Annotated in this window: 174 protein-coding genes, 3 tRNA genes and 2 pseudogenes (2 of these 179 cut by a window edge); 80 read left to right on the forward strand and 99 right to left on the reverse strand. The window is 67.7% G+C overall.

Annotated features, from left to right (window positions below; genetic code table 11):
• Positions 1-876 carry the 3' portion of an acetyl-CoA carboxylase biotin carboxylase subunit gene (gene accC, locus GQ674_RS17595; protein ID WP_128096635.1) on the forward strand. The gene continues 492 nt to the left of window position 1, outside the view, so the window shows 876 of its 1368 coding nt (coding positions 493-1368); the start codon falls outside the window, past its left edge; it ends in the stop codon at positions 874-876.
• Positions 877-1069: 193 nt separating this feature from the next.
• On the opposite strand, the gene GQ674_RS17600 is transcribed toward accC, so the two are convergent.
• The 4 genes from GQ674_RS17600 to GQ674_RS17615 all read right to left on the reverse strand — a co-directional run bounded on the left by GQ674_RS17600 (position 1070) and on the right by GQ674_RS17615 (position 4356).
• Positions 1070-2134 (reverse strand): hypothetical protein, encoded by a 1065-nt coding sequence (locus GQ674_RS17600; protein ID WP_159498107.1) that lies wholly within the window; start codon positions 2132-2134, stop codon positions 1070-1072.
• Positions 2135-2291: 157 nt separating this feature from the next.
• On the reverse strand, positions 2292-3029 hold the full coding sequence (locus tag GQ674_RS17605) for an alpha/beta hydrolase (RefSeq protein WP_159498108.1): 738 nt from the start codon (positions 3027-3029) through the stop codon (positions 2292-2294).
• Complete coding sequence (locus GQ674_RS17610; RefSeq protein WP_128096633.1) at positions 3029-3400, reverse strand: hypothetical protein; 372 nt, start codon at positions 3398-3400, stop codon at positions 3029-3031. Before GQ674_RS17610 ends, GQ674_RS17605 begins: the two co-directional genes overlap by 1 nt.
• The gene (locus tag GQ674_RS17615; RefSeq protein ID WP_159498109.1) at positions 3397-4356 is read right to left on the reverse strand and encodes a hypothetical protein; all 960 of its coding nucleotides are present in this window, start codon (positions 4354-4356) and stop codon (positions 3397-3399) included. The genes GQ674_RS17610 and GQ674_RS17615 overlap by 4 nt, the downstream gene beginning before the upstream one ends.
• Positions 4357-4539: 183 nt before the next feature.
• On the opposite strand from GQ674_RS17615, the gene prmA reads away from it, so the two are divergent.
• The 3 genes from prmA to fis all read left to right on the forward strand — a co-directional run bounded on the left by prmA (position 4540) and on the right by fis (position 6780).
• Positions 4540-5460 (forward strand): 50S ribosomal protein L11 methyltransferase, encoded by a 921-nt coding sequence (gene prmA / locus GQ674_RS17620; protein ID WP_159498110.1) that lies wholly within the window; start codon positions 4540-4542, stop codon positions 5458-5460.
• A 53-nt stretch (positions 5461-5513) separates the two neighbouring features.
• Positions 5514-6392 (forward strand): DUF3426 domain-containing protein, encoded by an 879-nt coding sequence (locus GQ674_RS17625; protein WP_159499544.1) that lies wholly within the window; start codon positions 5514-5516, stop codon positions 6390-6392.
• 112 nt (positions 6393-6504) lie between these two features.
• Positions 6505-6780, forward strand: coding sequence for a DNA-binding transcriptional regulator Fis (gene fis, locus GQ674_RS17630; RefSeq protein ID WP_038685853.1), 276 nt, complete (start codon positions 6505-6507; stop codon positions 6778-6780).
• A 56-nt stretch (positions 6781-6836) separates the two neighbouring features.
• Here fis and GQ674_RS17635 read toward each other — a convergent pair whose 3' ends face one another.
• From GQ674_RS17635 to GQ674_RS17665, 7 genes are all read right to left on the reverse strand, one after another.
• Complete coding sequence (locus GQ674_RS17635) at positions 6837-7823, reverse strand: phosphatidate cytidylyltransferase (RefSeq protein ID WP_159498111.1); 987 nt, start codon at positions 7821-7823, stop codon at positions 6837-6839.
• On the reverse strand, positions 7820-8452 hold the full coding sequence (locus tag GQ674_RS17640) for a lysophospholipid acyltransferase family protein (protein WP_159498112.1): 633 nt from the start codon (positions 8450-8452) through the stop codon (positions 7820-7822). Before GQ674_RS17640 ends, GQ674_RS17635 begins: the two co-directional genes overlap by 4 nt.
• 33 nt (positions 8453-8485) lie before the next feature.
• Positions 8486-8911 (reverse strand): hypothetical protein, encoded by a 426-nt coding sequence (locus tag GQ674_RS17645; RefSeq protein WP_159498113.1) that lies wholly within the window; start codon positions 8909-8911, stop codon positions 8486-8488.
• On the reverse strand, positions 8908-10242 hold the full coding sequence (locus GQ674_RS17650; RefSeq protein WP_159498114.1) for a phosphatase PAP2/dual specificity phosphatase family protein: 1335 nt from the start codon (positions 10240-10242) through the stop codon (positions 8908-8910). The genes GQ674_RS17645 and GQ674_RS17650 overlap by 4 nt, the downstream gene beginning before the upstream one ends.
• Positions 10239-11993, reverse strand: a complete 1755-nt coding sequence (locus GQ674_RS17655) for a bifunctional alpha/beta hydrolase/class I SAM-dependent methyltransferase (protein WP_159498115.1) — start codon at positions 11991-11993, stop codon at positions 10239-10241. Before GQ674_RS17655 ends, GQ674_RS17650 begins: the two co-directional genes overlap by 4 nt.
• A 38-nt stretch (positions 11994-12031) precedes the next feature.
• Positions 12032-12637, reverse strand: coding sequence for a CDP-alcohol phosphatidyltransferase family protein (locus tag GQ674_RS17660; protein WP_159498116.1), 606 nt, complete (start codon positions 12635-12637; stop codon positions 12032-12034).
• A 76-nt stretch (positions 12638-12713) separates the two neighbouring features.
• Positions 12714-15242 (reverse strand): tetratricopeptide repeat protein, encoded by a 2529-nt coding sequence (locus tag GQ674_RS17665; protein WP_159498117.1) that lies wholly within the window; start codon positions 15240-15242, stop codon positions 12714-12716.
• Positions 15243-15420: 178 nt separating this feature from the next.
• Here GQ674_RS17665 and purH point away from each other — a divergent pair, with 178 nt between their 5' ends.
• The 4 genes from purH (at position 15421) to purD (ending at position 20145) form a co-directional block, all read left to right on the forward strand.
• Positions 15421-17004 carry a bifunctional phosphoribosylaminoimidazolecarboxamide formyltransferase/IMP cyclohydrolase gene (purH, locus tag GQ674_RS17670; protein WP_159498118.1) on the forward strand — a complete coding sequence of 528 codons (1584 nt, stop codon included), beginning with the start codon at positions 15421-15423 and terminating at the stop codon, positions 17002-17004.
• A gap of 17 nt (positions 17005-17021) precedes the next feature.
• Entirely contained in the window at positions 17022-17879 is an 858-nt protein-coding gene (locus tag GQ674_RS17675) for a hypothetical protein (protein ID WP_159498119.1), read from the forward strand.
• Positions 17879-18781: a hypothetical protein gene (locus GQ674_RS17680; RefSeq protein ID WP_159498120.1), complete on the forward strand. Its 903-nt coding sequence runs from the start codon at positions 17879-17881 to the stop codon at positions 18779-18781. Before GQ674_RS17675 ends, GQ674_RS17680 begins: the two co-directional genes overlap by 1 nt.
• Positions 18782-18861: 80 nt before the next feature.
• Positions 18862-20145 (forward strand): phosphoribosylamine--glycine ligase, encoded by a 1284-nt coding sequence (gene purD / locus GQ674_RS17685; RefSeq protein ID WP_159498121.1) that lies wholly within the window; start codon positions 18862-18864, stop codon positions 20143-20145.
• 195 nt (positions 20146-20340) lie between these two features.
• Here purD and rpoH read toward each other — a convergent pair whose 3' ends face one another.
• The 4 genes from rpoH to GQ674_RS17705 all read right to left on the reverse strand — a co-directional run bounded on the left by rpoH (position 20341) and on the right by GQ674_RS17705 (position 39944).
• Positions 20341-21216: an RNA polymerase sigma factor RpoH gene (gene rpoH / locus GQ674_RS17690; RefSeq protein ID WP_038685839.1), complete on the reverse strand. Its 876-nt coding sequence runs from the start codon at positions 21214-21216 to the stop codon at positions 20341-20343.
• Between the two features lie 494 nt (positions 21217-21710).
• Complete coding sequence (locus tag GQ674_RS17695) at positions 21711-25409, reverse strand: TonB-dependent receptor (protein ID WP_159498122.1); 3699 nt, start codon at positions 25407-25409, stop codon at positions 21711-21713.
• A gap of 2 nt (positions 25410-25411) precedes the next feature.
• On the reverse strand, positions 25412-37726 hold the full coding sequence (locus tag GQ674_RS17700; RefSeq protein ID WP_159498123.1) for an Ig-like domain-containing protein: 12315 nt from the start codon (positions 37724-37726) through the stop codon (positions 25412-25414).
• Between the two features lie 79 nt (positions 37727-37805).
• The gene (locus GQ674_RS17705; RefSeq protein ID WP_201290175.1) at positions 37806-39944 is read right to left on the reverse strand and encodes a DUF11 domain-containing protein; all 2139 of its coding nucleotides are present in this window, start codon (positions 39942-39944) and stop codon (positions 37806-37808) included.
• A 344-nt stretch (positions 39945-40288) separates the two neighbouring features.
• Here GQ674_RS17705 and GQ674_RS21670 point away from each other — a divergent pair.
• Both GQ674_RS21670 and GQ674_RS21675 read left to right on the forward strand, forming a co-directional pair.
• A pseudogene (locus tag GQ674_RS21670) lies at positions 40289-40426 on the forward strand (helix-turn-helix transcriptional regulator); the annotation flags it as partial.
• A gap of 78 nt (positions 40427-40504) precedes the next feature.
• The gene (locus tag GQ674_RS21675; RefSeq protein WP_236546334.1) at positions 40505-40645 is read left to right on the forward strand and encodes a hypothetical protein; all 141 of its coding nucleotides are present in this window, start codon (positions 40505-40507) and stop codon (positions 40643-40645) included.
• 30 nt (positions 40646-40675) lie between these two features.
• Here GQ674_RS21675 and ung read toward each other — a convergent pair whose 3' ends face one another.
• The 5 genes from ung to rhlB all read right to left on the reverse strand — a co-directional run bounded on the left by ung (position 40676) and on the right by rhlB (position 45807).
• Positions 40676-41383: a uracil-DNA glycosylase gene (gene ung / locus GQ674_RS17715; protein ID WP_159498126.1), complete on the reverse strand. Its 708-nt coding sequence runs from the start codon at positions 41381-41383 to the stop codon at positions 40676-40678.
• Positions 41380-42222: a response regulator gene (locus tag GQ674_RS17720; protein ID WP_128097100.1), complete on the reverse strand. Its 843-nt coding sequence runs from the start codon at positions 42220-42222 to the stop codon at positions 41380-41382. The genes ung and GQ674_RS17720 overlap by 4 nt, the downstream gene beginning before the upstream one ends.
• Positions 42223-42229: 7 nt before the next feature.
• Positions 42230-43180, reverse strand: coding sequence for a permease-like cell division protein FtsX (gene ftsX / locus GQ674_RS17725; protein WP_159498127.1), 951 nt, complete (start codon positions 43178-43180; stop codon positions 42230-42232).
• The gene (ftsE, locus tag GQ674_RS17730; protein WP_038685832.1) at positions 43177-43863 is read right to left on the reverse strand and encodes a cell division ATP-binding protein FtsE; all 687 of its coding nucleotides are present in this window, start codon (positions 43861-43863) and stop codon (positions 43177-43179) included. The genes ftsX and ftsE overlap by 4 nt, the downstream gene beginning before the upstream one ends.
• 219 nt (positions 43864-44082) lie before the next feature.
• A complete protein-coding gene (gene rhlB / locus GQ674_RS17735; RefSeq protein ID WP_159498128.1) occupies positions 44083-45807 on the reverse strand; it encodes an ATP-dependent RNA helicase RhlB in 1725 nt (574 codons plus the stop codon).
• A 568-nt stretch (positions 45808-46375) separates the two neighbouring features.
• On the opposite strand from rhlB, the gene trxA reads away from it, so the two are divergent.
• Positions 46376-46705: a thioredoxin TrxA gene (gene trxA, locus GQ674_RS17740; RefSeq protein WP_038685830.1), complete on the forward strand. Its 330-nt coding sequence runs from the start codon at positions 46376-46378 to the stop codon at positions 46703-46705.
• A 221-nt stretch (positions 46706-46926) separates the two neighbouring features.
• Positions 46927-48705 carry a transcription termination factor Rho gene (rho, locus tag GQ674_RS17745; RefSeq protein ID WP_159498129.1) on the forward strand — a complete coding sequence of 593 codons (1779 nt, stop codon included), beginning with the start codon at positions 46927-46929 and terminating at the stop codon, positions 48703-48705.
• Positions 48706-48881: 176 nt separating this feature from the next.
• On the opposite strand, the gene GQ674_RS17750 is transcribed toward rho, so the two are convergent.
• Complete coding sequence (locus GQ674_RS17750; RefSeq protein WP_159498130.1) at positions 48882-51413, reverse strand: glycoside hydrolase family 3 protein; 2532 nt, start codon at positions 51411-51413, stop codon at positions 48882-48884.
• A gap of 385 nt (positions 51414-51798) precedes the next feature.
• Between GQ674_RS17750 and GQ674_RS17755 the strand changes: the two genes are divergently transcribed.
• Complete coding sequence (locus GQ674_RS17755) at positions 51799-52806, forward strand: LacI family DNA-binding transcriptional regulator (RefSeq protein WP_159498131.1); 1008 nt, start codon at positions 51799-51801, stop codon at positions 52804-52806.
• A 9-nt stretch (positions 52807-52815) separates the two neighbouring features.
• Here GQ674_RS17755 and GQ674_RS17760 read toward each other — a convergent pair whose 3' ends face one another.
• Positions 52816-54087, reverse strand: a complete 1272-nt coding sequence (locus tag GQ674_RS17760; protein WP_181393868.1) for a sugar MFS transporter — start codon at positions 54085-54087, stop codon at positions 52816-52818.
• A 411-nt stretch (positions 54088-54498) separates the two neighbouring features.
• On the opposite strand from GQ674_RS17760, the gene GQ674_RS17765 reads away from it, so the two are divergent.
• The 3 genes from GQ674_RS17765 to GQ674_RS17775 all read left to right on the forward strand — a co-directional run bounded on the left by GQ674_RS17765 (position 54499) and on the right by GQ674_RS17775 (position 60278).
• Positions 54499-57498 carry a TonB-dependent receptor gene (locus GQ674_RS17765; RefSeq protein ID WP_159498132.1) on the forward strand — a complete coding sequence of 1000 codons (3000 nt, stop codon included), beginning with the start codon at positions 54499-54501 and terminating at the stop codon, positions 57496-57498.
• Positions 57499-57517: 19 nt separating this feature from the next.
• Positions 57518-58525 (forward strand): cupin-like domain-containing protein, encoded by a 1008-nt coding sequence (locus GQ674_RS17770; protein ID WP_159498133.1) that lies wholly within the window; start codon positions 57518-57520, stop codon positions 58523-58525.
• Positions 58526-58691: 166 nt separating this feature from the next.
• Entirely contained in the window at positions 58692-60278 is a 1587-nt protein-coding gene (locus GQ674_RS17775) for a sensor domain-containing diguanylate cyclase (protein ID WP_159498134.1), read from the forward strand.
• Between the two features lie 37 nt (positions 60279-60315).
• Here the strand turns inward: GQ674_RS17775 and GQ674_RS17780 are convergent, their stop codons facing one another.
• The 6 genes from GQ674_RS17780 to GQ674_RS17805 all read right to left on the reverse strand — a co-directional run bounded on the left by GQ674_RS17780 (position 60316) and on the right by GQ674_RS17805 (position 65899).
• Positions 60316-61188, reverse strand: a complete 873-nt coding sequence (locus tag GQ674_RS17780; protein WP_236546119.1) for an energy transducer TonB — start codon at positions 61186-61188, stop codon at positions 60316-60318.
• A 57-nt stretch (positions 61189-61245) separates the two neighbouring features.
• A complete protein-coding gene (aceK, locus tag GQ674_RS17785) occupies positions 61246-62967 on the reverse strand; it encodes a bifunctional isocitrate dehydrogenase kinase/phosphatase (RefSeq protein WP_159498135.1) in 1722 nt (573 codons plus the stop codon).
• A 612-nt stretch (positions 62968-63579) separates the two neighbouring features.
• Positions 63580-63939 carry a hypothetical protein gene (locus tag GQ674_RS17790; protein ID WP_038685821.1) on the reverse strand — a complete coding sequence of 120 codons (360 nt, stop codon included), beginning with the start codon at positions 63937-63939 and terminating at the stop codon, positions 63580-63582.
• Positions 63915-64403 carry a roadblock/LC7 domain-containing protein gene (locus GQ674_RS17795; RefSeq protein ID WP_159498136.1) on the reverse strand — a complete coding sequence of 163 codons (489 nt, stop codon included), beginning with the start codon at positions 64401-64403 and terminating at the stop codon, positions 63915-63917. Before GQ674_RS17795 ends, GQ674_RS17790 begins: the two co-directional genes overlap by 25 nt.
• Positions 64396-64944 carry an ATP/GTP-binding protein gene (locus GQ674_RS17800; RefSeq protein WP_159498137.1) on the reverse strand — a complete coding sequence of 183 codons (549 nt, stop codon included), beginning with the start codon at positions 64942-64944 and terminating at the stop codon, positions 64396-64398. Before GQ674_RS17800 ends, GQ674_RS17795 begins: the two co-directional genes overlap by 8 nt.
• A gap of 1 nt (position 64945) precedes the next feature.
• Complete coding sequence (locus GQ674_RS17805; RefSeq protein ID WP_159498138.1) at positions 64946-65899, reverse strand: hypothetical protein; 954 nt, start codon at positions 65897-65899, stop codon at positions 64946-64948.
• A 351-nt stretch (positions 65900-66250) separates the two neighbouring features.
• On the opposite strand from GQ674_RS17805, the gene GQ674_RS17810 reads away from it, so the two are divergent.
• Positions 66251-67111 (forward strand): hypothetical protein, encoded by an 861-nt coding sequence (locus tag GQ674_RS17810; protein ID WP_159498139.1) that lies wholly within the window; start codon positions 66251-66253, stop codon positions 67109-67111.
• Between the two features lie 132 nt (positions 67112-67243).
• Here GQ674_RS17810 and GQ674_RS17815 read toward each other — a convergent pair whose 3' ends face one another.
• From GQ674_RS17815 to GQ674_RS17845, 7 genes are all read right to left on the reverse strand, one after another.
• The gene (locus tag GQ674_RS17815) at positions 67244-69469 is read right to left on the reverse strand and encodes an NADP-dependent isocitrate dehydrogenase (RefSeq protein ID WP_159498140.1); all 2226 of its coding nucleotides are present in this window, start codon (positions 69467-69469) and stop codon (positions 67244-67246) included.
• 318 nt (positions 69470-69787) lie between these two features.
• Complete coding sequence (locus tag GQ674_RS17820; protein WP_236546120.1) at positions 69788-70357, reverse strand: hypothetical protein; 570 nt, start codon at positions 70355-70357, stop codon at positions 69788-69790.
• Between the two features lie 2 nt (positions 70358-70359).
• Positions 70360-70839: a hypothetical protein gene (locus GQ674_RS17825; RefSeq protein WP_236546121.1), complete on the reverse strand. Its 480-nt coding sequence runs from the start codon at positions 70837-70839 to the stop codon at positions 70360-70362.
• Between the two features lie 540 nt (positions 70840-71379).
• Positions 71380-71886 (reverse strand): hypothetical protein, encoded by a 507-nt coding sequence (locus GQ674_RS17830; RefSeq protein WP_159498142.1) that lies wholly within the window; start codon positions 71884-71886, stop codon positions 71380-71382.
• A gap of 44 nt (positions 71887-71930) precedes the next feature.
• Entirely contained in the window at positions 71931-72224 is a 294-nt protein-coding gene (locus tag GQ674_RS17835; protein ID WP_159498143.1) for a LysM peptidoglycan-binding domain-containing protein, read from the reverse strand.
• Positions 72225-72501: 277 nt separating this feature from the next.
• A complete protein-coding gene (queF, locus tag GQ674_RS17840; protein ID WP_159498144.1) occupies positions 72502-73320 on the reverse strand; it encodes an NADPH-dependent 7-cyano-7-deazaguanine reductase QueF in 819 nt (272 codons plus the stop codon).
• Between the two features lie 448 nt (positions 73321-73768).
• Positions 73769-75103, reverse strand: coding sequence for a M20 family metallopeptidase (locus GQ674_RS17845; protein WP_159498145.1), 1335 nt, complete (start codon positions 75101-75103; stop codon positions 73769-73771).
• 226 nt (positions 75104-75329) lie between these two features.
• On the opposite strand from GQ674_RS17845, the gene GQ674_RS17850 reads away from it, so the two are divergent.
• The 10 genes from GQ674_RS17850 to GQ674_RS17895 all read left to right on the forward strand — a co-directional run bounded on the left by GQ674_RS17850 (position 75330) and on the right by GQ674_RS17895 (position 91705).
• The gene (locus GQ674_RS17850) at positions 75330-76577 is read left to right on the forward strand and encodes an efflux RND transporter periplasmic adaptor subunit (protein ID WP_159498146.1); all 1248 of its coding nucleotides are present in this window, start codon (positions 75330-75332) and stop codon (positions 76575-76577) included.
• Positions 76578-76665: 88 nt separating this feature from the next.
• Positions 76666-79896, forward strand: coding sequence for an efflux RND transporter permease subunit (locus GQ674_RS17855; RefSeq protein WP_159498147.1), 3231 nt, complete (start codon positions 76666-76668; stop codon positions 79894-79896).
• Positions 79897-79930: 34 nt separating this feature from the next.
• Positions 79931-83056 (forward strand): efflux RND transporter permease subunit, encoded by a 3126-nt coding sequence (locus tag GQ674_RS17860; RefSeq protein ID WP_159498148.1) that lies wholly within the window; start codon positions 79931-79933, stop codon positions 83054-83056.
• 214 nt (positions 83057-83270) lie between these two features.
• Positions 83271-85340: a TonB-dependent receptor gene (locus tag GQ674_RS17865; protein WP_159498149.1), complete on the forward strand. Its 2070-nt coding sequence runs from the start codon at positions 83271-83273 to the stop codon at positions 85338-85340.
• Positions 85341-85566: 226 nt separating this feature from the next.
• Entirely contained in the window at positions 85567-87744 is a 2178-nt protein-coding gene (yccS, locus tag GQ674_RS17870; protein WP_159498150.1) for a YccS family putative transporter, read from the forward strand.
• A gap of 257 nt (positions 87745-88001) precedes the next feature.
• Positions 88002-89891, forward strand: coding sequence for an MFS transporter (locus GQ674_RS17875; protein WP_159498151.1), 1890 nt, complete (start codon positions 88002-88004; stop codon positions 89889-89891).
• 214 nt (positions 89892-90105) lie between these two features.
• Entirely contained in the window at positions 90106-90384 is a 279-nt protein-coding gene (locus GQ674_RS17880) for a CD225/dispanin family protein (RefSeq protein WP_159498152.1), read from the forward strand.
• Between the two features lie 65 nt (positions 90385-90449).
• Entirely contained in the window at positions 90450-90872 is a 423-nt protein-coding gene (locus tag GQ674_RS17885; RefSeq protein WP_201290176.1) for a DUF2752 domain-containing protein, read from the forward strand.
• A gap of 54 nt (positions 90873-90926) precedes the next feature.
• Positions 90927-91286, forward strand: coding sequence for a CD225/dispanin family protein (locus tag GQ674_RS17890; protein ID WP_159498153.1), 360 nt, complete (start codon positions 90927-90929; stop codon positions 91284-91286).
• Positions 91286-91705: a DUF2752 domain-containing protein gene (locus tag GQ674_RS17895; protein ID WP_159498154.1), complete on the forward strand. Its 420-nt coding sequence runs from the start codon at positions 91286-91288 to the stop codon at positions 91703-91705. The genes GQ674_RS17890 and GQ674_RS17895 overlap by 1 nt, the downstream gene beginning before the upstream one ends.
• Before the next feature lie 39 nt (positions 91706-91744).
• Here GQ674_RS17895 and ampE read toward each other — a convergent pair whose 3' ends face one another.
• The 5 genes from ampE to GQ674_RS17920 all read right to left on the reverse strand — a co-directional run bounded on the left by ampE (position 91745) and on the right by GQ674_RS17920 (position 95388).
• Positions 91745-92638: a regulatory signaling modulator protein AmpE gene (gene ampE / locus GQ674_RS17900; RefSeq protein WP_159498155.1), complete on the reverse strand. Its 894-nt coding sequence runs from the start codon at positions 92636-92638 to the stop codon at positions 91745-91747.
• A gap of 115 nt (positions 92639-92753) precedes the next feature.
• Positions 92754-93659: an NAD(+) diphosphatase gene (gene nudC / locus GQ674_RS17905; RefSeq protein ID WP_159498156.1), complete on the reverse strand. Its 906-nt coding sequence runs from the start codon at positions 93657-93659 to the stop codon at positions 92754-92756.
• A 73-nt stretch (positions 93660-93732) separates the two neighbouring features.
• A complete protein-coding gene (gene erpA, locus GQ674_RS17910; protein ID WP_038685803.1) occupies positions 93733-94122 on the reverse strand; it encodes an iron-sulfur cluster insertion protein ErpA in 390 nt (129 codons plus the stop codon).
• Positions 94123-94169: 47 nt separating this feature from the next.
• Positions 94170-94631 (reverse strand): polymer-forming cytoskeletal protein, encoded by a 462-nt coding sequence (locus tag GQ674_RS17915; RefSeq protein WP_128096610.1) that lies wholly within the window; start codon positions 94629-94631, stop codon positions 94170-94172.
• A 4-nt stretch (positions 94632-94635) separates the two neighbouring features.
• On the reverse strand, positions 94636-95388 hold the full coding sequence (locus GQ674_RS17920) for a DUF6776 family protein (protein ID WP_159498157.1): 753 nt from the start codon (positions 95386-95388) through the stop codon (positions 94636-94638).
• A 183-nt stretch (positions 95389-95571) separates the two neighbouring features.
• Between GQ674_RS17920 and GQ674_RS17925 the strand changes: the two genes are divergently transcribed.
• The 3 genes from GQ674_RS17925 to GQ674_RS17935 are packed head-to-tail and all read left to right on the forward strand — an operon-like array spanning position 95572 to position 100427.
• Entirely contained in the window at positions 95572-96201 is a 630-nt protein-coding gene (locus tag GQ674_RS17925; protein ID WP_159498158.1) for a DUF4126 domain-containing protein, read from the forward strand.
• Positions 96202-96246: 45 nt separating this feature from the next.
• Complete coding sequence (locus GQ674_RS17930; protein WP_159498159.1) at positions 96247-98106, forward strand: EAL domain-containing response regulator; 1860 nt, start codon at positions 96247-96249, stop codon at positions 98104-98106.
• A gap of 47 nt (positions 98107-98153) precedes the next feature.
• Positions 98154-100427, forward strand: coding sequence for a hybrid sensor histidine kinase/response regulator (locus tag GQ674_RS17935; protein WP_236546122.1), 2274 nt, complete (start codon positions 98154-98156; stop codon positions 100425-100427).
• Position 100428: 1 nt separating this feature from the next.
• Here the strand turns inward: GQ674_RS17935 and bfr are convergent, their stop codons facing one another.
• From bfr to GQ674_RS17950, 3 genes are all read right to left on the reverse strand, one after another.
• Positions 100429-100899, reverse strand: a complete 471-nt coding sequence (gene bfr, locus GQ674_RS17940) for a bacterioferritin (RefSeq protein WP_128096615.1) — start codon at positions 100897-100899, stop codon at positions 100429-100431.
• Positions 100900-101104: 205 nt separating this feature from the next.
• Positions 101105-101314 (reverse strand): (2Fe-2S)-binding protein, encoded by a 210-nt coding sequence (locus GQ674_RS17945; protein ID WP_038685797.1) that lies wholly within the window; start codon positions 101312-101314, stop codon positions 101105-101107.
• Between the two features lie 128 nt (positions 101315-101442).
• Entirely contained in the window at positions 101443-102066 is a 624-nt protein-coding gene (locus GQ674_RS17950) for an RNA pyrophosphohydrolase (protein WP_038685796.1), read from the reverse strand.
• 119 nt (positions 102067-102185) lie between these two features.
• Between GQ674_RS17950 and GQ674_RS17955 the strand changes: the two genes are divergently transcribed.
• Positions 102186-102262: transfer RNA gene (locus GQ674_RS17955), tRNA-Met, on the forward strand.
• Positions 102263-102313: 51 nt separating this feature from the next.
• Positions 102314-102388 (forward strand) — tRNA-Gln (locus GQ674_RS17960).
• Positions 102389-102987: 599 nt separating this feature from the next.
• Here GQ674_RS17960 and rpsI read toward each other — a convergent pair.
• Both rpsI and rplM read right to left on the reverse strand, forming a co-directional pair.
• Positions 102988-103380 carry a 30S ribosomal protein S9 gene (gene rpsI / locus GQ674_RS17965; RefSeq protein ID WP_017354549.1) on the reverse strand — a complete coding sequence of 131 codons (393 nt, stop codon included), beginning with the start codon at positions 103378-103380 and terminating at the stop codon, positions 102988-102990.
• Between the two features lie 2 nt (positions 103381-103382).
• Positions 103383-103811: a 50S ribosomal protein L13 gene (gene rplM, locus GQ674_RS17970; protein ID WP_038685795.1), complete on the reverse strand. Its 429-nt coding sequence runs from the start codon at positions 103809-103811 to the stop codon at positions 103383-103385.
• Positions 103812-103995: 184 nt separating this feature from the next.
• Here rplM and coq7 point away from each other — a divergent pair, with 184 nt between their 5' ends.
• Positions 103996-104640, forward strand: coding sequence for a 2-polyprenyl-3-methyl-6-methoxy-1,4-benzoquinone monooxygenase (gene coq7 / locus GQ674_RS17975; protein ID WP_159498161.1), 645 nt, complete (start codon positions 103996-103998; stop codon positions 104638-104640).
• Positions 104641-104849: 209 nt separating this feature from the next.
• Here the strand turns inward: coq7 and speD are convergent, their stop codons facing one another.
• The gene (gene speD / locus GQ674_RS17980; protein WP_025874620.1) at positions 104850-105644 is read right to left on the reverse strand and encodes an adenosylmethionine decarboxylase; all 795 of its coding nucleotides are present in this window, start codon (positions 105642-105644) and stop codon (positions 104850-104852) included.
• Between the two features lie 147 nt (positions 105645-105791).
• Here speD and crp point away from each other — a divergent pair, with 147 nt between their 5' ends.
• Both crp and GQ674_RS17990 read left to right on the forward strand, forming a co-directional pair.
• Positions 105792-106481 (forward strand): cAMP-activated global transcriptional regulator CRP, encoded by a 690-nt coding sequence (gene crp, locus GQ674_RS17985; protein ID WP_159498162.1) that lies wholly within the window; start codon positions 105792-105794, stop codon positions 106479-106481.
• A 164-nt stretch (positions 106482-106645) separates the two neighbouring features.
• Complete coding sequence (locus GQ674_RS17990) at positions 106646-107407, forward strand: sulfite exporter TauE/SafE family protein (protein ID WP_159498163.1); 762 nt, start codon at positions 106646-106648, stop codon at positions 107405-107407.
• A gap of 54 nt (positions 107408-107461) precedes the next feature.
• Here the strand turns inward: GQ674_RS17990 and GQ674_RS17995 are convergent, their stop codons facing one another.
• From GQ674_RS17995 to GQ674_RS18040, 10 genes are all read right to left on the reverse strand, one after another.
• Positions 107462-108178, reverse strand: a complete 717-nt coding sequence (locus GQ674_RS17995; RefSeq protein ID WP_159498164.1) for a haloacid dehalogenase-like hydrolase — start codon at positions 108176-108178, stop codon at positions 107462-107464.
• Positions 108175-108978, reverse strand: a complete 804-nt coding sequence (gene trpC, locus GQ674_RS18000; protein WP_159498165.1) for an indole-3-glycerol phosphate synthase TrpC — start codon at positions 108976-108978, stop codon at positions 108175-108177. Before trpC ends, GQ674_RS17995 begins: the two co-directional genes overlap by 4 nt.
• 65 nt (positions 108979-109043) lie before the next feature.
• Entirely contained in the window at positions 109044-110081 is a 1038-nt protein-coding gene (gene trpD / locus GQ674_RS18005; protein WP_159498166.1) for an anthranilate phosphoribosyltransferase, read from the reverse strand.
• Between the two features lie 32 nt (positions 110082-110113).
• Positions 110114-110692, reverse strand: coding sequence for an aminodeoxychorismate/anthranilate synthase component II (locus tag GQ674_RS18010; protein WP_159498167.1), 579 nt, complete (start codon positions 110690-110692; stop codon positions 110114-110116).
• A 2-nt stretch (positions 110693-110694) separates the two neighbouring features.
• On the reverse strand, positions 110695-111483 hold the full coding sequence (locus GQ674_RS18015; RefSeq protein ID WP_159498168.1) for an SIMPL domain-containing protein: 789 nt from the start codon (positions 111481-111483) through the stop codon (positions 110695-110697).
• Positions 111484-111548: 65 nt separating this feature from the next.
• Positions 111549-113024 (reverse strand): anthranilate synthase component I, encoded by a 1476-nt coding sequence (trpE, locus tag GQ674_RS18020; protein WP_159498169.1) that lies wholly within the window; start codon positions 113022-113024, stop codon positions 111549-111551.
• A 171-nt stretch (positions 113025-113195) separates the two neighbouring features.
• Entirely contained in the window at positions 113196-114128 is a 933-nt protein-coding gene (gene yegS, locus GQ674_RS18025; RefSeq protein WP_159498170.1) for a lipid kinase YegS, read from the reverse strand.
• A gap of 226 nt (positions 114129-114354) precedes the next feature.
• Positions 114355-114837: a GNAT family N-acetyltransferase gene (locus tag GQ674_RS18030; protein WP_159499552.1), complete on the reverse strand. Its 483-nt coding sequence runs from the start codon at positions 114835-114837 to the stop codon at positions 114355-114357.
• A 9-nt stretch (positions 114838-114846) separates the two neighbouring features.
• The gene (gene rpe, locus GQ674_RS18035) at positions 114847-115524 is read right to left on the reverse strand and encodes a ribulose-phosphate 3-epimerase (protein WP_038685783.1); all 678 of its coding nucleotides are present in this window, start codon (positions 115522-115524) and stop codon (positions 114847-114849) included.
• Between the two features lie 43 nt (positions 115525-115567).
• Positions 115568-115897, reverse strand: coding sequence for a DnaJ domain-containing protein (locus tag GQ674_RS18040; protein WP_038685782.1), 330 nt, complete (start codon positions 115895-115897; stop codon positions 115568-115570).
• Positions 115898-116039: 142 nt separating this feature from the next.
• Between GQ674_RS18040 and GQ674_RS18045 the strand changes: the two genes are divergently transcribed.
• From GQ674_RS18045 to GQ674_RS18080, 8 genes are all read left to right on the forward strand, one after another.
• Positions 116040-116966 carry a phosphoribosylaminoimidazolesuccinocarboxamide synthase gene (locus GQ674_RS18045; RefSeq protein WP_201290177.1) on the forward strand — a complete coding sequence of 309 codons (927 nt, stop codon included), beginning with the start codon at positions 116040-116042 and terminating at the stop codon, positions 116964-116966.
• A gap of 311 nt (positions 116967-117277) precedes the next feature.
• On the forward strand, positions 117278-117760 hold the full coding sequence (locus GQ674_RS18050) for an Mpo1-like protein (protein WP_128095557.1): 483 nt from the start codon (positions 117278-117280) through the stop codon (positions 117758-117760).
• A 404-nt stretch (positions 117761-118164) separates the two neighbouring features.
• The gene (locus GQ674_RS18055; protein WP_159498172.1) at positions 118165-120993 is read left to right on the forward strand and encodes a monovalent cation/H+ antiporter subunit A; all 2829 of its coding nucleotides are present in this window, start codon (positions 118165-118167) and stop codon (positions 120991-120993) included.
• A complete protein-coding gene (locus GQ674_RS18060; RefSeq protein ID WP_159498173.1) occupies positions 120993-121382 on the forward strand; it encodes a Na+/H+ antiporter subunit C in 390 nt (129 codons plus the stop codon). The genes GQ674_RS18055 and GQ674_RS18060 overlap by 1 nt, the downstream gene beginning before the upstream one ends.
• On the forward strand, positions 121379-122914 hold the full coding sequence (locus GQ674_RS18065; RefSeq protein ID WP_159498174.1) for a monovalent cation/H+ antiporter subunit D: 1536 nt from the start codon (positions 121379-121381) through the stop codon (positions 122912-122914). The genes GQ674_RS18060 and GQ674_RS18065 overlap by 4 nt, the downstream gene beginning before the upstream one ends.
• Positions 122911-123417 carry a Na+/H+ antiporter subunit E gene (locus tag GQ674_RS18070; RefSeq protein ID WP_159498175.1) on the forward strand — a complete coding sequence of 169 codons (507 nt, stop codon included), beginning with the start codon at positions 122911-122913 and terminating at the stop codon, positions 123415-123417. The genes GQ674_RS18065 and GQ674_RS18070 overlap by 4 nt, the downstream gene beginning before the upstream one ends.
• Positions 123414-123698 carry a K+/H+ antiporter subunit F gene (locus tag GQ674_RS18075; RefSeq protein ID WP_038685776.1) on the forward strand — a complete coding sequence of 95 codons (285 nt, stop codon included), beginning with the start codon at positions 123414-123416 and terminating at the stop codon, positions 123696-123698. Before GQ674_RS18070 ends, GQ674_RS18075 begins: the two co-directional genes overlap by 4 nt.
• Positions 123695-124072, forward strand: coding sequence for a Na+/H+ antiporter subunit G (locus GQ674_RS18080; RefSeq protein WP_038685775.1), 378 nt, complete (start codon positions 123695-123697; stop codon positions 124070-124072). Before GQ674_RS18075 ends, GQ674_RS18080 begins: the two co-directional genes overlap by 4 nt.
• A gap of 134 nt (positions 124073-124206) precedes the next feature.
• On the opposite strand, the gene GQ674_RS18085 is transcribed toward GQ674_RS18080, so the two are convergent.
• Together GQ674_RS18085 and GQ674_RS18090 are read right to left on the reverse strand one after the other, a co-directional pair.
• Complete coding sequence (locus tag GQ674_RS18085; protein ID WP_159499554.1) at positions 124207-125163, reverse strand: sodium:calcium antiporter; 957 nt, start codon at positions 125161-125163, stop codon at positions 124207-124209.
• A 119-nt stretch (positions 125164-125282) separates the two neighbouring features.
• Positions 125283-125906, reverse strand: a complete 624-nt coding sequence (locus tag GQ674_RS18090; RefSeq protein WP_159498176.1) for a hypothetical protein — start codon at positions 125904-125906, stop codon at positions 125283-125285.
• Positions 125907-126039: 133 nt separating this feature from the next.
• On the opposite strand from GQ674_RS18090, the gene GQ674_RS18095 reads away from it, so the two are divergent.
• Positions 126040-126564 carry a hypothetical protein gene (locus GQ674_RS18095; RefSeq protein WP_159498177.1) on the forward strand — a complete coding sequence of 175 codons (525 nt, stop codon included), beginning with the start codon at positions 126040-126042 and terminating at the stop codon, positions 126562-126564.
• 42 nt (positions 126565-126606) lie between these two features.
• Here GQ674_RS18095 and GQ674_RS18100 read toward each other — a convergent pair whose 3' ends face one another.
• The 3 genes from GQ674_RS18100 to hppD all read right to left on the reverse strand — a co-directional run bounded on the left by GQ674_RS18100 (position 126607) and on the right by hppD (position 129948).
• Positions 126607-127374 carry a pentapeptide repeat-containing protein gene (locus GQ674_RS18100; protein WP_159498178.1) on the reverse strand — a complete coding sequence of 256 codons (768 nt, stop codon included), beginning with the start codon at positions 127372-127374 and terminating at the stop codon, positions 126607-126609.
• Positions 127371-128672: a homogentisate 1,2-dioxygenase gene (hmgA, locus tag GQ674_RS18105; RefSeq protein ID WP_159498179.1), complete on the reverse strand. Its 1302-nt coding sequence runs from the start codon at positions 128670-128672 to the stop codon at positions 127371-127373. The genes GQ674_RS18100 and hmgA overlap by 4 nt, the downstream gene beginning before the upstream one ends.
• 160 nt (positions 128673-128832) lie before the next feature.
• On the reverse strand, positions 128833-129948 hold the full coding sequence (hppD, locus tag GQ674_RS18110; protein WP_201290178.1) for a 4-hydroxyphenylpyruvate dioxygenase: 1116 nt from the start codon (positions 129946-129948) through the stop codon (positions 128833-128835).
• Between the two features lie 130 nt (positions 129949-130078).
• On the opposite strand from hppD, the gene GQ674_RS18115 reads away from it, so the two are divergent.
• Positions 130079-130570 (forward strand): MarR family winged helix-turn-helix transcriptional regulator, encoded by a 492-nt coding sequence (locus GQ674_RS18115; RefSeq protein ID WP_128095606.1) that lies wholly within the window; start codon positions 130079-130081, stop codon positions 130568-130570.
• A gap of 69 nt (positions 130571-130639) precedes the next feature.
• Here GQ674_RS18115 and GQ674_RS18120 read toward each other — a convergent pair whose 3' ends face one another.
• The 5 genes from GQ674_RS18120 to GQ674_RS18140 all read right to left on the reverse strand — a co-directional run bounded on the left by GQ674_RS18120 (position 130640) and on the right by GQ674_RS18140 (position 141981).
• A complete protein-coding gene (locus GQ674_RS18120; RefSeq protein WP_159498180.1) occupies positions 130640-131782 on the reverse strand; it encodes a hypothetical protein in 1143 nt (380 codons plus the stop codon).
• Between the two features lie 176 nt (positions 131783-131958).
• Positions 131959-138054, reverse strand: a complete 6096-nt coding sequence (locus GQ674_RS18125; protein ID WP_159498181.1) for an IPT/TIG domain-containing protein — start codon at positions 138052-138054, stop codon at positions 131959-131961.
• A gap of 687 nt (positions 138055-138741) precedes the next feature.
• Positions 138742-139350: a thioredoxin family protein gene (locus GQ674_RS18130; RefSeq protein WP_159498182.1), complete on the reverse strand. Its 609-nt coding sequence runs from the start codon at positions 139348-139350 to the stop codon at positions 138742-138744.
• Between the two features lie 8 nt (positions 139351-139358).
• Complete coding sequence (locus tag GQ674_RS18135) at positions 139359-140861, reverse strand: oligopeptide:H+ symporter (protein WP_159498183.1); 1503 nt, start codon at positions 140859-140861, stop codon at positions 139359-139361.
• 241 nt (positions 140862-141102) lie between these two features.
• The gene (locus GQ674_RS18140) at positions 141103-141981 is read right to left on the reverse strand and encodes a tryptophan 2,3-dioxygenase family protein (protein ID WP_159498184.1); all 879 of its coding nucleotides are present in this window, start codon (positions 141979-141981) and stop codon (positions 141103-141105) included.
• A 335-nt stretch (positions 141982-142316) separates the two neighbouring features.
• Between GQ674_RS18140 and pdhA the strand changes: the two genes are divergently transcribed.
• From pdhA to GQ674_RS18160, 4 genes are read left to right on the forward strand one after another with little or no spacing between them, the layout of a single operon-like run.
• On the forward strand, positions 142317-143399 hold the full coding sequence (gene pdhA / locus GQ674_RS18145; protein WP_159498185.1) for a pyruvate dehydrogenase (acetyl-transferring) E1 component subunit alpha: 1083 nt from the start codon (positions 142317-142319) through the stop codon (positions 143397-143399).
• Positions 143392-144459: an alpha-ketoacid dehydrogenase subunit beta gene (locus GQ674_RS18150; RefSeq protein WP_159498186.1), complete on the forward strand. Its 1068-nt coding sequence runs from the start codon at positions 143392-143394 to the stop codon at positions 144457-144459. The genes pdhA and GQ674_RS18150 overlap by 8 nt, the downstream gene beginning before the upstream one ends.
• Before the next feature lies 1 nt (position 144460).
• The gene (locus GQ674_RS18155) at positions 144461-144814 is read left to right on the forward strand and encodes an SH3 domain-containing protein (protein ID WP_038685760.1); all 354 of its coding nucleotides are present in this window, start codon (positions 144461-144463) and stop codon (positions 144812-144814) included.
• The gene (locus GQ674_RS18160) at positions 144811-146208 is read left to right on the forward strand and encodes a dihydrolipoamide acetyltransferase family protein (RefSeq protein WP_159498187.1); all 1398 of its coding nucleotides are present in this window, start codon (positions 144811-144813) and stop codon (positions 146206-146208) included. The genes GQ674_RS18155 and GQ674_RS18160 overlap by 4 nt, the downstream gene beginning before the upstream one ends.
• Before the next feature lie 234 nt (positions 146209-146442).
• On the opposite strand, the gene GQ674_RS18165 is transcribed toward GQ674_RS18160, so the two are convergent.
• A complete protein-coding gene (locus GQ674_RS18165) occupies positions 146443-147078 on the reverse strand; it encodes an NAD(P)H-binding protein (RefSeq protein ID WP_159498188.1) in 636 nt (211 codons plus the stop codon).
• A 147-nt stretch (positions 147079-147225) separates the two neighbouring features.
• On the opposite strand from GQ674_RS18165, the gene GQ674_RS18170 reads away from it, so the two are divergent.
• From GQ674_RS18170 to GQ674_RS18180, 3 genes are all read left to right on the forward strand, one after another.
• The gene (locus tag GQ674_RS18170; protein ID WP_159498189.1) at positions 147226-148788 is read left to right on the forward strand and encodes a GGDEF domain-containing protein; all 1563 of its coding nucleotides are present in this window, start codon (positions 147226-147228) and stop codon (positions 148786-148788) included.
• Positions 148789-148851: 63 nt separating this feature from the next.
• Positions 148852-149367, forward strand: a complete 516-nt coding sequence (locus GQ674_RS18175; RefSeq protein WP_159498190.1) for a sigma-70 family RNA polymerase sigma factor — start codon at positions 148852-148854, stop codon at positions 149365-149367.
• A gap of 10 nt (positions 149368-149377) precedes the next feature.
• Complete coding sequence (locus tag GQ674_RS18180; RefSeq protein WP_159498191.1) at positions 149378-150040, forward strand: hypothetical protein; 663 nt, start codon at positions 149378-149380, stop codon at positions 150038-150040.
• Between the two features lie 15 nt (positions 150041-150055).
• Here GQ674_RS18180 and GQ674_RS18185 read toward each other — a convergent pair whose 3' ends face one another.
• Positions 150056-150994, reverse strand: coding sequence for a DUF808 domain-containing protein (locus GQ674_RS18185; RefSeq protein WP_159499558.1), 939 nt, complete (start codon positions 150992-150994; stop codon positions 150056-150058).
• Positions 150995-151128: 134 nt separating this feature from the next.
• On the opposite strand from GQ674_RS18185, the gene GQ674_RS18190 reads away from it, so the two are divergent.
• Together GQ674_RS18190 and GQ674_RS18195 are read left to right on the forward strand one after the other, a co-directional pair.
• Entirely contained in the window at positions 151129-152817 is a 1689-nt protein-coding gene (locus GQ674_RS18190) for an AarF/UbiB family protein (protein WP_128095769.1), read from the forward strand.
• Positions 152818-153035: 218 nt separating this feature from the next.
• On the forward strand, positions 153036-155138 hold the full coding sequence (locus GQ674_RS18195) for a phosphoglycerol transferase I (protein ID WP_159498192.1): 2103 nt from the start codon (positions 153036-153038) through the stop codon (positions 155136-155138).
• Positions 155139-155231: 93 nt separating this feature from the next.
• On the opposite strand, the gene GQ674_RS18200 is transcribed toward GQ674_RS18195, so the two are convergent.
• Positions 155232-157631: a DUF3772 domain-containing protein gene (locus GQ674_RS18200; protein WP_159499560.1), complete on the reverse strand. Its 2400-nt coding sequence runs from the start codon at positions 157629-157631 to the stop codon at positions 155232-155234.
• Between the two features lie 142 nt (positions 157632-157773).
• Positions 157774-158022, reverse strand: coding sequence for a hypothetical protein (locus tag GQ674_RS18205; RefSeq protein ID WP_038691707.1), 249 nt, complete (start codon positions 158020-158022; stop codon positions 157774-157776).
• Between the two features lie 179 nt (positions 158023-158201).
• Here GQ674_RS18205 and GQ674_RS18210 point away from each other — a divergent pair, with 179 nt between their 5' ends.
• From GQ674_RS18210 to GQ674_RS18220, 3 genes are all read left to right on the forward strand, one after another.
• A complete protein-coding gene (locus tag GQ674_RS18210) occupies positions 158202-158696 on the forward strand; it encodes a lipocalin family protein (RefSeq protein ID WP_159498193.1) in 495 nt (164 codons plus the stop codon).
• Between the two features lie 7 nt (positions 158697-158703).
• A complete protein-coding gene (locus GQ674_RS18215; protein WP_159498194.1) occupies positions 158704-159915 on the forward strand; it encodes an FAD-dependent oxidoreductase in 1212 nt (403 codons plus the stop codon).
• 104 nt (positions 159916-160019) lie between these two features.
• Positions 160020-160523 (forward strand): hypothetical protein, encoded by a 504-nt coding sequence (locus GQ674_RS18220; RefSeq protein WP_038685750.1) that lies wholly within the window; start codon positions 160020-160022, stop codon positions 160521-160523.
• A 71-nt stretch (positions 160524-160594) separates the two neighbouring features.
• Here the strand turns inward: GQ674_RS18220 and GQ674_RS18225 are convergent, their stop codons facing one another.
• Entirely contained in the window at positions 160595-161029 is a 435-nt protein-coding gene (locus GQ674_RS18225) for a PepSY domain-containing protein (RefSeq protein ID WP_159498195.1), read from the reverse strand.
• A gap of 176 nt (positions 161030-161205) precedes the next feature.
• Here GQ674_RS18225 and GQ674_RS18230 point away from each other — a divergent pair, with 176 nt between their 5' ends.
• From GQ674_RS18230 to GQ674_RS18240, 3 genes are read left to right on the forward strand one after another with little or no spacing between them, the layout of a single operon-like run.
• Positions 161206-161448 (forward strand): PepSY domain-containing protein, encoded by a 243-nt coding sequence (locus GQ674_RS18230; protein WP_328803887.1) that lies wholly within the window; start codon positions 161206-161208, stop codon positions 161446-161448.
• Positions 161448-162110 (forward strand): response regulator transcription factor, encoded by a 663-nt coding sequence (locus tag GQ674_RS18235; protein WP_038685747.1) that lies wholly within the window; start codon positions 161448-161450, stop codon positions 162108-162110. Before GQ674_RS18230 ends, GQ674_RS18235 begins: the two co-directional genes overlap by 1 nt.
• Complete coding sequence (locus GQ674_RS18240; protein WP_159498197.1) at positions 162107-163432, forward strand: HAMP domain-containing sensor histidine kinase; 1326 nt, start codon at positions 162107-162109, stop codon at positions 163430-163432. Before GQ674_RS18235 ends, GQ674_RS18240 begins: the two co-directional genes overlap by 4 nt.
• A gap of 461 nt (positions 163433-163893) precedes the next feature.
• Here GQ674_RS18240 and GQ674_RS18245 read toward each other — a convergent pair whose 3' ends face one another.
• Together GQ674_RS18245 and speA are read right to left on the reverse strand one after the other, a co-directional pair.
• Positions 163894-164217, reverse strand: coding sequence for a DUF6122 family protein (locus tag GQ674_RS18245; protein WP_137190643.1), 324 nt, complete (start codon positions 164215-164217; stop codon positions 163894-163896).
• Between the two features lie 136 nt (positions 164218-164353).
• On the reverse strand, positions 164354-166243 hold the full coding sequence (speA, locus tag GQ674_RS18250; protein WP_159498198.1) for an arginine decarboxylase: 1890 nt from the start codon (positions 166241-166243) through the stop codon (positions 164354-164356).
• Positions 166244-166434: 191 nt separating this feature from the next.
• On the opposite strand from speA, the gene speE reads away from it, so the two are divergent.
• Positions 166435-167289 (forward strand): polyamine aminopropyltransferase, encoded by an 855-nt coding sequence (gene speE, locus GQ674_RS18255; protein WP_159498199.1) that lies wholly within the window; start codon positions 166435-166437, stop codon positions 167287-167289.
• Between the two features lie 298 nt (positions 167290-167587).
• On the opposite strand, the gene GQ674_RS18260 is transcribed toward speE, so the two are convergent.
• Positions 167588-168493, reverse strand: coding sequence for an aspartyl/asparaginyl beta-hydroxylase domain-containing protein (locus GQ674_RS18260; RefSeq protein WP_201290179.1), 906 nt, complete (start codon positions 168491-168493; stop codon positions 167588-167590).
• A 572-nt stretch (positions 168494-169065) separates the two neighbouring features.
• Here GQ674_RS18260 and GQ674_RS18265 point away from each other — a divergent pair.
• The gene (locus tag GQ674_RS18265) at positions 169066-169722 is read left to right on the forward strand and encodes an RIO1 family regulatory kinase/ATPase (protein ID WP_159498200.1); all 657 of its coding nucleotides are present in this window, start codon (positions 169066-169068) and stop codon (positions 169720-169722) included.
• 80 nt (positions 169723-169802) lie between these two features.
• Here GQ674_RS18265 and GQ674_RS18270 read toward each other — a convergent pair whose 3' ends face one another.
• Complete coding sequence (locus GQ674_RS18270) at positions 169803-170141, reverse strand: P-II family nitrogen regulator (RefSeq protein ID WP_038685739.1); 339 nt, start codon at positions 170139-170141, stop codon at positions 169803-169805.
• 126 nt (positions 170142-170267) lie between these two features.
• Here GQ674_RS18270 and GQ674_RS18275 point away from each other — a divergent pair, with 126 nt between their 5' ends.
• The gene (locus GQ674_RS18275; protein ID WP_159498201.1) at positions 170268-170528 is read left to right on the forward strand and encodes an accessory factor UbiK family protein; all 261 of its coding nucleotides are present in this window, start codon (positions 170268-170270) and stop codon (positions 170526-170528) included.
• 11 nt (positions 170529-170539) lie between these two features.
• Here the strand turns inward: GQ674_RS18275 and yidA are convergent, their stop codons facing one another.
• Positions 170540-171379, reverse strand: a complete 840-nt coding sequence (gene yidA, locus GQ674_RS18280) for a sugar-phosphatase (protein WP_159498202.1) — start codon at positions 171377-171379, stop codon at positions 170540-170542.
• 162 nt (positions 171380-171541) lie between these two features.
• Between yidA and GQ674_RS18285 the strand changes: the two genes are divergently transcribed.
• The 6 genes from GQ674_RS18285 (at position 171542) to GQ674_RS18310 (ending at position 177879) form a co-directional block, all read left to right on the forward strand.
• Complete coding sequence (locus tag GQ674_RS18285; protein ID WP_159498203.1) at positions 171542-173044, forward strand: YifB family Mg chelatase-like AAA ATPase; 1503 nt, start codon at positions 171542-171544, stop codon at positions 173042-173044.
• Positions 173045-173202: 158 nt separating this feature from the next.
• On the forward strand, positions 173203-174204 hold the full coding sequence (locus GQ674_RS18290; RefSeq protein ID WP_159498204.1) for a TIGR03571 family LLM class oxidoreductase: 1002 nt from the start codon (positions 173203-173205) through the stop codon (positions 174202-174204).
• A 52-nt stretch (positions 174205-174256) separates the two neighbouring features.
• Positions 174257-175258, forward strand: coding sequence for an aldo/keto reductase (locus GQ674_RS18295; protein WP_159498205.1), 1002 nt, complete (start codon positions 174257-174259; stop codon positions 175256-175258).
• Positions 175259-175518: 260 nt separating this feature from the next.
• On the forward strand, positions 175519-175788 hold the full coding sequence (locus tag GQ674_RS18300) for a helix-turn-helix domain-containing protein (RefSeq protein ID WP_159498206.1): 270 nt from the start codon (positions 175519-175521) through the stop codon (positions 175786-175788).
• Positions 175785-177167, forward strand: a complete 1383-nt coding sequence (locus GQ674_RS18305) for a HipA domain-containing protein (protein WP_236546123.1) — start codon at positions 175785-175787, stop codon at positions 177165-177167. Before GQ674_RS18300 ends, GQ674_RS18305 begins: the two co-directional genes overlap by 4 nt.
• Before the next feature lie 40 nt (positions 177168-177207).
• A complete protein-coding gene (locus tag GQ674_RS18310; RefSeq protein ID WP_159498207.1) occupies positions 177208-177879 on the forward strand; it encodes a VOC family protein in 672 nt (223 codons plus the stop codon).
• Positions 177880-178690: 811 nt separating this feature from the next.
• Here GQ674_RS18310 and GQ674_RS21745 read toward each other — a convergent pair.
• Positions 178691-179161 (reverse strand): annotated as a pseudogene (locus GQ674_RS21745) (TPM domain-containing protein); the annotation flags it as partial.
• Between the two features lie 571 nt (positions 179162-179732).
• Here GQ674_RS21745 and GQ674_RS18320 point away from each other — a divergent pair.
• Positions 179733-180224, forward strand: a complete 492-nt coding sequence (locus tag GQ674_RS18320; RefSeq protein ID WP_159498208.1) for a GNAT family N-acetyltransferase — start codon at positions 179733-179735, stop codon at positions 180222-180224.
• 15 nt (positions 180225-180239) lie between these two features.
• Here the strand turns inward: GQ674_RS18320 and GQ674_RS18325 are convergent, their stop codons facing one another.
• The gene (locus GQ674_RS18325; protein ID WP_159498209.1) at positions 180240-181136 is read right to left on the reverse strand and encodes a LysR family transcriptional regulator; all 897 of its coding nucleotides are present in this window, start codon (positions 181134-181136) and stop codon (positions 180240-180242) included.
• Positions 181137-181298: 162 nt separating this feature from the next.
• Between GQ674_RS18325 and GQ674_RS18330 the strand changes: the two genes are divergently transcribed.
• Positions 181299-181748 carry a multidrug/biocide efflux PACE transporter gene (locus GQ674_RS18330; protein ID WP_159498210.1) on the forward strand — a complete coding sequence of 150 codons (450 nt, stop codon included), beginning with the start codon at positions 181299-181301 and terminating at the stop codon, positions 181746-181748.
• A gap of 73 nt (positions 181749-181821) precedes the next feature.
• Here GQ674_RS18330 and GQ674_RS18335 read toward each other — a convergent pair whose 3' ends face one another.
• On the reverse strand, positions 181822-182313 hold the full coding sequence (locus tag GQ674_RS18335; protein WP_159498211.1) for a hypothetical protein: 492 nt from the start codon (positions 182311-182313) through the stop codon (positions 181822-181824).
• 129 nt (positions 182314-182442) lie between these two features.
• Here GQ674_RS18335 and GQ674_RS18340 point away from each other — a divergent pair, with 129 nt between their 5' ends.
• Positions 182443-182808, forward strand: a complete 366-nt coding sequence (locus GQ674_RS18340; protein WP_159498212.1) for a PACE efflux transporter — start codon at positions 182443-182445, stop codon at positions 182806-182808.
• Between the two features lie 190 nt (positions 182809-182998).
• Here the strand turns inward: GQ674_RS18340 and GQ674_RS18345 are convergent, their stop codons facing one another.
• Together GQ674_RS18345 and GQ674_RS18350 are read right to left on the reverse strand one after the other, a co-directional pair.
• Positions 182999-183685 (reverse strand): hypothetical protein, encoded by a 687-nt coding sequence (locus tag GQ674_RS18345; protein WP_159498213.1) that lies wholly within the window; start codon positions 183683-183685, stop codon positions 182999-183001.
• Positions 183682-184206 (reverse strand): hypothetical protein, encoded by a 525-nt coding sequence (locus GQ674_RS18350; protein WP_159498214.1) that lies wholly within the window; start codon positions 184204-184206, stop codon positions 183682-183684. The genes GQ674_RS18345 and GQ674_RS18350 overlap by 4 nt, the downstream gene beginning before the upstream one ends.
• A gap of 202 nt (positions 184207-184408) precedes the next feature.
• Between GQ674_RS18350 and GQ674_RS18355 the strand changes: the two genes are divergently transcribed.
• A complete protein-coding gene (locus tag GQ674_RS18355; RefSeq protein WP_159498215.1) occupies positions 184409-185185 on the forward strand; it encodes a hypothetical protein in 777 nt (258 codons plus the stop codon).
• Between the two features lie 339 nt (positions 185186-185524).
• Positions 185525-185758 carry a hypothetical protein gene (locus GQ674_RS18360; protein ID WP_159498216.1) on the forward strand — a complete coding sequence of 78 codons (234 nt, stop codon included), beginning with the start codon at positions 185525-185527 and terminating at the stop codon, positions 185756-185758.
• A 28-nt stretch (positions 185759-185786) separates the two neighbouring features.
• On the opposite strand, the gene GQ674_RS18365 is transcribed toward GQ674_RS18360, so the two are convergent.
• Complete coding sequence (locus GQ674_RS18365; RefSeq protein ID WP_159498217.1) at positions 185787-188015, reverse strand: hypothetical protein; 2229 nt, start codon at positions 188013-188015, stop codon at positions 185787-185789.
• 195 nt (positions 188016-188210) lie between these two features.
• Complete coding sequence (locus GQ674_RS18370; RefSeq protein ID WP_159498218.1) at positions 188211-189926, reverse strand: class I SAM-dependent methyltransferase; 1716 nt, start codon at positions 189924-189926, stop codon at positions 188211-188213.
• 1246 nt (positions 189927-191172) lie between these two features.
• Here GQ674_RS18370 and GQ674_RS18375 point away from each other — a divergent pair.
• The 3 genes from GQ674_RS18375 to GQ674_RS18385 all read left to right on the forward strand — a co-directional run bounded on the left by GQ674_RS18375 (position 191173) and on the right by GQ674_RS18385 (position 196391).
• Complete coding sequence (locus GQ674_RS18375) at positions 191173-191769, forward strand: restriction endonuclease subunit S (protein ID WP_159498219.1); 597 nt, start codon at positions 191173-191175, stop codon at positions 191767-191769.
• On the forward strand, positions 191766-193289 hold the full coding sequence (locus GQ674_RS18380; RefSeq protein ID WP_159498220.1) for an N-6 DNA methylase: 1524 nt from the start codon (positions 191766-191768) through the stop codon (positions 193287-193289). The genes GQ674_RS18375 and GQ674_RS18380 overlap by 4 nt, the downstream gene beginning before the upstream one ends.
• 213 nt (positions 193290-193502) lie before the next feature.
• Positions 193503-196391, forward strand: coding sequence for a type I restriction endonuclease (locus GQ674_RS18385; protein WP_159498221.1), 2889 nt, complete (start codon positions 193503-193505; stop codon positions 196389-196391).
• A gap of 742 nt (positions 196392-197133) precedes the next feature.
• Here GQ674_RS18385 and GQ674_RS18390 read toward each other — a convergent pair.
• Both GQ674_RS18390 and ubiA read right to left on the reverse strand, forming a co-directional pair.
• Positions 197134-198558 carry a TIGR00366 family protein gene (locus GQ674_RS18390; RefSeq protein WP_201290180.1) on the reverse strand — a complete coding sequence of 475 codons (1425 nt, stop codon included), beginning with the start codon at positions 198556-198558 and terminating at the stop codon, positions 197134-197136.
• Between the two features lie 207 nt (positions 198559-198765).
• Positions 198766-199659: a 4-hydroxybenzoate octaprenyltransferase gene (gene ubiA / locus GQ674_RS18395; RefSeq protein ID WP_159498223.1), complete on the reverse strand. Its 894-nt coding sequence runs from the start codon at positions 199657-199659 to the stop codon at positions 198766-198768.
• 155 nt (positions 199660-199814) lie between these two features.
• Here ubiA and GQ674_RS18400 point away from each other — a divergent pair.
• A tRNA-Arg gene (locus GQ674_RS18400) sits at positions 199815-199891 on the forward strand.
• A gap of 120 nt (positions 199892-200011) precedes the next feature.
• Positions 200012-200446: a hypothetical protein gene (locus GQ674_RS18405; protein ID WP_159498224.1), complete on the forward strand. Its 435-nt coding sequence runs from the start codon at positions 200012-200014 to the stop codon at positions 200444-200446.
• A gap of 229 nt (positions 200447-200675) precedes the next feature.
• Here GQ674_RS18405 and GQ674_RS18410 read toward each other — a convergent pair whose 3' ends face one another.
• The 10 genes from GQ674_RS18410 to GQ674_RS18455 form a co-directional block, all read right to left on the reverse strand.
• On the reverse strand, positions 200676-201461 hold the full coding sequence (locus GQ674_RS18410) for a SapC family protein (protein ID WP_159498225.1): 786 nt from the start codon (positions 201459-201461) through the stop codon (positions 200676-200678).
• A gap of 48 nt (positions 201462-201509) precedes the next feature.
• Complete coding sequence (locus GQ674_RS18415; RefSeq protein WP_159498226.1) at positions 201510-203240, reverse strand: putative porin; 1731 nt, start codon at positions 203238-203240, stop codon at positions 201510-201512.
• Between the two features lie 49 nt (positions 203241-203289).
• Positions 203290-203979, reverse strand: coding sequence for an energy transducer TonB (locus tag GQ674_RS18420; protein ID WP_236546125.1), 690 nt, complete (start codon positions 203977-203979; stop codon positions 203290-203292).
• A 4-nt stretch (positions 203980-203983) separates the two neighbouring features.
• The gene (locus GQ674_RS18425) at positions 203984-204397 is read right to left on the reverse strand and encodes a biopolymer transporter ExbD (protein WP_159498227.1); all 414 of its coding nucleotides are present in this window, start codon (positions 204395-204397) and stop codon (positions 203984-203986) included.
• An 11-nt stretch (positions 204398-204408) separates the two neighbouring features.
• On the reverse strand, positions 204409-206211 hold the full coding sequence (locus GQ674_RS18430) for a MotA/TolQ/ExbB proton channel family protein (protein WP_159498228.1): 1803 nt from the start codon (positions 206209-206211) through the stop codon (positions 204409-204411).
• Between the two features lie 33 nt (positions 206212-206244).
• Positions 206245-207870: a ShlB/FhaC/HecB family hemolysin secretion/activation protein gene (locus tag GQ674_RS18435; protein ID WP_236546126.1), complete on the reverse strand. Its 1626-nt coding sequence runs from the start codon at positions 207868-207870 to the stop codon at positions 206245-206247.
• 164 nt (positions 207871-208034) lie between these two features.
• Positions 208035-221654: a filamentous hemagglutinin family protein gene (locus GQ674_RS18440; RefSeq protein ID WP_159498229.1), complete on the reverse strand. Its 13620-nt coding sequence runs from the start codon at positions 221652-221654 to the stop codon at positions 208035-208037.
• 266 nt (positions 221655-221920) lie between these two features.
• A complete protein-coding gene (locus GQ674_RS18445; RefSeq protein WP_159498230.1) occupies positions 221921-222937 on the reverse strand; it encodes a DUF4880 domain-containing protein in 1017 nt (338 codons plus the stop codon).
• Positions 222934-223464 (reverse strand): RNA polymerase sigma factor, encoded by a 531-nt coding sequence (locus tag GQ674_RS18450; RefSeq protein ID WP_236546127.1) that lies wholly within the window; start codon positions 223462-223464, stop codon positions 222934-222936. Before GQ674_RS18450 ends, GQ674_RS18445 begins: the two co-directional genes overlap by 4 nt.
• Complete coding sequence (locus GQ674_RS18455; protein WP_159498231.1) at positions 223461-224174, reverse strand: TonB-dependent outer membrane receptor; 714 nt, start codon at positions 224172-224174, stop codon at positions 223461-223463. The genes GQ674_RS18450 and GQ674_RS18455 overlap by 4 nt, the downstream gene beginning before the upstream one ends.
• Positions 224175-224245: 71 nt before the next feature.
• On the opposite strand from GQ674_RS18455, the gene GQ674_RS18460 reads away from it, so the two are divergent.
• Positions 224246-224608 (forward strand): hypothetical protein, encoded by a 363-nt coding sequence (locus GQ674_RS18460; protein WP_159498232.1) that lies wholly within the window; start codon positions 224246-224248, stop codon positions 224606-224608.
• A 4-nt stretch (positions 224609-224612) separates the two neighbouring features.
• Here the strand turns inward: GQ674_RS18460 and GQ674_RS18465 are convergent, their stop codons facing one another.
• The 4 genes from GQ674_RS18465 to GQ674_RS18480 all read right to left on the reverse strand — a co-directional run.
• The gene (locus GQ674_RS18465; protein ID WP_159498233.1) at positions 224613-225047 is read right to left on the reverse strand and encodes a hypothetical protein; all 435 of its coding nucleotides are present in this window, start codon (positions 225045-225047) and stop codon (positions 224613-224615) included.
• A 195-nt stretch (positions 225048-225242) separates the two neighbouring features.
• A complete protein-coding gene (locus GQ674_RS18470) occupies positions 225243-226598 on the reverse strand; it encodes a Gfo/Idh/MocA family oxidoreductase (RefSeq protein WP_159498234.1) in 1356 nt (451 codons plus the stop codon).
• A gap of 53 nt (positions 226599-226651) precedes the next feature.
• A complete protein-coding gene (locus GQ674_RS18475) occupies positions 226652-229624 on the reverse strand; it encodes a TonB-dependent receptor (RefSeq protein ID WP_159498235.1) in 2973 nt (990 codons plus the stop codon).
• Between the two features lie 137 nt (positions 229625-229761).
• Positions 229762-230686, reverse strand: partial view of a TIM-barrel domain-containing protein gene (locus tag GQ674_RS18480; RefSeq protein WP_159498237.1) — the end only. The gene runs 2432 nt beyond the window's last position; only the last 925 of its 3357 coding nucleotides appear in the window; its start codon lies off the right edge, out of view; its stop codon occupies positions 229762-229764.

Here is a 230686-nt window from a genome sequence, read left to right on the forward strand (position 1 = left end):
GGCGGTCGCGGCATGCGCGTGGTGCATGCCGAGGCGTCGTTGAAGGCAGCCATCGAAACCACCAAGTCCGAAGCGAAGGCAGCCTTCAGCAACGACCAGGTGTACATGGAGAAGTTCCTGGAGAATCCGCGCCATGTGGAGATCCAGGTGCTGGCCGACGGCCAGGGCAACGCCATCCACCTGGGTGAGCGCGACTGCTCGATGCAACGCCGCCACCAGAAGGTGGTGGAAGAAGCACCTGCACCGGGCATCACCGACGAAATGCGCGAGCAGATCGGCAAGGTATGCGTGGAAGCCTGCATCCGCATCGGCTACCGCGGCGCGGGTACCTTCGAGTTCCTGTTTGAAGACGGCCGGTTCTACTTCATCGAAATGAACACCCGTGTGCAGGTGGAACATCCGGTGACGGAGATGGTGACCGGCATCGACCTGGTCTGCGAACAGCTGCGCATCGCCGCCGGCCAGAAGCTGACCATCAAGCAGAGCGACGTGGTGCTGACCGGCCACGCGATCGAATGCCGCATCAATGCCGAAGACGCGGAAACCTTCGTACCGAGTCCGGGCCAGATCACCGCCTTCCATCCGCCGGGTGGCCCCGGTGTGCGCGTGGATACCCACATCTACAGTGGATACCGCGTGCCGCCGAACTACGACTCGATGATCGGCAAGCTGATCGTGCACGGCCCGGACCGCGAAACCGCGATCGCGCGCATGCGCGTGGCGCTGAGCGAGATGGTGGTCGATGGCATCAAGACCAACGTGGCGCTGCAGCAGCGGATCATGCGTGACAAGGGCTTCCAGGCCGGTGGGCAGAACATCCACTACCTGGAAAAGCGCCTGGCCGAACGCAAGAACAAGTCGATTGCGTTGACCTGATCGCGCGGTAGTGCGTTACAGCAGAAAGGCGGGGCATATGCCCCGCCTTTTTGTTTGCCCGGCATGTGGTTTGCGTGGGGCGGTACGCCTTGCCTCAACGCAGCAGCGCGATGAGCAGCAGGATCGGGATCGGAATGCCCAGGAACCACAGCAGCAGGTATCTCATGGTGAATCCTCCTCGTTGAGCGGTGGGTTACAGGTCGCGGCGGCGGCCGCCCCAGGTGGCGAACAGGCTGGCGCTGAAGGCACCGATGAGCAGCGTGATGAACAGCCACAGCGCCGCGTAGGCGGTCGCCTTGCGGGCATCGTCAGCCGCCTGCTTGGCGTCGTTCTTGGCCTTCTCCAGCGAGGCGCGCAGGCGGGTCTGCATGTCGGTCACGCGGGCCTGTGCCTCGGCCTGGCTCATGCCGGTCTGGTTGGCCACCAGTTGCGCCAGGTACTGGGTATCGGCCGGATCCATGGCATCGCCCTTCAGGCTGTTGACCACGATGCGGTTGACCTCGCCACGGATGTCACCCCGACCCGGACCCGGACCCGGGCCGCGTTCGGCACCCGGCATCGGGCGCGGCGGCGGCACAGCGGTACCAGCCTGCGGCGACGGCATCGGCGGTGCAGCACCGGCAACCGGTGCCGGCGGTGGGCCCATCGGTGCAGCCGGTGCGGCCGGTGCATTCGGATTGGCGCGGAACAGGCCATCCACCCAGTACTGCAGGTCGCCGTTGTCACCGCCCATGGCAGCCGGACCGGCAGCGGCGGCCACGCCACCGGCGGTGGTAGCAGCCGCCCCTGCGGTGGCACCGGCCACCTTGGCACCGGCGCCCAGCACGCCACCGATCGCGGTGGTGAGCAGACCGGCGGTCAGCAGGGTGGCCACCGACCACGACAGGAAGCCGTGCGCGGTATCGCGGAAGTAGGTTTCATCACCGTGCAGGTTGCTCCACTTGTTGCGTAACCGGCCCGCGAGATAGCCGCCGAGACCGGAGGCGGCAATGGCAGTGAAGGTCAGCCAGGCAATGCTGGACCAACCGAACGCCTCGGCCGACACACCTTCATAGGCCCACGGCGATACCGATGACAGCCCCAGGCCGACGCCCAGGATCAACAGCACCAGCGACAGCGCGGCGGCCGCAGCGGCGCCGGCAAAGATCGCCCCCCAGGACGTGGCGCTGTCGTGCGGCACAACGGGGGGTGGGGTGACCACTGCAACCGTCGCGGTGGCGTGTGGTTCGGATGCGGCGTAATCGCCTCGGGTATTCATTCGACAGGGTCTCCGGCACGTGCGCTGCGGATGCAGCCAACACCCGCAGGCTGCGCGTCACACCGTGAACTGCCCGAGATCCGTAAGCGAAGGCGGCGTGGACAGCATCACAACGCGCCAGTCACATCGGTCGTATGCGTGCGACGCCCCGCGACCGTCATGCGCTGCCGCAGACATCCTGCATGAAGGCAGCAACCGCCTCCGCCGCCGCTTCCGGACGGGCCTGCAGCATCAGATGGGGACCGTCCATCCACCGGGTGGCCTGCGCGGGCAGCAGCGCCGACAGGTGACGCTGGCAGCGCCCGGGCAACAAGCGATCCTGTGCCGCATGCAGGCATAGCGCGGGCAGCTTCACCGCGTCTGCGCTTACGGCGACATCGACGCCGAGCGCGGCAATCGCGCGGCCGCGCAGCACATCGGCGTCGACACTGGCGAGGGCATCTTGCAGCGCATCGCGCAAGGCGAGCGTGCTCCAGCGGCCAAGCAGCAACCACGACAACGCGGGCATCGGCAGCGCACGCACCGGTGCCCAGTACAACAGCGACTGCAGGCGACGCCATGCCGGCCAGGGCGAACGCGCGAACGTGGTGGAGAGGATCACACCCCGCAGACCGGGCGGCGGTGAAGCGGCGATGGACAACGCCAGCGGCCCCGAGAACGATTCGCCCAACAGCAGGTAGTCGCCCTCGGTGGGCAACGCCTGCTGCACGAAGCGGGCGAGCGCGGCGTAGTCCAGCCTGCGATCGACCGGGTAGGCGATCACCGTGACCCCCACCCCAAGCCGCCGCATCGCGGCGGAGAACGCGGCATGCTGGCGGCCGGTCGCATCCAGGCCCGGCAGCAGCACCAGCCGCAGCGGGCGCGTGGCCAGCACGCCCCCTTCGGCATGCGGCATCAACGCGGCGCGTTGGCTGCGGTCACCTGGGTGTTCTTCAGCGGTGCCACGCCCAGCGACGAGGTCGGGTCGACGATCACCATGGTTTCGGTGGAACCATCGGGCCACACCACCTGGAAGGTGCTGCCGGCCGGCAACGACGAGAACGGCATGCCGCTCTGCGCGCGGTAGACCGCGGCCACCTGGCTGGCGCCGGCGCGGCGCGTGTCTTCCGGTGCCTTGACCGAGGTCAGCTGCACCTTGGACAGGCTGCGGTATCGATCTTCATACGTATCGATCATCACCAGGCCCACGGCGCCGGCCGAATAGGCCACGAACAACACCACCCAGAACCAGAACTTGGCACCGTGCAGGAATCGACGGTAATTCATCGCCCTTTCCTCTTCTTGATCAGTTCTTCAACCAACGTCTTCATTTTCCCCGCACCTTGCCGCGAAACCGCGGCGTCATAGACGAAGGTGGCAAAATCCTGCCCACCGTCCTGCGAACAGATCCCACCGTTCGCGCAGAAATTGTTCATCAACACACTGTCCGGGCCGCACGCCATGCCCAGCTCGCAGGCTCCCAGGCGCCAGGCCAGTTCGCTGTACTGGTCCCCGGCCACCAGGCCGTTGAGCGCGCTGTCGCCACTGGCGCGCTGGCCCATGGCCGGTGCCAGCGCCATGAAGGCTTCCGGATCGCGCGACTCTCTCACCCGCTCGACCAGCCCGCGGCGGTAGTCGGGGCTGTTCTGCAGCGGCTGGCCGTCGGCAAACAGCGCGGCCTCGGCGGCCAGGTTGCCGGCCGTGGCCGCCTGGACGCGCTGGGTCAGGATCAACTGCCGGCCCAGGCCGTCGCTGGCCACGAAGCCGCCGCAGCGCCGCGCAACCCGTTCGCGGGCCTGCACCATGGCCGGCGAGGCCGTCATGCCCAGCCCGGTCAGCAGCGCGTTGTCCAGCTGGTAACCGCCCGGGTCCATGGCGTAGATGGCGCAGTAGTCGTATACGCGACTGATCATCCACGACGCTTCGGCATTGCCGTTGGCCGCCTGCAGCTGCAGGCGCTGGGCATAGGCGAACAGGTCGGTGTCGCCTTCGATATCGGCGCGGATGTCCAGCGGCAACCCGGACGCGATGGCGTTGCCGCGCTCGTTGGCCAACAGCTGGCGAGCCAGCTGCTGCGCCTGCATGGGCGCGGCAGCCACCAGTGCCACCGGCGTTTCGCCCACGCTGTCAGGCATGTCGTCGGCGTGCCGCACGTGGCCGCCCGCGCGATAGCCCACCACCCCCAGCAACGCCAGGGCCGGTACGACCAGCAACCAGGTTTTGAGGGTGGGCACGAGCGCCATGCGCAGGACCGGAGGTGCCCATGCGGGCAGCGGAAGGCCCAGTTTAGCAAGCCCTCCGGGAGCTGTCTGAACCGCATTCCGGTCGCATTCTCATGACCCAGAGAGACGACGGGACGCGGCGTGGCAGGCAGCAACCACCCACAATGGTCTAGCATTCACGGTTTTCCGCAGGTAACTCTTCCCATGCCGTTCCTGGAACTCACCCTCCGCTGCAGCGAATCCACCCAGCCCCGCTACGAAAATGCGCTGGACGATGTCGGCGCGCTGGCGGTGACCCTGCTCGACGCCGATGCCGATACCAGCAACGAGCGCGCCATCCTGGAACCGGGCGTGGGCGAGACCCCGCTGTGGAACGATCTGGTCCTCACCGCGCTGTTCGCGGCCGACACCAATGCGCTGGCGTTGCTGGCCGCGCTGGAGGCGTTCGACCCCGGCCTGGACTGGTCCGATGCCAGCTTCCGTGCGGTGGCCGACGAAGACTGGGAACGCGCGTGGCTGGACCAGTTCCAGCCGATGGCCTTCGGCGAGCGCACCTGGATCGTGCCGTGGAACCATGATCTGCCCGAGGCGGCGCAGGCCGACGATGCCGCCGTGATCCGCCTCGACCCGGGCCTGGCGTTCGGCTCGGGCACCCACCCCACCACCGCGCTGTGCCTGCGCTGGCTGGACGGCCTGGCCGCCGAGGGCGCGCTGGCGGGCCAGACCGTGCTCGATTTCGGCTGCGGTTCGGGCATCCTGGCGCTGGCCGCCTTGAAGCTGGGCGCGGCCCGTGCCGTGGGCGTGGACAATGATCCGCAGGCGGTGATCGCCACCGGCGACAACGCCGAGCGCAACGGCCTGCAGGATCGCCTGGCGGTCTACCTGCCGCAGGACGAACCGCCGGCCGCCTACCCGGTGGTCGTGGCCAACATCCTGGCCTCGGCCCTGGATGCACTGGCCGACGTGCTGGCCGCACGCGTGGCCCCCGGCGGGCGCATCGCGCTGTCGGGCATCCTGCATGGCCAGGAAGACGACCTGCTGGTGCGCTATGCGCCGTGGTTCGAGCAGCTGGAAACCGCCCAGGACGAAGACTGGATGCGCATCACCGGCGTGCGCCGCGCCTGAGTCGTCGTGAACGTGCTTGAATGGGCGCGACCCTGCCGCCCGGCCCCGAATCGATGACCGAGCCTACGCCCCCGCCCCCCCGCCGCCCGCTGGCCACCTTCCTGCGCGCGAGCCCGGACGACGCGCCGCGCGGGCAGCCGCTGCCGGACGACGACGCCCCAGCGGCGCACGACGCAGCGGACGATGCGCTGGCGCAGGCCTTGCCGCCGGACGGTTCGGTGTTTGATCCGCCACCGGGCGAACGCGATGATCCGGCCTACAACGCGGGCGACGCATCGCAACGGCAGCCGGCGCAGGCAATGGCCAGCGCCGACGATGACATCGCGCACGCCGCCCCCCGCGACCCGGTGACGCAGCACGATGCGTCCATCGATGACAGCGCCGGAGTGGAGCCGCCAGTGCCGCTGATCGGCGCCAGCGCCACGCTCGCACCCAGCTTCATGCGGCTGCGCGCCGCGCGCCTGCACACCCCGCGCTGGCAGTGGGGCGTACTGGCCGGGCTGGTGCTGTTGCTGGCGCTGCAGATCGCCGTGGCCGACCGTGCGCGGTTGGCGGCCGATGCCGGCAGCCGGCCCTGGATTGCCGGGCTGTGCAGCGTGCTGCGCTGCACGTTGCCTGCGTGGCAGGAGCCGGCGGCGTTCAGCATGATCAGCCGCGATGTACGTCCGGTGCCGGGCCAGCCCGGTGCACTGCAGGTGCAGGCCAGCTTCCGCAACGATGCGCGCTGGGCCCAGGCCTGGCCCGCGCTGCGGTTGTCGCTGTCCGATGCCGATGGCCGCGTGATCGGCACCGGGGTGTTTGCGCCGCACGATTACCTGGACCGTTCGCTTGACGCCACCAGCGTATTGGAACCTGGCCAAAGCGCACAGATTGCATTCCGCGTACGCGAGCCGGCCGCATCCACCGTCGCATTCACCTTCGAGTTCCAGTAGCCGTGCCTGGCGCGTCCAGCGTGGCAGCCTGCCCACGCACGCGCTAGACTGGCCCCCTACAATTCTCCGACCGGGGCTGCTGTCCGCCCCGGCATCTGCACCGGGAACCTCCTTGAACGCTGTCCTTTCTCGTCCTGACAATAGTCGTGGCGCGCCGAAGCCACCGCTGCGCGAACACGTGGCCCAATCGGTCCGACGCTACCTGCGCGACCTGGATGGCTGCGATGCCGACGATGTGTACGAGATCGTGCTGCGTGAAATGGAAATCCCGTTGTTCGTGGAAGTGCTCAACCACTGCGAAGGCAACCAGAGCCGCGCCGCGGCCATGCTGGGCATCCACCGCGCCACGCTGCGCAAGAAGTTGAAGGAATACGGCATCGCCACCTGATGCCGTGCATCGACCCACGGTCGATGCCTACCGGTTCGGGCAAACGGCGCTGGCCGTCACGCGCTCCAGAAGTACCGCACTAGGTGGAAGAACACCGGCGCGGCGAAGCACACCGAATCCAACCGGTCGAGCATGCCGCCGTGGCCCTCGATCATGTGGCCCCAGTCCTTGATGCCGCGATCGCGCTTGATCGCCGACATCACCAGGCCACCCCAGAAGCCCATCAGGTTGACCGCCAGCGACATGCCGAACGCCTGCCACGGCGTGAACGGGGTCAGCCACCACAGGGCCGCACCCAGCGCACTGGCCGACAACACGCCGCCGATGAAGCCCTCCACGGTCTTGGACGGCGACAGCTTCGGCGCGATCAAACGCTTGCCGATCAACTTGCCCCAGATGTACTGCAGTACGTCCGAGGACTGCACCACGATCACCAGGAACGCGAACAGCAGCAGGTTGCGTGCCGGCTCCACCCCGGCCAGCCTGAGGTTCAGCAGCGCCGGTACGTGTGAAATGCAGAACACGCAGATCATCAACCCCCACTGCACCTTGGACGTCCGCTCCAGGTAATCGGTGGTGTCGCCGCCGATGGTGGCGAGGATCGGCAGGAACAGGAACGCGTAGACCGGAATCAGCAGCGTGTACATGCCGTACCAGTCGGTCCACACCAGCCAGTACTGCCACGGCAACACCACGTAGAACGCGGCCAGCAACGCGTAGTAATCGCCAGCGCGGGTGGGCGTGAGCGTGATGAACTCGCGCAGCGCGAACAGCGACACCAGCGCGAACAGCAGCACCACGCCGGTGCGCCCGAAGAAGAACGCCAGCGCAACCACCGCGGCCATCACCCACCACGCGCGGATCCGCGAGACCAGGTTGGCCAGCACGCTGCTGGGCGCATGCCGCGCGCGCCAGCGCAGGGTTTCGGCGATCACCGTGGCCACCACCAGCACCCCGGCGATGCCGGCAAACAGCAGGCGCGTCTGCGCGTGCGTGGACAACTGCGCCACGTCGGTGGCCAGCGTCGACAGCCAGGCGGTCATGCGCGTTCCCTGCGCGGCTGCGGGTCCAGCGCCATCAGCGACAGCCGCGCACGCTCCAGGAAGCGGTCCTTGTCTTCATCGGCCTTCAACCGCAGCGGCTCGCCGAAGGTGGTGGTGCACAGCAGCGGCAGCGGCAGCCAGCGACCCTTGGGCATCACCCGCTTGAGGTTGTCGATCCACACCGGCACGAACTCCAGTTCCGGACGTTGCCGGGCCAGGTGGTAGATGCCGCTCTTGAACGGCAGCACGCCCTCGTCGGGATTGCGCGTGCCTTCCGGGAACAGGATCAGCGAGTTGCCTTCATCCACCGCCTGGCACAGGCAGGCGATCGGGTCTTCATGGCGCTTGGCCGCGTCGCGCTCGATCAGCACGCCGTTGAACACCGCGTGGATCAGGTAGCGGCGCAGGCCGTCGCGCTGCCAGTAGTCGGCCGCGGCCACCGGCCGCACCTGACGGCGCAGGGTGATCGGCAGCGCCGACCAGATCAGCACGAAATCCCCGTGGCTGGCGTGGTTGCCGTAGTACACGCGGTGGTCGCTGGACGGGGCGCAGCCCTGCCACAGCGCGCGCGCCCCGGTGAGCGCGCGGATGGCAAAGCTGCAGCCGCGCGCGATGAGGTCAGCAAGCATGGGCGGGCATCCGGGCGGGGAGCGGTGGTGTCATCACGGCAACGCTTTCACTACCAGCGCGCCCAGCAGGCACAGCGCCTGCGCGCCAAGCGCCAGCAGCTGCCAGCTCAGCAGACGGCGCATGCCCTGCCAGCGCGGCTGCCAACCGCGCGGGGCGGTGGATGCCTCGCGCAGCCCGAGCTTCTGCAGCACGTCATCGATCACCCCGGGCGCGGCGTCGGGATGGCTGGCCTGCAACGCCTCCAGCAATGCCGCATCGAAACTGACCCGGGCGGCGTAGTAGGCCTGCACCGCGCCGGCCAGCAGCGATACCAATGCGGGCACTGCCACCACCACCGGCGGCATCGACAGGCACAGCAGCGCCAGCGCCGCGCCGGCCAGCAAGACCGAGATGCCGGTGGCCATGCGGGCCTGGCGCAGGACGGCGGTCATCACCCGCAACTGGAACAGCATGCTCATGCGCTCACCTGTGTGCTTCCGTTGGCCGCGGCGGCATCGCGCACGGCCTGTTCAATCGCATCGCGGTGCCGGTCATGCAGCACGATGTGCGGGCAATCCAGCTGCAGCAGGCGGATGGCCGCGTCGGCACTGTCGGCGTGTCCGCTGCGGCACAGCCAGGTGGCCACGGCCGCTGCGCTGCGCGAATACCCGAGCGCGCAGCACACCAGCACCTCGCCACGGCGATGGCCATGTGCAATGGCATCGGCAGCGCGCTGCAGGTCATGCGCGGTGGGGGTGGCCAGGTCCAGCATCGGCACGCTGCGGTAGTGCCGCACCTGGCCCGCGAAGGGCAGTTCGGCGCACACATCCACCACGGTCGACATCGGCAAGGACGCCCCCGCCGCCGGCATGCGTCCCAGCCACACGCCGTCGATCACCAGCTGCGGCTGCGGCGCACGGCGTGTCCACCAGCGCGAGTTCAACCAGGCGGCCAGCAGGTACGGCGCCAGCAACCAGCACGCGGCCATGCTCAGCCGGCCGTCTTCCTGCTTCTGGAATACCGCCGTGCCCACCGCGGCGTAACCCAGCGCCACCAGCGCCAGCGACACCGCCGGCCAGCCCAGCCACAGCACCCAGCCACTGAAGGTCAGCGCCAGCGACGCGCACAACGCGCTGCCCAATCCGTACAGCATCGCCAACCGCCAACGCGTGCCGTCCTGCGCCCACTGCCAGTGGGCCAACGGCGAGCGCCCGTGCGCCGGCCACAGCCACACGCACAGCCAGCCCACGGCCACACCGGTGGGCACGTCCACGAAGTGGTGCTGCCAGGTGGTCAGCACTGAAATGCCGATCAGCGCGAACCACACGTGCAGGGCCGCGCGCCACCACCCACGCAGGTGCTGCTGGAAGCGCACCCACAGCACCACCAGCAGCACGATGTGCAGCGAGGGAGCCTGGTTGAACGGTTTGTCGAAGCCCAGCAGCACGTCGAACAACCACCCAAACACGCCGGCCGTTTCCGGTCGCTCCAGGCTGAAGCGCAGCGGCCAGAGCAGGAAGCACGCCACCGACAGCAACTGCGCGGTGAGCAGCCGGCGCGCATGCATGTCCAGTTCGGCGCGTTGGGTGCAGATGAAGAACGAAGCCACGTAGAACAGGTCGATGGACCAGTACGGCACGATGGTCCACGGCTGGAACGGAATGGCCGCTTCCCAGTCGAACACGATCGACGGTACGTAGGACAGGCGCCCGGCCATCGCATTGGCCAGGCCATAGCTGAGGAAGAAGAACGGCCCCAGCAGGGCCAGCCACAGCAGAGCGCGGCGCCAGGGCCGCACGCCCTCGGTCACGGCAGCACCCGGCGCGCCAGCGACACGGTGAAGATGCCGAAGCGGTCGATGCGCTGAGTGACCTTCTCGAACCCGGCCAGGCGCACCAGTTCATCCATTTCCTGCTGGGTACGCCGGCGCATCACCCAGGCCGCGCCTTCGCGGTGGCTGGTGAGCGCGCGCGCGATGAACTCCAGCTGCGGGTGCCACGGCTGGCCGGTGTAGACCAGGTAGCCGCCTTCTCGCATGGCCGCGGCGATGCCCTGCAGCGAGCGCAGCACCGCATCGTTGTCGGCGAACAGTTCGTACAGCCCCGACACCGTGGACAGGGTGGGCGCCACCGGCAGTGCCGCCAGCGAGGCCGCATCGAACGCATCGCCCTGTTCGAAGGTGGCGATGTCATCGGCACCGAATTCGCTGATGAGCCTGCGCCCGTCGATGACGTTGCGTTCGCTGAAGTCGCGCAGGGTGATCGCATCGGCGCGCTGTTCGCCTTGCGCCAGCGCGTCCAGCACGTAACGGCCATGCCCGGCAGCCACGTCCAGCACACGCACCGGGCGCGCTTGGCCATGCAGGTGCAACGCGGCCAGCTGCAGCAGCTCGCGCACGTGGGTGCGGCGGATGCGAATGCCGCGCCAGCCGATCGCGTCCAGGTAGTTGCGGTCGATCATGCGGCCCAGCGGGCCACTTCCGCGCGCCTGGTCGCGGTAGATGTAGTCCAGCGTGCTGCCCGAATCGAAGCCGCTTTCCAGGCCCAGCGCGATGCCTTCGGACAAGGTGCCGCCGAAGCGCAGGCCGGCACGGGTGAAGCGCCAGTACAGGTCCTTGGCGCTGTTGCGCTGCGGCGGCCAGGACAGGACTTCCGCCTCGTCGAAGGTGGGGCCGTGCCGGTGCGCATCGCGCAGGCTGGGCCGCACCAGCGGCTGCGCGAACCGCTCGGTGACAAAGCGGCGGATGGCCGCGATGGCCGGCGCACGGTCGCGCTCGCCCAAGGTGTCGTGGAAGAAGCCAGGCAACAGGTGGCGTTCCTTGATCGGCGAGGACAACCGCTCGTAGAAGCGGTCCTGCGGCGCGCGGTGCACCACGAAGTCCGATCCGGACACCAGCACCTGGGTGGGGACGGTGATGGCCTGCGCATCGCCCACCACGCGATCGGCGGCTTCGTACAGGCCCAGCAGCACGCGCACCGAGATCGGCCGGGTGATCAGCGGGTCGGTGCGGTAGCTTTCCACCCGCTCCGGATCGTGGGTGAGCCATTGTGGCTTGACGTAGCTGTTGACGAAGAAGTTGCCGCGCAGCTTCTGCATCAGTTTCAGGCCGGGCACCGCCAACGGCACGTACAGCTTGACCTTGAAGGCAGGCGACGCGAGCACCAGCGCGCGCAGCGGCGGCGCGTAGTCGTGCACCCAGGTGGCGGCGACCACCGCGCCCACGCTCTGGGCGATGATCGCGATGTCCTGCACGGCGATGCCATGCTGCTGGCCGATGTGGGCGATGAAGCTGTCCAGGTCGCGCACCAGCGCCTCGAATCCCGGTGCATCGCCACGCTCGCCCGGCGACTGACCGTTGCCGCGCGCATCCCATGCGAATACATCGGTGTCGGGCAGGTCCAGCTCATCGGCCAGGTGGGCGACCCGGCCGGAATGCTCATGCCCGCGATGCAGCAGCACCACTGCACGGCGTGTGGGCGCCAACCCGCTGGCCGACCAGTGCCGGTAGAACAGCGGCTGGCCATCGAAACTGTGGAACTGCAGATGTTGCTGTGCGCGCATGCATCACTCCGTTGTGCATCCGGCGGGATCCGGCCACGTCAGCCGATCTCCGCCAATCCTTGTCGAACGCGCCGCCAGCCGGTCAGCACGCAGAGTGCGGCCGCTGCCCACGCGATCCATCCCACGATGGCGCCGTCGATCCAGCCGGGCGCCAGCAGCACGCCGATCAGGCCGATCACGAACGCCCGGTCGCTCTTGCCCATCGGCCCGTCATAGCGCCGGCTGGCCCCCACCATCACGCCCAGGACGCCAGCGTACTCGCAAACCGCGGCGATCCACGTCAGCGCCCACAATGCGGTGGGATTCACCCCCGGCAGGCTGAGCAGGCTGAGGTAGAGCGCGGCGTCGGCGATGATGTCGCACAACTCGTTGAGATATGCGCCCAAGCGCGACTGCTGGCCGAATTCCCGGGCGAGCATGCCGTCCACGGCGTTGAGCGCCATGCGAAGCAGCATCCACAGCGGCAGGGTCAGGTACAGCAGCGGCCGCGCGGGCGCCCACCGCCACACGGCGGCGGCCACCAGCAACGACACCACCGCAGCCAGCACCGTGACCGTATTGGCGGTGATGCCCACGCGGTAAAGACCGCGTACGCCCGGCCGCAGCAGATCCTGGAAGCGCCCCTTCAATGCATAGATCGACATGCCGTACCGTCCTCCTGACGTTCGCTAATCTACCTGTCCACGCCGATGCTGGGAAACGCCTGCCGACGCGCTCGACTCACTCGGCCACCAGCAGCTGCCGCCATAGCTGCAGAAAACGGTCGGAGTACCAGTAGCCTTCGCTGCGCATCAACTGCACCGGCAGCCCGGCGGTGAGCACGTAGCGTCTGTCGAAGCGCTGGTCGAACTGGCGCTTCAGCCGGCCCAGCTGCACCCGGTCGCTGTCGAGCATCGCGCAGGCCAGCAGGCCAAGCCAGCCGTCCACCTCGTCCGGCGCGCGGGTGAAGGCCTGGTCGAACAACCGCTTCGCGTCCTGTGGTCGGCCCAGGTCCAGCAGCATGTAGCCATAGTTGCGCTGCGCATCGATGTTGTCCGGCTGCGCCTGCAGCACCTGCTGCATGCGGATGGCCGCCTCGCCGGTGCGCCCCAGGTGGAACAGCACGTAGCCGGCGTGTTCCTGCAGCGCCGGGTCAGGCTGCGCCTGCGCGCGTTGCAGTGCATCCAGGCGCAGCCAAGCCGCCTCGAAGTCGGGCGTGGCCGCCGCCGGGTTGCCGGCCGACAGGGCCATCGCGGCGCGGTTGAACCACGGCCGGTAGTCGTCCGGCGCGTCATCGATGGCGTCCTGCAGCGCGCGGCCTGCGGCGTTCGCATCGCCGGTGTCGGCCAAGGCGCTGGCCAGGTTGAGGTGGATGTCCATGCGCTGTTCGCGCTGGCCGGACGCGTCCAACGCAGGATCGCCCTGCAGCGTCAACGCGGTGCGGTATTCCTGCACGGCCTTGCGCGGCTGCTTGAGCTGCTGCAGGTACAGGTTGCCCAGGTTGTAGTGCGCATCCAGGCGCGCGGGCTGCAGCCGCATCGCCACGCGGTAGGCCTCCACCGCCTGCGGGTGCTGGCCGCTGTCGCCCAGCGCATTGCCCAGGTTCACGCGCAGGCCGTAGTCGTCCGGAAAACGGGCCACGCCGTTGGCAGCCACCACCGCCGCCTCGCGGCTGTCGCCCAGCTGCAGCAGCATCGCCGCGTAGTTGATGAAGGCATCGGGCGACACGTTGCCGGGCAGCGTTACCAGCTGGGCGTAGTAGCGGCGCGCCTTGTCGGTCTGGCCGGTGCGGCTGTAGTGGGTCGCCAGGCGCTGCTGTATGTCGAGGTTGCCCGGTTCCAGCTGCGCGGCGCGCAGCAGGTCCTGCTCGGCCGCACCGTGGTCACCCAGTTCGTGCAGCACGTTGGCGCGGTTGAGCAGGCCCAGGGTCTTGAGCGGGGCGCGCTGGATGTAGTCGTTGAAGGTGTCCAGCGCGCGCTGGTGCTGCCCCAGCCGGGCCTGCGCCACGCCCAGGTTGAGCCAGGCGGTGTCCAGGCCCGGATCCAGCCGCACTGCCTGCGCGAACAGATCCGCAGCGGCCTGCCACTGCCCTGCCCGGGTCTGCGCCTGGCCCTGGTTGAACAGCAGCTGCGCCTGGTTCTCGGTGGGCAGGCTGGCCGCCTGCGCCGCCACCGCCGCGGCATCGCCCTTGCCGGCCTTGCCCAGCAGCGACAGGCGGTTGGTCAGCGCCTTCGCATTGCCCGGCGCCTTCGCCAACGCACGGTCATAGGCGGCCAGCGCCTCACGCGTGCGGCCCAGCCGTTCCTCGACCACGCCGATGTTGAGCCAGGTATCGGCGTCGTCCTTGCCCAGCGCCAGGGCCGCCTTGAAGTCCTGCAGCGCCCCGGCCGCGTCGCCCAGGTCCAACCGGGTCACGCCGCGGTTGTAGGGATACAGCGGCTCGGTGGGGTCCAGCTGCATCGCCCGCGCATCGTCGGCCAGCGACTGGCTGGAGCGGCCCAGCGCGTGCTGGGCCAGCGCGCGGTTGCCGTAGTAGCCGGCCACCTGGGGCGACTGCGCGATGGCCTGGTCCAGCAGGTCCAGCGCGCGGCGCGGCTGGCCCAGGTGCTGGTAGGCCTGGGCGGCATGGAAGGGAATGTCCGGGTGCAGCCCGGTGCCTTCAGGGTCGCGGCGGTAGGCGTCTTCGTAGGCGGCGTGCACCTCCAGCATCCGCGCGTTGGCCTGCTGCTGGTTGAGCACGTACAGGTAATTGCGGAAGAAGCCGCTGGTATGCCAGCCCGCCTGCAAGGCCGCGGCGTAGTCGGCCAACGCGCCCTGCGCATCGCCCGCCCTGGCCCGCGCACTGCCACGCAGCTGCAGGCTTTCGGCATCGCCCGGATCGCGCTGCAGCGCCTGCTCAGCCGCCACCAGCACCCCGGCGTCGTCGCCGGTCGCCGCGGCGATGTAGGCCTTCAAGCGGTACAGGCCGGCCTGGTCCGGCGCCAGCGCGATGGCCTGCGCGATCAGCCGGCTGGCCTGTGGCCAGTCCTGGTCTTCGTAGGCCCGGTAGGCACGCTGCTCCAGGTCGTCACTGCTGGACCCGTCGGCATCGGCCGGCGCGTTGGCCCCGTGGGCGGCATCCACCGCCACCGGCACCGCCGCGATCTCCACGACCTGCACCGCTGCGTCGGCCGCCCCGCGCGCGGTCTCCTGCGCCTGCACGGCGGTGCCGGTCCCGGCGAATACCACCAGGCTGGCCAGCAGCGGCCCCTTCCATGTTGCTGTCGACACGTTCTGGACCTGCAAATCCCTGGCAGAGCGCGCAGCCTACCCCAGCGCCGCCGGCCTGCGGGGGCCGGGCGGTGTGCCGGATGCGGCTGCCGGGGGCAATATCGGCCGGGCGGCGCCCGCCACCGGCCCCCACCGCCTACAATATTGGCCCCGCTCCGCTGCCGATTGCCCTGTCCCCATGACTGCTGATCTGTTGCCCGTTCGTCGGGCCCTCCTGTCCGTCTCCGACAAAACCGGTCTGATCGACCTGGCCCGCGCCCTGGCGGCACGCAACGTGGAGCTGCTGTCCACCGGCGGCACCGCCAAGGCGATCCGCGACGCCGGCTTGGCGGTCAAGGACGTGTCCGACGTCACCGGCTTCCCGGAAATGATGGACGGCCGGGTCAAGACCCTGCACCCGATGGTGCACGGCGGCCTGCTCGGCCGCGCCGGGCTGGATGACGCGGTGATGGCCGAACACGGCATCGGCGCGATCGACCTGCTGGTGCTGAACCTGTACCCGTTCGAGTCGGTCACCGCCAAGGCCGACTGCACGCTGGACGATGCGGTGGAGAACATCGACATCGGCGGCCCGGCGATGCTGCGCTCGGCCGCGAAGAACTTCGCGCGCGTGGCCGTGGCCACCGACCCGTCGCAGTACGCCGAGCTGCTGGCCGAGCTGGACGCCAACGACGGCCAGCTGTCGGCGGCCAAGCGCTTTGCCTTCTCGGTGGCCGCGTTCAACCGCGTGGCCCAGTACGACGCGGCGATCAGCAACTACCTGTCGGCCGTTGCCGCCAGTGATGCGGTGGTGCCGGTGCGCAGCGAATTCCCGGCGCAGATGAATTCCAGCTTCGTGAAGGTGATGGACCTGCGCTACGGTGAGAACCCGCACCAGAGCGGCGCGTTCTACCGCGACCTGTACCCGGTGCCGGGGACGCTGGCCACCTTCCAGCAGCTGCAGGGCAAGGAGCTGAGCTACAACAACCTGGCCGACGCCGACGCGGCGTGGGAATGCGTGCGACAGTTCGACGCGCCGGCCTGCGTGATCGTCAAGCACGCCAACCCGTGCGGCGTGGCCGTGGGTGCCGGCAACGGCGATGCCTACGAGTTGGCCTACGCGACCGACCCGACCAGCGCCTTCGGCGGCATCATCGCCTTCAACCAGCCGCTGGATGCCGCCACCGCCAAGGTGATCCTGGACCGCCAGTTCGTTGAAGTACTGATCGCCCCGGACTACGAACCGGCGGCGCTGGAATACGCGCAGAAGAAGGCCAACGTGCGCGTGCTGCGCATTCCGCATGGGCAGGGCCGCAACAACTACGACACCAAGCGCGTGGGCTCGGGCCTGCTGATCCAGAGCGCGGACAACCGCGGCATGGCGCGCGACGAACTGACCGTGGTGAGCACGCTGGCCCCCACCGACACGCAGTTCGCCGACCTCCTGTTTGCCTGGAAGGTGGCCAAGTTCGTGAAGTCCAACGCCATCGTCTATGCCAAGGACAACCGCACCATCGGCGTGGGTGCCGGGCAGATGAGCCGGGTGTACTCGGCGCGCATCGCCGGCATCAAGGCCGCCGACGCGAACCTGGTGGTGGAAGGCTCGGTGATGGCCTCCGATGCGTTCTTCCCGTTCCGCGATGGCATCGATGCCGCCGCTGCGGCCGGCATCAAGGCGGTGATCCAGCCGGGCGGCTCGATGCGCGACAACGAAGTGATCGCCGCCGCTGACGAACACGGCCTGGCCATGGTGTTCACCGGCGTCCGCCACTTCCGCCACTGACCCCTGGAGCGACACGGATGTCCCCGCAGCCCATGAAGACCCTCGCCGCGCTGGCCATCGCCAGTGCGGCCGCGCTGGCCGGGTGCACCCCGGCCAGTGAACCGGCGGCCCCGGCCGCCCCCGTTGCGGCGCAGACGCCTGCCGCACCGGTGGCCCACGTCAGCCGTACCGCGCGGCTGCAGGCCTTTCTGACCGAACGCTATGGCAAGGCCGCGAAACTGGACGGGCAGTGGCGTGGCAGCTGGAGCCAGGACGGCGACACCCGCCCCACCGACTGGCGCGTGTGCGCCGAACAACCGGTGGTGACCGGCGACAGCTGGCAGCAGCTGCTGGCGGTCTGCGGCTGGCCGCTGGACGGCGCGCACCCGGACCCGGGCGCGATCGACTTCTTCGTGCTGCGCCCCGAGGGCGACCGCTTCGCCGTGGCCGCCGAACTGACCGGCCAGAACTTCGGCAGCCAGGGCCAGCCCGGCACGGTGCAGATCATCCGCGCCGGCAGCGACTTCTACGGGTTCCGCATCGAACATGGCTGGTTCGGCCAGGGCTATTCGCTGATCACCCAGACGCTGGTGCTGCCCGGCCCGAACGGGCTGGTGGAGGCCGGCGGCGTGCGCAGCCACATCGACAACAGCGGTGCCTACGACTGCGATGCCGCCGACGCCGAACCGGACTGCAGGACACGCCTGTTCGATCTCGATTTCAGCCTCACCTTCGACAGCCGCGACCCGGCCGCACGGCAGTGGCCGCTGGTGATCGAGGAAACCGGCCTGGGCTGTGGCGCTGCCCAGGTGCGGCGCGAGCATCGCTTCACGCTGGATGCGAAAACCTGGACCTACGCCTTCCCGGATGCCTTGAACCGGGAAGGGTGCGAGTGATGGGGTGCGCGGCCCGTGCAGTGCACCGGCTGCGCCCGTTCGCACTGGCCGCCGCATTGCTCGGCCTGCTCGCCGGGTGCGGTGATGCCACGCCCTCTTCCAACGCCGGCAAGCCACGCCGCGTGCTCGACAGCACCGTGCAGGTGGAAGATACGTTGGAGGTCAGCGGCACCGCCGATCAGCGCCTGCTGGGCTTTCTGCAAGCGCGCTATGGCGACAACGCCCGGCTGGACGCGCCGTGGCAGGACCAGTGGGACGACACCGAGGTGGAGGCGCTGCGCCCGGTCACGCGCAGCGTATGTGCCCGTGATACGCGCGATACCGATGGGCAGGTGCAGACGCTGCTGGCGGTCTGCCAGACGCTGGACGACGCCGCCAGCGTGGAACCGGGCCGCCTGGACCTGTACGTGCTGCGCGATGGTCCGTCCGTTGGCACCACCGAAGCGCCGCTGCTGGTCATCGCCCAGCGCCTGCAGGGCCAGTACGGCCACAGGGGCGCGCCGGGTACGGTCCAGGTGGAGCCGCTGGGCCCGCACCGCCACGCGTTCCGCATCACCCATGGCCAGATCCAGCGGGGCGTCACCCTCGCCTCGCGCACCTACGTGGCTGTGCACGCCAACCGCCTGCGCGAAGTAGCGGTGCTGCGCGAACACATCGACAACAGCGCCGCCCGGCCCTGCGGCGACGCAGGCAAGGGCTGCGATGACACCCCGTTCAACGTCGACTTCAGCATTGCGGTGGGCACCGCCGACGCGGTGGACGGGTACTGGCCGCTGACCGTGCGCAGCCGTGGGCAGGACTGTGCCGGGCCGGCGCACAGCTACGACCTGGTGGCGTTCGAAGCAGGCGCGCGCCGCTACGCGGTACCGGCGGAACTGCAGCGCGCGGGCTGCGCCGAGTAACCGGGCGCGCGGCCACGCCCATGCAGGGCCGGCCGACACCGCGTAAAATCGCGGGTCTGCCCCCACACGCGAGAACTGCATTGAAGATCCTGGTCATCGGCGCCGGCGGCCGTGAACACGCCCTGGCCTGGAAGCTGGCCCAGTCCGCGACGGTGGAGGAAGTGATCGTGGCTCCCGGCAACGCCGGTACCGCGACCGAGCCCAAGTGCCGCAACGTGCCGGTCAAGGTCACCGACCTGGACGGGCTGCTGGCCCTGGTGGCCGCCGAAGGCATCGGCCTGACCGTGGTCGGCCCGGAAGTGCCGCTGGTGGCCGGCGTGGTGGACCGTTTCCGTGCCGCCGGGCACCGCATCTTCGGGCCGACCGCCGCCGCCGCGCAGCTGGAAGGCAGCAAGGCGTACGCCAAGGACTTCCTGGCCCGCCACAACATCCCGACCGCATTCTATGCGGTACACACCGAGATCGAGCCGGCGCTGGCCTACATCCGCGAGAAGGGCGCGCCGATCGTGGTCAAGGCCGACGGCCTGGCCGCGGGCAAGGGCGTAATCGTGGCGATGACTCTGGACGAGGCCGAAGACGCGGTGCGCGACATGCTGTCGGGCAATGCGTTCGGCGACGCCGGCGCGCGCGTGGTGATCGAGGAATTCCTCGACGGCGAAGAAGCCAGTTTCATTTCCATGGTGGACGGCACCACCGCATTGCCGATGGCGACCTCGCAGGACCACAAACGCGTGGGCGACGGCGACACCGGCCCGAACACCGGCGGTATGGGCGCGTACTCGCCGGCCCCGGTGGTCACCGATGACGTGCATGCCCGCGTGATGCGCGAGGTGGTCAACCCGACCGTGCAGGGCATGATCGCCGACGGCATTCCTTTCACCGGTTTCCTCTATGCCGGGCTGATGATCGATGCCAATGGCGCGCCGAAGGTGATCGAGTTCAACGTGCGGTTCGGCGACCCGGAAACGCAGCCGGTGATGCTGCGCCTGCAGTCGGACCTGGTCGAGCTGGTGCAGGCGGCCATCGACGCACGCCTGCACGAGGTGGATGCGCAGTGGGATCCGCGCCCATCGCTGGGCGTGGTGATGGCGGCGGCGCCCTACCCGGAAACGCCGATCAGCGGCGATGTGATCCACGGCCTGGACACGGTGCCGCCCACGGCCAAGGTTTTCCATGCAGGCACGTCGCTGGACGCGCAGGGCCAGGTGGTGAGCGCGGGCGGCCGGGTGCTGTGCGTGGCGGCGCTGGGCGACAGCGTGAGCGACGCGCAGGCCAACGCGTATGCCGGCGTGGCGAAGGTGACCTGGGACAACGAGTTCCACCGCACCGACATCGGCTGGCGGGCAATCGCGCGGGAGAGGTGAGGCCGCGCGGATCCGCGCATGGCGTGGAGCGTGTGACGTCAGCGGCCCGGCATTGCCGGGCCGTTGCGTTACAGGATCGCGTCGACACCTTCCTTGGTGTCGGACAGATCAGCGGCCCCACATGGGCATAGCGGCTCCAGAAAAGAAAAAGGCCCGGCAATGCCGGGCCTTTCATCACCTCAACGCCGCCCCGCATTACGCGGTAAACAGCGCCTTCATCTTCTTCAGCGCGTTCGCCTCGACCTGGCGGATGCGCTCGGCCGACACGCCGTACTCGTCGGCCAGCTCCTGCAGGGTGACCTTGCTGTCCGCGTCCAGCCAGCGACGGCGGATGATGTCGCGCGAACGCGCATCCAGTTCGGCCATGCCTTCGCGCAGCAGCTGCAGCTTGTTGTCTTCGCTGTCGGCACGTTCGTAGGCCATCGACGGATCTTCCGCGTCGGCCACAAGGTACGCAGCCGGCGACGGCGGGGCGTTTTCGTTGTCTTCGTCGCTGGGCGCATCGAAACCGATATCGCGGCCGGACAGGCGCGATTCCATTTCAAGCACTTCGCGCTCGGAGACGTTCAGGTCCTTCGCCACGGCGCGCACTTCGGCCGCGTTCATCCAGCCCAGGCGGGTCTTGGACTTGCGCAGGTTGAAGAACAGCTTGCGCTGCGCCTTGGTGGTGGCGACCTTCACGATGCGCCAGTTCTTCAGGATGAACTCGTGCATTTCCGCACGGATCCAATGCACCGCGAACGACACCAGGCGTACGCCCATGTCCGGGTCGAAGCGCTTCACCGCCTTCATCAGGCCGATGTTGCCTTCCTGGATCAGGTCGCCCAGGGCGAGGCCGTAGCCGTTGTAGCCACGGGCCACGTGCACCACGAAGCGCAGGTGGGAATGGACCAGCTCGCGCGCGGCGTCCAGATCCAGCTCGTCGCGGAAGCGGCGGGCCAGGTCCTGCTCGTCATCGACCGACAGCACCGGGATCTGGTGCACGGCACCGATGTAGGCGTCCAGCGAACCGAGCGCACTGGGAATCGGGAGATTGTTTGCCACAAGGGCAGTAGACGTGTTCTGGCTCATAGGGCTCATCTTAGCAGTCTGAAACTTGGACTGCTAAAGGGGAGAGAAGTTCCAGCGTTCTGTTCATGCAACGATGGCACTGATTACCTGGATAACGTACCGCGAAATGATGACAGTGGCGAGAGGGTCAAAAAATAAGGCAAACACCTTTTAAATCAATGACTTGATCGAATAAATGCGGCCACGGAGCGTCGATTTCCGCTGAACGACCGGATTCTGTCACCCCATTCAGGCGAAAAGTGTTGGCAGGCATTCAGCCCGGCGAGCAGGGGGTGCGGCGTCGGCCAGCGAACACCGCAATCAACAGGGTGGATCGGTAGCCCCCAGCCGGGCAGAGCCCGGCTCTACGAAGAGCGCGATTCCCGGGCCAGAGACATCGCGTTGGCCCAGCCGGGCAGAGCCCGGCTCTACGAGCGGCGGCCGGAGCCGACCGCCGAAGCCGCCCTCTCCGGTAGTGCCATGCCGATGCGTGGCAGGCCAGCCAACGCCGAAGCCTAGTAATACCCCGCCATGTTCAAGAAGAATCCCTTCTGGTCGTACTTCAGCTCGGTCATGTCGTCGCTGAACTCGGTGAAGTTGTAGCCCACCCCGACCTTGAAGTTCTCCCCCACCCGGCGGTCCACGCCCAGCAGCCAGCCCTTGCGGACGCCGCCGTCGCGGACCTTCAGCCAGCGGTGCTCGGCCAGTCCTTCCCACTTCTCGAACAGGCGGTAGCGCAGCTGCAGGGCGGCGAAGTCGGCGCGGCTGTCCAGCCAGGCGCCTTCGCCGCGGCCGGTGCGGTAGTCGCCCCAGCGTGAGGCGAGTTTGGCCGCCACTTCCCAGCGCGCGCCCAGCTGGCGGATGCCCTCCAGCGACAGCACCTGCGAGCGCTGGTCGTACAGGTTGCCGCCTTCCTGGCCCAGCGAGGCCACGTCGTAGAGATAGGTGAACTTGCCGAAGCCCGCCCAGCCGGTGGCATCGTGCGGACGCCAGGCGAAGCCCATGTTGGTTTCCACCAGCTTGGCGTCGGCCACCGGGTTGATGCGGTCGTCGGTGTCGGCGTAGTTGGCCCGCAACGCAAAGCGCCAGTCTTCGTTGAGCTTGTACAGCAGGCGGTTGGTGGTCACCCATTGCTCGCGCTGCTCGGCACCGCTGTCGCGACGGTACTCCAGCTTGCTGTTCCACTGCGCCACCGCGTCGGTGCGGCCGCCGCTGACGCTGTACGCGCGGCGGTCGATGCGGCCCAGGGTGGAATCCAGTTCACCGTCCATCACGGTGAAGCCCAGGTTCCAGCCCTGCGCGGGATAGAAGTCCATGCCGAAGGTGTGCACCAGCCCGGCGCTGTCCTGGCGACGGTCCTTGAGGTATTGGCTTTCGTTGTAGACGTTGACCTGGTTGCTCAGGCGCCAGCGCTGGCCCAGCGTCCAGCCGCTCTGCAGGCCGGTGTCGAACAGCGGGTCGGTGCCGGTGCGGTCGGTGCTGTAGCTGTAACTGCCGTACAGGCTGTGGTCCGGCGCCATGCGGTACTCGGCATCCACCTTGGCCCCGTTGCCGCGGCTGCCGCCGCTGACTTCGGCGCCCACGCTGCTGCGATCGCCAAACAGATAGCGCGCGCCCAGGGTGAGCAGGTCGTTCTTCTCGTAGGCGCCGCCGTCATCGTCCAGGGTCACCTGGCCGGTGCCGTACAGCTCCCACGACGACCCGAAGCGCTGCCGGTAGCCGATTGCCGCCAGCATCGCCGACACGTCCTGCAGCGCCTGCTCCTCGCGTACGCGGCGCAGTTCGCCGGTGAGCTGGCCGTCGTTGCCCAGCCGCCACTCGGCGGTGAGCTGGCTCTGCTCCAGGGCCAGCTCACCCTGCTCGGTGCGGGTGTGGCGGCCGTACAGGCTGAAGTCGTCGGTGAGGTAGCCCAGGAACTCCGCGCCGTATTCCTGGATCGGCTGGCCGGTGTCCTGGCGGGCGACCGAGAAACCGGCATCCACGTCGCGCCACCACGCGCCCACGCTCCAGTCCTGTGCGGTCCAGCCCAGCTCGCGCAGGTTGGCGCGCGCTTCCACCGCGCTGGCCGTGCCCGAGCGCCGCCCTTCGTACGGATTGCGCCGGATGAAGCTCAAGCCGCCGTTGTCGGAATAGAAGACGGGTGCGGCCGTGGCATCGGTGCGGGTCTGTTCCACCTTCAGGTAGGTACCGCGCCCGGCCTGCAGGGTCAGGTCGGCGCCCTTGAGGCTGTAGTTTTCGCCGCTGCGGTTTTCGTCGATCCAGGTGCCCCCGATCGCCACGTGGTCGCCGATCCACTGGCGGCCGCGCGCACCGTAGGTGACGTCGTCGCTGCTGAAGCCCAGCGGCACGTATTCGTAGTCCACCAGCAGCAACTGGTCGTAGCCGTCCAGCGGCATGTCACGGGTGATGCTGCGAACGTTCTCGCGGGTGAGCTGGGCCAGCGGCCGGGTCAGGATCAGGCGGCCCTGCAGGTCATCGATCTCATAGTCCACGCCCTCCTGCAGGGTGGCGCGGGTCTCAGTGCGCCCGGTGGTGCGGTCGCGCACTTCCAGCACCACCTGCTCCGAGCCGGGCAGCACGTCGGTGTGGCGCAGGTAGTACAGGCTGCCGCCGGTGCCGAGGAATTCGCTGTGCCCCGGTGCCGACTGCGCTTCGGAGCCGAACACCTTCAACTGCGAACGCGCCTCGCCCAGCGGCGTGGCCTCCAGCGAGCGCCAGTTCAACGCGCCGCCGTACAGCGAGCGCACGTACTGGCCGTACTCGGTCCCGGTGATGCCGGTGGCGTAGTTGCCCCACAGCGCCTGGCTCTGGTCCCAGTCCACGCGCAGGTACAAGCGGCCCTGCGTATCCACGTCGCGGTAGGTGGTGGAATCGTCGCCGTACACCGGGTAGTACAGGTCCGGGTCGAGGCGACGGAACACGTCCTGTGCATCGGCCTGGGTGAAGTCGCGGAACAGGTACTTCAGCTCGCGGTCCTGGGTGTCGGCCTGCGCGGTCACCAGGTACTTGCCGCGCATCTTGCCCTTCAGATAGAAGGCCAACCGGCCGTCGCTGAGGAAGCCGTCGGTGTCGCGGTCGTCGGCGGCCAGCGGCTGCACGTTGCCACTGGCGCTGTTCCTGGACAGCGTCACGTCGGCGATGGCCACCAGGAACAGGTAGCGACCGGTCACGTCCACGTCCAGCTGGCGTTGCGCCGAGGGGGCATCGCGCGCTTCCACGCTGACGTCGTAGCGGTGCTGGCCCACCGGCTCGAGGAACTCGGCGGCGAACTTCTGCTCCAGGTCCACCGGGAAGTCCTGGCCGTTGATGCGCACCCGGCTGTTGGGTTCCAGGTTGCGCCCATACAGGCGCACGCGTGAGCCGTGGATGGGAATGTTCTGCAGGCGCAGCGTGCTTTGCCCGTAGATGCTGTTGCTGACCTGCAGGTCCTGCGCGCTGTCGCCGTCGAGTGCCTGACCCAGGGTTTTCTGCACGTTCTCACGCGTGACCTGCAGGCCGCGGTCGAAGTCGGCCCGGGTCACCAGCTGGATGCGCTGGATGCGGGTTTCATCGAACGCGCCGCCGGCACCATAGGCGCGGGCCACATAGATCAGGTCATCGCCGGTGCGCAGCTTGATCTGCTCGGGCAGCGTGCCATCCCATTCGGCGTCGCCCACGTAATCGGTCGGCAACGGGATCCGCGCCAGCGGGGTGACCAGGTCGGTGTCGGTGCCGCGGTACAGCGTCACCTCCAGTTTCTGGATGAACGAGGCGTAGTTGTTGTAGCTGTGGAAGCGCAGCGGGCGGATCACCCGGCCATTTTCGAACGGCACCGTGGCCGCCGCCTGGACGCTCAGACTGGGCGGCACCATGGTGGGGTCTTCGGTGGCCCACACCACGCCGCCGTTGGGCAGTTCGGCCATGAACTGGCCGCCGGGGCCGGCGACATCCGGCGTGGTGGCCGGTGCCAGTGGTACCGCCGTGGCCGCGCGCGGATCGACGCGCCCCGGCAACGGCAGCACTGCGGCATCGTCATCGCCGATGCGCAGCAACAGGCCGTCGTCGCTGCGGCAGCTGTCGTCCTGGCAGCGGATCGCATCCGGTGCAGTGGACGGCAAGGCGGTCTGGGCGATGGCCGGCACGGCGGTCAGCAACAGCGACGTGCCCAGCGCAAGCGACGCACGGCGAAGAAGAATCGCGGTCCAGGTCGAGGGTCTGCTCAGGGTGATATCCATGGTCAACGCCCCTCCCTGGTGGTGCGGTCCGCGCCGGGAGAAGGCTCGGATGGATCGTCCAGACGCAGCCGGTACAGCGTGCTGCCGTCGCCGCCCACGACCGCGATGTGGCTGGCGGCTGCAATGGCTGCCGGCACGCGCGTGGCCAGCGCCATCTGCACCGCCTGCGCGCGCTGCCGGGCCAGCGCCTCCTGGCCCGGGGCCGCGGTGAGCAGCACACGGCCGCCGCCGCGCGTCACCAGCGCCTGTGCCGCCTTGTCCAGCACGGCGTCACGGCTGGCGTCCAGGCGTGCGCTGCCGGGCGCGAACAAAGCCTCGCCCAGGTCGATCCGGACCGGCCGGGGCGCCGTCGCGTCGCCGGGCGATGCGGCGCTCAGCGCGCCATCGGGCATGCGCACGCCGAAGTCGAAGCGGGCCGGCAGCCCGGGCGTGATCCGCCGCACCAGCGGGTTGGGCGTGGTGAAGCGCGCCCCGCTGGGCAGGGTGGACGGATCCACCTTGAGGATGAAGTTGCGCCCGCGTGCCTGGCCGCCCGGGATGCCCACCAGGTGATAGCGGCCGAAGGCATCGGTCTCCATCAGCAGGCCTTCCACCGCTGCCACGCGCACGCCCGGGATGCCCCGCTCGCCCGGATCCTGCACGCCGTTGCCGTTGCGGTCGTCGAACACGCTGCCGATGATCAGGCTCTCGTCGAGCAGCGGATCGGTGGTGATGTCCACGTCGGCCGAGGCCACGTTGCCGATGCTGCGGTTCTCGCCATCGATGGCGGTGATGCGGTTGGTGTGCACACCGGTGCCGGTGCCCGCCCCCACGCGCAGGTAGTACACCACCGTGGCGCGATCGCCCACCGGGATGTCGATGCCGTCGATGCGCAGCGGCTGGACGCCACTGGTGCGCGCATCGTTGTCGGCGTCCTGTACCGCGAACCCGCCGCGCACGAAGGTGAAGCCCGGCGGCAGCGTGTCCAGCAGGGTGGCGCCGTTGGCATCCACCTCGCCCACGTTGTCGATGGTCACCGTGTAGCGCACCAGGTCGCCGATCTGCGCACTGCGCTTGGCGGCCACCTTGGTCAGGCGCAGCACGGCCTGCTGGCCGGCCACCGTGACCGCCACGTTGGCCTCGGCACACAGCGCGGTGGGAATGGACACATCGCAGACCCGGTAGCGGAAGCTGTCGGTGCCGGCGAAGCCTGCGGCGGGTGTGTAGCTGCACAGGCCATTGGCGCACTGCACGCTGCCATGGGCCGGTGCGGTCACCACCTGCAGCGAGGCCGGGTCCAGCGGTGCGCTACGGGCGCTGTCGTTGGCCAGCACGTCGATCTGCACGGGCGCGGTGGTCTCCATGGTGACCGCGTCGTCGACCAGGGTGAGCACGTTCGGCTCCACGGTCACGGTGACCGTGGCGCTGGCGCACATGGCCGGGTCGGCCACGTCGCACACCTGGTAGTCGAAGCCCTGCACGCCGGCGAAGTTGGTCAACGCGGCGAAGCGGATGCGGGCGCGCGGCATCACCGTGGCCGTGCCATACGGCGGCGGCGCGGTGATGGTCACCGTCACCGTGTCCGGATCGATCGGCGTGCCGTTGACGCGGTCGTTGCCCAGCACGTCGATCTCGATCACGCCGTCCTGCGGCACCTGCACCTGGTCATCCTCGGCATCCACGCCCGGCGGCACCGCGATGACGGTCACGCTGACCGTGCCGGTGTCGCACACGGTGGGCTGGTTGAGCAGGCACAGGGTGTAGGTGGTGCTGTAGCTGCCCGGTGCCAGCCCGGCGGCCACGTCCACCCAGCCATCGGCGCTGAAGGTCAGCGCGGGGGTGGCCACCGGCGCGAAGCTCACCTGGGCCGGGTCCAGCGGTGCGGTGTTGAAGGTGTCGTTGGTGAACACGTTCACCACGCGTGCCTGCCCGGCTGGCCCGATCGGACCGGCGCTGTCGTCCACCGCCAGCAGCGCACCCACCGGCCCCTGCACCAGCACCGTGGCGATGGCCGTGGTGCAGTTGGTCGGCACGCCGTTCTCGCAGAGCTGGTAGGCCAGCTGCACCTGGCCCGGCTGCACGCCGGCGGCCACCATGATCTGGCCCTGGTTGTTCATGGTGTAGCCCGGCGTGCTGCCGGTGAGGCTGGCCACCACGCTGCCCACCGGCGGCGGCGACACGTTGTTGAAGCTGTCGTTGTCCAGCACCGAGCGCGCGATGGTGCCGCCCACCGACGGGTCCACCGGCGTACTGGTGAAATCGTCGTTGACCGACAGCACCACATTGGCAGACCCGGACAGCGTGAGCGTGACGCTGGCCGTGCCGCACTGCGCGCTGTACGGCGCCGGCAGGCAGACCTGGTAGGTGAAGATCACCGGCCCGGTGGTGCCCGACGGCGGCGTGTAGCTGAAGCTGCCATCGGCGTTGAACACCAGCCCGGCCACCGCACCGCTGGTGAGGGTATAGAGCGCGCCCGGCGGCGTGTTGTCGTTGGACGACACGTTGCCAAGGGTCGGGCGCCCGGCCGGGGCGGTGACGCTGTCGTTCTGCGGGGCCGGGGTGATCACCAGGGTGACACCGGCGGTGGTGCAGTTGGCCGGCGCGGCCGCTTCGCAGACCTGATAGGTGATCTGGGTGGCGCCCGACGCGACGCCGGTGCCCACGCTGATCGTGCCATCGGGGTTGATGGTGATGCCGGCCGGTGCGCCCACCAGGCTGAGGATCACATCGCCAGGCGGCGGCGGGCTGACCCCGTTGAGGCGGTCGTTGGCGAGCACGCCGGCCGACGAGGTGGCACCGGGCAGCACATCGGTGAGCACATCATCGCCGGCCACCAGCGTGCCGTTGTTGATGTTGATGGTGACCGTGGCGGTGCCACAGCTGGCCGCATACGGCACCGGCAGGCAGGCCTGGTAGGTGAAGCTGACCGGGCTGGGCGTGCCGCCCGGTGGGGTGTAGGTGAACGCACCGGTGCTGACCAGGGTCAGGCCGGCCGGTGCCGGGCCCAGCACGGTATAGACCGCCGCGGCCGGCATGTTGTCGTTGCTCGCTACGGTGGTAGCCAGCGTCTGCCCGACCGGTACCGAATATGCATCGTTCTGCGGTGCCGGGCTGACCACCACGGTGACGCTGGCGGTGTCGCAGTTGGCGGGCGCGGCGGCTTCGCAGATCTGGTACGTGAGCGCGGTTGCACCGGACGTGACGCCGGTGGACACGCTGATCCTGCCGTCGGTGCCGATGCTGAAGCCCGCCGGCGCACCGACCAGGCTCAGCAGCACGTCGCCCGCAGCCGGCGGCGAGACCCCGTTGAGGCTGTCATTGGCCAGCACGCTGGGCCCAGAGGCGCTGCCTGGGGCCACGCCGGTGAACGTGTCATCGCCGGCCACGAGCTGGCCGTTGTTGATGCTGATGGTGACGATGGCGCGCCCGCACAGGGTGGCATTCGGCGCCGGCAGGCAGACCTGGTAGGCCACGCTGACCGGGCCGACCACGCCGACCGCCGGGGTGTAGGTGAAGCTGCCGTTGGCGTTGAACGTCAAGCCGGCCGGTGCGGTGTCCTGCAACGTGAACTGCGCACCGGGCGGGGTGTTGTCGTTGGCCGCCACGGTGGTGGACAGGGTCTGCCCGGCCTGCACAGCGTAGGCGTCGTCCTGCGGCGCCGGGGTAACCACCACGGTGACGCTGGCGGTATCGCAGTTGGACGGCGCGGCCGCTTCGCAGATCTGGTAGGTGATGGTGGTCGGCCCGGCGCCCACGCCGCTGCCCACGGTGAGGGTGCCGTCGGGGTTGAGCGTGAAGCCACCCGGCGCACCCACCAGGCTCAACAGCACATCGCCCGCAGCCGGCGGCGACACGCCATTGAGGCTGTCGTTGGCGAGCACGCTGGTGCCGGTGGTGGCACCGGGTAGCACGCCGACCAGGGTGTCATCGCCTGCACTCAGGGTGCCGTTGTTGATGTTCAGCGCCACCGTGGCGGTGGCACACAGGCTGCCGTTCGGCGCCGGCAGGCAGGTCTGGTAGGTGAAGCCCACCGGCGACACCGCACCGGCCGGCGGCGCATAGCTGAAGCTGCCATCGGGGTTGAAGGTCAGGCCCGGCGGCGGCATGCCCTGCACGGCCCAGGTGGAGCCGGCCGGCATGCTGTCGTTGGTGGCCACGCTGTTGCTCAGCGTCTGTCCGGCCTGCACCGAGAACGCGTCGTTCTGCGGGGTCGGACTGACGATGACGGTAACGCTGGCGGTGGCGCAGTTGCCCGGCGCGGCGGCTTCGCAGATCTGGTAGGTGAGCGTGGTCGGGCCAGCGCTGACGCCGGTCGCCACGGTGATCGTGCCGGTGGGCGTGATCGCAAAGCCTGCCGGTGCACCCACCAACGTCAGCAGCACGCTGGTCGCCGCCGGCGGCGACACCCCGTTGAGGCTGTCGTTGGCCAGCACGCTGGCCGCCGAGGTGGTGCCCGGTGCGACGCCGCTGAGCGTGTCGTTGCCGGCCAGCAGCGTGCCGGTGGCGATGTTGAGGGTGACGCTGGCGGTGGCGCACAACGCGTTCGGTGCCGGCAGGCAGGCCTGGTAGGTGAAGCTCACCGGGCTCGGCGTGCCGGGCAGCGGGGCGTAGGTGAACGACCCGTCGAGGTTGAAGGTCAGCCCGGCCGGCGCGGTGCCCTGCACGGTGAAGGTCGACCCCGCCGGCAGGTTGTCGTTGGTCGCCACGCTGTTGCTCAACGTCTGCCCGGCCTGCACCGAGAAGGCATCGTTCAGCGGCGTGGGGCTGACGATGACGGTGATGCTGGCGGTATCGCAGTTGGTCGGCGCGGCTGCTTCGCAGATCTGGTAGGTGAGCGTGGTGGTGCCCGATGTCACGGTGCTGCCCACGCTAAGGGTGCCGTCGGCATTGAGGGTGTAACCGGCCGGCGCACCGACCAGGCTCAGTACAACGCTTGCGGGCAGCGGCGGGCTCACCGCATTGAGCGTGTCGTTGGCCAGCACGCTGACGCTCGTGGTGCCGCCTGCGGCGACGCCGCTGAGGGTGTCGTCCACCGCCACCAGGCTACCGTTGCTGATGTTGAGGGTGACGGTAGCGGTGCTGCACAGCGCGGCGTTCGGCGCCGACAGGCACGCCTGGTACGTGAAGACCACCGGGCTGGGGGTACCGATCGGGGGGGTGTAGGTGAAGGTGCCATCGGCGTTGAAGGTCAGCCCCGCCGGCGTGGCGCCCTGCAGCGCCCAGGTCGAGCCTGCCGGCAGGTTGTCGTTGGCGGCCACGTTGCCGTTGCTGATGGAGCCGCCGGCCTGCACGGCATACGCGTCGTTCTGCGCGGCCGGGCGGATCACCAGCGACACCGTGGCGGTATCGCAGTTGGACGGCGCGGCGGTTTCGCAGATCTGGTAAGTCAGCGTGGCCGGGCCGGAGGTGACACCGGCGGGCACGGTGATGGTGCCATCGGCGGCAATGGCGTAGCCGGCCGGCGCACCGACCAGGCTCAGCTGCACGCTCGCCGCTGCCGGCGGGCTCACCGCGTTGAGCGCATCGTTGGCCAGCACGCTGGGTGTGGCGGCGCCGGGCGCGATGCCGACGAAACTGTCATCACCGGCCACCAGCGTGCCCAGGTTGACGTTCACCGTGGCCGTGGCGAGGCCGCACACGCCGCCGTTGGGTGCGGGCAGGCAGGTCTGGTAGGTGAAGGTGACCGCCCCGGTGGTGCCCACCGGCGGGGTGTAGGTGAAGCTGCCATTGGCGTTGAACTGCAGGCCGGTCGGCGGGGTGCCCTGCACCGTCCAGCTCGACCCCGCCGGCATGCCGTCGTTGGCGGCCACGCTGACGCCTGCAAGCGTGCCACCGGCCTGCACGGCAAATGCGTCGTTCTGCGGCGCCGGGGTGATCACGAAGCGGATCGCGGCGGCGGCGCAGTTGGTCGGCGACGCGGCCTCGCACAGCTGATAGTTCAGCACGGTGGCACCGGCAGCAGCACCGGCTGGCACCTGCACGGTGCCGTCGTTGTTGATCACGAACCCGGGCGGCGCGCCCACCAGCAGCAGCTGCACATCGGCAGAGGCCGGCGGGGTCACCCCGTTGAGGGCGTCGTTGGTGAGCACGCTGGGCGTGGCCGACCCACCAGTGATCGGTGCCGCGAACGCATCGTCGTTGGCCTCCACCGCGTTCACCGCAATGTTCAAGGTGGCGGTCGCCGTGCCGCACACCGCGGCGTCCGGCGCCGGCAGGCAGGCCTGGTAGCTGAAGGTGACCGGCCCGAGAGTGCCGGCCGGGGGCGTATAGGTGAAACTGCCGTTGCTGTTGAAGACCAGCCCCTGCGGCGGCGCGGCCACGCTCCAGGTGGAGCCGGCCGGCATGTTGTCGTTGCCCGACACGTTGCCGGTGTTGGGCTGGCCAGACTGCACCGCGATCACGTCGTTGACCGGCACCGGGCGCACCACCAGCGCGATGTTGGCCGTGGCGCAGTTGTTGGCCGCCGCGGATTCGCAGACCTGGTAGACCAGCACGATGGCGCCGGTGGGCGCGGTGGCTGCCACCGACAGCGTGCCGGTGGGGTTGAGGGTGAAACCGGCCGGTGCGCCCACCAGCGACAGCGACACCGTGGCCGCGGCCGGCGGGGTCACCCCGTTGAGCGCATCGTTGCCCAGCACGCTCGGCGTGCTGGCGCCCGGTGCGATCGCACCGAAGCTGTCATCGGCCGCCACCAGCAGGCCGTTGTTGATGTTCAACGTGGCCGTGGCGGTGCCGCACACGGCGCTGTTCGGCGCAGGCAAACAGGCCTGGTACGTGAAACTGGCCGGGCTGGTGGTGCCCGCCGGCGGTGCATAGGTGAAGCTGCCATCGGCGTTGAAGGTGACCCCGGCCGGCGGCGTGCCCTGCAGCGCGTACACCGATCCGATCGGCATGTTGTCGTTGCCCGACACAGTGCCGCTCAGGGTCTGCCCTGCCTGCACGGCGAAGGCATCGTTGGCCGGCGCCGGAGCGACTATCAGGGCCACGCTGGCGGTGGCGCAGTTGGCCGACGCGGCGGCCTCGCAGATCTGGTAGGTGAGCGTGGTGGCACCGGACGCGGTGCCGGTGGCCACGCTGACGGTGCCGTCGGCGGCGATCGCAAAGCCGGTGGGCGCGCCCACCAGCGACAGCACCACTTCGGCCGGCAACGGCGTGGCGGCGTTGAGGGTGTCGTTGGCCAGCACGGTGGGCGACGCCGTGCCCGGCGCGATCGGCGTGGCGAAGGTATCGGCCACGGCCACCAGCGTGCCGCTGTTGACGTTGAGCGTTGCGTTCGCGGTGGCGCACACACCCGCGTCGGGTGCCGGCAGGCAGACCGTGTAGGCGAAGGTGGACGCGCCACTGAAGCCGACGGGCGGGGTGTACACCAGGCTGCCATCGCTGGCCAGCACCAGCCCGTCCGGCGCGGTGCCCACCACCTGGAAGACCGCACCGGCCGGCACGTTGTCGTTGGTGGCCACGCTGCTGGTGAGCACCTGCCCGGACGCGGTGGACAGCGCATCGTCCAGCGCCGACGGCGCCACCACCAGGCGGATCGTCGCGGTATCGCAGTTGCCAGGCGCGGCGGCCTCGCACAGCTGGTAAGTGAGGTTCTTGACCCCGGCAGGGGTGCCGGCGGCCACGGTCACCGCGCCTTCGGCGGTGATGGCCAGGCCGGCCGGCGCGCCCACCAGCGACAGCAGCACGTTGGCCACCGCGGGCGGCGTGATGCCGTTGAGCGAATCATTGGCCAGCACCGAGGTGGTGCTGCCGCCGCTGACCGGGCTGATCGGGGTGCTGCTGAAATCATCGCCGGTGGCGGCCAGGCTGCCCACGGTGAGGGTGATGGCGGCGCTGGCAGTGGCGCACAGCGCCGCGTTCGGCGCCGGCAGGCAGACCTGGTAGTCGAAGGTCACCGGCGAGGTCACGCCGACCGGCGGCACATAGGTGAAGCTGCCCGAACCGGTGAAGGTCAACCCGGCCGGCACGGGGCCGACCACGCTGAACAGCGCGCCCGCCGGCACGTTGTCGTTGTCACCCACGTTGCCGTTGAGCGCCTGCCCGGCCGCGGTGGAATAGGTGTCGTTGCTGGCCGACGGCGTCACCACCAGGCGCAGGGTGGCACTGGCGCAGTTGCTGGGCAGCACCGCTTCGCAGACCTGGTAGGTGAGCACCACCGCGCCACTGGTGGCGGCAGCGGGCACCTGCAACAGGCCGTTGGCGTCCAGCGCGTAGCCGGTCGGCGCACCGATCAGGCTCAGCAGCACACTGGCGGCGGCCGGCGGGGTGACACCGTTGAGCGTGTCATTGACCAGCACGCTGCTGGCGCTGGTGCCGCCGGGGGCGAGCGGCGTGGCGCTGATGTCGTCGTCGCGTGCCACCAGGGTGCCCGCATTGACGTTGATGGTGGCCGTGGCGGTACTGCACTGCGCGCTGTCGGGCGCGGGCAGGCAGACCTCATAGGTAAAGGCGACCGGGCCGGTGAAGTTGGCCGGCGGGGTGTACTGAAGGCTGCCATCGGCACCGAACTGCAGGCCCGCCGGCACCGCGCCGGGCACGCGGAACACCGCACCGGCCGGTGCGTTGTCATTGGTGCCCACATTGCCGGCCAACAGCTGCCCGGCCGGGGTGGAGAACACATCGGCCGCCGCCAACGGCGCAACCAGCAGGCGGACCTGGGCGGTATCGCAGTTGCCCGGCAGCGCCGCTTCGCACAGCTGGTAGGTCAGCGTGACCGCACCGGCCGGCACGCCGCTGGCAACGGCGAGCACGCCATCGCTGCCCAGCGTATAGCCCGAAGGCGCCCCCACCAGGGTGAGCAGCACATCGGCCGACGCCGGCGGCACCGTGCCATTGAGGCTGTCGTTGCCCAGCACCGACGCCGTGCTGCCGCCTACGGCAGGATTGATCGGCGTGGCACGGACGTCATCGTCGTTGGCCACCAGGGTGCCGGCATTGACGTTGACCGTGACCGACGCGCCGGCGCACACGGTGGTGTCCGGTGCGGGCAGGCAGGCCTGATAGGCGAAGATCACCGCGCCCTGGGTACCCACCGGCGGCGTGTAGGTGAAGGTGCCATTCGGATTGAACACCAGCCCGGCCGGCGCGGTGCCGCTCAGGCTGAAGCTGGCGTTGGCCGGTACGTCGTCGTTGCCGGCCACGTTGCCGGTCACCGGCACGCCCACCTGCGTGCTCACCGTGTCATTCACCGCCACCGGCGCCAGCAGCAGCTGCACCACAGCGGTGGCGCAGTTGCTGGGCAGGGCCGCTTCGCACAACTGGTAGGAGAAGGTGACCGCACCGGCGGCCGCGCCACCGGGGACGGACACCGTGCCGTTGCTGTTGATCACATAGCCGGCCGGTGCGCCCACCAGGCTCAGGATCACATCGGCCGGGGCCGGCGGAACCGCGCCGTTGATGGTGTCGTTGCCGAGTACGCTGTTGGTGGTGCCGCCGCTGGTCGGGTTGATGATCGCGCCGCGGAAGTCATCGTCACTGGCCACCAGCGTGCCGGCGTTGACGTTGAGGGTGACCGTGGCGGTATCGCAGACGCCGGCGAACGGCGCGGCCAGGCACGCCTGGTAGGTGAACGTGGTGGTGCCGGTGTACTGCGGCGGCGGGGTGTAGGTGAAGCTGCCATCGGGGTTGAACAGCAACCCGGCCGGCGTGGCACCGGTCACGGCATAGGTGGTGCCCGCAGCGACACTGTCATTCACCGCCACGTTGCCGCTGACCGCGCGCGCCACCTGGGTGGTGAACGCATCGGCCACCGCGTCGGGCGCGATCACGACCGCGATGCTCGCGGTGGCGCAGTTGCCGGTGCCGGCTTGGCACAGCTGGTAGGTCAGGCTGATCGGCCCGGCCGGCGCGCCGGCCGGCACCTGCAGCTGGCCGTTGGCGGTCAGTGTGTAACCGGCGGGCGGCGCATTGATCAGCGACAGCGTGGCCTGTGCAGGCAGGATGGCGGCGCCATTGAGGGTGTCGTTGACCAGCACGCTGGCGGTGAGCCCACCGGCACTGGTCAGCGGCGCGGCGGTGAAGTCGTCGTTGCCGGCCACGATGACGGCGGCACCCACGTTGACGGTCACGGTGGCGGCATCGCACACGCCCGCATTCGGGGCCGGCAGGCACACCTGGTAGCGGAAGCTGTCCGGACCGGTAAAGGCCGGCTGCGCGGTGTAGTTGAAGGTGCCATCGGCGTTGACCGTCACCGTGCCATGCGCGGCCACGGCCAACAGGCTGAACTGTGCGCCCACGCCCACGTTGTCGTTGCCCGCAACGGTGCCGGTCAGTGCGATGCCCGCCGTGGCCACGAACGTGTCGTCCACCGCATCGGGGGCGACCACCAGCTGCACGTTGGCCGTGGCGCAGTTGGTGGGCGTGGCGATCTCGCAGATCTGGTAATCGAAGCTCACCGCGCCGGCCGCCGCACCGGCCGGCACCTGCACCTGCCCGTTGGCGTTGACGGTGTAGTTGGCCGGTGCACCGCTCAGGGTGAGCAGCACCGACGCCGGGAGCACGGCCACCCCATTGAGGGTGTCGTTGCCCAGCACGCTCACCGCCGTGGTGGCGCCCGGCAACAGCGGCGTGATGAACACATCGTTGACGGCGGCGATCTGGTTGGCCTGCACGTTCACGCTGACCGTGGCGGTGTCGCACACGCTGCCGTTCGGGTCCGGCAGGCACACCTGGTAGGTGAACGAATCCGGCCCGGTATTGGCATTGGACGGGGTATAGCCGAAGGTGCCGTCGGCGTTGACCACGGCCGTGCCACGGGCGGGTGCGGTGGCCAGGGTGTAGGTGGAACCGCTGGCGATGTTGTCGTTGCCGGCCAGGCTGCCGGTGGCCGGCTGACCACCGCCGGGCGTGGTCACCGTGTCGTTCACCGCATCCGGGCTCACCAGCAGGGTGGCCGTGGCCGTGGCACAGTTGGCCGGCAAAGCGGTTTCGCAGAAGCGATAGGTCAGCGCCAGCGGACCGGCCGCGGCGGTGGCCGGCACCTGCACGGTGCCGTTGGCATTGATGGCAAAGCCCGTCGGCGCGCCCACCAGGCTCAGCGCCACCTGGCCCAGCGGCACGGCACCGCCGTTGAACGTGTCGTTGGTGAGCACGGTCGGGGTGAGCCCGCCGGTGCCGGCCGGGATCGGCGTGGCGAAGGTGTCATCGACCGCCACCAGTGCGTTGGCATTGACCACGATGGCCGCCGTGGCGGTGGCACACACGCTGCCGTTCGGGGCGGGCAGGCAGACCTGGTACTGGAATGACGTGGGCGCGGCGATGCCACCGGCAGGCGCATAGGCGAAGGTGCCGTCGCCGTTGACGGTGAGCCCGGCCGGCGGCGTGCCGACGGCGCTGAACACCGCACCCGCCGGTGCGTTGTCGTTGCTGCCCACGTTGCCGGCGAACGACGGCGCGCCACCGGTGGCGTTGAAGCTGTCGTTCACGGCGGTGGGGCCGATCACAACGCTGGCCGTGGCGGTGGCGCAGTTGGTCGGCGATGCGTTCTCGCAGATCTGATAGATCAGGCTGGTGGCACCGGCGGTGGCGCCGGCCGGCACCGTGATCACGCCGGCACTGTTGATGGTGAATCCCGCCGGCGCGTTCTGCAGCGCGATGATCAGGGAGGTGCCGACCACCGGCGCACCGTTGAGCGTGTCATTGGCCAGCACCGTGGGCGTCGTGCCACCGGTGGCTGAGGAAATCGCCGTGGCGAACACATCGTTGTTGGCCACCAGCGCGTTGGCCTGCACCGGCACGGCCGGGGTGATGGCGCTGTTGTCGCCCGGGGTCGGGTCGGTGGTGCCGGTGGGCAGCACCAGCGTGACGCTGTTGGCCGGCACGGTGGCCGGGGTGGCGCTGGGCGCGGTGCCGTTGACCAGCAGCACCACGCTGTCGCCCACGCCCACGTTGACCTGCACGTTGATGGCATTGCCGGTGCCGCTGGACTGCGCGCACGACGATGCCGCGGTGGTGGGCTGGCAACTCCAGGCCACGTTGGTGAGCAGCGCCGACACGGTGTCGACCACGCCCACGCCCTGCGCCGCCGAAGGGCCGGCATTGCTCACCTGGATGCGGTACTGCACCGCGCCGCCGGCCGCCACCGGGCTGGCACTGAGCAACGTCTTGGTCACGCTCAGCTGTGCCTGCAGGGCCAGCGCGTTGGTATCGGTGGCGGTGTTGTTGCCCGGGGTCGGGTCGCCCACGTCGGCCGGCGCGGTCACCGTGGCGGTGTTGTTGAGCGGGTTCGGGTAGCTCTGCGCAAGCAGCGTGGGAGACAGCAGCAACGCCAACAGCCCCACCGCGTGCGCGATGCCGGCCGATGCCCTGCGTGCCCTGCCCTGCCTGCGGGTTGCTGCCATGCGCTCATCCTCGAAGCGGTGATCGTGTCCATCCCCGGCGCGGGGTCATCCCCACGCCCACTGCGCTACCGCCCGGGTGCTAATACGCGCCCGGGTTGCTGCTGAAGCTGACCGGCACGCTGATCGTTGCCTGGCCCCCATTGATCAGGTTCACCCCCACGCTGACCGCGTTGCCGCCCACCGCACCGCCACTGGCCGCCGCACACGTGCTGCCCGTGCTGGCGCTGCAGGTCCAGGCGGCACGCAGGGTGATGCCGTTGGGCAGGCTGTCGGCCACGACCGCGTTGGTGACCGGATCGGGTCCGTCGTTGCGCACCAGCAGCGTGTAGGTCGCGGTGCCGCCCGGCGTGTAGGTGCCACTGCCGTCGCTCTTGGTGATCGACAGCTCGGCCTGGCGCGTGCGGTTGGTGATGCGGCACACCAGGGTCACGGCGGTGGCGGTCATCGCCGGCGCCTGCAGGGTGAAGCTGCCGCCGCTGCCGGACGACACCACGGTGTTGTTCTGGTCGGTGCATTGCCAGCTGCTGGCGTAGCGCGCCAGCGTGGTGCCGGCGGCGGCGGCTTCGGCCAGCGCATAGCTGCCGCCGGGCACGGTGATCACCGCCGCGGTGGCGCCGTTGTTGCCCACGTTACTGGCCGAACCCACCGTGCTGCCGTTGTAGGTGATGGACAGGTTGAAGCGGCCGGTATCGCTGGTGGGCTGCAGGTCCTTGACCAGCTGCAGCGTGGCCGCGCAGGCCTGGGTGATGCCCTCCACGGTGAACACCGCCTGGCCGATGCGGATGCCCAGCAGCGCCAGCAGGTTGTCGACCAGGCCACCTAGCACGGCGGTGAGCACGGGGGTGACCAGCACATTGACGGCGGAGCGGATGGGCGTGAGCAGCGTGTTGACGATGCCGTTGACCAGGTCGGCCACTGGCAGCGGCAGCGGGAGGCCGCCGAGCAGGGTCACGGTGGGGTTGCCACTGGTGACCTGGATGTTCAACGAGTTGACCAGCGTGGACACCATCGTGGCCGCGCTCACCGTACCGGCAGTCAGCGTGCGGGTCTGTGGGTAGGGGCCGGTGAAGCTGGCACTCTGCAGCCCGGGCGTGGCGGTGGCGAAGCTGCGCACGCTGACCGTGAGCGGCACGGTGATGTCGGCGATCGGCGTGAGCACGCCAAGCACGTTGGCCGCCACCCGCACCTTCACGCTGAGCGTGGTCAGCGTGGCGGCGGTCAGGGCGGTGTCGGTGAGCACGGTGCTGCGGTTGAAGAAGGTGGCGTCGCTGATCTGGCCGACGTACAGATTCACCAGGCCCGGGCGCGCCTGCAGCGTGACCGCGTTGCCCACCAGGTTCACCGCCGAAATCGAACCTTCGGCACGCGCCACATCGGCATACAGCTGCAGGTGCAGCACGTCGGCGCTGATGCTGGTGTTGGACAGCGACACCCCCAGCAGGTTGAGCCCGTTGAGCGCGGCGCTGAGCGTGCCGGTGTTGAGCCCCTGCACCAGGTCCAGGTCGAGCTTGATGCGGATGGCCGCACTGTGGAACGCCGCACCCACCGTGCCGCAGGTGTAGACCGGCGGTTCGATCACCTGCAGCCACAGGCGCACGTTGGTGACACCGTTGAGACCCAGCGCCGCGGTATTGACCGTGATCGGCGTGGGCGTGGTGAGCACGTTGCGGAAGTTGTAGAGCTGCACGCCGCCGGTGAGCAGGTCCAGCACGTTCAGGCGCACGGTCGCCAGCGACCCGGTGGGCAGTGCGATCTGCAGCAGGTCGGCCAGCCGGATGTTGCCGGTGGTGCCGGCCACGCCCAGCGGCAGTGCGTTGAGCACATTGGCCGCCGCAGTCTGGCCGTCGGCCTGCAGCACCTGCACCATCGCCGCGCGCAGCTGGCCCAGGGTGATGTTGGCGTTGAGCACCTGGCTGGGATCGCTCACCACCACCCCGCCATTGAGCTGGGTCAGCAGTGCGTTGAGATTGATGTTGGCGCCGGCCAGGTTGTTCCAGTCGGCCACGCTCAGGTTGAGGCTGGTGCCCGGCAACAGCGCGCCGAACAGCAGGTTGAGTACCGGGCTCTGGGTGGAATCGACCGAGGCCAGGCGCGGACCGGCGCTGACGCACGCACCGGCGGTACAGGCCGATTGAGCACGGGCCTGGCCCAGGCATGAAAGCACCGCCAGTAGTGCAAGGAGCAGCCATGACTGCCAACGCACTGACGGAACGTTCACGCCTTTCACATTAACCATACATGCGTCTCCGCCGATTTTTGGCAGAGTTCGACCGTGACGGCGGAGTTACTCCGTCGTCGTTCTGATCGTGCCCTGCCGGTGCCGTTTCCCGCTTGGGAATGCGTTTATGTCCGGTTTGGGCCGATTAATGCGGGGCAACGAAAATTCCGTCAAACAAGACGGCGTGAAAGTGGGAGACAGTAGCGCTTGCAGTGGGGCGGGCGCGCAATCATGAGCCGTGATACAGCGGTCGTTGGAAAGCGATTCTGTACACACGGGAAAAGAATTACTTTCAGGAAAGCAGTGCTTACCGAACAGGGAAAGGGAGGTAATCCATGCAGGCGATGTGCGACAGAATCCGGCGGGCCCGACTAACGGCCGGCCTGTCCCAAGCACAGTTGGCGGTGGAGGCCGGCGTGCGACGTAGTGCCGTGGCGCAGTGGGAACGGGAAGGCGGTACATTCCCTAGCGTTCAACACCTTGCCCGCGTCGCAATTGTGACGCAAGTCCATTTTGAATGGCTGGCGACGGGGCGCGGTCCCGGGCGTCCGGAGGACGGCGTGGACCTGCCCTTGCCGGACGCGTTGCCGGTGGAGGCAGCACGTACCGCCCAGGAAACCGAGATTCTCTCGTTACTGAGGCGCATGCCGGCGCGCAAGCGCCAGGTGGCGCGCGCGATAATGGAAATGTTGACCGAGTAAACCAAGCGGCCGGCCTGTTGCCGGCCCGGATTACAGCGTCGCGCGTGGCGGCAGCGACCAGTCGATGGGCGCCTGGCCGCGGCGCTGCAGATAGTCGTTGGCCATCGAAAAATGATGGCAACCGAGGAAACCGCGGTGCGCCGACAACGGCGACGGATGCGGCGCCTTCAACACCCGGTGACGGGCGGTGTCGATCACCTTGCCCTTCTGTTGCGCGTAGCTGCCCCACAGCATGAACACCAGCCCGTCGCGCTCGCGGTTGAGGGTGTCCACGACATGGTCGGTGAACCCTTCCCAGCCGCGCTTCTGGTGCGCACCGGCCTGGCCGGCCTCCACCGTGAGCACCGCATTGAGCAACAGCACGCCCTGGCGCGCCCACGGCAGTAGGCAGCCGTGGTCCGGGCGCGGGATCCCCAGGTCGGCTTCGATTTCCTTGTAGATGTTGAGCAACGACGGCGGCACCGGTACGCCGGGCATCACCGAGAAACTCAGGCCATGCGCCTGGCCGGGGCCGTGATACGGGTCCTGCCCGAGGATGACCACCTTGACCTGATCGAACGGGGTGGCGTCGAAGGCGGCGAAGATCTGCGGGCCAGGCGGGAACACCTGCGCGCCGGCCGCCTTGCGCTGGCGCAGGAAACTGGACAGGTCACGCATGTCCGGACGCAGCAGCCATTCGCCAATACGCGCCTTCCAGCTCGGTTCAAGCTGGATGCTGGGGGTTGCCTCGTCGTTCATCGCACCACGGGTTTTTCGTTGAGCCGCGACAGGCGCAGTTGGAACAGGACCTTGGTCACCAGCAGGCGCTCTTCGATCGGCTTCTGCACCAGGTCGTTGGCGCCGGCCTGCAGCAGGCCGGACTGATTGAGCGGATTGCCGTCGCCGGTCATCACCAGCACCGGCAGGCGGCGCTTGCCATAGCCGAAATCCACGCGCACGCGCTCGACCACGTCCAGCCCACTGAGCTCGCCCTTGAGGGTCACGTCGGTGAGCACCAGGTCGATGCGATGGCTGCTGCGGCCCAGCGATTCGGCGGTGAGCAGCGCGAAGGCTTCCTCGGCGGTCATTACGTGCAGCACGCGCAGGCTCTGGCGTTCGAGCATGCGCTTGGTCGCCTCGGCCACCACGCGGCTGTCTTCGACATACAGGATGGTGGCGCCGGGAATGGTTTCCGGCTGCACATAGCCACGGATGAACGTGGCCAGCGCCTCATGGCCCAGCGCCTTGTCGAAATAGTCGGTGACATAGTCGGTGAAGCGGCGCTGTTCCAGGTGCTGTTGTGCATCGCCGGACACCACGATCACCGGCACGTACGCCTGCCCGGCCGTTTCGCGGACCAGCCGCGCCAGCGCCAGGCCGTCGCCATCGCTGAGCGTAAGCGAGGTGGTGACCAGGTTCACCGGCCCGGCTTCAAGCGCGTTGCGCGCCTCTTCGATGCTCGCGCAACCCACCACCTCCACGGCCGGCAGTTCGCGTTGCAGCACATCGGCAATCAACTTGCGGACCAGCTTGGAGCCGTCGACCACCATCACGCGCGGTGCGTCGTCGACCAGGTGCTTCAGGGCTTGCGGGCGCATGCGGGCCTCAGGTTTCGGTCGGTCGGGTCTGGCGCAGGAAATGCCCCGTCACCAGCCACGCGCCCAGCCAGCCCAGCACTACGGTGCCGACCAGCACGAACGATGAATGCAGCAGGTCCAACCCATGCAACACGAACGGGCTGGCATAACTTTCAGACAGCGCGGCCAGCGGCGGGCGCAGGGCCAGCCCGGCCACGCCGATCAGCGCCAACGCGACCGCACCGGCCCCCAGCCCGTACCACGCGCCCAGGTACAGGAACGGGCGACGGATGAAGCCGTCGCTGGCGCCCAGCAACTGCAGCACGCCGATTTCCTCGCGGCGCGCCTGGATGTCCAGCCGCACGGTGTTGCCCACCACCAGGGCCGCGCCCAGGCCCAGCAGCACCGACAGCACCTGCACCAGTCGCGCCCCGAAGCCCAGCCAGGCGTCCAGGCGCTTGCGCCACAGCGCATCGTGCTGCACCAGGTCCGCCTGCGGCAGGCCTTCCAGCGACTGCGCCAGGCGCGCGTCATCGGCGCCCGCCTTCGGAGTGACGATCAACAGCGTCGGCAGCGGGTTGTCGTGCAGCGCATCGATCGCCTCGCCCAGTCCCGCACCCTCGCGCAGTTCCTGCAGGCCCTGATCCGGCGTCTGCAGGGTGACGTTGGCCACGTCGGCCCGGCCGCGCAGCGAATCGGCGACCTGCCCGGCGGCGGCGGCGTCGATGTCGGTCTTCAGGAACAGGTTGATGTCGCGCGACTGCTGCACGCTGCCGGCGAAATGAGTGAGGTTGTCCAGCGCGATGGACAGGCCCAACGGCAGGGCCAGGGCCAGCGCCATCACCATGATGGTCAGCAGCGTGGCCCACGGCTTGCGCCAGGCACGGCCCAGGCTGAACACCACACTGTGGCCGTGGTGATGCAGCCACACGCCCAGGCGCGACGGTGCCGCGGCTTCCTTGTTGGTGGGTGCGTTCATTCGGCCAGGTCCTGCGGCGAGATGTCGTCGATCAGCTTGCCGTGGTCCAGGATCAGCACGCGCTTGCGCATGTGCCGGAGCAGGGCCAGGTCGTGGCTGACCACCAGCACGCTGGTACCGCGCTCGGGGAGCTCGGCGAACAGCGCCATGATTTCTGCCGCCAGGGTAGGGTCGAGGTTACCGGTGGGTTCGTCGGCGACCAGCAGTCGCGGTTCGCTGACGATCGCGCGGGCGATGCCCACGCGCTGCTGCTCACCCGCCGACAGCTGCGACGGCAGCGCTTTTTCGCGGTGGCCCAGACCCATCCGCTCCAGCACCGAGCGCACGCGCTTGCCGATATCGGCGCGGCGGGTGCCCCGCAGGATCAGCGGCAGGGCGACGTTCTCGGCGATGCTGCGGTCCATCAGCAGGCGGTGGTCCTGGTAGACCGCGCCCACCTCGCGACGGTGCCGGGGGATGTTGCCGCCCCGCACCTTGAGCAGGTTGCGCTCATTGAAGATCACCGCGCCGCGGCTGGGCCGCTCGTCCAGGTGGATCAACTTGAGCAGGGTGCTCTTGCCCGCACCGGAGTGACCGGTGACGAACAGCATTTCCCCGGGGGCGACATCGAAGCTGACGTCCACCAGTGCCTGGTGGCCGCCCGCATATTGTTTGCTGACATTGTCAAAACGCAGGACGCTCATCCCCTGATTATGCAGGACGAGGGTGGCGGCGTGCAGGTGGGGGTAGCGGGCAGGTGCCGACCGTGGGTCGGGGGAAGCGACATCGCATTCGCGCTGTCGCCCGACGGTTCGCTGCGCAAACCGTGGGCGCCTCTCATCAGCACCCGATCCCCGTCGCTTCGCGACGCCCCCTTGCCAAGGGGGCGATACCCCCAGGCATCGCGGATCGCGCGTCCGGTCTTACGAACCGGACAGCATCCGGCGGATCTTGCGCCCGATGCGGGTCAGGAACGATGCACCCGGATCGGCGGCCGGAGCGGCAGCGCGCATCGGCTTGGCCGTCACCTGCACCGGGGTCACCGGCTGTGCGGCACCTTCGGCGCCTTCGACCGGACGGCCGTGGCGACGACGACGACGCTTGCGCGGTGCGCGCTCGCCTTCCACGGCCGGGCTGCCCGCGGCGCTCGGCGCGTCGGCCGCAGCGACGGCGACGGCGGCCTGGGCCACCGCGGCCTGCGGCTTGACCTCACCCTCGGCCGGAGCCTCGCCTTCCACGCGCGGCTTGCGCTCGCGGCGTGGCTTGCCATCGGCACTGCGCTCGCCCGGCGCGCGGCGTTCGCCACGGCCACCGGACGACGGCTTGCCACCCCGACCGCTGCTGCTGCCGCCGCCACGACGCTGTTCTTCGGCCGCACGCGCTTCGCGTGCCTCGCGGAAGATCTGGCCGACGCTCTCGTTCTCGTCGCCGTCTTCGCCCGCTTCGGCCGGCGCACGTTCCGGGCGCGGCAGCGAGGTCAGGATTTCGCTGGTGACCGCTTCAACCGGGATCTTCTGCTCGATGTACGCCTCGATGTCCGGCAGGCCCATCGCGTAGCGCTCGCAGGCGAAGCTGATCGCATCGCCCTCTTCGCCCAGGCGCGCGGTACGGCCGATGCGGTGCACGTAGTCTTCGGCGTCGAACGGCAGGTCGTAGTTGTAGACGTACTTGATGCCGTCGATGTGCAGGCCGCGGGCAGCCACGTCGGTGGCCACCAGGATTTCCAGCTGGCCCTTCTGGAAGCGGTTGAGCAGGCTCTCGCGCTTCTTCTGCGGCACGTCGCCGGACAGCACGCCCACGCGGTAACCGGCCTTTTCAAGCGAACGGGCCACGCGCTCGACAAACACCTTGGTGTTGACGAAGACCATGGTGCGCGCGCCTTCGCTGCGCGACAGCAGGCCCAGCAGCAGCGGGATCTTTTCTTCGTCGGCCGGGAAGTAGATGCGCTGGCGCACGCGCGCGGCGGTGATCGACTCGCTTTCCACCACCAGCTTCTGCGGCTCGTTCATGTGCTCATAGGCCAGCTCCAGCACGCGGTGGCTGAGCGTGGCGCTGAACAGCAGCGTCTGGCGCGTGGTGCGCTCGGGCATGCGGCGCAGCAGGAAGCGGATGTCCTTGATGAAGCCCAGGTCGAACATGCGGTCGGCTTCGTCGAGCACGCAGATTTCGCAGGCGTGCAGCGAGACCACCTTGTGCTGCTTGACGTAGTCGATCAGGCGGCCCGGGGTGGCGATGATGACGTCCACGCCCTGCTGCAGGATCTCGCGCTGCTTGTCGTAATCCACACCGCCGTAGACCAGCGCGAAGCGCAGGCCCAGGTCCGAGCCGAACTTGACCGCATCCTTGTGGATCTGGATGGCCAGTTCGCGGGTCGGGGCCAGGATCAGCGCGCGCGGGTCTTCCGGCTTGCGGTCGGCCAGTGCCGGGCGGGTCAGCAGGCGGTTCACCACCGCGACCAGGAAGGCCAAGGTCTTGCCGGTGCCGGTCTGGGCCTGGCCGGCGACGTCACCGCCGGGCAGCGCGACCGGCAAGGTCAGCGCCTGGATGGGCGTGCAACGGGTGAATCCGGCTCCTTCAAGGCCCGCCTGCAGGGCGGGATGCAGCTCGAAGGAGGAGAAGGTCAAATCGGTCAGCGGTTTGTCGCTCATGTGTCCGTCTTGGTAAGGCCGCCCCGGCAGCGGTGCGCGGGAGGCTTGCAATCTTGGGGGGCACCGTCGCCATTGCGGGCCCTGCGCCGGGGTTGGACGGGGCCGGACCAACCGGTCCAGGGGCGCCGCACAATGGCGCAGTTTAGCGCACTGTCGGCGCCAAACCGGCCTCTGCCGTCGCACCAAGTGCTGAGACAGCCCGTCCGAGGGCGGCTGCCGGCGCACGGACCGGTCGACGACCGGGCGGATTTCACACGTTTTCACCGCGCCTGCCGCCAGTTGAACGGGCGCGCCCCGCGCACTGGAGGCGGTGCCAGACGGCCGCATATAGAGAAGGACTCCCCCTTCAATGCAGGGCGCCGATCACAGGATGCTGGGTTTCAGGCAGCACCTGCCCGGCCGCGACGATAGGGGTACACTGCCCGCCGTGAGCGACCAGGCATCCACCTGGCGCACCGCTGGCCGCCCTCGCGGCCACGAGGCAGCAGACGCGGATGGCACCCTCCGGTGGCGTCCAAATTCAACCTCCTCCGGCCCCGCCGGGTGCATTTCCAGACGAGAAACCAAGATGAGCGACAAGGTTGTACATGTCGGCGATGCCGACTTCGATAGCGCAGTGCTGAATTCCAAGGAACCGGTGCTGGTCGATTTCTGGGCCGAGTGGTGTGGTCCGTGCAAGATGATCGCCCCCGCCCTGGATGAACTGGCCGACGCCTACAACGGCCGCGCCAAGATCGCCAAGGTCAACGTGGACCAGAACCGCGCATTGGCCGCCAAGTACCACGTTCGCTCGATCCCGATGCTGCTGGTGTTCAAGGACGGCCAGGTCCAGGCGCAGCAGATCGGCGCGGTCGGCAAGGCCCAGCTGGCCGGCATGCTGGACAAGGCGCTGGCCTGATCGCAGCACGCAGCCGGTGCCCGCCGGCTGCCCGCGGGGCCTGCCCCGCATGAATGACCCTGCCCCACCCGGCTTGCGCGCCGCCGCGAGCCGGTGTTAGTGTCGGCAGCATCCGGCCGCATTCGCGCGCCGCATCTTCTGGACGACGTTCTTTCCAGAATCCTTTCCCAACGTTCGCTGCCCTGCCGGGCGCTCGCACCTTCTAGCGAGGAATCCAGCACTTGTCCGATATCACTACTTCCGAACCCGGGAGCGCCGACGCGCCCGCCGAGAAGCGCGTGCGCAAGCCGCGCGTCGCCAAGGCCGCCGCCAACACCGCTGCCGAGGCAGGTTCCCCCCCCGCTCATCAATCCGCCCTGCCCCTGGCTGCCGCGCCTGACGCGCCGGCGCCGGTCGCCGCTCCGTCGGCGCCCCAGCAGGCACCGGCTGGCGACGCCTCCTCTGCCCAGGGCAATGCGCAGCAGGACACCGGCGACGGTGGCCAGCGCAACCAGAACGGCAACAACAACAACAACAACACCCCCAAGGGCGGGCAGAACCCGTACCAGCAGGGTCAAGGCCAGGGCCAGAACCAGGGTCAGGGTCAGGGTCAGGGCAACCGCCGTGATCGTTTCCGCAATCGCCGTGACCGCAACCGCGGTGGCGATCGCTACAACGACGACGGCATGCCGCAGGACAACGGCGAACAGCAGCCGTTCGTGCGCAGCCAGCAGGCCAACGTGCCCGAAGGCTTCCCGGTCTATTCGCTGAGCGACCTCAAGCGCATGCCGGCGCAGAAGCTGCTGGAAATCGCCGAGCAGCTGCAGATCTCCGAAGGCGTGGCACGTGCCCGCAAGCAGGACGTGATCTTCGCCCTGCTCAAGGTGCTCACCCGCCACGGCGACGGCGTTGCCGCCGACGGCGTGCTGGAAATCCTGCCGGACGGCTTCGGGTTCCTGCGTGCCGCCGAAGCCAGCTACCTGGCCGGCCCGGACGATACCTACATCTCGCCCAGCCAGATCCGCCGCTTCAACCTGCGCACCGGCGACCACCTGTCCGGCCGCATCCGCTTCCCGAAGGACGGCGAGCGTTACTTCGCGCTGTCGATCGTGGACACCATCAATGGTGAGCCGCTGGAAGCGTCGAAGAACAAGGTGCTGTTCGAGAACCTGACCCCGCTGTTCCCGCGCAAGCGCTTCACCCTGGAACGCGGTAACGGCTCGTCCGAAGACATCACCGGCCGCATCCTCGATCTGATGGCACCGCAGGGCAAGGGCCAGCGTTCGCTGATCGTGTCCCAGCCGAAGGCCGGCAAGACGATGATGATGCAGCAGGTGGCCACGGCGATCACCACCAACCACCCGGACGTGCACCTGATCGTGCTGCTGATCGACGAGCGCCCGGAAGAAGTGACCGAAATGCAGCGCACCGTGCGCGGCGAGGTTATCAGCTCCACCTTCGACGAGCCGGCTGCGCGCCACGTGCAGGTGGCCGAAATGGTGATCGAGCGGGCCAAGCGCCTGGTCGAGCACAAGAAGGACGTGGTGATCCTGCTCGACTCGATCACCCGCCTGGCGCGTGCCTACAACAACGTGGTGCCCAGCTCCGGCAAGGTGCTCACCGGTGGTGTGGACGCCAACGCCCTGCACCGTCCGAAGCGCTTCTTCGGCGCAGCGCGCAACGTGGAGGAAGGCGGCAGCCTGACCATCATCGCCACCGCGCTGGTCGATACCGGCAGCAAGATGGACGAGGTGATCTACGAAGAGTTCAAGGGCACCGGCAACAGCGAAGTGCACCTGAGCCGTCGCATCTCTGAAAAGCGCGTGTTCCCGGCGATCGACATCAACCGCTCGGGCACCCGTCGCGAAGACCTGCTGATCGAACCGGAACTGCTGCAGAAGATCTGGATCCTGCGCAAGCTGCTGCATCCGATGGATGAAATGGCCGCGATGGAATTCCTGCTCGACAAGATGAAGAACACCAAGTCCAACGACGAGTTCTTCGGTTCGATGAAGCGCTGATACGCGTTTCGGGCGAACAGAAAAAGGCCCCGCATCGCGGGGCCTTTTTCGTTGCGGGAGATGCCCGGGTAGTGCCGGCCGCTGGCCGGCTCCACGCATCCCCCCGTCGAACGGCAGCCGGGCAGAGCCCGGCTCTACGCATTCCCGGTCGAACGCCAGCCGGGCGGAGCCCGGCTCTACGGGCAGCGCACCACGCCCGCGGCCTCGTCTGCATCCACCGACACGCGCACCTGGGTGAATGCCGCCGCGAACGGTGCGTCGGCGCTCACCACGAACGGCGCTTCCACCGCGCCCAGGTCCACGCCGCGCTTGGCAAAGCACGCCAGCGGCACGGTCACGGTCTGCTTCTGGCCGGGCGCCAGTTTGCCCAGCAGCGGGGCGATATCCACGCCCCCTTCGCAGCCGGTGCCGCACTGCATGCTTACCGTCACCGCCGATGCCGGGCGCTGCACCAGCTGCACGTCGAACTGCAGCGCGCCGTGGTTGCGTGCCAGCGCGCCCAGGTTGCGCCGCGAGGTGCTGCGTGCGATCAACTGCGCCGGTGCCAGCCACGTCACTTCCTTGGCATCCTGCTGAGTGTTCACCTGCACGGTGCGCACCTGCACCACCGGCATGGCGGTCGGCCAGCGCAGCGTGGCGTTGAGGTCGTTGCCCAGCGGCTGGGTGGCACCGTTGGCGGCCACGTGCAGTGCGAACGGCGGCGTATCGGCGCGGTTGAAGATCGGCAGCGTGGTCACTTCGCCGCAGTTGTCCGGATTGGCTTCGGGCAGGCGCGCCAGCGTGGCGGGCGCGCTGTAGGTCAGGCCGTGACCGAGCGTGAACAGCGCCGGGCGCTTCGGGTCCGGCCGGTCAATCGGTGCCGGGCACGGCACACCCGGCCACGGGAAGCTCAGCCGGCCGCGGAAGTCGTGCGCCGGCTTGCCGTCCTTGCCGGCCACCAGCACATCGGTGATGCCCTTGCCCTCACTGCCCGGCAGCCACGCCGCCACGAATGCCTGGGACAGGTTGAGCAGGTCGTTGGTGTACATCGGGCGACCGGAGAAGTACACGGTGACCACCGGCTTGCCGCTGGCCTGGGCCGCGCGCAGCACCGCCAGGTCCTGCGGGTAGGCGCGGCTGTGGCTGACCGAATCGGAGGCCAGGATGTCGCCGTTGGTTTCGGCGTAGGGGGTTTCGCCCACCACCGCCACCACCACATCGAACTTGCTCGGGTCCAGCCCGGTACCGTCGGCGCTGTAGTCCACCTGCTGCGTCCCCAGTTCGGCGCGCAGCGCACCCAGCACCGAATCGGCGTTGGGGAAATCGGCGTTGGTGTTTTCGGTGCCCTGCCAGGTCAGCGACCAGCCACCGGCCTGGTCGGACAGGCTGTCGGCGCTCTTGCCCACTACCATTACCCGCGCGTTGCGGCGCAGCGGCAGCGCGCTGCCTTCGTTCTTCAGCAGCACCAGCGACTCCCGAACCGCCCGGCGCGCCAGCGCGCGGTGCTGCACGGCGTTGGCGTCACCGGCATAGCGGCTGTCTGACGGCGTGTGCTCGAACAGGCCGGCGCGCAGCTTGACCCGCAGGATGCGGCTGACCGCATCGTCGATGCGCGCCATCGGAATCTCGCCCTTCTCCACTTGCGCGATGGTGTTGGCGATGAAGGCCTTCCAGTCGTCGGGCACCATCACCATGTCGATGCCGGCGTTGATCGCCTGGGCGCAGCTGTCGTTGCGGCAGCCCGGCACCTGGGCGATGCCGTTCCAGTCGGAGACGACGAACCCGTCGAACCCCATGGTGTCTTTCAGGGCATCGGTGAGCAGCGCCTTGTTGCCGTGCATCTTGCCGTAGTCGACGCGGCCGCTACGGTCGTTCCAGCTGTTGAACGAGGCCATCACCGTCTGCACGCCTTCGCCCAGCGCGCCGTAATAGCCCTGCCCGTGCACGTTGACCATGGTGGCCTTGTCCACCAGCGCCTCGCCCTGGTCGCGGCCGTTGTCGGTGGCGCCGTCGCCGATGTAGTGCTTGGCGGTGGCCACCACGTTGCCGTCATCGCCGAAACGGCCCTGCGCGCCCTTGACGTAGGCCCGTGCGTATTCGCGCACGCGGGCCGGGTCGGAGGAGAAGCTCTCATAGGTGCGGCCCCAGCGCGGGTCGTGCGCCACCGCCAGGGTGGGCGCGAACACCCAGTCGATGCCGGTGGCACGGGTGGCGCGTGCAGTGGCTTCGCCGATGCGCTCGATCAGTTCGGCATCGCCGGCCGCTCCCAGGCCGATGTTGTGCGGGAACAGCGTGGCGCCGTACACGTTGTTGTGGCCGTGCACCGCGTCGGTGCCCCAGATCACCGGCACCGGCGTGCGCGCATCGGTGGTCAGCGACGCCGCGCGGTACGCGTCGGCGAGCGTCAGCCAATCCGCTACGCTGGCATGCTTGTTCATGCCCGGCCACGAGCCGCCGCCGTTGAGCACCGAGCCGATGTAGTACTGGCGCACCTGCGCCGGGGTGATGGTCTTGATCTCCGGCTGGGTCATCTGCCCCACCTTCTGCGCCAGTGTCATCTCCGCCACGATCTGCTTCACCCGCGCCTCGATCGTCGCGTCGCTGGCGATAGCGCTGGTCACCCGCGGCCAGTCCTGCAGGCGTTCGCCGCTGGCGGGCGCAGCGGCCACCGGTGCGGCCAGGGCGAGCAGCAGGCAGCTGCCAAGAAGGGTCTTGTTGGGGCTGTTCACGGACAACTACCTCCGGTGGAATGACGCGCGATCGGGGTGGGCGCCGCGCAGGCCACCACGACGCGCAAGAGCGCGGCGCCCTGGTGCCGGCGAGCATTTGGATCGGTTCAACGCCCCTTTCTGACAGCGCTGTCATACAAAGACCCCGCAACACTGTCAACCAAGGGAGCGCCCGCGCGGGAGGTGCCTCCCGGTAACACGGGCTTTCCGGTACGGACGGTTGCCTCTACCCCGCGCCGGGTGTTGCAACGCCGCACGGATTTCAACGACGCGCAATAAACCACCGCGGCATGGCAACATCGGCCTGCATCGGCAACCTCCACGCGACATTGCCGCACTACCATCGGCAGCTGCCGACCTGCCCCCACATAGGATCCACCGCACCATGCGTAGTCGAATCGAGGATGTCGCCGCGGTTGCGGGCGTTTCGATCAAGACCGTGTCCCGCGTGCTCAACAACGAGCCCAACGTACGCGCCGAAACGCGCGAGCGGGTCACCGCGGCGGTGGCGCGGCTGGGCTACAAGCCCAACCTGTCGGCGCGCAGCCTGGCCGGGCAACGCTCCTATGCATTGGCGCTGGTCTACAACAATCCCTCGCGCAACTACCTGATGGAAATCCAGAACGGCATGCTCGAAGCCTGCCACGCCACCCACTACAACCTGATCCTGGGTCCGGTCGGCGTTGGCCGCAGCACCCTGCCCGACCTGGCCGCATTGTTCGAGAACTCGCGGCCCGATGGCGCGGTGTTGATTCCACCGCTGACCGACGATGCGGTGGTGCTGGCCTACCTGGAAGAGCACGAGATTCCCTTCGCCAGCATCGCCCCGCGCCACCCCGACGGCCGCATCGGCGTGCGCATGGATGAAACCACGGCCGTGGTGGAACTGATTGGCCACCTGGTGGCGCAGGGCCACCGCCGCATCGGCCACATCAAGGGCCCGCGCGCGCACGGTGCCTGCCAGTGGCGCCTGGCCGGCTACCGCCAGGCGCTGCGTGAGCACGGCATCGCCTACGACCCGGCCCTGGTGGTCAACGGGCAGTTTTCATTCGAGTCCGGGATCGAGGCGGCAAACACGCTGCTCGACCTGCCGCAACCGCCGACAGCGATCTTCGCGGCCAACGATGACATGGCCGCCGCGGTCTACCGGGTGGCCGGCCAGCGCGGGCTGCGCGTGCCGCGCGACCTGTCGGTGTGCGGCTTCGATGACACGCCGATCGCCGGACATATCTACCCGGCGCTGACCACGGTGCGGCAGCCCACCTCGCACATGGGGCGGCTGGCCACCGAACAGCTGATCGACCACATCCGCTCACCCGACGCCGGCCGCATGGTCACCGTGGACCATGCGGTACTGGTGCGCGAATCGACCCACGCGCCGCGGCGACGCTGAGGCGCCTGCCTACGCGGCGTGGCGCGAGCCCCGCCACGCGTAGAACACGATGTACAGGTAGCAGAGCATGGGCAGCAGGAACGACAGCTGCAGGCCGTGGTGGTCGGCCACCCAGCCCATCGCCAGCGGTACCACCGCCCCGCCCACGATGGCCATGACCAGCAGACTGGAGCCCTTGCCGGTCAACGCGCCCAGGCGCGCGATGGCGAGCGCGAAGATGGTCGGGAACATGATCGAGTTGAACAGCCCGATGCTCACCACTGCCCACTTGGCCAATCCGCCACCGGCCAGCATGGTCACCGCCAGGAGCGCCATCACCACCAGCGCGAAGATGCCCAGCAGGCGGCGCGGGTCCAGCCGGGCCAGCAGCACGGTGCCGACCAGGCGGCCCACCAGTGCGCCGCCCCAGTACAACGACACATAGCGCGTGGCCTCCTGCTCGGTGAGCCCTTCGCCGATGCCCGGCATCGACAGGAAGTTGACCAGCACGCTGCCGATGGACACTTCGGCACCCACGTAGAAGAAGATCGCCAGCACGCCGTAGCGCAGGTGCGGGTGCCGCAGCGCGTCGCGGATGCGCCCGCCGGCGGCCCCTTCCTCCACGCCCGGGATCGCCGGCAGGCGGAACATCCAGATGGCCGCGGCCAGCACGAACAGTGCCACGGCCAGGCCGAAGTACGGCAGCTGCACCGACTGCGCCTCGGCGGCGCGGTAGGCCAGCGCCTCGGCCTGCGGCAGCAGCGCCAGTGCTTCGTCGGTGCGCGGTTCGGCCGACAGGATCAGCAGGCCGCCAAACAGCGGGGCCAGCGTGGTGCCCAGTGCGTTCATCGACTGCGCCAGGGTCAGCCGGCTGGACGCGGTCTGCTCCGGTCCCAGTAGCGCCACGTACGGGTTGGCCGCCACCTGCAGCACGGTGATGCCGGTGGCAAGCACGAACAAGGCCGCCAAGAACAACCCGTACACATGCGCGTGCGCGGCCGGCCAGAACAGCAGCGCGCCCACGCCGGCGATGGCCAGCCCGGCCACGATGCCGCGCTTGTAGCCCACCGCCGCCACCAGCCGGCCCGCCGGCAGCGACATCAGGAAGTACGCGCCGAAGAAGGTGAACTGCACCAGCATCGCCTGCACCCAGGTGAGCGCGAAGGCCGCCTTGAGGTGTGGAATGAGGATGTCGTTGAGGCAGGTCAGGAAGCCCCACATGAAGAAGATCGCGGTGACCACCGTCAGGGCCACGCGGTTGCTTTGCACGTGTTGCCCGCGCACTGCAGCAGGGTTGTCCATTGCATGTCCTTGTTGAAGGGTAGGCCAGCCATTCGGCGGCCACACATGGAACCCGCTTCGTCATCGATTGTCCAGCGCTGTCAGCAGACAGGACAGGGGCAGTGCGGCGGCCTGTTGCGGGCATCCGCGCAGTTTCGTTCTGCACTGCACAACGTCGCCTGCATGCTGCAGCGGCAGCACGGGATACCGCAAGAAACACACGGCAGCCCCTGCGCCACGGTGCTTTACCGGTCGTCGATGCGGCCTGGATGACAGCGCTGGACGTGCCGGCCATGCCGACACCAGGCGTACTGGCGGGGTCGTTTGTTGACAACGCTGTCAACGATGGCTCCCAATCCGGCCCGTGTGCAGTTGAACCACGCCGTCACGCCGTAGGACGCCATTATCGATTTCCCTGGGGAGGGAGCTTTCATGAAGACGTACAAGGTCGTACCCCGCAAGGCGATGCTCACTTCCGCGCTGCTGGCCGTGCTGGCCAGCCCCGCCTGGGCGCAGGATCCGGCCCGCCCGGCGACGGGCGAAGCGCCCGACCCGACCACGCTGGACGCGGTGCAGGTCACCGGCATCCGCGGCAGCCTTACCTCGTCGATGAACCTCAAGCGCGACAGCCAGGGCGTGGTCGATGGCATCGTCGCCGAGGACATCGGCAAGTTCCCCGATACCAACCTGGCCGAATCGCTGCAGCGCATCAGCGGCGTGTCGATCGACCGTACGTCCAGCGGCGAAGGCTCCAAGGTGACCGTGCGCGGCATCGGCCCCGACTTCAACCTGGTGCTGCTCAACGGCCGCCAGATGCCGGCGTCGAACCTGGGCAACGGCGGCGGCGGGCTGTCCGGCTCGCGCTCGTTCGATTTCGCCAACATCGCCTCCGAATCGATCTCGGCAGTGGAGGTGTACAAGACCACCCGCGCCGACAACCCCACCGGCGGCATCGGCGCCACCATCAACATCAAGACGCTGCGCCCGCTGCAATCCGAACCGGTGATCAGCCTGGGCCTGAAGGCAGTCAACGACAGCTCCAACGACAACCTGCCGCGCACCCTGCAGGGTGCCAGCATCACCGGCGAGCTGTCGGGCATCTTCAGCCAGCGCTACGCCGACGACCGCTTCGGCGTGACCCTAAGCGCCAGCCACCAGGAGCGCGATTCGGGCTTCAACCAGGCCACCGTGGCCGAGGGCTGGGCCACCTTCCAGGGCAACGAAAGCAGCGACTGGCGCGCCCTGCCCCAACCCGGCCAGGGCTATTCGGACCGCATCCAGAACCGCCCCGACGCCACCGACATCTACGGCCGCCCGCAGAACACCGCCTACAACGTCAACGGCGTGCAGCGCCAACGCACCAACGCCCAGGCCACCCTGCAGTGGAAGCCGGCCGACAATGTCACCACCACGCTGGATTACACCTACGTGGAGAACAAGGTGCAGCAGCAGCGCAGCGAGTTGTCGGTGTGGTTCAACTACGGCCCCGGCGACAGCACCTGGACCAATGGCCCGATCGCGGCGCCGATCATCTACAGCGAAGACATGGTCAACTCGGACGTGTCGATGGGCGGCATGAAGCTGGCCACCAAGAACAGCATGGACGCGCTCGGCTTCAACGTGGCATGGGAAGTCAACGACGCGTTGAACCTGTCCTTCGACGTCCACAATGCCACCGCCGAATCGCAGCCGGACAGCCCGTATGGCTCGGCCGGCGTGCTCGGTGTGGCCGCCTTCGTGCGCGGCAAGACCACCGTGGACTACAGCGGCGACCTGCCGATCATCAACATCGCGCTGCCACCGGGCGGCGTGCAGGCCAACCAGGCGCTGGTCACCGGTTCGGTGTTCCAGAACAGCTACAACAAGTCCAAGGTTCAGCAATACCAGGGAAGCGGTACCTTCAAGTTCGCCGACTATTCCGCACTGGATTTCGGCGTCGGCCATACCAAGGTGGAGAACCGCTCGGCCTCGGCGATCATGCAGCGCGACAGCTGGGGTGGGCTGGGCAACCCGGCCGACTATGACGACAGCATCTGGTACGCCGATGACATGGGCAAGTACTTCGATGCGTTCTCCGGGCACAGCGACCCACGCCTGACCGGCCAGTTCCTGGTCTTCGACTTCGACCGCCTGCGCGAGCGTGCCGGCCAGGTGGCCGCCAATGGCGAGCCGCCCTGCCCCACCTGCTACCTGGCGCCCACCGAGTACACCGAAGACATCCGCACCACCGAGACCTCCAAGAGCGCCTACCTGCAGTACCGCACCACCTTCGACTGGTCGATGCCGCTGCATGTGGCCGCCGGCGTGCGCTATGAGCAGACCGAGGTGGAATCGACCGCGCTGGTGCGCGTGCCGACCAGCATCAACTGGGGCTCGGCCAACGAGTTCAACCTGGGCTATGCGGCCGAGGGCACCTTCATCGGCGGCAAGGGCAAGTACGACTACGTGCTGCCCAACGTGGACCTCAAGCTGGACATCACCGAGGCGCTGGCGCTACGCGGCAGCTACAGCCGCAGCATCGGCCGCCCCGGCTGGACCCAGATCGACAGCGGCCGCCGCTTCGACAACATCGTGCGCACCCAGGGCGGCACCGGATCACGCGGCAATCCGGGGCTGGAGCCGCTGCTGGCCGACAACTTCGACCTGTCGCTGGAATGGTATTACGGCGAATCCAGCTACGCCTCACTGGGCTTCTTCCGCAAGAACATCAAGAACTTCATCAGCAACACCATCGTGCGCGACAACAGCGCCGGGCTGCATACCCCGGTGGGCGGCACTTACTGGAACGAGGCGCTGGCCTCGGGCTGCGGGGTGACCGACATGCCCTGCATCCGCGATTACATTTTCGCCAACCACGACGGCGACCCGGGCGTGACCGCCACCGGCACCAACTCGGCCGGCCAGCGCACCGGCACCATCGTCGGCCAGCCGGGCGACCCGATCGCCGGGTTCGACATCACCTTGCCGGCCAACCAGCGCTCGGACCACCTGGACGGCTGGGAACTGAGCGTGCAGCAGCTGTTCGGGCAGACCGGTTTCGGCCTGGCGGCCAACTACACCAAGGTGAAATCCGGCCTGACCTTCGACAACCTGAGCCTGGGCGACCAGTACCCGATGATCGGCCTGAGCGACTCGGCCAACCTGGTGCTGTTCTACGAGAAGTACAACTGGCAGGTGCGTGCGGCCTACAACTGGCGCGACAAGTTCCTCAACGGCATCGGCGGGCAGGGCCCGAACCCGAACTACACCGACGCCTACGGCCAGCTGGACCTCAACATCAGCTACGCGGTGAGCGACCAGCTCACGCTGAGCCTGGAGGCGATCAACCTTACCGACGAAACCATGCGTACCTATGCGCGCCACACCAACATGCTGCGCTACGCCACCCAGACCGGGCCGCGTTACATGTTCGGGGTACGCTACAAGTTCTGAGCACGGGGACCACGGCGCGATGACAGGCCGGATCGAGGAAGTGCAGGGGCTGGACCCGGCGCAGCTGCACACGCAGCTGCCCGGCTGGACCACGCCGAAGGTGCTGCGCGGGCTGGTGGCGCACTGGCCGATGGTGGCTGCGGCACGCACATCGGCGGCCGCAGCGGTGGCGCATCTGAAGCAGTTCGACCACGGCCAGCTGCCGGTCACCGCCACCACCGCGCCGCCACAGGCGCAGGGGCGGCTGTTCTACAACGCGGACATGAGCGGCTTCAACTTCCGCCGTGAGCAGATCGCCCTGAAGGTGGTGCTCGACACCCTGCTCAAGTACCAGCCCGACCCCGACCCACCCGGCATCTACGTGGCCTCGACCACGCTGGACAGCTTCCTGCCCGGCTTCGGCGCGTGCAATCCACTGACGCTCGGTGTCGAGGACCCGCTGGCCAGCATCTGGATCGGTAACCGCTCGCGCATTGCCGCCCACCAGGATGTACCGGACAACCTGGCCTGCGTGGCCGCCGGCCGACGCCGGGTGACGCTGTTTGCTCCGGAGCAGATCGACAACCTGTACATCGGTCCGCTGGATTTCACCCCCGCCGGGCAGGCCATCAGCCTGGTCGACTTCGCCGCACCGGACCTGCAGCGCTTTCCGCGTTTTGCCCAGGCGTTGGCGCATGCACAGGTGGCCGAACTGGGCCCGGGCGATGCGGTGTTCATCCCCTCGTTGTGGTGGCACCACATGGAAGGACTGGACACCTTCAACGTCCTGGTGAACTACTGGTGGCGCCCGGTGCCGGCATGGATGGACGCGCCCATGAACGCGTTGATGCTGGCCATGCTGGCGCTGCGGGACCTGCCACCGCAGCAGCGCGAACAGTGGCGTACCCTCTTCGACCACTACGTGTTCGACGCCGACCCGGACACCGCCGCGCATGTCCCCGCTCATGCGCGCGGCGTGCTGGGCGCGCTGGATGCGAACACGGCCGCACAGGTGCGCAGCGTGCTGCGCCGACGGCTGGAACGCTGAACGCGTCCGGATGCACGCTTAACCCACGGCGGGCCGTAATCCGCAATAATCCGCGGCGTGACCCGTAGTCCGCCCGGGGGTGGGATGTTGCGCTCCTGATTGCTCCGCCGCTGCCGTTCCATCCGCATCCCGGCTGGCGCTGCACCCTGCCCGTCCGAAGCCCCGCATGCGCCCGTTTTCCACCCGCCTCAACCTTGGCAAGCTGATCCTCGGCCTGGCACTGCTCAGTGCCCTGATCGCGCTGGCCAATACCCTGCACGCCAGTTACCGGGTGCAGCGCGAACAGTTGATCGGCACCACCCTGGAAGCAAACCGGGTGTATGCCAGCAAGCTGGCCGAAACCACCCAGAACTTCATCCAGTCCGCGCAGCAGCAGCTGGCCTACAGCGCCACCGCACTCGGCCAGCGCCCGCACGACCGCCACGAACTGGAAGCCGAAGCAGCACGCCTGCAACTGCAGACCAACAGCTTCAATTCGGTATTGATCGTCGATCCCGCCGGCACCGTACTGGCCACCTCGCCGCAGAGCCTTGCCCTGCAGGGGATCACCCTCAACAGCCGCGGCAACAAGGAGGCACTGGAACGGCGCGCGCCGTTCATCAGTGACCCCTACCAGTCGGCCACCGGGCGCCTGCTGGTGGCCATCTCCCACCCCGTCTTCAGCGCGCAGGGCCAGTACCAGGGCTACGTCAGCGGCACCATCTACCTGCGCGAGCGCAGCATCCTGCAGACGCTGCTGGGCAAGCACTATTACCGCGACGGCTCCTACCTGTACGTGGTCGACCGCAACGGCCGCATCCTGTACCACATCGAACCCAACCGGGTAGGCCAGTTCGCGCTGGAGAACCCGGTGGTGCTGGCGGTCAGCAAGGGCCACACCGGCGCCCAGCAGGTGCGCAACAGCCACGGCGTGCAGATGCTGGCCGGCTATGCGCCGGTACCGATCGTGGGCTGGGGCGTGGTGGCCCAGCGTCCCACCGATGCCACATTGGCGGCCTTGTCCACGCTGATGAAGGCGGTGATCTGGAACGCGATTCCGCTCGGCGTGCTGTCGCTGCTGATCACCTGGTGGTTCGCGCGGCGCATCTCGCTGCCGCTGTGGCAGCTGGCGCGCAACGTGCAGAACCGCGACACCGGCATCGCCATCCGCCATGTCACCGGCATCCGCGCCTGGTACTACGAGGTGGCCCACCTCAAGCAGGCCCTGCTGTACAGCTTCAACCTGCTGCAGGACCGCATCGGCAAACTCAACCGCGCCAGCATGACCGACCCGCTCACCGGGCTGCAGAACCGCCGCGGCCTGCAGCAGGGGCTGGAAGACTGGCAGGCGCGCGGGCAGCCGTTCGGGATCATCGCGCTGGACATCGACCGCTTCAAGACCATCAACGACCGCTTCGGGCATGCGGTGGGTGATGCGGTGATCCTGCGCATCGCCCAGCTGATGCGCGACGACTCACGCGACACCGACCTGCTCTGCCGCAACGGCGGCGAAGAGTTCCTGATCCTGCTGCCGGGCATCGACACCGAGGCGTCCGCACGCATCGCCGAACGCCTGCGCATACAGGTGGCGGCCGAAGTGTTCGAGGAGGTCGGCTCGGTCACCGTGTCGCTGGGCGTGGCCCACTACCCCAGCTATCACGAAGATCCGCAGCAGGCGCTGCGGTTGGCCGACAAAGCGCTGTACATGGCCAAGGAGCAAGGCCGCAACCGCACGGTGGTGCACCCGGCACCGGAGCGGCACGGTCCAAACTGAGGGCGCCGCCCGCCCCGGACTGCATGGCCGGGGGTGTTCAGGTGCCTGGCGGGGTCAGCAGCTGCGGCCCGGGGGGGGTTGCGTCCGCCATGTACACCCCGCCCGCTGGCAGCAGGCCGCCAGCATCATCGGCGAGCGCCCGATCCGCACGCCAGGGCGCCTGCTGGCGGGGTCCGGGAACGTAGACGTCCCACGCGCCATAGCGGACATCCTCGCCGTGGAAGGCGAAGCTCACCGGCACCCGCACCGTCCAGTCGTTGGCGTCCTTGTCCCTGCCGGTGGTTGGCGCGCGGAAGCTCCAGCTACGCGCAGCGGCCATCGAAGCGCGCGCCAGCACATCCCGCATGCGCTGCATCTCCGCCCCCCTGGCCACCACCTTCATGTTCACCTGTTCGGTGGCCACATCCAGTACGTGCCCGTCACGACCAATCTTCAGCAGCAGCAGAACATCACCGCGTCCGCCGATCGACGCGACACTGTCCGGGTAGGACGGCGGCCGCATGGTCAGGGCGGTCACGGTATCAGTGGCAGCGGGATCGTAGTGGTCGAAATTGGCCGCCAACAGGGTGAGCAGGGTAGCGCCATCGGGCTGTGACTTGCCGCCAATGCGTAGGGTGACGGGCGTACGCATGCGGACCGGGCGTCCGTCTTCGGTGCCGGGCGCGAAGCGCCATGCGTTCACCACCTCGTCGACGAAGCCGGCGATGGGAACGGGCACGTCGTCGCGCTGGTCCAAAGCAAAGCCTTCCACCTGGCCTTCCGGACCCACATCGACGGTACCGGACAGCACCATGCTGGCCTCGGCCTGGGCGCGTATCGTGCGCTCGCTCTGCGCGGCAGCCTCGGGAAGTGCGGCCATGCCGATCGCGCCGATCGCCAACACCATCGCAAGAATGTGGAATGAACGCATCGCACCTGCTCCTTGTGGACGGCGCTGAGCGTAGCGCAGGGCTGGCAGGGTTTCCAATCAGGCCAGTCGCTGGCCTGAGGCATAAGGCGGCGTATCAGGAAAATCACCGGCGGCAAAGCGTGCCTGCAAGTCCTGCCACCACGCAGGATCGAACAGGTGCCCGAAGTGCTCGCGCACCGCCGCCAGTTCAGGCCCCGGCAGGCCCATGAACATCCAGAAGCGCTCGGGGAACACATCGCGCGGGCCGATCTGGAACCAGGGCTCGTCGGCCAGCGCTTCCTCCGCGTTGCGGGGCGTGGGCCAGGCCCGGAAGTTGCAGTCACTGACCAGGCACAGTTCGTCGTAGTCGTAGAACACCGCGCGCCCATGGCGGGACACGCCGAAGTTCTTCGGCAGCATGTCGCCGGGGAAGATGTTGTTGCGCGCCATGTCGGTGATCGCCTGCGCGTAGTCCAGCGCCGCGTTGCGCCGGGCCTCGCTGGCCTGCTCGCGCAGGTACAGGTTGAGCGGGCGGAATCGGCGCTGCACGTAGCACAGCGTCACCACCACGTCGTCGCCGTCCTCGCTGACGCTGCTGCGGCATTGGGTCAATAGCTCGTCCAGCAGCGCCGGGGCGAAACGCGCACGCGGAAACCGCAGGTGGCGGTAAGGCTGCGCATCCAGCAGGCGGCCCACGCGGTCCAGGTTGAAGACCAGCGCGTACTTCTCTTCCACCTGCTGCCGGGACATGGCCTTGGGCCAGGCGAAGCGGTCGCGGATCAGCTTGAACACCAGCGGGTAGCTGGGCAGCGTGAACACCGCCATGACCATGCCCGGGGTGCCATCGGCATGCACCAGCTGTTCGGTGGGATGGTCCTGGAAGTGCCGGAAGAAGGTGCGGTAGCGCTCGGTCTTGCCCTGCTTGGCGCGCCCCAGCACGGTGTAGATCTCATCGATGGGCTTGGTCGGCAGCAGGCTGCGCAGGAACACCACCGCATCGCCCACGGTGGCCAGGTCGGCCTGGAAATAGCTGCGCGACACGCCGAACAGGTGCGCCACGTCGCGGCGCCGGGTCAGCACCGCTTCGGCGCGCAGGCCGTGCTGGTCGTTGACCAGCGCGATCACGCACGGCGAAAAGCGATGCTCGCCGAACACGCGGCCCACCAGGTAGGCGCGGCGTTCGCGGTAGAACACGGTATCCAGCAGTTCGATGCTGCGCACCGGGTAATCCCCCCAATGCGCCAGGTCATCCTGCAGCCGCACCGCGATCGCCGCCGCGCAGCGCAGCTGGTGCGCGTAGGGCACGTCGAACCGGTAGTCGCCCAGCACCCGCAGCAGTGCTTCGGCCGGACGCGTGGCCGACAGCGTGTAGCTGTGCCGCGCCACCGGATGGGTGATCGCGTCGGACGGCTCGACATCCATGGCCATGAACTCGATGGCCGCATCCACGCCCTGCGTGGCGAACAGCCGCCGCGCCAGGGTGTTGTAGAAGGTCTTGTACAGCTCGGCATCGATCAGGCCCTCCAGCAGCGCGGCGTAGGCCTGGCGCACGTGCAGCCACAGCGTGCGGGTGCCCACCTGCTCGCCGGCGCCGCGGCGCAGGGCATCCACGGTCTGGGCGATGCACTGGTCATACAGGCCGATACGTTCGACGGCGTCCTGCCGGGCACCGGTCCAGTCACGCGTTTCAAAGCGCAGCCGCGCCCGCTGCGTGACGGCCGCAAAGCGTGCATGGTAGGCCTCGAATCCGTCGCGGATGAGTTCCGCCAGCACTCGAGCATCGCAATCGGCACCACGCATGCAGGCAGACCCATCAAAGACCTGACCCAACCATACGACACCAAACACGAGCCCGGGTAGCGGCGGCGGTTGTTCGGCTGGGGACAAGGGAACGGCGCTGCTGCCCTCCGCGTGGCGAGCATGAAGCGCCGTGGATCTTTTGGCGCGGTTGTCGGTGGATCGGGCGTTGGGCGCCCATGCCCTTTCCGGCGAATGTCCCCCGGCGTCGGCCTGCGGCCGCCCCCTCCTCCTTTATTTCGCCTCCAAGGGCATGGGCGCCCAACGCCCGACCCACCGACCAGCGCCAAAAAAAACCTGGCTTCTACCTGCGCACCGTGAGCCAAGCCCCGTAGCGGCCGGTAGGCTCCTGGGCAAAATAAAGGAGGAGGCCGCGCCGGCGGCCGGGGGACATTTGCGCCAGGGGCCTACCGGCCGCTACGGGGCCCCCACGCTCGCGACAAGCCCAGTCGGAGCTACCGAGCCACACATCGCCTGGACTACCCGGGCAAATCCACATCACCCTGCTCGATCTACCAACGTCGTTGGAGCAGGACGCTTCCCTGCGCCGGGAGAAGATTCACGAAAAAAACGCGGCCGGCCGCCACCACGGCGCGGCCGACGGCGGAGGGAACCTTACAGCGCCAGTTCGGCTTCCACGTCCTGCACCTTGCGGCGCGCCAGGGCGAGGTTGGATTTGTTGCGGTCCAGGACCAGGTACAGGAACAGGCCCTTCTTGCGCGAGACCGGGCGCAGGATGTGGTATGCCTTGCCCAGCGAGATCAGGATGTCTTCGATGGTGTCGTTGAGATTGAGCGACGCGGCCGTCTTCATCTTGGCCCGGATCACCTCGGTGTTGCCTGCCGCGGCCACTTCCATGTCCATCCCCGAACCGGCCTCCCCCAGCAGCATGCCGCTTTCGTAATCGACCAGTGCCACTGCCTGCGCGCCATCGATGGTCATCAGCGCGTTCAAAGTATCGTCGAGTCCTGCCATGTTGCACCCCGTTGGTTGTCGAGCCCCGTGTTCCCCTGCGGATCGGCTCGTGATCCGCTGAGTTCGGCCATGATGTTGCGGCCACATTCCTTCGCACTCCACAGCACCTTGCCGATCACGCAGCGCGCGTCGCAGGCGGTCATCAGCAGCAGCGGTGCCGGCATTGCAGGCAGGGCCAGCATCAGCACCTTGCCCTCGCCCGCCTCCAGCATCAGCACTTCCAGTTCCCCCAACGCCAGCTCGCGGCCCACCGCGGCAGCCAGCGCCAGCATCGCGCTGGTCATCGCGGCCAGGCGCTCGCCATTGCCGTGCGTGCCTGCGGCCGGCACCAGCGCGAAGCCATCCACGCTGGCCAGCACCACGCTGCGTACCCCGTTGATGTCATCGGCAAAGCCCTGCAGGTGGCTGCCCAATCGCTCGCGCAACGCCGGGTCCAGGCGGCGCGCATCGTGTCCATCAGCCATGCGCGGCCACCAGGGCACCGGCTTCCATTTCGCTCATCAATACGTCCATCAGGCACAGTCCCTGTTCGCGATCACGTGCATCCACCGGCACCACCGGCAGCCAACGGCCCTGCTGGCCGGTGTGTACGGCGCAGGCCTCCAGATCGAACTGCGGGGCCAGGTCCAGCCGCGACACGCCGATCACCGCCGGCACCTGCGCGGCATGCTGGTGCAGCACCGCCAGGTAGGCGACGAGTTCGTCAGCGGCGGTGACGCGGGTGGCATCCAGCAGCAGCACCACGCCACTGGCGCCCTGCAGCAGGATCGGCCAGAGGAAATCAAAGCGCTGCTGCCCGGGCGTGCCATACAGGCGCAGGCGGTCGCCATTGGGAAGGTCGATGTCCGCGTAGTCCATCGCCACCGTGGTGGACGCCTTGTCCGCGCCCTGGCGGTCGCTGTTGTGCACGTCGGTGTTGATCACCGCACCGGCGGCGATGGCACGCACCAAGGTCGACTTTCCACATCCCATGCTGCCCAGCACCACGATCTTGTGTTCGCGCACGTCAGCCCCCGCCGCGCTGGCGAACGCTGCGCCACATGCGGGCCAGCAGGCCGCCGCCATCGCCCGCGCCGCCCGCCAGGCGCATGCCTGCGGCCGGTGCTTCCAGTGCGGCATACCCGCACAGGTAGGCCGGGTGCACGAACGCACAGACAGCCTCGCGCGGGATCTCCAGCAGCGTGGCGCACTCATCGACGCTACAGGCGCGCTTGAGCAGCAGCGAACACAACCGGAAGCTGTCGTGCTGGTGGCCCAATACGCGGAAGTCGGGCCAGCGCAGCAGGCGCACGCGGGCGTGCTGGCGCAGGCGGGCGTCCAGATCGTGCCAGTGCGCTGGATGCTGGCCCCATTGCCACAACAGCGGCCGCAGCGGTTGCCGTGGCAGCTCGCCGGCCAGCTGCTGGTAGCGCTTGGCGGCGATGCCGTGCAGGGCCAGGCGCTCGAAACTGTCCGACAGGGCCTGCGCCATCGCCACGTTGTCGCTGGCGTCGGGCACCACCATCTGGTCCTGCTCGAAATCCACCAGCAGCAGCGGCAGGCCGTCCAGCGCCAGCACGGCGTGGCCATGCCGCGACTGCAGGCTTTCGCGCAGCACGCGCGTGATCGCCTTCGCGCTGCGGGCGGCGATGGGTTCCTCGATGGGTTCCGGTGCCGGCGGCATCTGGCGCAGGGCGTTCTCGATGGCGTGGTCGTCCAGCACCGCGTGCTCATCCCCCTGGCCATGACGCAGGTGGCCATGCTGGTCTTCGATCCAGAACTGGATCCTGGGCCGCTCGCGCACCATCCGCAGCGCGGCATTGCGCAGCGCGGGCGTGTCCTTGATCACCAGCAGATCGCAATCATCCAGGTCACGGCAGCTGCGCACGGTGTCGGCCGGCAATGCCGCGGCCGAGCGCAGGCGCTGCAACAAGGCGTGCTCCCCCTGGATATCCGATCCGACCACCAGCACCCTGGCCATCGCCTTCCCCTGCGTTGTGAGAGATCACACTTACTGCAGAAAAGATCGTCGATAGGCTATGCCATCGATACCGGGGCTTAAGTGATGCATCGCACAGATTGAAGTGACGTTTGTGCACAGCCCGGGGGTGGCCAGACGCTGTGGTGACAAGGCAAGTTCCGTACCACTCGCGTTGACGCGGCCTTCATGCCCGGGCGCGTGCCTCGATGGACGTCTCAGTTCGGACGCCTGCGGAAGCCGCGCGACAGGACGCGATAGAGTCGTTGCGTATCGGTGGGTCCAGCGGGCATGCAGGGAGGCAATGAGATGCGGGGCAAGACACATGCAGGCGCCTGGTTCGCCGGTGCGCTGTTGGTGCTGGTGATGGGTGTGGTGGCTTGGAGCGGGCTGCACAGGCAGCCGGGCGCGCAGGTCGCAGCGACCCACATGCCCATGCCCATGCCGCCGCCGCGGCACGCGACACTCTCTGCCCATGCCGTCGCCGCACTGCCGATGTCCACTGCGTCGCTGGCACGCATGGCCGAAGAGGCCAACGCGGAACTGGCGCAGCTCAACATCGCGGCGCAGGCCGGTGACCGCTTGGCGCAGCGCACCCTCGCCGAGCGCTATGAGCACTGCACGATGGTCAACCTGGCGCGCGCGGAATATCTGCGTGGCGTTGAGCATCTGGCCGGCGTGGCGTTCGATCCGACGGCGGGCCCGGCCATCATCGATGCCGGGCACCGCATCTTCGCCCGCTGCGGTGGCAAGGAGGGACTGCGCTTTCCGCTCACCGCCGTGAGGTCCCTGCGCAGACAGGCAGCCGCCCAGGGCGACGTTGCATCGCAGGCGTGGCTGCATATGGCCACGCTGGAGACGTTGGACAAGGCCGATTACCTGGACCTGATCGAACAGTCGATCGCCGCCGACGATCTGGACGCCATGCGCTACCTGGGTCAAATGGCCTACCGCTACGACGATGACGGCAGTCACCCGGTCCTGGGCGAGCTGGCCGGATACGCGTTGCAGATTGCCGCGTGCCGGCGCGGCGCCGATTGCGTGGCGAGTGGCCCGTTGATGGATCAGTTCTGTCAGATGGGGTCGTGCGGCAGCGGCGACTACGAGCAGGTGGTTCGCCACGAACTGCTGGCGCCTGGACAGGTGGCGCGGCTGGATGCAGCCATCGAACGGCTCACGCCGTTGTTCCCGGACCCGGTGGCCGCCCGGCGGTAGCGGCGACCAGTGCAGCCACCCATGGGGTGGCTCTACCCCCCCGGGGCGGTTGGGAGCGGCAGGTACCGGCAACAAAAAACCCGCGCCGAAGCGCGGGTTTTTGTCGATCACCGCAGGTGCGGCATCGAGACCTTACAGCGCAGCCAGCGCGCCGTTGAAGGTGGTGCTCGGGCGCATCGCGGCCGAGGCCTTGGCCACGTCCGGACGGTAGTAGCCGCCGATATCCACGGCCTTGCCCTGCACCGCAGCCAGCTCTTCGACGATCTTCTGCTCGTTGTCGGCAAGTGCCTTGGCGAGCGGGGCGAAGCGGGCCTTCAGCGCGGCATCGTCGTCCTGTGCGGCCAGGGCCTGGGCCCAGTACAGCGCGATGTAGAAGTGGCTGCCGCGGTTGTCGATGCCACCCAGCTTGCGCGACGGCGACTTGTCGTTGTCCAGGAACTGGCCGTTGGCCTGGTCCAGGGTCTTGGCCAGCACCGTGGCGCCGGCATTGTCGTAACGGTTGCCGAGGTGCTCCAGCGAGGCCGCCAGGGCCAGGAACTCGCCCAGCGAATCCCAGCGCAGGTAGTCCTCTTCCACGAACTGCTGCACGTGCTTGGGCGCCGACCCACCGGCACCGGTCTCGAACAGGCCGCCACCGGCCATCAGCGGCACGATCGACAGCATCTTGGCGCTGGTGCCCAGCTCCATGATCGGGAACAGGTCGGTGAGGTAATCGCGCAGCACGTTGCCGGTCACCGAGATGGTGTCCTCACCCTTGCGGATGCGGTCCAGCGAGAAGGCCGTGGCCTCCACCGGGGTCAGGATGCGGATGTCCAGGCCGGACGTGTCGTGGTCCTTCAGGTAGGTTTCCACCTTGGCGATCACCTGCGCGTCGTGCGCACGCGCGGCATCCAGCCAGAACACCGCCGGGGTGTTGCTCAGGCGGGCACGGTTGACGGCCAGCTTCACCCAGTCCTGGATCGGGGCATCCTTGGTCTGGCACATGCGCCAGATGTCACCGGTCTGGACGGCGTGTTCGAACACCACGCTACCCGCCTCGTCGGTAACGCGCACGGTGCCGTCGGCCGGGATCTGGAAGGTCTTGTCGTGCGAGCCGTATTCCTCGGCCTTCTGCGCCATCAGGCCGACGTTGGGCACCGAGCCCATGGTGGCTGGATCGAATGCACCGTGAGTGCGGCAATCATCAATGACGGCCTGGTACACACCGGCGTAGCAGCGGTCGGGGATGACGGCCTTGGTGTCCTGCAGCTTGCCGTCGGCATTCCACATGCCACCCGAGTCGCGGATCATCGCCGGCATCGAGGCGTCGACGATGACGTCGCTGGGCACGTGGAGGTTGGTGATGCCCTTGTCGGAGTTGACCATCGCCAGGCCCGGGCGCTTGCCGTACTCGGCAGCCAGGTCGGCCTTGATGGTTTCCTGCAGGGCTTCGGGCAGCTGCGGCAGGCGCGCGTAGAGGTCGCCGATCCCGTTGTTGGGATCGAAGCCGGCCTGCTTGAGCACGTCGGCGTGCTTGGCCAGCACGTCCTTGTAGAACTCTTCGACGACCACGCCGAACATGATCGGGTCGGAGACCTTCATCATGGTGGCCTTGAGGTGCAGCGAGAACAGCACGCCCTTGGCCTTGGCGTCGGCGATCTGCGCCTGCACGAAGCTGGCCAGCGCGTTGCGGCTCATCACGGCGGCATCGACGATTTCACCGGCCTTGACCGCGGTCTTTTCCTTCAGCACGACGGTGGTGCCATCGGCCTGCTGCAGTTCGATCTTCAGGCTGCCGGCCGTGGCCAGCGTGGCCGACTTTTCGCTGCCGTAGAAATCGCCGCCGTCCATGTGCGCCACATGCGACTTGGACTCGGTCGACCACTTGCCCATGCGGTGCGGGTGCTTGCGCGCGTAGTTCTTCACCGACAGCGGTGCGCGGCGATCGGAGTTGCCTTCGCGCAGCACCGGGTTCACCGCGCTGCCCTTGACCTTGTCGTAGCGCGCCTTGATGTCGCGCGAGACGTCGTCGGTGGGCACGTCCGGATAGTTCGGCAGGGCGAAACCCTGGTCCTGCAGTTCCTTGATGGCCGCCTTCAGCTGCGGCACCGAGGCGCTGATGTTGGGCAGCTTGATGATGTTGGCGTCCGGGGTGGTCGCCAGCTGGCCCAGTTCGGCCAGGTGGTCCACTTCCTTCTGGTCGTCCTTCAGGTAATCCGGGAACAGCGCCAGGATGCGGCCGGACAGCGAGATATCGCGGGTTTCAACGGCAATGCCGGCGGTGGCGGTGTAGGCCTCGACGATCGGCAGCAGCGACTGGGTCGCCAGGAACGGGGCTTCATCGGTGAGCGTGTAGAGAATCTTGGGCGAACTGGACATGGGGGATCAGGGCTCTCTTGCGGATCTCGTGAATGATGGCCGACGGCGATGCCGGGCCGCGTGCAACCGTGTCGCGCGCAGGGCACCGCAGAGCGTGGCCCGCACTTTCCCCGAGGAGCGCGCCACCCAGCGGTGCGTGCGGCGGGAAACCCCCGCATTGTCGCGTTTTCAGCTCTCGGGAGCAAAGCCGGACCATACGCAAACGTATTGGAACACATCGATCTACGCGGCGGGTGGCGGCCCGATGGCGGCGGGCGCGAAAGTGGCGTGAGACCCGGTTCGGTGCAGGCTTGGATGTGCGCGCGTATCGTCGGAGACTCAGTCCGCCGACGCCTGCGCCTTCGCGGAAGCTTTGCCAGTTGCCCACTCGGAAAGCGCCTGTCCCCACATACTGCGCCTGGGGCACACAAGCGTCTGATCGGTGCGATTTCGTTTGAAACTGCATACACGGAAGCCACCAAGCACTGCAGCCAAGGCAGCTTGCTCCACTGCGCCTGTCGTTCTTGCCACCAAGTGCAACGGCATCACCTCTGACTTGGCGGAGGAAACGTGCAGGTCGTAGCGAACTGATTTTCCCTCGCTCACCTTGAACGCATAGAGCTGATAGCCGGGAGCAGTCAGCTTCAGATCTGCGGGGGTGTCTGCTGGCCGTCTGCTGGGTGCATCCCCCTCGTATACAAGTACCACCTCACGCCCCTCCACCTGCACGCGATGGAGTCCAAAGTCCGCGGGCGCCTCGTAATTCACTGACATCCCACTAGGAATTCGCAAGCAGGCGCCATGGAGAAAGTGGTCGCAACTGTAGGCCCAGAGGTTTGCATCTTGCGCGAAGGATGAAAGCGGGGCCAAGACGGCGATAAGACTGACGCAGCGATAGAAGCTCTTCATACCTATCTTTCCCGTTTTTGAACATTTGAACTGGACTCGATCATTCCGTTAATCAGGAAATCATCGACGATTCCAGGAACTCTATTCATCACCCCATTTCCTCGGGCGGGGTCAGGCCGACCAGTAGTTTTGTCATAAAGGTCATCCACGCCCCCAAGATGGCCTACTTCATGAGGAACTACACCCCTTGAAAATCGATCAAGAACGTTGATCTCACTGCGTTTTCCGCCAAGCTCCGCGAAACTCCTGCCTGTTGAGTGAGAGGTCTCACCCTCAACGAGCTTGACCTCATTTCTAGCTGAGCGCGGCGTATTCTTGGTGATGTCCGAAACCCCCACTGTGACGCGGGTTTGCTTGCCATCCACGCTATATGTGCCAGACATCGAAGACACCTGTTCCTTGAAGGTAGCAACGTTCTCTGGCGACGCGGCAGCGCCGGTGAATTTGGTAGGAAGATCAATGTTTATAGATCCATCCTTCATGCGCGTTACGATCGCAACGCGCCCATCTGGATCCGTGAAGGAATACGGGTTCCCATTCGCGTAGCGGTATCTATTGAACTGGGACGGCCGGCCACCATGGGGCGTAACAGGATCCACGCTGAGAAACAGTCCTACGTCAGGTGCGTAATATCGCTATTGCATGTAGCTTAAGCCGGTCGAACCATCTCGTACATGGCCCGCAAATGCAGGCCCATCGGAATCACCGTCGCCAACGGAATGGCCAAAAGGCTCATATGCGAATCGCTCGAGCAGATTGCCCTGCTCATCAGTAGTTGCGACCGGACTACCCAAAGCATCGGTATGTATGTACGTCACTTTTTGAGCATTTGCCGGAAAAATTACCGGGACCATCAGAAGCGGCAGCAACCTAGCGACACTCATTTTCTCTTCCTGAGAGCTCTTACCTGAGAGCAACACTTAACACAGTTCCGACCGCAACCACTAGTTCAAACAAAAAAGACGCAGCCTCGCGGCTGCGTCCATCGTGAGCCTGTTGCCGGGAGAGAGTCGGCTGGCGGCTTACTTGACCTCGAACTCTTGCGGCGTTCCTGCCGCCTTACCATCTACCGTGACTTCCGCGCGGTACTTGCCCGCCGGCCAGCCCTTGGCATTCTTGAAGGTGACGTTGGTGGTCTCGGCACCGGTGGTGGTGAACGACTGGTTCTGCTCGCCCGCGACCTGGCCGTCCTGGAAGGTCAGCTTGGCGGCGATGTTGGCATTGTTGGCCGCGCCATCGGTGCGCACCGAGACGATGATGTCGTCCTTCGGCGCGAACAGCGCAGTCGTGGCCACGCTCTTGTCGGCGGCAGCGGTCTTGCCCACCGTCACGGCGGTGACGTTGACGCCGGCCGCAGCGGCCATCGGTTCGGGCGCTGCCGGCGTCATCGGTGCCGGTTCAGCCGGAGTCGTTGCCGCCGCCGGTTGCGCATTGTTGTCGGCGGTGTCTTCTTTCTTCTTGCAACCGGTCAATGCCACGGTGGCCAGCAGAGCAGCGAGAACGGCAGTACTGATGGATGTCTTCTTCATGTAATTCCTCCCTGGGAATTCAGTGGACTACAAGCAAGGGTGACTCAGGCTTTGGGCGGCAACTTGAGGGTCTGGCCCGGGAAGATCTTGTCCGGGTCCTCCAGCACGTCTCGGTTGGCCTTGAAGATCTTTTTCCAGGCGTTGGCATCGCCCAGTTCCTGCTTGGCGATCTTCGACAGCGAGTCGCCCTTCTGCACGGTGTAGGTGCCCCCAACCTTTTCGGCGGTGCTGTCCACCGAAGCGGTAACGCCGGAGAAATCCGCCTTTTCGACCTTGTGCGCGGTGCTGTCCACGCTGGAGGTGACACCGGAGAAATCGGCCTTCTTATCGGTACTCATCCACACACTCCCGTCTTCATTGACGACATGGGAGCGACGTTGTCACAGCCCGTGTTAATAGGGCATGGCGTGGATGTGAAGACGCGCCGAACGGCGACGGGCGGCCACATTGCCGGGGGTAGAGCCACCCCATGGGTGGCTGCGCGTGATGCCCCGGTTCCCGGGCAGCGACCCACGGGGTCGCTCTACCGGGCGGTGCCGGTTCCCGGGGCAGCGACCCATGGGGTCGCTCTACCGGGCGGTGCCGGGTTCCGGGGCAGCGACCCGTGGGGTCGCTCTACTGGCGCAGGTCGCGGACGGTGCGGGCAGGCAGCTCGATGCCGTGGCTGGCCCGCCAGGGGTTGATGTCCAGGCCGCCGCGGCGGGTGTAGCGCGCTTCCACTTCCAGCCACTGCGGTGCGCAGCGCTGGGTGATTTCGCTGAAGATACGCTCCACGCACTGCTCGTGGAACTCGGCGTGCTCGCGGTAGCTGACCAGGTACTTCAGCAGTCCCTCGCGGTCGATCTGCGGCCCGTGGTAGCGGATGCTCACACTGGCCCAGTCCGGCTGCCCGGTCACCGGGCAATTGGATTTCAGCAGCGCCGAACTCAACGTCTCGGTCACTACCTGGGCGGCGTCGGCCGACAGGAACGCCGGCGCCGGCGGCCCGTAGCACTCGATCGCCACATCCAGCTCGTCCAGCGACTCGCCCTCGGCCTCCTCGACCAGCATCGGCACCCCGAACCGTACCGTCACTACCGCCCCGGCGCACCCGGAAAGATCGGCCGTGATCTGGCGCCGCGCTGCCTCGTCATCGTCGAAGCGCGTGCTGTTGAGCGAATTGAGGTACAGCTTGAACGACTTGGATTCGATCAGATTGGGCGACGTACACGGCACGCTGACCGTGGCCACCGCCACCCGCGGCTTGCCGCGCCGGTCCAGCCAGCTCAGCTCATAGGCCTGCCAACGATCGTGCCCGACGAACGGCAGCGCCGCCTCGTCCAGACCGATCTCTTCACGCGCGCCACGGCGCGGAATGGGAAACAGCAGCGCGGGATCGTACTGCGACGGGTAAGCAACCTCGCGACCGAGGCTGGAGTCCTGGGGGGTATTCATCGCCCCATTTTACGCCGGTAGCCGCGCGGCGTCCGGCAACGAAAACAGAAGGCCACGGCGACCCGGAGCCATTGCGACCCAGCCAGCGCGAAGATCGAAACCATCCCGCCCGCGCCGGATGTCGCCCCGGCCAGCGGCCGGGACCTACCACCGTCCCCCCAATACCCATTTGAATGCAGGTCAACCCGAATGACCGCAGCCATCCCGCCCGTGCCGATTTCTGCCCCGGCCAGCGGCCGGGACCCACCGTCACCGACCATCTTGCCGGGGTGGGTCGGGGTGGGGTGGCGGGACCGTTGGGCGCCATGGATGGCGCCCACGAGCCCCCAGGGATGGGTTCACGGCGTGTCCCGCCACCCCACCCCGGCCCACCCCACACGCGACATGTCAGAGCCGACCAACCCGCCGTTGCTGTTGCTGTTGCTGTTGCTGTTGCTGTTGCTCCTGCTCAAGCCCCCGCCGCAGGCGCCACCACCGCCGTCCCGTTGAGATAATCCAGACTCACCTGCAGCAACGCCCGCAAGCCCACATCCAGCGCCTTCTCATCCAGCAGGAACTTCGGCGAATGGTTCGCCGGCGCCGTCGCCGGATCGATCCCCTCGCTCGTCGACCCCACGAAGAAGAACAGCCCCGGCACCTCCTTGGCGTACAGCGAAAAATCCTCCGCCCCCATCTGCAGCGGCGGCTCGTACACATTGTCCTTGCCCACCACCGCCTGCAGACTCGGCAACATCCGCGCCGTCAGCGCCGGATCGTTCACCGTCGCCGGATTGCCCTCGGACTCGTAGATCTCCGTCACCGCCTTCGCCCCATGCGCCGCCGCCGTATGCTCGGCCACGTTGCGCAGGTCCGCGAAAATCTGCTGCCGCATCCCCTCGTCGAACGTCCGGATCGTCCCCACCATCTCCACCTCGTCGGGAATGATGTTGTAGCGGATACCGCCCTTGATCGCCCCGAACGTCAGCACCGCCGGCTGCTTGGACAGATTCGCCCGCCGGCTCACGATCGTCTGCGCCGTCCCCACCAGGTCGGCCGTCGCCACGATCGGGTCCACCCCGTTCCACGGCGCCGACCCGTGCGTCTGCCGCCCGATCACCTTGATCCCGAACCGGTCCGACGCCGCCATCAACGGCCCGCCGCGCACCGCGATCTGCCCCGCCGGCACGCTCGAAAACACATGCAGCCCGAACACCGCCTCCGGCTTGAAATCGGCAAACAGCCCCTCCTTCAGCATCAACGCCGCACCGCCCTCTTCCGGCGGCGGCGCCCCTTCCTCGGAGGGCTGGAAGATCAGCATCACCTCGCCCGGCAGGTTCGCCTGCATCTTCACCAGCGCATCGGCCACCCCCAGCAGCGTGGCCGTATGTGCATCGTGCCCGCAGGCATGCATCACCCCCACCGGCTCGCCGCGGTAGGTACTGGTCGCCTTGGAGGCGAACGGCAGCCCCGTCTGCTCGGTCACCGGCAGCGCGTCCATGTCCGCCCGCAGCGCGATCCGCGGACCCGGCTTGCCGCCCTTGATGATCGCCACCACGCCATGGTGGGCGATCCCGGTTTTCGGTTTCAGCCCCATCGCGCGCAACTGCTCGGCCACCTTGGCCGACGTCCGCTCCTCACGGTTGGACAGCTCCGGGTGCTGGTGGAAATCGCGCCGCCAGTCGACCACCTTGGCCTTCAGCCGGGTGGCCGCCGCCGTCACTTCCGGGCGCTCGGCGGGGGTGGCCGCGGCCAGCGCGGGGCAGGCAAGCAGCAGGGCGGACAGCAGCAGCGACAGACGGGGCATTGCACATCTCCACGGACGAACAGGACGGTCGAACCTGAATGTAGGGCATCGGCGCACTTGCTGCTGTAACTTTCTGCCCCTGCAGGCGTTCATTCATGGAACCCGGCCGGTCACATCCGGTCTGACCGCCCGTCCCATCCGTCATGCATGAAAGCTCCCGGGCGACGGGTATGCTTTGCACCAGCCATTTGGGCCCTGCCCTCCGCCAGCCTCAGGAGTTAGATGAATGTCGCGTTTCTGGAAGATCGTGCTGCTGGTGGTCGCAGTGCTGGTGGTGGGTTTCATCGGGGTGCGCATGCTCGGCGGCGGCAAGAAGGGCAACGCGGACACCACCGCCGCCAGTGCCGGCAAGGAAGGCCAGGAGCGCAACGCCGGCCCGGTCCCGGTGACCGTGGTCGATGCCGCCCGCCAGGACGTGCCGGTCTACGCCAGCGCGCTGGGCACCGTGGCGGCGATGAACACCGTCACCGTCAGCCCCCAGGTCGGCGGCCAGCTGATCAGCATCAACTTCAAGGAAGGCCAGGAAGTCCAGAAGGGCGACGTGTTGGCCCAGATCGACCCGCGCACCCTGCAGGCCAGCTTCGATGAAGCCGCCGCGGCCAAGCGCCAGAACCAGGCGCAGCTGGCCACCGCACGCTCCAACTACCAGCGCTCCAATTCGCCGGAGTACCGCCAGTACGTGGCCAAGACCGACCTGGACACCCAGCGCAACCAGGTGGCCCAGTTCGAAAGCGCGGTCGCCGCCAACGACGCCAGCATGCGCGCCGCCCAGGTGCAGCTGCAGTACACCAAGGTCACCGCCCCGATCTCCGGCATTGCCGGCATCCGCGCGGTGGACGCCGGCAACATCGTCAGCGCCGGCACCGCGCTGGTCACCCTGACCCAGATCCACCCCATCCACGTGGTCTTCAACCTGCCCGAGCGCCAGCTGCCCGACGTGCGCCAGGCCCAGAAAGCCGGACCGGTCACCATCGCCGCGCTCGACCGCAACGATTCCCACGTGCTCACCGACGGCGGCACCCTGGACGTGGTGGACAACCAGATCAGCAGCGACAGCGGCACCTTCCGCGCCCGTGCGCTGTTCAACAACAGCGACAACAGCCTGTGGCCGGGCCAGTTCGTCAACGTGCGCATGCAGCTGCGCACCATCGCCGGTGGCGTGGTGATCCCCACCCAGGCAGTGATGCGCGGCCCGGACGGCGAGTACGTTTACATCGTCAAGCCCGACAGCACCGTGGCCATGCAGACGGTCAAGAGCGGCGTGGAAGTGGGCGACAGCAATGTGCAGATCACCGAGGGGCTCAAGGGCGGCGAACGCGTGGTCAGCGAAGGCCAGTTCCGGCTCAAGCCGGGCAGCAAGGTCACCGCGCTCAAGCCGGGTGAAACCCCGGCGCCGCCGACCGACGCCGAGCTCAAGGCCGCCGCCCAGCAGGACAAGGGCGGTGGTGGCCGCCGCGGTGGCGGTCCGCGCTGAGCGCGCCCGCCTGACGTTCCCGACGCCGGCCCGCTGGCCGGCGTCTGCCCGCTTCAACGCCGCATGACGTAACAGCAAGGATCCGCCCGTGGGCTTTTCGACGATCTTCATCCGCCGCCCGATCGCCACCTCGCTGTTGATGGCGGGCCTGCTGCTGCTCGGCATCCTCGGCTACCGCCAGCTGCCGGTGTCGGCGCTGCCGGAGATCGACGCGCCCAGCCTGGTGGTGACCACCCAGTACCCGGGTGCGAATGCCACCACCATGGCCTCGCTGGTGACCACCCCGCTGGAGCGCCAGTTCGGACAGATCTCCGGGCTGGAGATCATGACCTCCGATTCGTCGGCCGGCCTGTCCACAATCATCCTGCAGTTCTCGATGGACCGCGATATCGACATCGCCGCCCAGGACGTACAGGCCGCGATCCGCCAGGCCACGCTGCCCTCCTCGCTGCCCTACCAGCCGGTCTACAACCGGGTGAACCCGGCCGACGCGGCCATCGTCACCCTCAAGCTCACCTCCGACACGCGCCCGCTGCGCGAGGTCAACAACTACGCCGACTCCATCCTGGCCCAGCGCCTGTCGCAGGTGCAGGGCGTGGGCCTGGTCTCCATCGCCGGCAACGTGCGCCCGGCCGTGCGCATCCAGGTCAACCCGGCGCAGCTGTCCAACATGGGCCTGACCCTGGAAGAACTGCGCAGCGCGCTGACCCAGGCCAACGTCAACGCGCCCAAGGGCTCGCTCAACGGCAAGACCCAGTCCTATTCGATCGGCACCAACGACCAGCTGACCAGCGCCGCCGAGTACCGCGACACCATCATCAGCTACAAGAACGGCCGCCCGGTGCGGTTGTCGGACGTGGCCAACGTGGTCGATGGCGTGGAGAACGACCAGCTGGCCGCCTGGGCCGATGGCAAGCCGGCGGTGCTGCTGGAAGTGCGCCGCCAGCCGGGCGCCAACATCGTGCAGACCGTCGAGCGCATCCGCGCCTTGATCCCGCAGCTGCAGAACGTGCTGCCGGCCGACGTGCACCTGGAGATCTTCTCCGACCGTACCGAGACCATCCGCGCCTCGGTGCATGAAGTGCAGTTCACCCTGATCCTCACCATCTGCCTGGTGGTGGCGGTGATCTTCGTGTTCCTGCGCCGGCTGTGGGCCACCATCATTCCCTCGGTGGCGGTGCCGCTGTCGCTGGCCGGCACCTTCGGGGTGATGGCCTTTGCCGGCATGTCGCTGGACAACCTGTCGCTGATGGCGCTGGTGGTGGCCACCGGCTTCGTGGTCGACGACGCGATCGTGATGATCGAGAACATCGTGCGCTACATCGAACAGGGCAAGAGCGGCCCGGAAGCGGCCGAGATCGGTGCGCGCCAGATCGGCTTCACCGTGCTGTCGCTGACCATCTCGCTGGTGGCCGTGTTCCTGCCGCTGCTGCTGATGCCCGGCGTGACCGGACGCCTGTTCCACGAGTTCGCCTGGGTGCTGAGCATCGCGGTGACCTTGTCGATGCTGATCTCGCTGACGCTCACCCCGATGATGTGCGCCTACCTGCTCAAGCCCGACGCGCTGCCCGAAGGCGAAGACGCCCACGAGCGCGCGGCGGCGGCCGGCAAGGAAAACCTGTGGACGCGCACCGTGGGGGCCTACGAGCGCAGCCTGGACTGGGTGCTGGACCACCAACGCATGACCCTGGCGGTGGCCGCCGGCGCGTTGGTGCTCACGGTGCTGCTGTACGTGGTGATCCCCAAGGGCCTGCTGCCCGAGCAGGACACCGGCCTGATCACCGGCGTGGTCCAGGCCGACCAGAACATCGCCTTCCCGCAGATGGAACAGCGCACCAAGGCCGTGGCCGAGGCGCTGCGCAAGGACCCGGCGGTGACTGGCGTGTCGGCCTTCATCGGCGCCGGCAGCATGAACCCCACCCTCAACCAGGGCCAGCTGTCGATCGTGCTCAAGGAGCGCGGCGACCGCGACGGGCTGGATGAGATCCTGCCGCGCCTGCAGCAGGCCGTGGCCGGTATTCCCGGCGTGGCGCTGTACCTCAAGCCGGTGCAGGACGTCACCCTGGACACCCGCGTGGCCGCCACCGAGTACCAGTACTCGCTGTCGGACGTGGACAGCGCGCAGGTCGCGCTGCAGGCCACCCGCCTCACCGAAGCGCTGCGCCAGCGCCCGGAACTGGCCGACGTGGACAACAACCTGTCCAACCAGGGCCGTGCGCTGGAACTGACCATCGACCGCGACAAGGCCAGCGTGCTGGGCGTGCCGATGCAGACCATCGACGACACCCTGTACGACGCGTTCGGCCAGCGCCAGATCTCCACCATCTTCACCGAGCTCAACCAGTACCGCGTGGTGCTGGAAGTGGCCCCGGAATTCCGCACCAGCACCGCGCTGATGAACCAGCTGGCGGTGGCCTCCAACGGCGCCGGCGCGCTGACCGGCAGCAACGCCACCAACTTCGGCCAGGTCAGCTCGTCCAACTCGTCCACCGCCACCGGCATCGGTGCGCAGAACACCGGAATTCCGGTGGGCGCGGGCAACATCATCCCGCTGGCGGCGCTGGCCGAGGGCAAGATCACCAGCACCCCGCTGGTGGTGAGCCACCAGCAGCAGCTGCCTGCGGTGACGGTGTCCTTCAACATCGCCCCGGGGTATTCGCTTTCCGACGCGGTCAAGGCCATCGAAGAGACCAAGGCCGGCCTGGACATGCCCTCGCAGGTGCATGCGCAGTTCATCGGCAAGGCCGCCGAATTCACCGGCAGCCAGACCGACGTGGTGTGGCTGCTGCTGGCCTCGCTGGTGCTGATCTACATCGTGCTGGGCGTGCTGTATGAAAGCTACATCCACCCCTTCACCATCATCTCAACCCTGCCCCCGGCCGGCGTCGGTGCGCTGCTGGCATTGATGGTGTGCGGGCTGCCGCTGTCAGTGGACGGCATCGTCGGCATCGTGCTGCTGATCGGCATCGTCAAGAAGAACGGCATCATGATGGTCGACTTCGCCATCGAAGCGCGCCGCGCCGGTGCCAACGCACACGACGCGATCCGCCGTGCCTGCCTGCTGCGCTTCCGCCCGATCATGATGACCACCGCCGCAGCCATGCTCGGCGCGCTGCCGCTGGCACTGGGCACCGGCATCGGCTCGGAACTGCGCCGCCCGCTGGGCATTGCCATCGTCGGCGGCCTGCTGCTGTCGCAGTTGGTCACCCTGTACACCACGCCGGTGATCTACCTGTACATGGAACGCTTCTCCGAGTGGATGCGCGAGCGCCGCGAGCAGCGCGCGCTGCGCCACGCCAGCGCCCAGGACCGCGCATGAACCGCTGCTGCCCGTGCACGCCGAAGGCGTCGGCATGAACATTTCCGGCCCCTTCATCCGCCGCCCGATCGGCACCGCGCTGCTGGCCATCGGCCTGTTCGTGGTTGGCCTGTTCTGCTACCTGAAACTGGGCGTATCGGCGCTGCCGAACATCCAGATTCCGGTGATCTTCGTGCACGCCAGCCAGTCCGGCGCGGACGCCACCACCATGGCCTCCACGGTCACCGCGCCGCTGGAACGCCACCTGGGCCAGCTGCCCGGCGTGGATCAGATGCGCTCGTCCAGCTCCGAAGGCAGCTCGCTGGTCTTCATGATCTTCCAGAGCGGGGTCGACATCGACTCGGCCGCACTGGACGTGCAGACCGCGATCAATTCGGCCCAGGCCGACCTGCCGTCCGGGCTCGGCTCGCCGATGTTCCAGAAGGCCAACCCCAACGACGACCCGGTGATCGCCATCGCGCTCACCTCGCAGACCCAGTCGGCCGACGAGCTGTACAACGTCGCCGACTCGCTGCTGGCCCAGCGCATCCGCCAGATCAGCGGGGTGTCCTCGGTGGATATCGCCGGTGCGTCCACGCCGGCGGTGCGGGTGGACGTGAACCTGCGCCTGCTCAACGCGCTCAACCTCACCCCCGATGACCTGCGCAACGCGGTACGCGCGGCCAACGTGACCTCGCCCACCGGTTTCCTCACCGACGGCAACACCACCACCGCGATCATCGCCAACGACTCGGTGGCGCGCGCCGCCGACTTCGCCAACCTGGTCATCAAGACCCAGGACGATGGCCGGGTGATCCGCCTCAAGGACGTGGCCAACGTCTACGACGGCCAGCAGGACGCCTACCAGGCCGCGTGGTTCGACCACAAACCGGCGGTGGTGATGTATGTGTTCACCCGCGCCGGCGCCAACATCGTGGAGACCGTGGACCGGGTCAAGGCGCAGATCCCGATGCTGCGCGACTACCTGCAGCCTGGCACGGTGATGACCCCGTACTTCGACCGCACCCCGACCATCCGCTCGTCGCTGCACGAAGTGCAGATCACCTTGCTGATCAGCCTGGCGATGGTGATCCTGACCATGGCGCTGTTCCTGCGCCGGCTGGCGCCGACCCTGATCGCGGCGGTCACCGTGCCGTTGTCGCTGGCCGGCGCGGCGCTGGTGATGTACGTGTTCGGCTTCACCCTGAACAACCTGAGCCTGCTGGCGCTGGTGATCGCGATCGGGTTCGTGGTCGACGATGCGATCGTGGTGATCGAAAACGTCATGCGCCATCTCGACGAAGGCATGCCCCGCATGCAGGCCGCACTGACCGGCGCGCGCGAGATCGGCTTCACCATCGTCTCCATCACCGCCTCGCTGGTGGCGGTATTCATCCCGCTGCTGTTTGCCAGCGGCATGGTGGGCGCGTTCTTCCGCGAGTTCACCATCACCCTGGTGGCGGCGATCGTGGTGTCGATGATCGTCTCGCTCACGCTCACCCCGGCGCTGTGCAGTCGCTTCCTGAGCGCGCACGCCGAGCCGGACAAGCCCTCGCGGATCGGCCGCTTCCTGGACGCCGCGCACGACCGCATGCTGCGCGTGTACACGGTCTGCCTGGACTTCTCGCTGCGCCACGCCCTGCTGCTGTCGCTCACCCCGATCCTGCTGATCGTGGCCACGGTGATGCTGGGCGGGGCGGTAAAGAAGGGTTCGTTCCCGGCCCAGGACACCGGCCTGATCTGGGGCCGCGCCAACTCCAGCGCCACGGTGTCCTTCGAGGACATGGTCAACCGCCAGCGCCGCATCACCGACATGCTGATGGCCGACCCGGCGGTGAAGACCGTGGGCGTGCGCCTGGGCAGTGGCCGCCAGGGCTCCAGCGCGCAGTTCAACGTGCAGCTGAAGACCCGCAAGGAAGGCCGCAAGGAAACCACCGCGCTGGCGCTGGCACGGCTGAGCGCCAAGGCCGACCGCTATCCCGACCTGCAGCTGCGCCTGCGCGCGATCCAGGATCTGCCCAGCGACGGCGGTGGCGGCAACAGCCAAGGCGCGCAATACCGCGTGTCGCTGCAGGGCAATGACCTGGCCCAGTTGCAGGAATGGCTGCCCAAGGTGCAGGCCGCGCTGAAGAAGAATCCGAAACTGCGCGACGTGGGCACCGACGTGGACACCGCCGGGCTGCGCCAGAACGTGGTGATCGACCGTGCCAAGGCCGCGCGCCTGGGCGTGTCGGTGGGTGCGATCGACGGCGCGCTGTACGGCGCGTTCGGCCAGCGCCAGATCTCCACCATCTACTCGGATATCAACCAGTACAGCGTGGTGGTCAACGCATTGCCCGAACAGACCGCCACCCCGCGTGCGCTGGATGAGATCTACGTGCGTGCCGGCAACGGCGAGATGATCCCGCTGACCGCCGTGGCGCATCAGGTGCCCGGGCTGGCACCGCCGCAGATCACCCATGAAAACCAGTACACCACGATGGACCTGAGCTACAACCTGGCCCCGGGCGTGAGCACCGGCGAGGGCGAGGCGATCATCAAGTCCACCGTGGACGGCCTGCGCCTGCCCGGCGACATCCGCATCAGCGATGGCGGCGGCTTCAACGTGCAGCTCAATCCGAACTCGATGCTGATCCTGGTGCTGGCCGCCATCATCACCGTGTACCTGGTGCTGGGCATGCTGTACGAAAGCCTGGTGCACCCGGTAACGATCCTGTCCACGCTGCCGGCCGCAGGCGTAGGCGCGCTGCTGGCGTTGTTCGTGACCAACACCGAGCTGTCGGTGATTTCGATGATCGCGCTGGTGCTGCTGATCGGCATCGTCAAGAAGAACGCGATCATGATGATCGACTTCGCGGTGGTGGCCCAGCGCGAGCACGGCAAGAGCCCGCACGATGCGGTGCGCGAGGCCAGCATCGTGCGCTTCCGCCCGATCATGATGACCACCATGGTGGCGATCCTGGCCGCGGTACCGCTGGCCATCGGCCTGGGCGAAGGCTCCGAACTGCGCCGCCCGCTGGGCATCGCGATGATCGGCGGCCTGCTGTTCTCGCAGAGCCTGACCCTGCTGAGCACGCCGGCGCTGTACGTGATCTTCTCGTGCCTGCGCGAGCGCTGGGTCAACCGCCGTACGCGCCGCCGCGAACGGCGCGCATTGAAGCGCAGCGCCCTCGCCCGCTAGGTACCGACCGTGGGTCGGTGCCCCCGGTCGGTACGCCACGGTTTGACGCCACGCAACAAAACGCGAACAATTCGCATCCAGCCACGGTCCTGCATCCCCTTCGCGGTGCCCCCGCTGCCGGGTTCCCGGCCAGCCAGCGCGATCCAGCCATCGACTCTCCCCCGCCATCTGTAGATCGCGGACGGCGTTGTGCTGTCCGCCAAGGAACCCATCGATGCTGTCCGCTTCCCTGCCCCGCCTGGCCACGTTGGCCGTTGCGCTGTCGCTGGCCTGCGCCGCGCATGCCCAGTCCACCCCCGATGGCACAGCGCGCGCCCGCTCGGCCACGGATCTGGACGCCATCAAGGTCACCGCCGAACGCACCCACACCGACACCGGCGCCCTCGGCGACCGCGCCGTGCGTGACACCCCGTTCGCGATCGCCGTGGTCGGCCGCGACGAGATCGAGAAGCGCCAGGTGGTCTCGCTCGGCGACGCGTTCCTCACCGACCCCTCCGTGGTCACCCAGGTCAGTGCGTACGCCAGCGGCTGGAGTTCGCCGATCCGCAACCGCGGCATCGACCTCAGCTACGACAGCTATCGCGTCAACGGCCTGCAGGTGTCCTCGTGGGGTACCGAATGGCCGCTGGAAGTGATGGAACAGGTGGAACTGCTCAAGGGCCCTGGTGGGTTCATGTATGGCTTCGGCCAGCCCGGCGGCATCGTCAACTATGTCACCAGGAAGCCGACCGACACCCTCACCTTCGCCGGCCAGCTCGGCTGGCGCGAGGCGGGCATCGTCAGCGGCCAGGTCGACGTGGGCGGCCGGTTCGGCAATGAGCAGATGTTCGGCTACCGCTTCAATGCCTACCAGGAGAAGGGCGAAACCTTCAACGGCGGCGAGGTCAATCGCAAGGTCGGCGCCCTGTCGCTGGATGCACGCCTGAGCGACAGCCTCACCTGGACCCTCGACGGCGTGTTCCAGTCGCGCGATCTCAGCAACGAGTCGCCGCAGTACTACTTCATCGGCCTCACCGAGCTGCCGCGCCCGCTGGCCGGCAACATCGACAACAGCATCGACGGCAGTTACTACGACACCCGCTCCAGCCTGCTCTCCACGGCACTGAACTGGCAGATCAGCAGTGACTGGAAGGCCAGCCTGAGCTACGGCGTGACCACCTCCTGGAACGACGTCAACAAGGTGTTCGCCTACATCGACAACGCCAACGGCGACTACAACATCAACACCTACGAGCTGGGCGGCAAGAGCGAGTGGAAGCTGGCCCAGGCCCTCGTGCAGGGTCGCTTCGACACCGGCCCGCTGTCGCACCAGGTAGTGGCCGGCGTTTCGCACCAGACCGGCCTGGGCTGGGACCGTCCGTACGAATGGACCACCATCGGCCGCGGCAACATCTACCAGCGCCCGGTGCTGCGCCACGATGCCGTGGGCTCACGCGTGCTCAGCCGCGGCAGCGAAACCGTGCAGCAGGCCGTGTTCGTCAGTGACACCGTCAGCTTCGCCGAGGGCTGGTCGCTGCTGGCCGGCGCGCGCTACAACGACTTCGAGAACAAGGGCGCCTACCACACCTACCCGGTCACCCCCACCTACGCGCTGATGTACAAGCCGGCCGACGCCGTCACCCTGTACGCCAGCTACGTGGAATCGCTGGAAGCGGGCAGCCGCGTCGGCAGCGATTACCTCAACGCCGGCACCGTGCTCGACCCGACCATCAGCAAGCAATACGAGATCGGCGCCAAGATCGAGTACCCGCGCTGGAACGCCAACGCCGCCGCCTTCCGCCTGGAGCGCGGTGCCAACATCGACCGTCTTACCAGCGCGGGCAAGCTGCTCGTGCAGGACGGCATCACCCTTTACGAAGGCGTCGAACTCAGCGGCGACGTCCGCCTGACCGACGCCCTCACCGTCGGCGGCGGCGTCACCTGGCTCGACCCCACCTACGACAAGCTGTCCCCCGACAGCGCTGCCCAGCAGGGCAACCGCACCGCCGGCGCCGCCCGCTGGCAGGGCGTGCTGCACGCCGACTACAGCATCCCGCAGGTAGACGGCCTGAGCGTCTACGCGCTGGCCCGCTACTACGGCGATGTCTATTACGACGCCGACAACACCCTCAAGCTGCCCGACTACACCCTGGTCAACGCCGGCGTCGGCTACCGCATGCAGCTGGACGGCCACCCGGTCACCTGGCGCGCCGGCGTGGAGAACCTGACCAACAAAAAATACTGGTCCAACGCCGGCGTCGGCCTCCCGCGCACCTTCGCAGTGAGCGTGCGCTTCGACCTCTGACCGGTCCAGTGGTGCGGCGCATGGCGCGGCACTACCTGCTTCTCCGTTGCGCACCGACCCACTGTCGGGGCTCGGTGTGGGGGGGTTGGCGGGACCGTCCTGCGCCATGGATGGCGCAAGCGATCCTACAAGGTCGTCTTCACGGCGTGTCCTGCCCACCCTTGATTGGCGCTATCCCCTTCACCCCACACCCGCAATAATGGGCTGCCCCGCACCGCGAGCCTGCATGTCCGCCCGAGAATCCCGCCTGAGCCGCCTGTGGGCGCATGAAAAGGCCAGCTACGGCCTGCGGGTACTCATTGCGCTGTCGGTGGCCATGGGCCTGTGCTGGCATCTGGACCAGCTGCCCGCGCTGCCCGGCGTGTTCCTCGGCATCATCGCCAGCGCCATCGCCGAAACCGACGACAACTGGTGGGGCCGGACCAAATCGGTCGCCCTCTCCCTGCTCTGCTTCGTCATCGCGGCCGCCGCGGTGGTCGAACTGTTCGCCTGGCCCTGGCTGTTCATCACCGCCCTGGCCGTGTCCACCTTCGGCCTCACCCTGCTCGGTGCACTCGGCGAACGCTACGCGTCCATCGCCCAGGCCACCGTAACCCTGGCCATCTACACCATGATCGGCCTGGAACAGCACGGCGCCAGCGACCGCGCCCAGGCCATCAGCGCGGTCAGCCACCTGCTCGCCGGCGCGCTCTGGTACGGCCTGCTCTCGATCCTGTGGACCGCCCTGTTCGCCAACCGCCCCGTGCGCGAACGCGTCGCCCGCCTGTACCTGGAACTGGGCCGCTACCTGCAGCTCAAGGCCGACCTGTTCGAACCCATCCGCGATGCTGACGTACAGAAGCGCCAGCTGGCCCTGGCCGAACAGAACCGCCGCGTGGTCGAGGCGCTGAACATCGCCAAGGTCGCCATCCTGGCCCGCTTCGGCCGCTCCGGTCGGCCCGGCGTGCAGTCCGGCCTGTACCTGCGCCTGTACTACATGGCCCAGGATTTCCACGAACGCGCCAGCTCGTCGCACTATCCGTACGGCGCGCTCACCGAGGCGTTCTTCCACAGCGACGTGCTGTACCGCTGCCAGCGCCTGCTTGCCCTGCAGGGCGAGGCGTGCGCCAACCTCGGCCTGGCCATCCGCCTGCGCCGCCCGTTCCAGTACGGCGAGCGCACCAAGCAGGCCACCGCCGACCTCACCGATTCGCTCACCTGGCTGCGTGCCCAGCACAACCCGCAGTGGCAGCGCCTGCTGTCATCGCTGGAGCTGCTCGGCCACAACCTGCAGAGCATCGAGCGGCGCCTGTCCGAGGCCGAAAAATCCGACGCCACCCTGGACAACGTCGACACCCGCCTGCGCGACACCAATCCGCACACCCTGCGCGAAATGTTCGTGCGCATCCGCCAGCAGCTCACCCCCGGCTCGGTGCTGTTCCGCCACGGCCTGCGCATGGCGCTGGCCCTGATCGTCGGCTTTGCGGTGATCCGCTTGGTCAACGCCCAGAACGGCTCGTGGGTGCTGCTCACCATCGTGTTCGTGTGCCGCCCGCATTTCGGCGCCACCCGGCAGCGGCTGGCCCAGCGTATCGCCGGCACCCTGATCGGGCTGGTGCTGACCTGGGCGCTGATGCAGCTGTTCCAGGACCTGCGCATCGAACTTCTGATCGCCCTGCTGTCGGCGCTGCTGTTCTTCTTCACCCGCAGCGACCGCTATCTGGTGGCATCGGCGGCGATCACGGTGATGGCGCTGACCTGCTTCAACCTGATCGGCGACGGCTTCCTGCTGATCTGGCCGCGCCTGGTCGACACCCTGCTCGGCTGCGCGATCGCTGCGGCGGCGGCCTTCCTGATCCTGCCCGACTGGCAGGGCCGCCGCTTGAACCTGGTCATGGCCCGCGTGCTGGCCAACTGCGCGCGCTACCTGGATGCCGTGCTGGGCCAGTACGGCAGCGGCATGCAGGACGATCTGGCGTACCGCATCGCCCGCCGCGACATGCACAACGCCGACGCGGCGCTGTCCACCGCGCTGTCGAACATGCTGCGCGAGCCGGGCCATGTGCGCCGCAACCTGGACGCCGGGTTCCGCTTCCTGGCGCTCTCCAACACCCTGCTGGGGCATCTGTCGGCGCTCGGCGCGCACCGTGCGCAGGTGGACAGCTACGCGCAGGACGCCCAGGCGCTGGCCGGCGGCGAGCGGGTGGAACAGGCCATGCAGCAGATCGCCGCGGCGCTGGAGCAGCGCCAACCGGTGGAGGAAGCCGATAACGACGGCGACCGCGCCCTGGCCGAGCAGCTGGAACAGATCACCGACGACATGCCGCCCAAGCTGCAGCTGATCCGCACCCAGATGGGCCTGATGCTGCGCCTGCTGCCCAAGTTGCGCGGCGCCGCCAACGAGGCCGCGCGCACCCTGCGGTGACGGGTCTGCGGGGCAGCGGGGCAGAGCCCCGCTCTACGACAGCTCCTGCAACGCCGGGCTCTGCCCGGCTGCCGACGATGGCCGCAACGCCATACGACCGCGCCCGTAGCGCCGGGCGCTGCCCGGCTGCCGTCGATCGCCGCAACGCCATACGACCGTCCCCGTAGCGCCGGGCTCTGCCCGGCTGCCGTTGATCGGCGCAACGCCGGGGGCCTCCCGGCTGCGTGCTAGGCTGCGCCGGTTCGCAAGGAGTTTCCATGTCCGGCCACAGCCAGTTCGCCCTGCTCAAACAGCGTCGCTTCCTGCCGTTCTTCATCGTCCAGTCGCTGGGTGCGTTCAACGACAACGTGTACCGGCAGGCCATCATCGGCCTGCTGTTCTACCTCGGCGTCAGCCAGGAAGAGCAGTCGCTGTACACCACGCTGGCGCCGGCCATCTTCATCCTGCCCTACTTCCTGTTCTCGGCCCTGGCGGGGCAGATCGCCGAAAAACTGGAAAAATCGCGGCTGATCGTGATCACCACCACCATGGAGATCGCGATCATGTCGCTGGCCGCCGTCGGCTTCCTCACCCAGAGCATGCCGGTGCTGCTGGTCGCCCTGTTCTGCACCGGCCTGCAGTCCACCCTGTTCGGCCCGGTGAAGTATTCGGTGCTGCCCTCGGTGCTGCGCCCGGAAGAGCTCACCGGCGGCAACGGGCTGGTCGAGATGGGCACCTCGATGTCGATCCTGACCGGCATGATCAGCGGCGGCATCATCTTCACCCTGGCCGGCAGCTTCGGCCCGGTGGTCGCGGCCACCGCGGTGATTGCCCTGGCCATCTTCGGCAACATCACCGCGCGCATGATCCCGAAGGTGGATGCGGGCGCGCCGGACCTGAAGATCAACTGGAACCCGATCCCCGAATCGCTGGCCGTGCTGCGCCTGGCCAAGAAGCAGAAGGCGGTGCGCAACGCCATCCTGGGCGTGTCCTGGTTCTGGTTCGTGGGCACCATGCTCACCTCGCAGCTGCCCACTTACGCGGTGGTCAACCTGGGCGGCGAACCCACCCTGTACATCTTCGCGCTGGCGCTGTTCTCGGTCGGCACCGGCGTGGGCTCGCTGCTCTGCGAAAAGCTGTCCGGGCGCACGGTGGAAATCGGCCTGGTGCCGCTGGGCGCCTTCGGCATGACCGCCTTCATGCTGGACCTGTACTTCGCCCGCGCCGGCACGGCCACCGCGGCTGGCCTGGGGGTGGGTGCCTTCGTTGCCCAGCCCGGCAGCCTCCGCATCATCATCGACCTGATCGGCATCGGCCTGTTCACCGGCTTCTTCGTGGTGCCCCTGTTCGCGCTGATCCAGAGCCGCACGCCGAAGTCGGAGATGTCGCGCGTGTTCGCCGCGCTCAACATCCAGAACTCGGGCTTCATCGTGGGCGCGGCGATGATCGCGCTGGTCACGCAGAAGTTCCTGCACTGGACCATCCCCCAGCTGTTCCTGGCGCTGGCCATCGCCAATGCCGTGGTGGCGATCTACATCTTCACCATCGTCCCCGAATTCCTGATGCGCTTCCTCAGCTGGGTGATGGTGCGCGGCCTGTACCGGCTGCGCCTGCACGGCATCGAAGCCAATGTGCCCGACGAAGGCGCTGCGCTGATCGTGTGCAACCACGTCAGCTACATGGACGCGTTGATCCTGTCGGCGACCATCCCGCGCCCGGTGCGCTTTGTCATGTACTACAAGATCTTCAACATCCCGGTGATGCGCTGGATCTTCCGTACCGCCAAGGCCATTCCCATTGCCGGCGCGCGCGAGGACCCCGCGCTGATGCAGGCCGCCTTCGACGAAGTGGACAAGGCCCTGGCCGACGGCGAGCTGGTCTGCATCTTCCCCGAAGGCGCGCTCACCCGCGATGGCGAGATGGGCGCGTTCAAGTCCGGCGTGGAGAAGATCCTCGAACGGCGCCCGGTGCCGGTGGTGCCGATGGCGCTGCGCGGCATGTGGGCCAGCATGTGGAGCCGGCGCGACACCCGGCTGGGCCGCATGCGCGTGCCGCGTCGCTTCCGCGCGCATGTCGAGGTGGCCGCCGCACCAGCACTGGCCGGGCAGGCCGTCACCGCCGAGGCCCTTGAACAGCAGGTACGGCAGCTTCGCGGAGAAAATGGCTGAGGCCTAGTGCCGTCTGCATGTAAACGCATACATCCGGGCGCCCATCGGGTAAATTAGCGCCGGGGGACGTCCGATCCGCGCAGGCCAGCGCGGCGGCGGCCAAAAATCATGCGTACCGTTTGTTGCACCGCTCGATGACGATGCCACTGTGTGTGCGTGCGTTGTACCCCGTTTCACGCCCGTCCAATCCACCCAAGAAAATGGAGCTTTTCAGATGAACACCACTGCCGCACAAATCCCGAACCACCTGGTCTGGGCCATCCTGGCCACCCTGTTCTGCTGCCTGCCGGGCGGTATCGTGTCGATCGTCTACGCCGCCCAGGTCAACGGCAAGATTGCCGCGGGTGACCTCGCCGGTGCGCGCGACTCGTCGGAGAAGGCGAAGAAGTGGGCCATGTGGTCGGCCATTGCCGGCGTCATCGTTGCCGTGCTGTACGTCGTGCTGGTGATGGCGATGGGCGGCCTGGGCGCGCTGAGCAACAGCGGCTACTGATCAGCACCGGGACGGCCTGGCCGGTGACCCTGCATGGGGTTCACCGGCCCGGCCGTTCGCGCATCATGGCCCTGCCTTCCCGAACCACGCTTGCCCGCTGGGCACCCACGGCCCTGGTGGCCAGCCTGGGTGCAGGCGCCGTCGTAGTGTTGCGCAACGTCAGCCCTTATGGCGCCAACAGTCCGCTGCCAGGGTGCCCGCTGTACGCACTGACCGGCCTGTACTGCCCAGGCTGTGGCAGCACGCGCTGCCTGTACTCGCTGGTGCATTTCGATTGGCAAGGCGCCTTCGCGATGAATCCGCTGCTGGTGGTGTCGCTGCCGTTCCTGCTGTTGATGCTGCTGCACGGTGCCGGGATTCGCCCGCGCGTGCTTGAACCGCTGATGCGCGTGCTGGCCAGCCCGATGTTCTGGCTGGTGCTGCTGGTGGGATATGCGGTGCTTCGCAACCTGCCGTGGATGCCGTTTGCCTGGCTTGCGCCGGGCTGAGCCTGCGCTCACGCACCCCGCACAGCCCCCTTTCATGACCCTGGAGCTCGACCAATGAATGCCACCCTGCCGCTGCCGCCCGCGTCGGGCACCGTGCCCAACCACCTTATCTGGTCGATCGTGGTCACCATCGTGTCGTTCTTCCTGTGCTGCGTGTCGTGCCTGAGTTTCCCGGCGATCGCCACCGGGATCGTCGCCATCGTGTTCGCCAGCAAGGTCAACACGCTGCTCAACCAGGGCGACCTTGTGGCCGCACGTCAGGCCTCGAAGAACGCGAAGATCTGGGCCTGGGTCACCACCGGCATCCTGATCGCCGCGACCGTGTTCTCGGTGCTGTGGCTGGTGTTGGCCGGCACCGACGGCTACATGGACCAGATCCAGGAACTGCAGCGCCAGCTCGAAAACAGCCGTTGATGGCACGGCTGCGCGACAGGCGCTGGCTGCTGGCCGCACTGCCGCCGGCGGCCCTCGCTGCCGGGGCGGGGATCTGGGCGCTCCGCCATTTCGATCCCAACGCGGCCAACAGCCCGTTTCCGCCATGCAGTTTCCTGGCCGTCACCGGTTACTACTGCATCGGGTGCGGGCTGACCCGGGCGCTGCATGCGCTGGTCCATGGCGATGTGCTCACCGCGCTGTCGATGAACCCGCTGGCGATGGCGATGCTGGCGGTCGCGCCGCTGGTACTGGGGTGGGCGCTGGGCTGGCGCCCGCGCGGGCTGCAGCCGTTGATCACGCTGTTGATGAAGCCTGCGTTCTGGCTGACGCTGCTGCCGCTGTACTGGGTGGCGCGCAACCTGCCGTGGCCGCCGTTCGACTGGCTTGCGCCGGGATAGGTTTGCTTGATGCCGGGTAGAACCCGGCATTACGCGGGGTCAGGTTACCCAGCCGGCAATGACCAGCAGGGCCAGCGCGGCCATCCACAGCAGCAGCATCCGCCACACCAGGCTCATCGCATCGCGCAGCTCCGGCAGACGCCGCCACACCGGCACCATCCCGGCATCACTGTAGTCGTGTGCTTCTTCGCGCAGCTCGGCGCTTACGCTGGCCCGCGCCACCGCACCCAGGAACACCGTCGAGGTCGCCCACTGGTTGCCGTGCGCCTGCCGCCACGCCTTGTAGGCGGTGTCGAAGTTGCCCACCAGGGCCATCGACAGCGACATCAGCTGGGCCACCGGCCATTCCAGCCAGCCCAGCACTACCCGTGCACCCACCGCGCCGTCGAGCGTGGCCAGCGACCGCATCGGGCCGACCGCCAGCAAGGCCAGCAACCGATACGCCACGGCGCCCACCGGGCCCAGCAGCAGGAACCAGAACAGCACCGCGAACCAGCGCCGCAGGCCGTTGAGCACGGTGGCCTCGACCAGCGACGACACGTCCTCGTGCAGGCTGCCGCCGCTCGATTGCAGCTGGGCGATCGCGGCGTGCCGGGTGGGGGCGTCATCGGCGTCGATCACCGCTTCCACGTCACGATCCAGGTCGCGCGGACCCCAGCAGATCACCAGGGTGGCCACGCCCAGCAGCAGCGACGGCAGACCGAACACGCGGCCGTGCAACGCCCACTGCAGCAGCACCACGCCCAGCACCCACGGCAGCAGCGCCAGCACCCAGCCCTGGCGGCTGCGCCAGAATCCGTTTTCCGCCGCATGCGCATCCAGCCATTGCAGCCAGCGCCGGTAGAACCCGAAACCGCGCAGCGCCACGGCCGCAGCGGGTGCGACATGGCCCAGGGCCAGGGCGACCAGCACGGCAACCAGGGTGGTGAACATGTATGCCTCCGGCGCGGATCGTGGCCGCTACTATGCCTTGCGACCCGGCAATTCCCCGGGCCGTTGGTAATGTACGCCGCTACGTGTTCAGCCAGCGGCAACGCAGGCCGGAAACTCAGCCCACCTGCTGGCGGTACCAGTGCTCGATCAGGCTGCGCGAGATTGAAATCGGCGGCGACAGACGGATGCCCTCGCCGTCGTCTTCGACATCCCGGGCCAGCGCCGCACCCACTTCCTCGGCAGTGAACCAGCGTGCATCTTCCAGCTCGCCGTCCACGGTGGGCACGTCGTCTTCGGCCGTGGCCGCAAAGCCCAGCATCAACGCGCCCGGGAACGGCCAGGGTTGGGTGCCCAGGTACTGGCAGTGGCGCACGCGCACCTTGCTCTCTTCGAATACTTCACGCACCACGGTCTGCTCGAGCGATTCGCCCGGCTCGACGAACCCGGCCAGCACCGAATAGCGGCGCGGTGCCCAGTTGGCCTGCCGCCCGAGCAGCAACCGCCCGTTGTTTTCCACCGCCACGATCACCGCCGGGTCGACCCGCGGATAGTGCTCGGTGCCGCATTGCGCGCAGCGCCCGACAAAGCCGCCGCGCGCGAAGGTGATGCCGCCGCCACACACCCCGCAGAAGCGCGTGCGCGACTGCCAGTACGACATCCCGCGCGCATAGCAGAACGCGCTGGCATCGGCGGCAGACCACGTGGTGGCCGACTCGCGCAGGTCCACCCGCTGCGGCGCGGTGACATCCACGCTCGCCGCTTCCAGCGAGAACCAGGCGCGCTCACCGCGCAGGCCCAGGAAGATCGCCGTTCCCGGCCCGCCCCCGACCTGTGCGCCTGTCAGCGCAAGCGGCTGGCCATCGTCGCCGGCCAGCGCGCGGCCGTCGGTGTCGAGCACCAGCACGTGCGCATCGGGCCACAGCCGCGCCAGCGCGTCGGCGTCCTGGCGCAGCGGATCGGCACGTTCAAGGGGATCGGTGGTGAAAGCAAAGCCGGACAGCGGCGTAGAAAATGTCGACATGCGGCAAGCCTGCCCACATTCGATCACAGTGGCAAGCGCCAGCCGACCGATAGGGTCGGCAGCGCCAGACACATCACATGCTGAAACTGCTGCCGCAGCCGCAGGTGGTTTTGGCGTTCGGATTGCGGATCACGAACTGCGCGCCGGTCAGGCTTTCGGTGTAGTCCACCTCGGCGCCCATCAGGTACTGCAGGCTCAGCGGATCCACCAGCAGGGTGACACCGTTGGTGTCCACCGCCAGGTCATCCTCGGCACGGTTCTCATCGAACTCGAACCCGTACTGGAAGCCGGAGCAACCACCGCCCTGGATGTACACACGCAAGGCAAGACTGGTACTGGCCTCGTCCTGGATCAATTCCTTCACTTTGGCCGCAGCGGCTTCGGTGAAGTTGAGGGGACGGTCCAGCGACTGGTAGTTCGGCGCGGCGACAGGTGCGCCGGGCAGGGAAACAAGCGTGCTCATGTCCCCAGCATGGGGGCGCATGGGCACGCTTTCAAGCGTTCAGCCGTTCAGGCCATGGCCTCGGCCAGCTTCTTGCGGGCCGCGCCGTCCTTGCCCTTGCCGGCGGTTTCGTCGGCCGGCGGCGGCAGCGCGGCCATCTGCGCGCTGCCATGGATCAGGCGACCGGTCAGCTGCGCGCCGGCGTTCATCTCCACCACCTGGTAGTGAATGTTGCCGGCCACGCGCGCGGTCGGGGTCAGTTCCACCTTTTCGGTGGCGTGCACGTCGCCGTCCAGGCGGCCACTGATCACCACCACCTGGGCGCGGATCTCGCCCTCGATGCTGCCCTGCTCGGCCAGGGTGATGGTGGCATTGGCTGCCCCCTCGGCGGCGATCACCTTGCCCAGGATGGTGCCTTCCACATACAGGCCCCCGCTGAACTCCACGTCGCCGCGGATCACCACCTGTGCGCCGATCAGCGCGTCCACGACCAGATGTCCGTCGCGGTTGGATTTGTTGCTGCCAAACATGGGCTTACTCCCCTTCTTTCGCCGATGGTGCCGCCGGTGCGCCGGCCTGCTTCCAATCAAAAACCTGGGTGGCGCCCCCCGCGCCCGATCCCAGCGTGACCCGCACACGTTGCGGGGTGAAGTCTTTCGGCAGGATGATGCTGCCGGTGAGCTGCTGGAAGTACCGGAAGGAATAGTCCTGGCCCGGCACCTTGGTGCGCTGGTGCAGCTCGTCCCAGCTGACCGAGGTCAGCTTGCCGCCTTTGACGCCTTCCACCGTGAAACGCATCTGGCCCTGGCTGATGGCGCCGCGATTGAGGTTCTGGGTGAGCACGACCGCGTACTGCCAGGTACCGCCGGTTTCCGGGCTGAATTCGACCGAATGGGTGTTCAGGCCCTTGCGCTGGCTGGTGGCGCCCACCAGCCGCTCGTAGAAGGCCACGTCGGCGCGCAGGCCGGCGATTTCCTCGTCGCGCTCGCCCAGCGAGGCCTGCACTTCATTGTTGGCGGCCCGGCTGATGCGGTCCGACGCCTGCAGCGTGGCCTGCCGCTGCTGCAGCTCGACCACCTGCTTGTTCAGGCTTTCCGCGCGCGCCTCGGCGGCGTCCAGCCGCTTGCCGGCATCCCCGCCGGGGCCGGCGGTCCAGCGCCCGATCAGGACGGCCAGGATGACGCTGACCAGCCACACGCCGGCCAGAAGGGCCAGACGGCGGCGATCCTGCACGGGCGGCGTGCCGGGCCGGCGGATCTGGATACGCGATGGAGTCGGAGAGTTCATGGCGGTTGTCCGCGGCAGCGCGCTTGGCGATACCGGCACGGCCCCTGTCGGAACGAGCGACTGGCTAGTGTAAATCAGGGTCGGGCGATTTCACGCGCCGACGGGTGTGGCCGGCGGTGGCGTTCATTGACGTCATCCCCGATAGTGTGGGCCTGTGCACACTTTGCAGGCGGAGCGCGCGTCATGACCGAAGCCCATCTGTTTGTCGTCGGCATCCTGCTGGCCTGGCTGGCGGGCATCCGCGTCTACCTGACCGTGTTCGGCGTGGGCCTGGCCGGGCTGCTCGGCTGGGTGGACCTGCCGCCGGCCCTGCAGGCCACCGAATCGTACTGGGTGCTGGGCACCTCGGCGGTGCTGGCGGTCGCCGAGTTCTTCGCCGACAAGATCCCCGGGGTGGATTCGGTCTGGGACCTGGTCCAGACCCTGGCCCGGGTGCCGGCCGGCGCCTTCCTGGCCGCCGCCACCCTGTCGCCCGGCGGCGAACTCAGCGGCACCGCGCTGGTCGCCGGGGCCGGGGTGGCGCTGGCCAGCCACGGGCTCAAGTCCGGCACCCGCGCCCTGCTCAACACCTCACCGGAACCGGCCAGCAACTGGGTGGCCTCGGCCGCCGAGGACACCGTGGTGGTGGGCGGCCTGGCATTGGCGCTGGCCCACCCGTGGTTGGCGCTGATCGTGGTGGTCGGCTGCAGCCTGGTCGGTGCGCTGGTGGTGTGGTGGGTGTGGCGCACGTTGTGGAAGGGCATGCGCTGGCTGCTCGGGCAGGCCGCCGAGCGCCCGGGTGCCCTGCCAAATCGCGACGTGCTGCCACCGTAGGCACAGCCAGGCACGGCATAATTGCGTCGCAGACTGGGAGTATTGATGGCCGTCACCGACAACGTTGTTGCATCCGCCCGCGCCACGCGCGCTGAAACCCCGCCCGCCGACCATTGGCAACGGTGGGTTGGCAGCGCCGCGCCGGTCGCCGCCGCGCCGAGCAACGTGGTGCCGCTTACCGCGGCCATCGCAGCGGCACCGCCGCCGCTGCCGCAGGTGGAGGCGCGCGAAGACGCCCCCTCCCCGCTGGGCCTGGATGCGCCCTACCGGGTGCTGATCGTCGAAGACGACCGCTCCCAGGCCCTGTTCGCGCAGAGCGTGCTGCACGGGGCCGGGATGGAAGCCATCGTGCACAGCGACGCCGAGGGCGTGCAGCAGGCCATCGCGGACAACCGTCCCGACCTGATCCTGATGGACCTGCACCTGCCCGGCCTGGACGGCATGCGCCTGACCGCGCTGATTCGCCAGCAGCCCGGCCAACAGCTGCTGCCCATCGTCTTCCTCAGCGGCGACCCGGACCCGGAGCGCCAGTTCGAGGTGCTCGACAGCGGCGCCGACGATTTCCTGAGCAAGCCGATCCGTCCGCGCCACCTCATTGCCGCGGTGTCCAACCGGATCCGCCGTGCGCGTGCGCAGGCCGCCACCCAGCCCGGTGCCAATGGCGCGCCGGCCATGAACAACCCCGAAACCGGCCTGCCGACCCGGCACCATGTGATGCAGCAGCTGGCCGCGTCGCTGGCCCACCGCGACCACGGCGGCCTGTTCTTCATTGAAGTGGCCAGTGCCCTGGGCCTGCGCGAACGGTATGGCTACGCCGCGTTCGAGCGCCTGATGGTGCAGGCCGCGCAGCGCCTGGCCGACAGCGCGCAGCCGCACCTGCTCGCGCGCCTGAACGACAACAGCTTCCTGGTGCTGGCCCGCGGCATCGACGAGGAAAGCCTGGACAGCGTTGCCCAGCACCTGCGGGAACAGTTGTCCGGCCGTGCCTTCGTGATCCGCGACGACGAGTCGGTGCACCTGCGCGGCGTGGTCGGGCATGCACAGCTCTCCCTGGGCTTCAGCGATGCCGGTACCGCGCTGGAAGCGGTGGAACGCACCACCCTGCAGGCACGCCTGCTTACCGCCGGTGTCGCCGCGCATGTGCGCCGCGAGGATGTCGCCGCGCAGGAACACCTGGCCCTGCTCGAAGGCCAGCTGGAACTGGCCTACCAGCCGATCGTGGCCGTTGCCGGCGGCAATACCGCCCAGTACCAGGTGCTGCTGCGGCTGCGCCAGGCCGATGGCACGGTGCTCGCTGCCGGCCAGGTGATTCCGGCGGCCGAAGCCGCCGGGCGCATCGCCGACCTGGACCAGCAGGTGCTGGACCACGCACTCGGCCTGCTCGACCTGTACCGGCATGCCACCCAGCCGCTGAGCCTGTTCGTGTCGCAGTCGCTGCGCACGCTGGCGCGTGATGCCTTCGCCGACTGGCTGCTGGAATCGCTGGCGCGCCGGCAGATCGCCGGCGAGGCCCTGGTCATCGACGTGCGCCTGCCCGATGCGCTGATCCACACCGTCACGCTGCAGCAGTTCTGTTCGCGCATGGCCGACGTCGGCGTGCGTTTCTGCCTGAGCCAGTTCGAGCCGGGCAGCGAAGCCGATGCACTGCTCACCCAGCTGCCGCTGACCTACGTGCGCATGGCCGCGCGCTTCTCCAGCAGCCACGCCAACCAGCGCACCCGTGACGAACTGCGGGCCGCCATCGACAACGCGCACCGCGCCGGCCTGCAGATCATCGGTCAACAGATCGAAGACCCCCAGGCGGCGGCCGCGATGTGGATGGGCGGGGTCGACTTCATCCAGGGCAACATGGTGCAGTCGGCAGGCAGTGAACTGAACTTCGACTTCCACAACGCGGTGTTGTGATGACGACCACCCAAGGACGGGTACCCCGCGCACTCTGGCTGACGGCCATGGCTGCAGCGGTTGCAGGCACCGCCGCGGTGATGGCGGCGATCGGCAGCGGCGGCCCCTGGGCACTGATTGCCGCCGCCGCGGCCGTGGTGACGGTGATGGCCAGCCTGAGCTGCGTGCAGCACTGGCGCGACACCCAGCAGCGGCTGCAGCAGCTGCAACGCCGCGGCGACGCGCTGGCCAGCGAGCGCGATCAGCTGCAGCATGCGGTACAGCAGCAGGATGTGCTGGAACAGGAACTGCTGCAGGCCAAACAGGCCGCCGAGGCCGCTGCGCTGGCCAAGGGCGAGTTCCTGGCCACCATGAGCCACGAGATCCGCACGCCGCTCAATGGCATCCTGCCGATGCTGGACCTGATCGCCGGCGGCCAGCTCGGCACCGACCAGCGGCAGATGCTGCAGACCGCCACGGTCAGCTCGCAGCAGCTGCTGCGCATCGTCGATGACATCCTCGACTACTCCCGTCTGGAGGCCAAAGGCCTGGACCTGGAGATCACCACCTTCAACCTGCGCGAGCTGCTCGAGGGGCTGGTCCAGCTGATGCAGCGCAGTGCCGAGTCCAAGGCCTTGAAGCTGTCGCTGGAACTGGATCCGGCGGTGCGTCTTTCGGTACGCGGCGACCCGGTGCGCCTGCGCCAGGTGCTGGGCAACCTGCTGGTCAATGCCATCAAGTTCACCGAACGCGGCCAGGTCCGCGTGCGCGTGCAGCGCCTGGGCGAAACCAGCGCCCAGCATCAGCTGCGTTTCGAAGTGATCGACACCGGCATCGGTATCGACGCGGCCCTGCAGTCACGGCTGTTCCAGTCCTTCAGCCAGGCCGATGCCTCCACCACCCGCATCTACGGCGGCACCGGGCTGGGGCTGGCCATCTGCAAGCGCATCATCGACCTGATGCATGGCCGTATCGGGGTCAGCTCCACGCCGGGTCACGGCGCCACGTTCTGGTTCGAGATTCCGCTGCTGAAGGTCATCGGCGACCTGCCCGCCCTCGGCACCACCACCACCCGTGCGTTGCTGGTCAGTACCGACGCGTTGCTGGCCCAGCGCCTGGACCGCGTACTCCAGCATTACGACATGCGCCTGCACGTGGTGGAAAGCGCCTCGGCTGCGCTGGACATCCTGCGTGCGCCGCAGCGCCCCGGCATCGAACCGGTGCTGAGCTGGGTGCTCGCCGATACCGAGGCCCTGCGCCACGGTGCCACCGCCCTGCACCGGGCCGTGCTGCGCGACGGTCGCGATCCCTTGCCCCGGCTGGTGTGGCTGCAGGGTGCCGAACCCCTCGCGTCGGTGCTGCTGGAGGATGCGGTGCACTTGCCGCGCGACGCCGCCGACAGCGACCTGCACGCGCTGCTACGCCCGGCCATGGCCCCGGCACGCCCGGCACCGCTGCTGGCGGAGGTGGCCGCCGCTGCCGGCAGCGCGCCCTCCCCGCAACTGGGGCTGCGCGTGCTGCTGGTGGAAGACAACAGCGTCAACCTGGCCGTTGCCCAGCGCCTGCTGCAGGTACTCGGTTGCAGCGTGGTCACCGCCACCGATGGGCAACAGGCCCTGCAGTGCCTGCACACCCAGCGCGTGGACCTGGTGCTGATGGATTGCCAGATGCCGGTGCTGGATGGCTACCAGGCCACCCGCCGCTGGCGCGCGCACGAAGCCGACACCGGTGCGCCGCGCCAACCGATCGTGGCGATGACCGCCAATGCCATGGCCGGCGATCGCGAGCGCTGCCTGCAGGCGGGCATGGACGACTACCTGTCCAAGCCGGTCAACCGTGCCTCGCTGCAGGCGTGCCTGCAACGCTGGCAAGGCGACGCAGCCGCATTGCAATGGCCTGCGCAGCCCGCCGAGGCGCGCGCGCCCGACATGCAGTTCGCCGCACTGCCGACCTCGGTGATGCCCGACAGCGACGACAGCCCGCTGCCCGTGCTGGATGGCAGCGTGCTGGATGAACTGGTGGAGGTGATCGGCGCGCAGACCGCGCACATCATCGGCGTGTTCCTGGACGACACCCCGGCCCTGATCAGCCAGCTGCAGGATGCCTCGGTGGCCGCCGACCTGGACCAGCTGCGCGCGCTGGCGCACAGCCTCAAGTCGGCCAGTGCCAATGTGGGCGCGTTGGCCCTGTCTGCGGCCTCGCGCCGGATCGAACACGACGCGCGCGCCGGCACCCTGGAACGCCCCGCCGTGGCGGTGGCGTTGCTCATCGCCGAGTTCGCGCGTGCGCGGATCGCGCTGGCCGGGTATCAGAACGGCCTGCACGTCCCGCTGCAGGACTGACTCAGTCGTCCAGCTTGGTCAGCAGGTAGTTCGGCTCGCTGATGCGTTCGATCAGGTCGAGCTGGGTTTCCAGCCAGTCGATGTGTTCTTCCTCCGAATCGAGGATCTTCACGAACAGCTGGCGGCTCACGTAGTCGCCAACCGAATCGGCGTAGGCCACCGCATCGCGCAGCGTGACCACGCCATCGCGCTCCAACGCCAGATCGCACTGCAGGATCTCGGTGGGGTTCTCGCCGATGCGCAGCTTGCCCAGCGCCTGGAAGTTGGGCAGCCCTTCGAGGAACAGGATGCGATCGGACAGCATGTCGGCATGCTTCATTTCTTCGATCGATTCCTTGTACTCATGATCGGCCAGTTCCTTCAGGCCCCAGTTCTTCAGCATCTTGGCGTGCAGGAAATACTGGTTGATCGCGGTCAGCTCGTTGTAGAGGACCTTGTTGAGGAATTCGATGACTTTTGCGTCGCCCTTCATGAGCCTGCTCCTGCTGCGTGTGAACGCGCGCACTGTAGCGCTTCGCGCCGGGGCATGATGAAACGCGAATCGTGCTCAGTTGCGCCCGGCGTCCACGTGCTGAACATGCGGCAATGGCACGAGCACGCAACGTAGTACCGGCCGCTGGCCGGTGTCTCGACAATACTCGTTGCCTGGCGCCAGCCGCGGGCTGGCACTGACGTCGTCAGGCGACCTGGGCCAGGCCCAGCACGGGCAGCGGCAGGTCGTGGGTGGCGCTGAACTTGGCCAGCAGGTCCGCCGCCATGTCCAGGCAGGAGCCGCAGGTGGCGCCGCAGCCGGTGCGCATGGTCAGTTCGGACACGCTCGCGACACCGCTCTGGGCGGCTTCACGGATCTGGTGGTCGGTAACCCCGTTGCAGATACAAACGTACACGTGCGGACTCGGCAGGCAGGCCAGGAAGGGCCTGCCGCTATTCCAATAGAAATGCGAATGGTTGTCAATTTCGTATCTGAATCATTCTCGATACGGTTCAGACTGAGCACCGCCGTGGCGGGCGCCCGTTATGGCGCGCCGGGGTCGCCCTTGGCCTTGCGTGGCCAATAGCCCCGCTTGGGCGGCGTGCGCTTGCGCGGCCGGTCGTGACCCGCGGTGTTGCCCGGCATCCAGGCTTCCTGTGCCGACTTGGGCATCGACTCCACCCCGGTACCGGCGACGCCACGCGCCAACGGCGCCAAGTGGCGCAACGCGCGGGCATAGACCCCGCGCTTGAACATCACCACATGCTCGACCGGGTACCAGAAATCCACCCACCGCCACTGGTCGAACTCGGGGCTGTCGGTATGGTCCAGCGTCACATGGGATTCGTCGCCGGACAGGCGCAGCAGGAACCACACCTGCTTCTGGCCGATGCACACCTGCTTCTCATTGCGCCGGATGGCGCGTGCGGGCAGCCGATAGCGCAGCCAGCCCGGTGTCGCTCCGAGGACTTCGACGTGCTCGGGCAACAGCCCCGTTTCTTCGTGCAACTCGCGATACATGGCTTCGACGGGCGTCTCGTCGGTATTCATGCCGCCCTGCGGAAACTGCCAGCCGTCCCGGCGCACGCGTCGTGCCCAGAACACCTGTCCATCTTCCCGCATCAGCACAATACCGACGTTCGGTCGATAGCCGTCCGGATCGATCACGATGCGGACTCCTAGAAAAATCTACTGATCCGACTTTGACACGCCCGCTGCCCACTCACAAGCGTGATGAAAAAGTGTTGACAGATCCGAGATACATCTCCAGAATTACCGGCTCCCTAGGCTATGTAGCTCAGCCGGTTAGAGCACAGCACTCATAATGCTGGGGTCGGTGGTTCGAGTCCACCCATAGCCACCAAGTTAACCCTTGGTTTTGTAGGGAAAAAGTGCAATACTTGCACGCACATATTGCCCCGTCGCCAAGCGGTAAGGCACCTGACTCTGACTCAGGCATTCGGTGGTTCGAATCCATCCGGGGCAGCCAAACAAACAGAAAAGGCCGATCGAAAGATCGGCCTTTTCTGTTTGTTTGGACGGCGTGCTGGGCGCTATGCGCCCAGCACCCCAACCTTGCGCAGCAAGGTTGGGGTCCGCCTCCTTTACCTCCACATCCCCGCGCCTGTCGGCGCGCCCCCCTTGGACTCCAAGGGGGCTGCTCAGCTGATGGGGCGAGGGGTGCCGAGCGACGCCGGGGCTGCGTGGCGGGCGGGTGCGCGGGCGGCGCTCGCCATCGCCGAACGGGGATGCGCCGTGATCGACAGCGATTACGCCCTTGCAGGCGGCGGCCGGGTGATGGAAGAGCGGGATCGCAGTCACGACCCTCACGAGTGATGCCATCGGCTTGCGAATGGGCGGCGTGGTTGCCGGCCAGCGGCCGGCACTACCATTCGAGGCCACCAGGCCCTGCCCTTGCCATGCGCACCAGCCAACTGCCGAGGGGCGGCCGAGCGCAACCCGGCCCCAGCCGCCATCGACCCTACCCTGAGCAACATCAGCCCCACAAACGACAAAAGCCCGGCCGAGGCCGGGCTTTTGCTGTCTTCCCAGCGGGATCCCGAAGGATCCCACGCCAGGCGCGATGGATCAGCGCTTGGAGAACTGGGTGGCGCGACGTGCCTTGTGCAGGCCGACCTTCTTACGCTCGACTTCACGGGCGTCACGGGTCATGAAGCCAGCCTTGCGCAGCTCGGACTTCAGGGTTTCGTCGTACTCGACCAGCGCACGGGCGATGCCCAGACGGATCGCACCGGCCTGACCGGTGGTACCACCACCAGCGGCGGTGACCATGATGTCGAAGCTTTCGGTGTTCTTGGTCAGTTCCAGCGGCTGACGCACGATCATGCGTGCAGTCTCACGGCCAAAGAACTCGTCCAGCGGACGGCCATTGACGGTGATGTTGCCGGCGCCCTTGCGCAGGAACACGCGGGCGGTGGAGGACTTGCGGCGGCCGGTGCCGTAGTTTTGAGTGATAGCCATGATTAGATATCCAGAACCTGAGGCTGCTGAGCGGCGTGCGGGTGCTCGGAACCCGAGTACACCTTGAGCTTGCGGTACATGGCGCGGCCCAGCGGGCCCTTCGGCAGCATGCCCTTGACGGCGGTCTCGATGACACGCTCCGGGTGGCGCTCAAGCGCCTGGGCCAGAGTTTCGGTCTTCAGGTTGCCGATGTAGCCAGTGAAACGGTGATACAGCTTGTCCTGCAGCTTGTTGCCGGTGACGACAATCTTTTCTGCATTGATGACAACCAGGTAATCACCGGTATCAACGTGAGGGGTGTAGACCGGCTTGTGCTTGCCGCGCAGACGGCGGGCCAGCTCGGTGGACAGACGGCCCAGCGTCTTGCCGGAAGCGTCGACGAGATACCAGTCGCGCTGGACGGTCTCGGACTTTGCAGTGAAAGTGCTCATGAAAGAACTCAAGTAGGTCGGGCTCATTACGGCGCTGAACGGCCGGAACTCTGCCACGCGTTGTGAAGAGGCGGGATTGTACTGGCCAACCCCGCCACTTGCAAGTTGCCCCCTGCCCCGGCTTGGCACGCCGCGTCCACGGGGCGAGAATCGACGGTCCCCCGCTGCACGCTGCCACCCCGCCATGACCGCCACCCGCCAGATCACCCCGCTCGATCACCTGCTGACCGAAGCCCAGCGCGCCCTGGACACGGTGTTTGGCAACCCACCGGCCAGCCGCGCCTACCCGGCCGACACCACCCCCGACGTCCAGATGAAGACCCCCGAACGCCGGCACGCGGCCGGCCTGATGCGCATCAACCACGTCGGCGAGGTCTGCGCCCAGGGCCTGTACTTCGGCCAGGCCGCCGTCGCCCGGGAGGCGCAGACCCGCGCCCACCTGCTCGAAGCGGCCCAGGAAGAAACCGACCACCTGGCCTGGTGCGCCCAGCGCCTGCGCGAACTGGACAGCCGCCCCAGCCTGTTCAATCCCATCTGGTATGCCGGCAGCTACACCATCGGCACCCTGGCCGGTCTGCGCGGCGACGGCTGGAATCTCGGCTTTGTGGTCGAAACCGAGCGCCAGGTCGAAGCCCACCTGGACGAGCACCTGGACACCCTGCCCCCGGCCGATCTGCGCAGCCGCGAGATCCTCAAGGTGATGAAGATCGACGAGGCCCGGCACGCCGACCACGCCGAACATGCCGGCGCCCGCAAGCTGCCCTTCCCGATCCCCTCGGTGATGGCACTGGCCTCGAAGGTCATGAAGACGATTGCTTATCGCGTGTGAGTTCCGGTACCGGCCCACCGCCGGCATCCACCGGTTGAGCGGCCCCGCCGGGCGGCCGGACACAAAAAACGGCCCGGTGTCTTCACACCGGACCGTCGTCGGTTGGCTTCCGTGGCACCCGGTTCTACGCGACCCTGGCACCCGGCGCGGGACCGTCCCGCCTGTGCAGCACCGCCATGGGTTGCCCCGGGCGGCTGACACGTGAGGCATTACTCGGCCAGGTTGCGCCCGTGGAACAGCTCTTCGATCTCACGACGCAGCAGCGCTTCGATCTTCATGCGTTCCTTGAACGAGATGTTCTTGGCCTTCTCTTCGAACAGGTACTGGTCCAGGTCGAAGTCCTTCAGGTGCATCTTCGTGTGGAAGATGTTTTCCTGGTAGACGTTGACGTCGAACATCTCGTAACGCGACTTGATGTTCTTGGCCAAGAAGTTCTGGATCGAGTTGATCTTGTGATCGATGTAGTGCTTCTTGCCCTTCACATCACGGGTGAAGCCACGCACGCGGTAATCCATGATCACGATGTCCGATTCCAGACTCTCGATCAGGTAGTTCAGCGCCTTCAACGGCGAAATCACGCCGCAGGTGGCCACGTCGATGTCGGCACGGAAGGTTGCGATGCCTTCCTGCGGGTGCGTTTCCGGATAGGTGTGCACAGTGATGTGCGACTTGTCCATGTGCGCGACCACGGCGTCGGAGATCAACTCCTTGCCGGCCTGCTTCTTGTCGATCACCGGCTCTTCCGAGATCAGGATCGTCACCGAGGCACCCTGCGGATCGTAATCCTGGCGCGCCACGTTGAGGATGTTGGCGCCGATGATCTCGGCGACATCGGTCAAGATTTGAGTAAGCCTGTCGGCGTTGTACTCTTCATCGATGTATTCAATGTAACGCTGACGCTCCTCTTCGGTGCGCGCGTAACACACGTCATAGATGTTGAAGCTCAGCGCCTTGGTGAGGTTGTTGAAACCCTGCAACCTGAGGCGAGGCAACGGCTTGACCACGGCGGTCGATCCTGTGAGTGGTGGGAAAGGGGGAATTATGGGGCAAAGTGATCGGGGGCGAAACTTGCATTGACACGAGTAGCTGTGCTTTGTTTGCCCTTAACAAATCGGATCGTTAAGCTCGCGGCACATAGCCGTGAATTGTTCATGAGCAAAGGGAGCGCCTCAACCGTGTCAACAGTGCGCCTTGCCGCAAGTCCACTGGCCCTGGATATCGCCACCATCGACCGGTTTCTGGCCCACAGCCATCGTCGCCGCTATCCCGCCCGTACCGATGTCTTCCGCCCCGGAGACCCGGCTGGCACGCTTTATTACGTGATCAGTGGCTCGGTCTCTATAATTGCTGAGGAAGAGGACGACCGCGAGCTGGTCCTCGGCTACTTCGGTTCAGGTGAGTTCGTCGGCGAGATGGGCCTGTTCGTCGAATCGGACCGCCGCGAGGTGATCCTGCGCACCCGCACCCCCTGTGAACTGGCTGAAATCAGCTACGAGCGCCTGCACCAGCTGTTCCTCGGCCCGCTCTCGGCCGATGCCCCGCGGCTGCTGTATGCGCTGGGCCAGCAGATCTCCAAGCGCCTGCTGGACACCAGCCGCAAGGCCAGCCGGCTGGCGTTCCTGGACGTCACCGACCGTATCGTGCGCACCCTTCACGACCTGGCCCGCGAGCCGGAGGCCATGAGCCACCCGCAGGGCACCCAGCTGCGCGTGTCGCGCCAGGAACTGGCCCGGCTGGTCGGCTGCTCGCGTGAAATGGCCGGCCGCGTGCTCAAGAAGCTGCAGACCGACGGCCTGCTGCACGCCCGCGGCAAGACCGTGGTCCTGTACGGCACCCGCTGACGCACCAAGGTAGAGCCGACCGTTGGTCGGCTACCCCGCACGTCCCCCGCATGCCGCCTCGCACGCTATCCGACACGCCCCCCGGCCTTTCGCCGGGCCCGGGCTGCCGGGGGGTGCCGGACAGGGGCCGGCACGCCCCTGCCGTTTCCCGGTAGGCTGGGGCCATGGAGCTTGGCAGCGAATTCTATTGGTTCATCCTGATCGGCCTGGGCGCACAGCTGGTCGACGGCGCCCTGGGCATGGCCTTCGGCCTGATCTCATCCTCGATCCTGCTCAGCATGGGCCTGCCGCCAGCGGCGGTCAGCGCGAGCATTCATACCGCGGAGGTCTTCACCACCGGCGCGTCCGGGGTCTCCCACCTGGTGGCCGGCAATGTCGACCGGCGTCTGTTCCTGCGCCTGGCCATTCCCGGCGCGGTGGGCGGGGTCGTAGGCGCGTATGTACTGACCCAGCTGCCCGGGGAGTTCATCCGCCCGCTCATCTACTGCTACCTGCTGGTGCTGGCGATCTTCATCCTGCTGCGCGCGGCCGGGCGGCTGATGCCCGCCCAGGAAGTGAAGCGGGTGCCGGTGCTGGGCTTCTTCGCCGGCCTGCTGGATGCCAGCGGCGGCGGCGGCTGGGGCCCGGTGGCCACCTCCACCCTGCTGGCCCGGGGCGGCCAGGCGCGTACCACCATCGGCACGGTCAACGCCGCCGAATTCGTGGTCACCCTGGCGGTATCGATCACCTTCCTGCTGACCATGGGCCTGCAGTACCTGAACATCGTCGCCGGCCTGCTGATCGGCGGGATGATGGCCGCGCCGGTCGCCGCGCTGTTGGTGAAGCGGGTCAAGGAGCGCTGGGTGCTGGTGGCCGTGGGGGTGCTGGTCCTGGCCATCAGCCTGTTCCAGATCGGCCAGGCGGTGCTGCAGTGGCGCGCGGCCTGAGCCGGTTGCGTCATCCCGTCGGGACGGCGCCATACGCATCCTTGATCGCGTCGGTCAGACCGGGTCGCCCGCTCGATCGACGCAGCCCCAGTTGAGGATCGGCGTACCCGGCGGCAGCACCTGCCGGAAGTGCGCCACCCGCGAGGCCTTGGGGTTCACCACCACCGGCGCCTTGGCGGCCAGCAGCAGCGGCAGGTCGGCGCTGCTGTCGGAGTAGGCAATGGCGATCTCGCCGTAGCCGCGCTCGCGCAACATGCGCATCTTCTCTTCGTTGTGGCAGTGGCGGGTGGCGACCACCGCGCCCAGGCACGGACCCACTTCGGTGCCGATCACCGGCACGCCCTGGTGGGCGACAAAGGTGAGGACGGCGCGGGCCAGCTCCGGCGGCGCGCCGGTCGCCACCACCACCCGGTCGCCCTGGTCACGGTGCTGGGCGAACACGTCCAGCGCCACCGGCAGCAGCCGGCGGCGGATGTCGGCCTCATGGGTGAGCACGTAGCGGTCGATGGCCTTGTTGAGGTCACGCGCGCGGTGCAGGCCGAAGGTGGCGATCCACACATAACCGGAAATGCCGCGGCGGCGGGTGGGCAACAGCGCCACCAGCGGGCCCAGGATCGGGGTGGCCAGCAGCGCGACCAGCAGCCGCAGGGGGTTGCGCTTGATCAGCCAGGCAAACAGGTGGCTGCCCGAATCACCGTCGTAGAGGGTGTGATCGAAATCGAAGACCACCAGCGGGGCGTCGTCGCGCGGCGTTGGGTAGATCGCAGTCATGCGCTGAAGAATAGCTGACGCAGGCCCTCGCCGGGCTCTTCCACCCGCATGAACGCCTCACCGACCAGGAAGGCATGCACGCCGGCGTTGCGCATCAGGCTGACGTCGTCGGCACCGAGGATGCCGCTTTCGGTCACCAGCAGCCGATCGCGCGGCACCGCCTGACGCATGTCCAGGGTGGTCTGCAGCGAGACCTCGAAGGTGCGCAGGTTGCGGTTGTTGATGCCGATCAGCGGCACCGGCACCTGGATGGCGCGCTCGAGCTCGTCGATGTCGTGCACTTCCACCAGCACGTCCATGCCAAGCTGCATGGCCAGGTCGGACAGCGCGGCCAGCTGGCGGTCGTCCAGTGCCGCCACGATCAACAGGATGCAGTCGGCGCCAAGCACGCGCGCCTCGTACACCTGGTAGGCGTCGATCACGAAGTCCTTGCGCAGCACCGGCAGCGTGCACGCGTCGCGGGCCTGCTGCAGGTAGGCATCGCTGCCCTGGAAGAAGTCCACGTCGGTCAGCACCGACAGGCAGCTGGCGCCGCCGAACTCGTAGCTGACCGCGATGTCGGCCGGGTGGAAGTCGGCCCGGATCACGCCCTTGGACGGGCTGGCCTTCTTCACCTCGGCGATTACCGCCGGGTTGCCGGCGGCGATCGAGGCGCGCAGCGCATCGGCGAACCCCCGCACCGGCGGGGCCTGCTTCACGCGCGCGATCAGCGCCTCCAGCGGCACCTGCGCGCGGCGCGCGGCCACTTCTTCGGCCTTGCGGGCCAGGATGGTGTCGAGGATGTCGCTCTTGTCGCTCATGTCAGTCAGGGTCCTTCAGGCCGGCCATTATCGGCCAGCCATGGGCAAAGCGTGAAACGGACGGCTCAGCCGTCCGCGCGGATGCGCTGGGTGGCCGCCACGTACTGCGCCATGCGCGAACGGGCACTGCCGTCGGCAATGGCCGCCCGGGCGCGGGCCAGGCCGTCGGCGATGCTGTCGGCCACGCCGGCCACATACAGGGCCGCACCGGCGTTGAGAGCCACGATATCCAGCGCCGGGCCGGGCTGGTTGTCGAGCACCGCGCGCAGCATCGCAATCGACTCGTCGGGGTTGGCCACCTTCAGGTTGCGACTGGCCGACATCGCAATGCCGAAGTCTTCCGGGTGGATCTCGTACTCGCGCACCTTGCCGTCGCGCAGCTCGCCCACCAGCGTGCCGGCGCCCAGCGAGATCTCGTCCATGTTGTCGCGGCCCCACACCACCAGCGCACGTTCGGCGCCCAGCTCGCGCAGCACACGCGCCTGGATGCCGACCAGATCGGGGTGGAACACACCCATCAGCACGTTGGTGGCGCCCACCGGGTTGGTCAGCGGACCCAGGATGTTGAAGATGGTGCGCACGCCCATCTCGCGGCGGACCGGTGCCACCACCTTCATCGCCGGGTGGTGCATCGGCGCGAACATGAAGCCGATACCGGTCTCGGTGATGGCGCGCGCCACCTCATCAGGCCGCAGGTCGATGACCGCGCCCAACGCTTCCACCGCATCGGCGCTGCCGGACTTGGACGACACGCTGCGGTTGCCGTGCTTGGCCACCTTGGCGCCGGCCGCCGCCACCACGAACATCGCGCAGGTGGAGATATTGAAGGTGTGCGAGCCGTCGCCACCGGTCCCCACGATGTCCACCAGATGGCTCTTGTCGTCCACCGGCACGGCCAACGCCAGCTCACGCATTACCGTGGCCGCGCCGGCAATTTCGCCCACCGTTTCCTTTTTGACCCGCAGGCCGGTGAGGATCGCGGCGGTCATCACCGGCGAGACGTCACCGCGCATCACCTGGCGCATCAGGTCGACCATTTCGTCGAAGAAGATTTCGCGGTGCTCGATGGTGCGCTGCAGGGCTTCCTGGGGGGAGAAGGTCATGCGGGGTCCTTTGTGGTGCGGATGCGGCGCGCTCAGCGCTGCAGGAAGTTCTTCAGCAGGGCGTGGCCATGCTCGGTGAGGATCGATTCGGGATGGAACTGCACGCCTTCGACCGGGTGCTCGCGGTGGCGCAGGCCCATGATCTCTTCGATGCTGCCGTCCGCGTTCTCGGTCCAGGCGGTCACTTCCAGGCAGTCCGGCAGCGTGGTCTTGTCCACCACCAGCGAGTGGTAGCGCGTGGCCTGGTAGCGGTCCGGCAGGCCAGCGAACACGCCGCGGCCCTCATGCCGGATCGGCGAGGTCTTGCCGTGCATGATGTTCCCCGCACGGATCACATCGCCGCCGTAGACCTGGCCGATGCTCTGGTGGCCCAGGCACACGCCGAGGATCGGCGTGGTCGGGCCGAGCCGGCGGATCAGCTCCAGCGACACGCCCGCTTCGTTGGGCGTGCACGGGCCGGGCGAGATCACGATGCGCTCGGGGGCGAGCGCGGCGATCTCATCGACGCTCAAGGCGTCGTTGCGCACCACCTTGACCTCGGCGCCCAGCGTCTGCAGGTACTGCACGAGGTTGTAGGTGAAGCTGTCGTAGTTGTCGAGCATCAACAACATGGTCAGGGTCCGTCTTGAATGAGGAAAATGGCGTACACGTTTTCCGTGTACGTGATGGGCGCGGCGGTGAGCAGTTCGCCGCCCGACGACGCGCGATAGCGCGATCCGGTCACGGCCACCTTGTCCAGCGTTGTGCTTTCTCCACCGGAGCCGAAGCCATCCCGGCCGGGCGTGCCCCAGGTGCCGGCCTGCACGCCATAAGCGAAGTTCGGCGCGACGTCGGAAATGCTGTACAGGCCGGTGATCTTCGTGCCGTAGGCGCCAGCCAGGCCCTTGGCCGATTCGCGCGTCTGCGCCGCGGCCTCGGCCTTCAGTTCGCCACGCAGGCGGCTTTCACCCGAATACGTGGGTTCAGCGGTACTGACCTGGACCTCGCGGCTGGCCTTCAGCTCACCCAGGAAGGCTTTCAGCGCCTGCGCGTCCGGGAATTCGGCCTTCAGGTCGCGCCGGGCGGCGGTGCCGTTGAACACCTCCTCATCGTTGCGATAGCGCGTAGAGGGCGCGATGCTCAGGTTGGCGGCGCGCACGCTGCCGTCGATGGCGCCATGCTGGGCAAACAGCTGCAGCACCCGCTCGGCGTTGGCCTGTACGCGGGCGCGGGCAGTGTCGGTCTGCATGTCGATCGATTCCAGCGCCACCTTCACCGTGAAGCGGTCCGGCATCACCGCGCGGGTGGCACTGCCCTTGACCAGCAGATGGGGCTGCGAGGGAATGGTGTTGGCCTGCGCCCACACGTTCGGGGCCACCATGGCCAGCGTCGACGACAGCAGCAGTGCGGGCAGCAGCTTCATGCGTTTGATCCTTGTCGGGTGTTGGATGCAGCGAACGCCGCGGCCAAGGCCACGGCACGGGAAACTCACAGGCCCTTGGCCGCCTGCGCCACCGCACGGAACAACGCGCGGCCCTTGTTCATCGTCTCGTCCCATTCCTTGCCGGGATCGGAGTCGTACACGATGCCGGCACCGGCCTGCACATGCAGGCGGCCGTCCTTGATGACGGCGGTGCGGATCGCGATGGCGGTGTCGGCGTCGCCATGCCAGCCGATGTAGCCGATGCTGCCGGCGTAGACGTTGCGCTTGATCGGCTCCAGCTCGCGGATCACTTCCAGCGCGCGGATCTTCGGGGCGCCACTGACAGTGCCGGCCGGGAAGGTTGCACGCAGCACGTCGGCGTAGCTCAGGCCGGGCTGCAGTTTGCCGGTCACTTCGCTGACGATATGCATGACGTGGCTGTAGCGCTCGATAACGAACTGTTCGCCCACTTCCACCGTGCCCGCCTGCGAGACACGGCCTGCATCGTTGCGCCCCAGGTCGATCAGCATCAGGTGCTCGGCGCGCTCCTTGGGATCGGCCAGCAGTTCGGCTTCCAGGGCGTTGTCTTCTTCCACGGTGGCCCCGCGCGGGCGGGTGCCGGCGATCGGGCGCACGGTGACGTTGCCCTCCTGCAGGCGTACCAGGATTTCCGGCGAGGAGCCCACCACCTGCACGTCACCGGTATCCAGGAAGTACATGTACGGCGACGGATTCAGCGCGCGCAGCGCACGGTACACATCCACCGGGCGCGCCTTGAACGGCACGCTCAGGCGCTGGCTGAGCACCACCTGGAAGATGTCGCCGGCACGGATGTAGTCCTTGGATTTGTCGACCGCGGCAATGAAGCCCTCGCGGGTGAAGCCGGACACGAAGTCGTTCTCGTCGAGCACGTCGCGGGTGATCGGCGCCGGGTAGCCCGCGCCCGGTGCACGCAGCTTGGCCACCAGCGCATCGAGCTTGGCCTGTGCCTGGTCCCACGCCCCGGGCTGGCCCGGGTCGGCGTGCACGATCAGGTACAGGCGGCCCTTGAGGTTGTCGAACACCGCCAGCTCTTCGGAGTGCAGCAGCAGGATGTCCGGCGTGCCCAGTTCGTCGCGGCCGCGCGGCGCGGCCAAGCGTGGCTCGATGTAGCCGATGCACTCGAACCCGAACCAGCCCACCAGACCGCCGGTGAAGCCCGGCAGGCCGGCCAGCTTGGGCACCGAATGGGCGCTGCGCAGCGTCTCGACCTCGGCGAACGGGTCGGCCACCTCACGGGTTTCGACCACCTGACCCGATTCGCTGACGGTCAGGGTGTGGCCGTGGAAGGCATACACCCGGCGCGCCGGCAGGCCGATGATGGAATAGCGCCCGAAGCGCTCGCCGCCCTCGACCGACTCAAACAGATAGGTATGCGGGCCGTCGGCGAGCTTCAGATAGACCGAAAGCGGCGTGTCCAGGTCGGACAGCACTTCGCGGACGACGGGGATGCGGGTGTGGCCTTCAGCGGCCTGCTGCTGGAACTGCTCGAACGTGATCAAGACGACTTTCCTTCCGGGATGCGGCGGGGGTGGGACGGACGACGGCAACAGGCCACCATCGCCACCAACGGCGAGCGGAAGAAAGGGTATGCAGGGTCGTCAGAATGGACACCCGGTGACTGTATCGCAGCAGGGGGTGCCAGGGAAACCCTGGCGCGCAGGCCCGTTCGGTCAGGGCGGCGACAGCAGGTGGCTGCCCGGGTGCAGGTGCATGCGGACCCGCGCGGCCACGCATTCGATACGGAACTGGCGGGCCTTCACCGGCTCGCCGTCCAGGTTCAGGGTGATCGGCTGCTCGGCCTCGATCTCCACCCACGGCGCGCGGGTGCGATGGGCCACCTGCTCCAGCGCCCCCTGCTTGCCGCCCTTGAGCAGCGCGCCGATGGTCGAGGCGACTTCGCCGGTGAGTTCGGGAATCACGGTCACATCGAGCAGACCGTCGTCGATCACGGCATCCGGGCACAGCACCTGCCCGCCGCCGGCCTGGCGCCCGTTGCCGATGCCGAGCGCGATGAAGCCACCTTCCCAGTCGAAGCCCGGGGCGCGCAGGCGGGCACGGATCGGATCGATCCGGCCCAGCCGCGAGATGCCGGTCACCAGGTAGGCCAGGCCGCCGAGGACCTTCTTCAGGCCTTCATCGGTTTCCACGGTGACCTCGGTTCCAAAGCCGCCGCTGGCGACATTGGCGCACCACCAGCGCTTGCCGTCGGCATCGATGTTCAGCAGGTCGACCGGGCGGGCCGCCTCCTGTTCGATCAACGTCAGCGCCTCCAGCGGCGCATCGGGAATGCCCGCGGCGGTGGCGAAATCATTGGCCGTGCCCAGCGGCACCAGGCCCAGCGAAGGCAGCGCGTCGGCGGGCTCCGGCCGGTGCGCGAGGGTTTCGGCCACTTCGCTCAGGGTGCCGTCGCCCCCGGCGGCGATGATGGTATCCACCCCATGCTCGATCGCCTCGGCCACGTAGCGCTCGGCGTCACCGTCCTCCCAGGTCACCCGCACCTCCAGCTGCACACCCCGCTCGCGCATGGCGTGCACGGCCTCGCGCAGATCCGTATTGCCGGTGGACTTGCCGTTGAGGATCAGACGCCAGCGGGTACGGCTCATGCAGCACTTCCACGAGAGGGGGAGGCGCAGGCTAGCAGGGCCGCCGTCGAGACCGGTGAACGTCATCAAACGGTCACCGAAGGCCCGGAGAATGGAAGGCCATAGCAGGGACGATGGATGGAGGCAGGATCAGCCTCCGAGTATTCCCAGGGCCGCATCCGTGAGGGTGCGGCCTTTTTTTGTCCTGCGATGAGCGCAGCCGGCCAACGGTCGGCGCTACGGGTGCTCAGCCTTCGGCAAAGGTCAGCAACGCCTCACCTTCCATCCGGTACACCGTCCACTCGCTCTGCGGCTTGGCCCCCGCCGCTTCATAGAACTTGATCGCCGGTTCGTTCCAGTCCAGTACCGACCATTCAAACCGCCCGCAGTTTTCAGCCACCGCGATGCGCGCAATGTGCTGCAGCAGCGCCTTTCCCGCACCGCTGCCGCGGCTGTCCGGGCTGACGTACAGGTCTTCCAGGTAGATGCCGTTGCGGCCCAGCCAGGTGGAATAGTTGTAGAAATACACGGCGTAGCCGATGGCCGCGCCGTTGGCTTCGCAGATCAGCGCGTGCGCCTTGGCCGCCGGCCCGAACAGGCTGGCACGGATGCCGGCCTCGTCGGTCTGCACCGACGACTCGGCCTTTTCATAGATCGCCAGTTCGCGGATGAAGCGCAGGATCAGCGCTGCATCGTCGGCGGTGGCCACGCGGATGCTCACGGTAGCCACCGTCATGGCTCAGCCCCGCGCCTGGGCGACGTTCTGGCGCATCTGCGCGATCACGTCCTGGTAGCTGGTCTTGGCGTTGAAGATCGCCGAGCCGGCCACGAAGGCGTCGGCACCGGCGGCGGCGATCGCACCGATGTTGTCGGCCTTCACCCCGCCGTCGATCTCCAGGCGGATGTCGCGCCCGCTGGCATCGATCTTCTGGCGGACCACGCGCAGCTTGTCCAGCGCCGAGGGAATGAAGGCCTGGCCGCCGAAGCCCGGGTTGACGGACATCAGCAGCACCAGGTCCAGGTCGTCCAGCACCCAGTCCAGGATGTCCACCGGGGTGCCGGGGTTGAGCACCAGGCCGGGCTTGCAGCCCAGCGAACGGATCAGCTGGATGGTGCGGTGGACGTGGCGCGAGGCTTCCGGGTGGAAGCTGATGTAGGTGGCACCGGCTTCGGCGAAGTCCGGGATGATGCGGTCCACCGGCTCCACCATCAGGTGCACGTCGATCGGCGCGGTGACGCCGTGCTTGCGCAGGGCCTGGCAGACCATCGGGCCGATGGTCAGGTTGGGCACGTAGTGATTGTCCATCACATCGAAGTGCACCCAGTCCGCACCGGCGGCGAGCACGTTGTCCACCTCCTCCCCCAGGCGGGCGAAATTGGCGGACAGGATGGAGGGGGCGATGATGCAGTTGGACATGGCCGGGGCCTTCAGTACTTGGAAAGGGGCGCCCTGCGCGCGCTCAGCGCTTGCGCAGGGTCTTGATGCGGTCGTAGGCGGCGTTGAGCTGGCGCGACTTGCGCTCGGCCTGCTGGCGCAGCTCCGGGGCGGCGCCGACCACCTTGTCGGGGTGGTACTGGGACATCAGCCGGCGGTAGGCCAGGTCGATCTCGGCGTCGGTGGCCTCGGAGGTCAGCCCCAGCTCGCGGTAGGGGTTCTCCTTGTTCAGGCGGAACCAGTCGGCGTCGAAGGCATGCCCGATCAGCAGCCCGACCACGGCACCAAACAGCGGATTGGGCCTGAACAGCAGGGCCCCGGCGATGAATCCGAGCAGTTTTCCGTACCAGCGCATGGTCGTCTGGGCGGCCGTGGCAACAAAGGAGCCTCATTTTACGTCACAGCGGGCCCAACCCGCTTTACACTAGGCCGCCCGCTGTCTGTGCGGGCCCTCAGGGTCCCTTGGACGGCTGTCATGACAAGCCCCAGGAGTGCCCGTGCCGACCACGTTGTTGCAATCCGATCTCCCCGGCCTGCCCTTGCGCCATCGCGGCAAGGTGCGTGATGTTTTTGACATTCCGCGCGACCGGCTGCCCGCCGGCACGCCGCCGGGGGACTACCTGCTGATGGTCGCCACCGACCGTCTGTCGGCCTTCGACGTGGTGCTGCCCGATCCGATCCCGGGCAAGGGCGAAATGCTCTGCCAGGTATCGAACTTCTGGTTCGCCAAGACCGCCCACCTGATGCCCAACCACCTGACCGGCATCGACGTGGCCAGCGTGCTGCCCGAGGGCGTGGACCCGGCCCTGTACGCCAAGCGCGCGGTGGTTACCCGCAAGCTCAAGCCGGTGCCGGTGGAAGCCATCGCCCGCGGCTACCTGATCGGCAGCGGCTGGAAGGATTACCAGCGCACCGGCAAGGTCAGCGGCATCGACCTGCCCGACGGCCTGCGCCAGGCCGAGCAGCTGCCCGAGCCGATCTTCACCCCCTCGACCAAGGCCGCCGTCGGCGACCATGACGAGAACATCGATTTCGATGCAATGGTGAAGGCCGTCGGTGCCGACCTCGCCGAGCGCGTGCGTGATGCCACCCTGCGCATCTACAAGTTCGCCGCCGACTACGCCCGCGAACGCGGCATCATCCTGGCCGACACCAAGTTCGAGTTCGGTACCGATGAAGACGGCCGCCTGTACATCATGGACGAGATGCTGACCCCGGACTCCTCGCGCTATTGGCCGGCCGACGAGTACGAGGTGGGCACCAGCCCGCCGAGCTACGACAAGCAGTTCGTGCGCGACTACCTGGAGACGCTGGACTGGGGCAAGACCGCCCCGGGCCCGAGCATCCCGGCCGAGATCATCGAGCGCACCCGCGCCAAGTACGCCGAGGCGCTGCAGCGCCTGGCCGGCATCTCGGTCGACTGATTCGCCTGCGCCCCCGGCTGTGATGGCCGGGGGTCCCCGCGTAGAGTCGACCGTTGGTCGACTGCCGCGGACGTTGGTCGCCTATCGCGTGCAGCGCGAGGGGATCGTCTGGGCGAGGAGCAGCCGACCAACGGTCGGCTCTACCTACTGGGCCGGAGCGCGAGGGGATCGTCTGGGCGAGGAGCAGCCGACCAACGGTCGGCTCTACCTACTGGGCCGGAGCGCGAAGGGATCGTCTGGGCGAGGAGCAGCCGACCAACGGTCGGCTCTACCCGCCGGGGCGGTATGCTGTGCCGATCCTGGGAGGGAACATGACCACCACCACCGTCGCGCGCCCGATCGACCGCTACTTCGCCAGCTATTCCGACGACCACCGCAATGTGCTGAACCAGCACATCCACGTGGTGGCGGTGCCGGCGATCCTCTGGTCGGTGGTGGCCCTGCTGTGGTGCCTGCCGCCGCTGGTCACCTGGTTCCAGAACGGGATCTGGTCGGCCTTTGCGATGTTCGCCGCGTGGTGCTTCTACAACCGGCTGTCGCGCTCGCTGGGCATCGGCATGCTGGTGCTCCTGTTCGTGTTCGGCTGCCTGTGCCGCCTGCTGGAGGCCGAGATCGGGCTGCATAACCTGATGTGGGTGGCCATCGGTGTGTTCGTGGTGGCCTGGATTGCACAGTTCATCGGCCACAAATTCGAAGGGCGCAAGCCGAGCTTCCTCACCGACCTGACCTACCTGCTGATCGGGCCGGCGTGGGTGGTGGCCAAGCTGTACCGGCGGTTGGGCGTGGCTTATTGAGGTGCCCCGTGCCGACCCACGGTCGGCACCTGCCCGGTGTTTCAGCACCTACCCGGTTTTTGGCACCTCCCCGGTTTTTTCTGAACGAAAACGATGCTCACCGCCGCGCGACGCGGGCGCGTCCAACATCGCCGTGAGCGGCTGTTCGCAGCCATCCGGCGTTCATCTTCGTGCAGGGCGCAGGCCCTGCGGTTACTGGCTTCAGACCCCTTCGAGGGGCCAGATCCGGCAAAGTCGACAGCGTTGTTCCATACGCCCGTCAGCGGTCTCGAATGGGCACGACACGAGGGTGGAAAAAATGAATCGCGCACGTTACATGCAATTGATGGCGTATTCGGGTGTATCGGCAGCAATTGTCGGCCTGTTAGACTGAACGGCCTGCTCGTGAATCGCGTATTCCCTGCATGAATCCCAGCCTGCTCCTGCTGCTCGCCCTGCCCTTCCTGATGGCCGTGGCGGTCGCCTCATTCCGCCGCACCTCCCGCTCCACGGCCGCCTGGTTGGCCGCGGCCGCCCCCTTGGGTGGGCTGGCGCTGCTGGCGACCATGACCCCCGAGATCCTCGCCGGGGGCGTCGTGCGCAGCTTCGGCGACTGGTTGCCGCAGATCGGCCTGGCCTTCTCGCTGCGCCTGGACGGCCTGGCCTGGATGTTCGCCGGCCTGGTGCTGGCCATCGGCGCGCTGGTGGTGATGTACGCGCATTACTACCTGAGCCCGCGCGACAGCGCCCACCGCTTCTACTGCTACCTGCTGCTGTTCATGGGCGCCATGCTGGGCATGGTGCTGTCGGGCAACCTGTTGCTGCTGATGGTGTTCTGGGAAATGACCAGCATCAGCTCGTTCCTGCTGATCGGCTTTTGGTCGCACCGGCAGGACGCCCGCGAGGGCGCGCGGATGGCCCTGGTGGTCACCGGCGGCGGCGGCCTGGCCCTGCTCGGCGGCGTGCTGCTGATCGGCCGCATCGTGGGCAGCTTCGAGCTGGATGCGGTGCTGGCCAGCGGCGATCTGATCCGTGCCAGCGCGCTGTATCCCTACGCGCTGTTCCTGGTGCTGGCCGGCATCTTCACCAAGAGCGCGCAGTTCCCGTTCCACTTCTGGCTGCCGCACGCCATGGCCGCGCCCACCCCGGTGTCGGCCTACCTGCACTCGGCCACGATGGTCAAAGCCGGGGTGTTCCTGCTGGCGCGGCTGCATCCGGCGCTGTCGGGGACCGAACTGTTCTTCTATACGGTCAGCGGAATCGGCGCGATCACCCTGCTGATCGGCGCCTGGAACGCGATCTTCCAGCATGACCTGAAGGGCCTGCTGGCCTATTCGACGATCTCCCACCTGGGCCTGATCACGATGCTGTTCGGGCTGTCCAAGCCGATGGCCGTGGTCGCCGGCGTGTTCCACATCCTCAACCACGCCACGTTCAAGGCCTCGCTGTTCATGGCCGCGGGCATCATCGACCACGAGACCGGCACCCGCGACATGCGCAAGCTGGGAGGCCTGCGCCGGTTGATGCCGTTCACCAGCGCGCTGGCGATCATCGCCTCGCTGGCGATGGCCGGCATTCCGCTGCTCAACGGCTTCCTGTCCAAGGAGATGCTGTTCGCCGAGGCACTGGCTGCGGGCGGCCCGGAGACCATGCGCCTGGCGATGTCGATCGCCGCGCTGCTGGCCGGCGTGTTCGGCGTGGCCTACAGCCTGCGCTTCGTGCATGACACCTTCTTCGGCAAGGGCCCGCACGACCTGGACCGCGTACCGCACGAGCCCCCGCGCTTCATGAAGGTGCCGGTGGAGATCCTGGTGGTGGTGTGCGTGGCGGTGGGCGTGGCCCCGGCCATCACCATCGCCCCGGTGCTGCACGCGGCCGCCTCTTCGATTCTGGGCCCGGCGATGCCGGCCTACAGCCTGTCGGTGTGGCACGGCTTCAACACGCCGCTGATGATGAGCATCGCCGGCGTTGTTGGTGGCATCGCGCTGTACTTCGGGCTGCGCCGGTTGATCAACCTGCATGCCGTGGTGAGCCGCGCGATCGGCCGCAACATCTTCCACACCCAGCTGGACCTGGTGTTCGGCTTCGCCCACCGGCTTACCCAGGCGCTGGCCAACGGCAGCCTGCAGCGCATGCTGATGGCGCTGGTGGTGGTGGCCATCGTCGTCGCGCTGGCCCCGTTCGTGGCCAACCCCGGGTCGCCGAACTGGCCCTCGCCGCAGCCGATCCCCCTGCTGGGCTGGGCGCTGTGGCTGGTGATGATGGCCTGCGCGGTCAGTGCGCTGTTCGTGTACCGGCAGCGCCTGCTGGCGGTGCTGGTGATGGGTGGCGTGGGCCTCATGGTGTCGCTCACCTTCGTGTTCCTGTCGGCCCCGGACCTGGCGCTGACCCAGCTGCTGGTGGAAATGGTCACGCTGGTGCTGATGCTGCTGGGCATGAACTACCTGCCCGCCCAATCGGCGCCGGAGCATTCGCGCTGGCGCAAGCGCCGCGATGCCCTGATCGCGATCATCGGCGGTGGCGGTCTGGCGGCTGCGGCCTATACCGCGATGACCCTGCCGCCCAACACCATGGCCGGCGAGCTGGTCGCGCGCGCCCTGCCCGAGGCGTATGGGCAGAACGTGGTCAACGTCATCCTGGTGGACTTCCGCGGCTTCGATACCTTCGGTGAGATCACCGTGTTCGGTATCGCCGCGCTGGTGGTGCACGCCATGCTGCGGCGCTCGCGGATGGCGCCGGAGCAGATCATGCCCGGCCCGCCGATCAAGCTGCCGGTGCCGGCCGATCTGGCGCAGATCATGTTCCCGCTGACGCTCACCGTGTCGATCTTCCTGTTCCTGCGCGGCCACAACGCCCCCGGCGGCGGCTTCATCGCCGGCCTGGTGCTGGCGGTGCCGCTGCTGATCCAGTACGTGATCCAGGGCACTACCTCGGTGGAGTCGCGCTTCGGTTTCGACTACATCCGCTGCATCGGTGCCGGCCTGCTGATCGCCATCGTCAGCGGCAGTGCGTCGATGCTGTTCGGGGTGCCGTTCCTGACCAGCGGCCACCTGGACCTGCACATCCCGCTCATCGGCGAGGTCCCGCTGGCCAGTGCCATCGGCTTCGATACCGGCGTGTACCTGGTGGTGTTCGGCGGGGCGATGCTGATCCTGTCGATGATGGGCACCATCAAGCCGTCGCGTACGCGCAATGCCCGCAAGGGCGAGATCGATCCCAACCGTCGTTCGGCAAAAACAGGGGAGATGCACTGATGGAACTGGCCCTGGCAAGCGCCATCGGCGTACTCGGCGCGATCGGCATCTACCTGCTGCTGCGCGCGCGCACCTTCGACGTCATCCTGGGCATGACTTTCCTGTCCTACGCCACCAATCTGCTGATCTTCGCCGGCGGTCGGCTGGTGACGGGCAAGGCGCCGGTGCTGCGCGAGGGCATCGACAGCGATCTCGGCAACTACACCGACCCGCTGCCGCAGGCGCTGGTGCTGACCGCGATCGTGATTGCCTTTGCGATGACCGCGGTAAGCATCGTGCTGGCCATGCGCAGCCGCAGCGACAACCACAGCGACCACGTCGACGCGCATGAGGAAGCCCAGGACACCGCGCCGGCCGATACCACGCCAGGGCGGGAGGGCAGCGCATGAACCATGCGGTGATCCTGCCCATCCTGATCCCGCTGTTCGGTGCGGCCTGCTCGTTGTTCGTCGAACACCGTCGTTATGGCCCCAAGGTGCAGCGTACGGTGGCGTGGACCACGCTGGCCGCTCTGGCCGCGGCGGTGGCGCTGCTGTTCGCGCAGACCGCCGATGGCAGCATCGCGGTGTACCTGCTCGGCGACTGGCCCTCGCGGCTGGGCATCGCGCTGGTGGCCGACCGGCTGTCGGCCTGGATGCTGGTGACCACGCTGCTGCTGGCCATCCCGTGCCTGCTGCATGCGTGCTCGGGCTGGGACCGGCGCGCGCCGCACTTCCATGCGCTGTTCCAGTTCCAGCTGGTGGGCCTCAACGGCGCCTTCCTTACCGGCGACATCTTCAACCTGTTCGTGTTCTTCGAGGTGATGCTGATCGCCTCCTACGGCCTGCTGCTCAGCGGCGGCCGCGGCCTGCGCATGCGCATCGGCCTGCACTACGTGGTGTTCAACGTCACCGCCTCGACCCTGTTCCTGATCGCCCTTGGCCTGCTGTACGCCTCGCTGGGCTCGCTCAACATGGCCGAACTGTCCCAGCGCATCGCCGAGGTACCGGCCACGCACCTGGTGCTGGTCAAGGCCACCATGGGGTTGTTGCTGCTGGTGTTCTGCAGCAAGGCCGCGCTGATGCCGCTGTACCTGTGGCTGCCCGAAGCCTATGCGCGTGCCCCGGCGGCGGTGGCTGCGCTGTTTGCGATCATGACCAAGGTGGGCCTGTACGCGGTGCTGCGGGTCAGTTCGCTGTGGTTCGGCGAGGGTGCGGGCCCGATGGCCGGGTACGGCAGCGACTGGCTGCTGTGGGCGGGCGTGGCCACGCTGGTGCTGGGTGGGCTGGGCGTGCTGGCCGCAGCGCGGTTGCGGGTGATGATCTCCTACCTGGTGGTGGTGTCGGCGGCAACGCTGTTCATCGCCTTCTCCGTGCGCACGCCCGAGGTGCTCTCCGCCGGCCTGTACTACCTGCCACACAGTACGTTCGTGGCGGCCGCGCTGTTCCTGATTGCCGACCTGATCCGCCGCCGCCGCGGCGGCGCCAGTGACAGGAAGGAAATCATCGCGCCGATGCCCGGCAAGCAGACCCCGGCGGTGCTGTTCCTGATCGGTGCCGTGGCCGTGGCCGGTCTGCCGCCGCTGTCCGGCTTCCTGGCCAAGGCCGCCTTGCTGGCCGGCATGCCCGCGCAGTACACCGCCGTGGTCTGGACCGCCGTGCTGGGCAGCAGCCTGATGGTGATCGTAGGCATCACCCGCGCCGGCATCCGTCTGTTCTGGCGCGTACCGGTGCAGGAAGACGGCGTGCCACCGCCGCGCAAGGCCCCCACCCGCACGGTGGAACTGTTCGCCGCCGCGCTGCTGCTGGTGTATGGCATCGCCATGAGCCTGTTCGCCGGCCCGCTGATGCAGCACACCGATGCGATGGCCACCCAGCTGCTGCACCCCGCCGAGTATGTGGGCGAGCTGCGCGCCACCACGCCGGAGATCCGCCAGCCATGACGCGCAAACCCTCGCTGTACAAGCGCCTGATTCCCTCGCCGTCGCTGAGCGTGATGGTGGTGGCGTTCTGGCTGCTGATGTCCGACAGCTTCACCCTCGGCCAGTTCGTGCTGGGCATGCTGCTGGGTTTGGTGGTGCCGCTGTTCGCCGCGCGCCTGGACCGCGAGTTTGCCCGCATCGGCTCACTCCGGCCGGTCCCCAAGCTGCTGTGCGTGACCCTGTGGGACATCCTGGTGTCCAACATCCGCGTGGCGATCCAGGTGCTGGGCCCGGAACGCCGCATCCACCCCGGCTTCATCTGGTTGCCGCTGGACATCGCCAACATCCACGGCATCGCCGCGCTCACCAGCATGATCACGCTGACCCCGGGCACGGTATCGGCCGCGTTGTCCGATGACCGCCGCCACCTGCTGGTGCACGTGCTGCACCTGGACGACCCGGACGAACTGATCCGGCAGATCAAGCACCGCTACGAAGCCCCGCTGATGGAGATCTTCCCATGACCGGTTACACCTTCATCCAGACCACCATGGTGGTGTGCATGCACGTGGTCGGGCTGGCCATGCTGCTGGCCACCTGGCGCCTGCTGCGCGGCCCCACCGTGCCCGACCGCATCCTGGCACTGGACACGCTGTCGGTGACGGCCATCGCCGAGCTGATGCTGTTTGGCATGTACCTCAATTCGGCGGTGTACTTCGAGGCGGCGCTGATCATCGCCATGCTCGGCTTTGGCAGCACGGTGGTGCTGAGCAAGTTCGTGCTGCGCCGGGACATCGTGGAATGATCACCTTCATCCAGATCGTGCTGTCGATCCTGCTGCTGTTCGGCTGCTTCTTTATCCTGGTGGGCGCGCTGGGGCTGGTGAAGCTGTCGACCTTCTTCAAGCGCCTGCACGCTCCCACCAAGGCCAGCACGCTGGGCGTGGGCTGCGTGCTGGTGGGGTCGGTGTGCTACCACATCTTCCTGGGCCAGGACCCGCAGCCGCGCGAGCTGCTGATCACCGTGTTCCTGTTCATCACCGCGCCGATCAGCGCGCACATGATGGCCAAGGCCGCGTTGTCGCTGATGATGGAAAAGCGCCCTAGCCTGCCCGGCCATGAAACCGCCAAGGAAGAACAGCTGCCGCCGCCGCGCCCGGAAGGCGAACAGACCCGGTAGAGCCGACCGTTGGTCGGCTGCTCTTCGGCACGATGCGCGCTGCCGACCAACGGTCGGCTCTACCGGGCGTGGATTGGAGCAGCCGACCAACGGTCGGCTCTACCGCCAGGGCGCGGCGCCGCCGACGCGGCCTCTCAGCCGCCCCAGACCAGCGCCAGCTCCAATGCCACCCACCCCAGGAACGCCACCAGCAGCACGCCGCCTTCGCGGCGGCTGATGGTCAGGTCGCCACGCAGCATCGGGTACAGCACCAGCACGAACGCGATCGCCGCCGGCAGCTCCAGGCGCACGAACGACGCCGGTACCACCAGCGGGCGCAGCGCGGCCATGCCGCCCACCACCACCAGCAGGTTGAACAGGCTCGAGCCGATCACATGGCCCAGCACCATGTCGCCCTGCCCGCGCCGTGCCGCAGCGACCGCCGCCGCCACCTCGGGCAGCGCGGTGCCAATGGCCACCGGCAACAGGCCCACCAGCAACGGCGACCAGCCCAGCCCCGCGCCGAACACCGGCGCGGCCTGCACGATCCAGCGCGCGCCGTAGTACAGGCACAGCCCCGCGAAGACCACCCGCAGGACGTTGAGGAACAGGCCGGTACGGGTCATCGCATAGCCGGCGATGGCCTCGCGCACGGGCTCCGATTCCAGCCGCGCGCGGCGCAGCACGAACACCAGCGACGCCACGAAACCGAGCAGCAGCAGGCCGCCCTCCCAGCGCGTCACCACGCCGTCCAGGCCGAACACGATCAGCGCCAGGCTCGCCACCGCCACCAGCACCAGCAGCGGCGACAGCAGCCGTGCGCGCACCAGCAGCGGGGCCGCCAGCGCGGCCAGGCCCAGGGTCAGGCCGACGTTGACGATATTGCTGCCCACCGCGTTACCCAGCGCGAGCTCTTCGGCTCCCACCACGAACGCACGCGCGTTGACCACCAGTTCCGGCAGCGAGGTGCCGAAGGCCACCAGCAGCAGCCCGGCCATGAACGGCGAGGCGCCGAAGCGCTGGGCCAGGCCGGAGGCCGCCTTGACGATGGAATCGCCGCCCAGTGCCAGCAGCAGCAATCCCAGCAGGAACCAAGCGGTGGCAGCAATCATCGGCATTCCCCAGGCATCAATGGCCCGATTCTAGAGCCAGACCGCACGCAGGGGGTGAGGAATCGGGCGCCCCTCGGCGGAAGCGGCGCGGCCTGACCACGGCGCGCGCCGCAGCAGGCTTACGAGCAGCCTTCGACGTAGTCCACCTGCGGCGTCTGGCCGACCCGCCAGGCGCTGACATTCCCGTCGCCGTTGATCTCGAAGTTGATCAGTGCCCCGCCCTCGGTGGCCGGCCGCACGCGCAGGTTATGGCCCTTTTCATCGTATTTGTGCGGGGTGAGATCGCCGCGGTCGGGGTACAGCGTCTGCAGCTGGCCCAGCGACATGCCGACCTTGCCGCCGCCGGGCGCGGTGATGCGGTCGTTGCGCACGTCGTAGCGGACCAGACGCTTGCCTTCGATCATCAGGATCACATCCTGGGCCTGCGCGCCCTCCGGGCGCAGTGCATGGCAATAGTCGTCCGGCACTTCGCCCTGCAGCGGCGCCTTCCAGGCGGCGCGCACCTCGTCCAGGGTGCTGCCCAGGGTCAGCGGGCCATAGCCATCCAGCCGCGCCGGGCCGGTGGCGGCGGCCGGGTCCTGTGCTGCGGGCGCTGCAGCCGGCGCGGCGGGCGAAGCCGGCGCTGTATCGACCGGCGTCGGCACGGCCGCCTCGGCGTCCTTCGACGGGGTTTCAGGGGGGCGGTCGCAGCCGCTCAGTGCCAATGCAATGCCCAATGCCAGAACACTTCCCAGCTGCTTCATATGCACGTCCTCCAGTCGGTGGTCGGCAGCCTAGCGCGAACGTTGTGCACTGGCTGCATGCAGGAACGTGATTGTCATCGCGGTTTCACCTGCCGCGTTCAGGCTCGGCCTGCACCGCATCGACCCCACGCCCATGCAACCGCGCAAGACCGACCTCGCCCGCACCGCCCTGCAGGCCCACCGTGCGCCCCTGGACATGCGCCAGCGTCGCCTGCTGATCCTGTGCGATGGCCAACGCGACCTGCCGCAGCTCACCGCCATGATCGGGCCGGAAGCGTCAGCGATGGTGATCCAGCTGATCCAGGCCGGGTACCTGGTGTCCAACGCGGCAGCCGATCCCCCGGCGCGGCCTGCGCCTGAGCCCGTGCCGACGATTGCCGCACCCGCCGCAGTGCCGACCGAGCGCCGGCGCTCGCTGCTGGCCGCGCGCATTTACCTGCTGGGCATCCTGGAACTGCAACGGCACCCCCACGCGGCCGCACTGCTGCATGCGCTGCAGCAGGCACGCAGCGACGAGGCGGTGATCGCCAACCTGCATACCGCGCTGGATGCGCTGCCCGCGCTCACCTCGCCCGGCTATGCCGAGCGGGTCCGCCAGCGCCTGCTGGAGGTGCTGCCGAAGGAGCAGGTCGACCGGTTCCAGAGGATCGCGGTTTGACGCACTGGTGTCCGCCGCCGATGCTTCGCCTGCAGGGCGTGATCAGTCCCCTACCAGTGCCGCAATCAACGCTTCTGCAACCGCCGGCTCTTCCACATGGCGCAGGTTGTCCAGATTCAGGATGTCGCCCTGCATCTGCGCGTAGCGGCGAAGGCGGCGCGTGAGCACCTTGGTGGCGGCATCGGCCGGTGCCGCAGACAACGCCTCCAACGCCCGGCGCGCACGCGCGGCGATGTCCGGCAGGAAAACATGGCGCGGATCGAGCGGCGGAATGACCTTATCCAGCCGGCAGTTCTCGAAGGACACGTAGTCCAGAACGCAGGCGCTGAAGTCCGCCTCCAGCAAGGCCGGTGCGCCGGCGCCAACAAACCTCACGTCCTTCAGCACGCCCTCGAACAGGCAGCCGGTGGTGGCGTGTGCCGGCATGCCGGTGTCGACGATCCGGCAGTTGATGAAGGTGCAGCCGTCGAGCACGCAGGCATCGAAACGGCCCTGGCGGAAATCGCAGGTGTCGAAGACGCAGTCGCGAAACACGGTGTCATTGAGGCCGCTGGCGCGAAAGTCGACACGGGTGAACTGGCAGGCGTCCACCACCGTGCGCGCGAAGAAGCGCACCCCGGACATATCGCAGCCCTCCAAGACGCTACGTTGCAGTGTGCAGCGCTCGAACAGCGGCTGGCCCAGGGTCGCACCGCGCAGGTGCAGCCCCTCGATATGCTCGCCAACGAAACGCGATCTGTCGGGCAGCCGCAACGAGATGGCCGCCTCGTGCAACAGACTCAGTGACGCGTGCGGAAGGGCCGCGCTCACGCGATGAAGTTCGCGTTCAAGCCCTGCCAGCACTGCTGGTAATCGCGCTGACGGTGCGTGGCGTCCATGGCCTGCACGGTCGGGCGGATCACCCCGCGGGTTTCGAACATGAAGGCCATGGTGTCCTTGATCACGTCCGGCTTGCTCAGGTCAGCCGCCGAGGCCTTGTCGAACGTGGCCGCATCCGGGCCGTGCCCGCTCATGCAATTGTGCAGCGAGGCGCCACCGGGCACGAAGCCGGCCGCCTTGGCGTCGTAGGCACCGTGGATGAGGCCCATGAACTCGCTGGCGATGTTGCGGTGGAACCACGGCGGCCGGAACGTGTCCTGCGCCACCAGCCAGCGTGGCGGGAAGATGGCGAAGTCCATGTTGCTGGTGCCCGGCGTATCACTGGGCGAATGCAGCACCAGGAAGATCGACGGATCCGGATGGTCGTGGCTGATCGAGCCGATGGTGTTGAAGCGGCGCAGGTCGTAGCGGTACGGCGCGTAATTGCCGTGCCAGGCGACCACGTCCAGCGGCGAGTGGCCGATGGGCGCGCGCCACAGCTGGCCACCGAACTTGGCGATCAATTCGAAGTCACCCTCGATGTTTTCGAAGGCGGCCTGCGGTGTCTCGAAATCGCGCGGGTTGGCCAGGCCGTTGGAGCCGATCGGCCCCAGGTCGGGCAGTTTCAGCAGGGCGCCGAAGTTCTCGCAGATATAGCCGCGTGCCTGGCCGTCGGGCAGCTCGACCCGGAAGCGCACGCCGCGCGGGATCACCGCCACCTGCTGCGGCTCGATCTCGATCACGCCCAGCTCGGTGAGCAGGCGCAGGCCGCCCAGCTGCGGCACGATCAGCAGCTCGCCGTCGGCGTTGTAGAAGTAGCGGCCCTGCATGTCGGCATTGGCCGCGTACAGGTGGATGCCCACGCCATGGTGCGCGTCAGGCGCGCCGTTGCCGCCCATGGTGTACAGGCCATCGATGAAATCGGTGGGGGTGCCGGGCAGCGGCAGCGGGTCCCAGCGCAGCTGGTTGGGCGACACCGCCCCCGCGGCGAAGTCGCCGTGCAGGTGCGGCTGCGCGTAGGCAGTGAACTCCCCGTGCGCCACCGCCGGGCGGATGCGGTACAGCCAGCTGCGCCGGTTGCTGCCGCGCGGTGCGGTGAACGCGGTGCCCGACAACTGTTCGGCATACAGACCATGCGCAACCCGCTGCGGCGAATTGCGGCCTACCGGCAGCGCGCCGGGGACGGCCTCGGTGGCGAACTCGTTGCCGAAGCCGGTCTGGTAACCGCGGGCGGTGAGGGAGGTGGTCATCTGTGCGTGTCCTGGCGGAGCCTGGGAGGTGTGCAATGGGTGGTGCGTTGGAGCAGCCGGGCAGAGCCCGGCTCTACGGGCATGCCCGGCCCTGCAGCAGCCCGGCGGTACGGATGAGTCCGGCGTTGCGGTAGCCGCGCCGGACCTTTGCCGGGTTACGTTACAGCACGCCGCGCTTCATCTGGTCGCGTTCGATGCTCTCGAACAGCGCGGTGAAGTTGCCTTCGCCGAAGCCTTCGTTGCCCTTGCGCTGGATGATCTCGAAGAAGATCGGACCAATGCAGTTGGTGGTGAAGATCTGCAGCAGCTTGCGCTGCTTGGTTTCCGGATCGGCGTCGATCAGGATCTTGTTCCTGGCCAGGCGCGCCACGTCTTCGCCGTGGCCGGGCACGCGCATGTCGATCACGTCGAAGTAGGTGTCCGGGGTATCCAGGAACTCCACGCCCTGCTCACGCATCGCCTCGACGGTCGCATAGATGTCGTTGGTGAAGCAGGCGATGTGCTGGATGCCCTCGCCCTTGTAGGCGTCCAGGTACTCGTTGATCTGGCTCTTTGGATCGGACGATTCGTTGAGCGGGATGCGCACGATGCCGTCCGGGGCGGTCATCGCCTTGGACACCAGGCCGGTCTTGAGGCCCTTGATGTCGAAGTAGCGGATCTCGCGGAAGTTGAACAGGCGCTCGTAGTAGTCCGACCACTGCTGCATGTTGCCGAAGTACAGGTTGTGGGTCAGGTGGTCGATGAAGGTCAGGCCGAACCCGGTCGGGCGCTGGTTGACGCCTTCGATGGGCGCGTAGTCGGCATCGAACATGCTGCCGTTGGCGCCATAGCGGTCCACCAGGTACAGCATGCAGTCGCCTATGCCCTTGATCACCGGGGCCGGCACGGCCTTGGACTCGGGCTTGAAGTCGACCGGCTCGGCACCGTTGCCCAGCGCCATCTGGAACACTTCGTCACCCGGCTTCTGGAAGCGGATGGCGAAACCACAGGCGCACGGGCCGTGCTTTTCCGCGAAGTCCGAGGCGAACGAATCGGGTTCTTCGTTGACCAGGAAGTTGACGTCGCCCTGGCGGTACACGGTGATGGCGCGGCGCTTGTGGCGCAGCACGGCGGTGAAGCCCATCTTGCGGAAGTAGGCGTGCAGTTCGGCGCTGCGGCCGGCCGGGGCGGCGAACTCGACGAACTCGAATCCGTCGATGCCCATCGGGTTTTCGAAGGTGGTGACCTGCATGCCCGGATCGGGTGCGTGGGACGCGGTGCTCAGTTGGCTGGTCATGATGTGGCTCCAAAGCAAAGTCCGCATCGGAAAAAACCAGGTGCGGGAGGCGGGCAGACCCGCGAGAATGCGGTGTCCGGAACTAAGGTTTATAGTTTCACATGAAACCACCATCAAGGTGCACCGCAGCATGAACCCACCCGATCCCAGCAGCCACAGCATCCGTGCCTCGCACGCCCTGCTCGACCTGGAACAGTTCCTGCCATACCGGCTGAGCGTGCTGTCCAACCGGGTCAGCGGCAATATCGCCAAGCTGTATGGGGACCGCTATGGTCTGGCGATCCCGGAATGGCGGGTCATCACGATCCTGGCGCTGTATCCGGGCTCGTCGGCCAGCGAAGTGTCCGACCGCACCGCGATGGACAAGGTGGCCGTCAGCCGCGCCGTGGCCAGACTGCTCGAGCGGGGCTTCATCAAGCGTGAAACCCACGGCGACGACCGGCGCCGCTCGGTGCTGGCGCTGTCGGCGGCCGGCTTCGAGGTGTACGAGACCATCGCCCCGCTGGTGATCGAGATCACCCGCAAGCTGATGTCCGTGCTGAGCGAGGAGGAGGAGCAGATGCTGGAGACGCTGATCCTGCGCCTGGCCGGGGAAGGCCTGCAGAAGATGGATCAGGGCTGAGAGCGGCGTACCCGCCAACGGTGGGTACCTTGGGGGTTCCGGTAGGCAACGACCGTTGGTCGTTGCGCGTCAGCTCAGATGCTTGCGTCGCGCATGCACCCACGGCGCGGCCAGCGCGCCTATGGCGCCGCCAGCGAAGGCGAGCGAGGCGGCCACCACCGGCGCTTCCACCGCACTTGGCAGCGCCAGCGCGGCCAGTACCAGCAATGCCGAGGGCAGGCCGATGAAGGTGGCCATGAAATAGCTCCAGCGCGGCGCCCAGGTGCCTACCTGGAGCAGGCTCACCGGCATCCAGGTTTCGGCCGACGCGTCCTGTTTGACCTTGGCCGCCACCTTGGTCAGGTCCACTTCCACCGGCCCCTTGCCGGTGCGCGCCACGGCCAGCATCTGCGCCACCTCTTCCACCGGTGGGAACGAGGTCGGCCAGGTCATCGGAGCGGTGACCCCGTAGGCAGTCAACAACGGCACACTGATCCAGGGCGCCAGCAGCGGGCGCACCTTGCGCCGGTCGAGCACGCACCACAGCTGGCTCACGCCATGGGCCACCACCGCGTACAGCGCCAGCTGGCCCGGCTCGGGGTACGGCAGCATGCTCACCCGCGCGGCCATGCTGTCGTAGCCCATCTGGCGCAGGAAGCCGGGGCGGGTGCGGCCTTCGTGCGCCCAGGCCAGGCCCAACGCGCCCACCAGGTAAGCCTCGGCCGGATCCTTCACCCCGGCACTGGCGCGGTCGTCGCTGGCCAGGAAGAAGGCCAGCGACTTGGGCTCGTCCACGTCGTCGCGGTCCCAGCGGCCAGTGTCGCCCAGCACGTGCTTGAGCGGCAGGCGCGCCGGAGCGGTCTCGGCCTTGGCCGCGTTCTGCAGGAACGGCAGCACCGACAGCACGAAGCTCTGCAGATCCAGCGCGCGCAAGCCGCTGCCTTGCCATTCCGGCGGCAGCAGCCCGGCCAACGCCGGGTTGCGCGCAAGCAGGTCCAGCTGCGCCTTCTGCTCGACCAGCTTCTGCACCGCGGCCTTGAGCATCACGTTGTCGGGCACCGCGACCAGCGGCAGCCGGTAACGGATGGCGCCGGGGGTCGGCGTATCGTCGGACGCATCGCCGCCGTCCAACGTGCCGTGGTCGTCCAGCAGCACGTCCACCGGGGGCAGGCTTACCCCGCCGGTGACATCAAGGCTGGTGTCCGAAGTGCTGTCGCTGGTGCCCGGCTGCATGCGTATCCGTCCGTTGGTGTGCGCCACGAAACACGCGCGGCATGAGGTCCTTGGAGGTAACGGCAGGCCAACGCAGAAATTGAGCAGAAAGAAGCGCCTCGATTCCTGATGGAATCGAGGCGCTCTTGTTCAACCAACCACCGTGCGACCGTGGATCGGCCGTCATTGGGCGCCGGTCATCGCGCCCCGGTCATCCCTTCGCGCGGCACTGTGGCAGACACACAACCGGCGGGCGTGTCGGCACACCCCGGCTGCGCCTGTGCCGCACCCAACAGGTCGTTGCCCTGCGGGCGCGAGCGCACGGTGGGCGCGCTGCTGCGGCTCCCATAGCGCACCTGCAGCCCGATGCTGTTGCTGCTCAGCGTGTTGCGCCCCTGATCGTGGCCGATCAGCAGCGAGAACATCCATCCGCTGTCCCACTGCAGGTCCACGCCGGCACCGACGGACAGGGTATCGTCGTTGTAGCTGTGCATGGCCAGCAGGTAATCGCGCGCGACAGGACGCTGGACGTAGTTCATCGCCACGTCGCTGCGATCATCCAGCGCGGTGCGGTACTCCACGCTCCAGTGCGGACGCCAGGTCACCCGGTCGGACTTGAATGCATGCGTTCCTTCCAGACCCAGCGCCACCACGCTGCTCTCCACGTCCTGACGCCCGTAGCTCAGGTCGTACACCCCCAGACCGTGCTCGCGGTACGGATCCAGCTCGGCCTTGTGTCCGTCATAGCGCCCGTAGGTGGTAAACGTGGCCCCGGTGGCGGTGCGGTGTTCGTAACCAAAGGTAAGCGAGCCGAACAGCTGATCGCCGGCACGACTGCTGCGCGCCGATGCCGCAGCCAGCTCACTCCAGCGGGTCATGCTGAAGTCCAGCTTGCCGGCTGCCAGCATTGCATCGATGAAGACATGCTCGCCACTGCGCCACAGACCGTAGAGGGCCAGCGAGCGCTGATCAGCGTCGGTCGTTGACGGGCTGCCATCGAACGAGGTGTCCTGGCGACCCCAGCTGCCGGCCACGCCCAGCAGCACGTTCTCGCCCAGCGCACGATCGGCGCCGACGGTGATGCCACCGGTGTTGAAGTCGGCACTGGTGCGGCCCCGACCGACACTGCCAAAGCTCAGCGTACCGGCCGCCCACGTCCCCCAGCCCTGCGGCAGCGCCGGCGCGTCGAGCAGACCATTGCCTACCGGCACCGACAGGCCCTGCTGGCCGTTGCCGCCGGCATAGGCCAGCACTACGTTCATGCTGGACGCATTGGTACCGGTGCGGACCTGACGCAGGCGATCACGGACGTTGGCCTGCTGCACCTGGGCAAAGCGCACGGTGGCGTCCACCTGCGCCTGCAGGCTGCTGACCACCTGCGGGTCCTGGGTCGGGTCGGGACGACCGGCGACCACCAACTTCACCTGCACGCTCGCGGCAGCATAGCCGGCGCTCGCGGCCTGGGCCGCGGTGATTGTGGTGGTGCCCTCGCCCTGCAGCGTTACCGTACGCCCGTTCACCGTAGCCACCGCGGTGTTGGAGCTGGTGAAGGTGAACGCGCCCGGGCTGTTGCTCTGCGGTGCCTGCAGCTCGAACGCGTCCTCACCGTACACCTTGGACAGGTTCTCCACCCAGGTGATCACCGGCGTGGCCGCCGCGATCACCACGTCCATGCGTCGCTGCGGGGCTGCGGCATACAGGCCGTTGCCGGCCTGATCGGCGGTCAGCGCACAGGTGCCGGCGGCCAGCATGGTGACCGTGCCACCCTGCACGCTGCACACCGACGGGCTGGCGCTGGCAAACAGTACCGGCTGGCCGGACGCACCGCCGCTGGCGGACACGGTGAACGTGCCGCCCGGGCGATACACCGGGGCGTCAGGGGTAGCAACAAAGGCCGCGATGGCCTGGGCCGCGGACTGGACCACGAATGTGTAAGCACGGTTGCCGCCGAAGCCGTTGGCATCGGTCACCTGCACCTCGAAGGCGAACGTGCCCGCTTCGGTCGGCTCGCCGGATACTGCACCGGACTCGGACAACGCCAGGCCCGTCGGCAGGCGCCCTGCACGCAGTGCGAAACGATACGGCGCGGTACCGCCGCTGGCGGTCAGCTGCTGGGTGTAGGACTGGGCACCGTCGGCATCGGGCAGCGTGGGCAGATCCAGCACTACCGACGGCGCGGCGATGACAAGGCTGTAGCTGCGGTTGGCCGTAAACGGGCCTTCGCCGGTACTGCTGTCGGTGACGGTCACGGCGAAGGCAAACGTGCCAGCAACCGTGGCCCGGCCGGACAACGTGCCGTCGCTCTGCAGCGCAATGCCGGCCGGCAGCGCGCCGGCAGTTACTGCGAAGGTATAAGGCTCGGCTCCCCCGGTGGCCTGCAGCGTCTGGCTGTAGGCGGCACTGGTACTGCCTTCGGCCAGCGTCGCCTGCGTCAGCGCAACGGTCGGCGGGGCCACGGTGATGCTCACGTCGGCCGGCGCGGACGTACTGAACGCATCGCTTGCGCGGTAGCTGAAGCGGTCAGCACCGGCATACCCCGGATGGGGCGTGTACTGGATGCCGTTGCCGCTGATCACGGCGGTGCCGTGGGCAGGCGCGTCGACCACCGCGACTGTGGCTGGCACGCCGTTGATGACCAGTGCGATCGGCGTGGCCGATGCACCGTAGGGTATCGTGGCGTTGACAGGGCCCGCCACCAGCGCCGCGATCGGCGTGGCTGTATTGGACGGCGCCGAGCCCACGCTGGTACCGGCCGCATTGGTGGCAGTGACGGTAAAGGTGTACCCGGTGCCGGCGGTGAGGCCTGTTACCGTCAGCGGCGAGCCGCTACCGGTGACGTAGGCGCCACCCGGGTGCGCGGTCACGGTGTACTGAGTGATCGCGGCACCCCCATCGCTGACGGGGGCGCTGAAGGTGACCGTGACCGCACCGGTGCCGGAGAACGTGGCAGTGCCGATGCTCGGGGCGCTCGGTACCGAGGCACTGATGGCAAGCGTGAGCGGGCTGCTGGCGGCGGTGAAGGCCGCGCTCGAGCTGTCGGTGATCTCGGCGGCAAAGGTGAAGCTGCCACTCTGGGTGGGGGTGCCGCTGAGCGAGCAATCCGCGTTGAGCTGCACACCTGCCGGCAGCGTGCCGGAGACGGGCATCGCCGCACAGGTGTATGGCGCACGACCGCCGCTGACGCTGATCGCCGCTACCGAGAGCGCAACACCGTGCACGCCGTTGCCGGTCAGGGCTGCGGTCAGCGTCGGGTTGCCCAGCGCCAGGGTGACCGTTGCCGGCGCCGAGGTGCCACCGCCGTTGCTGGCGGTGTACTGGAAGCTGTCATTCACCGCGCGGCGGCCGACCGGTGCCACGTAGCTGACCTGGCCGACAGCGTCGATGCTGACCGAGCCGCCCAGCGTGGTGGTGGCCGAGGTCACTGCGAAAGCGGTGGGCGAATTGCTTGCCTGGCTGGCCAGGTTGAACGCCAGCGGCAGGTTGCCGCCCGCGTTGTAGGGCACTTCGCTGGGGTAGGTGAAGCTGCTGGCCACCGGTGCTGACACGTAACGGTACTCACTCCCCACCCCGTCAGCGCTGACGCCACCGGCGGTGACCACGCGCACGTTCAACGTACCGGCCGCATTGGCCGGCGCACTGGCGGTGATCTGGGTGCTGCTGTTGACGATAAAGGCGCTTGCCGGGGTGGTACCGAACACTACCGCCGTTGTGCCAGCCAGGTTGACGCCGGTAATGACGACGGTAGTACCACCGGCGGTCGGGCCGATCGCAGGGGACAAGGAGGTCACTGTCGGCGCGGCCACGTAGGTGAACTGATCGGCGGCGCTGGTCGCACTGATGCCGCCCACTGTGGTCACGCGGATGTCCACCGTGCCGGTGCCGGCCGGTGCGGTCGCGGTGATCTGGGTGGTGCTGTTGACCGTGTAACCGGTCGCTGCGTTGGCGCCGAAGGTCACTGCCGTGGCACCACTGAAGTTGCTGCCGGTGAGGGTGACGGTCGTACCGCCTGCGCCTGGCCCGGACGTCGGCGAGACCGCCGTGATCACGGGCGCAGCGGCGTAGCTGTACTGATTGGCTGCGCTGGTTGCACTGGTGCCACCGGAGGTGGTCACCCGCACGTTGACCGTGCCGGATCCGGCGGGCGCTTCAGCTCGGATCTGGGTAGCACTATCGACCGCGTAGCCAAGTGCGGCCTGGCCACCAAAGGTGACCGCCGTGGCGCCGGTGAAGCCGGTACCGGTGATCAACAACGTGTTACCGCCACCGGGCGGGCCGGCTGTCGGCGACACCGAGGTCACTGTCGGCGCGCTGACGTAGGTGAACTGATCGGCGGCGCTGGTCGCGCTGGTGCCGCCCGCTGTGGTCACGCGGATGTCCACCGTGCCGGTGCCGGCCGGTGCGGTCGCGGTGATCTGGGTGGCGCTGTTGACCGTGTAACCGGCTGCTGCGTTGGCGCCGAAGGTCACTGCCGTGGCACCACTGAAGTTGCTGCCGGTGAGGATGACGGTCGTACCGCCTGCGCCTGGGCCGGAGGTCGGCGAGACCGCCGTGATCACGGGCGCAGCAGCGTAGCTGTACTGATTGGCTGCACCGGTCGCACTGGTGCCACCGGCGGTGGTCACCCGCACGTTGACCGTGCCGGATCCGGCGGGGGCTTCGGCTCGGATCTGGGTAGCACTATCGACCGCGTAGCCAAGTGCGGCCTGGCCACCAAAGGTGACCGCCGTAGCGCCGGTGAAGCCGGTACCGGTGATCAACAACGTGTTACCGCCACCGGGCGGGCCGGCTGTCGGCGACACAGAGGTCACTGTCGGCGCGCTGACATAGGTGAACTGATCGGCGGCGCTGGTCGCGCTGGTGCCGCCAACCGTGGTCACGCGGATGTCCACCGTACCGGTGCCGGCCGGTGCGGTCGCGGTGATCTGGGTGGCGCTGTTGACCGTGTAACCGGTTGCTGCGTTGGCGCCGAAGGTCACTGCCGTGGCACCACTGAAGTTACTGCCGGTGAGGATGACGGTCGTACCGCCCGCGCCTGGGCCGGACGTCGGCGAGACCGCCGTGATCACGGGCGCAGCAGCGTAGCTGTACTGATTGGCTGCGCTGGTTGCACTGGTGCCACCGGCGGTGGTCACCCGCACGTTGACCGTGCCGGATCCGGCGGGGGCTTCGGCTCGGATCTGGGTAGCACTATCGACCGCGTAGCCAAGTGCGGCCTGGCCACCAAAGGTGACCGCCGTAGCGCCGGTGAAGCCGGTACCGGTGATCAACAACGTGTTACCGCCACCGGGCGGGCCGGCTGTCGGCGACACCGAGGTCACTGTCGGCGCGCTGACGTAGGTGAACTGATCGGCGGCGCTGGTCGCGCTGGTGCCGCCCGCTGTGGTCACGCGGATGTCCACCGTGCCGGTGCCGGCCGGTGCGGTCGCGGTGATCTGGGTGGCGCTGTTGACCGTGTAACCGGTTGCTGCGTTGGCGCCGAAGGTCACTGCCGTGGCACCACTGAAGTTACTGCCGGTGAGGATGACGGTCGTACCGCCCGCGCCTGGGCCGGACGTCGGCGAGACCGCCGTGATCACGGGCGCAGCAGCGTAGCTGTACTGATTGGCTGCGCTGGTTGCACTGGTGCCACCGGCGGTGGTCACCCGCACGTTGACCGTGCCGGATCCGGCGGGCGCTTCAGCTCGGATCTGGGTAGCACTATCGACCGCGTAGCCAAGTGCGGCCTGGCCACCAAAGGTGACCGCCGTAGCACCGGTGAAGCCGGTACCGGTGATCAACAGCGTGTTACCGCCACCGGGCGGGCCCGCCGTCGGCGACACCGAAGTCACTGTCGGCGCGGCAGCTGTGGCCTGGCTGTTGCCCGCGAAGCCGTTGAAGGTCACGCCGAGCAGGTCGCTGCCCGTCATGCGGATCTCATCCACCTCCACGGCGCTGTAAGACTGCACGCCGTAGAAGAAAGGCGTTATGAGCTGCTGCGTTACCTCCGAGCCGTTGCGCATCACGCGGACGGTGACAGGAAAGTCTGGCCCGAAATCGCCGTTGAACCCCAGCGTATTGAGCACGAAAGGCGCGTTGTCCAAACGCCGGATGGTCAGTTGGGGGATGGAATTGTTGACCAGCAGGCCAGCGCCGGTTTCCCAGACAAAGGCATTGGTGGGAGCAGTGAAAACGAACACGTCCCCACCCAGGGTCATCTGGAACGAGGCAACGCCAGGGCCGCCGGTGTTGACCGGCACCCCCGAGGGTGGGCTGCTGAAGCTCTCGTTGAACGACGCAGCGCGGGCCGTCGGCATCAATATCCAGAACAGCAGGAGTGCCGGGGCGAGCCAGGCCCACGCCCTGCGGCGCGATGTACCCGTGCGTCCTGCGTGCCCGGCAGTCTGTGCGGCGACGATTCCCATGTGCAGCTCCATGTTCTGATCCTTGAATACGCTTGCCGACACGCAAGCCAAGCCAGTGCGGCACGCCAGGCAACTGCCCGACTGCGATCGCACCTTGTTATCCCTGATTGAAAAACACCCTGGCACCAGAACGGGCCACCCGGTCCTTCCCCCGCCTGCATCACCAGCGCACCGCTCCCCTACCGGCGTGCGTGAAAAGGCACCCCGACGACAGGTAATAGCGGCTGGACGCGGCGATTGCTTTAGCAGCCGCGATGTTGCCACCGTCCCACCTGCCGCTTTGCCGCGTCATTCCGTGAATAACAGCACGGAATTTTTTTCACAAGTATGAGTGAGATGATCTCGAATCGTGATCCGGATGGATAGTCAGGATTTTCCGGACACGCCATGCCGGTGGAGCCGACCGTTGGTCGGCTGCTGCTGATCTGCGGCGCAAGAGCGACAGGGACATCGAAGGTCCCTGCGCGCCGAGGCGGGCCGACCAGCGATCGGCTTCAACGGGATGCGACGCGTCACGCCATCTGCCAGGTGGCTGAAAAAACGCAAAAAAAAACCGCGGAATCCGCGGCTTTTTCTCGATCACGACGCCTTGGGTGGCGCCCATTGCTTCATGAAAGCGAAGAAGCGGTCACGGTCGTAGCCCTTCTTCTGCCCCTTGTCCGCCTCCAGCTCCCCGGTGAACTGCGAATGCAGCAGCGTGCCGTCGGCATCAAGCACGAACAGGTGCGGGTAGCCCTTCACTGCCGGGAACTGCGACAGGAATGCCGCGTTCTCGTTGTCTTCGCTGTAGTTGACCTTCATCCACACGAAGTTGGCGTCGCGGAAGCTGCGGATCTCCGCATCGCCCTCGATGAAGGCATCCATCAGGTGGCACCACGAGCACCACTCCCCGCCCACGTCCAGCACGATCCGCTTGCCCCCGCGCTGGGCCTCGACCTTGGCCGTGGCCAGGTCGGCGACCGGATCGCGGGCCGGGTCGAACTGCGCGTTGAGCGCCGCCACGGCGGCGACATCCGCCGCGGCCGGGGTATTGCCCGAGGCCACCGGTACGCTGGGATCGGCGACCGGCGCCTTCTGCTCGGTGGTGTCCACCGGCTGCGCAGGCGCAGCGGTGGGCGTCGACGACGGCGAACAGGCGGCCAGCAGGCCGGCCACGATCATCGACATTGCCGCTGCTTTCATGCGCATCGCAGACCTCACTTGACGCCGTGCATCAACTTGTTGATCAGCGGGGCGAGCAGGAACAGCAGCGCACCGGAGATGATCAACGCCCAGAAACCGAAGGTATACCCCTTCAGGGCCGATTCCACGGTCATGCCGCCTTCGCCACTGACCACGCCGGCGAAGATGCCCGACAGGTTGTTGCCGATGCCGGTGGACAGGAACCAGCCGCCCATGCCGAAGCCGACCAGGCGTACCGGGGCCAGCTTGGTCACCATCGACAGGCCGATCGGCGACAGGCACAGCTCACCGACCGACTGGATGACGTAGACCATGAACAGCGTCCAGAACGGGATCTTGCCGTCCACCACCATGCTCGACAGGGCCAGCATCAGCAGCGCGAAGGCCGCGCCGTTGAACAGCAGGCCCAGGCCGAACTTGCGCGGGATCGACGGGTTGGCGCGGCCGAGCTTGATCCAGATCCAGGCAATGATCGGGGCCAGGGTGATGATGGCCACCGAGTTGACCGACTGGAACCACGCGGTCGGGAAGGTCCAGCCGCCGAGCTGGCGGTTGACGATCTCATCGGCCAGGAAGGTGAACGAACTGCCGGCCTGTTCGAAGAACATCCAGAACATCACGTTGAAGACGAAGATGATCAGCATGGCGATCACGCGATCGCGCTGGACCTTGCCCTCGCGGATGCCTTCAACCAGCAGCAGCACGCCCAGCGCGATGAACATCACGCCCAGGATCCAGGCCAGCGCGGTGGCGCCGGTGGACAGCAGGAAGTAGGCCACCGGGATGGCGACGATGGCGCCCACGAACACCATGATGATGCGGCTGAACCCTTCGGCGCCCACCGGCGGTGCGCCGATGCCCTTCAGGCCGGCACGGCCGACGTAGAACCACGCCAGGCTGATCAGCATGCCGATGCCCGAGGCGATGAAGACCATCTTGTAGGACGGCATCGCCTGGGTGCCGAACACGCGCTCGGCCAGGTACTGGGTAAGCACCGGGGCGATCATCGCGCCGATGTTGATGCCCATGTAGAAGATGGTGAAGCCCGAGTCGCGCCGCTCATCCTTCAGGCCGTACAGCTTGCCGACCATGGTGGAGATGTTGGGCTTGAACAGGCCGTTGCCGATGATGATCGTGGCCAGGCCCAGCTCGAACACTTCCTTGTTCGGCATGGCGACCATGAACAGGCCGGCGGCCATGATCACCGCACCGGTCAGGATCGAGCGTTGGTAGCCCAGCACCCGGTCGGCCACGTAGCCGCCGAAAATGGCCGCCGCGTAGACCAGCGCCAGGTAGGCACCGTAGGTCCGGCTGGCCGCAGCCTGGCCGGCCGAGTCGCCCTCGAAGAACTGCGCCACGATGTACAGCACCAGCGCCCAGCGGATGCCATAGAACGCGAAGCGTTCCCAGAATTCGGTCATGAACAGCATCCACAACGGGCGCGGGTGGCCCAGCGTGGTCTTGAAATCCGGCAGCGCCGGGTCGGGAACGGATTTCGCGGCGGCGTCTACGCTCATGCGGGATTCCTGGGTTCGGTGGAAGACATGCACGTCCGATGTGCGAACAGCGCGGGAGAATCCCAGACCAACGGCGTTCACGTCAAATACACGCCGATCCGTGCAGGTGGCGGCATGCTCGCTGAACTTGCACCTGCAACCATCGGGGATGACCCGTCAGCGCAGCAACGGCGGGGGCTGCGGGCAGCCCCGTGGTCATCCGGGCGTCATGATGAATAGGGCGATCGGGCCCGGCGCGGGCTCAGGCGTCGGGTGGCATCGGGTCGTCGTTGCGGATCGTGGTGCGCACCTGGAACAGCTCCGGGAAGAAGGTCAGCTCCAGCGCCTGGCGCAGGAAGCCGACCCCGCTGGAGCCGCCGGTGCCGCGCTTGAAGCCGATCACCCGCATCACCGTGCGCATGTGACGGAAGCGCCACAGCTGGAACGCGGTCTCCAGATCCACCAGGTCCTCGCACAACGCATACTCGCGCCAGAAGCGGTCGGTGTTCTGATAGATCCGCTCGAACACCGGGTGCAGGGCGTCGTCGGCCACGTGCGGCTGCTGCCAGTCGCGGCCGGTGTACTCGGCCGGCACCGGGTGGCCGAAGCGGGCCAGGTAGCGCAGGAATTCCTCGTACAGGCTGGGCGCGTCCAGCACTTCCTGCAGCTGCGCCTGGCCGGCCGGGTCGTGCGAGAACACCTGCAGCATCTGCGCGTTCTTGTTGCCCAGCAGGAACTCGATGTAGCGGTACTGCAGCGACTGGAAGCCCGAAGACGGGCCCAGCACGTCGCGGAAGCCCATGTACTCGGACGGGGTCAGGGTTTCCAGCACCGACCACTGCTCGGTCAGCTGGCGCAGCACCTGCTTGCTGCGCGCCAGCACCTTGCGGCACTGCCAGACCTCGTCGCGCTGCAGGAAGCCGATGGCCGCGCGCAGTTCGTGGGCCAGCAGCTTCAGCCACAGCTCGGAGGTCTGGTGCTGGATGATGAAGAGCATCTCATCGTGGTGCGGCGGGTTGGACAGCGGCTGCTGGGCGCTCAGCAGCTGGTCCAGCCGCAGGTAGCCGCCGTAGGTCAGGCGCCCCTGCAGATCGGTGTGGATACCGGCTTCGAGGTCGCGTTGGTTCTTCTCGACGGACATGGCGTGGGCCAAATGAGGGGGTCAAAGGGTAGCGCACAGCATGCGCTCCCGGGCGGCGGGGGCCATGCGCCGGCGTGTGGTGCCGGGGCGGGGGCCGGATTCTGCGCGGGCAGGCCCGCCGCGGCACGGCGCCGCCCTGCCCTGCCGCCGCTCGCTCATGCCTGGTTGCGGCAACTGAATACGTTGCAGTCATTGGCATTTCGCGCCCCTTCCGGGGTATATGGGCGTATTGTCCACCGGGACACTTGCTGCGCCGCAGGACGGCTTTTTCGTACGCCTTCCTTAACATGGCAATTCATATCATTTGTAACTTCCTGTCGAAGGTGCAGTACGCAATGACGGTTGCCGCTGAGTTCAAGATCGAATACCTGCAGTACCTGGACACGGACGGCACGCTCGTCCGCGATGACCTGCCCGAGGCCCTACGCGATCCACGCGCGCTGCTGCCGATGTTCAAGCAGATGCTGTTCGTGCGCGTGTTCGACGGCAAGTCGATCGCGCTGCAGCGCACCGGCAAGCTGGGTACGTACGCGGCCTGCCTGGGCCACGAAGCCGCCCACGTGGGCATCGGCGCCGCGATGCAGAAGGACGACGTGTTCGCCCCGTCCTACCGCGAGTACGGCGCGATGTTCATGCGTGGCGTGCGCCCGCACGACGTGCTGATGTACTGGGGCGGCGACGAGCGTGGCAACGACTACGGCGGCAACGCGGCCAAGGACTTCCCGTTCTGCGTGCCGATTTCCACCCAGTGCCTGCACGCGGCCGGCGCGGCGCTGAAGTTCAAGCTCAACAACGAAAAGCAGATCGCGGTGGCGGTGTGCGGCGATGGCGGCAGCTCCAAGACCGACTTCTACGCTGCCCTGAACTCCGCCGGTGCCTACAAGCTCCCGTTGATCCTGTGCATCGTCAACAACGGCTGGGCCATCTCGGTCCCGCGTTCGGCCCAGACCGGTGCCGAAACGCTGGCGCAGAAGGGGCTGGCCGGTGGCCTGTTCTGCCTGCAGGTGGACGGCAACGATCTGATCGCGGTGATGGCCGCCATGCTGCAGGCGCGCGAACGCGCGCTGGCCGGCGACGGCGGCACCGTGCTGGAACTGATGACCTACCGCCTGTCCGACCACACCACCGCCGATGACGCGCGCCGCTACCGCGACGACGCCGAAGTGAAGGATGCCTGGCAGCGCGAGCCGATGCTGCGCCTGCGCAAGTACCTCACCAACGCCGGTGTGTGGAGCGAGGAAGAGGAAGCCGCCTGGACCGCCGAGTGCGGCAAGCGCGTGGACGAAGAAGTGAACCTGTACCTCAATACCCCGGTGCAGCCGGTGGAGGCGATGTTCGACTTCCTGTATGCCGACCCGCCGCAGGACCTGCTGGCCCAGCGTGCGCAGGCGATCGCCCTGGAGCAGCGCCATGGATGAGATCAAGAACGGCGCCTCCAGCGCGCAGACCAACGCCGCCGACAGCGCCGCCGCCGCGCGCGGAGAAGAGAGCATGACCACCACCCCGATCACCCTCATCGAAGCCATTACCCAGGCGCTGGCCTGGGAGCTGGAGCACGACAAGTCGGTGCTGGTGCTGGGCGAAGACGTGGGCGTCAACGGCGGAGTGTTCCGCGCCACGGCCGGCCTGCAGCAGCGCTTTGGCGCCGACCGCATCCTGGACACCCCGCTGGATGAAACGACCATCGCCGGGCTGACCATCGGCCTGGCCGCACAGGGCATGAAGCCGGTGGCCGAAGCCCAGTTCGACGGCTTCATGTACCCGATGGTGGACCACATCATCTGCCACGCCGCGCGCCTGCGTTACCGCACCCGTGGCCGCCTGCACTGCCCGATGGTGCTGCGCGTGCCGTGGGGCGGTGGCATCCGCGCGCCTGAGCACCACAGCGAAGCCAACGAATCGATCTTCACCAACGTGCCGGGCCTGCGCGTGGTGCTGCCGTCCTCGCCGCAGCGCGCCTATGGCCTGTTGCTGGCCGCGATCCGCGAACCGGATCCGGTGATCTATATGGAGCCCAAGCGCATCTACCGCCAGTACAAGGAAGTGGTCGTCAACGACGGCGAAGCCTTGCCGCTGGACGTGTGCTTCGTGCTGCGCGACGGCACCGACGTGACCCTGGTCACCTGGGGCGCGCAGGTGAAGGAAGCGCTGGAAGCAGCCGACAAGCTGGCCGGCGAAGGCATCAGTGCCGAAGTGATCGACGTGGCCACGCTGCGCCCGCTCGACTTTGCCACCATCGCCGAGTCGGTGGCCAAGACTGGCCGCTGCGTGATCGTGCAGGAGGCGCCGAAGACGGCCGGCTTCGGTGCGGAAATCGCCGCGCGCCTGGCCGAGGAATCGCTGTACGACCTGCTGGCACCGGTCGAGCGCGTCACCGGCTATGACACCCACATTCCGTTGTTCCGCCTGGAAATGAAGTACCTGCCAAGCGTGGACCGGATCGTCAGCGCTGCCAAACGCGCCATTGCGGCAGGCTGACGTGCGGGCCCGCCTCCTAGGCCCGTACCGCAGCCAGTACCCCAACCCGCTCCGGTTCCGCACCGGCCAGATCGTCGAACTGGGTGTTCGTGACGAAGAATGGCCGGCGTTTGCCTGGGTACGCACCGATGACGGGCGTGCCGGCTGGGCACCGGTGGCGTGGTTGCAGTTGCTGGACGAGGGTCGCGCAGAAGCCCTGCGCGACTACGACGCCCGCGAACTGGATGTGGACAGCGGTGAACTGGTCAAACTGCATCATGAACACGGTGGTTGGTGGTGGTCCGAGCGCGCGAACGGCGCGACGGGCTGGCTGCCGGCCCGCGATCTCGAACTGCTGGAAGAGAACTGCACATGAGTGAGAACAAGAATTTCCACCTGCCCGACCTCGGCGAAGGCCTGCCGGACGCCACGATCGTGGAGTGGTTCGTCAAGGTAGGCGACGTGATCGCGCTCGACGCGCCGCTGGTCTCCATGGAGACCGCCAAGGCCGTGGTCGAAGTGCCCTCGCCGTTCTCCGGCAAGGTGCTGGCGCTGGCCGGCGGTGAAGGCGACATCATTCCCACCGGCAGCGTGCTGGCCCAGTTCGAACTGGACCCGAACATGCCGCAGCGCGCCGATGGCCAGGACACCGGCCACAGCCACGGACATGCCGCACCGTCGCCTACCCCCAGCACCGGCCAGACCGCGGCCGCGCAGCCGGACAAGGTGGTGGCGTCGGACAACGGGGGCGAGATCGCCAAGCCCGGCGCCGAGCGCGATGACGCCGGCACTGTGGTCGGCGCCATGCAGAGCTCCAATGCCGTGCACGCCGAACAGGCCGTCGCCGTGGGCGGGGTCAAGGCCGTGCCGGCCGTGCGCGCCACCGCGCGCAAGCTGGGCGTGGACCTCACCCGCGTGCGTGCCACCGGCACCGATGGCGCGGTGACCATGGCCGACGTCAAGCAGGCCGCCGCCGATGGCAGCGCCAAGGTCGGCGCTGCGCCGGCACGCGCCGCCGTGGCCGCACCGGCTGCCGCTGCACCGGCACCGGTGGCGCGCGCCGGCGAATCGCGTACGCCGCTGTCGGCCGCCGGTCGCCCGATGCGCACCCAGCCGCCGGGCGTGGTGGCCAAGGGCCAGCCGGAACCGCTCAAGGGCGTGCGCCGGAACATGGCGCGGGTCATGGCCGATGCGCACAGCAAGGTCGTGCCGACCACGCTCAACGACGACGCCGACATCCACGCCTGGGTGCCGGGCAACGACGTCACCGCGCGCCTGGTGCGCTCGATCGTGGTGGCCTGCCAGAAGGTGCCGGCCCTGAACGCGTGGTTCGACGGCGATGCGCTCACCCGCACGCTGCACAACCAGGTGGACATCGGCATCGCGGTGGACACCGACGACGGCCTGTTCGTGCCTGCCCTGCGCAACGCCGACATGCTCGACGCCCGTGGCATCCGCGAGGGCGTGAACCGCCTGCGCGAGCAGGTGGAATCGCGCTCGATCGCCGCCTCCGAGCTGAGCGGCTACACCATCTCGCTGTCCAACTTCGGCATGTTCGCCGGCCGCTACGCGACCCCGGTCGTGGTGCCGCCGTGCGTGGCCATCGTCGGTGCCGGCCGTGCCCGCCACCAGATGACCCCGGTGATGGGCGGCGTGGAAGCGCACAAGGTGATCCCGCTGTCGGTCACCTTCGACCACCGCGCGGCGACCGGCGGTGAGGCGGCGCGCTTCCTGCGGGCGATGCTGGATGATCTGGCGCTGGCCAGCTGATCTGCGCGAGCGGGTAGCTGCCGACCGTTGGTCGGCGGGCAATGACGGATACGACAATGGCCACCGCAAGGTGGCCGTTGTTGTTTGCGCCCCGGTAGTGCCAACCGCTGGCCGGCTCCTCCGTATACCGTGCAGCCGACCAACGGTCGGCTCTACCCGGTTGGGGTTCCTGCAGCCGACCAACGGTCGGCTCTACCTCGGTTGGGTTTCTGTGCAGCCGACCAACGGTCGGCTCTACCGTGCAAGGTCTGCTGCGCCTACGATCTGGACGCCCGGGCGCGGTGCCAGTGCTGCCTCCACCATCGCCGCGGCGATGTTGACCGCCGGGTTGATCCGCCAGGCGCGTGGCAGCACCGGGCCGAGCGCGCCCAGCACCAGGCTGGCCAGGTGCTCCCCGGTGCGGCGTTCGCTGCGTTCGCCGCCGATCAGACCGGGGCGTACCAGCGTCAGCGAGCGGTAGCCCAGCCCGCGCAGGTCCTGTTCCAGCCGGCCCTTGACCTGGTTGTAGAAGATCCGCGACTGCGGGTCGGCGCCCATTGCCGAATTCAGCACGAATGCGTGCGCGCCGTGGGCCTGGGCCAAGGTGGCCACCTGCAGCGGGTAGTCGTGGTCGATCCGGGCGAACACCGCGCGGCTGCCGGCCTGCTTGATGGTGCTGCCCAGCGCGCAGATCACCGCATCCACCGCCCACCAGGACGCGTCCACCGGCAGCCGCTCGAAGTCGACCACCGGGTTGTGCAGGGCCGGGTCGGCGTGCGCCAGCGGCCGCCGGGTGGGCGCCACCACCGCATCGCAGCGCGCGTCATCCAGCAGCTGCTGCAGCACCTGCCCGCCCACCAGCCCGGTTGCCCCCACCAGCATCACCTTCATCGCACGCTCCCACCGTCAGATTGCCTACCATCGTGGCACAGCCGACGTGCCCGGCCCGCGTTCAAGCCGGCGTGCCCGGCGCCGATACTGTTCCAACCTCTTCCACCTGCCCGGCCGCCCCGCCGGTGACCCGCCAAGGATCCGCGCATGACCGACCCGCACGACGCTCCCCCCAGCCCCGGCACCGCCGTGGGCCGGCTGCTGTCGCGGCGCCAGGCCGGCACCCGGGTGATCGACACGGCCAGCGTGGACGCACCCGGCCCCAAGGGCGGCAGCAGCGCGATGCTGCAGCGCCTGTTCGCCGGTGCCGAACAGCCCGAACCGCTGCTGGCCGCCTTCGCCAATGGGATGTCCACCCTGCCCGGCGAACTGGGCGACATGGGCCTGCGCCTGCAGTCGGCGCAGCGCAGTGCCGACTGGGTCAGCTACGGCCGCGCGATGCGCCAGCTGATCGACAAGTACATCCGCACCATCGAGCAGGACAGCCCCGACGGCCAGCCCGACAGCCTGCGCCTGCGCGAGCTGCTGCGGCACACGCTGGGCGTGACCGTGGCCAGCCTGCTGCAGAACATGCCCGAGCTGCGGGACGAACCCGCGCAGATCGCCGCCGACCTGCGCCACTGGCATCCCGGCCAGCCGCTGCAGCCGATCGAACTGCGCCTGCGCGAGCTGACCCACCAGATCGGCGTGCGCAGCGATGGCTGGCAGGAGCAGCAGGAACTGCTGCTGAGCCTGTTCGACCTGCTGCTGGACAATATCGGCGAGCTGCTGGATGACAGCAGCTGGCTGCATGGGCAGGTGCATGCGGTGCGCCAGCTGATCAGCGGCCCGCTGGACCGCGACTCGGTCGACCAGGCGCGCGCCAACCTGCGCGAAGTGATCTACAAGCAGGGTTTGCTCAAGCAGGGCATCGTTGAATCCAAGGCGGCCATGAAGGGCCTGATGGGCGGCTTCATCGAGCGCCTCGACGGCATGGCCGTGAGCACCGGCGAATACCACGACCGGATCAGTAGTTATGCGCTGGCCCTGAAGGAAGCGCGCAGCATCGCCGACCTCAGCCAGCTGCTGCAGGGCGTGCTGCAGGACACCGGCCGCGTGCAGGAGCAGGCACTGCAGGCGCGCGACCACCTGGGCAATGCACGCCGCGAAGTGGAACAGGCCGAGCAGCGCATCGCCGAGCTGGAGCAGGAACTGCGTGATGTGTCCGGGCTGGTCCGCACCGACCCGCTGACCGGGGCGCTCAACCGCCGCGGCTTCGACGAGCTGGTCGAGCGCGAGCTGGCGCGGGCCGGCCGCCATGGCCACCCGCTGGCCCTGGCGCTGATCGACCTGGACGACTTCCACCAGACCAACACCGCCCACGGCCATGCCGGCGGCGATGCCGTGCTGCGCCAGCTGGTGGCGGTCTGCCAGCTGCACCTGCGCAGCACCGATGCGATCGCCCGCATCGGCGGTGACGAGTTCGTGCTGCTGCTGCCCGAGACACCGGCCGCCGACAGCATGTCCACCCTGCTGCGGCTGCAGCGCTCGCTGGCCCAGCGCCCGCTGCAGCTGGACGACACGCGGGTGCCGGTGCACTTCAGCGCCGGGGTGGCGCAATGGCAGGCCGGCGAACCGGTGGATGCCCTGCTGCGGCGTGCCGATGCGGCCCTGTATGCGGCCAAGCGGGTCGGCAAGAACCGCGTGCAGGCGGCCGACGCGCCGCGGTGATCGGCGTGCCCGCCGAGGCGCTGTGATAACCGCCGCCTCCGTACGAATCACCCCGGTATGGACATGAACACCCCCGCCGCCCGCGACCCCCGCCTCCGCTTTGCCGCGTTGCTGGAGCAGCACCGCGGCATCGTGGTGAAGATCGCGCGCGGCTACTGCGCCCACCAGGAAGACCGGCTCGACCTGATCCAGGACATCAGCGTGCAGGCCTGGGATGCGTTCGACAGCTTCGACCCGGCACGCGCCCGCTTCTCTACCTGGCTGTACCGGGTCGCGCTGAACGTGGCCATCTCGCAGGTGCGCCGGCAGCAGCTGCGGCAACGCCACCATGCCGTGCTGGAGGAGGACACCCTGCCGGTGGACGAGGGTGCGCCGGCCGAACAACAGCACGCGGTAAAGCAGCTGGAGGACGCGATCCGCATGCTTCCGCCGCTGGACCGGGCATTGATGCTGCTGCACCTGGACGACCACGACCACCGCCAGATCGCCGACATCCTCGGCATCAGCACTGCCAACGTGTCCACCCGCCTGCACCGCCTGCGCCAGCAGCTGCGCGCGCGTTTCGACCCCACCGCCTGAGGCCATCGCCATGCATACCGACCCGCTCAAGCAGCTGTGGCACCAGGCCGGCGGCGACGCCGACGACAGCGAGGCGACCGCCGCGCTGAACAGCTGGCGACGCCACCGGCAGCACGCCGCGCAGCGCCAGTTGTCGGCGTTCAGTGCGGTGCAGGTGATGCAGCTGCTGTTCTGGCTGGCGCTGTCGATCTATTGCGGCAGCGTGTGGTGGCAGCAGCCGCCGCGGGCGGTGATGCTCAGCGCCGTGGCGCTGCACGTCTACTGCGTGGCGGTAATCATCGTCAGCGCTGCCCGGCTCCACCTGCGCGGGCAGCTGCAGCCCGACCAGCCGGTACTGCAGCAGTCCCGGCAGCTGGCATTGCTGCGCATGCAGACCGCCGCAGGCGAACTGCTGCTGGGGCTGCCCTGGTGCTGGCTGTGGCTGGCGGTGCCGGTGCTGGTGGCATGGCAGGCCTGTAGCATCGACCTGTCCGCCTTCGCCGCACGCGCGTTGCTGATCTCGCTGGTGGCCGGGGCGGCGCTGATGACCGCCCTGCTGCTCCTGGCCCGGCGTTGGCAGCGGCAGGCCCCGGAATCCCCCCGCCTGCAGCGCGCGATCGATGCCTTGTCCGGGCGCCGCCTGGCCGGCGCGCGCGCCGAGCTGGAGGCGCTGCGCGACTGGAACGCCCGCTGACAGACCGCGGCCCGGTCAGTGGGCCGCTTTCTTGCCGCGCAGCTTCTGGAAACCCATCACCGCGGCCAGCACGATCGCACCGGCGATCACGCCCACCACCATGTTGCCAAGCGCGTTGACCAGCCACCCCCACTGGCCTTCCCCGCCCAGCGCGACCACGGCATGGTGCAGCGCCGGCACGTTGTGCACCAGGATGCCGCCACCCACCAGGAACATCGCCGCAGTGCCGGCCACCGACAGGAACTTCATCAGCCAGGGCGCGGTGATCAGCAGGCCCCGCCCGAAGGCCGCCAGGGCGGCGCCCTTGCGCGACAGGTACAGGCCCAGGTCGTCCAGCTTCACGATGCCGGCCACCAAGCCGTACACGAACACCGTCATGGCCAGCGCGATCACCACCAGCGCGGTGACCTGGTTGAGGAACGGCGCGGCCGACACCACGCCCAGCGACAGCACGATGATCTCGGCCGACAGGATGAAGTCGGTGCGCACCGCGCCTTTTACCTTTTCGCCCTCCCAGGCCACCATGTCGACCTTCTCGTCGGCCAGCGCCTTGACCCGTTCGGCCTTGTGCTGCTCGTCCTCCTGCTTGGAATGCAGGAAGCGGTGCGCCAGCTTCTCCACGCCTTCGTAGCAGAGGAACGCGCCGCCGATCATCATCAGCGGCACCACGATCGGCACCGGGTAGCCCTTGCCGCGCAGCCAGGCCTCCAGCGCACTGATCGCCAGCGCGGCCGGCACCAGAATCGCCTTGTTCACCAGCGAGCCCTTGGCCACCGCCCACACCACCGGCAGCTCGCGGTTGGCGTTGACCCCGGTGACCTGCTGGGCGTTCAGCGCCAGATCGTCGCCCAGCACGCCGACGGTTTTCTTGGCCGCGACCTTGGTCAGGACCGACACATCGTCCAACAGCGTGGCAATGTCATCGAGCAACGCAAACAGGCTGGCACCGGCCATGGCAATCCAATAGATCAAGCGGAAAGCGTGGATTCTGCCCGATCCTGGCCCGTTCGCGGTAGATGCCGTTGGATTCACCGCCCCACCACCTCCCGGGCCGCACACTTCCGGGGACAACCGTCCTGGAGTTCTGCTTGAATACCACGCCCGTCGCCCCTGGCTCGCCATCGCTGGTAAAAGGCATGAACCGCCGCAGCCAGATCCTGCGCCTGCTGCTGCGTTACCGGAACTCCGGGGTGTTTTCGGGCATGAACCTGGACGCCCGCGCGGTGCACGACGTGCCGCCGGAGGGCAATCCGGAGCAGTTTGTCACCGACCTGGAATCCCTCGGCCCCACCTTCGTGAAACTGGGGCAGATGCTGTCCACCCGCCCGGACATGGTGCCGGTGGAATTTGCCACGGCGCTGGAACGCATGCAGGAAAAGGTGGCCCCGATTCCGGTCGAGCGCATTGCACAGATCATCGAGCAGGAGCTGGGCGCGTCGGTGTCCAAGCTGTTCGCCAGCTTCGACCCGGTGCCGCTGGGGTGTGCCTCCATTGCGCAGGTGCACCGCGCGCAGCTGCATGATGGCCGCGAGGTAGCGGTCAAGGTGCAGAAGCCGGAGGTCGCCGCGCAGCTGCGCTCGGACCTGGAGGTGCTGCGCAGCTTCGCGCTGGCCGCCGACCACCTCACCCAGGTCGGCCGCCGGGTCCGCCTGCGCGACTGGCTCAACGAGTTCGCCAAAACCCTGATGCAGGAGCTGGACTACCAGGCCGAGGCAGAAAACCTGCAGCGCTTCGGCCAGCACCTCAAGCCGTTCAAGCCGCTGTGGGTGCCGCAGCCGATCTGGGACTACTGCAGCCACCGCGTGCTGACCATGGAGCTGGCCAACGGCGTGCGGGTGGACATGATTCCCGACGTGCGCCGCACCGAAGAACCGATGGCGCCGCTCGCCGCCGCGTTGATCCGCGGGTACATCGACCAGATCTTCGTGCATGGCGAGATCCATGCCGACCCGCACCCGGGCAACCTGCGCGTCACCCCGCAGGGTCGCCTGGCCATCTTCGACCTGGGCATGGTGGCGCACATGCCGCCGCGCCTGCGCGAGCGCCTGCTCAAGCTGCTGTTCGCCGCTGTGGACGGACGTGGCGAAGAAGTGGCCGATGAGATCATCGGCATCAGTACCCGCCTGGAATCGTTCGACGAAGAACGCTACCTGCGCGAAACCGGGCAGATGATCGCGCGCTATGCGGCCAACACCAGTTTCTCCGAGGGCCGCGTGGTGCTCGACCTGGTCCGCATCGCCACCGCCAGCGGGCTGCGCACGCCGCCGGAACTGAGCCTGCTCGGCAAGGCATTGCTGAATCTGGAAACGGTGTGCCGGCTGCTGTCGCCCGACCTGGACACCCGCCGCATCGTGGAAAAACAGCTGCAGCACGTGATGCGTGCGCGCCTGAAGAAATCGCTGTCGGCGGCCAACCTGGCCAGCGAAGCGATGGAGATACAGCAGCTGCTGCGCGAAGGACCGCGCAAGATGTCCGACATCCTTGCCCTGCTGGCCGAGAACCGCCTGCAGATGAAAGTGACCGGGCTGGAAGAATCGCGCCTGATGGAAAACCTGCAGAAGATCGCCAACCGCGTGTCGGCCGGCATTGTTACCGCCGCGTTGATTCTTGCCGCGGCGATGATGATGAAAGTAGATACCGGCTGGCACCTGTTCGGCTACCCGGCCATCGCATTCACCTTGATGTTGATCGGCGTGGCACTGGGCCTGGGCATCATCCTCAGCGCGCTGATCTTCGATCGTCGTGCACGCTCGAAGGAAGAGCGCGGACATCGATGATGTTGCGATGCCGTGCATTTCTTCACGTGCGTTTTACACCTGAAAACACGATGCGCTGTAGCGCATCTTCAGCATCCTGAAACAAACATTTCAGTCAGGTTCGTGCATGCATGATCGGGTCATCGGCTTGTCATGCAGGTGTGGTTGGACAGCCGGTCGGATGGGAAATACGTCGTCATGGCGTCCATCACCAACTGTCTCCACTACCGATACCGCCGATGCTCTGGATCCTGCTGCTGACTCTGTTGCTGCTCTCCTGGTTGCTGCTCGCCTCGCGCAAGTGGATATGGTGGAAGGCCAGCCTGATGTCCGTGCTGCTGGTGCTGCTGAGTACGTGGTGGTTGATCAACAAGTTGTCCGGCGATGGGCTCAATGCGGCCACGCTGTATCACTTGGGCGCCGACATGGAGGGCGCGGGCGTAGCGGATTTCAAGGGCTACATCGCCGCCTACATCGCGCTGCTGCTGGTGTCGCTGCTGCCGCTGGCGGCCGCACGTGTGCAGCGCTGGCGCCGCATCGAACACGGCAAGGCGGTATTCGGGGGGTTCGTCGCCATGTGGCTGGTGGCCATTGCGGTGAGCCCGCTGTACAGCGACGGCCTGCGCCTGTACCAGCAGATGCGCCCGGTGGATTACACCGTGATTGCGCCCGAGTACAAGATTCCGCAGCAGGCGCTGGCCAAGCCGCGCAACATCGTGTGGATCTACGGCGAAAGCCTGGAGCGCACCTATCTCGACGAAGCCACCTTCCCCGGCCTGATGCCCAACCTCAACCGGCTGGCCGGCCAGGCACTGGATGTGCGCGGTGTAGTGTCTGCCGAGGGCGGTGGCTGGACCATCGCCGGCCTGGTGTCGTCGATGTGCGGCGTGCCCCTGACCACCGCCAAGGACGATGAGAACAGCATGGGCCGCATGGGCAGCTTCCTGCCCGAAGCGGTGTGCCTGGGCGACTACCTCAAGCAGCAGGGCTATACCAATCACTACCTGGGCGGCGCGAACGGGCAGTTCGCCGGCAAGGGCCAGTTCCTGGCCACGCACGGCTTCGACGCGGTGGATGATCTGGCCTGGTTCAAGACGCAGAAGGTGGCGCGCTCGCACTTCTCCACCTGGGGTGTGCACGACGACGTGCTGCTGGACAAAGCGTATGACCGCTTCGAGCAGCTGTCCAAGGCTGGCCAGCCGTTCATGCTCACCACGCTCACCATGGACACCCACCACCCGGCCGGGCACCTGCCGGTGGCCTGCAAGCGCACCCGCTACCAGAGCGAGTACGGCAACATCGGCCTGCTCAACGCGCTCAAGTGCACCGACGGCCTGATTGCCAAGCTGGTCGATCGTATCCAGGCCAGCCCGTATGGCGAAGACACCCTGATCGTCATCGCCTCCGATCACCTGGCCATGCCCAACGACCTCAGCCATGTGCTGGCCAAGCAGAAGCGCGAGAACCTGCTGCTGTTCCTGGGCAAGGACATCGCCCCGCGCCAGCTGGCGGCCACCGCCGGTTCCACGCTGGATTCCGGTGCCACGCTGCTCAGCCTGATCGACCCGGGCATCAAGGCGATCGGCTTCGGCCGCTCGCTGCTGGATCCCGAGCGCACCGACAGTGCCAGCGCGGCGGCGCTGCGTGACAACGGCAAGGACTACCCGCGTTACCTGGCCTTCTCGCGTTCGCTGTGGCTGGGGGACAAGACCCGCCAGCTGCGCATCGATGACGACAACCAGGTGGTGATCGGTCTACAGCATGTGCAGCCGCCGGTGCTGCTGGAGTACGACAAGCAGTTCGACCTGAAGTCGGTGTACTTGGAAAACACCTCCAAGCAGTTCGATGATGCCGATCCGGCCAACACGCTGGCTTACGTGGACCGCTGCACCGCATTCGAGGACGGCTCGGCCGATGGCGACTGGTGCGCGATGCTGGTCAACCGTGACAAGGGCATCAAGCTGTACCGCGACGATGCGCTGCGCACCGGCTTTGCGGTGGATGGCCCGCTGGAACCGTTCAACGGCCCGCGCCCGAGCATCCGCCAGGCGCACATGATCACCCAGAAGGGCCGCCGCACCCGCGCCGGCCAGTACATGCTGCAGTTCGTGGCCAAGCAGTCGCCCGATCGCGGTTTCTGGGTCGAAGCGGTGTCCTCGCAGCGCAAGGTGGTGGTGGCCCAGCAGTGGGTGCAGCCCGATGCCGAAGGCCGCATCAGCGTGCCGTTCGGCCTGGACCATGAAGTGGACGACCTGGAGATCCGCGCGTGGTTGAACCACGCCGAGAAGCTGGCCGTGGACAACTTCGCCCTGGTGCCCTCGCGCCGCGGCAACCGCGGGTAAGAATGCGGCATGCCGACTGTTGGTCGGCATGCCGCGGCATCGCCGGGATTCGTACCGACCAACGGTCGGTACCTACCGCGACAGGGTTGTCGCCTAACCCTGCGGTTCCTGCGGCGCGGCCGGATCGCGGACCAGGTGGATGTCGGTCGGCGAGGACAGCGCGATATGCGCCGCCGCGAACTTCTGCAGCATCGTGAAGTACAGGTCGCTGCGCACGCCATATACCGCGCGCGGGCCGGATACGTACGCAAAGCTGTTGATCGCTACCTGGCCGTTGGCGATCGAATCGATGAACACCGACGGTGCCGGCTCGGCCAGCACGCCTACGTGTTCGGTGTAGCAGTCCAGCAGGATCTGCCGCACCGCCGCCACGTCGGTGCTCAGCGGCACCGCGAACTGGATCTGGATGCGCCCCTGCGCATTGCCCATCGTCATGTTGCGGATGGTCTTGGTGATCAGTTCGGAGTTCGGCACGATCAAGGTGGACTTGTCGCCCACCTGGATCTCGGTGGAACGCACGCTGATCCGCTTGATGTCGCCCTCCTGGTCGCCCAGCTTCACCCAGTCACCGATCTTCACCGGGCGCTCGGCCAGCAGGATCAGGCCGGACACAAAGTTCTGGGTGATCGCCTGCAGGCCGAAGCCGATACCCACCGACAGCGCACTGACCACCAACGCCAGCTTTTCAAAGCCGATGCCCAGCGCGGTCAGTCCCCACAGCACCGCCGCGATGATGCCCAGGTAACGGGTGACGGTGCTGATCGAGTTGCGCGCCCCGGCGTCGAGGTCGGTCTTGGGCAGGTAGGTGTTGGTCAGCCAGTTCTGGAAGGCCTGCATCACCGCCCACACCACCAGGAAGGCCAGCACCGCATACAGCACGCTGCTGGGCTTGAGCGTGGTGGTGCCGATGGTCAGCCCGTTGGACAGCGAGTCCATGGCGCTGAAGAACGTATTGAGGTTGCCGAACGGCGCGGTCAACGCCAGCACCGCCAGCAGGATCACGCCGATGCGCAGCACCGCCGACAGCAGCACGCCGGCCTGTTCCACCTTGGCATCGTTGAGCCCGGTGGTCAGCACGATGCTCTTGCCCACCCGGCTGGTGGGCGACAGCAGCCACAGCGACAGGTCGTCGGCGAACTTCAGCAGCAACGAGGCGGCCAGCAGCACCACCGCGCCCCACACCAGCTGCTGGGCCACGAACAACGCCAGGTTGAGGTAGCCCAGCAGCGTGGCGATCACCGCCGCGGCCACCACCACGTGCCCGGCCAGCCGCGCCAGCACGATCCAGCCGCTCCTGCGCACCGGCGCCTTGGGCTGCTTGGCCCCGGCGTCGACCTGCGCGTCCAGCTTGGCCTGCGCCTCGTCGGTCTGGCGCCGGTGCAGGCGCGCCAGCGACACCAGAATGGCCACGATCAGCGCCATGTAGGTGATCGCGATCAGGCCGTCCACCGCCACCGTGGTGATCGCACTGGTGCGCGAGGCCCGGTTGATCTCCACCAGCAGGATGCTCAGGAAGGTCAGCCCCGCCGCGCCCCAGGCGTATTTGCGCAGCCGCCATGCTGCGGTGTCATCCAGGCTCACCAGGCGCCAGGACGGTCGCTTGGGCACCAGCAGACAGGCGCTGAGCGCGGTGATGAAGGTCGCCACGAACGTGGCCACCTGGAAATGCAGCGCCAGCTGCTGCAACCGCGGCGGAATCGCCCCGATGGAGTCCAGCGCAGCCACCAGCACCACCGCCGCGAAGCCCGGCAGCAGCGTGCCCACCGCCAGCAGCCACACCGCCAGCCCGGACCGGCGCAGGCGCCCGTCGGGCGCGCGCTCGGAGGCGGCGTAGCGGCGGCCTGCGGCGCGCAGCCACAGCCGTAGCGGGAAGAACATCAACAGCGCCAGCGCCAGCCCGGTCAGCGGCGCGCCCCAACCGTGTTCGGCAATCGCCTTGCGTGCCGCGGTCTCGCCCTGGCGGTACAGCACCACCAGCCGCGAGTAGTCGGCCGGCACGTGCACCGCGAACTGCTTCCACAACGATGGCGACAGCGGCGAGTTGACCTTGCGCGCCAGGTCCTCGCTGAACTGGGTGACGCGCATCTTCTCGATATCCGCGCCCACCTGCTTCGCATCACCGGCCAACAGCTTGGCCCGTGCAATGGCCGAGGCCAGGTCGCTGCGCTGCTGGTTCAGCGCCTTGCGCTGGGCGGCGATATCGCGTGCCTCGGTGGTGCCTTCCACCACCTCGCCCAGCTGGGCCACGCGGGCATCCACCTGCTCCAGCTCGGGCTGCAGGGCATTGCGCGCAGCATCGGCGTCGCGCTGGACGGCCAGCGCCCGGTCGGACAGCGTCTTGAGCGTATCGGGGGTATCGGCCGTCTCGACCGCGGCCTGGATCTGCTTCAGGTCCTTGCCGGCTTGTGCCAGCTGGGCAATCGGATCATCGGCGGCGGCATCATCGCCCTGGGCCAGCGCCAGGGGCGCCATGCTCAACCAGGTGCACAGCATCAACCAGGCCAGCGGCCGGAGGAAGGAACGGAATGAACGGGAAGACAAGCCGGCGCACCACGGGATTCGCGCGGACCACCGCGCCTGCGCGAACTATAAACCGGGGTGCGTTCACGCCGGGTATGCACCCGGCACTCCGCCTTCAGTACTTCAGGCGCAGCTCTTCCACCTGCGGCCGCAGGCTGGCATACCAGTCCTGGAATTCCTCTTCGCTGATCTCATCGGGCGCATACACGGCCACCTCGTCCCAGGCGTGGTCGGTCGGCAGCGGTTGGCGTGGGCCAGCGCGCAGCGAGTACGCCACGCCCTCGTGGTCCACCACATCCTCGGCCGCTTCCCAGCGCGCGCGGGCAAAGTCGGTCGGGCTCTTGAGCAGAATCACGTGGTACATCGGCACCTCCATCGCAGTGAAAACAGGCAGGCATCGCCCGCCCACACAATAGCGCCGCCTGCCACGCCGGTATATCACGCACGGGCAACGCAACGTTCTCCACGCCGCGCCTGCGCGGGCTTCACCTACCCGTGGCGGTGGGCGCGGCATGGTGGCTGCACCCTCTCTTCGCGCCTCCCATGAACACACACGCCGACCTCAAGACCGTTCCGGACCTCAAGCTGCCGCGCTACCTGGGCACCTGGTATGAAATCGCCCGCCTGCCGATGAAGCACGAGCCCGACGGCTGCACCGATGTGTCGGCCCATTACAGCCTGAAGGAGAACGGCCACGTGGCCGTGCTCAACCGCTGCCGCATGGACGGGGAGATCGAAGAGGCCGAAGGCGAAGCCTGCCCGGTGGACAACGACAGCGCGCGGCTGGAAGTCAGCTTCCTGCCCAAGGGCCTGCGCTGGATTCCCTTCACCAAGGGCGACTACTGGGTGATCCAGGTCGCGCCGGACTACAGCGTCGCGCTGGTCGGCAGCCCCGACCGCAAGTACCTGTGGCTGCTGGCGCGCACCCCTACCCTGGATACCACCGTGCAGGACCACTACCTGGCCCAGGCCCGTCAGCAGGGCTTTGACCTGGGGCCGCTGATCCAGACCCCGCATACCGGCCACCCCACCGCCTGAGCCCCGCATGGACCTCAAAAGTGGTTACCCGTTCTGGGCGGTGCGCAACGGGTTGATGCACGCCTTCCCGCCCCTGCGCGACGACCTGCAGTGCGATGTGCTGGTGGTGGGCGGTGGCATCACCGGTGCGTTGATCGCCAACGAACTGTGCGCCAACGGCCACGATGTCGCGTTGATCGAACAACGCGACATCGGCTGGGGCAGCACCGCCGCCAGTACCGCGCTGCTGCAGTATGAGATCGATACGCACCTGATCGACCTGGCCCGGCAGTACGGTGAAACCGCCGCCGTGCAGGCCTACCAGGCCTGTGCCGACGCAATTCCCGCGTTGCGCGAGGTGGCGCGCGGGCTCAAGGGGGTGGACTGCCATCCCATGCACAGCCTGTACTACGCCAGCAAACGCCGGCACCGGGCGGTGCTGCAGGAAGAATTCGCACTGCGCCAGCGGCATGGCTTCGACGTGCGCTGGCTGGACCGTGACGCGGTGCAGGACGAATTCAGCCTGGACGCGCCCGGGGCCATCCTCAGTGGGCTGGCCGCCCGCGTGGACCCGTACTGCCTGACCTACCGCCTGCTGGCGCGGCTGCAGAAGAACGGCTGCCAGGTGCACGACCGCACCACGCTGGCCACATTGGAACCCACCGCGCGCGGCGTGACCGCCACCACCGTCGAGGGCGTGCGCATCCGCTGCGGCCATGTGGTGATGGCCGCCGGCTACGCCAACCAGCGGTGGCTGAAGCCCTCGGTGGCGCGCAACCGCAGCAGCTACGCCTTCATCACCGACCCGATCCCGGAGGATCTGCTGGGGCCACTTGCCCAGACCATGGTCTGGGAATCGGCCCGGCCGTACCTCTACATGCGCAGCACCGGCGACCAGCGCCTGCTGATCGGCGGCGAGGACGATGCGGTGGATATTCCGGCCCGGCGCGACCGGCGCGTGGAAGCCAAGGCCGCGCGCCTGCTGAAGAAGGTGGGCAAGCTGTTCCCGCACCTGCCGCTGCAGCCGGCGTTCTCCTGGGCCGGCACCTTTGCCGAAACCGCCGACGGCCTGCCCTTCTTCGGCCCCCACGAGCAATGGGGCCCGCGAGTCCTGTTCGGCATGGCCTACGGCGGCAACGGCATCACCTATTCGATGATCGGCGCCGGCCTGCTGCGCGCCCGCATCGAACGCCGCAAGCACCCGCTGGCGGCGCTGTTCGGGTTTGAGCGGCTGGAGTAAAGTTCCCTTGGAGGCGCTGCCATGACAGGCATCGTTCAAGCAGCCAGTGATAGCGTCAGCGCTGTCGGCGGCCTGCGTGCCGCCCGTCTGTTCCGGAGCCCATCATGATCCGCTCGCTTTCGCTGCTGCTGTGCCTGCTTGCCCCCGGGGTTGCCCTGGCCCAGTCCGCGGCCGGGGCCACCGGCCCGCAATCGGCGACCGGTCTCAACCTGGCGGTCCCGCAGGCGCCCATGCAGTACCTGGGCGACGGCTCGTTGCGCGGCGACCCGCCCGGCACCTTCTACGGCGACAAGAGCGGCCGCCGCCTGAGCGACCGGGGTGCGGCCAACGGCATCGCCGATGTCACCGACGACAAGCTGCGGGTCAACGGCAGCATCACCACCGGCATCGGCTACGCCAAGAACTTCGGCAATACGCACTACAACGCGGCCGAGTTGAACCTCAACAAGAACTACACCACCGACGAAGGCAAGACCCACAACGTCAACGTGAACATCCGCGTCAGCGAGGGCAAGGGTCCGGGCTTCGGCCCCTACGGTGGGTACGGCGGTTACGGCTACGGCCCCGGTCCGGGCTACTGGGACTACCCGCCGCCGTACGGCTGGTGAGGTAACGCACCACAGCGAAACGGCCGGTCACCCCGGCCGTTTCTGCATCCGCATTACCGGCGGCGCGGGGCTCAGTCCCACCAGCCTTCGCGCTTGCTCGACAACACGCGCCCGTCGTGGCCGCTCATGCGCACTTCCACGCGCTGGTTGCGCGCATTGCGGGCCTCCAGCGTCCAGGTGGCACCGTCGCGTTCGAACGACTCCACCTGGCGGAAGCCAGCCTTCTGGGCCACGGCCAGGATCTGCCCGGCATCAAGCAGGGCGCGGGGGCTGCGCGGGTCGAAGATCTCGCCGGTGGCCGGGTCCACGATCACTTCTTCGAAGCTGCCATCGGCACGGGTGACGTCTGCTTCCCACAGGCCGTCGTCGCGTTCCAGCTCGTGTACCTGGGTGTAACCGGCGGCGCGCAGCTTGGCCTGCACATCGGCAGCGCTCAGTTCGGCGGCGAAGGCCGGGGTGGACACCAGTGCGGTGGCAAGGGCGGCGGCCAGGATCAGCTTGTTCATGGGGGTCTCCAGAAGGGGCCGGTCGATTCCGGCACCGCCAGTCTGGCAAGCGCACTTAAGCGGACCATGAGCCCGGCTGTTAGGCAGTGTTTAACCACACCGCGTATACCGTAGGCATGACTTTTGCCGCGTCCCTGTTGCTGCCCGTGCTGCTGGCCTTGAGCCCGCAGGAGCCCATGCGCGTGCACGAGGGCGGCAGCCGCCAGCAGGAAGCGGTGCGCCAGGCCGTGCGCCAGGGCCGGCTGGTGCCGCTGCAGCAGGTGGTGGCCGACGCCCTGCGCCGCTACCCCGGCACGCTGGTGGAAGTGGAGCTGGACGACGGCAAGTACGAGATCGAGATCCTCGGCGCCAACGGCGTGGTGATGGAGCTGGATTACGATGCCGCTACCGGGCGCCTGTTGAAGATGGAAGAAGATTGATGCGGATCCTGCTTGCCGAGGACGATGCCCTGCTGGCCAACCGGCTGCAGGCCCTGTTGGAAGAAGCCGGCTACCTGGTGCTGCACAGCGCCGAGGGCCGCCAGGCCGAAGAGCTGGGCCAGATCGAGGACATCGCTGCGGCGGTGGTCGACCTGGGCCTGCCCGGGCTGGATGGCCTGAGCATCATCGAGCGCTGGCGCCAGGCCGGGCGCGGCTTCCCGGTGCTGGTGCTGACCGCCCGCGCCCGCTGGCACGACAAGCTGGCCGGCTTCGATGCCGGCGCCGACGACTACCTGACCAAACCGTTCCAGCCCGAAGAGCTGCTGCTGCGCCTGCGCGCGCTGATCCGGCGCAGCGCCGGCCACGCCAGCCCGCGCCTGCAATGCGGACCGCTGCTGCTGGACGTCAACGCCGGCCGCTTCGAACTGGACGGCGAACTGCTGCACCTGAGCCCGCAGGAGCAGCGCATCCTGAGCTACTTCCTGCACCATCCCGACGTGGTGATCAGCCGCTCGCGGCTGGGCGAGCACGTGTACGAGGCCGGCTTCGACCCCGATTCCAACACGCTGGACGTGCTGATCGGACGGATCCGCCGCAAGCTGGGCAGCGACCTCATCCATACCCATCGTGGGCAGGGCTTCCGCCTGTCGGCGCAGCCATGAACACCGGTTCGCTGCGTACCCGCCTACTGCTCGCCGGTGGCGTGGGGCTGGTGCTGGTGTCGGCGCTGGCCACGTGGTGGCTGGGGGCGATGTACGAGCGTTCGGCACGCAACGCACTGGACCAGCGCCTGGGCAACGAGCTGATCGCCGTGTTGGCGCTGGCCGAAAGCGATGCGCAGGGCCGCCTGCAGTTGCGCCGCGAACTGTTCGACGAACGCTACCAGCGGGTGTTTTCCGGGACCTACTGGCAGGTGCAGGACGCCCAGGGCCAACCGCTGGGGCAATCGCGCTCGTTGTGGGATGAAACCCTGACCACTCCGGCGACGCTGCGCACCGGGCCGGCGCAGGCCTTCGACACCACCGGCCCGCTGCAGGCCCCGCTGCGTGCGCTGGCCCAGCAGGTCACGTTGCCGCGGGTGCCCACGCCGCTGCGCGTGGTGGTGGCCACCGACCGCAGCGACCTGGACGCCCAGGTCAGCGCGTTCCGCCAGCGCACCGCGCTGGCGCTGGCCGTGCTGGTGGCCCTGTGGTTCGCGGTGCTGGTCACCCAGGTGCATTACGGCCTGCGCCCGCTGGCCGAACTGAGCCGCATCGCCGGCCAGGTCCGCAACGGCGAGAACGTGCGCTTTCCGCAGCAGGGGCTGGTCAAGGAAGTGGCGCCCCTGGCGGTGCAGCTCAACGACCTGCTGGACCACCATCAGCGCATGGTGGTGCGTGCGCGCCGCAGTGCCGAGGACCTCGCACATGCCTTGAAGACGCCGCTGACGGTACTGATGACCGAAGCCGAGGGCGATGGCAGCGACTGGCGCCAGACCCTGCGCAGCGAAACCGCGCGCATGCAGGCCAGCATCGAGCGCTACCTGGCCGCCGGGATCGGCGCCGACAGCCAGCAGCGCACCGTGGTGGCGCCGGTGATGGGCGCGCTGTGCAGTTTGATGCAGCGCGTGCACAACGAGCGCGGGCTGGTGTTCGACCAGGACCCGGATGCGCAGGGCCTGTTTGCCGGGGCACGCGAAGACCTGGAGGAAATGCTCGGCAACCTGCTCGACAATGCCGGCAAGTGGGCCGCGCATACGGTGCGTGTCAGCGTGCGCCACGAGGGCAACAAACTGCACATCCGCGTGGAGGACGATGGCCCGGGGTTGCCGGATGCGGAGTTGCAGCGCGTGCTTGAGCGTGGGGTGCGGCTGGACCAGCGCGCGGCCGGCAGCGGCCTGGGCCTGGCGATCGTGGCGGACATCGCCGAAAGTTACGGTGGCACCTTGGTGCTGGCCAATACCCACCCGGGGTTGAGGGCGACGTTGACGTTGCCGGCGGGCTGACCGGCGGTGGTCCCTACCGGACCCAAATGCGCGTAAAGCCGACCGTTGGTCGGCCGCATTTCGCGAACAATCGAACGTGCCCATGCTGGTAGAGCCGACCGTTGGTCGGCTGCATTTCGCGAACAACCGAACGCGCCCGTGCTGGTAGAGCCGACCGTTGGTCGGCTGTATTTCGCGAGCAATCGAACGTGCCCGTGGTGTACGTCAGCCGACCAACGGTCGGCTCTACCCGGGCTGAAATCGCGGCCGCTCGTATGGTCGGCTGCACTTCACGAACAATCGAACGCGCCCGTGCAGGTAGAGCCGACCGTTGGTCGGCTGCATTTCGCGAACAATCGAACGTGCCCATGCTGGTAGAGCCGACCGTTGGTCGGCTGCATTTCGCGAACAGCCGAATGTGTCCGTGGTGTACGTCAGCCGACCAACGGTCGGCTCTACCGGGGGATCGGATGGTCGGTGTTTCAACGCGCCTGGTGCATCCACCAGCAATCGATGGCGTCCAGCACGATGTGGATGATCAGCCCGATGCCGAACAACCGTGTTTTCTTCGGCACACACAGGCCCGCGTAGACCGCAATCGCGGGCGCGGTATGCAGGGGATGGAAGCCGATGCTGCAGCGGTTCGGGGCGTAGATCGGGTCGGCCAGCAGGTGGTCCAGGTCGATGATCCAGCCCAGCAACAGCAGCGCCCACGCCGACAGAAAGCGCTTGCGCCAAAACATCCACGCCAGCAACGCCGGCACGGCGGCATGCAGGAACAGATGGAAGATCGCGCGTGCGCTCATGAGCCGGCTGCCGTGTTGAAAAAGAAAACCCAGCCGCCACGTAGCGCCGGGCTCTGCCCGGCGGTATGCCCGGCAACGGGAAGCGTGCCGCAGCTAGCAGCCGGGCAGCGCCCGGCGCTACGCGGGTGCCGCTGGCTCAGACCAGCGGCTCGTCGGACAGGTAGGTGTACCCGGTCAGGCCCGCTTCCAGCGCGTCGGACAGTTCCTGTGCACGCGCCGGCGACAGCTTCGCCGCCGCCACGCGTTCGGCATAGCTGGCACGCAGGTCGGCCAGGCTGTAGCCCACGTAGTCCAGCATCACGTCGGTGGTGTCGCCGCGGCGCTGCTGGGTGATCGCGTAGCCATCGGCGTCGGCCAGCACTTCCACCGCGTCGGTATCGCCGAACAGGTTGTGGATGTCGCCCAGGATTTCCTGGTACGCGCCCACCATGAAGAACGCGATGCGGTAGCTCTCGCCCGGGTTCAGCGCGTGCAGCGGCAGCGAGCTGTCCAGGCTCTCGTTCTCGACGTAGGTCTTGACCATGCCATCGGAATCGCAGGTCATGTCGGCAATGATGCCGCGGCGCTGCGGCTGCTCGTTCAGGCGCTCGATCGGCACGATCGGGAACACCTGGTCGATCGCCCAGGCATCGGGGATCGACTCGAACACGCTGAAGTTGACGAAGTACTTGTCCACCAGGCGTTCGTTCAACTCGTCCAACGCCGGCCGGTGGCTCTTCTCGTCGTAGCTCAGGCGCGCACGCACCGCATGGGCGATGGCGTAGAACAGGTCGTCGATGCGGGCGCGCTGCGGCAGGTCGATCTGGCCCAGCGCATAGCTGGACAGGCCTTCGGCATGGAAGTGCTGCGCTTCCTGGAACAGCTCCACCGCCGGGCGCTCGTCCAGCTCGGCATGGATCTCGCGCAGGTGGCGGATCGCCGCCGGCTCGTCGTCGTGCTGGTCCGGCACGCGGCCTTCCTGCGCCTCTTCCACCTCGGACACATTGGCAATCAGCACCGCGTGGTGCGCGGTCATCGCGCGGCCGCACTCGGTAACGATGCGCGGCGGGGTCAGGCCGTGTTCTTCGCAGGCATTGGCCAGCGGCTGCACGATGTTGCTGGCGTACGAATTGAGCCCGTAGTTGATCGAGCAGAAGCTGCGCGAGCGGGTGCCTTCGTAATCCACGCCCAGGCCGCCGCCGACATCCACGTGGGTGATCTTCGCGCCCAGGCGCGAGAGCTCCACGAAGTAGCGGGTGGCTTCGCGCATGCCGTTGGCGATGTCGCGCACGTTGGAGATCTGCGAGCCCATGTGGAAATGCAGCAGGCTCAGGCAGTCGGCGTACTCGGTGTCGCGCAGCGACTTCCACAGGTCCAGCAGCTGGCGCGGGGACAGGCCGAACTTGGCCTTGTCGCCGCCGCTGTTCTGCCACTTGCCCGCACCCAGCGACGCCAGGCGCATGCGCACGCCCAGGCCCGGCTTCACATCCAGCGCCTTGGATTCCTCCAGCACCAGCTTCAGCTCGGACGGCTTCTCGATGACGATGAAGGTCTGCAGGCCCAGCTTGCGGCCGATCAGGGCCAGGCGGATGTACTCGCGGTCCTTGTAGCCATTGCAGACGATCAGCCCGCCCGGGCGAGACAGCGCCAGCACGGCCATCAGCTCGGGCTTGCTGCCCGCTTCCAGGCCGAAGCCCTCGCCGTGGTGGCTGGCCAGGGTGCCGGCCACGCCACGGTGCTGGTTGACCTTGATCGGGTACACGGCGGTGTAGCCGCCCGGGTACTCCCAGTCGGCCTGGGCCTGCGCGAACGCGGCCTGCAGCTTGCCCAGGCGCTGGCCCAGGATGTCCGGGAAGCGCACCAGCAGCGGCAGCTTGGCGCCGGCCTCTCGGGCGGCGTCCACGATCTTGGGCAAGGACACCACCGGGCCGTCCTGGCCAGTCGGTCTCACCACCATGTGTCCTGCCTGATCCACGTCGAAGTAGCCATCCGCCCAATGCGGAATCGAGTAGGTCTTGCGGGCTTGGTCGAGGGACCAATCGGTCATTTCAGTGGGCCTGGTTGGTAAAAAAGGGGGTGCATGATAACGCCTATGTGGCGACAGCTCCGTTATCATGCGCGCCCGCGCCCGTGCTCAGGCTTGAAACCTGAACGGGCAACCCGTCCGGACGTGGCTTGCGCCACGCGGCACCGCCGCCAGCCCGGCTCCAACACCCTTCCGAACAGGACTGCTATTCCATGACTGACAACAACAACTGGTACATCGAGCACTTCGAGCGCACCGGCTCGGCCATCGGCTACCGCCTGAGCGGCAAGCTGGATGAAGTGCAGTCGCCGTTCCAGAAGATCGAGATCTTCGCGACCACCGACTGGGGCAACCTGATGACCATCGATGGCGCCATCATGCTGACCAGCAAGGACAACTTCTTCTACCACGAGATGATCAGCCACCCGGTGCTGTTCACCCACGCCGCGCCCAAGCGCGTGGTGATCATCGGCGGCGGCGACTGCGGCACCCTGCGCGAAGTGCTCAAACACAAGGGCGTGGAGAGCGTGACCCAGTGCGACATCGACGAGCAGGTCACCGTGATGGCCCGCAAGCACTTTCCGGAGCTGTGCGATTCCAACGACGACCCGCGCGCCGAGCTGATGTTCGACGACGGCGTGGCCTACATGGCCAACTGCCCGGCCGGCAGCGTGGACGTGGTGATCGTGGATTCCACCGACCCGGTCGGCCCGGGCGAAGGCCTGTTCAACAAGGCCTTCTACGAGAGCTGCTTCAAGGCCCTCAAGGACGACGGCATCCTGGTGCAGCAGTCCGAATCGCCGCTGATGCAGCTGGACCTGATCAACGAAATGCGCACCGAGATGGGCAAGGCGGGCTTCGGTTCGTTCAAGACCCTGCCGTTCCCGCAGCCGTGCTACCCCACCGGCTGGTGGAGCGTGACCCTGGCCCGCAAGGGCGAGAGCAGCTTCGACTTCCGCCAGGCCGATTCGGCTGGCAAGGCGTTCGACACGCTGTACTACACCGCCGCGCTGCACACCGGCGTGCTGGTCACCCCGCCGTTCGTGGCGGCGGCCCTGAAGGGCTGATGCGGTAAGCGCCGGTGTCGATCGTTGCCGCGCTGTGCGCGGCCAGCCGACCAACGGTCGGCTCTACCGGTCGATGCCGACGTTGGCATTGACCCGGTCGGTGCCGGCGTTGGCGTTGACCGGTCGGCGTCGGGTTCGGCATTGACCGGAAAACCCCGCGATGGCGGTAGGCACCGACCGTTGGTCGGTGCTGCCCACCTCCACGCAGGCAACAAAAAACCCGCGCTGGCAACAGCGCGGGTTTTTTGCGTTTCCGGTAGTGCCGGCCGCTGGCCGGCAACCCCATGAACCCCTGGCCTCAGATCGCCCAGATCCCGGCAATCACGGCCAGCACCAGGCCCCACTTGATCACCTGGTAGGCCACCACGCTGCGCTCGCGCAGCGCCTTGGCCTTCAGCCGCACCTTGTACACGCCGCCAAACGCCTTGTTGACCCCACCGGTGGGGTCGCCCGGCAGGTTCGGCGAGGCGCCACCGGCCAGCAGCGTGGACGCCACCGCGCGGTTGAACAGGCCCGGCAGGCCGAAGCGCAGCGGGCGGGCGATGTCGCAGAACAGGATCACCCGGTCGTCGGGCGTCTCGTTGTGCGCGTGGTGGATGTAGGTCTCATCGAACATCATCCACTCGCCATCACGCCAGCTCTTCTTGATGCCATCCACCACGATGTAGCAGCCATCGTCGTTGGGCGTGGTCAGGCCCAGGTGCAGGCGCAGCGAACCGGCGAACGGGTCGCGGTGCGGGCGCAGCTCGCTGCCCGAGGGCAGCTGCGCGAACATCGCCGCGCGCACGTCCGGCAGCGACTCCAGCAGCGCGGTGGTCTTCGGGCACAGGGCCTTGGCCGACGAATGCGACGGGCCGTACCACTTCAGGTAGAAGCGCTTCCAGCCGCGGCGGAAGAACGAATTGAAGCCGGCATCGTTGAACGTGCTGGACGCGGCGATCTTGTCCGCATCGCGCAGCGCCAGCGCCTCGTCGCGGATCATCTGCCAGTTCTGGCGCAACGGTTCCAGCTGCGGGAATTCCTTGCCCGGGTCCAGGAACGGCGTGGTCGGCACCTTCGAGAACATGTACATGATCACGTTGATGGGGGCCATGAAGCTGGAGTGGTCCAGCAGCTGCCGCGACCAGCGCGCGCGCACCTTGCCACGGAAATGGATATACAGCACGCAGGCGATGAACAGCGCTGCCAGCACGATCTTGGTCATCAGTCTTCCTCCGGCAGGGCCGGAACCGAAACGTGGGGGCGATGCACGGCAGATACCGGCACCGGTAAGGCGTCAGGGGGCGGGGACGTGCCAGAGAGGGGCGGCCGCCCATGTCGCGATCAACGGCGTATGGTCGGCACCGGGTGCGCCGGGGTCAAGCGGGCGGTGGGGCCTGTTCAGCGCGCCGTGCCTGAACGCGGGGCCTGGACTACCCCGATGCACCGCCACCCCCTCACCGCCGCCTACCCGCCCCTCAGCGAGGCCTACCAAGGCTTTTTTCGCGATGGTCGGCGTTGCTGCGCCACGCACTACTGGCGTTCCTTGAACGCATTGCCCAGCCGGCCGTTCCGCAAGCGCTTGATCGATAACGCAATTCTAGCGAGTGATACAGAATTGTCCGATTTCACGTGACGAACTGTTCCACCCCCGGCTACGACATTTCTCCGACATTCTCTGGATTGGTGTACTGGTGAGTATTAAAATTAACGAAATCTTGATACCCACCCCTCCCCAGTAGCAGCACCGGTACGCCTGACGCTTTGCGCCGTCCACCGGGTCGCCCAAAGAACGCCATGAATACTCCTGTTGCTTCGTGTGTCGGCACCGACACCGCCCCGGCCGAGCTGCTCAAGCGCGGCGAACGCCTGCTTGAACCGGACGTCTACCGCACCTGCCTCAACGGCCAGCAGGCCGTGGTCAAGGACTACACCCGTTACCGCGGCACGCCGCTGTCGCCAGTGGCGCGCCTGCTGGTGCGCCGCGAGGCCCGCATCCTGCAGCGCCTGAGTGGCTGGAAGCATGCCCCGGCCCTATTGGGCACCATCGGCGGGCTGGCGCTGGGCATGGAGTTCATTCCCGGCCAGACCCTGAGCGCGGCCCAGTCGGTCGGCGCGGAGGTGTTCGAGCAGCTGCAGTACGCCCTCACCCGCCTGCACGCGGCCGGCATCACCCACAACGACCTGCATGGCACCAACGTGATGGTCAGCGGCGGGGTGCCGGTGCTGGTGGACTTCACCTCGGCCTGGCGCAGCCCGCGCTGGCTGCCGGTGCACCCGGTTTCGCGCCAGCTGCGCCGCAGCGACATGAAGAACCTATTGAAGATGCGCCAGCGCCTGACCGGCCTGACGCCCACGCCGTCGCAGGCCGCACTGGTGGCCGACCCGCGCTGGGTGGCCAGCCTGCGCGTGGGCTGGAAGCGCTTCTACCGCTGGTTCAAGGGCCACGCATAAACCCGGCCGCTGTTTCGGCCATACCAACCCCACCCGCTTACAGCGGACCGTAGTGCCAGGCTCTGCCCGGCAAACACAACTTACAGCGCGTCAGCGTCCAGCTCACCGGTGCGGATGCGCACCACGCTGCCCAGGTCGTACACGAACACCTTGCCGTCGCCGATCTTGCCGGTGCCGGCGGCCTTCACGATGGCCTCCACCACTTCCTCGACCTGGCCATCGGTGACGGCCACCTCGATCTTCACCTTGGGCAGGAAGTCCACCACGTACTCCGCGCCGCGGTACAGCTCGGTATGTCCCTTCTGGCGCCCGAAGCCTTTCACCTCGGTGACCGTGATCCCGGTGACGCCGCGCTCGGCCAGTGCTTCGCGCACGTCGTCGAGCTTGAACGGCTTGAGCACCGCCATGACCATCTTCATTCTGCTTGGCTCCTGTATTCCGGCGAGCGAGGATAACGCCTGTCCCCCGGTGAACGCGATGCGCGCGGTCAGTGCCGGCGCCGGCGTGGCGGACTATCCTTAGCGTATACCCTGCGGAGCAGTAGCATGATCGACCTCAACCACCTTGATGACCTGGCCCGTCGCCTGAGCGACATGGTCCCGCCGGGCCTGCGCCAGTCGCGCGAGGAACTGCAGGCCACCTTCAAGACCGCGCTGCAGGCCGGGCTGGGCAAACTGGACCTGGTCACCCGCGAGGAATTCGACGTACAGCGCGCGGTGCTGCTCAAGACCCGCGAAAAGCTGGAGGCGCTGGAAAAGACCGTGGCCGAGCTGGAAGCGCGCAGCAGCGACACGCCGGCAGGCTGAGCCAGGCCGCATCAGGCCGTTTGCAGCACAAACCGCTCGATCGCCAGCGCCACGCCGTCCTCGGCGTTGGTCGCGGTTTCGAAGCGCGCCGTCTGTTTCACCGCCTCGATCGCGTTGCCCATCGCCACGCTGGTCCCGGCGAACTGGAGCATGGTCAGGTCGTTCTCCTGATCGCCGAGTGCCATCACGTTGGCCGCGTCCACGCCCAGGTGCGCGGCCAGCTTCTGCAGGCTCGGTCCCTTGCCCGCCCGGTGGTCGAACACCTCCAGGAAGAACGGCGCGCTCTTGAGCACCGCGAAACGGTCGGTCAGTTCCGATGGCAGGCGCGCGATCGCTGCATCCAGCACGTGCGGCTCGTCGATCATCATCAGCTTGATGAACTGCATCGCCGGGTCCATGTCCTCCACCCGCCGGTACGACAGCGGCACGTGCGACAGGTGCGAATCGGCCACCGTGTAGATGCTGATGTCCTGGTTGGGCGTGTACATGCGCCGGCCATCCAGCGCCTGGAAGTGGATGCCCAGATCACGCGCGATGCGTTCGCAGAACAGGAAGTCCTCGAAGCTCAGCGGGTACTCGACCACGCGCTGGCCGCTGCCGAGGTTCTCCACCACCGCGCCATTGCAGGCGATGCAGAACTCCGCATCGCCCTCGATCCCCAGCTCGGCCAGGAAAGGCGCCAGCCCGGACACCGGCCGGCCGCTGGCCAGCACCACCCGCACGCCCTGCGCGCGGGCCGCGGCAATGGCCTGCTTCACCCGCGGCGTGAGCTTGTGGGCGGGGTTGAGCAGGGTGCCATCCATATCAATGGCGATGAGGTGGACCGGGCTGGGGTGGTGCGGCATATCCATCAGGTTGAATGTTCGGGCGATGCAGGGAGGCGTCCAGTCTAGCGGCAGCGCATGAACGGCCGCGACCGCAGAAGCCCGACGCCACGCCGGTGCGAGCGCCTACATACCGGGCTGCGCGCAGCCGCCATCATCGCCCTCACCCCAACCAACCCCGGTAACCGCATGAGCCTGGCGCTGGTCCACAGCCGTGCCCGCGCAGGCGTCAACGCGCCTGCCGTCCGCATTGAAGTACTGCTCTCCGGCGGCCTGCCGCACACCCAGATGGTGGGCCTGCCGGAAACCGCCGTGCGCGAATCGCGGGACCGCGTGCGTGCCGCCATCGTCTGTTCGCAATTCGAATTTCCACAGCGCCGCATCACCATCAACCTGGCCCCGGCCGACCTGCCCAAGGAAGGCGGACGCTTTGATCTGGCCATTGCGCTGGGCATCCTCGCCGCCAGCGGGCAGATCGATACGCAGGTCTTGTCGCGCTATGAATTCCTGGGCGAACTTGCGCTGACCGGTGAGCTACGCGGGGTGAACGGCGTGCTGCCCGCCGCGCTTGCCGCCGCCCGGCTCGGTCGCACCCTGATCGTCCCACCGGAAAACGCCGCCGAAGCCGGCTTGGCCGGGCACGCGGATGTGCGCGTGGCGCGGACACTGCTGGAAGCATGCGCTGGTCTGAGTGAGCGCACGTTGCCCAAGGCCCTGCCTGCCGACGTCGCCAGCCTGCCCATGCCCGACCTGCGCGACGTACGCGGCCAACCGCAGGCACGGCGAGCGCTCGAGGTAGCCGCTGCCGGGGGCCACCACCTGTTGCTGATCGGCACGCCGGGCTGCGGCAAGACGCTGCTGGCCTCGCGGTTGCCCGGCATCCTGCCCGACGCCACCGAGCTGGAGGCACTGGAGACCGCCACGGTGGCGTCCTGCACCGGCGGCGGCATCGACACCGCGCGTTGGCGGCAGCGCCCGTACCGATCACCGCACCACACCGCCAGCGCGGTGTCGCTGGTGGGCGGCGGCTCGTTCCCGCGTCCGGGCGAAATATCGCTGGCACACAACGGCGTGCTGTTCCTGGATGAACTGCCCGAGTGGAGCCGGCACGCCCTGGAGGTACTGCGCGAGCCATTGGAGTCCGGCCAGGTGGTGGTCGCCCGCGCCTCACGCAGTGAAGCATTTCCCGCACGCTTCCAGCTGGTGGCGGCGATGAACCCCTGCCCCTGCGGCTGGGCCGGCGACCGGAGCGGACGCTGTCGCTGCGCCGTGGATGGCATCCAGCGCTATCGCGGTCGCGTGTCCGGCCCGCTGCTGGACCGCATCGACCTGCATGTGGAGGTGCCGCGGTTGGAGCCGCACGAACTCCGCGATGACACGCCGTACGGCGAAGACAGCAGCACGGTGCGGGCGCGGGTGGTGGCAGCGCGCGAGGTGCAGCTGGGCCGCAGCGAGAAGGCCAATGCGCAGTTGCAGCCCGGCGAGCTGGCGCAGCATTGCCGGCTGTCTACTGCGGATCGGCAACTACTTGAGGATGCGGTCGAACGACTGCAGCTGTCCGCGCGGTCGATGCATCGCATTCTTCGCGTGGCGCGGACGGTGGCCGACCTGGAGGGGAGTGAGGGCATTCGGACGGCGCATGTGGCCGAGGCGATCGGGTATCGCCAGTTGGATCGCGGTGGGGGTGCATGAATCGATAGCCGTCCCGCTGGATTGGCTGAATCCCAGCTTCCCGCTCGTTGACTATTGATTCCAGCGCAAAAGAAATTCCCGCATTCCCCGCTTACTCCGCAAAGATCCAGCCACCAGACTGTCGGCCACCCGTACCAACGGCCCCACTGGATCTCCCCATGTCCCCCGCCTCGCACGCACCCAACGCCAGCGCCCTCTCCCGCCTCACCGCCGGCGGCTTCAGCATCGGTGTGGAAGCGCCGCTGGACAACGACTGGACCCCCGCTGGCGAACTCGCCCGACGGAACAGCGGCCGGCTGCCCGGCGAGCCAGACATGCAGCGCCATGCGGACCTGGCCAAGCTGGTGGACCAGCTCGGCTTCCGGGCGTTGTGGGTGCGCGACGTGCCCGTCTACGACCCGTCCTTCGGCGATGCCGCGCAGGTGTTCGAGGTGTTCACCTACCTTGGCTACCTGGCCGGCATTACCCAGGACATCCTGCTGGGCACCGCCGCCGTGGTGCTACCCATCCGCGAGCCGCTGCTGACGCTCAAGGCTGCCGCCACGGTGCAGCAGCTCAGCGGCAACCGCTTGCTGATGGGCGTGGCCAGCGGCGACCGCCCGGTGGAGTACCCGCTGTTCGGCCGCGACTTCCCCGGTCGGGGCGCCAACTTCCGCAGCCAGGTAGACCTGCTGCGCGACCACGCGCGCGCGCACCTGCCCGAACCGCTGGACCTGCTGCCCCGCCCGTCCGCGCCGCTGCCGCTGCTGGTGGCCGGGCTTTCTCAGCAAACCCCTGCCTGGATCGGCCAGCACATGGATGGCAGCCTGGCCTTCCCTGGCACACCCGAAGAGCACGCCCGACGCGTGGCCGCGTGGCGCGCGGTTGCGGGTACCAAGCCGTATGCCAGCTTCATCCACATGGAACTGGACGCGCACCCGGATGCACCGATGCGCCGCTGGCGCTTCGGCTTCACGGGCGGGCGCAACGCATTGATCACCGAACTGCACGCCATGCGCGCGGCGGGCGTCGATCACATCGGCCTGCACGTGCGGCGCAACCAGCGCCCGATGGAGGAAACCTTCCACGAGATCGCCGAGTACGTGCTGCCGCTTTTCCATTCCCAACCCGCGGCCGACCGCTCGCCGAACGCAGCCCTGCCGGAAATCGCAGGCGCGTAGGCGAGCCATTTGCTTCCGCCCGCCGCACACCTCCCCCACATCGAGACCCCCCATGCGCATTTCAGTCCCCACCCGGTTGGGCTTCGGCACCGCCCCGCTTGGCAACATGTACCGCAACATCCCCGAGCAGGAAGCCCTCGACACCGTAGAGGCCGCCTGGCAACAGGGCGTCCGCTACTTCGACGCTGCCCCCATGTACGGCGCCGGCCTTGCCGAGCTCCGGCTGGGCACGGCGTTGCAGCAGCACCGGCGCGACGACTACGTACTCAGCACGAAGGTGGGGCGCTTGATCCTGGATGAGCGCGAAGACACCACGCAGCGCGACCTCGGCGAGAAAGGCGGCCTGTTCGAGCACGGCCTGCCCAACAAGATCGTCTATGACTACACCGCCGACGGCACGCTGCGCGCCATCGAGGCCAGCCTGACGCGCCTGAAGACCGACCGCCTGGACATCGTGTGGATTCACGACCCCGCCCGCGACTTCCACGGCGAAGGCTGGCGCGACGTATTCGACATCGCCATGAACGGCGCGGCCAAGGCCCTGACCCGGCTGCGCGAGGAAGGCGTCATCAGCGCCTGGGGTCTAGGCGTCAACCGCGTGGAACCGTGCGAAATGGCGCTGCAGCAGGCCGACCCGGACGGCTTCCTGATCGCCGGCCGGTACACCCTGCTGGACCACGCCGACGCACTGCGCACCCTGATGCCGGCAAGCACCGCGCGCGGCCTGGGCATCGTGGTGGGCGGCCCGTACAACTCCGGCATCCTGGCCGGCGGCACGCACTACGAATACCAGCAGGCCACGCCCGACATCCTGGCCCGCGTGGACGCCCTGCGTGCGGTGTGCGCCGCGTTCAACGTGGACATCCGCGCGGCCGCCCTGCAGTTCTCGCTGGCGCATCCGGCCGTAGCGGCGGTGATTCCCGGCGCCAGCCAGCCGAGCCGCATCGCAGAGAACCTGGCGTTGGTGGATGCGGAGATTCCGGCTGCGTTCTGGCATGCGCTGCGCACGCGTGGGTTGGTGGCGGTGGATGCACCGCTGCCGCAGGCGGGGTAAGGCACGTTGCTGCGGCATGGGAGATGGTCGTCATTGGCGGCCCCCGCGATCCTTTCCGGCCGGAACCGACCCCGCCCGAACAAATCCTTTCAATCGTGAGGATTTCTCTCCCTGTAGCGACGGAATGCGCGTGAATCCTTACAAGCATAAGGAATCTGACCAGACGGGGCGATGTACGGGCTGAATCCTCACGCTCATAAGGAATATGGCGTAATCTCCAGCTTCAAGCCAAGAGATCCGCACGATCACGAGGATTCCTCATGAAGGTCAAGCTGCAACGCGCCGAAGATCTGGGTGCCTTGGTGCGCGCCACCCGCAAGTACCAGGGCATGCGGCAGGACGACACCGCCGAGGGTATTGGCGTCAGCGAGAACTTCCTGGCCAAGGTCGAACGCGGCGGCGGAACCGTGCAATGGCAGAAGCTGTTCAATGTGCTGAGCGAGCTCGGTCTGCAGGTTGAGATCGACGTTCCGGATGCTGCCATGGCACGGTTGCACGAGCAGCCGAAGAAGAAGGGGCGCACGTCGTGACCCCGGCGCCCCCCAGCACCGGTGAGGCGTCGGCCGCAGACAGCGTGGCGACGGAACGCCTGCATGCACCCGAGCGCTCACTCCTGGCCACCATCGACGGCCAGACTGTGGGCACCCTGCAGGAGTACCGCAACCTGTGGCGCTTCGAGTACACGCGGGCATGGCATGACACTCCCGATGGGTTCGATCTGTCGCCGTGGCTGCCGCGCCGCGATGGGCGCATTGTCGATGGCAGCACGTCGCGGCCGGTGCAGTGGTACTTCGACAACCTGCTACCCGAAGAGCACCTGCGTGTACGCATCGCCGCCGAGGCGAACATCGCAGGCAACGATGACTTCGCCCTGCTGGCCCACGATGGCGCCGAGTCGGCCGGCTCACTGACGCTGCTGCCACCCGGCAAGATGCTGGCACCGGGCACCCGGGTGCCCTTGTCCGACGCGGAGCTGTCCCGCCGCATCGGCAGACTGCCCCGGTTCTCGCTCAGCAGTGGTGCGGAAAAGCGCATGTCGCTCGCCGGTGCGCAGCACAAGCTGGCGGTGATTGAAGACGATGGCCTGTACCAGCCAGTCGGCGATGCAGCGTCCACGCATATCCTCAAGCCCGACAGCAGCGATCCCGATTACCCCCACACGGTGATCAACGAGTGGTTCACCCTGCGGCTGGCGCGTGCCATGGGCCTGCCAACCCCCGATGTGCAACGCCGCTACGTGCCCGAGCCGGTGTTCCTGATCGCGCGCTTCGACCGCGAGGTCACCGGCGACGGCGTCCGCCGCCTGCATGCCATCGACGGCTGCCAGCTGCTCAACTTGCCACGTAGCGCCAAGTACGCCTCCGCAACCGTGCAGAACCTGGCGGCCATAGTTGAACACTGCCGCGAGAAGCTCAGCGCACGGCGTCGCCTGTTCGACTGGTTGGTCTTCAATGTGTTGGTCGGCAACGATGACGCCCATTTGAAGAACCTGAGTTTCAGGGTGGGCAAGGATGGTGTCGACCTGGCGCCGCATTACGACCTGCTCAGCACCGTGGCGGGAAGCACACGCGCCTACAAGCATGAGAATGCGGCGTGGCCGCAGGCATCAACCGTGGCGGGAGACATCATGGGGGTGAAGCGCTTTGCCGACATCACGCCAGAGGTGCTCATCGAAGCAGCGGTCGCGCTGAAGCTCCCGGCGCGCATGGCACAGCGACGCGTGGCCACCATGGCCGCCACCATCGTTGGCGAAGCCGAGGCGCTCTATGCCACCGTGGAGCAGGAGAACCCGCAGTGGGCCAGCGTAGCCGGCGTCACCCTGGAAGGTGAGATGCGCATGCTGCGAACCATCATCCATGGGGTGATCAAACACATGGCCGCGCAGCTGCAAATCCCCGCAGCCACGTAACCACTGGACGCCTGCCCCGCACCGTCGCACCATGGCAGGCATGCGCATTGAACAGCTCACGCTCCCCACTGCCGACGTTGCCGCCACGGCCGCCTATTTCGCCGATGTGCTTCAGCTTCCCGTGCATGACGCAACGGTCACGCTCGGCTGGAGCCAGCTCCACCTCATCCCCGCAGGCAATGTCCCCGTGGGCGGCGTCCACCTCGCCTTCAACGTGCCGCACAACCGCTTCGCCGCCGCCACCGCCTGGCTGGATGCGCGCGCCACGCGCCAACGCAATGCCGAAGGCCAGGAACATTTCACCTTCGAAGGCCGGTGGGATTCCGAATCCATCTACTTCACCGGGCCCGATGAGCTCATCCTCGAACTCATCGCCCGCCGTCGCCTGCCCGCGTCGGAGCGCACCGGCGCGTTCCACGGCAGCGAGATGACCTGCATCAGCGAGGTGGGCGTGCCGACCCACGCCGTCGCCGCGCTGCAGACCCGGATCGAAACCACGTTCGGCCTGGCGCCGCTGTCCACGCCCACGCCGTACTTCGCGCCGATGGGCGATGACGAGGGCCTGCTGATCGTGGTGGACGCCACCCGCCGCTGGTTCCCTGAGCAACGTTGGCTGCCCAATGCACAGGGCCTGCAGGTGCGGCTGAGCGGCGTGCATGCCGATGCGATGCTGGAAGATGCCGCACTGGGCTGGGGCGTGCAGTCGGCGTAACCCGGCGCTACCAGCTGCCCGAGGCCCCCCCGCCGCCACTGCGCCCGCCACCGCCGGACCAACTGCTGGACGAGCTGGACGAACTGCTGGACGAGCTGCTGCTCGAGTCGCGGTCGCTGCGCCGCGTGCGCCGCCCGCCCTTGCCCCGGCTGCCCGGCTGCGGGCGCTGGTGGAAGCCCATCACCATGGTCCAGGTGATGTAGAGGAAGAAGCCACCGGCAATCACCATCACCAGGCCCGCGTCATCACCGAAGTTCGCATAGGTGCGGTGGACCAGCCACGCGTACACCGCCGACACCCCGCACAGGAACACCAGCCGCACGAAGAACCCCAGCTTGCCGGTGCGCCAGCTGGTGCGTAGCGCGGCCACCCACAGGGTGACCAGGCCCACCGCAATGGACAGCACGAACACCAGCAGCAGGTGCAGCGCCAGGCTGGGAACCGGCCGGCCCATCGCCACACTGGCCACGCTTGCCCCCACCGCGGCCACCAGCAGGAATGAGAGCACCCAGCGCGCCCGGCGGCTGTCCACCCACAGCCAGCCCAGCACCATGGCCACCGGCACCAGCATGCCCATGGCGATCGCCAGCGCGGCCGTAGCGCCGGGGGTGATCAGCGCGCAGGCCAGCGCGCCCACGCACACCACCGCAAGCATGAGCGACGGAACCCGCCACCAGCGGCTGGGCACGCCACGCTGCCCCGCGCGGCGGGCCCATGCACCCACCAACGCCCCGGCCAGCAGTGCCAGCGCCACGATGCTGTCGCCACGGCGCCAGTCCTGCGGCAGGCGCACCACGTTGTCGGTCTCGGCAGGCAGCGGCAGCGCCTCGCCGTCGATCAGGCCCACCAGTAGCGCGCTGCCCTCGAGGATGCCCTGGCCGGGTTTGCCCTCGCGCAGCCGCGGAATGATGGCCTGGTCGATGATGCGCTGCGCATATGCATCGGGGATCGCCCCTTCCAGCCCGTAACCGGTCTGGATGCGCACGCGGCGGTCGCCCATCGCCAGCAGCAGCAACACGCCATCGTCCACGCCCTTGCGTCCGATCTGCCACTGGTCGAACACACGCTGCGAATAGGCTTCGATGCCCTCGTCGCCGGCACTGTCTACCACCAGCACCTGCAGCTGCGCACCGCGCCGTGCCTGCAGCTCCAGCGCCTGGGTGCGCAGTTGCTGGGCTTCATCGGCCGACAGCACCTGCACGGTGTCCACCACCGGGTCGTGCAGGTCGGGGATGGGGGTGGGCGCGGCCAGCGCCAGTACCGGCAGCAGGCACAGCACCATCACCCACTGCCACAGTTGCGTCGTCCTGGCGTGCATCACAGCGTCCGGTTGCTTGATGCCCGCATGCTACGCGATGCGCCGCAGCCCGGCGCAAACGAAGAAGCCCCGCATCACGCGGGGCTTCCGGGGGCGGCCGTGCCGGTGGCCGTCACTCTTCCTCGTCCTGCCACCCCTGCTGCTGGTTCTGGTTGCGCTGCTGCTCTTCCTGCTGCTGTTGCTGCTGGTCGCGTTGATTCTGGGAATCCTGCTTGCGCTGCTGGGTCATGGAAGGTCTCCGGAGCCCACCGGCGGAATGCCGGGGTGGGGCAATGCTGTGCAGCGCCGGGTTAAGGACGCGTGGGAGAAACCTCAGAAAATCGTCAAGCCAGCCGCACCCGCGCGCGTCCATGCCGCGTAGTGCCTGCAATGGCTGCGTTTGCGGGCGAATCGCCGTGCATATGGCGGTGCGGAATGGCCACATACCATTCCGCCCGCCGTGCCTGCTCAGCTGCGTGAATGGGCTACCTGTGCAGCAGCAAGGCAGCCGCCTATGATGGCCGCCACCCTCGCCCCACCCGGAAAGGAATGCCCCATGCGAGGACTCACGCTCAGCGCCGCCTCGGTTGCCGACACCGACGTGCTGCACCGCCTGCTGCAGCTGTATTACTTCGAAGCGTCGGCATGGAGCGGCGAGCAGATCGCCCCCGACGGCACCTACGACTGCGCCCGCGCCGATGTGGAAGCCAACCTGCGCGAGACGCCCACCTGGGCGCAGTTGCTGTGGCTGGACGGCGCGCTGTGCGGGTTCGTGCTGGTGGACGAGGTGGAGCACGAGGGCCACCGCATTCCCGAACTGGCCGACCTGTTCGTGCTGCCCACGCACCGCGGCAAGGGCATCGCACGCGAGGTGGTTGCCCGCCTGGTGGTGCCGGGTAGCGGCCGCTGGTTGCTGGCCACGTTCCGCAACGACACGGTGGCCCATGCGTTCTGGCGCCGGAACCTGCCGAAGATGGCCCTGACCATCGAGACGCCGGCGCCGCCCGACGACTCGGACTTCCACTTCTTCCTGATCAGCGCGGCGTAGCCCCCGCCTGCAGCCCTACGCCGAGGGCGGCTCGCGTTCGGCCACCGCGTTGAGCCAGGCGTGCTTGAGAAAATCGCGCACGGCCTGGAAGCGCGGCGTTTCATACAGCGAGCGGTGCGTCCACAGCCACACGTCCTGGGTGAGCGCCGGCGCATCGCGCACGCGCACCAGGCCACCCACGTGTTCGGCCACCGTGCGTTCAATCACGCCCAGCCCGCCGCCGGCGGTCACGCCGTCCAGCACGCCCACTGAGTAGTTGCAGCGCAGCCACGGGCGGTTGGCGCCGGGCAAGGTACGCAGCCAGCGTTCTACCTCGAACTCCACGCGCGGCTCGTCCAGCCCCACGAATTCCAGCTCATGCCACGCCTGGTTGGCGATGGCCGTCTGCCGCCGCGCGGCGTAAGCCTGGTTGGCATACAGCGCGTACTCCACCCGCCCCACGCGGTCGCCGCGCAGGTCGGTGGTGTCGGGTGGGCCGTAGCGCAGCAGCGCGTCGGCCTCGCGGCGGGCAAGGTTGTAGGGCTCGCGCGAGGTAAGCACCTCCACGCCCAGGCCGGGGTGCAGGCGGTTCAGCCCGGGCAGCAGGGTGATCAGCAGGAAGCTGGCCCATTCGTCGGCGTTGATGCGCACCGTGCCCACCAGCTCCTTGGGCGTATCGGCCTCGCGGGCGATCTCGTCGGCGGCCTCTTCCATCTGCTCGGCCAGCGCGAACACCCGCTGCCCCAGCTCGGTGGGAATGCAGCCGGTGGACGTGCGCTCCACCACCTTGCCGCCCAGGCGCTCTTCCAGCGCATCCAGCCGGCGCGACAGCGTGGCCGTGCTCATCCGCGCGGCCTTGGCGGCTTCGCGCAGGGTGCCGCCGCGCACCACCGCCAACAGCACCATCAGGTTGTCCCACGGAAAGTGTTTCATATATGAAACGGCCGCCTACGCTATTGGGGGTTTTTCACCAATTTTGAAACTTATACCATGGCTCCCGGGCGCGCTACGAGCGTTGATCGCCGCCCCTCCCCCTCCTTCGATCCGCTCCCCGCGCGCCCGGCCCTGCCGGCGGCGACCATCAGGTGCTGCACCATGAAAGCTGAAAAGACCCTCTGGGACCGCGTTGTCCACGCCGTGCTGTTTGAAGGCATTGCCCTGTGCCTGTGCGCACCGGTGATGTCGTACGTGCTGGGCAAGTCGCTGTTCGACACCGGCGTGCTCACCATCGCCCTGGCCACCTGCGCCATGCTGTGGAACATGCTCTACAACGCGATGTTCGAGCGCGTGGAAAAGAAGTTCGGGTTCAAGCGCACCGTGCCGGTACGCATCGGGCATGCGGTGGGCTTTGAAGGCGGGCTGGTGCTGGTGGTGGTGTTGCTGGCCGCGTGGTGGCTGTCCATTTCCTACTGGGATGCGTTCCTGTTGGAGATGGGGCTGATCGCGTTCTTCCTGCCTTACACGTATGTGTACAACCTGGTGTATGACAAGGTGCGGGAGCGGTTGGTGCGGCGGAGTCAGGCTGGGCGGGTTAGCGAGGCCTGATGATGGGGGCGTGCGCGCCGACAGGACGCGCGCTCCTGGTCTTTCGTCGCGTACAGGCAACCTTCACTGCCGATTACCCTGCGGGCGAACCTTCACGCATTGGCTCCGGCTGAAAGAAGACGTCAGGCGTCCCGCGGGCGACCTGGTCAGCCTTGTACCTCTTCAACGCCCTACCCAGAGCGGCGCCGCAGAGAGCGCAGCCGGCTGATAGTACAAGAGACAGAATGACTAAAAGCCATGGCTGCTCAACACCGCCTGTAAGCCATGAAAGGCGCTGAAAAATCAGCTCTGTCGCGATGAATGACAGCGTCATCGCCAGAAAACACCTGTGCGGGCGCCAGAACGCGAAGAGCGCGCATACGGTAAATATCGCCGCGCAACTGAGTGCTTGATCAATGATCACGCGCCAGACGGGCCCGACCGCCTGAGCCACCTCGACGTCGAAGAATCCCAGTGGCAGCCCTATGACCAATGTTGCAATGGACAGGGCACCGGTTTGAAGTGCTACCACACATAAAAAATGAAAAACTGCCGAGCAGCCAGTCCATTGGAGATGGTGCTTCATCACGCCGCGTTCCTTGTGCGTTGAGATCTGCCTTGCACGAGCATATCAACAACGTCCCCAGTTCTGGGCAGGGCGGTAGTTGAAACCGGGGTCAGGCGAGCCCCCAATCTGTGCCTGTGCGCACCGGTGATGTCGTACGTGCTGGGCAAGTCGCTGTTCGACACCGGCGTACTCACCACCGCCCTGGCCACCTGCGCCATGCTGTGGAACATGCTGTACAACGCGATGTTCGAGCGCGTGGAAAAGAAGTTCGGGTTCAAGCGGACTATGCCGGTGCGCATCGGGCATGCGGTGGGCCTTGAAGGCGGGCTGGTGCTGGTGGTGGTGCTGCTGGCCGCGTGGTGGCTGTCCATTTCCTACTGGGATGCGTTCCTGTTGGAGATGGGGCTGATCGCGTTCTTCCTGCCTTACACGTATGTGTACAACCTGGTGTATGACAAGGTGCGGGAGCGGTTGGTGCGGCGTGGGGAGAGTGGGCGGGTTGGCGTGGCCTAACTGGCTATCACCGTGGGGAAAAGGCGTCCTCTCTACTCGGTCGCGGCCTCGTGGATGTCGGCTTTCGGCCAAGCGAACACCCAACCTAGGGCCGTCTTTCCGCAAACCCCCGAGCTAATTCACCTACTTCACCGGTGCTGACTTTGCCCATACGCGTCCCGAACCCGCAACCCAGCAAACGAAGGGCGTCTTATAGTCCGGCAAGTCGCCGCATACGTTCCAGCACTATCGGAACTCGCAGAGCGTGATTCTCTGAGGGGTGAAAGTGTCCTTGGATCGAGTCACCGAAGGCCTTGTCAGATAAAAGCGCGTCAAATTGCTCCTCAATGTACTCACGTACATCTCCACCCGTAGCAATTACTTCGTCCACGACAGACGGCCGCCCATCGACTAGGTTCACGATGTCCTCGATGTCGTGGTGCATATAGTCACCATTACCACGCCCTCGGAATGCACCCAGCTTAGTCGCCAGTAAATAGGTCGCAGTGACGTGCCTAATCGAGCGCCCACTGGGCATTTCAAAGTAAACAGCCTCTCTTGCGGCCGCCTCAAACCACGGATTTCCGAACCCTAGGATTGACTCCTCGATCGGCACAACGTCCACGATCAGCGCATCCTTCCTAAACCGGCACGTTAGATCACCGGCGTCCCGGAACCCAAGGCTTCGTAGCCTATCGCAGAGCACGAGGTAGTCCGTGTATGTTGTGACTTCGGCAACCAGATCTACATCAATGGTGGCGCGGACCTCAGGCCTTGTGACATCCGTGACGAGCACGGCAACTGCGCACCCTCCAACTAATGCAAGCTCTGGAAGAAGAGGATCCAATGCCGCCGCCGCGAGCTCAAGAAGCGCAAGGTTCGCCTGGTGCCGGATCATGCGAGTATTTTCCGTAACTGTATGGTGGCCAGCTCCCGCTCGCGTGCAGCGCCAGCCCTGATGGCGTCCACCAAGGTGAGCGCGTCGTACAGTTTATTGTCGACCTGAGCTGCACGCGGCACTGAAGGATAGAGTGGATAGAGAGCAATCCCGCGAACGGACCCGCCGGAGAAGGGCCATACGTAGTCAGTTCCATCGGATGAAAAGCTCTCGCGTAGCGCCGGTGCCGAGGCGCCGGTTGGCATGCCTACCGCGAGCGTACCAAATGTCGCTGGAAAGCAGTATTTGACCCCATGTAAGATGAATTCCGCTAATGCGCCGTTGATAGCTCCGGTGGACCCTGCGAGACGCGTAAGGAGACCCGCCTCCAAGCTGCGATTGACGCAGCCGTGGGTTTCAGAGGCAGAAATTCCCAACTCAGCGCCCATCCGTGCGTAAGTCATGGGTTCGTTTCGATTGACTGCGATTTTTAGCGCGACCACGATATCTTGTGGTTTCAGAACCAACTGACGGTGAGCCACTTGCGCACTCCGACTTGCCGAGAAGCGAATACTCTCATAGAACTTCGCGCAAACGCCGTATTCGCTATTCGCGAATGGCGAATTCTGGCATCAAACAAGGATTGATCGTAATCTTTTTGAATATTATCAACCACTTAAGAGGAAATGGAAAAGCCGCGGCTTCTGTGGTTTAATTCGCGAAACATCTTCAGTTGAGTCGCCAATGAACGCCACTGTCAGGAAGAAGAGTCCGCGAGCTCCGTCAAGCTCGCTTTCCGAAGCCCTTGACAGGGCACTGAGGGTCTATGGCAAAGAGCGGCTGCATGCTGCTCCCACCGAGGTATTCGCCCAGAACATGGGCTACAAATCAGCAAATAGCGGAAGCGCTCTACAGATGATCGCTTCTCTCAGGTACTTCGGCCTAGCCGAGCGCGTGTCAGATGGTGTCCTGGCTATTTCAAAGGACGTGGAATCTCTCAAGTTCGCGCCAAGTGAATCGCTGAAGGCTGACATCCTCAAAAAGTTCCTTCGCGCCCCAGCGTTGTATGGGGAACTACTAGACAAGTACACGTCCGCGTTGCCCTCAGACCCCAACCTTAGGTTCGAGCTCATCCAGCGCGGCTTCGCACCTGCAGCTGCAGAGTCTGTTCTTGTTGCGTTCCGCCAGTCGGTAGAGTTCGCCGGTTACTATGCCCCAGGTCAACGGGACGAGGCGGAGATCACTCCTGAGCCAGACGAGTCAAATTCAACAGAGTCTCCATATACACCTATGGGTGCTACGTTTATCACTTCAGCGCCGCATACCATGCCACCACCGGCAGCTGGGAGGCTTGAAGACTTCGCCGGAAGTGAAGATCGAATCCCGGTGCGGCTACCGGGCGGACGGCGTGCTTGGTTGGTGATTCCCTCCCCATTCTTCGAGGCCGATAAAACGCGCCTGAAGGCTCAGATCGATCTCCTTCTAACAAGTGATGAAGAAGACGGGCGCGACGAGATTTAAAGCCGGCCGTTTTTACTGAGTATAAGGATTGCGGCGTATCGCGGGCCTTACGTGCTCGGAGAAGGGTACATTGTTCGCCTTCGAGCGTGGACGGCCACCGAACACTCCATCAAGACATCAATACCAGGCCCGATGGGGGTAGAACTTTAGCCAGGATACGCTGCCCCGGCTTTTGAACGATGACCGGCTTTCACCTTAGAACAACCCCGAAGGGAGTTCAGCATCCCCCGCATGTGGGGGACGCTGAACTCGCTTCGTTCTGCCCGTGTCCGCTCCCGGGCAGAAGCGGCGATCGCCATGTGCATGGAGTCGCATAATGGCTTGGCGATTGCCAGTTAATTGAAACTGCGCGCCACCGAATCGAACTGTGAGAACAAATGCGGCACGCTCATCGCCAGCTTTTTCGGCAAACCGAGCACCGTGCGTCTTCGGAATTCAGAAATCACCGAGATTTTTTATCGGCCCTCCCGCTTGGCAGAACGACGCACTGGCAACATGCATTCTGCATTCGCCGTGAAAGCCGCATTGTTGCAGATCATCGTGCGAAGTGCCGCACCGCAAGATAAGAAATGATTGGAAGCCAGCTGGACTAGCAAAGAAGTCAAAGGCGTTCACTCCGCGCCCTTAATGCGTCAGCTTGGGCTTTAAGCTCCGGTGATGTGATGGCACATCGACTTATCCACTGCCCCTGTACCGTTTCGTAGCCGCCAGATGCATCGACGCCAATAGTGACCGCTAAGACTCGCTCCGCGCCTGTTGAGAGGCACACCGCTTCAGCGGTGGCTTTAACTGCAGCCTGCTCAACTTTATCCTCATCACGATAAAGCCAGAATAGGAACATAACCCCTGTCGCCAAGCTGAAGTACCGCCTCGGATGCTGCTTCAATGACGTCCGAAGGTTCCGCAGGCAGCCAGCTAACTGTTCACGCCCCTCGGCGCCGAGATCGCGAATGTGGCTGTCAATCTCCAACCATGCCGCCCCCGGCTTCCTGTCCATCGCTCCGAGGAGACTGCTAACCTCTTCGGAGAAGAACTGCGCCGGAGGTGGGGTCGCTTCCCAATCCAGCCGGTTGAAGTAGTCATCTACTACCGCCGACATACCATTCATTAAAAGCAGCTGAGGGCCTTCTGCAAGTTGCTCGCGCAGATTGTCCGGAAAGCGGTTCTGTTGAATGTAGGCGCCAAGGTGATCGATCTCATCAAACAGGACCGCTCCTTCCAAGCTCGCAGCGTCTTGGCGAATGGTCAAGTAGTGCAGGAGTTGCCCGGCGGTTGGCAGAAATCGATCCAGTACTTGGATCTCATCGATCGCCAAGGAAATGAAAGGGAACTTGCCCAGGATTGGCGAAATCCCGGGGAGATCCTTTGCGCCGGTCGAGAACGGTGAGTATGACTCCACGGTGAGTCCAATGGGTAGCACGAGGCGATAGTCGCTCAGGCGTACGCGTAGGACTTCCTCGTAGCGTCCATCCACCAGACTATAGAGCTGAACCTCTTCCGCAGAGCTGAGATACTCCAGGAAACGCCGACACTGAGTGAAGGCCTTGACGATCAGATCTTGCACATCACGCGCGTGACGTTTGAAGGTATCGGCCGGAGATGCGATCGTCGCAGCCGCGCCCGACTTGGCTTCCACGAGAATTAGTACATCGTCCAACAGGAGCAAGGTGTCATTTTCGTACCAATTCCCCTTGTGCCGGTAGTAGACTTCGTTAAAGGCCTTCGCATCATCGAGTTGGCGCTTGAAGACCACTTGGAACGCAGCCTCGCTCCAGTCCTTCTGCTTGCTGTTGAACTCTTCTCGATACGCTGGTTCGCGCCGCAAGAGGTTATAGAGAATTGCACGGTAACTTGCATCACGCGTAAAGCTTGGATCGACCTGGTAAGAGTCATGGTCCAGCTTGATCAATGGCTTCTTCCGCGCAGGGAGGGTCCTCAATGGCGTACCGCTGTAAGGCCCGGGAGCATAGAAGTCCAGCTCCTCACCTTCTGAGTACGACAGGTCGTCCAATAGGGCCGCTGGCAGCTTCGTCTGCTGAGTCACATTGCAAATGCCGCCTTGGAAGAGATCGGCGACAGCCTGACCTACGGCGGCGGCCAACTCTGGCCGCTGAGCTTGCCAGCTCCCCAGCCCATCCTCCATAGATACACCGCGTTCTTGGAGAAACTCTTGAGCATCCTCCATGGAGCCGTGGATCGTCTCGGCGGCACGACCGTGGCCCAGGCGAATCGCATCAGCCAAGTCCTGGATGCCACGAGCTATCTCCGAAGAGCCAACGCCGTAGATCCGTCTGAGCGCTTCATCGTGCGGCGCTAGAGCGAAGGAGAAAAATTCCTCCTCAAGAACTTGGTGTCGGTGGCCGCGCAGCATGATCCAGTTTGAAAGCGCCTTGAAAATAAGATTCCGTGTTTGCTCACCAAACTGTGCTTCCTCGCTACTCGCTGCCACCATCATCGCCACAACCATGGACCTTGCCCTTAGCTCCCCGGCGACCTCGATGATCCTCGTGCATACTCCCTCGTCGAAAGTTCGGTGTGAGGACGAAGGCGATGTCGCGTAAGCGGCATGCACGTACTCCAGAAGGAACTGCGCCTCGTCAAGACCTAAGGCCGTCTGCAGCTTACCTTCTGCGCATTCGCCCTCATTCGAAGCACTATCCCTCTGCATCCACTGACAAAGCGCCAACATGCTATAGAGATATCCCAGCAGCTCCTTCGGCGGCTGACTTACAATCAATGTGCGTAACTTAATGGCAAGTTGTTCTAAGTCGCCCGCTGCCTTGTCTTGATGTTCATCGGCGAAAGACGAATGCTGTGAATCTGATGACATTTTTCACCCTGAAAGACTATTCTTTGGCACTTGGTGCGGCCCCGATCCGCAGATAGGTAGCGCCAACTAGGCCCGACAGGGACCCACTTCTGTCCCAATTGGCTTGGCTATGCCGTCTCCGCGATGCGGCCAAGACAGAGAGCGTCTTCAGCGAAGTGTCTTAATTGGCACCGGTCCTGCCGAAACCTCGCTACTTCAGAGCTCAGATGGCAGCGAGATGACCTCTCTAAGCGAATACATTGGAGCGTCGAAAGAATCACTATTTATACCAACGACGTGGCAGCCGTACAAGAAATCGTCCTGGTACCAGCGCTTGTTCTTGGCGATCGCGTCCAAGGCAGAGCGAAACACCAGCTGACGCGACACATCCAGCCAGTCACCATCGATCAATGGCGCCGTGGCAAGCCAGTCATAGACATACCGGCATTCGTCAAACGGCAGAACATCCAGGAACATAGCGGTCTTCCTCCCCTCCGCCACATACCGAAAACGTCTCGTCTCGGCCACATTATTGTGGGCCGGGTAGGCGATCTGCGCGAACATGGGGTAGAACGCCAATTCGGAGGTCGGCACGTCACACAGGAATGGCATCTTGGACATGTAGTTGAATGACGCAAGGCGCTTGAGGGCTGCTGACCACAGCGCTTCATCATGCCGCACCGCATAGAAGCAACACAGTGCTTCGACCGCGGTAAGCTTTGAATCAGGCTTGCCAGCTAGTTGATTTGCCCAGCGCCGACAAAATGTCCGAATTTCCTCGGGAGGGGGCGAGAAGTTCGCGTCGACAGGAAGAAGGCCGCAGGACGCAAGAGTGAAGAGTAATGAAAATGAAGAAGGCTCCGTGATCGCGTCGCCATCGGAGTCCACGACCTCGTGACCGCTGTCGTCATCTGGATCGAGATCAACTGCCGCTTCGCCTTCTTCGTCGGCAGCGAAACTAACAAAGCGCTCACCGCGCTTCGCCGCAGCACTGACATCAGAGACGAGTTCTTTGAAGAGACCAGAATTTAGAACCCGCATGGTGGGTGCAACGACGGAGGCGATGTCCACTGCATGACGCGTAAGGAACGAACCATAGTAGTCGCTGAAATGGTCTTTCACCTGCTGGATAAAATCCTCGTCGGGATCGACCTCTCCTTCTTCGACCCCTCCTTCTGTAGCGGTTAAGGGGAGCAGCCAATAGCCCTGTGCCTCCGCACCATCTGTATACGTGTGCTCTGGGTCATCAAACGTGTCCAAGAAGCTCTTGGGATAAAGATAAGCCGCCACCAAGTGCGCATAACAATCGCGAACTGCCTCCTTCGAAGTGTCCGGCTCACTGAAGTTAGTGATCAGCACCCCTAATGGCGCCAACGCAGAATGCCGAAAGATGTTAACAAGTGTCTGCACCGTCTTGGCGGTGTGACTCGGCAGGGGGCCGCATGCGTCGAAGTAGATGATATCGAAGCGTCGTGGCGTCGCCAAGAAATAGTCTTCGATGCTTACGTTCATCAGTTTGACACCGCGCAGCTGGGATCTCTCGACATCCTCCCGCGCAGATGCGAACACGTCTTGCTCGATCTCAAAGGCCCAAATATTTTCTGGTCGTACGCCGAGCATTATCAAGGTATGAAGGTCATTGGTGGGCTCGGGTCCAGCGAGGTAGGCGACCGTGATGTCTTCAGCCCGCTTGGTGCCGACGGATGATTGCCGGAACGCGCGCCAAGATTCGATGTCCTGCACATCAATCATTGCCGAGGCGCTGTGGTCCGAAGGGTGGCGACTGGGGTCTGCGAGTTCTGTGACAATCCTTGACACATACTCGGATGGGACTATGGCGCACTGCTCACGCCGGGCTGTAAGCAGCTCGACTGCATGGGTCAGTGCTTCTGTTCGCGCGGCGTGCTTCGTGGGCTGTTTGTATGTGGACATCAATGCTCCTATGTTTGATAAGCAACGCCGCGAACATCATCTGGCCGTCCAGATGCGCGGCGCCGACCGTTGGCGGTGATTATGCAGATTTCACTTAACCGGCTGTCAAACACCCCGTCGTGTTGCCGCCCGCACACTCAGGTCGACCTCGGCCACAGGGTTTTCTAGGGATGCCCCTAGCGCCATCCCAAGTGGGGCGCAGAAGTCTAGTAAAAGGTAGCGGAACACATTGCACTTCAACTATGTATTCCATGGCAGATGCGACCGCTTCCGTGCTTGATTCTGCGTTCCGCACGTCATTTCCTCCTGCACGAACCTTGCACCACGAAGGCTTCAATGGCCCAAGATTCCCAATCAAATTCACAAACTCACAAGAAGCTCGCTACATGACGCTCCCATATGATTCGAGCACAAGCTCGGCCCACCAATTGCTTCGAGACCTTTAGTCAAGAAAGATCATTTCTGGGTGACTCTCGCGATTTCCTTGATCGAACTCCAGTTGAGCCATTGCCCGCACCCGTCATTCACTGGATAACCTTTGGCTGGCAGCCGCTTCAGGTGGGAGGCGTCCCTCCCATTCTCGGCAAGTACTGCTAACCGTTTCCTTCTTCAACATCAGCTCCCAGCCAAGGGATGACTTTAATAGTATCTCGCGCAGGTGCCAACCACGATGCCCTATGGAGGAGTGACGTGCTTCTGCTGTGCGATATTGCCTCCGGATAGCTTCGCTCGTGCTGCTGAATTCTCAGCACCCTAGACGGTTAAGGAATCTCAGTCAGCAGCGGAGCGCGCTGACTCTGCCTAGCTGAAATCCGCAATATCGGAATTTTGGATAACCTAACCTGCGCAGTACGGTTGCTCCGCAAAGGAGAACCCTCATGCCCATCAAGACCTTCGGCTTGGCTACCCCGTCAGCCATCCAATCGTTATGTACCTGCACCCGCGACAACTCCGAGATCCCATACCACCGTTCCGTGGGAGCGGCCGGTCATTGGCCATTGCGCATCAGGGTCGCATCGGTGCGCGGCACCGCCGCCGCTACCGCTAGTCCGCGCACACACCGCCCCACCATCACCCCCACCTCTCCAAACCCGCAACTCCAGTTCACCGCATCGTTCGCACCAGCTGCGACCCCCTGCGAGCTTCGTCCCACTTCCGCACATCCACCGCACTCCACTTCGCATCATCGCGAATGCTGCCCGCCTGTCCGGTTGACCCTCTGCATACCCGAACGCATGGTGCACGCATGAACACACTCACGCGCATTGCCCTGCTCGGCGACGTGGCCAGCATCCGCCAGGGCCACCCCTTTCGCGGTGCCATTGCTGCCGTGCCGGAGGGCCCGGTGCAGGTCATTCAACTCAAGAATCTTGCCCTGGATGGGCTGCAGGAACGCGACCACCTGCTGCGCACCGCGCTGCGTGCGCGCAAGCCGCCCGACTGGGTGCAGGATCAGGATGTTCTGATTGCCGGGCGCGGCAATCACCCGCTGGCGATGCTGCTGCACAACCCGCCAGAATCCACGGTGTGCAGCCCGCACCTGTATGTGCTGCGGGTGTGCACGCCCGACCTGCTGCCGGCCTTTTTGGCGTGGCAGTTGAACCAGCGCGCGGCACAGGCGTACCTGCGCCAGCAGGCGGCCGGGTCGCGCCAGCAGAGCCTGCGCAAAACAGCAGTAGCGCAGTTGCCGGTGCATATGCCGCCGGTGGCGCAGCAGCGGCGCATTGTGGGCATTGCCAGCGCGGCGCAGGCCGAACAGCGCTGCCTGGAAGCGCTGATCCACATTCGCCAACAGGAGATTGCCGTGGTGGCCGAGCAGGTGTTGCAGGGGAGCGGCGCATGAAGACGATGGCGGGCCTGCCCGGTGCACACGCCACGCACGCCGCGCTGAGCGCCGCGCGCGAGCCCCTCAACGACGCCGCCGATGCCAACGCGTCCACTTACCTGCTGTTGGCGCTGTTGCTGCTCAAGATTGCCAGCGACACCGACGCCGCTGCGCAGGACCCGGACCAAACCTACGGCGCACCGCTGCACTGGCCGCCTACCGCGCCCGGGGCACAGCTGCTGGTGGTGCCACCCGAGGCGCGCTTTGAGCTGCTGTTCCGCCAGCGTTTCGCCCCCGGCAATGACCGCCGCATCACCACCGCGCTGCAGCAGCTCAGCCAGGCCAACCGCGCCACGCTTGCCGAGGTGTTCGATGTGCTGCGCCTGCACGATGGCTGGCCGCGCGATGCCGAGCAGCGCGATGTGGCGCTCTCTCGCGTGCTGGGCCGCATGACGGTGCCGGCGCTGGACTTCCGGCCCCTGCGCGGCACCTACCGGGCCGACATCGGCCAAGCGGTGGATCGCCTGCTGGAACGCAGCCAGCCCCGCCGCAGCCCGGCGCCGGTGGCCCACGTGCCCGACCCGCTGGGCTGGCTGATGGCCGGGCTGATGGACCCGCGCGAAGACGAAACCATCTGCGATGTGGCCTGCCACCACGGCAGCCTGCTGCTGGCCGCCAGCCGCTGGGCGCGCACCACCCACGGCGCACGCCGGCACCAGTTGCTGGGCCAGGAAGAAAGCGACACCGCCTGGGCCTGCGCGCGCCTGCGCCTGCTGCTGCATGGCGAAGACAACCATGCGGTGCATGCAGGCACGCCGCTGCTGCACGACGCCCTGGTGGATGCTACCGGGGAGCTGCGGCGGTTCCACGTGCAGCTCACGCGCCCGCCGTTTGCGCTGGCGTGGTCGCCCGAGCGCGGCATCCGCGATACGCACCAGCGCTTTGTGCATGGCATGCCGCCGCGCCAGTGGGGCCATCTCGCGCTGTTGCAGCACATGGTTAGAACGATGGACCGGCACACCGGGCGCATTGCGATGGTGGTGCCGCACGGGGTGCTGTTCCGCGATGGCGAGGAAGCGTTGATTCGCCGCAGCCTGCTGGACGCCAACCTGATTGATGCCGTGATCAGCCTGCCCGACCGGCTGTTTGCGGGCAGCCCGGTGGCCACTGCGCTGCTGGTGCTGCGCGCGATGCGCGACGACGAGAACGTGCTGTTTGTGGACGCGCGCCAGCTGCAGCCGGCCACCAAGCGCGGGCCTCGGCTGGATCAGGCCGCTGCCGAGCAGGTGCTGGCGCTGTGCCGCCGCCGCGAGGACGTAGCCGGTGTGGCCTGCCTGGCGTCACCGCAGATGCTGGCCTTGCAGGGCAGCAACCTGAGCATTGCGCGCTATGTGCAGCCGGGCGAGCACGCCCCGGTGCCCACGCTGGAGGCGCTGCGTGGGCAGCGTGCGCGGTTGCGCTCGCGCTTGGGTGCGTTGGAGCAGTCACTGGACGGCGATTTGGCAGAGCTGGAAGAGCGGCCAGCAAAAGCGGGCTGACACTGCGGTGCGTGCCGGATTGATTGGCGCCCGCTATGTGCATGCTTCGGTGCATTGAAACTGTTCACTGCACCGTGCAGCGGATGTGCAGGAAACGGAATGGTGCACACGGTGTGGCCCTTAACGGCTGCGCCAGACTGCAGGCATGCGCTATCGAACCTTCCGTTTCGCCACGCCGCCGCTGTGCCGTTTCCCGCTGCAAGGCGGGCTGTCATGAGCCGCGCACCGGTGCGCGGGGTGGTAACCCGCTCCACCTTGGGCTGGCTGCAGCGCCTGGGCTGGCAGTACCTGGCGCCGAACCGGCGTTGTTCCCTGCGCGGCGATGACGGCAGCATGCTGCTGGACGGTCGTTTGCGACAGTACCTGCAACAGCTGCGCTTTGAGACGCATGGCGAGAAGTGGCCGTTGGATGCGGACGGCATTGCGCAGGTGCTGGCCGCCGTAACCCAAGGCCCGTTGCGGCGTGGCTCAAACGCAGGCAGCGACGCCCTGCTGGTCGCGCTGCGCAACGGGGTATGCGTAGCGCAGCGGCTGCCAGATGGCCGCACGGTGCGGGCCACGGTGCCGTTGGTGGATTGGGCCGAGCCGCTGAACAACCAATGGGACATCGCCAGCGCGCGTGACGAGGGCCAGCCGCTACTGGATGCGGCGCCACGCATCGATGTGTTGGTCGGCTACGTCAACGGCCTGCCCTTGCTGCGGCTGCTCTGCGTGGAGCGCGATGGGCAGGCGCGCTGGGGCCGGGATGCGGCGGCCATTGCCTTGCATGCCCGGCAGGTACGCGCCCGCGGCAATGCGTGCAGCCCGCCATTGCTCCTGGCGCTGGACCGGCGCGGTGGGCGCTATGCGTGCAGCGGCGCACCCGCTGGCGGCTGGGTGCGGTGGCGCGAGCACGGCTGGAACGCGGACGCCGTGCAGCAGCTGCGCGATACCGTACCCATGCCCCGAACCGGCGCTGCCGAGGCCAATGGCCGCTGGCTGCGCGCGGTGCACGCGCCGTTGCTGGCCGGCGTGGCGGCGCCGGCGCGGGTGTTGGCGCTGCTGCGGGGTTTCATGCACACCGGTGCAGACGGCCAGCCGCGTGTTGCGCGGGCGGCGCAGTACTTCGCGGTGCAGGCCGGGCTGGCGCAGTTGCGGTGTATCGACGCGCAGGGTTGCCGGGGGCGTGGACACCTGCGGCTGGCTGCGGGCGCCGGCATGGCGCTTACGTGGCACTGGTTGGTGCAGCACGTGCAGCGCGACCCGTGGTTGCGCCACTGCCGGGTGTTGCGGGTGCGACAGCACCCTGCCGTTGCACCCCAGGCGGGCAGGCGGGGCGAACTACCGGTGTCGCCCGGGCGGCGGCTGGCAGCCTTCATGGCCGACGGACGCGGCTGCACACTGCAGACCACGCCGGGCACGCTGCAGGCCTGGCTGCGCCGCCGCGATGCCGAGCATGACGGTGACGACCTGATTCTGCTGGTGGACGCGCACCTGCAGGCCGGCCAGCCAGGGTGGGTGGAACGCGCGCGTGAGCGGCTGCCGCGCGCCGGGTGGCTGTGGCTGGGCAACGGCCCGCTGCCGGAAGCGGTGCCGAGCGTAGTGAGCGAGCCGCTGCTGTTTGCATACAGCAACGCCGACGCCATCGCCGATGGCCTGTTGGCGCCGGTGTACCACCATGCGCTGCAGCCCACCCCACCACGGCGGCAGAGAGCCAAGCGCGGGGCCACGCGTTTGGTTGAGCCCGCCGCGCCGCCGAGCGTGCGCTGGGCGTCCACCATCGCCCAGCACCTGCGCGATACCTTGCAGCACACCGAACGCAACCTGCGCGCGGTGCTGCTGGTACACGATGCCGAAACCATGCGCCGCTACCAGCGCGCCTTTGCCAAGGACGGCGCGGTACACAGCGCGATGGTCGGCCCCGGGTGCGGGCGGGCCGGCGCAGCGCAGCAGCAGGCGCAACTGCTGATTGCCAGCGACCCGCACGCCCTGCCCTATCTGGATGCGCGGCTGGCGCTGGTCTACCTGGACACGGCCGTGGACAGCGCGGGGTTGGCGCGGGTGTTGGCCCTGCTCAACCGCCCGCACCCGCACAAGCACTGCGCGTGGCTGGTGCATCTGCCGGGTGTGCCAGCGCCTTGGCAACACGGCGAGGCAGATGGATGGGCCCCGCTGCCGTTGCAACAGGTGCAGGCCGGGCTATCGCGCCAGCACAGGCGCCTGCGGGCGTTGCTTCCCCCCACCGGTAGCGCGGATTTCCACGCCTGCCGCGCGCACGTGGGGCCGCGATGGGGCGTGGACGCGCACGGTCAGGAACGCGACCTGCACCGCCTGCGTCGGCGTTGCCTCCACCAGCGCGTGACGGGCTTCGGCCAGCAGCTGCAGGCGGCAATGCTTGGGCTGCCCGGCGAGGGCAGTGGGGCCGAAGCGGATACACCACAGCAGCGTTACCGGTATGACCTGCATTTCTGTTCGCTGCTGCGCGATGCGGTGGCCGCCGAGGCGTGCGAGGCGCATTTGAGTGCAGATGAAGACGTGCGCATTCGCCATTGGGCGCGAGAGCGGGCCCCGGAGGTGCGTGATGCTGGGTGGGACTACCTTGGCGCAGTGGACACGCTGCCGACCAACCCGCGCCAGGAGGCGGATGCGTTGCACAGCCTGCTGCGCCATCAGCTGGAAACCAGCACGATCGGGGCCGCCGCACGGCTGCAACTGCAACGCCAGCTGCGGGGGTCGTTGGCCACGCCGCGTACGCCTGCCGAGCGGTTGCAGTGCCTGCAGGCGCTGCAGGCATTGCAGGTGCTGCGGCTGCGGGCGCTGGAACTTCCCGCTGCCGGCAGCGCGACGCGGGTGCAACTGGCCTGCCGTGGGGTGCTGGTCCGCATCTTGGGTGCGCCGAAAAACACCGCGCAGCGGCAGCTGCATCATGCAGTGGCCGAACAGCTGCACAGCGCCATCGGCGCCGCGCACGCGGCACAGCCACGCGCGCCGCACCTGGCGCTGGCCGACCTGCAACGCCGGCTGACCCCGGCACTGGCGGCGGTGCTGTCGCCCACGCACTGCGAGGCAGTGTTGGCGCAGCTGCCGACGCTGCTGGCCGACACCGCACCTGCGCCCACGTAGAGCGGGGTTCTACGCGACATACCAACCTAGTAGAGCGGGGCTCTGCCCCGCTGCCATGGACCCCGAGCAGCCGGGCAGAGCCCGGCTCTACGCGGCGTACCTATCAACTTTGTGGCGCGGGGCTACCCATCAACGCTCGTAGAGCGGGGCTCTGCCCCGCTGCCATGGACCCCGAGCAGCCGGGCAGAGCCCGGCTCTACGCGGCGTATCCATCAACATTGTGGCGGGGGGCTACCCATCAACCCTCGTAGAGCGGGGCTCTGCCCCGCTGCCATGGACCCCGAGCAGCCGGGCAGAGCCCGGCTCTACGCGGCGTACCTATCAACTTTGTGGCGCGGGGCCGCCCATCAACGCTCGTAGAGCGGGGCTCTGCCCCGCTGCCATGGACCCCGAGCAGCCGGGCAGAGCCCGGCTCTACGCGGCGTACCCATCAACATTGTGGCGCGGGGCCGCCCACCAACGCTCGTAGAGCGGGGCTCTGCCCCGCTGCCATGGACCCCGAGCAGCCGGGCAGAGCCCGGCTCTACGCGGCGTACCCATCAACATTGTGGCGCGGGGCTGCCCATCAACGCTCGTAGAGCGGGGCTCTGCCCCGCTGCCGTTGATTCCCGAGCAGCCGGGCAGAGCCCGGCTCTACGCGGCGTACCTATCAACTTTGTGGCGGGGGCTACCCACCAACGCTCGTAGAGCGGGGCTCTGCCCCGCTGCCGTTGATCCCAACGCAGCCGGCCAGCACCGGGCGTTACGGCATAACCGGCGGCACGTAAGTCAGCGTCATGCCCAGCAGCCACAACAGGCCCAGCACCAGCGGGATGTGCACCAGCAGCTGGATGAAGGTGAAGCCCACAATGTCGCGCGCCTTCAGGCCCAGTACGCCCAGCAGCGGCAGCATCCAGAACGGGTTGATCAGGTTGGGCAGTGCCTCGGCGGCGTTGTACACCTGCACGGCCCAGCCCAGGTGGGCCTTGAGTTCGTTGGCAGCCTGCATCACATACGGCGCCTCGATGATCCACTTGCCGCCGCCAGACGGCACGAAGAAGCCCAGCACCGCCGAGTACACGCCCATCACCAGGGCGAAGGTGTCGGCGGTGGCGATGTGCACGAACAGGCTGGACAACCGGTGCGCCAGGGTTTCATCGCCGCTGCCCACCGCGTGGGTGAGGATCATGGCGATGCCGCCGTACAGCGGGAACTGGATGAGCACGCCGGTGGTGCTGGGCACGGCCTTGGCCACGGCGTTGAGGAAGCTGCGCGGGCGCCAGTGCAGCAGCAGGCCCAGCGAAATGAACAGGAAGTTGTAGGTGTTGAGGTTGGCGATGGCGCTCACCAGCGGCTTGTTGGCAAATTCGCCAAACAGCCAGCCGAACGCCAGCAATGAAAGCAGCACGGTGAGCAGCGGGCTGTATTCCAGCCACTCGCCCGGACGGGTGCGCGGCTGCAGCGGTTGCGGCTCGGCCTGCGCAGCACCGCCGAAGTCCCGCGCGGTGCGGGCGGTGGCCGGGCCGGGGGCGGTGAGCCAGGCGATCAGCAGCGACACCAGGATCAACGCGGCGGTGAGCGCGATGGACTGCCACAGGAAGATGGTTTCGGTGAAGGGCAGCACCCCGGTGATCTCCACCAGCCCCGGCGGCATGCTGGCCGGATTGGCCTGCAGCTGGGCGGCCGAGGAACTCAGGCCCATCGCCCACACAGCACCCAGGCCAAGGTAGGCCGAGGCACCCGCGGCGCGGTAGTCCATGTTCAGGTCCTCGCGGCGCGCCAGCGCGCGCACCAGCAAGCCGCCGAACACCAGCGAGAAGCCCCAGCTGAGCAGCGAGGCCAGCATGCTCACCAGGCCCACGTACACCACCGCGCCACGGCCGGTGCGCGGCACCCGTGCCAGCTGGTCGATGAAGCGCGCCACGATGGGCGCGGTGGCCAGGGCGTAGCCGCCGATGACCACGAAGGCCATCTGCATGGTGAAGGGGATGAGGCTCCAGAAGCCTTCGCCGAAGGCACTGGCGGTGGCCTGCGGGGTGGCGCCGAAGCCGATGGCGGCCGCCGCCACGATGACTACGCCGAGCACGGCGAACACGTAGGCGTCGGGGAACCATTTTTCCGCCCACGCGGCCGAGCGCAGTGCTGCGCGCGCCATCCAGCCGTCTTGTGCTGCTGTCGACGTGGCCATCGCCCTACCCTCCCAGGTGATTCAGATGGGGAGCAGTGTGTGGGTTGGGTGGCGGGCTGTCAGTCGCCTATTGGTCGTAGGGGCGAGGTGCGGGGTGGTGGCTGCGGGGCGGCGCCTTGGGATGGTCGGGAGCCGGCCAGCGGCCGGCACTACCGGGGCATGGGCGGCTCGACCGGCCGGTTGGCCCCGACTGTTGGTCGGGGCGCCTTAATGAAACGCCAAGGCCGCGGCGATACCGGCGAACAGGGTGGCGCCCACCCAGTTGTTGTGCAGGAAGGCCTTGAAGCAGGCATCGCGCTCGCGTTTGCGGCAGATCATGAACTGGTAGGCGATCAGCAGCGCGGCCACGCCCACCGACATCCAGTACGCCGCGCCCAGGCCGGCGCGCAGGCCCACCAGGCTCATGGTGCCCAGGAACAGGGTGAACAGGATGCCCTGGATGACCAGGTCCAGGTCGCCGAACAGGATGGCCGTGGAATGAGAACCCATCTTGAGGTCGTCGTCGCGGTCCACCATGGCGTACCAGGTGTCGTAGGCGGTGGACCACAGGATGTTGGCGCCATACAGCAGCCAGCCCACCACCGGCACTTCGCCCTGCACGGCGGCGAACGCCATCGGGATGCCCCAGCCGAAGGCCATGCCGAGGTACACCTGCGGCAGGTGGGTGTAGCGCTTGAGGTAGGGGTAGCTGGCGGCCAGGAAGATGCCGATGAAGCTCAAGCCGATGGTCAGCCGGTTCAGGGTGAGCACCAGCGCGAAGGCGACCAGCATCAGCCCGGCGAACAGCAGCAGCGCCTCGCGCCCGGACACCCGCCCACTGGCCAGCGGGCGGTCCTTGGTGCGCTTGACGTGCGGGTCCAGCCAGCGGTCGGCGTAGTCGTTGATGACGCAGCCGGCCGAACGCGTCAGCCAGACCCCGGCACTGAACACGAACAGGGTCCACAGCGGCGGCAGGCCACCGGCGGCCAGCCACAATGCCCACCAGGTGGGCCACAGCAGCAGCAGGGTGCCGATCGGGCGATCGGCGCGCATCAGTTTCCAGTACTGGCCCCAACGCGACGGTGGGGGACCGTCGGGGGCTTCAAAACGTTCGTAAGCCATGCGCAAAGGATACCGCCAAGCCCCGTCGCGAGCGTTGCCGTGCCGGGCAATTGAACAGGGGGCAGACCTGCGCCGCGTTTACCGCTAGAATGCTCCTCCCGCGCCATCACGGCGTACGGCGGCCAGCACCGGCGCCCGGGACTGCAGGACACAACGCGCTCGTAGCTCAGCCGGATAGAGTAGTGGCTTCCGAAGCCATTGGTCGGGGGTTCGAATCCCTCCGGGCGCACCATCCTTGCCTTGTGGCCCATCGCCACATCCCCCTGAACGTCCCGAACCCTGCCCTGCGTCGCAGCCATTGCGATACCTGCAGCCCAGCGTGGATGGCCCGCGTTTCTGGGACACTTCGGCCATGAAACGATCGCATGCGTGGCAACACCACGGCACCGTGTCGCTCTGGCGTTATCGGGACAACCTGCGCAACTATCCGGGCTGGCACATCGGCGCCGATGCCGCCGGCTGCGCGTCGATGCTGGCATTGTTGGATGCGCTGGCGCTGGACGGCCCGGGCGCGACGCGGACGCTGCAGCTCTCTCCGCCCAGCCCTGCGCAGTTGGCCGTGCCGAACAACCGCGATGCACGTTGGGACGCCCAGACATCGTTACGGTTGACGGTCGATGAGGATGTCGCGTTCTGGCAGTGGGAAGCGGACGGCGCGCGCGCCACGCTGCGGCTGGGAGAGGCCGCGATGGCGGCGCTTCGACAGGGCGTGCTGGATGTTGCCGCGGGTCGAGGCGACTACAGTGTGGGCCAGGGCGCGCAGGCGTTGTGGTTCTGGTGGGGCTGAGCCGGCGGTAATGATGTGCCGTGCGTGCGTTTTGGCGTTTGGGTGAGGTTGCTTGCAGCCACCCATGGGGTGGCTCTACCCGGAGCGCGCGCAAAGGGAACGAGGGTCGGGTACCGGACAGACTGCCGGGGCCAGGGCTAGGTCTTCCCACCTGCCTGGCAGTGGCGAAACGCGTGTGCGGTCCACGACGTCCGTGTCGTTGTTCTGTCCGGTGTCCCGGTTGAAACGGTCAGGCGGTGAGCAGGTCCTTGAAGCGGGCCAGCGAGGCCATGTGGAAATGCACCAGCGCCAGCCAGCCCTGGCGGTGCCAGGCCAGCACGGTGGCGTCGGGGAGTGCGGCGAAGCGTTCGGCGTCAATCAGCTGGAAGCCGAGCAGGCTGGACTGGCGGCCGTCGGGATGCACGACGTCGGCCTGGCGTTCCACCAGCACGCCGGCAGTGACCAGCGCGGCGCTGAAGGCGGCCGTGGCGGTGGCATCGCGGGTGAACGCCTCGCAGAACGCCAGGGCCTGGCGGGTGAGCGCGCTGGGCTGGCCGTCGGCGTCGAACAGGGACTGGCCTTCGTCGCCGCAGGTGCGCAGCATCGGGGCGTCGGCGTCGATGGCCAGCACATGGCCGTTCGGCTCGGTCGTGCGGGCGAATACGAACGGATACCGGCGCACATACGCGGGCACGTAGGTGCCGGTTTGCCAGTGGTCGGCGACCACGAAGCGGTTGTGTTCGGCCTGCAGGCCGAGCACGGCAACCGGGGCGGCGTCAGCGCCGACGAACACCAGCGGGTAATCGCGGGCGGCCGCGGCGAATTCGCCGATGACCAGCGGAACGGCATGGCTTGCGGCGGCGAACGCGGCATCGCCGGGCAGCAGGCGCCAGTGCGCGTGCTCGTGCGATGAGAGCACCACCGGGGTGCGGTACAGCGGCGGGGAGGCCGGCGCGGCGGCGTCGGCTTCGATGGCATCGGGCCCGGCCTGGTCGGGCGCATCAGGCAGCGGGTGCAGGGTGTCGTCAGTGGTCATGGGGTATCCAGCAGGGAAACGGCCGGCGCGGGCGCACCGGCCAACAGGTCAGAAGCCAGCGTTCACTTCGAGCTGGAAGACGTCGATGGACTGCGGCGCGCCGGTTACTTCCTTGGCCGCCATCCAGCGGCCGGTCAGCCACACGTTCTTGTCAAACATGTAGGAGCTGCCCAGGTAGTAACCCTTGGCATTGGTGCCGCCCAGGTGGAAGTTGGAATCGTTGTAGGCGTCGGGCAGCGCATCGGCTTCCAGGCGCTTGTAGCCCAGCCACACGTTCCAGTCGCCGGCCTGCTTGAGCGCCAGCTGGCCGAAGGTGGCCTGCGCCATGTAGGCCATGTCACCGCTCTGGATGTCCTGCGGGCCGGCCACGCCGTTGGCGGCCGCGCCCAGGTTGGTGACGATGCCGCCTTGCGCGCGCGACCACATGCGGTTGCGGTCGAAGGCGAGGTTCTTGATGCCATGGCCTTCCACGCGCAGCGCGTAACCGGCGAAGGTGGGGGTTTCCCAGGCCAGGTTGAGGTCCAGCAGTTCGAATTCGGAGGCCAGGCCCACGTACTGCGGCATCGGGGTGTTGGCCGGGTCGAGCGGATCGAGCGCGATGTTCCGCAGCAGCATCAGCGTGTTGCCCTTCTGCATGAAGGCCGGGCGCGACCAGTCGCTGCTGCAGTGGTCGGCACCGGCGTACAGCGCGCAGGGCTGGGAGTACTCGCCGGCGATGTTGCGGAAGTCGAAGTAGCCCACCGCGGCGCGCAGCTTCTGCTGGTCGCCGAACTGCCAGTCGGCGCCCACCTGCACGCCGTTGAGCCACTTGTTCTCGCTCTTCATCTTGGTCTGGCTGGTGTTGGGGAAACCGTCGGACGAATACTCCAACGGGGTCAGGCCCAGCGTGGCGAACAGCGACAACCCCTCGCCGCCCAGCGGGTGGGCGTACTTGAAGGCCAGGCCGTCGAAGTTGAGGTCGTTGGAGAACAGCGTGTCGGTGGACCAGTACGGGTTGCCGAAGCGGCCGCCGATGATGTCCAGGCCCTGCACCGGTGTGTAGGACAACCAGGCCTGGTCGAGCCAGGCGTCCTTCTTGGCCAGGCCGCCGCCCAGGGTCTGGGTGGACGACACCGGGCCGTTGTCATTGCCGGTGGCCAGGCGCACGCCGGCACGGGTGTGCTCGCCCAGCTCGGCCACCACGCCCAGGCGCGCGCGAATGCGCCAGGAGTTGTTCCGGTCTTCGCGGGTGTTGCGCAGCGGCGGCAGGCCCAGGTTGGTGTTGCCGTTGACGTCATAACCGTTGCTGGCATTGATCCGCGCCCAGTCCACTTCGATGTCGCTGTTGCGGTCCGAATACAGGCGGCTTTCATTGCGCACGCGCACGTCGCCCTGCACGCGCAGGCGCTGGGTCCAGTCGGGCACCTGGTCCGGTGCGGCCCAGCCTTCGGCCTTTGCCTGGGCCATCACGCTGGTCTTGAGCTCCTCGCGGATCTCATCACGCACGGTCTGCGGGATGTACGGTACCCGCACGTCGCCGGGCTGCGCGGCGATGGCACCGGTGGCTGCGGCCGGGCGCGCCACGGCGGCTTCGCGCTGGGCTTCCAGCAGCAGCGCCTGGCCCGCCTCGGGCTTGAGCGCGCCGCTGTCGATCAGGCCGCGGATCAGCTTGATCATCGTGCTTTCGCCGCTGCCGTCCTGGGCATGGGCGGCACCGCTGGCCAGCACCAGCACGACACCGGCGGCGAGGGCGGAACGGCGCAGGCCCAGCAGCGCGGCGGAATAGGTTGAACGGGTCATCAGCTTGCTCGCAGAAAAAGGAAAGTCGGGAAGAAGGAGGCGGCCGCGCCTAGCCGGCCGGGCGCCGGCCCTGCACCAGCACGCGCGCCGGGAAATCCAGCGACGCCGGCGGGCGCTCGTCGATACGGCCCACCGCGCGGATGGCCTGCAGCACGCGTTCGTCGGCCTCGGGGTTGCCGCTGCCACGCAGCAGTTCCACCCGCGTGACCGCACCGGTCGGGTCCAGCCAGATGTTGACGGTGAGCTGGAACGACAGCCGGCGAACCTGCTCGTCGCGTGCGACGGCCTGCTGCAGCACGTAGCCCAGGTAGCGCCCGTACGTGCCGTTGCCGGCGCCACCGCCACCGGTGCCACTGCGGCCACCGCCGCTGCCGGACTGGATGCCGAAACTGTCGGTGCCGGCCTGCGCGGTGGCGTCCATGGTCACCGGGTCGGCGGTGTCCGGGGTGGGCGCTTCCTCGGTGGGCTTGGGCACCTCGTCCAGCGGCTCCGGTTCGGGCATGACCTCTTCGGGCTTGGGTTCGGGCTCGGGCGCCGGTTCCGGCGGTGGCGGGGGCGGCGGTGGGGGCAGCATCACCATCGGCACCTCCACCTGCGGGCGGCGGGTACTGGCGGTGTCCTTGAACAGCAGCAGCCATGCCAGCAGCGCGAGCAGCGCGATGCCGGCCAGCAGCGCGGCCAGCGGCCACCAGCGCTGCCAGCCGGCCGCGCCGCGTGCACGGGGATTGAGTGCAGTCACGCCATCACCCCTGTGGTTTGCCGGTCACCAGGCCAACCTGGTTGAGGTCGATCCGGCGCAGCAGGTCGAGAACCTCCACCACGCGTGCGTACTGCACCTGGGCGTCGCCGCGCACGATCACCGGGAAGTCGGGAGTGAGCGCCTTCTCGGTGCGCAGGCGGTCTTCCAGCTCGGCCAGGCTCACCGGGTAGGCGTCGAGGAAGATCTGCCCGGCGTTGTCGACGGTGATCGCCCTGGTCTTCGGCTTTTCCAGCGCCATGCTGGAGCTGGCCTTGGGCAGGTTGACCTGGATTCCCGGAATGGAGGCGTTGCTGGTGAGGATGAAGATCACCAGCACCACCAGCAGCACGTCGACGAACGGGGTGACGTTGATGCCCTTTTCGCGCTTCTTGATGCCGAACCGTTTTGCCCTGGCCATGGTCGTGCGCCTCAGGCCTGGACCGGACGCGCGACGGCGGCCGGTGCGCTGCGGTCGAACTCTTCGGCCAGGCGCGCGGTGAACTCGTCAACGAATACCGACATGTCCGCGGCAATGGCTTCGGCACGCGAGGCCAGCCAGTTGTAGCCAAACAGCGCCGGGATCGCCACGCCCAGGCCGGCCGCGGTGCACAGCAACGCGGCGGCCATGCCGGGCGCAACGGAGTTGATGTCCACCGCACCGGCCATCGCCGCCACCACGAACACCAGCATGATGCCGATCACCGTGCCGAACAGGCCGATGTACGGCGCGCCTTCGATGGTGGTGGACAGCCAGTTCATGCGCTTGGACATGCGCTCGGTTTCACGGGTGACTTCGGCGTCCATCGAGGCGCGGATGGAGGTGATGGCCGCGGCGGTGAGGCCGTGGTGGTGCGAGCCGCGCCCGTCCATTTCTTCCATGGCGATGCGATACAGCCGCCACAGGGTGGAGCTGTCGCGGATCTGCGGCGCCAGCGTGCCGGTGCGCTCCAGCTCCTGCAGCGAGGCCACCGGTGCGCCGGTGACCTTGCGGTACTGCACGGTGAAGGCCTCGTTGGCCTTGGCGACGATGCCGAAGTAGCGGCTCTTGGTGATCATGATGGCCCACGACAGCAGCAGCATCAGGCCAAGCATCGCCACCACCACCCAGGCGTCGACCGGCATCGCCTTGAGGATGAAACCGAAGTGGCTGACCCCGGCGGACTGTTCGTCTTCACCGAAGGCCACCAGGCGCGATTCGGCGCCCTGCGCACTGGCATCGGCCAGCAGCAGCGTGGCCGGGCGGGCCACCTTGGACACGCGTACTTCGTCGATGTCACCCAGGAACGGCTGGGCCATGGCCACCGCTGCGGTGGCACCCGCAGCCGGGGCCACGTCGGCGCCCAACAGCGCCTCACCGGCCAGCGCCGGCAGGCTGGCCTCGATGCGGGTGGCCTCGCGGCCGCCCACGTACAGCACCACCGCGCCATCGCTGGCGGTTACCGCCAGGTGCGCCCACTGCCCCGCCGCCAGCGCCGGCACCGGTTGGCTGCGCTGCTGGTTGACGCGCACGTAGGGCACGCCGTTGTCGAGGCCGATGATCAACACGTTGTCGCCTTCGCGGCGGCTGTAGACGGCCTGGTCCGGGCCGAGCTGGGCCGGCTTGATCCACGCCGAGACGGTCATCGCGCCGTTGGCGGCGATGGCCAGCGACGGCGAACCGGGCAGGTGCAGCGGCTGGCCGGCCAACTGCGCACCGCGCCCGATGATGGCGCCGTCGGCGGCCTTGAACGGGCCGCTGGGGTGGTTGACGTAGGCGGTGGTGTCGCGCGGCTCGTTGCCTTCGGCAAAGTGGTACACGGCGCTGTAGTCCGGGTCGAACACGCGCTGGCCGTTGCCCGCCGCCGGTGCACCGGCGTTGCCGTAGTACATCCACAGGGTCTGCGGCGCGGTGCCGCTGATGGCCGGCACGTCCACCCAGATCAGGGCCATGCCCAGGCTGGCGTCGTACTGCTCCACCTGGTGGTTGAGCACGGTGCGCCCGTCGGCACCGATGAAGCGGATGTCGCTGCCGCCGTCGGCCACGCCGTCGAAGGCGAAGTTGCCGGTGTGCAGGCGCACCAGCACGGGGGTGCGGCCGAGGTTGCCGCCGAGCGCGGCGCCGTTGGGGCCGGCGTCCACGGTGATGGGCTTGCGGTACTTCCAGTCGGCCTGCCACCACGGGGTATCGGCACGGGCGGTGCCGAGCGCGCACATGCTCAGGCAGAACAACAACAGGGCAAGAAGGCGTTGCATGGGAAATATCTCCGGGGAAGTCGGGGGTCGGGCTCAGTAACTGGCGCCGACGCTCAGGTGCAGTCGGTTCGCGCCCTTGGTGGTGGTGGGGCCATCGCTGAGCGTGTGGCCGTAATCCAGGCGCAGGTTGAAGTGTTCGCTGATGCGCAGGCTGCTGCCCAGGCCGGCGGCGGACATCCAGCTGCTGTCGGCCTGCTCGGGCAGCGGCCGGCGCAGGCCCAGCCAGGCGCCATCGACGAAGGCGTACAGGCGCCAGTCCTGCAGGCCCCACAGCGCGAACGGGCGGGTGCGCCATTCCAGCGTGGCCAGCGCGCCGTAGTCGCCAATGCCTTCGGCCGAGCGGTAGCCGCGCGTGGTGTACATGCCGCCGGCGGCGAACTGCTCGCCGGAGACCAGCGGCTGGTCGGTCATCTGCGCGGAGATGCGCGCGAACCACTGCGCCCCGCTGTCCAGGGTGTAGGTATCGCTGAGGTCCAGCTTGAGCGCGAAGAAGCTGGAATCGGCGTAGGCGCGCTTCCAGTCGAACTCGTCGTCGCTGCTGCCGTAGCCGAGCAGGCTGCGCGCGCCGAACACGGCCTGCAGCGCCACGCTCAGCTGGTGTTTGTCGCCCTGGCGGAAGCCGCTGTAGCCCAGCGTCAGCGGTGCGTACTTGAGCGGTGCGAAGTCGGACGCCTGGCCCACCATGGCCACCGATTCGTCCAGGTCCTTGAAGTCGATGCCGGCCGACAGCTGGTGCCACCACACGCCGGTCATCGGCAGGCTGTGGTTGAGCTTGATGCCCAGCGCATGGCCCTTGCCGGTGACGTTGGTCTGGCCGCTGGAGACCACGTTGCTGTCGGAGCGGTAGCCGGAGAATTCCAGCATCCAGTCCGGGCTGCCCAGCGGCAGGCCGTAGGACGCCGACAGCACGTTGGCCTGGTCCAGGTCCTGCGGGGCGGCGAAGAAGGTCAGCGAGGCGGTGTGGTCTTTCTGCCACAGGTTGTCGTGGCCGATGCTGACGATGCTGCGCAGCGGCTCGGTGTCCACGCTGTGGTCGTTGTTGACGGTGGCGCTGAACCGCCAGGGCGTCTTGTCGTCGACCTTCAGCTCCACGTCCATGGTGCCGTCGGCGGTGCCCTGTTTGACCAGCGGCACCACCTGGCGCTTGCCGCCGCGGTTGAGTTCGGTGAGTTCGCGCTGCGCACCGTCGAAATCGGGCACCTGGCCCGGCTGCAACGCCGGTACGCGTTCGCGCAGGCGCGCGGCGTCGTTGTAGCGCGCGCCCACCACGTTGACCTGGCCCACGCGGGTTTCGGTCACCTGCAGGATCACCACGCCGCCGCTGACCTGCTGCTCGGGCAGGTCGACGTAGACCGACTGGTAGCCCTTGCGCTGGTACGCCGCCTGCAGTGCCAGCCGCGCGGCGTCCACGTCCTGCAGGGTGCGGTCGGGGCCCAGGTGCGGGGTGACCGCGCGCTCGATGTCGCGTGCATCCAGCACGCTGTTGCCGCGCACCAGGTACTCGTTGATGGTGACGCGCGCAGCGGCCGGCGCTTCGTTCGCAGCGGGCGTAGCCGGGGTGGCGGCCGCCGGTGCCTGCTGGGCAGTGGCCAGCGGCATCACGCACAGCAGGCACAGCGGCAGCGGCGACCAGGCCATCGCCTTGGGGGTTGAAGACATCAGGAGCTTCTCACTGCGGAAGAGGGAGGGAACACGCGCTGCGGTGGCCGCGATGGTGCGCAACGCGGGTAACACCGGCGTTGCACGCGCAAGGCAGTTGCGGCGCGTTGGCCGCACCGGGCCGTGGCCACGCGCGGGGGCCGTGGAAATGTCGGGCGTCATGCTCACTGCCGTTGCGTGCCCGGGGCTGCCATGCGCGCACGTTGCTCGGCGCTGAGTTCGCCCATGCCCACCACCTGCACCACGCTGTCGGGGTCGTAGCGGTCGTCGCCCTTGGCCGGGGTAACGCTGCTGGTCTCCTCGCCAAAGCCCAGCACCTGCACGCTGATGGTGGACGGCTGCGCCTGGCGCGTTTGCCGCTTGACCATGTCCTGCGCAGCCTGCACGGCGTTGTTGGCCGCCGCACTGGCCGAGGTCAGTGCGTTGACGTTCACCGCCGCCACCATCGGAATGCCCACGGCCTTGCCCTGCACCTGGATGTTGTCGGCGTTGAGCACCTGCAGCGCGGCCAGGTTGACGTTGCCGGAGACACGGATGCCCGCTTCGCCTGCATCGATGGTGCCCAGCGGTGCGATCAGGTCGATGTCGCCCGGGGCGATCTCCGGGATCGGGTTAAGGGTGGCGATGCCGGCACCGGTGGTGGGCGTGTTCGGCGACAGGCTGACGTTGCCCACGCTGTCGTAGACGCGGCGCTGCGGGGTGTAGACCACGGTGGTCTTGCTGCCGCGTCCGGCGTTGATGTCGCCCTCTGCCGACCAGGCCAGCACGTTGCCACCGAAGGTGGTGAAGATGCGGCTCTGGCCCAGCAGCAGGCTGCCGCGCGCATAGATGTTGATATCACCCTCGCCCTGGGTGAGCACGCCCGAACCCGGCCCCGGCACGAACCCGCCGTCGACACCGACCAGCGCGCGCCCGCCGGGCACCAGCAGGCTGATGTCGCCACCGAAATCGGTATGGATGCCGGCATCGTTGACCCGGTAGAACGGCAGCCCTTCGCTGGGGCGACCGGCGGCGATCCACTCGGCTTCGGTCACGTAGCGCTTGCCCGGCAGCGGGCGGCGGGTGGCCACCACGTCGCCGGTCTTCTCGAAGTACAGGGCGCTGCTGAACATGGTGAGGTCGCCGCGGTAGGCGATCTCGCTGCCCTTGGCATCCTTGGCCGGCAGCAGCGTGGCGATGGCTTCGCGGCCGCGCAGGTAGCTGCCCTCGCGCGGGCCGTCCACGTCGGTGTACTCGCGGCCGCCGGCCTTGAGTTCGGCGTAGTACACGTTGCGCAGGAAGGCGCTCTGCTGTTCGGCCGGCAGCTGCGCGAAGAACGCCTGGGCGTCCATGCTGGCCGCGTCGAAATGCAGGCCCCGACCATTGGCACCGCCGAAGCGGGCGGTAAGCCAGTTCACCAGATGCAGCTGGCTGTCCTGCTTGAACTCCCGGGCCAGGTCGCGGTTGGCCGCGCCGGTGCCGCCGCTGGCGGTGGCCGCATCGCGCGCCTGGTCCAGCGTCTGCTGCTGTTGTGCGAGGAACGCGGCGGCACCGGCCTCGTCGCCGCCGTAACCGAATTCGGTCTTCAGCCACTGCGCCAGCGAGGTGGCACCGCCATACACACGCACCACCTTGCCGGCCTGTTCGCCCAGCGCGCGGTTGGGATCGGCCAGGTTGGCCGCGTCCAGGTAGCGCGCGGCGAAGCCGGTCCAATCCGCACCGTGCGGGCCGACGCCGGCAGCCACGGCAATGGCGGCCCCGCTGCTGCGGTCACCGGCGCCCCCGTTGGCGACCGGGCCCAGGCTGCGCAGTTCGCCCTTGTCGGCCATGTACAGGTCACGGCCGGCACTGATGTCCAGCAGGCCGGGGCCGGCGATGTAGAAGGTGCTGAAGCGGATGTCGCGGCCGGCCTGCACCACCGACACGTCGTCGGCGCTGGTATGTACGATCAGGTTGCCGCGCGCGGTGCCGGCGCCGATGAAGGTCGGTTTGGGCGCGGCCGTGGGGTCGCCGCCCTTGAGCTGGCCGAACCAGCCCAGTGCGCCATCGTTGTTGCCGTACACCATACCCACGTTGTCCAGCGCGCCCAGTGGCGTGCCCGAATTGACGATGTCACGCCCGGCCCGGATGGCGACCGCGCCGCCACCGTCGTACCAGGTGGTGGTGTCGGTCCGGACGGCACCATTGCTCAGCACGTTGTTGGTGGTGGTGACGATGCTGCCGGTGCGCAGGCCCACCAGGTCACCGGTGAGCGCGTAGTAGCGCGACGGCACCTGGCCCACGTACACGTGGCCCGATACGGTGGGGGCGGTGAACGCGAACAAGGGATAGGCCTGTGCCGAACTGCTGGGGTCGTTGCCAGACAGCAGCACGCTGGGCGCCAGGCCGGTGGGGCTGACGTTGTGGATGAACCGGCGGCCGTACCAGACCGCGTCGGCCAGGCCCACGAAGCCGGGATTGAACGGGCTGGGCAACGCGGACGGGTCGGCGCCGGACACACCCAGACCGGTGCCGTTGGCATAGATCGAGCCGGCCGCGAGCAGTTCCAGCTGGCCGGTGCCGCGTGCGGTGAACACATCGTCCACCGGCGACGGCGCCAGCACCACGCCGGCCACGAAGTTCTCGTTGTTGGTGCCCTGGGTCGGCGCGGTGCGCGGGGTGCCGTAGTAGATGCTGCCGCTGGCGGCGGTAGCGCGCAGCACCGACGGGTACACATGGTTGCCGTCGGTGGCCTGGGCGTCGGTGCGGGTGTTGCGGTCGAGCATGGCCAGCGACGGGGTGAGGTTGCCACCGGCGGCCATCAGGTCCACTGCCGTGGATGGCGTCCACAGCGAGAACCAGCTCCAGCCGCCATCCTGGTAGGCCGTGCCATCCACGCTGAAGGGCGTGCCGTTGTTGAACTGGGGCACGCGCCCGGGGTCGGTGACGGTGCCCAGCACCAGGTCGCCGCGCGCGTCCAGGCGCGCACCGGCATCGCCCAGCACCAGCACCGGGCCGCCCGCCGCCGTGGCCGCTGTCGCGCTGTACATGTCGTACGGGCGCGATTCCTTGGCGTCCTGGCGGCTGCCGTAGCGCAGCTCCACGCCGCCCACCGCACCGGCTTCCAGACGCAGCGCGCCGCGCAGGTTGGTGAAGCTGCCGTTGAGTTCCAGGTGATGAATGTCGTTGACGGTGACCAGGTTGGCCTCCGGCGGGCTGTTGCTGCCGGTGTACGAGCGCAGCGCGGGATCGGCGTTGAGGCCGCCGCCGATGCGGATGTCCAGGTCGCCGCCGCCGGTCTGCACCAGGGTGCCGTCGGCGGTGACGCGACCGGTGCTGGCCACGGCCAGGTTGAGACCGGCGCTGCGGTTGATGTGGACCCCGCCGTGGTCGCCACGCCCCTGCAGCATGCCGGCGTCTCCGGTCGCGTCCAGCAGCAGGTTGCCGCCGCCGAGCGTGCCGAAGCCGGTGAAACCGATCAGCCGCGGCATTTCCACGAAGTTGTCGTAGTAGTTGGCGCCGTTGGGTGCCGCCACGTAGGTGCCGAAGTTGATCCACCACGCGGTGGGCAGGCCGTCGGCCCCGCCCTGCACGCTGCCGGTGCCCTGCCGCCACAGCCAGTTGCCCACCGCGGCGGTGGAACTCACCCGGTCGGTGGCATAGCCCAGCGCTTCGGCACGCAGGATTGTGCCCGGTCGGCCCAGGCTGTCGCCCACGATGGTGCCGCCGGCGCGCAGCAGCAGGTTGCCGCCCGCTTCGGGATACCAGGCCTGGTACAGGCTCTGGCTGCCGCCGTCGACCAGGTGTTCGAACACACTGCCCTTGTCGCCGAGCACGGTGTTGCCGATCGGATTGGAGGGATTGGGCGTCACCACCGCACGCGGCTGGTTGTACGGATCGCGGCCCTGGGTGGACACCACCGCCGACGGCGTACCTGCGGTGTACACGCCGTACAGCGAGGTGGTGGCGATGTCGCCGCCGGAGACCAGGCGCAGGTCGCCGGTGCCGGTACGCACCACGCTGGGCAGCTGCTCGCGGCCGGGCAGCGTTTTGTACTCTGTTTCCGGCGGGACGGCCGGCGAACCAACGGCCGCCAGATCACCGTAACCCTGCGCGTTGAGATTTTCCGGGCCGCTCCAGATGAAGCCCCACATCATCAGCTCGTTGAGCTCATCGGCGGTGAACGCCGCGCCCGGGGTCGGCACGAACGTCAGGATGTAATCGCCGTAGAAGTCCCGGACCATCTGTTCGAAGGGGGCCAGCTCGCCCCAGACATAGGTGGCCGGCGAGCCGGTGCCGGGAATCTCCACCACCGCCCCACCCTGCCCGTAATGCGGGTCGGACAGACGCAGGCTGCCGGTGCCGGCCCGGTCGATGGTGAGGCGATCGGCGCCGGCCAGGTCGGCGCCGGCCACCAGGCTGATGTCCCACGATTGCGAACCGGCCGCCAGCATCGGCGCCAGCGCCCAGATGCGGCCCTGGTTGCCGTCGGCATCGGTGGGCCGCAGGTTGACCGTGGTGGCACCGCCGGGCAGCTTGACCTCGGTGTCGCTGGGAATGAAGGCGCCCTTGGCCAGGCCAAGATCGGCGGCCAGGGTCACCAGGTTGCCAATCGGCGAGGCGGGCAAGGCCACGCCTGCCGGCCAGGTCATCGCCGCGATGTTGGCGGCCATCGGCAGGCGCAGGCCGGCGGACAGCTGCGCGCCCTGCGGCAGCGTGACCGCGTCGGCCAGCACGGTGCCGGCCGGGTACAACAGCGCGCCGGATGCATCGTGCACCGCCGCGCCCAGTACCGTGCCCTTGGCCAGCGCCAGGGGCAGCGCCAGGCGGGCATCGGCCGGCAGCAGCGTGCCGGCGGCCATCTGCATGCCGCCGATGGGCAGGTCGTAGTTGAGCACCTTGCCCGAATTGAACACGCTGCCCGCGGCAAGCGTGACCAGGCCGCCGTGCGGCACCACCACGTCGCTGCCGAACAGCTGGCGGCCGGCGGTGAGGTACCAGCCGTTGTCGTCGAAGGTGGTGCCCAGGCGGCTGCCATCGAAGCCATCGCTGATGCTGCCGAACACCTCCAGGTCGCCCTGCGCGCGCAGCACCAGCGCACCGGCTTCACCGGAGCCGCGCACGCTGCTGCGCGCCAGATTGTGGTTCAGGCTGGCATAGCGGTGGGCGGACAGGTCCAGGTCGCCGTCCACGTGCAGGTTGCCGTCGGCGTTCACGCCCAGGTCGGCCACCACTTCCACGCCGGGGCGCAGGTGGAACGCATCGCCGTAGCGACGAAGGCCGGCCAGGCGGTTGTCGACCAACGCGCTGTTGCCCAGTGCGGCGTCGATGAAGGTGCTGTTCTGCGCGTGCAGGCGGTCGAGGTAGGCCTGGTCGATGACCTGGTAGGTTTCGCCGCTGGCGGTGCGGTCGCTGCCGGCGGCAGCGCTGTTGTCGGTGATGAAGGCATTGAGCTGGATCGCCTTCGCACCGTCGATGGTGATCGCGCCGCCAGCGTCGATGGCCACGTCGTTGCTGCCCATGCGCGGGGCGTTCAAGGCCACCGTGCCGTGGCTGCGGTCGCTGCCGGCCACGCGCAGGTCCATGCGCGCGCCACTGGCGATGCGCAGTGAGCCTATGCCCGAATCGATCTCGATGCTGGCCCGGTTGGGCGCATCGATGGCCACGCCGTAGCTGTCACGGCGCAGCACGCTGGCACTGGCATCGAGCACCGCCGTGCTGCCCAGGCTGACCCCGTTGCGCGCGGCCAGGCGGATGCTGCCGGCCTGTTCGCCGCTGGCATCGACGGTGCCGTTGACGGTGAGCTGGCCGTTGTCCAGCCCGATGTTCACCTCGTGCGCCACCACTTCATCGCCCAGCACCAGGTCGCCCAGGCCGATGCGGAAGGTGCGCGCGCCGGTGACGCCATCGCGGGTGAGGCGGGTGTTGAGGCCGCTGAAATCGGCGATGGACTGCGCATGCAGGTCGATCCGACCAGCGCTGTAAGGCACGTCGGTGCCGCCGGCATCGTAATGCCCGGTGCTGCTGCCGAGCAGCGTGCCGGCCAGGTCGATGGCCCCACTGGCGGCACGCACGCGCAGTGAACCGGCGCGGTTGTTCTGCGCGGAAAGGTCAATGCGTGCACCGGCGGCCTGCTGCACGTTGCCGCTGCGGCTGTCGATCACCACATCACCGCCCCAGCTGTACTTGGCGGTGTCGAAGAAGGTGATGCGGCGGCCGGCCAGGTCCATCTGCGCACCGTCCGCCAGGCGCACATCGCCCTGCGCGGCCAGGCTCAGCTTGCCGCTGGGCAGCAGCACGGCGGTGTCCAGCAACAGGGTCCCGGCATGGCTGTCCAGGGCGATTTCCGCGCCCAGCGCGCCGGCCAGGGTGGCGTTGTCGGGGCGGGCCGCGGCACCGTTGCCGGTGACCTGCAGGTTGCCGCCGGCGGTGATCGTGTTGACCGACCCGGCCGCGCCGGTGAGCAGCGGGGTGGTGATGAACAGTTCGCCGCCCTGGCGGGCGTACGCGCGCGTGGCCGGGTCCCAGTCACCCTGGGTTTCGAACACGCTCAGACTGCCCTTCTGGTTGGCGGTGAGGCGCTCGCTGGCGTTGAGGTGCACGCCGGCAAAGCCCAGTGCGAGACGGTCCTGCGCACGCACGGTGTCCGGCTGCGTGCGCGGGCCGTAGCCCAGCACGATCTCGCGGGCGTCCACCACCAGCTGGCCGTGGCCGGTGCCCGGGCCGCCGGCAATGATGCTGCCGGCCGGCGCCAGCGCGCCGCTCCAGACCAGGGTGTCGGTCTGGATGCGGGCCACGGCATCGGCGTCGCCATATCCGTAGATGGCCGGTGTGCCCAGCACCAGCTGCTTCAGCGCGGATTTTCCGGTGACCGCATCGAAGGTGGACAGCGACACGTCGCCGTAGAAGTTCACCGACTCGCGTGCGGTCAGCGACAGCGCTTCCAGTGCCGGCGCACCCACGGTGGTGTCGCCCAGCAGCAGGCGGCTGAGCACGTCCTGGTTGAGGGTCATGCCAGAGGGCAACGTACCGCGCGCGGTGGCGTCGGCAATGGCCTCGGCACTGCCGACGTTGATGCCGCCCACGGCCAGGGACAGGTTGCGGGTGCCATAGCGCACCGCATCGCCGAGCACGAACCGGTTGTCGGTGGCGGTGGCGATGGTGCCTTCGGAGTACAACCGGGTCTGCCCGGTGCAGGTGTCGCCCACCGCGCAGGCGCCGATTTCGATGCTGCCGGCGCCGTTGCCCTGGGAATCCGGCGCATCGGGCGCCAGCAGGTTGATCTGGCCGTTGGACACGGCCAACAGTGCGTTGCGGCCGGGCGTGTAGATGTAGCCTTGGGTGGCGTCGTAGGCAGCCGCGCCCTGCCCCAGCGTGTTGATGCCCGCGCCCTGCTCCAGCACGATGCCGCCGGCCTGGCGGCCGGTCATCAGGAACACGTCGGCGGCCTGCAGCTGTGCACCGGCACGCAGCACGATGCTGTTGCTGCCCGAGCCGCCCTCAATGGTGATCACGTTGGCCGACTGCAGCGAACCGGTAGTTGCGTTGGCATAGGTGCTGCGCAGCTGCCCGCCGATTTCCAGCCGTGCCGCGCCGATGCGGTTCAGCTCGCTGGCATGCACCGACACGCCGTTGAAGTCCGCGCTGGCCTGGCCGCCATCGGCGAGGATTTCGTAGTGGGTGGCATTGACCAGGCGGGCCACCGAACCGGTGCCACCGCTCGCCGGTGCGTCCAGCACGGTGGCGTTGAACCGGAGTGACGGCAGGTCCACCCCGCCGGCCACGGCCGGGTTGGTCACATTGATGTTGACTGCCTTGGCGTCGCGCTCCAGCAACGGGCGCGGGGCGCCTTCGCGGGCGGCCTGCTGCAGGGCAAAGTTCGCGTAGCTGGTTTCGTTGTACTGCGCGTAGCTGCGCAGGGTATCGGCGGCGGTCACCACCAGCTGGGTGGGCAGCACGTCGCTGCTGCCGGTGTTGGCAATGCCCAGCCGTGCCGAGGTGCTCCACGAGCCGTTGCGCATGGCCTGGGTGGTGCCGAAGGCCGCCGCGCTGCCGGCCAGGCCGTTGAGTTCCACCCGGAACGCGCCGGGCAGCAATGCATAGGTGGACGGCAACAGGGTGTAGGTGCCGGCCGGCAAGCCCGGCACACCGGCGCCGATGGTGACCTGCTGGCCAATGGCCGGGTCGCCGGCGCCGCGCTCGCTGCCCAGCGGCGCCTGCCCGGCCTGCGCGCCCGGCACGATGGCGTACACCGGGTTGGTGGCCAGGCCCGGCAGGGTGAAACCGTCGCGGCCCATCTGCACCAGCGGGTGCAGGCGCGCATCGGTGGAGCCGCCGCTGCCGGACAGGAACGCCGCACCGGTCAGTTCGCCGCCGCCGGACAGATCAAGCACCGCGCCTTCCTGCGCGTTCACCGCGTGCGAGCGGAACTCCACCTTGGGTTCGCCGCCCACGCCCTGGTAGGCCACGTCCACGCCGTTGTAGTTGTACACCAACCCATCGACGGTGCCGCCGTAAGGCATCACCAGGTCCTTGGCACTGACCGAGGTCACGCTGCCCGGCAGCAGGTTGACCACGCCGGTATAGCCGCTGCCATCGGCACGGCCCAGCGTGATGGTGCCCAGCGGCGCGCGCAGCACGCCGCCCTGGTTGATCACCGCCGCGCCGAAGCTCATGTTGCCGAACACGCTGTACGGCTGCGGCGGCAACGCGGTGCCCACGCGCTGGATGTCCAGCACGCGGTCCGGGTCTAGTTCGGTGGTCAGCGCGCCCCACTCGTTCAACGTGCTGCGCAGGCCCACGGTGACGTTGCCACTACCGTAGATCTGCGCGGCCGCCAGGGTGGTGTTGCCCGGCGAGAACAGGTCGGCGGCGCGCAGGCGCAGGTCGCCCTGACTCTGGATGCGCACCGTACCGAAGGCATCGCGTTCGACCACCAGCGGATCGACGGCATTGCGCACGATCTCGCCGTTCGCACCGAAACCGACTGCGCCCACCACGTCGACCAGGTTGCCGGCGAAGGTAATGGAGGCGGCATCGGCCAGCGTGGCCACGCCCAGCGAGCCGGCAGCCGGGGTAGTGTTGCGCGACCCGGTGACCGGGTTGGGCATGATGGTGTTGTCGATCTGGCGGCGCGCCGCGCCGGACAACCGCAGGTACGGCGCCTGCAGCCGGACCTGGCTGTCGCGTGCGGCATCGGTGGACAGGCCGAGCGCGCTGGCGGTGAGGTACAGCGCCTGGCGCATGCTGAGCGTCACGTTGCCGTCGAAATCGAGCAGGCCGTTGACGTACAGCGACGCGGTGTCGAAGCCACCGGCCTGGATGACATCCACGCCGTAGCGCGCCTTGCCGTAGGCCAGGGTCGGGTCACGTTCACCGGCTACCACGTCGGCACCCAGGCCGCTGCCGCTGTACTGCTGTTCAATGATCAGCTCGCGCGGCATGCGCACGGCATCGTCCACCTCGGCGCCCTTGCTGCTCCAGCGGTCAACCTGGCCGTAGACCGGGGTTTCCAGGTTCAGTGCCAGCGTGCCGCCGCGCGCGCCGTTGCCACCGGCCGCGGCATGCAGGCTGCCGTCCACATACAGGCCGTTGCTGGCACTCAACGCGATCACGCCGCCGTGGCTGGCCACGGCAGTCTGGCCGAGGCCGGGCAGGTCCAGCACCGCCTGCGCGCCGGAAGCCTCCAGGCGGGCACCGTCGCGCACCACCACGAATGCATCGATAGCCGGCAGGTCGCGCGAGGCCAGGTCATGCCGCGCGCCGATTTCGATGGTGCCGCCGTCCAGCACCTTGCCCTGGCGGTCGCCGGTGGCGCCCACCGCGGTGAAGGCCGCGCCGGAGACGTCCAGCAGCGCGTGCTCGCCGATCCAGATCGAGCGCGCGTTCGGCATGCCGTCGGGGCGGTTGAGCAGCGGGCCTTCGCCCAGGTCGCCGCCGAGCACGCTGATGCGGCCGCCGCGGGCCTGCAGCGTGCCGTCGAGGGTGATCTGCGCATTGCCGGTCAGCTGGAGGGCCTGGCCCGGGTCGACGGTGATCCGGCTGTCCGTGCCGACCTCCAGGTCGGCGGCGTTCTGCGGCGTGCCGGCGGTCAATGACAGGCCCGCGCCCTTGCGCAGGGTGACCGCACCGCTGGTCGGATCATCCTGCTGCAACGGCGGCAGCCAAGCCGACAACGCCCCGTGCGGATCGTCGCCGCTGACCAGTGCGCGCGCGGCCGCCAGGTCAACCTGCAGCAGCGGCATCGCCACGTCCACGCGCGCGCCGTCCACCACGGTGACGCCGTCGCGGCCGATCACGTTGTACTGCTTGAAGCCGGACTGGAACAGGCTGCTGTCCAGCGCAAGGAACGACTGCACCGGCACCTCGCGCTGCCACACCGTGCCCACCGGCAGGCGCGTGCCGGCCGGTACGGTGATCGCCGCAGTGGCCACGCTGCCGGCGGTGTAGCGCGAGGTCTGCGCGGGAATCGGCAGGCCGCCAGGGAAGACATTGGCCGGCACCACGTAGCCGGCCGGCAGGTCGGCGATGGTCCACAAGGTGGTGCCCGCGGGCAGGATCTCGCCGGCCTGGCGCACCGGCCCGTTGTTGGCCAGCTGCACGGTGGTGGGCAGCACCCATGGGGCCTGGGTGGTGACCGGCTTGCTGCTGCTCACTTCCGGCCGCACCGTTACCGGCATGGGCTTGCCGCCCGACACGTGGGTGACGGTGATGGCGAAGCTCAGCGGGATGATGTCGCCGGGCTGCAGGACCACGTCGGCGGCCAGGCGCACCGGCAGCGTGCTGGCCTCACCAGCGGCGAGGTGTTCGACCGCATCGGGGATGTCGCCGCCGATGCTCACCAGCGTGCCGTTCTCGATGTTGAGCGCGCCGCCGCCCTTGACGCCATGCGCGCGGATGCTGCCATCCAGCGACAACACGCCGCTGCCCATGTTCTGGCCGGCGGCCAGGGTGACGTTGCCGCCCTTGCCGCCCGCCACATCGCCGTCCACGCCCATCGCCGCGCCGGAGGACACATCGATCAGGCTGCCTTTGCCCAGGCTGACGTTGCCGGTGCTGCGCAGCGACACACTGCCGCCATCGATGAACGGCAACCCGGCGATGGACGCCGGGTCCTGCCACTGGTTGGTCCACAGGCCGCGCGCATCGAGGGTGACGTTGTCGCCCACCATGACCTGGTGCAGCAGCGTGTCGCCCGGACGCGCACTGATCGGCAGGTCCAGCCACGGGGTGCCGGTTGTCGTGTGCTGCACCACCATGTCGCCCAGTGCGATGCTGCCGCCCCGGGCGCGCACGTCGGCGTTGATGCGCACGTCGCTGGCATGCAGGGCGATGCTACCGCCATGGGCCACCTCGACTGCCTGGTCTACGCTGATGCCGGCATGTGCGTACACCGCCACGCCGCCGAATGCCTGCGCGTTGAGCCACGCCGCGTCCAGCGCGATCGTGCCTGCGCCGCCGCTGTTACCCTCGCCGACAGTGACACGCTCGACCAGTGGCGCAGGGCTGAAGCGCTGCTGGCCACTGTCCTTGTCGTAGAACGGCAGGTAGCTGCCCACCACCAGCTGGCCCTGCCGGGCCACGCTGGTCTGTGCCTGCTGGTAGCCGTCCAGCGCGCCGTCGCGCGCACGCTGCTGGCGCTCGCCCTGGAAGGTGGTGGTGTCCACCTCGCCCTGCAGCTGCGCGTGGGCCGTGGACACGATCAGCTGGCCGGCGTCGCGGCCCACGGTGTAGCCGTTTTCCAGCTTGCGCTGCGGGGCGATCAGCGGGTTGTAGTAGAACGCGGTGTTGCCCCAGCGCGCGTGGGTATCTTCAAAGCCACGGTACAGGCCGGTGTAGAGCAGGTCGCCGGGGGCGGTGGAGGCGTTGTACAGCATGCCGTCCGCGCCCTTGAGGTGGGTCAGGTTGACGTAGCCGGTCTGCACGTCCAGCGCGCCGCCGGACAGGTTGATGCTGGAGCCGCGCGCGGTGGTCACGTTGCCGCCGCTGAACTGCACAGTGCCGCCCTGCGCCGACCACTCGCCGATCCCGTGCCCGGTGACGCCCAGGTAGCCGCCCACTTCGAGCAGACCGCCGGCGGTGTACCAGCGGTCGGCCTCATAGCCGTTGGTGCCGGCCGGCACCAGCACCAGATCGCGGCGGTCGAGCCAGATGTTCTTGCTGTTGAGCGATGCGTCGTCGCGGTTGAGCGGCGCGTCGCGCTGCTCGTTGCCCTGCACGTTGATCTGGACGTTGTTGGCTTCCATCGCGATCTTGACGCCGACGTAGCCGGCCACGTCGAGACGGGCGCCTTGGCGGACGTCGCTGTCGGCGGCATCGACGAAGATCTGCCCGCCGGTGGCCAGCGTCAGGCTGGTATCGGCAAAGGCAACCGTGCCGCCCGTGCTGATCTGCACCAGGGACTGGTCACGGCGATGGGCGATACCGTCGCCGACCTTGTCCGAGTCCTGCACCAGGGTTTCGCGCTGCACGTCCAGCGCGGTGGTGGCGCTGGGGTCGAGCACGATCGCGGTGGTGCTGCCCTGGTCCAGCAGTACGCTGCCGGTGGTGTCGGTTCGCTCGGTCTGCAGGTGCACGGTGCCGCGCGTATGCACCGAGGTCGTGGACAGCAGCGTGCCCTGCTGGCGCACGTCGTGGCCGGCCAGGGTGATGTCACCGGTGCTGGCCTGGACCAGGCCGGTGTTGCTGACCACGCCGCTGGCAGATGCGCTATCGGCACCGGCCGCCGTGGGGCTGCGCAGCGTGCTGACCACGTTGCCGCGGGTGGTGGAGGTCTGGTTCTGGTCGGTGGCCATGCCCTTGCGGATCACGAACGCATCGCCGGCCGCCAGTGTGGTCTGGCCGTTGGCGGTGGTGATCTGGCCGTGGTTGTGCACCTGGCGGCCCAGCATGAGCACATAGCCGCCGCCGTCGGTGACCGAGGCGGGCACGTGCGTGGTGATCTGCGCGCCGCGCTCGACCACCACGTCGCCGATTGCGGCGCCATGGCTGAAGCTGCTGGCAGTGGTGGCCACCTCGTTGCCGAAGGTGGGAATGAAGCCGCTGCCCTGCGCGTCGCTGTACAGGCCCTTGCGGAACTGCGCATCGCTGATGTTCACCGCCGCGGCGGCGAGGTTCTTGACGTTGACCTGGCTGCCGCCGTCGAACACCACGCCGTTGCGGTTGACCAGCATCACCGTGCCCTGGCCCTGGATGCGGCCGAGGATCTGCGAGGGCCGCGCGGACCGGTCATTGACCCGGTTGAGCAGCGACCAGCCAGCCTGCTGGTCGAAGTCGACCACGGTGTTGCGGCCGACGTTGAAGGTTTCCCAGTTGAGGATGGCCTTGTCGGCGGTCTGCGCGATGCTGACCGTGGTGGTGCCGTCCTTGCTGCCCTGTACCGGGCCACTGGCGTTGGACCAGCCGCGGGTCAGCGCGTCGTCGTCCACCTTCAGGCCACCTTCGCCCAACCCGTCGGGCACGCCGCCGGCACGCAGGCGCGCGGCATCGCGCGCGGTCTGCTGCATGCGCTGCTGCATGGCGATGGCCTGCGCGGCGGTGTTGAGGTTGTCCAGCGAGGTCTTGAGCGTATCGCGCGCCTTCTGCGCCTGCGCATCGGTGCGCGCCAGGTTGGACGGCATGCCGTTGGGCAGGCGGCCGCTCTGCACCGCGTTCTGCTGCTGCACGCCCTTGTTGGCGAACCACGCAGGGCTGAAGGCCTGCTGCGCGGTGGCACTGGCCACCACGCCGCCGGCCACCAGCATCACTGCGATGGCCTGCGCCAGCGGGCGTACCTGCGGCGTACGCAGGGATGCACCGACAACCGAACCGTTCTGCTGCTTCACCATCGCCGTCACCCGTCGCAATATCGTTCGCTGATAAGGGCAAGCGCAGGTCACCGCGTTACGCGGCACGCCTTTCCCTGGCAACGGGAAACAGCGTGACAGGGCAATGCGTTGCGCTTGTTACGCTGGATAAGACGCGGATAGGTGGCAACGACTGAACCGCTGCAACAAAAAATTCATCTGTACATGACGCCGCTGCGATTCGTGCCGTGTGCGTCATCGCGCTGTCATCGCGGCGTGCTGCAATCGCGCACGGATGCGCGACCCGCTCAGCCGATCAGGACCACGCCGCCGGGCATGTGCACCACGCGCGCGCCGTACACGTCGCGGACCAGGTCGATGAAGGTGTCCAAGTCACGCAGGGGAATGCGCGCCTGCACCCGACGCGCCTGCAGCGCCGTACCGGTGATGACGATGCGGCCGGGGCGGTAGCGGTTGATCTCGTCCACCACGTCGGCCAGGGGCTGGTCATCGGCCACCAGCCAGCCCTGGCGCCACGCGTCGATGCGGTCGGTGGCCACCTGCGCCACCGAGGCGATGCGGTCGCCGCCCAGGCGCGCCTGCCAGCCCGGCTGCAGCGTTACCGTGCGCGTGCCGCGCGTCAGCGTGGCGCTGCCGGCCAGGCAGGTGACGCGCGCGTCGGCACCGACGCAACGCACATTGATCCGCGCGCCGGCAGCCGGCGTGACCCGGGCACCGTCGACATGGATCGCGAAGTCGGCGCTGCCGCGCGCAGGCACGCTGAACTGCGCTTCGCCCTGGCCCAGTTGCAGGCCGGTGCCGCCGTCGACACGGCGCAGGTCGGTGCGGGTGCCCATGGCCACCGCCACCCCCTGGATATCCAGCGTGCGCTGCTCGCCGGTGGCGGTGCGGAAATCGGCCCCCAGCGCGTCCATCTCCGGCCACATCCCCAACGGCGAGCGCGCCATCAGCCAGCCGCCGGCGGCGGCCGCCACGGCACCGCCGAGGAACGCGCGGCGCGTGCGGTTGACCCGGCTGCGCGGGCGCCCATGGGCGGCGGGCACGGGCAAGGGCAGCGACGCTGCTTCGATGGGTGTCACCGCGGCGGCGTTGCCGGCCTGCAATGCGGGGCCCAGCGCATTCCACAGGGCACGCGCCTGCGCGAATGCCGCCGCATGGCGCGGGTCGAGCGCGCGCCAGCGGCGGAAGGCATCGGCGTCGGCCTGGGTGACGGGCGCGCCCTGCAGGCGCAGCAGCCAGTCGTGCGCCTGCTGCTGCAGGTCGGGCGGAATCACGGTGGAGGCAAGCGGGTTCATACCAGTCATGACGGTTTTCCGGCGCCGGGACCGAACCGCTGCACCAGCGGCCGGTCCAGCCGTGCGGCGCAATGCTGCAGCGCCTTCTTCAGGTCTTTGCCGATCATCCGCGCGGACACGCCGTGTTCGGCAGCGATGGCCTCGATGGGGCGGTGTTCCACGCGGGCGGCAATCAGGATGGCGCGCTGGCGCGCGGGCAGTTCGCGCAGTGCCTCGGTGAGTGCGCCCATCTCCGCGCGGCCAAAGGTGACCGTGGCCGGGTCGAGGTGGTCGGTGCCCTCCTCCATCAGTGCATCCACCTCGGCGCCGGTGAGCACGCGGGCTTGAGCGCTGCGCTGATCGCTGGCGGCGTTGACCGCCATACGGAACAGGTAGGCCACCGGGTTGCGCTGCGGTTGTGCGCCGCCCATGCGCTCCACCCGCAGCCAGGTTTCCTGCAGCGCATCCAGCGCCAGGTCGTCCGAGCCGAGCCGCCGCCGCAGGCGCTTGCGGAACGCCTCGTAGTGTTCCAGCAGCACGCTGCCCAGGCTGCTCACGGCGCGCCCTTGCAGGGCACCGTGGCGGTCGCGCTGCGCGGCAGCAGCTGCAGCGTGATCGGCTGCGGCAGGCCACTGGGCAGGCCCGGCAACGCAATCCCGCGCACGCGGTCCAGCAGCGCATCGTCGCGCGCGGTGTCGCCGCTGCCCTGCAGCAGGGTGCTTCTTTCAACGCGATGGTCAGCATTCAACCAGAGTTGCAGCACGGCACGGTAACTGCCCGGGCGCGTGGCGCGGGTGCCGCACAGCGCCTGCTCAAGCGAGCGCTGGATGATCCGCGCGGCGTGTGCCGGCACCCTGCCTGCCGACGCGGCAGCAGCGTCCACCGGCGCAGCAGGCGTCACTGCATCGGCGGGAACCAGGGTGAGGGCCGCACCGTCGACGAAGCGCGGCGCCAACCCGGTGCCATCCAGCAGGGTCTGCAACGCAGGCAGCGGCGCAAAGGTGCCCTGGACCGGCGTGGAGCGCAGCCCACCCAGCAGATGCGCATCGATCAGTACCGCCACCCCGGTAATCTCCCCATACGACTGCAAGGCGTCCGGCAACGATTGTGCCGGTATGTCGAAGCGACGTGGCGTGCCGCTGTCATCGGCACCGGCTGCTGCCGCGCACGGCAGCCACAGGCCCAGCGCGGCGCTGCACATCGCCCCCAGCGCCAGCCCCAGCAGCGGTCGCGGGCGGGCCCGCGCCCCGGTGTCATCAAACTGCATGCAAGACACGCCAGCATCAGAACGCCAAGCCGGTCACGTTAGAGCGGCTTCATTGCAGCGCGGTGACAGACATGATGCAGAACGTTTCACGCAGGGGTTGCGCGGTGCTGGCCTGTGCCGCGCTGTGGCTGGGCCTGTGCGGCACGGCCGCACGGGCAGGCGAGGCGACCGATGGCACCGGCTGCATCGAGCTGGAGGTCAATGGCGAGCGGATCCGCGATTACGCCTGCATGAGCCGGATGTTGGCACCGGCGGCAACCACGGCGACACCGGCAACCACGGCTCCGATGGCCGCCGAACAGCGCGTGCGCCAACCGCCCAGTGCACTGGGGCTGGCCAACCGTGCCGCTACCCAGCAGCGCATGGGCACCAGTTTTGGGGTGTCCACCCAGCCACAACGGCCTGCCCCGCCGCCCGCACCGGTGCGTCCGTGAGCGATTAAAGAACGGTGGCTTCGGCCGGTTGCATCCCCAGCCCAAGGCGCAGCGGCTGGCGCATGCCGGGCGGCGGGGGTCCGGGCAGGGGCGCATGGTCCAGCACGGCGCGCAGGTCGGCGTCGGCCTGCGCATCCCCCAGCGAGGCGAAGTGGCTGCGGATCACCGTGCCGCCCGCGTCGATCCACAGGCTCACCACCAGTGGGGCGGCCGGTGCAGTCGCGGGGTGCTGCTGCAGGAACGCCTGCAGGCGAACCACGCGCGGGTCGTCGGTGCGCGCAAGACGTTCGGCCAGCGCGGTGCTGGCGCTGCCGGCATAGGCCTGCCATGTGGCGGGCACCGCAGGCTCGGCGGCGCTGCCGGCGCTGGCCGCAGCCAGCCCCGCCACTACCAGCCAGCCCCGTATGCGGGCGCCGCCCCGCCATTGCCACACACCCATCGCGCCTGCTCCGTCACCGTGTCATGAACCCGGACCGCGCGCCGCCGCGTGCTGCGGGGCCCGACGGAGGCCGGGTGGGCATGTACTGTGCGCAGCCTGCGTGACAGTGCGATGGCGGACGGCGTCGGGGTGGCACCGGCCCTGGCCCGGTGCACCCCGCCGGTAGGCACCGACCGTTGGTCGGTGCGCCGTTGCTCAATACGTCTCGTCGAACGCAAAGATCGGCTTGCGCTGCTTCCACAGCCCGGCGGTGAAGTCCGGGAACTCCAGCGTCTGGAAGCTGTTGGCGATGGACTGCTCCGACAGCGGGGTGATCGCACTCCAGGTGATGGCGTCGTAGATGTCGATCGGCATCGGCGCGCGGGCCTTCAGGGCCTCAACGAACGCATGGATCACGAACCAGTCCATGCCACCGTGGCCGGCGCTGGCGGCGGTATCGGCGTGCTGCTTCCACAGCGGGTGCTCGTACTGGTCCTGGTAGGCCTTGAAGTCTTCCCACTTGTGCGGCGGGCTGCGGCCTTCGATGTGGATGGACTGGTTGACGTCCATCCACAGGCCCTTGGTGCCCTGCACGCGGAAGCCCATTGAGTACGGGCGCGGCAGCGAGGTGTCGTGCTGCAGGATGATCGTTTCGCCGTTCTCGCAGGCCAGCGTGGTGGTCACCACGTCGCCCAGCTTGAACGCCACTTTGGTGCTGGGATGGGTGGTGCCGCCGCTCTTGGCCACGGTGTAGTCGTGCAGGCCGCGCGCCTTGCTGGCGAACGCGTTGATGTGGGTGAAGCGGTTGCCACGGTTGATGCCGGTGTACATCGCGCAGGGGCCGATGCCGTGGCTGGGGTACAGCTCGCCGTTGCGCTTGACCGAGTGCTCGGTGCGCCAGCGCGCCTCGGACCAGCCCTTGGCGCCGAACTCCACGCCGCTGTCATACGGCTGGTTGGGGTCGCCGGAGTTGAACTTCACCCCGCGCAGGTCGTGCTGGTAGCCGGCCTGCAGGTGCACCAGCTCGCCGAACAGGCCTTGGCGCACCATCTGCAGCGCGGCCATCACATCGCGCCGGTAGCAGACGTTTTCCAGCAGCATGTACGGGGTGCCGGTGGACAGCTGGGTCTTGAGCACGTCCCAGTGGTCCTGCAGGGTGATGCCGGCCACCACTTCACAGCCAACCGCGATCCTGGCCTGCATGGCCGCAATGGCCATCGGGGCGTGGTACTCCCACGGGGTGGCGATGACCACGCCATCCAGCCCGCGCTGTTCCAGCAGGCGCTTCCAGGCATTGACGTCGCGGTCCTGGCCGTAGGTCTTCGGCGCCGGCTTGCCGGCCTTGGCCACCATCTCCACGGCGCGGCCGAGCATGATCGGTTCGATGTCGCACAGCGCCACCACCTCCACGTCGTCGCGGCGCACCAGTTCCTTCAGCAGCACCTGGCCGCGCATACCCGTGCCGATCAGGCCCAGCCGCACCTTGCGCCCGCGTGCCCAGGCCGGTACCTGCGGCAGCAGGCTGCTGGCGGCGACGGCGGCGCTGGCCGCGATGAATTCCCTACGTTGCATGCAACACTCCTCCTCTTGAGACCGCGCCGGCGGGGGCCGGCGCGGTGGAACCGTCAGAACTTGTAGCCGACGGTCAGACTGTAACCACGACCGAAGATGGTCGCGTAATCGCTGGAATCGCCCAGGAAGCTGTTCGGATCGTAGAACGGCAGGCGGTCGAACAGGTTCTTGATGGTGAAGCCCACGTTCCAGTGGTCATCCGGACGCCAGGCCACGCTCAGGTTGGCGGTCCACCACGACGGAGCGCCGTCGCACTTGCTCTGCTCCACCGGCAGGTAGCCGGCGGTGCAGGTCTGCGGGTTGTTGTCTTCTTCATCGATCTGCTGGAGCGCCCACTTGGTGCCGCCCACGTAGTTGATGAACATGCTGGTGGTGACCTGCTTGTAGCTCCAGTCGGCGTTCAACGTGGCCCGCAGGCGCGGGTTGTTGTAATAACCCACCAGGTCACCGTAGTACCAGCCGCTTTCCTCGTCCAGGTAGGAGCGGTTGCGGTTGGCGATGGTGGCGGCAACGCCGATGTTCAGGTTGCCCCACTCGCCCAGCGAGAAGCGGCTGCGCGCGTCGATGTCGAAGCCGTCGATCAGGGTCTTGCCGCGGTTTTTGTACTGCCCCACCACGCTGGCCACGTTGCCGGTGCTGTAACCGGGCAGCGTGCCGGGGCAGCTGACGCCGCTGGCCGGGTCGGCGCACATGGCCGCCAGCGCCGCCTGGTTGGCGCGGTCGGCTTCGGTGATCGGCGAGCGGGTGGAGGAGATGATGTCTTCGTCGCGGGTGTAATCGGGCGCGACGATTTCGTTGGTGCGGTAGATGAACCAGTAATCGGCCGACACCGACAGCCACGCGGTGGGTTCGTAGACGAAGCCCAGCGTGGTGATCTTGGCCTTCTCCGGCTTCAGCGCCGGGTTGGGCTGGGTCATGCGCGCCACGGTACGGCTGCAGTCGCTGTTGAGCAGGGTCTTGCCCAGGTCCACGTCACCGCCGCGCCGGGATTGCAGCAGCAGGTTGGCAATGGCGTTGGTCTCGTTGCAGCGCACTTCGTCGCGGTAGCCGCCAAGCTGGGCGAACACACCGCCGTTGCCGGATTCGGCCAGGCTCGGCGCGCGGAAGCCGGTGGAATAGGTGCCACGCAGCATCAACTGGTCGAACATCTGATACTTCAGGCCTACCTTCGGGGCCAGGTTGGCGCTGAAGTCGGGGTACTTGTCCACGCGCAGCGCCGCGTCCAGTTCCAGCTTCTCGGTGAGCGGGGCCACGGTTTCGGCGAACAGCGCGTAGGTGTTGCGCTTGCCGTCGAACCACGAGCCGCCCTGCTGGGTGATCAGGCCGTTGGCCGCGTCCGGGTTGCCGGGGGTGTAGAAGGTTTCGCGGCTGGCATTGAAGCCGAAGGCTGCGCGTACTTCACCGGCCGGCATCTGGAACAGCGGGCCTTCGATCTTGCCGTCCAGGGTGTGCAGGCGGGTCCAGGACTGGATGTCGAAGGTGGGGAATGCTTCGCGGATCAGCGCCGCGTTGGCTTCGCTGTATTCGCCAAATTTATACGCCGGGTGGTCGGAGATGATCACCCGCCCGGTGCCCGGGTCGACGCTGTACGGGCCAAACGCCTTCTCGAAGCCGGCCAGGTTGACGTTGGTGGTCTGGTAGGTCACCGAGTGGCTGCCGGCGGTGGCGAAGGCGGTTTCCCAGTTCCAGTCGCCCACGTCGCCGCGCAGGCCGGCCACCACGCGGTAGCTCTGGTCGGTGTTGCGCTGGCCGAAGTGGTTGGCGCCCACGTCCTGCAGCAGGTATTGCAGGCCCACAACGCCACCCATCAGGGCTTTCAGTTCGGGCGAGGCGTGGTTGTATTCGTTGTTCGGGCCGAGGTACGGGTACAGGAACTGGTTGACCGTGGTGCCGGTGTTGCGCGAGAACCAGCTGGTGGGGTTGCCGGTGGTGGTGCCGTAGGCACGCGGGGTGCCGCCGTTGGCGGTCAGATCGATGTCGGTGTAGGTCGCTTCGGCGAACGCCTCGGTGCTGTCGCCGATCAGGAAGTGGGCGTTGACGTACGCAGTGTTGCGCTCGGACTTGGCACCGGCGTCGATCTCGTTGTTCATCCACGTCTCCCAAATACAGCGCGGGCCGGCCGCTTCACTGGTGAGCACGTTGTTGCAGCCCGGCGCGGCTTCCTGCACGCGGCGACCGGTGACCGGGTCGAAGGCGAAGTAGCTGCCCGGGTTGAACTCGCCCGGCTTGCTGCCGGTGCCCAGGCGCAGGTTGGGCAGGTAGTTGGGGTTGTTGACGTAGTACTGGGACGGGCGCTTGTCGTAGAAGTCGCTCAGCGGAATCGCATCGCGCCGGTACAGGTTGACCGAGGCGTACACGTTGTAGCGGTCTTCATCCAGGTCGCCGAAGCCGGCGGTGATGCTGCCCTGGTGTTCGCCGTAGGAACTGATGCGCGAGGACTTGTCGGTGGTGAGGTTGATCTCCGCGCCCTGGTAGGAGCGCTTGGTGATCACGTTGATCACGCCGGCCACCGCGTCGGTACCGTACACCGCCGAGGCGCCGTCGGTGAGCACTTCCATGCGTTCGATCGCCGCGGCGGGAATCGCATCGATGTTGACGAACTGGGTCTGGAAGCCGGCGGGCGCGCCGTAGTACGACAGGCGACGGCCGTTCAGCAGCACCAGCGTGCCCTGCGCGCCGAGGCCGCGCAGGTTGGCCTGCGAGGCGCCGTCGGAACCGGTGAACAGCGAGCGCGCATCCTGCTGGGCGGGGCGTGCCGCCGGCAGGTTGTCGAGCACCTGCAGCAGCGTGCGCGCGCCCATGTTCTCGATGTCCTGCTTGCTGATCACCTGCACCGGCGAGGCGGTTTCCACGTCGCTGCGGCGGATGTTGGAGCCGGTCACTTCAATGCGCTGCAGCTCGGTGGCCTTGGCAGCGGGCGCGGCCTCCTGCGCACCGGCGTTGCCGGCCACGGCAAGGGCCAGGCCCAGTGCGATGGACAAGGGGGTAGCGGGGATGCAGCGATGGCGATGGCGTTCGGTCAACATCTTTGTCTCCTTGTTCGATCCGCAGCGTGGGGCTGGCGGTGGATGGGTGTTTTCGGGCAAACGTCCCCCGTGCCGCGGCCACACGGCCGCAGACGGGAAACGGAGAGAGCTGTTTTTCTGAAAGGGTGTTTCTTCGGTTACGGCGACACGATGCTGGCGGTATCGCCCTCCTGTCCGATCAGCGCGGCGTTGGCCCAGTTGCCGCAGACCTGCGCGGGGTGGTCGCCCTGAGCGCCCAGCGTGCGCAGGCTCAAGGTGTGCAGGCCGCGTACGTCCAGTTCCGGTTTGACCACGCCGGGCGCCTTGACCAGGCCGCTGTCATACAGCAGCCGGTTGTCGCCCCACACCTGGAACTGCATGCCACCGGCGGCGCGGCACTGGTCATCGATGCCCAGGTCGGCGCGCAGCAGGCGCCAGCTGCCGGTGAGCTTCAGGTCGATGCGGCTGTTGGCATTGACCCCCAGGCCGCGGCGGAACAGCAGGCCGTTCATGCGCAATGCCGCATGGCCGCCAAAGGCGTGGTCGCTGGCCACGCTGGCCTGCAGCGCGGCCGGCAGTGGCAGCGCAGACAGATACAGCTGCTGTACGGGCGTGGTGGGCTGCGGGTGTTCCAGCACATGGAAGCTGGACAGCACGATGGGGCCAACGTCGCGCGGCTGCAGCGCATCCACCGTACGGGCCACGCTGCCCTGCGCGGCAGTCACCATCGGATCACTGCCACCGGCACCGTCGCCGTCGGGGTTCTGCGTGCTCAGCACACGGAAGCGCAGCAGGCGGCCGGCCTGGGCGGGGAAGTCGATCTGCTGCACGCCCTGCTGCAGGGTGAGGCGGCCCCGTTTGACCGGTTGGCCCCACTCGCCGTTGCTGTCGGCCAGGTAGATCTCGTAGTCGCGGATCTGGCCGTTCTTCCAATGCTGATCGTTGCGTGGCGCCAGCGCGATGCCGTCGATCAGCTTGCGTTCGCCGAAGCCGAGCACCCATTCGTGCGCGCCGGTCTTCACCGCCTGGTTGCGCACCGTGCGGAACCAGGTAGCCGGGTCGTCATCGAACGCCTTTTCCAGT

The organism is Stenotrophomonas sp. 364 (genome assembly GCF_009832905.1).
GTDB classification, from domain to species: domain Bacteria; phylum Pseudomonadota; class Gammaproteobacteria; order Xanthomonadales; family Xanthomonadaceae; genus Stenotrophomonas; species Stenotrophomonas maltophilia_AP.

Excerpts from the sequence above, each read along its gene's own strand:
- GQ674_RS17600 (WP_159498107.1), bottom strand. The coding sequence starts at position 2,134 with ATGAATACCCGAGGCGATTACGCCGCATCCGAACCACACGCCACCGCG.
- GQ674_RS17605 (WP_159498108.1), bottom strand. The coding sequence starts at position 3,029 with ATGCCGCATGCCGAAGGGGGCGTGCTGGCCACGCGCCCGCTGCGGCTG.
- GQ674_RS17610 (WP_128096633.1), bottom strand. The coding sequence starts at position 3,400 with ATGAATTACCGTCGATTCCTGCACGGTGCCAAGTTCTGGTTCTGGGTG.
- GQ674_RS17615 (WP_159498109.1), bottom strand. The coding sequence starts at position 4,356 with ATGGCGCTCGTGCCCACCCTCAAAACCTGGTTGCTGGTCGTACCGGCC.
- prmA (WP_159498110.1), top strand. The coding sequence starts at position 4,540 with ATGCCGTTCCTGGAACTCACCCTCCGCTGCAGCGAATCCACCCAGCCC.
- GQ674_RS17625 (WP_159499544.1), top strand. The coding sequence starts at position 5,514 with ATGACCGAGCCTACGCCCCCGCCCCCCCGCCGCCCGCTGGCCACCTTC.
- GQ674_RS17635 (WP_159498111.1), bottom strand. The coding sequence starts at position 7,823 with ATGACCGCCTGGCTGTCGACGCTGGCCACCGACGTGGCGCAGTTGTCC.
- GQ674_RS17640 (WP_159498112.1), bottom strand. The coding sequence starts at position 8,452 with ATGCTTGCTGACCTCATCGCGCGCGGCTGCAGCTTTGCCATCCGCGCG.
- GQ674_RS17645 (WP_159498113.1), bottom strand. The coding sequence starts at position 8,911 with ATGAGCATGCTGTTCCAGTTGCGGGTGATGACCGCCGTCCTGCGCCAG.
- GQ674_RS17655 (WP_159498115.1), bottom strand. The coding sequence starts at position 11,993 with ATGCGCGCACAGCAACATCTGCAGTTCCACAGTTTCGATGGCCAGCCG.
- GQ674_RS17660 (WP_159498116.1), bottom strand. The coding sequence starts at position 12,637 with ATGTCGATCTATGCATTGAAGGGGCGCTTCCAGGATCTGCTGCGGCCG.
- purH (WP_159498118.1), top strand. The coding sequence starts at position 15,421 with ATGACTGCTGATCTGTTGCCCGTTCGTCGGGCCCTCCTGTCCGTCTCC.
- GQ674_RS17675 (WP_159498119.1), top strand. The coding sequence starts at position 17,022 with ATGTCCCCGCAGCCCATGAAGACCCTCGCCGCGCTGGCCATCGCCAGT.
- GQ674_RS17680 (WP_159498120.1), top strand. The coding sequence starts at position 17,879 with ATGGGGTGCGCGGCCCGTGCAGTGCACCGGCTGCGCCCGTTCGCACTG.
- rpoH (WP_038685839.1), bottom strand. The coding sequence starts at position 21,216 with ATGAGCCAGAACACGTCTACTGCCCTTGTGGCAAACAATCTCCCGATT.
- GQ674_RS17695 (WP_159498122.1), bottom strand. The coding sequence starts at position 25,409 with ATGGATATCACCCTGAGCAGACCCTCGACCTGGACCGCGATTCTTCTT.
- GQ674_RS17700 (WP_159498123.1), bottom strand. The coding sequence starts at position 37,726 with ATGGCAGCAACCCGCAGGCAGGGCAGGGCACGCAGGGCATCGGCCGGC.
- ung (WP_159498126.1), bottom strand. The coding sequence starts at position 41,383 with ATGAACGACGAGGCAACCCCCAGCATCCAGCTTGAACCGAGCTGGAAG.
- GQ674_RS17720 (WP_128097100.1), bottom strand. The coding sequence starts at position 42,222 with ATGCGCCCGCAAGCCCTGAAGCACCTGGTCGACGACGCACCGCGCGTG.
- ftsX (WP_159498127.1), bottom strand. The coding sequence starts at position 43,180 with ATGAACGCACCCACCAACAAGGAAGCCGCGGCACCGTCGCGCCTGGGC.
- ftsE (WP_038685832.1), bottom strand. The coding sequence starts at position 43,863 with ATGAGCGTCCTGCGTTTTGACAATGTCAGCAAACAATATGCGGGCGGC.
- rhlB (WP_159498128.1), bottom strand. The coding sequence starts at position 45,807 with ATGAGCGACAAACCGCTGACCGATTTGACCTTCTCCTCCTTCGAGCTG.
- trxA (WP_038685830.1), top strand. The coding sequence starts at position 46,376 with ATGAGCGACAAGGTTGTACATGTCGGCGATGCCGACTTCGATAGCGCA.
- GQ674_RS17755 (WP_159498131.1), top strand. The coding sequence starts at position 51,799 with ATGCGTAGTCGAATCGAGGATGTCGCCGCGGTTGCGGGCGTTTCGATC.
- GQ674_RS17760 (WP_181393868.1), bottom strand. The coding sequence starts at position 54,087 with ATGGACAACCCTGCTGCAGTGCGCGGGCAACACGTGCAAAGCAACCGC.
- GQ674_RS17765 (WP_159498132.1), top strand. The coding sequence starts at position 54,499 with ATGAAGACGTACAAGGTCGTACCCCGCAAGGCGATGCTCACTTCCGCG.
- GQ674_RS17770 (WP_159498133.1), top strand. The coding sequence starts at position 57,518 with ATGACAGGCCGGATCGAGGAAGTGCAGGGGCTGGACCCGGCGCAGCTG.
- GQ674_RS17775 (WP_159498134.1), top strand. The coding sequence starts at position 58,692 with ATGCGCCCGTTTTCCACCCGCCTCAACCTTGGCAAGCTGATCCTCGGC.
- GQ674_RS17780 (WP_236546119.1), bottom strand. The coding sequence starts at position 61,188 with ATGCGTTCATTCCACATTCTTGCGATGGTGTTGGCGATCGGCGCGATC.
- aceK (WP_159498135.1), bottom strand. The coding sequence starts at position 62,967 with ATGCGTGGTGCCGATTGCGATGCTCGAGTGCTGGCGGAACTCATCCGC.
- GQ674_RS17790 (WP_038685821.1), bottom strand. The coding sequence starts at position 63,939 with ATGGCAGGACTCGACGATACTTTGAACGCGCTGATGACCATCGATGGC.
- GQ674_RS17795 (WP_159498136.1), bottom strand. The coding sequence starts at position 64,403 with ATGGCTGATGGACACGATGCGCGCCGCCTGGACCCGGCGTTGCGCGAG.
- GQ674_RS17805 (WP_159498138.1), bottom strand. The coding sequence starts at position 65,899 with ATGGCCAGGGTGCTGGTGGTCGGATCGGATATCCAGGGGGAGCACGCC.
- GQ674_RS17815 (WP_159498140.1), bottom strand. The coding sequence starts at position 69,469 with ATGTCCAGTTCGCCCAAGATTCTCTACACGCTCACCGATGAAGCCCCG.
- GQ674_RS17820 (WP_236546120.1), bottom strand. The coding sequence starts at position 70,357 with ATGAAGAGCTTCTATCGCTGCGTCAGTCTTATCGCCGTCTTGGCCCCG.
- GQ674_RS17825 (WP_236546121.1), bottom strand. The coding sequence starts at position 70,839 with ATGAAGGATGGATCTATAAACATTGATCTTCCTACCAAATTCACCGGC.
- GQ674_RS17830 (WP_159498142.1), bottom strand. The coding sequence starts at position 71,886 with ATGAAGAAGACATCCATCAGTACTGCCGTTCTCGCTGCTCTGCTGGCC.
- GQ674_RS17835 (WP_159498143.1), bottom strand. The coding sequence starts at position 72,224 with ATGAGTACCGATAAGAAGGCCGATTTCTCCGGTGTCACCTCCAGCGTG.
- queF (WP_159498144.1), bottom strand. The coding sequence starts at position 73,320 with ATGAATACCCCCCAGGACTCCAGCCTCGGTCGCGAGGTTGCTTACCCG.
- GQ674_RS17845 (WP_159498145.1), bottom strand. The coding sequence starts at position 75,103 with ATGCCCCGTCTGTCGCTGCTGCTGTCCGCCCTGCTGCTTGCCTGCCCC.
- GQ674_RS17850 (WP_159498146.1), top strand. The coding sequence starts at position 75,330 with ATGTCGCGTTTCTGGAAGATCGTGCTGCTGGTGGTCGCAGTGCTGGTG.
- GQ674_RS17860 (WP_159498148.1), top strand. The coding sequence starts at position 79,931 with ATGAACATTTCCGGCCCCTTCATCCGCCGCCCGATCGGCACCGCGCTG.
- GQ674_RS17865 (WP_159498149.1), top strand. The coding sequence starts at position 83,271 with ATGCTGTCCGCTTCCCTGCCCCGCCTGGCCACGTTGGCCGTTGCGCTG.
- yccS (WP_159498150.1), top strand. The coding sequence starts at position 85,567 with ATGTCCGCCCGAGAATCCCGCCTGAGCCGCCTGTGGGCGCATGAAAAG.
- GQ674_RS17875 (WP_159498151.1), top strand. The coding sequence starts at position 88,002 with ATGTCCGGCCACAGCCAGTTCGCCCTGCTCAAACAGCGTCGCTTCCTG.
- GQ674_RS17880 (WP_159498152.1), top strand. The coding sequence starts at position 90,106 with ATGAACACCACTGCCGCACAAATCCCGAACCACCTGGTCTGGGCCATC.
- GQ674_RS17885 (WP_201290176.1), top strand. The coding sequence starts at position 90,450 with ATGGCCCTGCCTTCCCGAACCACGCTTGCCCGCTGGGCACCCACGGCC.
- GQ674_RS17890 (WP_159498153.1), top strand. The coding sequence starts at position 90,927 with ATGAATGCCACCCTGCCGCTGCCGCCCGCGTCGGGCACCGTGCCCAAC.
- GQ674_RS17895 (WP_159498154.1), top strand. The coding sequence starts at position 91,286 with ATGGCACGGCTGCGCGACAGGCGCTGGCTGCTGGCCGCACTGCCGCCG.
- ampE (WP_159498155.1), bottom strand. The coding sequence starts at position 92,638 with ATGTTCACCACCCTGGTTGCCGTGCTGGTCGCCCTGGCCCTGGGCCAT.
- nudC (WP_159498156.1), bottom strand. The coding sequence starts at position 93,659 with ATGTCGACATTTTCTACGCCGCTGTCCGGCTTTGCTTTCACCACCGAT.
- erpA (WP_038685803.1), bottom strand. The coding sequence starts at position 94,122 with ATGAGCACGCTTGTTTCCCTGCCCGGCGCACCTGTCGCCGCGCCGAAC.
- GQ674_RS17915 (WP_128096610.1), bottom strand. The coding sequence starts at position 94,631 with ATGTTTGGCAGCAACAAATCCAACCGCGACGGACATCTGGTCGTGGAC.
- GQ674_RS17920 (WP_159498157.1), bottom strand. The coding sequence starts at position 95,388 with ATGAACTCTCCGACTCCATCGCGTATCCAGATCCGCCGGCCCGGCACG.
- GQ674_RS17925 (WP_159498158.1), top strand. The coding sequence starts at position 95,572 with ATGACCGAAGCCCATCTGTTTGTCGTCGGCATCCTGCTGGCCTGGCTG.
- GQ674_RS17930 (WP_159498159.1), top strand. The coding sequence starts at position 96,247 with ATGGCCGTCACCGACAACGTTGTTGCATCCGCCCGCGCCACGCGCGCT.
- GQ674_RS17935 (WP_236546122.1), top strand. The coding sequence starts at position 98,154 with ATGGCTGCAGCGGTTGCAGGCACCGCCGCGGTGATGGCGGCGATCGGC.
- bfr (WP_128096615.1), bottom strand. The coding sequence starts at position 100,899 with ATGAAGGGCGACGCAAAAGTCATCGAATTCCTCAACAAGGTCCTCTAC.
- rpsI (WP_017354549.1), bottom strand. The coding sequence starts at position 103,380 with ATGGCTATCACTCAAAACTACGGCACCGGCCGCCGCAAGTCCTCCACC.
- rplM (WP_038685795.1), bottom strand. The coding sequence starts at position 103,811 with ATGAGCACTTTCACTGCAAAGTCCGAGACCGTCCAGCGCGACTGGTAT.
- coq7 (WP_159498161.1), top strand. The coding sequence starts at position 103,996 with ATGACCGCCACCCGCCAGATCACCCCGCTCGATCACCTGCTGACCGAA.
- crp (WP_159498162.1), top strand. The coding sequence starts at position 105,792 with ATGAGCAAAGGGAGCGCCTCAACCGTGTCAACAGTGCGCCTTGCCGCA.
- GQ674_RS17990 (WP_159498163.1), top strand. The coding sequence starts at position 106,646 with ATGGAGCTTGGCAGCGAATTCTATTGGTTCATCCTGATCGGCCTGGGC.
- GQ674_RS17995 (WP_159498164.1), bottom strand. The coding sequence starts at position 108,178 with ATGACTGCGATCTACCCAACGCCGCGCGACGACGCCCCGCTGGTGGTC.
- trpC (WP_159498165.1), bottom strand. The coding sequence starts at position 108,978 with ATGAGCGACAAGAGCGACATCCTCGACACCATCCTGGCCCGCAAGGCC.
- trpD (WP_159498166.1), bottom strand. The coding sequence starts at position 110,081 with ATGACCTTCTCCCCCCAGGAAGCCCTGCAGCGCACCATCGAGCACCGC.
- GQ674_RS18010 (WP_159498167.1), bottom strand. The coding sequence starts at position 110,692 with ATGTTGTTGATGCTCGACAACTACGACAGCTTCACCTACAACCTCGTG.
- GQ674_RS18015 (WP_159498168.1), bottom strand. The coding sequence starts at position 111,483 with ATGAAGCTGCTGCCCGCACTGCTGCTGTCGTCGACGCTGGCCATGGTG.
- yegS (WP_159498170.1), bottom strand. The coding sequence starts at position 114,128 with ATGAGCCGTACCCGCTGGCGTCTGATCCTCAACGGCAAGTCCACCGGC.
- rpe (WP_038685783.1), bottom strand. The coding sequence starts at position 115,524 with ATGTCCAACTGCATCATCGCCCCCTCCATCCTGTCCGCCAATTTCGCC.
- GQ674_RS18040 (WP_038685782.1), bottom strand. The coding sequence starts at position 115,897 with ATGCGCTGGTACGGAAAACTGCTCGGATTCATCGCCGGGGCCCTGCTG.
- GQ674_RS18050 (WP_128095557.1), top strand. The coding sequence starts at position 117,278 with ATGACCACCACCACCGTCGCGCGCCCGATCGACCGCTACTTCGCCAGC.
- GQ674_RS18055 (WP_159498172.1), top strand. The coding sequence starts at position 118,165 with ATGAATCCCAGCCTGCTCCTGCTGCTCGCCCTGCCCTTCCTGATGGCC.
- GQ674_RS18060 (WP_159498173.1), top strand. The coding sequence starts at position 120,993 with ATGGAACTGGCCCTGGCAAGCGCCATCGGCGTACTCGGCGCGATCGGC.
- GQ674_RS18065 (WP_159498174.1), top strand. The coding sequence starts at position 121,379 with ATGAACCATGCGGTGATCCTGCCCATCCTGATCCCGCTGTTCGGTGCG.
- GQ674_RS18070 (WP_159498175.1), top strand. The coding sequence starts at position 122,911 with ATGACGCGCAAACCCTCGCTGTACAAGCGCCTGATTCCCTCGCCGTCG.
- GQ674_RS18075 (WP_038685776.1), top strand. The coding sequence starts at position 123,414 with ATGACCGGTTACACCTTCATCCAGACCACCATGGTGGTGTGCATGCAC.
- GQ674_RS18080 (WP_038685775.1), top strand. The coding sequence starts at position 123,695 with ATGATCACCTTCATCCAGATCGTGCTGTCGATCCTGCTGCTGTTCGGC.
- GQ674_RS18085 (WP_159499554.1), bottom strand. The coding sequence starts at position 125,163 with ATGATTGCTGCCACCGCTTGGTTCCTGCTGGGATTGCTGCTGCTGGCA.
- GQ674_RS18090 (WP_159498176.1), bottom strand. The coding sequence starts at position 125,906 with ATGAAGCAGCTGGGAAGTGTTCTGGCATTGGGCATTGCATTGGCACTG.
- GQ674_RS18095 (WP_159498177.1), top strand. The coding sequence starts at position 126,040 with ATGCAACCGCGCAAGACCGACCTCGCCCGCACCGCCCTGCAGGCCCAC.
- hmgA (WP_159498179.1), bottom strand. The coding sequence starts at position 128,672 with ATGACCACCTCCCTCACCGCCCGCGGTTACCAGACCGGCTTCGGCAAC.
- hppD (WP_201290178.1), bottom strand. The coding sequence starts at position 129,948 with ATGACCAGCCAACTGAGCACCGCGTCCCACGCACCCGATCCGGGCATG.
- GQ674_RS18115 (WP_128095606.1), top strand. The coding sequence starts at position 130,079 with ATGAACCCACCCGATCCCAGCAGCCACAGCATCCGTGCCTCGCACGCC.
- GQ674_RS18120 (WP_159498180.1), bottom strand. The coding sequence starts at position 131,782 with ATGCAGCCGGGCACCAGCGACAGCACTTCGGACACCAGCCTTGATGTC.
- GQ674_RS18125 (WP_159498181.1), bottom strand. The coding sequence starts at position 138,054 with ATGCCGACGGCCCGCGCTGCGTCGTTCAACGAGAGCTTCAGCAGCCCA.
- GQ674_RS18130 (WP_159498182.1), bottom strand. The coding sequence starts at position 139,350 with ATGCGCATGAAAGCAGCGGCAATGTCGATGATCGTGGCCGGCCTGCTG.
- GQ674_RS18135 (WP_159498183.1), bottom strand. The coding sequence starts at position 140,861 with ATGAGCGTAGACGCCGCCGCGAAATCCGTTCCCGACCCGGCGCTGCCG.
- GQ674_RS18140 (WP_159498184.1), bottom strand. The coding sequence starts at position 141,981 with ATGTCCGTCGAGAAGAACCAACGCGACCTCGAAGCCGGTATCCACACC.
- pdhA (WP_159498185.1), top strand. The coding sequence starts at position 142,317 with ATGACGGTTGCCGCTGAGTTCAAGATCGAATACCTGCAGTACCTGGAC.
- GQ674_RS18150 (WP_159498186.1), top strand. The coding sequence starts at position 143,392 with ATGGATGAGATCAAGAACGGCGCCTCCAGCGCGCAGACCAACGCCGCC.
- GQ674_RS18160 (WP_159498187.1), top strand. The coding sequence starts at position 144,811 with ATGAGTGAGAACAAGAATTTCCACCTGCCCGACCTCGGCGAAGGCCTG.
- GQ674_RS18165 (WP_159498188.1), bottom strand. The coding sequence starts at position 147,078 with ATGAAGGTGATGCTGGTGGGGGCAACCGGGCTGGTGGGCGGGCAGGTG.
- GQ674_RS18170 (WP_159498189.1), top strand. The coding sequence starts at position 147,226 with ATGACCGACCCGCACGACGCTCCCCCCAGCCCCGGCACCGCCGTGGGC.
- GQ674_RS18175 (WP_159498190.1), top strand. The coding sequence starts at position 148,852 with ATGAACACCCCCGCCGCCCGCGACCCCCGCCTCCGCTTTGCCGCGTTG.
- GQ674_RS18180 (WP_159498191.1), top strand. The coding sequence starts at position 149,378 with ATGCATACCGACCCGCTCAAGCAGCTGTGGCACCAGGCCGGCGGCGAC.
- GQ674_RS18185 (WP_159499558.1), bottom strand. The coding sequence starts at position 150,994 with ATGGCCGGTGCCAGCCTGTTTGCGTTGCTCGATGACATTGCCACGCTG.
- GQ674_RS18195 (WP_159498192.1), top strand. The coding sequence starts at position 153,036 with ATGCTCTGGATCCTGCTGCTGACTCTGTTGCTGCTCTCCTGGTTGCTG.
- GQ674_RS18200 (WP_159499560.1), bottom strand. The coding sequence starts at position 157,631 with ATGCTGTGCACCTGGTTGAGCATGGCGCCCCTGGCGCTGGCCCAGGGC.
- GQ674_RS18205 (WP_038691707.1), bottom strand. The coding sequence starts at position 158,022 with ATGTACCACGTGATTCTGCTCAAGAGCCCGACCGACTTTGCCCGCGCG.
- GQ674_RS18210 (WP_159498193.1), top strand. The coding sequence starts at position 158,202 with ATGAACACACACGCCGACCTCAAGACCGTTCCGGACCTCAAGCTGCCG.
- GQ674_RS18215 (WP_159498194.1), top strand. The coding sequence starts at position 158,704 with ATGGACCTCAAAAGTGGTTACCCGTTCTGGGCGGTGCGCAACGGGTTG.
- GQ674_RS18220 (WP_038685750.1), top strand. The coding sequence starts at position 160,020 with ATGATCCGCTCGCTTTCGCTGCTGCTGTGCCTGCTTGCCCCCGGGGTT.
- GQ674_RS18225 (WP_159498195.1), bottom strand. The coding sequence starts at position 161,029 with ATGAACAAGCTGATCCTGGCCGCCGCCCTTGCCACCGCACTGGTGTCC.
- GQ674_RS18230 (WP_328803887.1), top strand. The coding sequence starts at position 161,206 with ATGCGCGTGCACGAGGGCGGCAGCCGCCAGCAGGAAGCGGTGCGCCAG.
- GQ674_RS18235 (WP_038685747.1), top strand. The coding sequence starts at position 161,448 with ATGCGGATCCTGCTTGCCGAGGACGATGCCCTGCTGGCCAACCGGCTG.
- GQ674_RS18240 (WP_159498197.1), top strand. The coding sequence starts at position 162,107 with ATGAACACCGGTTCGCTGCGTACCCGCCTACTGCTCGCCGGTGGCGTG.
- GQ674_RS18245 (WP_137190643.1), bottom strand. The coding sequence starts at position 164,217 with ATGAGCGCACGCGCGATCTTCCATCTGTTCCTGCATGCCGCCGTGCCG.
- speA (WP_159498198.1), bottom strand. The coding sequence starts at position 166,243 with ATGACCGATTGGTCCCTCGACCAAGCCCGCAAGACCTACTCGATTCCG.
- speE (WP_159498199.1), top strand. The coding sequence starts at position 166,435 with ATGACTGACAACAACAACTGGTACATCGAGCACTTCGAGCGCACCGGC.
- GQ674_RS18260 (WP_201290179.1), bottom strand. The coding sequence starts at position 168,493 with ATGACCAAGATCGTGCTGGCAGCGCTGTTCATCGCCTGCGTGCTGTAT.
- GQ674_RS18265 (WP_159498200.1), top strand. The coding sequence starts at position 169,066 with ATGAATACTCCTGTTGCTTCGTGTGTCGGCACCGACACCGCCCCGGCC.
- GQ674_RS18270 (WP_038685739.1), bottom strand. The coding sequence starts at position 170,141 with ATGAAGATGGTCATGGCGGTGCTCAAGCCGTTCAAGCTCGACGACGTG.
- GQ674_RS18275 (WP_159498201.1), top strand. The coding sequence starts at position 170,268 with ATGATCGACCTCAACCACCTTGATGACCTGGCCCGTCGCCTGAGCGAC.
- yidA (WP_159498202.1), bottom strand. The coding sequence starts at position 171,379 with ATGGATATGCCGCACCACCCCAGCCCGGTCCACCTCATCGCCATTGAT.
- GQ674_RS18285 (WP_159498203.1), top strand. The coding sequence starts at position 171,542 with ATGAGCCTGGCGCTGGTCCACAGCCGTGCCCGCGCAGGCGTCAACGCG.
- GQ674_RS18290 (WP_159498204.1), top strand. The coding sequence starts at position 173,203 with ATGTCCCCCGCCTCGCACGCACCCAACGCCAGCGCCCTCTCCCGCCTC.
- GQ674_RS18295 (WP_159498205.1), top strand. The coding sequence starts at position 174,257 with ATGCGCATTTCAGTCCCCACCCGGTTGGGCTTCGGCACCGCCCCGCTT.
- GQ674_RS18300 (WP_159498206.1), top strand. The coding sequence starts at position 175,519 with ATGAAGGTCAAGCTGCAACGCGCCGAAGATCTGGGTGCCTTGGTGCGC.
- GQ674_RS18310 (WP_159498207.1), top strand. The coding sequence starts at position 177,208 with ATGCGCATTGAACAGCTCACGCTCCCCACTGCCGACGTTGCCGCCACG.
- GQ674_RS18320 (WP_159498208.1), top strand. The coding sequence starts at position 179,733 with ATGCGAGGACTCACGCTCAGCGCCGCCTCGGTTGCCGACACCGACGTG.
- GQ674_RS18325 (WP_159498209.1), bottom strand. The coding sequence starts at position 181,136 with ATGAAACACTTTCCGTGGGACAACCTGATGGTGCTGTTGGCGGTGGTG.
- GQ674_RS18330 (WP_159498210.1), top strand. The coding sequence starts at position 181,299 with ATGAAAGCTGAAAAGACCCTCTGGGACCGCGTTGTCCACGCCGTGCTG.
- GQ674_RS18335 (WP_159498211.1), bottom strand. The coding sequence starts at position 182,313 with ATGAAGCACCATCTCCAATGGACTGGCTGCTCGGCAGTTTTTCATTTT.
- GQ674_RS18340 (WP_159498212.1), top strand. The coding sequence starts at position 182,443 with ATGTCGTACGTGCTGGGCAAGTCGCTGTTCGACACCGGCGTACTCACC.
- GQ674_RS18345 (WP_159498213.1), bottom strand. The coding sequence starts at position 183,685 with ATGATCCGGCACCAGGCGAACCTTGCGCTTCTTGAGCTCGCGGCGGCG.
- GQ674_RS18355 (WP_159498215.1), top strand. The coding sequence starts at position 184,409 with ATGAACGCCACTGTCAGGAAGAAGAGTCCGCGAGCTCCGTCAAGCTCG.
- GQ674_RS18365 (WP_159498217.1), bottom strand. The coding sequence starts at position 188,015 with ATGTCATCAGATTCACAGCATTCGTCTTTCGCCGATGAACATCAAGAC.
- GQ674_RS18370 (WP_159498218.1), bottom strand. The coding sequence starts at position 189,926 with ATGTCCACATACAAACAGCCCACGAAGCACGCCGCGCGAACAGAAGCA.
- GQ674_RS18375 (WP_159498219.1), top strand. The coding sequence starts at position 191,173 with ATGAACACACTCACGCGCATTGCCCTGCTCGGCGACGTGGCCAGCATC.
- GQ674_RS18380 (WP_159498220.1), top strand. The coding sequence starts at position 191,766 with ATGAAGACGATGGCGGGCCTGCCCGGTGCACACGCCACGCACGCCGCG.
- GQ674_RS18385 (WP_159498221.1), top strand. The coding sequence starts at position 193,503 with ATGAGCCGCGCACCGGTGCGCGGGGTGGTAACCCGCTCCACCTTGGGC.
- GQ674_RS18390 (WP_201290180.1), bottom strand. The coding sequence starts at position 198,558 with ATGGCCACGTCGACAGCAGCACAAGACGGCTGGATGGCGCGCGCAGCA.
- ubiA (WP_159498223.1), bottom strand. The coding sequence starts at position 199,659 with ATGGCTTACGAACGTTTTGAAGCCCCCGACGGTCCCCCACCGTCGCGT.
- GQ674_RS18405 (WP_159498224.1), top strand. The coding sequence starts at position 200,012 with ATGAAACGATCGCATGCGTGGCAACACCACGGCACCGTGTCGCTCTGG.
- GQ674_RS18410 (WP_159498225.1), bottom strand. The coding sequence starts at position 201,461 with ATGACCACTGACGACACCCTGCACCCGCTGCCTGATGCGCCCGACCAG.
- GQ674_RS18415 (WP_159498226.1), bottom strand. The coding sequence starts at position 203,240 with ATGACCCGTTCAACCTATTCCGCCGCGCTGCTGGGCCTGCGCCGTTCC.
- GQ674_RS18425 (WP_159498227.1), bottom strand. The coding sequence starts at position 204,397 with ATGGCCAGGGCAAAACGGTTCGGCATCAAGAAGCGCGAAAAGGGCATC.
- GQ674_RS18430 (WP_159498228.1), bottom strand. The coding sequence starts at position 206,211 with ATGCAACGCCTTCTTGCCCTGTTGTTGTTCTGCCTGAGCATGTGCGCG.
- GQ674_RS18435 (WP_236546126.1), bottom strand. The coding sequence starts at position 207,870 with ATGTCTTCAACCCCCAAGGCGATGGCCTGGTCGCCGCTGCCGCTGTGC.
- GQ674_RS18440 (WP_159498229.1), bottom strand. The coding sequence starts at position 221,654 with ATGGTGAAGCAGCAGAACGGTTCGGTTGTCGGTGCATCCCTGCGTACG.
- GQ674_RS18445 (WP_159498230.1), bottom strand. The coding sequence starts at position 222,937 with ATGACTGGTATGAACCCGCTTGCCTCCACCGTGATTCCGCCCGACCTG.
- GQ674_RS18455 (WP_159498231.1), bottom strand. The coding sequence starts at position 224,174 with ATGCAGTTTGATGACACCGGGGCGCGGGCCCGCCCGCGACCGCTGCTG.
- GQ674_RS18460 (WP_159498232.1), top strand. The coding sequence starts at position 224,246 with ATGATGCAGAACGTTTCACGCAGGGGTTGCGCGGTGCTGGCCTGTGCC.
- GQ674_RS18465 (WP_159498233.1), bottom strand. The coding sequence starts at position 225,047 with ATGGGTGTGTGGCAATGGCGGGGCGGCGCCCGCATACGGGGCTGGCTG.
- GQ674_RS18470 (WP_159498234.1), bottom strand. The coding sequence starts at position 226,598 with ATGCAACGTAGGGAATTCATCGCGGCCAGCGCCGCCGTCGCCGCCAGC.
- GQ674_RS18475 (WP_159498235.1), bottom strand. The coding sequence starts at position 229,624 with ATGTTGACCGAACGCCATCGCCATCGCTGCATCCCCGCTACCCCCTTG.